This is a genomic window from Pseudomonas sp. TWRC1-2, from assembly GCF_049896685.1.
Classification (GTDB): Bacteria; Pseudomonadota; Gammaproteobacteria; order Pseudomonadales; family Pseudomonadaceae; genus Aquipseudomonas.
This window is the reverse complement of the sequence record NZ_JAFCUU010000001.1, coordinates 1-229666: the sequence shown is the minus strand read 5'-3', so window position 1 is coordinate 229666 and position 229666 is coordinate 1. Positions and strand designations below refer to the sequence as shown.

Annotated in this window: 206 protein-coding genes and 5 pseudogenes (1 of these 211 cut by a window edge); 98 read left to right on the top strand and 113 right to left on the bottom strand. The window is 61.2% G+C overall.

Annotated elements, in window-relative coordinates; translation table 11 throughout:
- A protein-coding gene (locus ACP7B3_RS01055) for an MFS transporter (RefSeq protein WP_145160442.1) crosses the window boundary here: on the top strand, positions 1-450 show its 3' end. 726 nt of this gene lie to the left of the window's left edge; the window shows 450 of its 1176 coding nt (coding positions 727-1176); its start codon lies beyond the left edge, outside the window; the stop codon is at positions 448-450.
- Here the strand turns inward: ACP7B3_RS01055 and ACP7B3_RS01050 are convergent.
- Together ACP7B3_RS01050 and ACP7B3_RS01045 are read right to left on the bottom strand one after the other, a co-directional pair.
- Positions 444-1481: an alpha/beta hydrolase family protein gene (locus ACP7B3_RS01050; RefSeq protein WP_145160441.1), complete on the bottom strand. Its 1038-nt coding sequence runs from the start codon at positions 1479-1481 to the stop codon at positions 444-446. The two genes, ACP7B3_RS01055 and ACP7B3_RS01050, sit on opposite strands and share 7 nt — an antisense overlap.
- A 241-nt stretch (positions 1482-1722) precedes the next feature.
- Positions 1723-2334, bottom strand: a complete 612-nt coding sequence (locus tag ACP7B3_RS01045) for an FMN-dependent NADH-azoreductase (protein ID WP_106577978.1) — start codon at positions 2332-2334, stop codon at positions 1723-1725.
- 233 nt (positions 2335-2567) lie between these two features.
- Between ACP7B3_RS01045 and ACP7B3_RS01040 the strand changes: the two genes are divergently transcribed.
- Positions 2568-3758 (top strand): MFS transporter, encoded by a 1191-nt coding sequence (locus tag ACP7B3_RS01040; RefSeq protein WP_426177309.1) that lies wholly within the window; start codon positions 2568-2570, stop codon positions 3756-3758.
- Here ACP7B3_RS01040 and ACP7B3_RS01035 read toward each other — a convergent pair.
- On the bottom strand, positions 3724-4650 hold the full coding sequence (locus ACP7B3_RS01035) for an AraC family transcriptional regulator N-terminal domain-containing protein (RefSeq protein WP_426177307.1): 927 nt from the start codon (positions 4648-4650) through the stop codon (positions 3724-3726). The genes ACP7B3_RS01040 and ACP7B3_RS01035 overlap by 35 nt on opposite strands.
- Positions 4651-4808: 158 nt before the next feature.
- On the opposite strand from ACP7B3_RS01035, the gene ACP7B3_RS01030 reads away from it, so the two are divergent.
- From ACP7B3_RS01030 to ACP7B3_RS01020, 3 genes are all read left to right on the top strand, one after another.
- Positions 4809-6188, top strand: a complete 1380-nt coding sequence (locus ACP7B3_RS01030; protein ID WP_426177305.1) for an NAD-dependent succinate-semialdehyde dehydrogenase — start codon at positions 4809-4811, stop codon at positions 6186-6188.
- 112 nt (positions 6189-6300) lie between these two features.
- A complete protein-coding gene (locus tag ACP7B3_RS01025; RefSeq protein ID WP_145160430.1) occupies positions 6301-7209 on the top strand; it encodes a LysR substrate-binding domain-containing protein in 909 nt (302 codons plus the stop codon).
- Positions 7206-7562 carry an MmcQ/YjbR family DNA-binding protein gene (locus ACP7B3_RS01020; protein WP_242197027.1) on the top strand — a complete coding sequence of 119 codons (357 nt, stop codon included), beginning with the start codon at positions 7206-7208 and terminating at the stop codon, positions 7560-7562. The genes ACP7B3_RS01025 and ACP7B3_RS01020 overlap by 4 nt, the downstream gene beginning before the upstream one ends.
- Here the strand turns inward: ACP7B3_RS01020 and ACP7B3_RS01015 are convergent.
- Together ACP7B3_RS01015 and ACP7B3_RS01010 are read right to left on the bottom strand one after the other, a co-directional pair.
- The gene (locus tag ACP7B3_RS01015; protein WP_145160426.1) at positions 7551-7934 is read right to left on the bottom strand and encodes a DUF1294 domain-containing protein; all 384 of its coding nucleotides are present in this window, start codon (positions 7932-7934) and stop codon (positions 7551-7553) included. The genes ACP7B3_RS01020 and ACP7B3_RS01015 overlap by 12 nt on opposite strands.
- A complete protein-coding gene (locus ACP7B3_RS01010) occupies positions 7931-8761 on the bottom strand; it encodes an undecaprenyl-diphosphate phosphatase (RefSeq protein WP_145160424.1) in 831 nt (276 codons plus the stop codon). The genes ACP7B3_RS01015 and ACP7B3_RS01010 overlap by 4 nt, the downstream gene beginning before the upstream one ends.
- 229 nt (positions 8762-8990) lie before the next feature.
- On the opposite strand from ACP7B3_RS01010, the gene ACP7B3_RS01005 reads away from it, so the two are divergent.
- The 4 genes from ACP7B3_RS01005 (at position 8991) to ACP7B3_RS00990 (ending at position 14141) form a co-directional block, all read left to right on the top strand.
- Positions 8991-10625: a methyl-accepting chemotaxis protein gene (locus tag ACP7B3_RS01005; RefSeq protein ID WP_426177302.1), complete on the top strand. Its 1635-nt coding sequence runs from the start codon at positions 8991-8993 to the stop codon at positions 10623-10625.
- Positions 10626-11468: 843 nt separating this feature from the next.
- Positions 11469-12032 (top strand): nicotinamide riboside transporter PnuC, encoded by a 564-nt coding sequence (pnuC, locus tag ACP7B3_RS01000; RefSeq protein ID WP_242197034.1) that lies wholly within the window; start codon positions 11469-11471, stop codon positions 12030-12032.
- A complete protein-coding gene (locus ACP7B3_RS00995) occupies positions 12029-12550 on the top strand; it encodes an AAA family ATPase (RefSeq protein ID WP_242197906.1) in 522 nt (173 codons plus the stop codon). The genes pnuC and ACP7B3_RS00995 overlap by 4 nt, the downstream gene beginning before the upstream one ends.
- Positions 12551-12632: 82 nt before the next feature.
- Positions 12633-14141 (top strand): FAD-dependent oxidoreductase, encoded by a 1509-nt coding sequence (locus ACP7B3_RS00990; protein ID WP_426177300.1) that lies wholly within the window; start codon positions 12633-12635, stop codon positions 14139-14141.
- Here the strand turns inward: ACP7B3_RS00990 and xth are convergent.
- Together xth and ggt are read right to left on the bottom strand one after the other, a co-directional pair.
- Positions 14138-14932 carry an exodeoxyribonuclease III gene (xth, locus tag ACP7B3_RS00985; protein ID WP_426177298.1) on the bottom strand — a complete coding sequence of 265 codons (795 nt, stop codon included), beginning with the start codon at positions 14930-14932 and terminating at the stop codon, positions 14138-14140. The two genes, ACP7B3_RS00990 and xth, sit on opposite strands and share 4 nt — an antisense overlap.
- Before the next feature lie 352 nt (positions 14933-15284).
- Complete coding sequence (gene ggt, locus ACP7B3_RS00980; protein ID WP_426177296.1) at positions 15285-17009, bottom strand: gamma-glutamyltransferase; 1725 nt, start codon at positions 17007-17009, stop codon at positions 15285-15287.
- 159 nt (positions 17010-17168) lie between these two features.
- Here ggt and ACP7B3_RS00975 point away from each other — a divergent pair, with 159 nt between their 5' ends.
- Positions 17169-17816: a TetR/AcrR family transcriptional regulator gene (locus tag ACP7B3_RS00975; protein ID WP_262206458.1), complete on the top strand. Its 648-nt coding sequence runs from the start codon at positions 17169-17171 to the stop codon at positions 17814-17816.
- A 131-nt stretch (positions 17817-17947) separates the two neighbouring features.
- Here the strand turns inward: ACP7B3_RS00975 and ACP7B3_RS00970 are convergent, their stop codons facing one another.
- The 4 genes from ACP7B3_RS00970 to ACP7B3_RS00955 all read right to left on the bottom strand — a co-directional run bounded on the left by ACP7B3_RS00970 (position 17948) and on the right by ACP7B3_RS00955 (position 23913).
- The gene (locus ACP7B3_RS00970) at positions 17948-21475 is read right to left on the bottom strand and encodes a molybdopterin cofactor-binding domain-containing protein (RefSeq protein WP_426177293.1); all 3528 of its coding nucleotides are present in this window, start codon (positions 21473-21475) and stop codon (positions 17948-17950) included.
- On the bottom strand, positions 21472-21963 hold the full coding sequence (locus ACP7B3_RS00965) for a (2Fe-2S)-binding protein (RefSeq protein ID WP_426177291.1): 492 nt from the start codon (positions 21961-21963) through the stop codon (positions 21472-21474). Before ACP7B3_RS00965 ends, ACP7B3_RS00970 begins: the two co-directional genes overlap by 4 nt.
- A gap of 337 nt (positions 21964-22300) precedes the next feature.
- A complete protein-coding gene (locus ACP7B3_RS00960; RefSeq protein WP_315975600.1) occupies positions 22301-22735 on the bottom strand; it encodes a MarR family winged helix-turn-helix transcriptional regulator in 435 nt (144 codons plus the stop codon).
- A 125-nt stretch (positions 22736-22860) separates the two neighbouring features.
- On the bottom strand, positions 22861-23913 hold the full coding sequence (locus ACP7B3_RS00955) for a 2,5-dihydroxypyridine 5,6-dioxygenase (RefSeq protein WP_145165609.1): 1053 nt from the start codon (positions 23911-23913) through the stop codon (positions 22861-22863).
- Positions 23914-24220: 307 nt separating this feature from the next.
- Here ACP7B3_RS00955 and ACP7B3_RS00950 point away from each other — a divergent pair, with 307 nt between their 5' ends.
- The 6 genes from ACP7B3_RS00950 (at position 24221) to ACP7B3_RS00925 (ending at position 30454) form a co-directional block, all read left to right on the top strand.
- Positions 24221-25354: an FAD-dependent monooxygenase gene (locus tag ACP7B3_RS00950; protein WP_426177289.1), complete on the top strand. Its 1134-nt coding sequence runs from the start codon at positions 24221-24223 to the stop codon at positions 25352-25354.
- Positions 25351-26148 carry an alpha/beta fold hydrolase gene (locus tag ACP7B3_RS00945; protein WP_426177287.1) on the top strand — a complete coding sequence of 266 codons (798 nt, stop codon included), beginning with the start codon at positions 25351-25353 and terminating at the stop codon, positions 26146-26148. Before ACP7B3_RS00950 ends, ACP7B3_RS00945 begins: the two co-directional genes overlap by 4 nt.
- A gap of 14 nt (positions 26149-26162) precedes the next feature.
- Positions 26163-26915 (top strand): maleate cis-trans isomerase family protein, encoded by a 753-nt coding sequence (locus tag ACP7B3_RS00940; protein ID WP_426177285.1) that lies wholly within the window; start codon positions 26163-26165, stop codon positions 26913-26915.
- A 196-nt stretch (positions 26916-27111) separates the two neighbouring features.
- A complete protein-coding gene (locus ACP7B3_RS00935) occupies positions 27112-27744 on the top strand; it encodes an N-carbamoylsarcosine amidohydrolase (RefSeq protein WP_426177283.1) in 633 nt (210 codons plus the stop codon).
- Positions 27745-28038: 294 nt separating this feature from the next.
- Positions 28039-29349: an MFS transporter gene (locus ACP7B3_RS00930; RefSeq protein WP_145165614.1), complete on the top strand. Its 1311-nt coding sequence runs from the start codon at positions 28039-28041 to the stop codon at positions 29347-29349.
- Between the two features lie 28 nt (positions 29350-29377).
- Entirely contained in the window at positions 29378-30454 is a 1077-nt protein-coding gene (locus ACP7B3_RS00925; RefSeq protein ID WP_242197078.1) for a nucleoside hydrolase, read from the top strand.
- Between the two features lie 40 nt (positions 30455-30494).
- On the opposite strand, the gene ACP7B3_RS00920 is transcribed toward ACP7B3_RS00925, so the two are convergent.
- Positions 30495-30656: a hypothetical protein gene (locus ACP7B3_RS00920; protein WP_347341004.1), complete on the bottom strand. Its 162-nt coding sequence runs from the start codon at positions 30654-30656 to the stop codon at positions 30495-30497.
- Positions 30657-30754: 98 nt separating this feature from the next.
- Between ACP7B3_RS00920 and ACP7B3_RS00915 the strand changes: the two genes are divergently transcribed.
- Positions 30755-31900: a MalY/PatB family protein gene (locus tag ACP7B3_RS00915; protein WP_242197081.1), complete on the top strand. Its 1146-nt coding sequence runs from the start codon at positions 30755-30757 to the stop codon at positions 31898-31900.
- Between the two features lie 188 nt (positions 31901-32088).
- Positions 32089-35436, top strand: a complete 3348-nt coding sequence (locus ACP7B3_RS00910; RefSeq protein ID WP_426177280.1) for a hypothetical protein — start codon at positions 32089-32091, stop codon at positions 35434-35436.
- Between the two features lie 527 nt (positions 35437-35963).
- Here the strand turns inward: ACP7B3_RS00910 and ACP7B3_RS00905 are convergent.
- Entirely contained in the window at positions 35964-36179 is a 216-nt protein-coding gene (locus ACP7B3_RS00905; RefSeq protein WP_003173733.1) for a TOBE domain-containing protein, read from the bottom strand.
- Between the two features lie 273 nt (positions 36180-36452).
- Between ACP7B3_RS00905 and ACP7B3_RS00900 the strand changes: the two are divergent.
- Positions 36453-36533 (top strand): annotated as a pseudogene (locus tag ACP7B3_RS00900) (hypothetical protein); the annotation flags it as partial.
- A gap of 7 nt (positions 36534-36540) precedes the next feature.
- Here the strand turns inward: ACP7B3_RS00900 and ACP7B3_RS00895 are convergent.
- The 3 genes from ACP7B3_RS00895 to ACP7B3_RS00885 all read right to left on the bottom strand — a co-directional run bounded on the left by ACP7B3_RS00895 (position 36541) and on the right by ACP7B3_RS00885 (position 38686).
- Positions 36541-37461: a FecR domain-containing protein gene (locus ACP7B3_RS00895; protein WP_426177278.1), complete on the bottom strand. Its 921-nt coding sequence runs from the start codon at positions 37459-37461 to the stop codon at positions 36541-36543.
- Positions 37458-37976: a sigma-70 family RNA polymerase sigma factor gene (locus ACP7B3_RS00890; RefSeq protein WP_404488086.1), complete on the bottom strand. Its 519-nt coding sequence runs from the start codon at positions 37974-37976 to the stop codon at positions 37458-37460. The genes ACP7B3_RS00895 and ACP7B3_RS00890 overlap by 4 nt, the downstream gene beginning before the upstream one ends.
- Positions 37977-38068: 92 nt before the next feature.
- A complete protein-coding gene (locus ACP7B3_RS00885) occupies positions 38069-38686 on the bottom strand; it encodes an LpxA family transferase (RefSeq protein ID WP_426178079.1) in 618 nt (205 codons plus the stop codon).
- Between the two features lie 113 nt (positions 38687-38799).
- Between ACP7B3_RS00885 and ACP7B3_RS00880 the strand changes: the two genes are divergently transcribed.
- Positions 38800-39765 carry a threo-3-hydroxy-L-aspartate ammonia-lyase gene (locus ACP7B3_RS00880; RefSeq protein WP_242197090.1) on the top strand — a complete coding sequence of 322 codons (966 nt, stop codon included), beginning with the start codon at positions 38800-38802 and terminating at the stop codon, positions 39763-39765.
- Positions 39762-40142, top strand: coding sequence for a RidA family protein (locus ACP7B3_RS00875; protein WP_145165622.1), 381 nt, complete (start codon positions 39762-39764; stop codon positions 40140-40142). The genes ACP7B3_RS00880 and ACP7B3_RS00875 overlap by 4 nt, the downstream gene beginning before the upstream one ends.
- Here ACP7B3_RS00875 and ACP7B3_RS00870 read toward each other — a convergent pair.
- Both ACP7B3_RS00870 and ACP7B3_RS00865 read right to left on the bottom strand, forming a co-directional pair.
- Positions 40130-40756, bottom strand: coding sequence for a helix-turn-helix transcriptional regulator (locus ACP7B3_RS00870; RefSeq protein ID WP_426177275.1), 627 nt, complete (start codon positions 40754-40756; stop codon positions 40130-40132). The two genes, ACP7B3_RS00875 and ACP7B3_RS00870, sit on opposite strands and share 13 nt — an antisense overlap.
- Before the next feature lie 32 nt (positions 40757-40788).
- Positions 40789-41184 (bottom strand): GNAT family N-acetyltransferase, encoded by a 396-nt coding sequence (locus ACP7B3_RS00865; RefSeq protein ID WP_426177273.1) that lies wholly within the window; start codon positions 41182-41184, stop codon positions 40789-40791.
- A 270-nt stretch (positions 41185-41454) separates the two neighbouring features.
- On the opposite strand from ACP7B3_RS00865, the gene ACP7B3_RS00860 reads away from it, so the two are divergent.
- Together ACP7B3_RS00860 and ACP7B3_RS00855 are read left to right on the top strand one after the other, a co-directional pair.
- Complete coding sequence (locus ACP7B3_RS00860) at positions 41455-42705, top strand: ribonucleotide-diphosphate reductase subunit beta (protein ID WP_426177271.1); 1251 nt, start codon at positions 41455-41457, stop codon at positions 42703-42705.
- 152 nt (positions 42706-42857) lie between these two features.
- Positions 42858-43346: a DUF1289 domain-containing protein gene (locus ACP7B3_RS00855; protein ID WP_404488073.1), complete on the top strand. Its 489-nt coding sequence runs from the start codon at positions 42858-42860 to the stop codon at positions 43344-43346.
- Between the two features lie 32 nt (positions 43347-43378).
- On the opposite strand, the gene mdeB is transcribed toward ACP7B3_RS00855, so the two are convergent.
- Positions 43379-46057 carry an alpha-ketoglutarate dehydrogenase gene (mdeB, locus tag ACP7B3_RS00850; RefSeq protein WP_426177269.1) on the bottom strand — a complete coding sequence of 893 codons (2679 nt, stop codon included), beginning with the start codon at positions 46055-46057 and terminating at the stop codon, positions 43379-43381.
- A gap of 191 nt (positions 46058-46248) precedes the next feature.
- Here mdeB and ACP7B3_RS00845 point away from each other — a divergent pair, with 191 nt between their 5' ends.
- From ACP7B3_RS00845 to ACP7B3_RS00835, 3 genes are all read left to right on the top strand, one after another.
- Positions 46249-47163, top strand: a complete 915-nt coding sequence (locus ACP7B3_RS00845) for a class I SAM-dependent methyltransferase (protein ID WP_426177267.1) — start codon at positions 46249-46251, stop codon at positions 47161-47163.
- Between the two features lie 149 nt (positions 47164-47312).
- Positions 47313-48029, top strand: coding sequence for a phosphatidylcholine synthase (pcsA, locus tag ACP7B3_RS00840; RefSeq protein ID WP_145165627.1), 717 nt, complete (start codon positions 47313-47315; stop codon positions 48027-48029).
- Between the two features lie 194 nt (positions 48030-48223).
- Positions 48224-49003 (top strand): TSUP family transporter, encoded by a 780-nt coding sequence (locus ACP7B3_RS00835; protein WP_119741946.1) that lies wholly within the window; start codon positions 48224-48226, stop codon positions 49001-49003.
- On the opposite strand, the gene nudC is transcribed toward ACP7B3_RS00835, so the two are convergent.
- Positions 48971-49804 carry an NAD(+) diphosphatase gene (gene nudC, locus ACP7B3_RS00830; protein ID WP_145165628.1) on the bottom strand — a complete coding sequence of 278 codons (834 nt, stop codon included), beginning with the start codon at positions 49802-49804 and terminating at the stop codon, positions 48971-48973. The two genes, ACP7B3_RS00835 and nudC, sit on opposite strands and share 33 nt — an antisense overlap.
- Before the next feature lie 5 nt (positions 49805-49809).
- Positions 49810-50622 carry a crotonase/enoyl-CoA hydratase family protein gene (locus tag ACP7B3_RS00825; protein ID WP_145165629.1) on the bottom strand — a complete coding sequence of 271 codons (813 nt, stop codon included), beginning with the start codon at positions 50620-50622 and terminating at the stop codon, positions 49810-49812.
- 192 nt (positions 50623-50814) lie between these two features.
- Here ACP7B3_RS00825 and ACP7B3_RS00820 point away from each other — a divergent pair, with 192 nt between their 5' ends.
- Together ACP7B3_RS00820 and ACP7B3_RS00815 are read left to right on the top strand one after the other, a co-directional pair.
- Entirely contained in the window at positions 50815-52083 is a 1269-nt protein-coding gene (locus ACP7B3_RS00820) for a chloride channel protein (RefSeq protein WP_426177263.1), read from the top strand.
- A 60-nt stretch (positions 52084-52143) separates the two neighbouring features.
- Complete coding sequence (locus tag ACP7B3_RS00815; protein WP_426177261.1) at positions 52144-52698, top strand: UPF0149 family protein; 555 nt, start codon at positions 52144-52146, stop codon at positions 52696-52698.
- A gap of 7 nt (positions 52699-52705) precedes the next feature.
- Here ACP7B3_RS00815 and ACP7B3_RS00810 read toward each other — a convergent pair whose 3' ends face one another.
- Complete coding sequence (locus ACP7B3_RS00810) at positions 52706-53335, bottom strand: lytic polysaccharide monooxygenase auxiliary activity family 9 protein (RefSeq protein WP_426177259.1); 630 nt, start codon at positions 53333-53335, stop codon at positions 52706-52708.
- Positions 53336-53664: 329 nt separating this feature from the next.
- Here ACP7B3_RS00810 and ACP7B3_RS00805 point away from each other — a divergent pair, with 329 nt between their 5' ends.
- Both ACP7B3_RS00805 and ACP7B3_RS00800 read left to right on the top strand, forming a co-directional pair.
- The gene (locus ACP7B3_RS00805) at positions 53665-54921 is read left to right on the top strand and encodes a 3-phosphoshikimate 1-carboxyvinyltransferase (RefSeq protein WP_242197108.1); all 1257 of its coding nucleotides are present in this window, start codon (positions 53665-53667) and stop codon (positions 54919-54921) included.
- A 32-nt stretch (positions 54922-54953) separates the two neighbouring features.
- The gene (locus ACP7B3_RS00800) at positions 54954-55343 is read left to right on the top strand and encodes a hypothetical protein (protein ID WP_426177257.1); all 390 of its coding nucleotides are present in this window, start codon (positions 54954-54956) and stop codon (positions 55341-55343) included.
- 1 nt (position 55344) lies between these two features.
- Here the strand turns inward: ACP7B3_RS00800 and ACP7B3_RS00795 are convergent, their stop codons facing one another.
- On the bottom strand, positions 55345-55944 hold the full coding sequence (locus tag ACP7B3_RS00795) for an NAD(P)H-dependent oxidoreductase (RefSeq protein ID WP_426177255.1): 600 nt from the start codon (positions 55942-55944) through the stop codon (positions 55345-55347).
- 81 nt (positions 55945-56025) lie between these two features.
- On the opposite strand from ACP7B3_RS00795, the gene ACP7B3_RS00790 reads away from it, so the two are divergent.
- Positions 56026-56628, top strand: coding sequence for a TetR/AcrR family transcriptional regulator (locus ACP7B3_RS00790; protein ID WP_426177253.1), 603 nt, complete (start codon positions 56026-56028; stop codon positions 56626-56628).
- Positions 56629-56740: 112 nt separating this feature from the next.
- Positions 56741-57118 (top strand): COG4315 family predicted lipoprotein, encoded by a 378-nt coding sequence (locus ACP7B3_RS00785; RefSeq protein WP_426177251.1) that lies wholly within the window; start codon positions 56741-56743, stop codon positions 57116-57118.
- Between the two features lie 63 nt (positions 57119-57181).
- Here the strand turns inward: ACP7B3_RS00785 and ACP7B3_RS00780 are convergent, their stop codons facing one another.
- Positions 57182-57853, bottom strand: a complete 672-nt coding sequence (locus ACP7B3_RS00780; protein WP_426177249.1) for a GNAT family N-acetyltransferase — start codon at positions 57851-57853, stop codon at positions 57182-57184.
- Between the two features lie 56 nt (positions 57854-57909).
- Positions 57910-58086, bottom strand: a pseudogene (locus ACP7B3_RS00775) (LysR family transcriptional regulator); the annotation flags it as partial.
- Between the two features lie 256 nt (positions 58087-58342).
- On the opposite strand from ACP7B3_RS00775, the gene ACP7B3_RS00770 reads away from it, so the two are divergent.
- Positions 58343-59194, top strand: a complete 852-nt coding sequence (locus tag ACP7B3_RS00770) for a CAP domain-containing protein (RefSeq protein WP_145165639.1) — start codon at positions 58343-58345, stop codon at positions 59192-59194.
- A 172-nt stretch (positions 59195-59366) separates the two neighbouring features.
- Positions 59367-61553: a response regulator gene (locus tag ACP7B3_RS00765; protein ID WP_404488057.1), complete on the top strand. Its 2187-nt coding sequence runs from the start codon at positions 59367-59369 to the stop codon at positions 61551-61553.
- 3 nt (positions 61554-61556) lie between these two features.
- Here the strand turns inward: ACP7B3_RS00765 and ACP7B3_RS00760 are convergent, their stop codons facing one another.
- The 4 genes from ACP7B3_RS00760 to ACP7B3_RS00745 form a co-directional block, all read right to left on the bottom strand.
- A complete protein-coding gene (locus ACP7B3_RS00760) occupies positions 61557-62684 on the bottom strand; it encodes a diguanylate cyclase (RefSeq protein ID WP_426177246.1) in 1128 nt (375 codons plus the stop codon).
- Positions 62685-62774: 90 nt separating this feature from the next.
- Positions 62775-65012: a 1,4-alpha-glucan branching protein GlgB gene (gene glgB / locus ACP7B3_RS00755; protein ID WP_426177244.1), complete on the bottom strand. Its 2238-nt coding sequence runs from the start codon at positions 65010-65012 to the stop codon at positions 62775-62777.
- Positions 65009-68356: a maltose alpha-D-glucosyltransferase gene (gene treS / locus ACP7B3_RS00750; protein ID WP_426177242.1), complete on the bottom strand. Its 3348-nt coding sequence runs from the start codon at positions 68354-68356 to the stop codon at positions 65009-65011. The genes glgB and treS overlap by 4 nt, the downstream gene beginning before the upstream one ends.
- 90 nt (positions 68357-68446) lie before the next feature.
- Positions 68447-70435 carry an alpha-1,4-glucan--maltose-1-phosphate maltosyltransferase gene (locus ACP7B3_RS00745; protein WP_426177240.1) on the bottom strand — a complete coding sequence of 663 codons (1989 nt, stop codon included), beginning with the start codon at positions 70433-70435 and terminating at the stop codon, positions 68447-68449.
- 204 nt (positions 70436-70639) lie between these two features.
- On the opposite strand from ACP7B3_RS00745, the gene ACP7B3_RS00740 reads away from it, so the two are divergent.
- Together ACP7B3_RS00740 and ACP7B3_RS00735 are read left to right on the top strand one after the other, a co-directional pair.
- On the top strand, positions 70640-70798 hold the full coding sequence (locus ACP7B3_RS00740) for a hypothetical protein (RefSeq protein ID WP_178119749.1): 159 nt from the start codon (positions 70640-70642) through the stop codon (positions 70796-70798).
- Positions 70799-71031: 233 nt separating this feature from the next.
- The gene (locus ACP7B3_RS00735) at positions 71032-72048 is read left to right on the top strand and encodes a M10 family metallopeptidase C-terminal domain-containing protein (protein ID WP_426177238.1); all 1017 of its coding nucleotides are present in this window, start codon (positions 71032-71034) and stop codon (positions 72046-72048) included.
- Here ACP7B3_RS00735 and ACP7B3_RS00730 read toward each other — a convergent pair.
- A complete protein-coding gene (locus ACP7B3_RS00730) occupies positions 72037-72552 on the bottom strand; it encodes an MgtC/SapB family protein (protein ID WP_416363606.1) in 516 nt (171 codons plus the stop codon). The genes ACP7B3_RS00735 and ACP7B3_RS00730 overlap by 12 nt on opposite strands.
- 123 nt (positions 72553-72675) lie before the next feature.
- Between ACP7B3_RS00730 and ACP7B3_RS00725 the strand changes: the two genes are divergently transcribed.
- The 5 genes from ACP7B3_RS00725 to ACP7B3_RS00705 all read left to right on the top strand — a co-directional run bounded on the left by ACP7B3_RS00725 (position 72676) and on the right by ACP7B3_RS00705 (position 77453).
- Positions 72676-72915, top strand: coding sequence for a DUF3203 family protein (locus ACP7B3_RS00725; RefSeq protein WP_242197143.1), 240 nt, complete (start codon positions 72676-72678; stop codon positions 72913-72915).
- Positions 72916-73098: 183 nt separating this feature from the next.
- On the top strand, positions 73099-74508 hold the full coding sequence (gene ccoG, locus ACP7B3_RS00720) for a cytochrome c oxidase accessory protein CcoG (RefSeq protein ID WP_426177235.1): 1410 nt from the start codon (positions 73099-73101) through the stop codon (positions 74506-74508).
- A 73-nt stretch (positions 74509-74581) separates the two neighbouring features.
- Positions 74582-75991 (top strand): GntR family transcriptional regulator MpaR, encoded by a 1410-nt coding sequence (mapR, locus tag ACP7B3_RS00715; protein WP_145165649.1) that lies wholly within the window; start codon positions 74582-74584, stop codon positions 75989-75991.
- Between the two features lie 103 nt (positions 75992-76094).
- Positions 76095-76751 carry a hypothetical protein gene (locus ACP7B3_RS00710; protein WP_426177233.1) on the top strand — a complete coding sequence of 219 codons (657 nt, stop codon included), beginning with the start codon at positions 76095-76097 and terminating at the stop codon, positions 76749-76751.
- A gap of 6 nt (positions 76752-76757) precedes the next feature.
- The gene (locus tag ACP7B3_RS00705; RefSeq protein WP_262206423.1) at positions 76758-77453 is read left to right on the top strand and encodes a tetratricopeptide repeat protein; all 696 of its coding nucleotides are present in this window, start codon (positions 76758-76760) and stop codon (positions 77451-77453) included.
- A 58-nt stretch (positions 77454-77511) separates the two neighbouring features.
- Here ACP7B3_RS00705 and ACP7B3_RS00700 read toward each other — a convergent pair whose 3' ends face one another.
- From ACP7B3_RS00700 to tpx, 7 genes are all read right to left on the bottom strand, one after another.
- Positions 77512-78258 (bottom strand): SDR family oxidoreductase, encoded by a 747-nt coding sequence (locus ACP7B3_RS00700; RefSeq protein ID WP_106577891.1) that lies wholly within the window; start codon positions 78256-78258, stop codon positions 77512-77514.
- 54 nt (positions 78259-78312) lie between these two features.
- Positions 78313-80409: a putative bifunctional diguanylate cyclase/phosphodiesterase gene (locus ACP7B3_RS00695; protein WP_426177231.1), complete on the bottom strand. Its 2097-nt coding sequence runs from the start codon at positions 80407-80409 to the stop codon at positions 78313-78315.
- 239 nt (positions 80410-80648) lie between these two features.
- Positions 80649-82118 (bottom strand): efflux transporter outer membrane subunit, encoded by a 1470-nt coding sequence (locus ACP7B3_RS00690; protein ID WP_145165653.1) that lies wholly within the window; start codon positions 82116-82118, stop codon positions 80649-80651.
- Positions 82115-85222 (bottom strand): efflux RND transporter permease subunit, encoded by a 3108-nt coding sequence (locus tag ACP7B3_RS00685; protein WP_145165654.1) that lies wholly within the window; start codon positions 85220-85222, stop codon positions 82115-82117. The genes ACP7B3_RS00690 and ACP7B3_RS00685 overlap by 4 nt, the downstream gene beginning before the upstream one ends.
- Positions 85219-88320: an MdtB/MuxB family multidrug efflux RND transporter permease subunit gene (locus tag ACP7B3_RS00680; RefSeq protein ID WP_426177228.1), complete on the bottom strand. Its 3102-nt coding sequence runs from the start codon at positions 88318-88320 to the stop codon at positions 85219-85221. The genes ACP7B3_RS00685 and ACP7B3_RS00680 overlap by 4 nt, the downstream gene beginning before the upstream one ends.
- Positions 88317-89621, bottom strand: coding sequence for an MdtA/MuxA family multidrug efflux RND transporter periplasmic adaptor subunit (locus tag ACP7B3_RS00675; RefSeq protein WP_145165656.1), 1305 nt, complete (start codon positions 89619-89621; stop codon positions 88317-88319). Before ACP7B3_RS00675 ends, ACP7B3_RS00680 begins: the two co-directional genes overlap by 4 nt.
- A 229-nt stretch (positions 89622-89850) precedes the next feature.
- Positions 89851-90351: a thiol peroxidase gene (gene tpx, locus ACP7B3_RS00670; RefSeq protein WP_106577885.1), complete on the bottom strand. Its 501-nt coding sequence runs from the start codon at positions 90349-90351 to the stop codon at positions 89851-89853.
- A gap of 171 nt (positions 90352-90522) precedes the next feature.
- On the opposite strand from tpx, the gene ACP7B3_RS00665 reads away from it, so the two are divergent.
- From ACP7B3_RS00665 to ACP7B3_RS00620, 10 genes are all read left to right on the top strand, one after another.
- Positions 90523-91812, top strand: a complete 1290-nt coding sequence (locus tag ACP7B3_RS00665; RefSeq protein WP_242197159.1) for a glycosyltransferase — start codon at positions 90523-90525, stop codon at positions 91810-91812.
- Positions 91813-91884: 72 nt separating this feature from the next.
- Positions 91885-92790: an AraC family transcriptional regulator gene (locus tag ACP7B3_RS00660; protein WP_106577883.1), complete on the top strand. Its 906-nt coding sequence runs from the start codon at positions 91885-91887 to the stop codon at positions 92788-92790.
- A gap of 217 nt (positions 92791-93007) precedes the next feature.
- A complete protein-coding gene (locus ACP7B3_RS00655; RefSeq protein WP_426178077.1) occupies positions 93008-94291 on the top strand; it encodes an ABC transporter substrate-binding protein in 1284 nt (427 codons plus the stop codon).
- A gap of 191 nt (positions 94292-94482) precedes the next feature.
- Positions 94483-95409, top strand: a complete 927-nt coding sequence (locus tag ACP7B3_RS00650; protein WP_106577881.1) for a carbohydrate ABC transporter permease — start codon at positions 94483-94485, stop codon at positions 95407-95409.
- 10 nt (positions 95410-95419) lie between these two features.
- Entirely contained in the window at positions 95420-96250 is an 831-nt protein-coding gene (locus ACP7B3_RS00645) for a carbohydrate ABC transporter permease (RefSeq protein WP_016968929.1), read from the top strand.
- A gap of 39 nt (positions 96251-96289) precedes the next feature.
- Positions 96290-97393, top strand: coding sequence for an ABC transporter ATP-binding protein (locus ACP7B3_RS00640; protein WP_262206417.1), 1104 nt, complete (start codon positions 96290-96292; stop codon positions 97391-97393).
- 16 nt (positions 97394-97409) lie between these two features.
- A complete protein-coding gene (locus tag ACP7B3_RS00635; RefSeq protein ID WP_426177225.1) occupies positions 97410-98891 on the top strand; it encodes a mannitol dehydrogenase family protein in 1482 nt (493 codons plus the stop codon).
- Between the two features lie 140 nt (positions 98892-99031).
- Entirely contained in the window at positions 99032-100513 is a 1482-nt protein-coding gene (gene xylB / locus ACP7B3_RS00630) for a xylulokinase (protein ID WP_426177223.1), read from the top strand.
- A 12-nt stretch (positions 100514-100525) separates the two neighbouring features.
- Entirely contained in the window at positions 100526-101464 is a 939-nt protein-coding gene (locus tag ACP7B3_RS00625; protein ID WP_426177221.1) for a carbohydrate kinase family protein, read from the top strand.
- 220 nt (positions 101465-101684) lie between these two features.
- The gene (locus ACP7B3_RS00620; protein ID WP_145165663.1) at positions 101685-101954 is read left to right on the top strand and encodes a DUF2790 domain-containing protein; all 270 of its coding nucleotides are present in this window, start codon (positions 101685-101687) and stop codon (positions 101952-101954) included.
- A gap of 90 nt (positions 101955-102044) precedes the next feature.
- On the opposite strand, the gene ACP7B3_RS00615 is transcribed toward ACP7B3_RS00620, so the two are convergent.
- Together ACP7B3_RS00615 and ilvA are read right to left on the bottom strand one after the other, a co-directional pair.
- The gene (locus ACP7B3_RS00615) at positions 102045-102308 is read right to left on the bottom strand and encodes a DUF1652 domain-containing protein (protein WP_145165664.1); all 264 of its coding nucleotides are present in this window, start codon (positions 102306-102308) and stop codon (positions 102045-102047) included.
- Positions 102309-102552: 244 nt separating this feature from the next.
- A pseudogene (gene ilvA, locus ACP7B3_RS00610) lies at positions 102553-103545 on the bottom strand (threonine ammonia-lyase, biosynthetic); the annotation flags it as partial.
- 277 nt (positions 103546-103822) lie between these two features.
- On the opposite strand from ilvA, the gene ACP7B3_RS00605 reads away from it, so the two are divergent.
- Both ACP7B3_RS00605 and map read left to right on the top strand, forming a co-directional pair.
- Complete coding sequence (locus ACP7B3_RS00605) at positions 103823-104023, top strand: ParD-like family protein (protein WP_003190946.1); 201 nt, start codon at positions 103823-103825, stop codon at positions 104021-104023.
- Positions 104023-104778: a type I methionyl aminopeptidase gene (gene map / locus ACP7B3_RS00600; protein ID WP_145165666.1), complete on the top strand. Its 756-nt coding sequence runs from the start codon at positions 104023-104025 to the stop codon at positions 104776-104778. The genes ACP7B3_RS00605 and map overlap by 1 nt, the downstream gene beginning before the upstream one ends.
- A 443-nt stretch (positions 104779-105221) precedes the next feature.
- On the opposite strand, the gene ACP7B3_RS00595 is transcribed toward map, so the two are convergent.
- Complete coding sequence (locus tag ACP7B3_RS00595; protein WP_426177218.1) at positions 105222-106160, bottom strand: magnesium transporter CorA family protein; 939 nt, start codon at positions 106158-106160, stop codon at positions 105222-105224.
- A gap of 6 nt (positions 106161-106166) precedes the next feature.
- Positions 106167-107753, bottom strand: coding sequence for a RimK family protein (locus tag ACP7B3_RS00590; protein WP_426177216.1), 1587 nt, complete (start codon positions 107751-107753; stop codon positions 106167-106169).
- 94 nt (positions 107754-107847) lie between these two features.
- Here ACP7B3_RS00590 and ACP7B3_RS00585 point away from each other — a divergent pair, with 94 nt between their 5' ends.
- Complete coding sequence (locus ACP7B3_RS00585) at positions 107848-108948, top strand: GNAT family N-acetyltransferase/peptidase C39 family protein (protein WP_145165669.1); 1101 nt, start codon at positions 107848-107850, stop codon at positions 108946-108948.
- On the opposite strand, the gene sfnG is transcribed toward ACP7B3_RS00585, so the two are convergent.
- Positions 108932-110017 (bottom strand): dimethylsulfone monooxygenase SfnG, encoded by a 1086-nt coding sequence (gene sfnG / locus ACP7B3_RS00580; RefSeq protein WP_145165670.1) that lies wholly within the window; start codon positions 110015-110017, stop codon positions 108932-108934. The two genes, ACP7B3_RS00585 and sfnG, sit on opposite strands and share 17 nt — an antisense overlap.
- Positions 110018-110282: 265 nt before the next feature.
- On the opposite strand from sfnG, the gene ACP7B3_RS00575 reads away from it, so the two are divergent.
- Positions 110283-111521, top strand: coding sequence for an acyl-CoA dehydrogenase family protein (locus tag ACP7B3_RS00575; RefSeq protein ID WP_426177214.1), 1239 nt, complete (start codon positions 110283-110285; stop codon positions 111519-111521).
- Between the two features lie 760 nt (positions 111522-112281).
- On the opposite strand, the gene ACP7B3_RS00570 is transcribed toward ACP7B3_RS00575, so the two are convergent.
- Together ACP7B3_RS00570 and ACP7B3_RS00565 are read right to left on the bottom strand one after the other, a co-directional pair.
- Positions 112282-113067, bottom strand: a complete 786-nt coding sequence (locus ACP7B3_RS00570; protein WP_145165672.1) for a sulfite exporter TauE/SafE family protein — start codon at positions 113065-113067, stop codon at positions 112282-112284.
- Between the two features lie 81 nt (positions 113068-113148).
- Positions 113149-113928 (bottom strand): methyltransferase domain-containing protein, encoded by a 780-nt coding sequence (locus ACP7B3_RS00565; protein WP_426177211.1) that lies wholly within the window; start codon positions 113926-113928, stop codon positions 113149-113151.
- Between the two features lie 138 nt (positions 113929-114066).
- On the opposite strand from ACP7B3_RS00565, the gene ACP7B3_RS00560 reads away from it, so the two are divergent.
- The 3 genes from ACP7B3_RS00560 to ACP7B3_RS00550 all read left to right on the top strand — a co-directional run bounded on the left by ACP7B3_RS00560 (position 114067) and on the right by ACP7B3_RS00550 (position 115967).
- Positions 114067-114588 (top strand): DUF3455 domain-containing protein, encoded by a 522-nt coding sequence (locus ACP7B3_RS00560; protein WP_426177209.1) that lies wholly within the window; start codon positions 114067-114069, stop codon positions 114586-114588.
- A 168-nt stretch (positions 114589-114756) separates the two neighbouring features.
- Positions 114757-115284, top strand: a complete 528-nt coding sequence (locus ACP7B3_RS00555; protein WP_426178075.1) for a sigma-70 family RNA polymerase sigma factor — start codon at positions 114757-114759, stop codon at positions 115282-115284.
- Positions 115281-115967 (top strand): anti-sigma factor, encoded by a 687-nt coding sequence (locus tag ACP7B3_RS00550; protein WP_426177207.1) that lies wholly within the window; start codon positions 115281-115283, stop codon positions 115965-115967. Before ACP7B3_RS00555 ends, ACP7B3_RS00550 begins: the two co-directional genes overlap by 4 nt.
- Here the strand turns inward: ACP7B3_RS00550 and ACP7B3_RS00545 are convergent, their stop codons facing one another.
- Positions 115968-117269: an ATP-binding protein gene (locus ACP7B3_RS00545; RefSeq protein WP_242197208.1), complete on the bottom strand. Its 1302-nt coding sequence runs from the start codon at positions 117267-117269 to the stop codon at positions 115968-115970.
- Between the two features lie 3 nt (positions 117270-117272).
- Positions 117273-117974, bottom strand: a complete 702-nt coding sequence (locus ACP7B3_RS00540; protein ID WP_145165677.1) for a response regulator transcription factor — start codon at positions 117972-117974, stop codon at positions 117273-117275.
- Between the two features lie 288 nt (positions 117975-118262).
- Here ACP7B3_RS00540 and ACP7B3_RS00535 point away from each other — a divergent pair, with 288 nt between their 5' ends.
- The 3 genes from ACP7B3_RS00535 to ACP7B3_RS00525 are packed head-to-tail and all read left to right on the top strand — an operon-like array spanning position 118263 to position 123222.
- Positions 118263-119420 carry an efflux RND transporter periplasmic adaptor subunit gene (locus ACP7B3_RS00535; protein WP_426177204.1) on the top strand — a complete coding sequence of 386 codons (1158 nt, stop codon included), beginning with the start codon at positions 118263-118265 and terminating at the stop codon, positions 119418-119420.
- A gap of 18 nt (positions 119421-119438) precedes the next feature.
- Complete coding sequence (locus ACP7B3_RS00530) at positions 119439-122528, top strand: multidrug efflux RND transporter permease subunit (RefSeq protein ID WP_426177202.1); 3090 nt, start codon at positions 119439-119441, stop codon at positions 122526-122528.
- A 52-nt stretch (positions 122529-122580) separates the two neighbouring features.
- Positions 122581-123222: a DUF1345 domain-containing protein gene (locus ACP7B3_RS00525; RefSeq protein ID WP_106577860.1), complete on the top strand. Its 642-nt coding sequence runs from the start codon at positions 122581-122583 to the stop codon at positions 123220-123222.
- Positions 123223-123294: 72 nt separating this feature from the next.
- Here ACP7B3_RS00525 and ACP7B3_RS00520 read toward each other — a convergent pair whose 3' ends face one another.
- The 3 genes from ACP7B3_RS00520 to ACP7B3_RS00510 all read right to left on the bottom strand — a co-directional run bounded on the left by ACP7B3_RS00520 (position 123295) and on the right by ACP7B3_RS00510 (position 129998).
- Positions 123295-125577: an autotransporter outer membrane beta-barrel domain-containing protein gene (locus ACP7B3_RS00520; RefSeq protein WP_369302323.1), complete on the bottom strand. Its 2283-nt coding sequence runs from the start codon at positions 125575-125577 to the stop codon at positions 123295-123297.
- 251 nt (positions 125578-125828) lie between these two features.
- Positions 125829-127904, bottom strand: a complete 2076-nt coding sequence (locus ACP7B3_RS00515) for a hypothetical protein (RefSeq protein WP_242197221.1) — start codon at positions 127902-127904, stop codon at positions 125829-125831.
- Positions 127905-128036: 132 nt separating this feature from the next.
- Complete coding sequence (locus tag ACP7B3_RS00510; protein WP_426177199.1) at positions 128037-129998, bottom strand: hypothetical protein; 1962 nt, start codon at positions 129996-129998, stop codon at positions 128037-128039.
- Positions 129999-130269: 271 nt separating this feature from the next.
- Between ACP7B3_RS00510 and ACP7B3_RS00505 the strand changes: the two genes are divergently transcribed.
- The 5 genes from ACP7B3_RS00505 to ACP7B3_RS00485 all read left to right on the top strand — a co-directional run bounded on the left by ACP7B3_RS00505 (position 130270) and on the right by ACP7B3_RS00485 (position 135449).
- A complete protein-coding gene (locus tag ACP7B3_RS00505) occupies positions 130270-131328 on the top strand; it encodes a LacI family DNA-binding transcriptional regulator (protein WP_426177197.1) in 1059 nt (352 codons plus the stop codon).
- 86 nt (positions 131329-131414) lie between these two features.
- The gene (locus ACP7B3_RS00500; RefSeq protein ID WP_416363635.1) at positions 131415-132197 is read left to right on the top strand and encodes a sugar phosphate isomerase/epimerase family protein; all 783 of its coding nucleotides are present in this window, start codon (positions 131415-131417) and stop codon (positions 132195-132197) included.
- Positions 132190-133131 (top strand): sugar kinase, encoded by a 942-nt coding sequence (locus tag ACP7B3_RS00495; RefSeq protein ID WP_262206573.1) that lies wholly within the window; start codon positions 132190-132192, stop codon positions 133129-133131. Before ACP7B3_RS00500 ends, ACP7B3_RS00495 begins: the two co-directional genes overlap by 8 nt.
- Before the next feature lie 45 nt (positions 133132-133176).
- Complete coding sequence (locus tag ACP7B3_RS00490; protein WP_106577856.1) at positions 133177-134475, top strand: MFS transporter; 1299 nt, start codon at positions 133177-133179, stop codon at positions 134473-134475.
- On the top strand, positions 134472-135449 hold the full coding sequence (locus ACP7B3_RS00485) for a 2-hydroxyacid dehydrogenase (RefSeq protein WP_262206574.1): 978 nt from the start codon (positions 134472-134474) through the stop codon (positions 135447-135449). Before ACP7B3_RS00490 ends, ACP7B3_RS00485 begins: the two co-directional genes overlap by 4 nt.
- A 400-nt stretch (positions 135450-135849) precedes the next feature.
- Here the strand turns inward: ACP7B3_RS00485 and ACP7B3_RS00480 are convergent, their stop codons facing one another.
- The 11 genes from ACP7B3_RS00480 to ACP7B3_RS00430 all read right to left on the bottom strand — a co-directional run bounded on the left by ACP7B3_RS00480 (position 135850) and on the right by ACP7B3_RS00430 (position 150050).
- Entirely contained in the window at positions 135850-137553 is a 1704-nt protein-coding gene (locus ACP7B3_RS00480) for an AMP-binding protein (protein WP_426177194.1), read from the bottom strand.
- A gap of 30 nt (positions 137554-137583) precedes the next feature.
- Positions 137584-138882, bottom strand: a complete 1299-nt coding sequence (locus ACP7B3_RS00475) for an acetyl-CoA C-acetyltransferase (RefSeq protein ID WP_426177192.1) — start codon at positions 138880-138882, stop codon at positions 137584-137586.
- Positions 138879-139769, bottom strand: a complete 891-nt coding sequence (locus ACP7B3_RS00470) for a MaoC family dehydratase (protein ID WP_426177190.1) — start codon at positions 139767-139769, stop codon at positions 138879-138881. The genes ACP7B3_RS00475 and ACP7B3_RS00470 overlap by 4 nt, the downstream gene beginning before the upstream one ends.
- A gap of 3 nt (positions 139770-139772) precedes the next feature.
- Positions 139773-141116: a 3-oxoacyl-ACP reductase gene (locus ACP7B3_RS00465; protein ID WP_426177188.1), complete on the bottom strand. Its 1344-nt coding sequence runs from the start codon at positions 141114-141116 to the stop codon at positions 139773-139775.
- Between the two features lie 149 nt (positions 141117-141265).
- The gene (locus ACP7B3_RS00460) at positions 141266-143791 is read right to left on the bottom strand and encodes an acyl-CoA dehydrogenase (RefSeq protein ID WP_426177186.1); all 2526 of its coding nucleotides are present in this window, start codon (positions 143789-143791) and stop codon (positions 141266-141268) included.
- 281 nt (positions 143792-144072) lie between these two features.
- On the bottom strand, positions 144073-145527 hold the full coding sequence (locus ACP7B3_RS00455; RefSeq protein ID WP_145164418.1) for an outer membrane protein transport protein: 1455 nt from the start codon (positions 145525-145527) through the stop codon (positions 144073-144075).
- Positions 145528-145643: 116 nt separating this feature from the next.
- Complete coding sequence (locus ACP7B3_RS00450; RefSeq protein WP_426177183.1) at positions 145644-146138, bottom strand: hypothetical protein; 495 nt, start codon at positions 146136-146138, stop codon at positions 145644-145646.
- A 125-nt stretch (positions 146139-146263) separates the two neighbouring features.
- Entirely contained in the window at positions 146264-146749 is a 486-nt protein-coding gene (gene praB / locus ACP7B3_RS00445) for an alkane oxidation protein activator PraB (RefSeq protein WP_145164422.1), read from the bottom strand.
- 134 nt (positions 146750-146883) lie between these two features.
- A complete protein-coding gene (gene praA, locus ACP7B3_RS00440; RefSeq protein WP_119742801.1) occupies positions 146884-147378 on the bottom strand; it encodes an alkane oxidation protein activator PraA in 495 nt (164 codons plus the stop codon).
- 134 nt (positions 147379-147512) lie between these two features.
- On the bottom strand, positions 147513-148793 hold the full coding sequence (locus ACP7B3_RS00435; protein WP_145164426.1) for an alkane 1-monooxygenase: 1281 nt from the start codon (positions 148791-148793) through the stop codon (positions 147513-147515).
- Between the two features lie 258 nt (positions 148794-149051).
- Positions 149052-150050, bottom strand: a complete 999-nt coding sequence (locus tag ACP7B3_RS00430; protein ID WP_426177180.1) for an alpha/beta fold hydrolase — start codon at positions 150048-150050, stop codon at positions 149052-149054.
- A 275-nt stretch (positions 150051-150325) separates the two neighbouring features.
- Between ACP7B3_RS00430 and ACP7B3_RS00425 the strand changes: the two genes are divergently transcribed.
- From ACP7B3_RS00425 to ACP7B3_RS00415, 3 genes are read left to right on the top strand one after another with little or no spacing between them, the layout of a single operon-like run.
- Positions 150326-151861, top strand: a complete 1536-nt coding sequence (locus ACP7B3_RS00425; protein ID WP_426177178.1) for a flavin-containing monooxygenase — start codon at positions 150326-150328, stop codon at positions 151859-151861.
- On the top strand, positions 151858-152748 hold the full coding sequence (locus ACP7B3_RS00420; protein ID WP_145164432.1) for an SDR family NAD(P)-dependent oxidoreductase: 891 nt from the start codon (positions 151858-151860) through the stop codon (positions 152746-152748). Before ACP7B3_RS00425 ends, ACP7B3_RS00420 begins: the two co-directional genes overlap by 4 nt.
- 15 nt (positions 152749-152763) lie before the next feature.
- Positions 152764-153612, top strand: a complete 849-nt coding sequence (locus ACP7B3_RS00415) for a metal-dependent hydrolase (protein ID WP_242197269.1) — start codon at positions 152764-152766, stop codon at positions 153610-153612.
- Here ACP7B3_RS00415 and ACP7B3_RS00410 read toward each other — a convergent pair.
- Positions 153609-155681, bottom strand: a complete 2073-nt coding sequence (locus ACP7B3_RS00410; RefSeq protein ID WP_426177175.1) for a PTS sugar transporter subunit IIC/EAL domain-containing protein — start codon at positions 155679-155681, stop codon at positions 153609-153611. The two genes, ACP7B3_RS00415 and ACP7B3_RS00410, sit on opposite strands and share 4 nt — an antisense overlap.
- Before the next feature lie 248 nt (positions 155682-155929).
- On the opposite strand from ACP7B3_RS00410, the gene ACP7B3_RS00405 reads away from it, so the two are divergent.
- From ACP7B3_RS00405 to ACP7B3_RS00395, 3 genes are all read left to right on the top strand, one after another.
- Positions 155930-156595 carry a serine hydrolase gene (locus tag ACP7B3_RS00405; protein WP_426177173.1) on the top strand — a complete coding sequence of 222 codons (666 nt, stop codon included), beginning with the start codon at positions 155930-155932 and terminating at the stop codon, positions 156593-156595.
- Positions 156596-156716: 121 nt separating this feature from the next.
- Positions 156717-156956: a hypothetical protein gene (locus ACP7B3_RS00400; RefSeq protein WP_145164439.1), complete on the top strand. Its 240-nt coding sequence runs from the start codon at positions 156717-156719 to the stop codon at positions 156954-156956.
- A gap of 50 nt (positions 156957-157006) precedes the next feature.
- A complete protein-coding gene (locus ACP7B3_RS00395; RefSeq protein ID WP_426177171.1) occupies positions 157007-157336 on the top strand; it encodes a DUF6388 family protein in 330 nt (109 codons plus the stop codon).
- Positions 157337-157344: 8 nt separating this feature from the next.
- Here ACP7B3_RS00395 and ACP7B3_RS00390 read toward each other — a convergent pair whose 3' ends face one another.
- The 16 genes from ACP7B3_RS00390 to tssA form a co-directional block, all read right to left on the bottom strand.
- Positions 157345-158187: a serine/threonine-protein kinase gene (locus ACP7B3_RS00390; RefSeq protein ID WP_426177169.1), complete on the bottom strand. Its 843-nt coding sequence runs from the start codon at positions 158185-158187 to the stop codon at positions 157345-157347.
- On the bottom strand, positions 158184-158915 hold the full coding sequence (locus ACP7B3_RS00385; RefSeq protein WP_426177167.1) for a PP2C family protein-serine/threonine phosphatase: 732 nt from the start codon (positions 158913-158915) through the stop codon (positions 158184-158186). The genes ACP7B3_RS00390 and ACP7B3_RS00385 overlap by 4 nt, the downstream gene beginning before the upstream one ends.
- Positions 158912-162280, bottom strand: a complete 3369-nt coding sequence (gene tssM / locus ACP7B3_RS00380) for a type VI secretion system membrane subunit TssM (protein ID WP_426177165.1) — start codon at positions 162278-162280, stop codon at positions 158912-158914. Before tssM ends, ACP7B3_RS00385 begins: the two co-directional genes overlap by 4 nt.
- Before the next feature lie 16 nt (positions 162281-162296).
- Positions 162297-163157: a type IVB secretion system protein IcmH/DotU gene (gene icmH, locus ACP7B3_RS00375; RefSeq protein WP_426177163.1), complete on the bottom strand. Its 861-nt coding sequence runs from the start codon at positions 163155-163157 to the stop codon at positions 162297-162299.
- A 5-nt stretch (positions 163158-163162) separates the two neighbouring features.
- Positions 163163-164491 carry a type VI secretion system baseplate subunit TssK gene (tssK, locus tag ACP7B3_RS00370; RefSeq protein WP_426177161.1) on the bottom strand — a complete coding sequence of 443 codons (1329 nt, stop codon included), beginning with the start codon at positions 164489-164491 and terminating at the stop codon, positions 163163-163165.
- A gap of 1 nt (position 164492) precedes the next feature.
- The gene (tssJ, locus tag ACP7B3_RS00365; protein ID WP_262208652.1) at positions 164493-164978 is read right to left on the bottom strand and encodes a type VI secretion system lipoprotein TssJ; all 486 of its coding nucleotides are present in this window, start codon (positions 164976-164978) and stop codon (positions 164493-164495) included.
- 5 nt (positions 164979-164983) lie between these two features.
- Complete coding sequence (gene tagH / locus ACP7B3_RS00360) at positions 164984-166174, bottom strand: type VI secretion system-associated FHA domain protein TagH (RefSeq protein ID WP_426177159.1); 1191 nt, start codon at positions 166172-166174, stop codon at positions 164984-164986.
- Positions 166175-166191: 17 nt separating this feature from the next.
- Positions 166192-166323, bottom strand: a complete 132-nt coding sequence (locus ACP7B3_RS00355; RefSeq protein WP_426177157.1) for a type VI secretion protein — start codon at positions 166321-166323, stop codon at positions 166192-166194.
- 83 nt (positions 166324-166406) lie between these two features.
- Positions 166407-167939 (bottom strand): sigma-54 interaction domain-containing protein, encoded by a 1533-nt coding sequence (locus tag ACP7B3_RS00350; protein ID WP_426177155.1) that lies wholly within the window; start codon positions 167937-167939, stop codon positions 166407-166409.
- The gene (locus ACP7B3_RS00345; RefSeq protein WP_426177153.1) at positions 167936-170374 is read right to left on the bottom strand and encodes an AAA family ATPase; all 2439 of its coding nucleotides are present in this window, start codon (positions 170372-170374) and stop codon (positions 167936-167938) included. Before ACP7B3_RS00345 ends, ACP7B3_RS00350 begins: the two co-directional genes overlap by 4 nt.
- 12 nt (positions 170375-170386) lie before the next feature.
- Positions 170387-171394, bottom strand: coding sequence for a type VI secretion system baseplate subunit TssG (tssG, locus tag ACP7B3_RS00340; protein ID WP_426177151.1), 1008 nt, complete (start codon positions 171392-171394; stop codon positions 170387-170389).
- Positions 171358-173145, bottom strand: a complete 1788-nt coding sequence (gene tssF, locus ACP7B3_RS00335) for a type VI secretion system baseplate subunit TssF (RefSeq protein WP_426177146.1) — start codon at positions 173143-173145, stop codon at positions 171358-171360. Before tssF ends, tssG begins: the two co-directional genes overlap by 37 nt.
- The gene (gene tssE, locus ACP7B3_RS00330) at positions 173135-173536 is read right to left on the bottom strand and encodes a type VI secretion system baseplate subunit TssE (protein WP_242197316.1); all 402 of its coding nucleotides are present in this window, start codon (positions 173534-173536) and stop codon (positions 173135-173137) included. Before tssE ends, tssF begins: the two co-directional genes overlap by 11 nt.
- Positions 173537-173550: 14 nt before the next feature.
- Entirely contained in the window at positions 173551-175029 is a 1479-nt protein-coding gene (gene tssC / locus ACP7B3_RS00325; RefSeq protein WP_426177143.1) for a type VI secretion system contractile sheath large subunit, read from the bottom strand.
- Positions 175030-175056: 27 nt separating this feature from the next.
- On the bottom strand, positions 175057-175554 hold the full coding sequence (gene tssB, locus ACP7B3_RS00320; RefSeq protein WP_369302351.1) for a type VI secretion system contractile sheath small subunit: 498 nt from the start codon (positions 175552-175554) through the stop codon (positions 175057-175059).
- Positions 175555-175586: 32 nt separating this feature from the next.
- Positions 175587-177140, bottom strand: coding sequence for a type VI secretion system protein TssA (gene tssA, locus ACP7B3_RS00315; RefSeq protein ID WP_426177140.1), 1554 nt, complete (start codon positions 177138-177140; stop codon positions 175587-175589).
- 476 nt (positions 177141-177616) lie between these two features.
- Here tssA and ACP7B3_RS00310 point away from each other — a divergent pair, with 476 nt between their 5' ends.
- Positions 177617-178132 carry an Hcp family type VI secretion system effector gene (locus ACP7B3_RS00310; RefSeq protein ID WP_106577823.1) on the top strand — a complete coding sequence of 172 codons (516 nt, stop codon included), beginning with the start codon at positions 177617-177619 and terminating at the stop codon, positions 178130-178132.
- A 54-nt stretch (positions 178133-178186) separates the two neighbouring features.
- Here the strand turns inward: ACP7B3_RS00310 and ACP7B3_RS00305 are convergent, their stop codons facing one another.
- Entirely contained in the window at positions 178187-179008 is an 822-nt protein-coding gene (locus ACP7B3_RS00305) for an aldo/keto reductase (protein ID WP_145164470.1), read from the bottom strand.
- Between the two features lie 106 nt (positions 179009-179114).
- Here ACP7B3_RS00305 and ACP7B3_RS00300 point away from each other — a divergent pair, with 106 nt between their 5' ends.
- Both ACP7B3_RS00300 and ACP7B3_RS00295 read left to right on the top strand, forming a co-directional pair.
- Positions 179115-179609 carry a DUF1543 domain-containing protein gene (locus ACP7B3_RS00300; protein ID WP_145164472.1) on the top strand — a complete coding sequence of 165 codons (495 nt, stop codon included), beginning with the start codon at positions 179115-179117 and terminating at the stop codon, positions 179607-179609.
- Positions 179610-179728: 119 nt separating this feature from the next.
- A pseudogene (locus ACP7B3_RS00295) lies at positions 179729-180019 on the top strand (methyltransferase); the annotation flags it as partial.
- Between the two features lie 4 nt (positions 180020-180023).
- On the opposite strand, the gene ACP7B3_RS00290 reads toward ACP7B3_RS00295, so the two are convergent.
- On the bottom strand, positions 180024-181229 hold the full coding sequence (locus tag ACP7B3_RS00290; RefSeq protein WP_426177137.1) for a TPM domain-containing protein: 1206 nt from the start codon (positions 181227-181229) through the stop codon (positions 180024-180026).
- A gap of 54 nt (positions 181230-181283) precedes the next feature.
- Positions 181284-182084 carry a diaminopimelate epimerase gene (gene dapF, locus ACP7B3_RS00285; protein ID WP_426177135.1) on the bottom strand — a complete coding sequence of 267 codons (801 nt, stop codon included), beginning with the start codon at positions 182082-182084 and terminating at the stop codon, positions 181284-181286.
- Positions 182085-182193: 109 nt separating this feature from the next.
- Here dapF and ACP7B3_RS00280 point away from each other — a divergent pair, with 109 nt between their 5' ends.
- Positions 182194-183234: an alginate lyase family protein gene (locus ACP7B3_RS00280; RefSeq protein WP_426177133.1), complete on the top strand. Its 1041-nt coding sequence runs from the start codon at positions 182194-182196 to the stop codon at positions 183232-183234.
- A 42-nt stretch (positions 183235-183276) separates the two neighbouring features.
- On the top strand, positions 183277-183816 hold the full coding sequence (locus tag ACP7B3_RS00275) for an AAA family ATPase (protein ID WP_426177131.1): 540 nt from the start codon (positions 183277-183279) through the stop codon (positions 183814-183816).
- Positions 183817-183871: 55 nt separating this feature from the next.
- Here the strand turns inward: ACP7B3_RS00275 and ACP7B3_RS00270 are convergent, their stop codons facing one another.
- Entirely contained in the window at positions 183872-185458 is a 1587-nt protein-coding gene (locus ACP7B3_RS00270) for a L,D-transpeptidase family protein (protein WP_426177128.1), read from the bottom strand.
- A gap of 39 nt (positions 185459-185497) precedes the next feature.
- Here ACP7B3_RS00270 and ACP7B3_RS00265 point away from each other — a divergent pair, with 39 nt between their 5' ends.
- Positions 185498-186211: a murein L,D-transpeptidase catalytic domain family protein gene (locus ACP7B3_RS00265; RefSeq protein ID WP_145164484.1), complete on the top strand. Its 714-nt coding sequence runs from the start codon at positions 185498-185500 to the stop codon at positions 186209-186211.
- A 30-nt stretch (positions 186212-186241) separates the two neighbouring features.
- Entirely contained in the window at positions 186242-186988 is a 747-nt protein-coding gene (locus ACP7B3_RS00260) for a creatininase family protein (RefSeq protein ID WP_426177126.1), read from the top strand.
- A 132-nt stretch (positions 186989-187120) separates the two neighbouring features.
- Here ACP7B3_RS00260 and ACP7B3_RS00255 read toward each other — a convergent pair whose 3' ends face one another.
- Together ACP7B3_RS00255 and ACP7B3_RS00250 are read right to left on the bottom strand one after the other, a co-directional pair.
- Complete coding sequence (locus ACP7B3_RS00255) at positions 187121-187462, bottom strand: hypothetical protein (RefSeq protein ID WP_145164486.1); 342 nt, start codon at positions 187460-187462, stop codon at positions 187121-187123.
- 46 nt (positions 187463-187508) lie between these two features.
- On the bottom strand, positions 187509-188153 hold the full coding sequence (locus ACP7B3_RS00250) for an ATPase (RefSeq protein ID WP_145164487.1): 645 nt from the start codon (positions 188151-188153) through the stop codon (positions 187509-187511).
- A 143-nt stretch (positions 188154-188296) separates the two neighbouring features.
- On the opposite strand from ACP7B3_RS00250, the gene ACP7B3_RS00245 reads away from it, so the two are divergent.
- On the top strand, positions 188297-188542 hold the full coding sequence (locus ACP7B3_RS00245) for a hypothetical protein (protein ID WP_145164489.1): 246 nt from the start codon (positions 188297-188299) through the stop codon (positions 188540-188542).
- 4 nt (positions 188543-188546) lie between these two features.
- Here ACP7B3_RS00245 and yfcF read toward each other — a convergent pair whose 3' ends face one another.
- Positions 188547-189179: a glutathione transferase gene (gene yfcF / locus ACP7B3_RS00240; RefSeq protein WP_426177123.1), complete on the bottom strand. Its 633-nt coding sequence runs from the start codon at positions 189177-189179 to the stop codon at positions 188547-188549.
- Positions 189180-189353: 174 nt separating this feature from the next.
- Here yfcF and ACP7B3_RS00235 point away from each other — a divergent pair, with 174 nt between their 5' ends.
- Positions 189354-190787, top strand: coding sequence for a hypothetical protein (locus tag ACP7B3_RS00235; protein WP_426177121.1), 1434 nt, complete (start codon positions 189354-189356; stop codon positions 190785-190787).
- Here ACP7B3_RS00235 and ACP7B3_RS00230 read toward each other — a convergent pair.
- The gene (locus tag ACP7B3_RS00230) at positions 190784-191335 is read right to left on the bottom strand and encodes a DUF924 family protein (RefSeq protein WP_426177119.1); all 552 of its coding nucleotides are present in this window, start codon (positions 191333-191335) and stop codon (positions 190784-190786) included. The two genes, ACP7B3_RS00235 and ACP7B3_RS00230, sit on opposite strands and share 4 nt — an antisense overlap.
- A 118-nt stretch (positions 191336-191453) precedes the next feature.
- Between ACP7B3_RS00230 and ACP7B3_RS00225 the strand changes: the two genes are divergently transcribed.
- Complete coding sequence (locus tag ACP7B3_RS00225; protein WP_426177117.1) at positions 191454-192488, top strand: HoxN/HupN/NixA family nickel/cobalt transporter; 1035 nt, start codon at positions 191454-191456, stop codon at positions 192486-192488.
- 79 nt (positions 192489-192567) lie between these two features.
- Here the strand turns inward: ACP7B3_RS00225 and metE are convergent, their stop codons facing one another.
- A complete protein-coding gene (gene metE, locus ACP7B3_RS00220) occupies positions 192568-194856 on the bottom strand; it encodes a 5-methyltetrahydropteroyltriglutamate--homocysteine S-methyltransferase (RefSeq protein ID WP_426177115.1) in 2289 nt (762 codons plus the stop codon).
- A gap of 98 nt (positions 194857-194954) precedes the next feature.
- Positions 194955-195560 carry a LysE family translocator gene (locus ACP7B3_RS00215; protein ID WP_426177113.1) on the bottom strand — a complete coding sequence of 202 codons (606 nt, stop codon included), beginning with the start codon at positions 195558-195560 and terminating at the stop codon, positions 194955-194957.
- A 388-nt stretch (positions 195561-195948) separates the two neighbouring features.
- Here ACP7B3_RS00215 and ACP7B3_RS00210 point away from each other — a divergent pair, with 388 nt between their 5' ends.
- Together ACP7B3_RS00210 and ACP7B3_RS00205 are read left to right on the top strand one after the other, a co-directional pair.
- Positions 195949-196437 (top strand): GNAT family N-acetyltransferase, encoded by a 489-nt coding sequence (locus tag ACP7B3_RS00210; protein WP_426177111.1) that lies wholly within the window; start codon positions 195949-195951, stop codon positions 196435-196437.
- Complete coding sequence (locus ACP7B3_RS00205; protein WP_426177109.1) at positions 196428-196877, top strand: hypothetical protein; 450 nt, start codon at positions 196428-196430, stop codon at positions 196875-196877. Before ACP7B3_RS00210 ends, ACP7B3_RS00205 begins: the two co-directional genes overlap by 10 nt.
- Before the next feature lie 44 nt (positions 196878-196921).
- Here ACP7B3_RS00205 and ACP7B3_RS00200 read toward each other — a convergent pair whose 3' ends face one another.
- The 7 genes from ACP7B3_RS00200 to ACP7B3_RS00170 all read right to left on the bottom strand — a co-directional run bounded on the left by ACP7B3_RS00200 (position 196922) and on the right by ACP7B3_RS00170 (position 203867).
- Positions 196922-198241 (bottom strand): OprD family porin, encoded by a 1320-nt coding sequence (locus ACP7B3_RS00200; RefSeq protein WP_145164508.1) that lies wholly within the window; start codon positions 198239-198241, stop codon positions 196922-196924.
- Positions 198242-198378: 137 nt separating this feature from the next.
- Positions 198379-199212: a phosphodiesterase gene (locus ACP7B3_RS00195; protein ID WP_369302364.1), complete on the bottom strand. Its 834-nt coding sequence runs from the start codon at positions 199210-199212 to the stop codon at positions 198379-198381.
- Positions 199213-199221: 9 nt separating this feature from the next.
- Positions 199222-200253 (bottom strand): ABC transporter ATP-binding protein, encoded by a 1032-nt coding sequence (locus ACP7B3_RS00190; RefSeq protein ID WP_426177106.1) that lies wholly within the window; start codon positions 200251-200253, stop codon positions 199222-199224.
- Positions 200250-201044 carry an ABC transporter permease gene (locus ACP7B3_RS00185; RefSeq protein ID WP_426177104.1) on the bottom strand — a complete coding sequence of 265 codons (795 nt, stop codon included), beginning with the start codon at positions 201042-201044 and terminating at the stop codon, positions 200250-200252. Before ACP7B3_RS00185 ends, ACP7B3_RS00190 begins: the two co-directional genes overlap by 4 nt.
- On the bottom strand, positions 201041-201859 hold the full coding sequence (locus tag ACP7B3_RS00180) for an ABC transporter permease (protein ID WP_426177102.1): 819 nt from the start codon (positions 201857-201859) through the stop codon (positions 201041-201043). The genes ACP7B3_RS00185 and ACP7B3_RS00180 overlap by 4 nt, the downstream gene beginning before the upstream one ends.
- Positions 201860-202864, bottom strand: coding sequence for an ABC transporter substrate-binding protein (locus ACP7B3_RS00175; RefSeq protein ID WP_426177100.1), 1005 nt, complete (start codon positions 202862-202864; stop codon positions 201860-201862).
- A complete protein-coding gene (locus tag ACP7B3_RS00170; protein WP_426177098.1) occupies positions 202848-203867 on the bottom strand; it encodes a LacI family DNA-binding transcriptional regulator in 1020 nt (339 codons plus the stop codon). Before ACP7B3_RS00170 ends, ACP7B3_RS00175 begins: the two co-directional genes overlap by 17 nt.
- A 277-nt stretch (positions 203868-204144) precedes the next feature.
- Here ACP7B3_RS00170 and ACP7B3_RS00165 point away from each other — a divergent pair, with 277 nt between their 5' ends.
- Both ACP7B3_RS00165 and ACP7B3_RS00160 read left to right on the top strand, forming a co-directional pair.
- Entirely contained in the window at positions 204145-205242 is a 1098-nt protein-coding gene (locus ACP7B3_RS00165; protein WP_426177096.1) for a carboxynorspermidine decarboxylase, read from the top strand.
- Between the two features lie 28 nt (positions 205243-205270).
- On the top strand, positions 205271-206515 hold the full coding sequence (locus tag ACP7B3_RS00160; protein ID WP_145164524.1) for a saccharopine dehydrogenase family protein: 1245 nt from the start codon (positions 205271-205273) through the stop codon (positions 206513-206515).
- Between the two features lie 276 nt (positions 206516-206791).
- Here the strand turns inward: ACP7B3_RS00160 and ACP7B3_RS00155 are convergent, their stop codons facing one another.
- Positions 206792-207571, bottom strand: coding sequence for an IclR family transcriptional regulator (locus tag ACP7B3_RS00155; protein WP_145164526.1), 780 nt, complete (start codon positions 207569-207571; stop codon positions 206792-206794).
- 215 nt (positions 207572-207786) lie between these two features.
- On the opposite strand from ACP7B3_RS00155, the gene ACP7B3_RS00150 reads away from it, so the two are divergent.
- The 6 genes from ACP7B3_RS00150 (at position 207787) to ACP7B3_RS00125 (ending at position 212286) form a co-directional block, all read left to right on the top strand.
- Entirely contained in the window at positions 207787-208569 is a 783-nt protein-coding gene (locus ACP7B3_RS00150; RefSeq protein WP_145164528.1) for an ABC transporter substrate-binding protein, read from the top strand.
- Positions 208566-209234, top strand: coding sequence for an amino acid ABC transporter permease (locus ACP7B3_RS00145; RefSeq protein WP_083358110.1), 669 nt, complete (start codon positions 208566-208568; stop codon positions 209232-209234). Before ACP7B3_RS00150 ends, ACP7B3_RS00145 begins: the two co-directional genes overlap by 4 nt.
- Positions 209231-209983 (top strand): amino acid ABC transporter ATP-binding protein, encoded by a 753-nt coding sequence (locus tag ACP7B3_RS00140; protein WP_416363680.1) that lies wholly within the window; start codon positions 209231-209233, stop codon positions 209981-209983. Before ACP7B3_RS00145 ends, ACP7B3_RS00140 begins: the two co-directional genes overlap by 4 nt.
- Positions 209980-211248 (top strand): NAD(P)/FAD-dependent oxidoreductase, encoded by a 1269-nt coding sequence (locus ACP7B3_RS00135; protein WP_426177092.1) that lies wholly within the window; start codon positions 209980-209982, stop codon positions 211246-211248. Before ACP7B3_RS00140 ends, ACP7B3_RS00135 begins: the two co-directional genes overlap by 4 nt.
- A gap of 128 nt (positions 211249-211376) precedes the next feature.
- Positions 211377-211532 (top strand): hypothetical protein, encoded by a 156-nt coding sequence (locus ACP7B3_RS00130; protein WP_426177090.1) that lies wholly within the window; start codon positions 211377-211379, stop codon positions 211530-211532.
- Positions 211533-211950: 418 nt separating this feature from the next.
- Complete coding sequence (locus ACP7B3_RS00125; RefSeq protein WP_426177088.1) at positions 211951-212286, top strand: DUF6124 family protein; 336 nt, start codon at positions 211951-211953, stop codon at positions 212284-212286.
- A gap of 165 nt (positions 212287-212451) precedes the next feature.
- Here ACP7B3_RS00125 and ACP7B3_RS00120 read toward each other — a convergent pair whose 3' ends face one another.
- The 4 genes from ACP7B3_RS00120 to ACP7B3_RS00105 form a co-directional block, all read right to left on the bottom strand.
- Positions 212452-212826, bottom strand: a complete 375-nt coding sequence (locus ACP7B3_RS00120; RefSeq protein ID WP_416363684.1) for a hypothetical protein — start codon at positions 212824-212826, stop codon at positions 212452-212454.
- A gap of 150 nt (positions 212827-212976) precedes the next feature.
- Positions 212977-213885 (bottom strand): glutaminase B, encoded by a 909-nt coding sequence (glsB, locus tag ACP7B3_RS00115; RefSeq protein WP_145164673.1) that lies wholly within the window; start codon positions 213883-213885, stop codon positions 212977-212979.
- Between the two features lie 81 nt (positions 213886-213966).
- Positions 213967-214353: a hypothetical protein gene (locus ACP7B3_RS00110; RefSeq protein ID WP_426177086.1), complete on the bottom strand. Its 387-nt coding sequence runs from the start codon at positions 214351-214353 to the stop codon at positions 213967-213969.
- On the bottom strand, positions 214343-214738 hold the full coding sequence (locus ACP7B3_RS00105) for a hypothetical protein (RefSeq protein WP_426177084.1): 396 nt from the start codon (positions 214736-214738) through the stop codon (positions 214343-214345). Before ACP7B3_RS00105 ends, ACP7B3_RS00110 begins: the two co-directional genes overlap by 11 nt.
- Before the next feature lie 245 nt (positions 214739-214983).
- Here ACP7B3_RS00105 and ACP7B3_RS00100 point away from each other — a divergent pair, with 245 nt between their 5' ends.
- Positions 214984-215331: a hypothetical protein gene (locus ACP7B3_RS00100; protein WP_145164548.1), complete on the top strand. Its 348-nt coding sequence runs from the start codon at positions 214984-214986 to the stop codon at positions 215329-215331.
- A gap of 507 nt (positions 215332-215838) precedes the next feature.
- Here the strand turns inward: ACP7B3_RS00100 and ACP7B3_RS00095 are convergent.
- Positions 215839-216249 carry a hypothetical protein gene (locus ACP7B3_RS00095; protein ID WP_426177082.1) on the bottom strand — a complete coding sequence of 137 codons (411 nt, stop codon included), beginning with the start codon at positions 216247-216249 and terminating at the stop codon, positions 215839-215841.
- A gap of 109 nt (positions 216250-216358) precedes the next feature.
- On the opposite strand from ACP7B3_RS00095, the gene ACP7B3_RS00090 reads away from it, so the two are divergent.
- Positions 216359-217207, top strand: a complete 849-nt coding sequence (locus tag ACP7B3_RS00090) for an AraC family transcriptional regulator (protein ID WP_426177080.1) — start codon at positions 216359-216361, stop codon at positions 217205-217207.
- Here the strand turns inward: ACP7B3_RS00090 and ACP7B3_RS00085 are convergent, their stop codons facing one another.
- Positions 217208-217849, bottom strand: a complete 642-nt coding sequence (locus ACP7B3_RS00085) for a ribonuclease T2 (protein WP_242197432.1) — start codon at positions 217847-217849, stop codon at positions 217208-217210. It abuts the gene before it with no gap.
- A gap of 44 nt (positions 217850-217893) precedes the next feature.
- Entirely contained in the window at positions 217894-218874 is a 981-nt protein-coding gene (locus ACP7B3_RS00080) for a Gfo/Idh/MocA family protein (RefSeq protein WP_242197435.1), read from the bottom strand.
- 127 nt (positions 218875-219001) lie between these two features.
- On the opposite strand from ACP7B3_RS00080, the gene ACP7B3_RS00075 reads away from it, so the two are divergent.
- Complete coding sequence (locus tag ACP7B3_RS00075; RefSeq protein ID WP_145164559.1) at positions 219002-219364, top strand: NUDIX hydrolase; 363 nt, start codon at positions 219002-219004, stop codon at positions 219362-219364.
- A gap of 433 nt (positions 219365-219797) precedes the next feature.
- Here the strand turns inward: ACP7B3_RS00075 and ACP7B3_RS00070 are convergent, their stop codons facing one another.
- The 4 genes and pseudogenes from ACP7B3_RS00070 to ACP7B3_RS00055 form a co-directional block, all read right to left on the bottom strand.
- Positions 219798-220292, bottom strand: a complete 495-nt coding sequence (locus ACP7B3_RS00070; protein WP_242197438.1) for a periplasmic heavy metal sensor — start codon at positions 220290-220292, stop codon at positions 219798-219800.
- The gene (locus tag ACP7B3_RS00065) at positions 220289-220720 is read right to left on the bottom strand and encodes a hypothetical protein (protein WP_242197441.1); all 432 of its coding nucleotides are present in this window, start codon (positions 220718-220720) and stop codon (positions 220289-220291) included. Before ACP7B3_RS00065 ends, ACP7B3_RS00070 begins: the two co-directional genes overlap by 4 nt.
- Positions 220717-221298: pseudogene (locus tag ACP7B3_RS00060) on the bottom strand (RNA polymerase sigma factor); the annotation flags it as partial. The pseudogene ACP7B3_RS00060 and the gene ACP7B3_RS00065, both read right to left, overlap by 4 nt.
- A gap of 34 nt (positions 221299-221332) precedes the next feature.
- Positions 221333-221644, bottom strand: coding sequence for a YXWGXW repeat-containing protein (locus tag ACP7B3_RS00055; RefSeq protein ID WP_242197447.1), 312 nt, complete (start codon positions 221642-221644; stop codon positions 221333-221335).
- 225 nt (positions 221645-221869) lie between these two features.
- Here ACP7B3_RS00055 and ACP7B3_RS00050 point away from each other — a divergent pair, with 225 nt between their 5' ends.
- A complete protein-coding gene (locus ACP7B3_RS00050) occupies positions 221870-222010 on the top strand; it encodes a hypothetical protein (RefSeq protein ID WP_178119734.1) in 141 nt (46 codons plus the stop codon).
- On the opposite strand, the gene ACP7B3_RS00045 is transcribed toward ACP7B3_RS00050, so the two are convergent.
- A complete protein-coding gene (locus ACP7B3_RS00045) occupies positions 222007-222255 on the bottom strand; it encodes a DUF1652 domain-containing protein (protein WP_145164569.1) in 249 nt (82 codons plus the stop codon). The two genes, ACP7B3_RS00050 and ACP7B3_RS00045, sit on opposite strands and share 4 nt — an antisense overlap.
- 246 nt (positions 222256-222501) lie before the next feature.
- Between ACP7B3_RS00045 and ACP7B3_RS00040 the strand changes: the two genes are divergently transcribed.
- Positions 222502-223446, top strand: a complete 945-nt coding sequence (locus tag ACP7B3_RS00040; protein WP_426177075.1) for a GGDEF domain-containing protein — start codon at positions 222502-222504, stop codon at positions 223444-223446.
- Positions 223447-223711: 265 nt separating this feature from the next.
- Here the strand turns inward: ACP7B3_RS00040 and ACP7B3_RS00035 are convergent, their stop codons facing one another.
- The 6 genes from ACP7B3_RS00035 to ACP7B3_RS00010 all read right to left on the bottom strand — a co-directional run bounded on the left by ACP7B3_RS00035 (position 223712) and on the right by ACP7B3_RS00010 (position 229208).
- A complete protein-coding gene (locus tag ACP7B3_RS00035; protein WP_242197453.1) occupies positions 223712-223972 on the bottom strand; it encodes a hypothetical protein in 261 nt (86 codons plus the stop codon).
- 4 nt (positions 223973-223976) lie between these two features.
- The gene (locus tag ACP7B3_RS00030) at positions 223977-224423 is read right to left on the bottom strand and encodes a GNAT family N-acetyltransferase (protein ID WP_242197456.1); all 447 of its coding nucleotides are present in this window, start codon (positions 224421-224423) and stop codon (positions 223977-223979) included.
- Positions 224424-224552: 129 nt separating this feature from the next.
- Positions 224553-225461, bottom strand: a complete 909-nt coding sequence (locus ACP7B3_RS00025; protein WP_426177072.1) for a helix-turn-helix transcriptional regulator — start codon at positions 225459-225461, stop codon at positions 224553-224555.
- A gap of 36 nt (positions 225462-225497) precedes the next feature.
- Positions 225498-226193, bottom strand: a complete 696-nt coding sequence (locus ACP7B3_RS00020; protein WP_369303458.1) for a fumarylacetoacetate hydrolase family protein — start codon at positions 226191-226193, stop codon at positions 225498-225500.
- Between the two features lie 104 nt (positions 226194-226297).
- Positions 226298-226627, bottom strand: coding sequence for a hypothetical protein (locus ACP7B3_RS00015; RefSeq protein ID WP_426177070.1), 330 nt, complete (start codon positions 226625-226627; stop codon positions 226298-226300).
- Positions 226628-226715: 88 nt separating this feature from the next.
- Positions 226716-229208 carry a TonB-dependent siderophore receptor gene (locus tag ACP7B3_RS00010; protein ID WP_426177068.1) on the bottom strand — a complete coding sequence of 831 codons (2493 nt, stop codon included), beginning with the start codon at positions 229206-229208 and terminating at the stop codon, positions 226716-226718.
- A gap of 254 nt (positions 229209-229462) precedes the next feature.
- Here ACP7B3_RS00010 and ACP7B3_RS00005 point away from each other — a divergent pair.
- Positions 229463-229666 (top strand): hypothetical protein (locus ACP7B3_RS00005; protein WP_426177066.1); only part of this gene is annotated, 204 nt, incomplete at its 3' end.

Sequence of the window (229666 nt, the reverse complement as noted above, 5' to 3'; positions counted from 1 at the left end):
AATCGCGGCTGGGCCGGGGCAGCGTATTGCCTGACGGTATTTGGCGCGTGCTTTATCCTGTCGCGCCTGGTGTTTATCTCCGCCATCAGCCGTTTTGGCGGGTTCAGTGCAGCAATTGCCTGCATGACCATCGAAACCCTGGGCCTGACGCTGCTGTGGCTGGCGCCCTCAACCGGGGTTGCGTTGATCGGTGCCGGGCTGACGGGTTTTGGCTTGTCGCTGGTGTACCCGGCGTTGGGCGTCGAAGCCATCAAGCAGGTGCCCAATAGCAGCCGTGGCGCCGGCTTGAGTGCGTATGCGGTGTTTTTTGATCTGGCCCTGGCGATTGCCGGGCCATTGATGGGCGCCGTGGCCCTGAACCTCGGCTACGGCTGGATCTTCTTTTGCGCCGCGCTGTTATCGGTCACGGCGCTGGGGCTGACCGTGTTGCTCAAGCGCCGCGCTTACTGATCGGCGGTCTGCATACCGGCGCGGGTCGCTTGGCCCAGCGTGTGGGAGAAGAAGCGCCCCGCTTCTGAAATCAGGTCGCGGTGGATGCCTTCGCGGTCAACGCCATCGGCATCCGTGCAGATCGCCGGCATCGCCACCAACTGGTCGCTGTCACACGGCGCCATGAACACGAAATGCCCGGCGCCCGCCAACAGTTTGAAATCCGGCGGCTCCGGCAGTTTGCGCGCCAAGGCAGCGGCGTTCTTGTCCACGGCAACCAGTTTGTCGCCGTCGCCGCTGTAGAGCAGCACGGGCACATGCACATCCGCCAGGGTATGGCGGCCAAACATCAGGCTCAACGGCGCCATCAGCATCAAGGCATGAATGCGCGGGTCGGCCTGTGGCTGCAAGTCGTCGCGATCCACCACCAGCTCGCCTTTGGTGGTGCACGCGTCGCGGTCTTCCGGGCGCTCCTGGCAATAACGGCGCAGGCGGTCGAAGTCCGGCTTGGCGCCGGCCAGGATCAACGCGGTTTCGCCGCCGGCGGAGTAACCGATCACGCCCACCTGATCGACGTTGACGAACGGCGACAGCATCGGGTCGCTGAGGGTGGCGGTGATCGCTTCGGAGATCTGGATCGGCCGGCCATACAGGTTGCTCACGGTGCCCAGGCGGCTGTGGTCCTTGTAGTTGTCGCCGGGGTGCAATACGGCCACCACCACAAAGCCCTTGCGCGCCAAAGACGTGGCCAGGTCGTGCAGGGCCAGTGGCGTACCGGTGTTGCCGTGGGACAGCATCAGCATTGGGAAGCGGCCGATGGCGACCTTGGAGTCTTCGGTGGCGGCGACGTGATAGGCGCCCAACGCAGTGCTGTGTTCATCGTCGGTCGACGGATAAAACGCGATGGCCTTCATCGGCTGCTGGTCCAGCGGGTCGAGAAACGTCATGCGATGGAAGCCCACACTCCAATGGGGGTGCGGCGCTGGGGCGGCGTGCACTGAAATCAGGCCACCGAGCAGGGAGAGAACCAAAACAGCACAAAGACGCATCATGGGGATGTCCACCTTTGCTGCGCGACCACGTTCAACACCCGCGGCAGATCTATATGAAAAGTCCATGGTTCAAGGCGCTCACAGCGGGTGATAAACCCATGCGTGCATAACCTGGGCCAAAGTAGTGACAGCGGGTAAACGAAAAAACTCCGTACTCCGGTCGTTTTGAGGCGATCAGAATACAGAGTTTAGGCGCCCGACTTCAGATTGGAACCGAGCAGACGCGAAATTTACACAAGCCTTACGCGGCGGCGAACAATTGTTCGTTGATCACGGCGTTGGCGTCGCTCAGGGCTTTGCTGCGCACTTCTTCACCGTAGGCCAGGCCTTGGGCGCGGACGAACTCGATGTCGGTGATGCCAAGAAAGCCAAACACCAGTTTCAAATAGTCTTCGTGGCCGACGTTGCTTGCCTGACCGGCGTGCAGACCGCCCGCAGTCGAGACGATGATCAGCTTCTTGCCACCGCACAGGCCTTCAGGGCCGGCTTCGGTGTAACGGAAGGTCTGGCCGGCGACGGCGATGCGGTCGATCCAGGCCTTGAGCTGGGAAGGCACCGAGAAGTTGTACATCGGCGCACCGATCACCACCGCGTCGGCGGCGATGAATTCAGCCAGCGACGACGCGCTCAGTTCAGCCTCGTGCTGTTGTACCGCGTCGCGCAATTCAGCCGCGGTGCCCAGGGCACCCAGGGTCAGGCCCGAAAAGTGGCTGATGCCTTCGCTTGCCAGGTCACGGTAAGTCACTTCCACACCCGGCTCAGCCGCTTGCCAGGCCTTGACCACACCAGCGCTGAGCTGACGCGAAGCCGAGTTGTCGCCGAGGATGCTGGAATCGATATGCAACAGTTTCATGCGGGATCTCCAAGTGAGGATCGCGGCTAGGCGATCGAATGAGGTTGATCCTACACATGAACCCAATAAACGATTAGCCAGCTTAAATGCGATTGTTCGTCCTGCCAGCAGGACAATCCTTTAACCGCCAACATTCAATCCAACAAGGTTATTGCCTGAAGCGCTGACGCACTGGATTTCGCCCGCGCTTCGCTTCATTCTCGCCGGCAGATCCGACAGCCACCGGCCACGCCATGCACCCACCCTCTCCCGTCCTGACCAAGAGCCTGACCCTGATCCTCGCCATCTGCTGCGGGTTTTCGGTCGCCACGATTTACTACAACCAGGCCATGCTGCCGCTGATCGCCAATACCTTTGCGGTGTCCACCGCGCACGTCGGGCAGATCGCGATGCTCACGCAACTGGGCTATGCCTGCGGCCTGCTGCTGTTCGTACCGCTGGGCGACCGGATCAGCCGACGCACATTGATCCTGGCCGTGCTGTGCCTCAACTTCGTCAGCCTGCTGGCCTCGGCCACGGCGCCGTCTTACACCTGGCTGCTGGTGGCGAGCGGGCTGCTGGGGCTGTCGGGGATCAGCGCGCAGGTGATCATTCCCGCCGCGTCCGACCTCAGTACCCTCGAACAGAAAGGCGCGGTGCTGGGCCTGATGGTCAGCGGCCTGTCGGCCGGTGGCTTGCTGGCCAGGACCGTCAGCGGCGTGGTCAGCGGCTGGCTGGGCTGGCGCGGCATGTTTGCCGTGGCCGCGGCGCTGGATGTGCTGCTGTTTATGGCAATCCTGACGCGCATGCCGGTGTCGATCTCCACCAGCAAACTCGCGTATGGCGCCTTGCTCAAGTCCCTGTGGGGCCTGGCCAGGCAATACCCGACCCTGCGCCAATCGGCGCTCAAGGGCGCCCTGGTCTTCGGTGCCTTGAATGTGTTCTGGGGCTCGATGGCCGCCTTGCTGGCCTTGCCGCCGTATGGCTTTACGAGTGCCCAGGCAGGCCTTGTGGGGCTGTCGGCCATCGTCGGCATCCTCTGCGCTTCGACCATTGGCCAGCAAACCCGGCGCCATGGGCGCTTGCTCGAACGCGCCGGCATCACCACGGTACTGGTGGCGTTTATCCTGATCTACAGCCTTGGGCTGAGCGGTTGGTGGTGGCCCATCCTGATCGCGGCAACCTTCCTTGACCTGGGTAACCGGACCAACCAACTGGCTAACCAGACCCGCGTATTGGCGCTGGAACCCTCAGCCACCAGCCGCCTGAACACCGTGTTCATGGTGGTTTACTTTATCGGCGGCGCCCTGGGCTCGGCGGCGGGCGCTTTCGCCTCGCAGCACTACGGCTGGCAGGGACAAGCCCTCACCGGCGCGGCCTTTGCCGGGCTGGCCTTGCTGATGACCCTGTTCAGTGGGACGACACATAAATCGACGCCGACGTAGGCGCCGGCAATGCATAGGTGCGCTTCATCCACTGGATCTCTGCCTGCGGCGTGCGCCCAAAAAAGCGTTTGAACTCACGGCTGAACTGCGACGCGCTTTCATAGCCGACCCTGGCACACGCCGTGGCGGCGGTGATGTCGTTGCGCAACATCAATAAGCGCGCCTGGTGCAGGCGCGTGGACTTGAGGTATTGCATCGGTGAGGTGTCCGTGACCGTGCGAAAGTGCGCGTGAAAACTCGGCACACTCATCCTGGCTTCCGCCGCCAGGGCCTCCACGTCCAGGTGCTGGTGGTAGCAGCCGTGAATCTTGCGGATCGCCCGCGCGACCTTGCCGAACTGGCCCTGCTGGTTGAGCGCGGCGCGCATCGAGCCGCCCTGCGCGCCCGTGAGGATGCGGTAGTAGATTTCGCGCACCAGCGACGGGCCGAGGAGCTGCGCGTCCATCGGCACACGCATCACTTCGAGAAAACGCAGCAACGACTCGCTGAGCGGCTCATCCATGGGCGATGAATACATGCCGCGGGGCTTGGCCTCAACCAGGTCAGGGAAGTCATCCAGCGCCACCATCCATTCGGCGGCGAGGGTAAAATCCAGCCGCAGGTACACCGCCAGCATGGGCTCTTCTTCACTGGCCTCGGTTTCCATGGTGAACGGCACAGGCACCGAGACCACCAGGTAATGCTGCGCGTCATACAGGTAAATGTCTTCCCCCAGAAAGCCGCGCTTGCACCCCTGGCAGACAATCACAATGCCGGGATCGTAGAGCACTGGAACCCGATGCAAAGGCCGGTTGGAACGCAAAAAGCGCACGTCATCCAACGCGGTCAGGTTATAGCCTTCGACAGGCGCCAGGATGCCCATCAGTTCGATGATTCGTTGGGTGCGGCCCATGGTGCAAGGCTCCTGGCGAAAACCGCACGTTACTGCGCAATCGTCGCCGTGGCTATGCACTCATAGGAATAGGCAATCAGCAGATTGGTTTGGATATTCGCTCAAACCGCCCGTTTCCGTAGCCTGAAACAACACGTTCAGCCCTCGGAGAGTTCCTCATGCTTATCGTCTACAACCCCGCCACCGGTGAAGAAATCGGCCGTGTTGCCAAGAACACCTCGGCTGAAGTCAAAGCGGCGGTCGAGCGCACCTGCGCGGCCTTCCCGGAATGGTCTTCCAAGCTCGCCAAGGAGCGCAGCGAGATCCTGCGCCGCTGGCACGACGCCGTTAAGGCCGACAAGGAAGCCTTCGCCGAACTGCTGTGCCGCGAAAACGGCAAGTGCCTCACCGAAGCCCGTGGCGAAATCGACTACGGCCTGGGTTTTATCGAGTGGTACGCCGAAGAAGCCAAGCGCGTGTATGGCGACACCCTGCCCACCCACGACCGCAACGCCAACGTGGTGGTGACCAAGGAAGCGGTCGGCCCTGTTGCGGCGATCACCCCGTGGAACTTCCCGTTCATGATGATCACGCGCAAGGTCGCCACAGCCTTGGCGGCGGGTTGCACCATGGTCATCAAGCCTGCCGAAGACACGCCGCTCACCGCCTTCAAGCTGCTGGAATACGCGCGCAAGGCCGGTATCGAACCCGGCGTGCTGGAAGTGGTGGTCGGCGATCCCAAGGAGATCGGCCTGATCTTCACCGCCGACCCGCGCATTCGCAAAATCACCTTTACCGGCTCCACTGCTGTCGGCAAATTGCTTGCGGCGCAATGCGCGGCCACCCTCAAGAAAATGACCCTGGAACTGGGCGGCAACGCGCCGTTTATCGTGTTTCAGGACGCCAACCTGGATGAGGCCGTCAAGGGCCTGGTCAGCGCCAAACTGCGCAACAGCGGCCAGGTGTGCATCTCGCCGAACCGGATTTTTGTGCAACACAGCATCCTCGAGGACTTCGTCCAACGGGTGCAGGCGGCCGTTGCCAAAATCGATGTCGATCAAGGCCTGCGCGAAGACTTTGTGGTCGGGCCGCTGGTCAATCAACTGGGTTTTGACAAAGTCGTGCGCCTGGTGGAAGACGCCAAAGCCGCCGGTGCCAACGTGCTGATGGGCGGCAAGCCCCACGCCAAAGGCGGGTTGTTCTACGAACCCACCGTGTTGACCGGTTTGCGCGACGACTCGCCGCTGGCCACTGAGGAAATCTTCGGGCCGGTGTTCGCCATCTATTCATTCAAGGATGAAGAGGAAGTCATCGCGCGCGCCAACCAGACCGAGTTTGGCCTGGTGGCGTATGCCTACACCAGCGCGCTGGGGCGTTCGTTGCGGCTGTCGCGCCAACTGGAGGCGGGGATGGTCATCCTCAATTCGGGTTCGGTCGGCACCGCGTCGGTTCCCTTTGGCGGCATCAAGCAATCCGGCTATGGCCGTGAGGGCAGCTACTACGGGATCGAAGAGTACGTGCATGTGAAGTATGTGCTGATGGCGGGCGCGCAGTTCTAAGCGCTTAATCAGGTCCAAAGCGAGCAGCCACACGGCGCTCGCTTTTTTTGTAGTAGATTTGCCCTCGCCAGACGCGGATAGTTCGTCCCACTGACAGGACAATAGGTTGACCATGCAAGACCTCAACGACCTCTACTATTTCGCGAAAGTCGTCGAGGCCGGCGGCTTTGCGGCGGCGGGCCGGCTACTGGGGATTCCCAAGTCACGGCTGTCACGGCGTATTGCCGAGCTGGAAGAACGCCTCGGCGCGCGCCTGTTGCAGCGCACCACCCGCCAATTGACCCTCACTGCGGTCGGCGAGCGTTATTTGCGCCATTGCCAGGCCATGCTGCTGGAAGCGGAAATGGCCGACGAGGCCGTGGCCAGTATGTCCAGCGAACCGCGCGGGCGCCTGCGGGTCAGTTGCCCGGTGGGCATGGCCCAGCACATGATGCCGGGCATGGTTGCCGGTTTTCTCGCCGCCCACCCGCTGGTACAGCTGGAGATGACGCTGGTGAACCGCCGTGTCGACCTGGTGGCTGAGGGCATCGACGTAGCCCTGCGCGTGCGCGAGTCGGGCGATGAAGACCCGCTGCTGGTGACCAAGCGCCTGCGCCAGGCCCAGACCCTGCTGGTGGCCAGCCCTGAATTCATCCAGGGTCGGCACATCGACAGCCTCGAAGACCTCAAGCAACTGCCGGTGCTCGGCGCCCTGGAGGCCGACCGCCTGGTCCACCTGCGCCTGATCGACCCGCAAGGCAACGCCCAGGACCTCGCGCTGGAAGCCCGCCTGGGCATCGACGACTTCATCGTGCGCAAGGCCTGTGCCCTCAAGGGCCTGGGCTTCACGGTGTTGCCGATGATGTACTGCGAAGAGGAATTGGCCAGCGGCCAATTGGTGCAGCTGCTGCCGCATTGGTCGTCACCGGGCGGCTGGTTGCAGGCGGTGTACCCGCATCGCCGTGGCGTGCTGCCGGCCATTCGTGCCTGGATCGACTACCTGGAAGAAGCCTTCAAGGACTGCGGAGACCGCTTGCTATGAAAATGACAGAAGCACACGTCGCCGCCTTCTGCCTGAGCCTGCCCGGCGCGCGGGAAGACTACAAATGGGGCGGCGTGCGGGTGTTCTCGATTGCTGGCAACAAGATGTTCGCCCTGCAGAACCTGCGGGGCGAATCGCTGGCGTTCAAGGTCGACAAGGACCTGTTCCTCGGCCACGTCGACCGCCCCGGCATCCACCCGGCGCCTTATCTGGCGCGGGCCCAGTGGATCATCATGAACACGCCCTACCCGCTGGGCGCCGAGGAACTGCGTGGCCTGTTGCAGCGTTCTCACCAGTTGGTGGTGAGCAAACTGCCCAAGCGCACGCAGATCGGGCTGTTGCTAGAAGATTGAAAGCAGCGTGCCGCCCAGGAATAACTGGTCGAGCCAGAACACCTCGTGCAGCAACACGATGACCCAGAACAGCACCTGGTACGACACTTTGCGCGTCTTGTGCCGGAACACCTGCTGGGCGATCAACGCCCCGGGCCATCCGCCGGCCAGTTCCACGGCGTGCAGGATGTTTTCGCGAACGCGCGGGCCTGCTGTCTGAGCCTTGCGCTTGTCACCCCAGTAGAGAAAAAACGCTACCACGCTGACCACACCATAGGCGGCCAGCGGAATCACGGTCTCACCGCGATGCCACACCAGCGCCGCCCCCAGCAGCGGCGCGGCGCACAGCAGCACAAAGAGCAGCGCCTTGAGGCGCGGATGCTGAATGTTCATGGTTTGACCGCCGACCAGTCGATCCAGCCGAACTGCCAGGTCGCCAGAATCAGCACGCCGAACGCGATGCGATACCAGGCAAACGCCGCATAGCTGTGGCTGGCGATGAACTTGAGCAAGGCCTTGACCGCGATCATCGCAAAGATGAACGAGGTGACGAACCCGATGGCAAACACCGGCAGGTCATCGGGCTGGAACAAGTGACGGTACTTGTAGCCCGAATACAGGGCCGCGCCGACCATGGTTGGCATCGCCAGGAAAAACGAAAACTCGGTCGCGGTCTTGCGTGACAGGCCGAACAACAGGCCGCCAATGATGGTAGCGCCAGAGCGTGAGGTGCCCGGAATCATCGCCAGGCACTGCGCCAGGCCGACCTTGAGCGCGTCTTTCCAGGTGATCTGGTCCACGGTGTCAGCATGCACCGCATGGTCGCGGCGCTCGGCCCACAACATGATCACGCCACCCACGACCAGGGCGGTGGCCACGGTGATCGGGTTGAACAGGTAATGCTTGATCAGGTCGGCAAAAATCACCCCCAGCACAATTGCCGGCACCACCGCGATGATCAGGTTAGCCGTGAAACGCCGGGCACTGGGCTGGGTCGGCAAGCCGATGACCACGTCGAGAATCTTGCGCCGAAACTCCCAGACCACCGCCAGGATCGCGCCCAATTGAATAATGATGTTGAACGCATCAAAGCGTTCGCCGCCGAAGCCGATCAAGTCGGCGACGATGATCTGGTGCCCGGTGCTGGATATGGGCAGGAACTCTGTCAGCCCCTCCACCACGCCAAGAATCAATGCCTGTATGGCGGTCCAAAAATCCATGTATCCCCCAAAGGTCATGCCTGTCGGCATGCCTTGACTGTCTTTTTAATAGTTCACTGACGACAAGCGCACTCAAGTTCCGCTGCTGATTTTCAACATCGGCCTGCAAAAATTTCGTGAAAAATCAGGGAGTACTCAGGTTTTTCAATTACAGGCCGAAAGCCTATCAGACAAGCCGGAAATGTCGATGCGGCGCCCACAATTATAAAAAGCATGGAGTGACAGGACGATGAACAGTTTGCGCAGCATGTCGATCAGCCGCCGCCTCTGGCTGATCCTGATAGTCGCCGTGTTGATGCTGCTGACGTTGGGGCTGTTGATGCTCAAGCAGATCCACGGCGACCTTTACCAGGCCAAACGCCAGCAGACCCAGCACGTGGTGCAGACCGCCAGCGGGGTGCTGGCCTATTACCAGAACCTTGAGAAAACCGGCGTGCTCAGCCGTGAAGCCGCGCAGCAACAGGCCCTGAGCGCGGTGCGTGGCCTGCGCTACGACCACGACGATTACTTCTGGATCAACGACCTGACGCCCGTGATGATCATGCACGCGGCCAACCCCAAGCTGGATGGCCAGAACCTCTCGGCGATCCGCGACCCGGACGGCTTTGCGGTGTTCAACGAATTCGTGATCCTGGCCAAGGCCAAGGGCGCCGGCATCGTCAACTATCGCTGGCCCAAACCCGGCGCCGAAGCGCCCGTGGAAAAAACCTCGTACATCCAGCTGTTCGAACCCTGGGGCTGGATTATCGGCTCCGGCGTGTACGTGGATGATGTGCAGGCCGAGTTCACAGGCCAGGTGTGGAAGGCCTCGCTGATTGGACTGGGCATCGCCCTGCTGATGGCCGTGTTGGTCACCTTGATTGCGCGCAGCATCGTGACGCCGTTGCAGGCGGCGGTAAACGCCATGGCCAATATCGCCAGTGGCGAAAGCGACCTGACGCGCAGCCTCGACACCCACGGGCGCGACGAAGTCACCCAGCTGTCTCGGCACTTCAACAGCTTTACCGCCAAGCTGCGCCAGGTGGTTGGCCAGTTGCAGGTGTGCGCCAACGCGTTGAGCCAGTCGTCCACGGAACTGGGCAACAACGCCAGCCAGGCGCATGACCGCAGCCAGCAACAGTCGCAGCAGATGGAATTGGTGGCGACAGCGATCAATGAAGTGACTTATGGCGTGCAGGGCGTGGCGAAAAACGCCGAACATGCCGCCAGCGAGATGCGCGATGCCCAGGCCCAGGCGCAGCAGGGCCAGGTGAATATTGACGGTAGTTTGCAGCAGATCGATCAGCTCTCCGGCACCATCAGCCAGGCCGTGGAGGTGATTCGCACCTTGTCCAGCGAGAGCACGCAGATTGGTGGTGTGCTGGAAGTGATCCGCTCCATCGCTGACCAGACCAACCTGCTGGCGCTTAACGCGGCCATTGAGGCCGCGCGTGCCGGGGAACAGGGCCGTGGGTTTGCAGTGGTCGCCGATGAAGTGCGCTTGCTGGCTCAGCGTACGCAAAAATCCACTGCTGAAATCCAAGTGATGATTGAGCGTCTGCAGGGGCACTCGGAAGCGGCGGTCAAGGTGATCAGTGACAGCCATAGCGCTTCGCAGCTGACGATTGAACAGGCTGGGCAGGCCGGTGCGAGTCTTACCGCCATTGGCCAGGCGTTGCGTAACCTCAACGGGCTGAATGCCTCGATTGCCAGCGCGACCTTGCAACAGGCGCATGTGGTGGAGGATATCAATCAGAACGTCACGCAGGCGGCCGGGTTGTCGCACAGCACTGCGCTGGCGGCGGAGCAATCCAGCGTGGCGAGTGCGCATTTGCGTGGGTTGAGTGAGCAGTTGGACGGGTTGCTGCGGCAGTTCAAGGTTTAGCTTTTTTTGAGGGCGGGGTTAGAGCGGGGTGTACATATCCGTTGTTTGGGTGATGGCTGCGTTTGGTTCCGCCCTTACGGCGGGTCACTTTTGAAAAGCGCAAAAGTAACCAAAACGCTCTTGCCCCACCACTCGGCACCTCGCCTAGGCTCGGTGTGCCCTCACGCAGGCATTACTCCGCGGGCCGCCGCGACGGGGCGTCCCTGCCCCGTCGCGGCTAAACCGGCGTCCTGCCGGTTTACCCGCTCCGTACTACCTGCATTCGGCCAGCGTGGTTTAACGGGGCGCCTAAGATCAAGATCAAAAGCAAAAGCACGGCGGCCTAGTAGCCGACCTGAGTGGTTAGATCAAAAGCGGAAGCGAGGCGGCCTGACAGCCGACCTGGTCCTTGAAGCTGAATCCATTCAAATGTGGGAGCTGGCTTGCCTGCGATGGCATCAACTGGACGTTACTGATAGACCGAGTTGTCTGCATCGCAGGCAAGCCAGCTCCCACAGAAAAGCCAAGCAGTGCGTTGGTAGAGGCTGAACTCGGTCAACTTGTGGGAGCGGGCTTGCTCGCGAAGGCGGTGGGTCAGTCAGCTCATATGTCACTAACACACCGCCTTCGCGAGCAAGCCCGCTCCCACAGTTGGTTCTCGGTGCTTCAGGTTGAAGGGGTGTTACTCAGCTTTTACCTCTGCCACTCACGCCGTGCTCTGCCTTTAACGCTGATCTCACGCGTCCCGTTAAACCACGCCAGCCGTCATGACCGCAGCGATGTGTATGTCTCCACATCCACGTTTAAACATTCCTCACCTCTGGTTACAATTGCCGCCCTCTCCCACTCTCCCAAGGAACCGCCATGTCCGGGCTTGAATTGTTCGCCGCCGCCCTGGGGGTGATCGCTGTCTGGCTGACGGTCAAACAAAACCCTTGGTGCTGGCCTATAGGCCTGGTCATGGTGTTGCTCTACACCTGGGTGTTCTTCGACGTAAAACTCTATTCCGACATGCTCCTGCAAGTGGTCTACGCCGCCCTGCAACTTTACGGCTGGTGGCAGTGGACCCGCGCCGGCGAGGTCAAGCAAGGCCGCCAGGTCAGCAGCCTCGGCGTACCCGCGATCATGAGCAGCCTGGCCATCGGCGCCGTCTTCAGCTTGCTGCTCGGCGCGGCCATGGCCCACTGGACCGACGCCGTCCAGCCGTGGCTCGACGCCGCCCTCACCGGCTTCAGCCTGGTGGCGCAAATGTGGATGGCGCAAAAACGCGTGCAATGCTGGCCGCTGTGGATCGCCGTGGACGTGATCTTCGTCGGCCTGTTCCTCTACAAAGGCCTGTACCTCACCGCCGCGCTTTACGCCCTGTTCACCGCGATCGCCGTGCAAGGCTGGCGTGAATGGCGCAGCGATCCGGCGTTGCACGCATGAAAGTGGTGGTACTGGCAGGCCCCGAATCCAGCGGTAAAAGCTGGCTGGCGGCTGAACTGCATGCACACTTTGGCGGGCTGATGGTTGGCGAATACGTGCGGTATTTCATCGACCATCATCAACGCGACACCACCCTGGCGGACATTCCGGCGATTGCCCGCGGCCAACTGGCCTGGGAAGACGCGGCCCGCGCCGAACAGCCCAACCTGCTGGTGCTCGATACTCACCTGTTGACCAACAAACTGTGGAGCCAGACGCTGTTCGGCGACTACCCCGCCTGGCTGGACGACGAACTCCTGGCCCGGCAGTACGACCTGCACCTGTTGTTGTCCCCCGAGGACGTGGAATGGACCGCCGACGGCCAGCGCTGCCAACCGGAACTGGCTGATCGTCGGGCGTTTTTCCAGGCCAGCCTGGCGTGGATCGAACAGCACCAGCAGCCCGCCGTAATCATTGGCGGCCATTGGCAAGCGCGGCGTGCCAAGGCATTTGAAGCGGTGGCGCAGCTGCTGGCGTAAGGCCCAGTCCTGATTACCGACCATCGGGTCAACGCAGTCCATTTCCTTCGGCGCCAGTCAATCTTCTAAAGGAGATTGGCCTATGAACATGCGCATTGTTGCCCGCCTGATTAACTTGCCGGAAAACCGTGGCGTTCGCGTCACCGCGGCAAAGCATCCTGTCCTGCTGGTGCGTGTCGGCGACCGGGTGCGCGCCTTCCAGGCCGAGTGCCCGCACGCCGGCGCACCGCTGGAGGAAGGCGTGATCTGTAACGGGCGGATCATTTGCCCCTGGCACAAAGCCGCGTTTGCCGTGGACAGCGGCGCCGTGATCGAACCTCCGGCGCTGGTCGGGCTCAAGCAATACCCGGTGCAGGTGCACGATGGCGTGGTCAGTGTTGGCGACGAGCCCATGGCAGCCGAAGCCGCGCCGGCGCGGGATGAACAACGCTGCTTTGCGGTCATCGGCGCTGGCGCGGCAGGCACTGCCGCCGTGGCGACGTTGCATCAGCAAGGCTTCAGCGGGCGATTGCTGTGGATCGACCGTGAACAGGCTCCCGCCTACGACCGCACCGCCCTGAGCAAATTCGTGATCGCAGGCCAGATGACGCCCGAAGACACGCCGCCACTGCTGGATAAGCAGCCCATCGGCATTCACGGCGAAGTTCAGCGCCTGGACGCCAATGCCAAACGCATCGAACTCGCCGACGGTCGTCACTTTGACTATGACGCGGCACTGGTCGCCACCGGGGGCGAAGCGCAACCGCTGGACATCCCCGGCGCGGTATTGAGCCAAGTGTTTGTGCTGCGCAGCCGCGAGGATGCGGCGCGTATCGACGAAGCAGCGCAGTCGGCAGCGTGCGCGGTGATTGTCGGCGACAGCTTTATCGGCCTGGAAGCCGCGTCCGCCTTGCGCCAACGTGGCCTGGTGGTGCAGGTGGTCAGCCGCCATGACATTCCTCTCGCCGCGCAATTGGGCAAGCGTATCGGTGCGGCCATTCGCCAATTGCACGAAGACAACGGCGTGATCTTCCACTGCAACACCGAGCCCGAACGCTTCGACGGTCACGGCGCAGTGAGTACCGTGCTGCTTAAAAACGGCAAGCGCCTGGCGGCAGACCTGGTCGTGATGGGCGTTGGCGTCACACCCGCCACCGGCTTTATCCACGGTGTCGACAAAGCCGAGGACCAGTCGCTGAACGCAGACACTCATTTACAGGTGGCGACCGGGTTATGGGCGGCCGGCGACAACGTGACCTTTACCTGGCGTCAGCAGCCAACACGCATCGAGCACTGGCGTGTGGCCCAGCAACTGGCCGTACTGGCCGCGCGCAATATGCTCGGCGATACGCAGGTGTACGCCGACGTGCCCTTCTTCTGGACCCACCACTTCGGCAAAACCTTTGAAGTGCTCGGCCACCCGCAGCATTGGAATCGCCTGCACGTGGAGGGTGAGGTGAATCGTCACGACTTCATTGCCTTGCTGTGCCGGGATGATCACGTGGAAGCCGTGATTGCCTGCGAACATCAGCAAGCCATGGCGCGCCTGTCACAACGCATGCAGCACCCCTTGGGCAAAGCCGAGGCCTTGGCCATTATTCGCGCCGGTTAGCGCTTTTTGCGGCTGCTCAATTGAATCCACGTCGGCGCATGGTCGCTGGCGTGCGGCTCGTTGCGCACCCAGGCGTCCACGCCGGCGTCTTTGAGGTAAGGCTTGAGCGCGGGATTGAGCAGCAGGTGATCGATACGCAGCCCGGAGTTGGTCTGCCAGTGCTGACGGAAGTAATCCCAGAAGGTGTAGACGCGCTCTTCGGGGTACAGATGACGCAGCGAATCGGTCCAACCCTGCTCCAGCAGACGCTGATAACACGCGCGGCTTTCAGGTTGCAGCAAAGCGTCCTTGAGCCAGGAGCGCGGGTTGTAGATGTCCATGTCGGTGGGCACCACGTTGAAATCCCCGGCCAGCAGCACCGGGTGTTCGCTGGCTTGCAGCGCCTGGGCATAGGGGATCAGCCGTTCGAACCAGGCCAGCTTGTAGTCGAATTTCGGCCCTGGCTGCGGGTTGCCATTGGGCAGATACAGGCAGCCAACCAACACGCCATGCACCGCAGCTTCCAGGTAACGGCTTTGCGTGTCGCTGTCATCGCCCGGCAAACCGCGCCGGCTCTCCAGCGGCTGGGCATCGCGCGCCAATATTGCTACGCCGTTCCACGAGGCCTGGCCCAGGCAAATCGCACCGTAGCCGGCCGCCTCGAAGTCGGCATAGGGAAACAGGCTTTCCGGCGCCTTGAGCTCTTGCAGGCAGACAATATCCGGCTGCTCGCGCTCAAGCCACTGCAGCAGGTTGGGCAGACGGGCACGGATGCCGTTGATATTGAAGGTGGCGATTTTCAGCGCTTTCATCGGTCCGGTCCTTTCAGGGCTCTTGGGATAGAGCCTGAAAGCCGCGCGGATGTTCAATCCAAACCACGCTCCAGGTTGGCATTCACGCGCAGCAATAACGCCAGCAGCGTCGCTTCTTCTTTAGCGCTGAAACCCTGCAGCGGCACGCATGCATTCACGCACCGCGTCGGTCAGGGTGATCAAGCAGCTGCTGCGCCATGCTCGACTGCTCGACAGCAGTGCAGGCTTATGAAAACCACATGTTCGAGCGTGTGATGCCGGCCGCCAGAGACAGCGCCGAAGGCGCCGCCACCCAGTTATCCCATGACAGCCTGGCGCTGTCCCTGGCCCACCTGCATCACCACCTCACGCCTCAGTAGCCCAGGGACAGGCCGGTATTGCGGCGCGGGTCGTTGGCCCCGTAGAAACGGTTGTTGCCCACCGGCTTGCCACCCAGGGACGGCGCGCCCACCAGGATTGCGGCCAGGTGGTTGGCATCCTGAGGCCCGGCAAACTTGTGGCCCCAACTCTCGAGGATTTTCTGCGTGTCGGGGCTCACCGCGAAGGTCTCCAGGTTGGTGGTCTCAGGCATCCACTGCTGGTGGAAACGCGGCGCATCGACGGCTTCCTGGATGTTCATCTTGTAGTCGATGACATTCAGGATGGTCAGCAAGGTCGCGGTGATAATCCGGCTGCCCCCTGGCGTACCGACCACCATCACGGCCTTGCCGTCCTTGGTCACGATGGTCGGGCTCATCGACGACAGCGGCGCCTTGCCAGGTGCGATGGCGTTGGCTTCGCCCTGGACCAGGCCGTACATGTTCGGCACGCCGACCTTGACGGTGAAGTCGTCCATTTCATCGTTGAGGATCACCCCGGTCTTGCTCGCCATCACACCGGCACCGAACCAGTCGTTGAGGGTGTAGGTCACCGACACCGCGTTGCCCCACTTGTCGACGATGGAATAGTGCGTGGTGTTGTTGCCTTCATGCGGCGACACGCCCGGCTTGATCGCCTGGGAATCCCCGGCCTTCTGCGGTTCGATGGCAGCGCGCAGCTTGGCGGCGTAGTCCTTGTCCAGCAGGTGGGCAATCGGATTCTTCACGAAGTCCGGGTCGCCGAGGTAGCTGTTGCGGTCCACGTAGGCGTGGCGCATCGCTTCGATCTGGTAGTGCAGGCCTTGGGCCGAGTGATAGCCAAGGTCGGCCATCGGGTAGCCTTCGAGAATGTTCATGATCTGGCAGATCACCACGCCGCCCGAGCTCGGTGGCGGTGCCGAGACCACGTGGTAGCCACGGTAATCGCACTCGATGGGCGCCAGTTCGCGGGTCTTGTACTTGTCGAGGTCGGCCTGGGTGATGATGCCCTTGCCGGCCTGGCTGGAATCCACCAGGGCCTTGGCGACCCAACCTTTATAGAAGCCGTCGGTGCCCTTGGCGGAGATTTCCTTGAGGGTCCTGGCCAGGTCTTTCTGCACCAGTTTCTGGCCAACCTGCAGCGGTTGGCCGTTGTGCAGGAAGATCCCGCGCAGGTCTTTGTCCTTCTCGAACTCGCCGGTGGCGGTGTGCAGCAAGTCGACATCGCCCTGCTCCAGTTCGAAGCCGTTTTCCGCCAGCTTGATCGCCGGGGCAATCACTTGGGCGCGCTTTAGAGTGCCGTACTTGCTCAGCGCAGTTTCCATGCCGGACACGGTGCCGGGCACGCCGACCGCCAAGTGGCCCTTGGCGCTGAGGCCTTCGACGACCTTGCCGTCTTTGTCCAGGTACATGTCGGCGGTGGCCGCCAGGGGGGCTTTTTCGCGGAAGTCGAGGAAGGTCTTGCGCCCATCCGCCAGTTGCACGGTCATGAAGCCGCCGCCACCGAGGTTACCCGCCGCCGGGTACACCACCGCCAGCGCATAGCCCACGGCCACGGCCGCATCGACTGCGTTGCCGCCAGCCTTGAGCACATCCACCCCTACATGAGTGGCCAAATGCTGGGCGGTGACTACCATGCCGTTTTCACCGCCCACCGGGGCCTGGGAAGCGGCGTGCACACCGCTGACCGTCAGCACCAGAGCGGTGGCGATTAAGGTGCGGCTGAAGGGTTGGTATTTCATCCATGGCTACTCTAGTTATTGGGACGCACCAAAATAGCCCGACTCGGATCCAATCCCCAGCGCAATGGCGTTTTTATTACAGAACTTGTCGGTCACAGAACGGCCGCGAAAAAGCCCATGCTATATTTCGCGCCCAGACTGGCTGCAAGGCGCGTTGAGATGGTGATCAAGAAGACCGGTATTCGGGCTCAGCAGGCCGACCAGACACGCGCGCGCATCTTGCAGGCGGCGGTCAAGGTGTTCACCCGCGACGGTTATTCCGGCGGGCGCGTCGACACCATTTCCAAGGAAGCCGACTCCAACGACCGCATGCTTTATTACTATTTCGGCAGCAAGGAACACCTGTTCATCTGCGTGCTGGAACACATCTACGAGCAGTTCAACCAGGCCGAAAGCAAACTCAAACTCAACCTGGAGGCGCCCGTGCAGGCGCTGCAGGACCTGGTGGCGTTTATCTGGAATTACTACGTCAAGCACCCCGAGTTTGTGGCGATTCTGAGCATCGAGAATCTGCACCAAGGCAAACACGCTCAACAGTCCGGGGAGATGCGCCGATTGTCGGGCGAAGCGGTTGGCGTGTTGAAACCGATCATTGAGGCCGGCCAGGCCCAGGGTGTGTTTCGCCAGGACATCGACCTCAAGCACGTGTACTTGATGATCGCTTCGCTGTGCTATTTCTATAACTCCAACCGCCATACCCTCAGTTCGTTTCTGGGTGAAGACCTGGCGGATAAGGGGCAGCAGCAGGATTGGCTGGGGTTTATCACTGATTTGGTGCTGAGGGGCGTCTCCCCAAGCTCACTGTAGAAACCGGCTCTAATCCCTTTGGGAGCTGGCTTGCCTGCGATGGCGATGTGTCAGGTAGTATTTTCGGTGCAGACCCACCGCTATCGCAGGCAAGCCAGCTCCCACATTTGATCTTCACCGGTTTTGGAATATCAGTGGGTGCCCGGGTTGGCCCGCAGGTGCGCGACCTTCTGTTCCAGCCCGGTCCACTGTTCTGCATTCGGCGCAAATTGCCCACGCAAATAGGCGACCAAATCCGCCACCTGCGTATTCGACAAACTGTCCTTGAACCCCGGCATGTACCCCAGATCCTGGGTCGCCGGGTTGCTGATCCCTTGCAGAATCACCTTGATCAAATTGTCCGGTTGATCACTGTGCACATTGGTATTGGTCGCCAGTGACGGGCTGACCCCAAACAGCTTTGGCCCCAGGCCATCGGCGTGACAGGCCTTGCACGACCCTTCAAACACACGCCGGCCATTGGGATTGGGCACCGTCGCTGCCGCCACGGTTTGCGCCTCAGCCGTCGCCTCGCCCTTGAGCGACGCCAGGTACACCGCCATCGCGCGAATGTCGGCCTTGGGCAACTTCGCCAACTCACTCACCACCGGCCCCATCGGGCCCGCCGCCACGCCATGGGCGTCGGAATAGCCAGTGCTGAGGTAGGTGAACAATTGATCTTCGGTCCATGGCGTCGGTGCCTTGGACACACCGTTCAGTGCTGGCGCCTCCCAGCCATCGACGCTGCCGCCGGCCAGGAAGGCCTTGCCGCCCTTCTCGGCCCCCATCAGGTTGCGCGGCGAATGGCACGCCGCACAGTGCCCCAGACCATTGACCAGATAATTGCCGCGATTCCACTGCTCGCCGCGCTCCGGTTGCAGCGTGATTTCACCGCGCCGTAGATTCAGCGCATTCCACCCCGCCATCAACGGCCGGATATTGAACGGAAAGCGCATGGCATTCGGCGTCGGCGCTTGGCTCACTGGCGCTTGCGACATCAGGTAGGCATACAGCGCCTGCATGTCCGCCTCATTGATATTGCGAAACGCCGTATAGGGAAACGCCGGGTACAAATTGCGCCCGTCACGGCCAATGCCCTCACGCATCGCCCGCTCGAATGCCGGGTACGACCAGGCACCGATGCCGGTGTTCACATCCGGGGTGATATTGCTGCTGTACAGGGTGCCGAAGGGCGTCTCCATCGCCAACCCACCGGCATTGGTCGCGCCGCCCGGTGCCGTATGGCACACCGCGCAATCGCCCACCGCCGCCAGCAAACGCCCGCGCTCCAGGGTGGCCTTGGACCACGTGCCGGCGCTGGGCGGGGCGATCGGTGCGATCGCGCCGTGAAACGGCCAGGCCGTGGCCATCACGGCGCCCAGCGTCGCAAACAGCGCGCCGAACCACCATTTTTTGCGTTTCTGTGGCGACGTGGCAGGCTCGCCGAGGGTGCCGGCATTCAGCGCTGCCAACACCCGCTCGGGGGTGATCGGCAACTCACGAAAACGAATGCCGGTGGCGTCATAGATCGCATTGGCAATCGCCGCCGCGCTGGGCACCGAGGCCGACTCACCGGCGCCCATCGGCGGCTGGTCCTGGCGCGGCATCATCAGCACGTCGATCTGCGGCACTTCAGGGAAGGTCAGGATCGGGTAACCGCCCCACTCCTTGCTGGCCACCGTCGATTCCTCAAAGGTCACCCGCTCCTTCAACATGCGGCTGGTGGACTGGATCACATTGCCGTGGATCTGATGCTGCACACCCGCCGGGTTGATCATCATCCCCGAGTCGTGGCCGATCACCACCCGCGTCACCGACACGTCGCCGGTGTGTTTGTCGACGGCCACATCCGCCACCCAGGCGGCCCACGCCGCGCCAAAACCGGGGAATTTACTGTGGATGTAGCGCGCGTAAGCAAACCCACGGCCCCGCAACAGATGGTCGTCGTTGGCGGTTTGCATGGGCGCGGTGCGCGGTGACCAGTTGGCGCGTTCGGCGGTGGATTTGACCAGGTCGATGGCGCGCTCGTCCTTGAGGTAGCGCAGGCGGTACTCCACCGGATCGACACCGGCGGCAAATGCCAGCTCGTCGATATACGATTCGTGGGCAAAGGTATTGGGCAATGCCGACACGCCGCGCATCCATGAGGCGCGCACGATGGGCGCCATGTCGTTGATGGTCACCCGCATGTTTTCGATGTGATACGGCGGGATCGAGGTGCGGTCGCCCATTTCGAACATCGCCGCCACGGGCTCGACGCGGCCGGTCAGCAACAGCGCCAGGGTCGGCGCGCCATTGGAGGGGTAGCTGGTTTCAAAATCGTACGCGGCAATGCTGCCGTCGGCGTTGAGGCCGCCGTCCACGTCCATCAACTGCGCCGTGCCCTTGGGCTCCCACAGGTGTTCCTGCTCGCGGGTCAGTTGCACGCGCACCGGTTTGTCCACCGCGCGCGACAACAGCAACGCGTCGGCGCAGACGTCATCGGCGCAGTTGCGCCCATAGCAACCGGCGGCTTCCAGGCGAATCACGTCGATCAGCGCTTCATCACAGTCCAGCAACCAGGCCAGGTCGGCGCGCAGCAAATGCGGGTTCTGGCTGCCCGACCACACGCGACTGCCCGCGGCCTGATAGTCGGCCACGGCGCACGACGGGCCGATTGAGCCGTGCATTTGATAGGGCCACAGGTAACTGCGCGGCATCCGCTGGCTGGCGCCCGCCAGGGCTGCATCGACATCGCCCTGATCGAGCACCGTGCGGCGTACCCGCGGGTTGTCACGGATCGCCTGCTCGACATCGCTCATGTCCGGCAAGGCGTTATTCCAGGGCTTCCACTGCAGCTGCAACTCATGGGCGGCCTTGATCGCCTGCTCTTCGCGCAACGCGACCACGCCCACAAAGTCGCGGATCACCACCACCGCAACAATGCCGGGGATATGTGCGATGGACGCCTCATCCACACTCAGCAGGCTATTGCCGACAAAATCCCCGCAGTCCAGGCCGGCATACGGCGGGCGCACGACGCGGCCGTGCAGCATGCCCGGCACGCGCATGTCGTGCACGTAGGTCAGCTCGCCCGTGGCCTTGCCGGGAATATCCACGCGCGCGGCGCCCTTGCCCACCAAGCGGTAATCCTCGATGGCTTTCAAGGGCGCATCGCCGCTGATGCGTAACTGGTCATGCTGGCCGCTGACCAGCTCGCCGTAAGTGGTGGTGCGCCCGTCTGCCGCCTGGATAACGCCCGCTTCGACCTTGAGGCTGGCGGTGCTCACGCCCCAGCGCCCGGCCGCCCGCGCCAGCAAAAAACGTCGTGCTTCGGCGGCAGCGTTGCGCAGCGGGATCGCCGAAATCTGCAAGGTCGCGCTGGCAATCGTCGCGCCCTGGTTCGGCACGCGCTCGGTGTCGCCCAGCACCATGGTGACCTGGTCCATCGTCAGGTCCAGTTCTTCGGCGACGATCTGCGCCAGCGAGGTGCGAATGCCGGTGCCCAGGTCCACATGGCCGTTGAACGCATAAACCAGGCCGTCATCGTTGACCGCGATAAACAGCCCCAGCTCTTTGGGTTTCACAGTCGGCGTGCCGCCCTTGGCCACCGGGCCGGAGGGCGGTAGTACATCGTCGACGATCAACAAGACGCCCGTCTTGGTCAGCCACTGGTCACGGGAAAGTGGGCTATCGGTCATGGTCGGCCATCCACGGTCAAGAGGTGAGCAGCACGCAATACGGCGCGCAGGATTTCGATATGGGTGCCGCAGCGGCAAAGGTTGCCCGAGAGTTCGTTGCGGATCTGGGCTTCGCTGGGGTTGGGATTGCGGTCGAGCAAGGCCTTGACAGTCATGATCATGCCGTTGAGGCAGTAGCCGCATTGCGCGGCTTGCTCGTCGATAAACGCCTGCTGCACCGGGTGCGGCGCCTGGCGTGTGCCGAGGCCTTCGAGGGTGACGATCTCACGCCCTGCCGCGCCCGCCAGCGGGAACACACATGAGCGTGCCGCAACACCGTCGATGATCACCGTGCAGGCGCCGCACTCGCCCAGGCCGCAGCCGTACTTGGGGCCGTTGAGTGCCAGGTCATTGCGCAGCACCAGCAACAGCGGCGTGTCCGCCATGGCGCTGACTTCGCGGATGTGGCCATTGACCTCAAGGGCAACCGTGATGGAGGGACTGATCATTCGCTTCGCCTGTGTCAGTTGGTGAAGTGGCTACTACACGAAACAGTCAAAAAAAAGCATCGCGGACCTGGGGTCTCGCGACACACTTGAATCGTGAAGTGGCTACTACATCAACACCGAGCAAAAACGATGCCAAGGGGTTGGGATTATCCTGACGTATGCAGGTTTATGGTGGTTGTGGCGAGCGGGCTTGCCCCGCGTTGGGGCGCGAAGCGGCCCCTCGTCCAGGCGATGGGGTTATTCAGGTAAACCTCATGGCGGGTTTGGGGGCTGCTTCGCAGCCCAACGCGGGGCAAGCCCGCTCGCCACGACAAGCCTGCTCGCCACAACAAGCCCACTATTCCTGCGGGTCGTCGATCATCTTGCGCAGCAGGAACAGCACCGCCACCCGTTCAGCCGGGTTGAGGTTGCTCAGGGTCAGTTCGCTGATCTGCGCGGCGCGCGGCGCGGTTTGCGCGACCAGGTCGGCGCCTGCGGCAGACAGGTCCACCACCACCTTGCGCTTGTCTTGCGGGTCCGGCTCCAGCGTGATCAGTTCCTTGGCCTTGAGCCGCTCGACAATGCCGCGAATGGTCGCCTGGTCAACGGCCGTGGCCTTGACCAGTTCGGTGAGGGAACTTGCACCCTGATCGCGCAGTGCACACAGGGTGACAAACTGCACGGCGGTGAGCTGGGAGTCGCCGACATTCTGCTGAAAGATCGCCAGGTGGCGCTGGTAGGCCTTGCGCAGCAGGTGGCCAACTTGTTCAGAGAAAACGTAGGAATCAGGCACGGCGGGCTCGGTGGGTGATTGGCGATGGGGACGCATGATGGCTGGCTTACCGGATCGACTCAAGTTTCTCATTGAGGAAACATGGTTAGAACTGTGGGAGCGGGCCCGCTCCCACATTGGGATCTTCAGCGGGCCAGAGAGGCTGCTGGGGCGACTACGTCACCGGCGATAACCACCGCCTCGTCATCCAGGTACACATCGCAATGACGCAGCGGAATGTCCATGTGGCACGGCGTCTTGCGCGTGCCGCCCACTTCGGTATTCGGCCCGGTGGAGAACAGGAAGTTGCCATAGAACGCCCGCGCGTCCATGCACATGCCGTCGTTCTTGTCATGCAAACCCATGGCGGTCCACTGCGCTTTTGGCTGCAAGCCCCAGCCAATGTGGGAGATGCCGTACACCTCCGGATCGTTGAAGTACTTCATGTAATCACGCAGGTACTCGGCCTCGAAACCACCGTGGATCCTGGTGATAAAGCCCTTCTCGATTTCCAGCGTGATTTTCTCGCGGGTGTAGGTCTTGAATGGCAGGAGGATGTCGCCGACGTCCAGCACCAGCACGCCCTCAGCGGTTTCCTCGTTGGGCCAGGAGAACAGGAAGCCGCTGGGCCAGTGGTCCCAGCGCCCAGGCTCATCGGCAAAACCGTATTCGGTCACCGACGGGTACTGCCCCAAGGCGGCGCGAAAATCACTGCCGGCGCGGGATTTGACGTGAATCGAACGCGCCTTTTTCAGTAATTGCTCGGCCGCCAGCACACGCACCTTGTCTTCTTCGGTGGGCAGCATGCGCGCCAGCACTTCCGGCGGCTCCACGGCCAGCAGGATGCGCGTGCCGGTCTTGAGGATCTGCTCCTGTTCCGGTGAATGCAGCAGCATCATCGTGTCAACCACCAGGTCGGCGGCTTCCAGCGCACGCTGGGCGGCGATGTTGCCGGTGAGCGCGGTGTCGCCGCAGTAGGCGGTCATGTCATTGCCCATTGCCCGCGGGTGATTGAACGACGGCAGCTCCACCGCATACACCTTGGCCCCCAGGCGCTGCGCCGCCTCCATCGCCGCACGCACGGTGCGTGCGTCGGAGTAATGACTCTTGAGCACGGCGACGCTCTGGGTCGGGTCGACCTTCGACAGCTTCAGCACGTGTTCAAACATCTGGGTCAGTTCGCAATCGCTTACCGGCATTTTCCTGTCTCCTGTGGGACTGCACCAAGTTCAAGCACTGCGCTTCACTCTAGTGCATTTTTATAGCGTATACGCCAATTAATAACGATAAGACCTGAATTGCAAGCGGACTGCAAGCGGCGCGCCAAAACGTTACCTATCGAAACAAACCCAGCATTTATTGGGAATATCACGTTACGCAGGTTCAACGAGGCCAAAAAATAAATTTGCAGAAGCGGGCTTCCCATTTTAAAAAATGAGCGTATACACTTTAAAAACCTTGCAGGCAGACGCTGCCGACAATCACAAAGAAAGAGGATTACGCCCCATGGGAAGCACTCAAAAAATCGCCATCGTCGGTGCAGGCCTGGGCGGCGCCGCCGCCGCTACCCTGTTGCAGCAGGCCGGTTTTGACGTGGACGTCTACGAGCAGGCGCCGGAGTTTTCCCGGTTGGGCGCGGGGATCCACATGGGGCCCAACATCATGAAAATCTTCCGCCGCATGGGCATCGAAAAGCAGCTGGACCTGATGGGCTCGCACCCAGAGCATTGGTTCAGCCGTTGCGGCGAAACCGGCGACTACCTCTCGCGCATCCCGCTCACCGGCTACGGCGCCTCGTATGTCACCGTGCACCGCGGCGACCTGCATGCCCTGCAGATGTCCACTCTCAAGCCCGGCACCCTGCATTTCAACAAGCGCCTGGAAACCCTCGAAGAAACCGACACCCAGGTGCGCCTGACCTTCGCCGATGGTGAAGTGACCTATGCCGACATCGTGATCGGCGCCGACGGCATCAATTCGAAGATTCGTGAAGAACTGCTCGGCGTGGAAAAACCGCTGTACAGCGGCTGGGTCGCGCACCGCGCGTTGATCCGTGGCGACCAGTTGGCCAAGTACGACCTCACGTTCGAAGACTGCATCAAGTGGTGGACCGAAGACCGCCACATGATGGTGTATTACACCACCGGCAAACGCGACGAGTACTACTACGTCACTGGCGTGCCGCATGCTGAATGGGACTTTCAGGGCGCATTCGTGGACAGCAGCCGCGAAGAGATGTTCGAAGCGTTCAAGGGCTACCACCCCACCGTGCAGGCCCTGATCGAGTCCACCGAAAGCGTGACCAAATGGCCGCTGCGCAATCGCAACCCGCTGCCGCTGTGGAGCCGGGGTCGCCTGGTGTTGCTCGGTGACGCCTGCCACCCGATGAAGCCGCACATGGCCCAGGGCGCCGGCATGGCCATCGAAGACGCCGCCATGCTCACCCGTTGCCTGCAGGAAACCGGCATCAGCGACTACCGCACCGCGTTCCAGCTCTACGAAGCCAACCGCAAGGAACGCGCCTCCCGCGTGCAGGCGGTGTCCAACGCCAACACGTGGCTGCGCACCCAGGAAGACCCGGATTGGGTGTACGGCTACGACCTGTACGCGCAGCCACTGAAATCGGGGGTGGCCGCGTGAGCACTTTTCTCTATGGTGGCAACGTCCAGGCCAACGGCATTCGCCAGCACTACCTGCGCTATGGCGGCAACGGCCCGGCGCTGATCCTGATTCCGGGCATCACCAGCCCGGCGATTACCTGGGGGTTTGTGGCCGAACGCCTTGGCGCGCAGTTCGACACGTACGTGCTGGATGTACGCGGGCGCGGCTTGTCGTCCACCGGACCCGAGCTGGACTACAGCGCCGACACGTGCAGCGATGACATCGGCGCGTTTGCCGATGCATTGAGCCTGGACAGTTACCACCTGGTCGGCCACTCCATGGGCGCGCGCTTTGCCGTGCGCAGTGCGGTCAAGCATCCGCAGGGCGTAAACCGTGTGGTGCTGATCGACCCGCCAGTGTCCGGCCCCGGTCGTCGTGAATACCCGAGCAAATTGCCGTGGTACGTCGATTCGATCCGCCAATCCCTGCTTGGGATGGATGCACAGGCCATGCGCGCCTTCTGCGCCACCTGGACACCCGAGCAACTGCAACTGCGCGCCGAATGGCTGCACACCTGCTTTGAGCCCGCCATCGTGCGCGCCTTCAATGACTTTCACACGGTGGACTTCCATCAGGACCTGCCTCACCTCAAGGCCCCTGCCCTGTTGATGGTGGCAGGGCGCGGCGGCGTGATCCTCGATGAAGACATCGCCGAAATCCAGGACCTGCAACCGGCCATCCAGATCGTCCGCGTACCCAACGCCGGGCACATGATTCCGTGGGATGACCTCGAGGGCTTCTTCGACGCGCTCGGCGACTTCCTCACCCAATAAAAACGGAGACCACCATGCAGAAGCCTTACCGCATCGGCCAGATCGTGCCGAGTTCCAACACCACCATGGAAACCGAGATCCCGGCGATGCTCAACGCGCGCCAGGCGATCCGCCCGGAGCGTTTTACGTTCCACTCCAGCCGCATGCGCATGAAGCAGGTGCGCAAGGAAGAACTGGCGGCAATGGACGGCGAGTCCGACCGCTGCGCCGTCGAGCTGTCGGACGCCAAGGTGGATGTGCTGGGATACGCCTGCCTGGTGGCGATCATGGCCATGGGCTTGGGTTATCACCGCAAATCCGAGCAGCGCCTGCGCCAAGCCACTGCCGATAACGACGCCAATGCCCCGGTGATCACCAGCGCCGGCGCACTGATCGAAGGCCTCAACGTCATGGGTGCCAAACGCATCGCCATCGTCGCGCCGTACATGAAGCCGCTGACCGAACTGGTGGTGAATTACATCCGCGAAGAAGGCTTTGAGGTGGTGGACTGGCGGGCGCTGGAAATCCCCGACAACCTCCAAGTCGCGCGCCACGACCCGGCCAACCTGCCGGCCATCGTCGCGGGCATGAACCTGGAAGGCGTCGATGTGATCGTGCTCTCGGCCTGTGTGCAGATGCAGTCGTTGCCAGTGGTCGCCAAGGTCGAGGCACAAACCGGCAAGCCGGTGCTCACTGCCGCCATCGCCACTACTTACGCGATGCTCAAGGCGCTGGATTTGGAGCCAATCGTGCCCGGTGCCGGCGCCCTGCTCTCCGGCGCTTATTGACTCACCGCGAGTGGGCTTCCTGTGGCGAGCGGGCTTGTCGTGGCGAGCGGGCTTGCCCCGCGTTGGGGCGCGAAGCGGCCCCTCGTCCAGGCAATGGGATTCGTCAGGCAAACCGCATGGCAGGTTTTGGGGCCGCTTCGCAGCCCAACGCGGGGCAAGCCCGCTCGCCACACATAGAGAATGAGGTGAAAAACAAATGAGCGAACAATCTGCCGACGCCAACTACCAAGGCGTCTGGGGCAACCGCATCGGCTTCGGTAAAAAGGCCGCGCTGCTGATGATCGACTTCATGCAGGGCTACACCACTGAAGGCGCGCCACTGTTCGCACCGGGTGTGGTCACGGCCGTGGCCGAAAGCGTCGAGCTGCTGGCCAGTGCGCGCCAGCATGGGATTGCGGTGGTGCACACCAATATCCGCTACCATCGCGGCCATTTCGCCGATGGCGGCATCTGGGTCAAGAAAGCCCCGGTGATAAAAGACATGGTCGAGGGCAACCCACTGGCGGCGTTCTGCGCCGAGGTGCTGCCCCAGGACGATGAAGTGGTGATCACCAAGCAGTACGCCAGCGCGTTTTTCGGCAGCAGCCTGGCCCCGATGCTGCACGCTCAAGGCATCGACACTGTGGTACTCGCCGGCTGCTCCACCAGCGGCTGCATTCGCGCCACGGCAGTGGATGCGGTGCAACACGGGTTTCGCACCATCGTCGTGCGCGAATGCGTCGGCGACCGACACCCGGCGCCCCACGAAGCCAACCTGTTCGACATCGACAGCAAGTATGGCGACGTGGTGAGCAAGCAGGAGGCGATGAGCAAGTTCAGGGAGCAATAACGATTGACCAGGAACCACGACAAAGAGCGTGGTCCGGAAAAAACTGAGCGTCTCCCACTTTAGAATGCAATCGAATGTGGGAGCGGGCTTGCTCGCGAATGCGATCTGTCAGTCAAAAATGTACTGACTGATCCACCGCTTTCGCGAGCAAGCCCGCTCCCACACTTGATCTCCTCCAGCAGGGAAATCTCAGTCTTCTGACACTGCCTTTGGAAGTCGCTTTTACAGCACTCCGAAGTGCTGGAACAAAAGCGGCTGTATAAAAACCATAAGTCACCGCCAGGAGACACCCCAATGCCCATTGCGAATGCAGCGCCCGCGACCACCGTCGCCGACCCCGTCACCACGCTCTACCACAAGATCACCTGGAAGCTGATTCCGTTTCTGTGTTTCTGCTACCTGGCCGCTTACCTGGACCGCATCAACATCGGCTTCGCCAAACTGCAGATGCTCGACCAGCTGCACTTCAGCGAAACCGCGTTCGGCCTTGGCGCCGGCTTGTTTTTTGTCGGCTACATCATCTTTGAAGTGCCCAGCAACCTGGTGCTGGAACGGGTCGGCGCGAAGATCTGGATCGCGCGCATCATGATCACCTGGGGCCTGCTCTCGGCCTGCACCATGCTGGTCACCTCCACCACGCAGTTCTACATCCTGCGCTTTCTGCTCGGCGCCGCCGAAGCCGGGTTTTTGCCGGGTGTGTTGTATTACCTGACCACCTGGTTTCCGACGCATCGGCGCGGCCGCATCATCGCGCTGTTCATGATCGGCCTGCCGCTGTCCAGCGTGATCGGCGGCCCGTTGTCCGGCTGGATCATGGGCCACTTCGACAACCTGGGCGGCCTGCGCGGCTGGCAATGGCTGTTCCTGATCGAAGCGGTGCCCAGCGTTTTGCTCGGCGTGCTGACCTTCTGGGCGCTGCCCAATACTTTCCAGCAAGCCAAATGGCTGTCGGACGACGAAAAGGCCCTGCTCGAAAGTGAGCTGCGCAAGGACGAAGCCGACGCCACCGGCAGCAAGCACAGCTTCCGCGACGGCTTCTTCAACCTCAAAGTGTGGATGCTTGGCGGTATCGACTTCTCGATCCTGCTCAGCGCCTACGCCATGGGTTTCTGGATGCCGACGTTCATCCGCAACGCCGGGATTACCGACACCTTCCACATCGGCCTGCTGACCGCATTACCCAGCGTGGCGGCGTTGCTCGGCATGCTGCTGATCGGCGCCAGCTCCGACAAACACCGTGAACGTCGCTGGCACATCATCGTGCCGTTTTTCATCGGCGCGGCCGCCATGGCCACCAGCACATTCTTTACCCATAACGTGGTGGCCACGGTGGTGCTGTTCGCCATCGCCTCGGCCGCGATCATCGGCGCCGTGCCGGTGTTTTTCAGCCTGCCGGCAACTTTTCTCAAAGGCACCGCAGCAGCCACCGGCTTTGCCCTCGCCTGCTCGGTGGCGAACATCGCCGGCCTGGTAAGCAACTCGCTGATGGGCGTGGCCATCGACGTCACCGGCAGCAGCGCGGGCGCCTTGTGGTTTTTCGCCGGCTGCCTGATCCTCAGCAGCTTCCTGGTCATCGCCTTGCCGGCGAAACTGGTGAACCGTTAACAACAACAATTTCTGCGGATGAATCACCATGCAAGGCTTCTTTAAAAGCTGTGCACTGCTTGTCGCGGTCGGCCTGTGTGCCGGCACCGCGCAAGCGGCCGAAAAAGTCATCTTCGACACCGATTTCAACGTGCTCAACGATGACGGCCAGGCCTTTATCATGCTCGCCCAGCTGCATGCGCAAAAACGCATCGAGCTGCTGGGCATGACCCTGGTCAGCGGCAACGCCTGGGTCGACCAAGAACAGGTCGATGCCCTCAAGGCCGTGGAACGCATGGGCGTGGAAAAAGAGGTGGGCGTCTACTCCGGCGCCGCCTACCCGCTGCTGCATGACTACGCCACTTACGAGGCAGAGAAAGCGCTGTTTGGCGCCGGTTGGCCGGGCGCGTTCAAAAACCCGCGCCCTGCCTCGCCCTCGCAGTTGATCGCGCCACCGGATGGCCTGGCGACGCACACCCAACTGCGCAGCGAGACCGCCGCGCAGTTCATCGTGCAAAGCGTGCGCGCCAATCCCCATCAAGTGACGATCCTTGCCGTCGGCCCCTTGACCAATATCGCCCTGGCGATTCGCTCGGCGCCGGACATCGTGCCGCTGATCAAGCGCATCGTGTACATGGGCGGTGCGTTCCAGATTCCGGGCAACACCACACCGGCGGCGGAATTCAACTGGTGGTTCGACCCGGAGGCGGCAAAGATCGTCCTGCGCTCACCGATCGAGCACGTGATTTTCCCGAATGACGTGTGCGAGAAAGTCACCTTCGACAAGTCGGTGTACCAGCGCGTGGTTGCGCAAAAAGGCGCGATTGCCGAGCTGTACAAGCACGAGTTCGGGCCTTTGTTCGACAAAGACCCCAGCTACCACAGCTTCACCTGGGACAGCTTGCCGGCGCTGTTCCTGGTCAGCCCGGACATCGTCACCGAGTCCCGCGATTTGTGGGTGGATGTGGACGCAACGTTCGGCGCCGACTACGGCCGTGCGCTGGGCTACCAGAAAGGTGCACCGCTGGGCACGCAGAAAGCCAAGGTGGTATTTGGCGTCGATCAGCACAAATTCTGGGACGGCTACGTCGGCCTGGTGACGCTGCCGACTCCGGTCAAGCACTGATAAAGGTATCGCTTCCACCTTGCGTGGGAGCGCCCCTCACTCAGCCTGCCAAGGCAAAGCCGCGTTGCAGATCCTCGATCAGCGCCGCCACATCTTCCGAGCCGATATGCAAGCGCACCACCGGGTTCAACGCCCGCTCCGTCGCGCTTTCACGGTCGCGTGTATCCGCCACGGTGACCAGGCTTTCATAGCCGCCCCACAAATCCCGACGCCGTATGAGGCAATCAGCGCTGGCCTATAAAAATAATGGCGCTAGAATCAGCGCCATTCTTGCGCCTGCCTCCCTGACACGAGCCTCCCATGAGCTTTGATTTCGACACGATCCACCCCCGCCTCGGCACCGGCAGCACCAAGTGGAACCGTTACCCGCAAGACGTCTTGCCGATGTGGATCGCCGACATGGATATCGCCGCGCCACCTGCCGTACTGCAAGCCCTGCACCAGCGCCTGGACCAGCACATCCTGGGCTACAGCGTGGCCGGGCCGGATGTGCGTGAAGCCATCGTTGCCGACCTGTGGGCCAAATACGCCTGGCGCGTGCTGCCAGACGAACTGCTGTTTTTGCCCGGCGTCGAACCGGGCTTCAACATGGCGCTGCACGCGTTCGTGCAGCCGGGCCAGCCGGTGGTGCTGCAAACCCCGAACTATCGCCCGATTCGCCTGGCGCCAGCGAACTGGAACCTGCCGCGTATCGAAGTGCCCTTCGCGTTGAGTAACGGCGAATACCTCACGCCGCTGCCGGCCCTGCGCCAGACGCTGACCGGCGCCGGCGCGCTGCTGTTGAGCAACCCGCACAACCCCATTGGCAAAGTCTTCCCGCGCGAAGAACTGCTGGCCGTGGCCAACGCCTGCCTGGAAAGCGGCGCGCTGATCATCAGCGACGAAATCCACGCCGAGCTGTGCTTCGATGGCCGTCGCCATACGCCTACCGCCAGCCTCAGCCCCGAGATCGCCCAGCGCACCATCACCCTGATGTCGGCGAGCAAGGCCTACAACGTCGCCGGCTTGAAGACCTGTTTTGCCGTGGTGCAAAACGCCCAGATGCGCGAGCGCTTCAATAACGCGCGTTGCGGCATGGTCGACAGCGTCAGCCCGCTTGGCCTGGAAGCTACCCGCGCAGCTTACAGCCAGTGCGGTGAATGGCTGGAGGCGCTGTTGAGCTACCTGCAGGCCAACCGTGACTACCTGCTCAACGCCGTGCAAACCCGTTTGCCCGGCGTGGTGATGCATGCCCCGCAAGGCACCTTCCTCGCGTGGCTGGATTGCAGCGCCCTGGGCCTGGACGATCCGCAGCAGTTCTTCCTGGAACAGGCCAAGGTCGGCCTGAGCGCCGGCATTGAGTTCGGCGATGACAGCCAGCAGTTTGTGCGCCTGAACTTCGGCTGCCCGCGTGCGATGCTCGAAGAGGGCTTGCAGCGCATGGAGCGCAGCCTGAAAAACCGCTAAGCGACTGGCCCCATCGCCGGGGCCAGTCCTCCTCGAATCTCGGGCTGTCGACTTGCACAACCCAGCCGGATGAGCCCGTTGGCGCGGGTCGCCGGCGTTAATTCACAACGTTTCGCAACGAACGCCGAACCCCTGCTGTTACTGTTTTTGCCCATCCGTCCCACCGGCAACAGCAGGAGTTTCATGGCATGGCGACCCAGCCCCTTGATCGCTCGTCCGATCCCAAAACCCTTCCCCGCACGCCATCCAAGTCGGGCACCGCTTTTCATGTGCTGCTCAAAAACAGCGCCCACAAAAAAGTCGAGTCCCAGGACAAGACGCCATCGGGGCTCGATGCCAGCCAGCAACAGGGCTATACACTGGCCGCCAAGGACGCCACGCCACCGCCCGCCCTCGCCGACTACAAGGCCATCGGCCCGCCCGATGAAGTCGGCCCTGGGTTGATTCGTTATGAAACCCGGGACGGCCAGAAAGTCATCGTCAGCGAACAGGACAGCCCGGAGCTGTTCAAGCAAGTGAGTGCCGATTTCAAATCGCTCACGGGCGTGGTGGCCAGCCAGAACGCGGGTTATCAGAGCCTTGGCGCGGATGCAAAAGCGCCGGAAAAGCTCGCCGACTACAAATCCCTCGGGCCGCCCGACGAAACCGGCCCGGGCGTGATCCGCTATGAAACCCAGGACGGCACCAAAGTCGTGGTCAGCCAGCGTGACAACCCCGAAGCCTTCCAGAAAGCCAAGGATGACTATGCGAGCTTCACCGGCCTCTCCAGCAGCGAAGACGCCGGCTACAAACGCGCCAGCGACAACGAAGTGTGGCCGCCCTACGCCGGTACCACGGTCGGCCCCGAGGATGAAGTCGGCCCGGGCCTGATCCGCTTTGAGAGCAACGGCCAGAAGATGGTCGTGGCCCGTGACGACAACCCCAAGCTGTTCGACTACCTGGCGGGCCTGCACGAGGTCTACACCGACCCTGGCAAAAAGGCCGTGGTGGAAGGCGAGCTGAATAACGGGGCGGCCCTGGCCGACGCCAACACGCCGGTGCCGGGCCTGAATGACTACAAGACGTTCAGCTGGAACAACGACCAGAAAGACAGCATCCTCACCTACGAACTGCATGACGGCACCAAGGTGGTGGTGTCTTCCGACGTCAGCCCCGAGCTGTTCAAGAGCGTCGCCACCGCCCACGACACCTGGGACAAGATCCACACCAGCGAAAGCGAAGGCTATAAGTTGGCCGGGCCGAATGACTTCCTGAAAAACACCGACATCACGTTCGGTTCGCCCGACGAACTGGGCGATGGCCTGATCCGCTATGAAACCAGCGAAGGCAAGGTCATCGTCTCCAAGGAACTCAGCCCGCAGCTCTACGATGACGTCAAGGCCAAGTGGGACGCCTCCAGTGCCGGCGCGGTCGATGACACGCGCACCCAGCACAACCTGCCCAAGGCCGGTGACCTCGACGTGCTGAACATGGACACCGGCGTGCATGCCGATGAGAAAGACGACAAGTCGCCAACCTTGAGCGTCAGTGAGCTGGCCACCACCCAGTTGATCGACACCTACCGCGCCGGCGTCAAGGATGGCTCGATTCCCAAAGACGACCCGCGTGCCAAGCTGGTGCGCGCGCTGGAAGCCCAGGCCGCCTACCAGAATGGCCACGGCATTACCGGCTACGAAGAAGCCAAGCGCCCGTTCAACACCACCTGGCGCGAGTTCGATGACAAGCAGACCGAGCTGACCTCGGCCGATATGCACGACATCATCGACGGCAAGGCAGTGCAGGAGCAGATCGGCGAGCTGTTCAAAGACCCGACCGTGCAGGCCGACTACAAGTCGAAAATGGACGACGCGATCAACAAGCTGCCGAACAAGGACGAGATCAAGCAAAAGCTCCTGGACCTGACGTCCAGCCCGGATTACGTGCTGTACCTCAAGGACCTGCAAGACCAGGGCAAGACCTCTGAGGCGCAGAAAGATCTGAGCGACACCCTCACCTCGCTGTCGTTGTTCGACCCGGAAGCGGCCAGCAAGGCGGCGCAGAACATTCAGGCCGACGGCTTGACCACCGACCTCAACGCGATCCTTTCGGACCCGAGCAAGATCTCCGACGAGAACAAGGAACTGGCCACCAAGGACCTGTTCGGCCTGCTCAAAGGCGTATTGAAAGGCACCCTGCTCGACCTGCCACGGCGCACCCAGGAAACCCTGGAGAAGTTTCTCAACGAAGGCCTGCAGGGCAAGGAAAAATCCGCTGGCGTGACCAAGGCCCTGGAGGAGTTGGGCGAGGTCTACAAGAACAATGGTTCGATCAGCGAGGCCGACCTGAAAACCGCGTTGAGCAAACCCTATATCCCGGTCGCCGACCGCGGCATGCTCGGCGAGGTGTTTCATACCCTCAACAGCAAGGGCATCCTGGGTTCTCTCGGCGCCGGCGTGACCCTGTTTTCGGCGATTTACCAATTGGTCGGCAAAGGCGGCAAGCTCGGTGAAACGCCTGCGCAGCGCATGTCCATCGCCAAGGACTTCTTGAGTTTTGCCGGCGGTTCCAGCCACTTCGTGCGCCTGGGCGACAAGATCGGCGAGACCCTGGGCAAAGGCGGCCTGGTGGACTTCCTTGGCCTGGACAAGACGCTGCCGGAAATCTGGGGCAAGACCGGTCTGCAGGAGCCGAACTTCGAATTCCGCGTCAACGACCTGCCCTCCGATGTAAAAGCCAAGATCACCAGCGCACTCGATGCCGTGCCCGACAGCCAGTACGACGGCATTTCGAAGATGTTTGGCGAAGGCGACAAAGCCGTCACCGAGGCCACCGAAGGCCTGGCGACTCACCTGGATGACGGCCTCGCCGCTGCAGGTGCGGCCAAGCTCGGCGCGTCCAAGTCAGCGAAAATTGCCGGCTCGGTCATCAAGGTGCTCGGCCCGGCCACGGACATCGCCGGCGGGTTCGCCGATATCGTGTTGGGCGCACTGGCGATCAAAAGTGGCGTGGACAGCAAAGACCCGCTGGCCCAGGCGGCTGGCGGCCTGCAGGTGGCGGGCGGTGCGTTCGGTGCGTCGGCCGGGGTACTCGGCGCGGCGGCGCTGTTTGGCGCAGGCACCGCGGCGGCCTTGACCGGGCCATTGTTCCTGGTGGGTGTGGTGCTGGCGGTGGTGGGCGGGATCATCGGCTACTTTGTCGACCACAACAAAAAGCAGAAAGCCACCGAGAAAGAAAACGACTGGTACCGCGACCTGGCCGGCGACGGCTTATTGCAGGACAACTGGGCCGACAAGGTCGAGTACGCCCACTACGAAATCCACCATTACCACGGCCGCGACACGCCGACCGATGACAGCATCTTTCGCTTCCAGCAATCGGAATGGGAGCACTTCGACCAGACGCCGCAAAAAGGCGGGTCGTCGAGCAATCGGCTGGATGGGGACTTGCACAAGCACTACGAAGACCCCAACACGCCACCCAAGAGCCTGCCCAGCGATGCGCCCCCGGACAAACCGCAACCGCATCAACCAGGCGGCGGCGGCCCGCGCATCAACTGAGGTTCACTGGGCTGGCCTCTATCCATGTGGGAATGGGCTTGCTTGAGAAGGCGGTGTATCAGTGACAGATAAGCTGAATGCCCCACCGCATTCGCGAGCAAGCCCGCTCCCACATTGGCAGCTGAGTACATCAGCCAGAGGGTGTACTGAGTCAAATGTGGGAGCTGGCTTGCCTGCGAAGGGATCGACTGGGTATGCCTGATGCACCGAGGTGCCCGCATCGCAGGCAAGCCAGCTCCCACAGAAAAGCAGATCTGCACGTGGTCTGACAGGCTCCGACAACCACTAAGGCTGCAGCAATGGATAGGCACCCGGCCTCCCGAGTGACCTACCCAAGCAACCCAGCCCCCACATTAGATCTGAGTACATCAGGGTAATGGGTGTACTGGGTCAAATGTGGGAGCTGGCTTGCCTGCGAAGGGATCGACTAGGTATGCCTGATGCACCGAGGTGCCCGCATCGCAGGCAAGCCAGCTTCCACAGAAAAGCAGATCTGCACTTAATCTGCTTTTGCTTCAACCACGGGTTTACAGCTTGGCAATGGAAACTTCGGTCGACTTCACAAAGGCAATCACTTCGCTGCCCACTTTCAATTCCAGGTCACGCACCGAGCGCGTGGTGATCACTGACGTCACGATGCCGGATGCGGTTTGCACGTCGATCTCGGACACCACCTCCCCCAGCAGAATCTCCTTGATCACGCCCTTGAACTGGTTGCGCACGTTGATCGCTTTAATGGTCATGTCGGCTTTCCTTTTGGCTGTTGGGTAAATCCGCACGAATGCGCAGGCCCTCAAAATGCGCCATCCAATCGAACATTAAAAGGAATATATAACTCTTTATTTATTCGATACGGATATATAAGAAGTGTTCGCCTGGCAACAGTTGGATCAACAAACTGCCCGCTGCCATCACAGCCACAGCGGCGTAAACCCGAGCAAATGCGCCGTAGAAGCAGATAGCACAGAGACTGCATATTCCGATAAAGCATGATGGAACATGCCATTCTGGAACCCACGTTTGCCGGGCTGCGCTCGATCCCGAGCCTGCCGTGGATGTTCCTGGTGGCGGCCGAGTTGATCGCGGCCACCAAGGGTTAAAGCGTCAAACCAGCGTGCGGCTCAAGGTCACCCAATACCGCGTCCGCGCTCGCACCTCAAACCCCAACGTCTGGGACAGCAGCGTGAGAATGCGGTCGGTGTCGTCCAGCCGGAAGCTGCCGGTGACGCGTAGCATTTCCAGGCTCGGGTCCCAGCGCAACACGCCTGGGCGATAACGCGACAGTTCGCGCAGAAAATCCCCCAGCGGCTGGTTCTGTGCGGTCAACACGCCGTCGCGCCAGCCCAGTTGCAGCGCATCGAACGCTACCCAGGCGCCAAGCCCTTTGGCCTGCAACGGCGCCTGCTGCCCGCTGCTCAATGCCGCCACGTGCCCCTGTACGTCGCGCACCTGCACCACGCCCTTGAGCACCGAGACCAAACAACCGGACGCCAATTGGCGCACACACACCTCGGCCTGGCTGACGTGAACCTCGCCGTAGCGGGTGTTCACGGTCATCGACGCCGCGCCCGGCACATTCACGGCCAGCTCACCGTCTACCAACGTGATGCGCCGCTGCTGGAGATCAACATCCACCGCCGTGGCCGTGTTGAGTTGCACGCTGCTGCCATCGGCCAACGGCAGGCGCCGGCGCTCGCCGGTGGCGGTGTGCACGTCGGCCCGCCATGCCTCGATGGGCAACTGCCGGCTGACCAGCCAGGCGGTCGGCACCAGCGCCGCCACACCCAGCGCACGCTTGAGAATGGCCCGCCGCGACGGTTGCGGGCGGTCGAGGCTGGCCATTGCCAATGCCGGCGGCACGTCGCTGAAACGCTGGCGCAGGGCCTGGGCTTTCTGCCAGGTCTGTTCGTGCTGGGGGTGGCTGTCGCGCCACTGCTGCAACGCAGCGTGATCACGTTCGGTGGCCGCGCCGGATTCCAGCAAGGCCAGCCACTGCGCGGCGGCGCGCGCGACCTCGCGGCTCACAGCTCGGCCAGCAAACAATGTTCGTAAGCGTGCGCCATGTAGCGCTTCACCGTGCGCTCAGAAACGTCGAGCCGCTCGGCAATCTCGCGATAACCCAGGCCTTCAAGTTGGCTCCACAAAAATGCGCGGCGCACCAGCACGGGCAGACCGTCGAGCAACTCATCCAGCGCCTGTAGGGTCTCGAGCAGCAACCAGCGTTGCTCCGGTGACGGCACACAGGTGTGCGCAAGGCTTGCCAAGGCCGTCAAGTAAGCCTGCTCAAGGCTGCGCCGCTGATGAAAGTTGACCAGCAAACGCTTGCCGACCGTCACCAGGTACGCGCGCGGCTCCTGCATCTGCGCAATCGGCTGGGCGCTGGCGAGCACGCGCAGGAACGTATCCTGGCTCAGGTCCGCCGCATCCCAGGCATTGCCCAGGCGCCGCCGCAGCCAGCTTTCGAGCCAGCTGCGGTGGTCACGGTACAAACTCGACAAGGTGGGTTCGGCGGCGTGGGTCGGGACAACAGCATCATTCATGGCAAGCGACCTGCGCGGCGCGAGTGAGTCTCAAATGAGATTCATTCTATTTAATATCGTGCCGGTGCACCATGCCCTTTTCAACATTGCGTTTATACAGACGTTTCTACGTCGAACACTTGCCCGCGCCCGATCACACTGGCAGGGGCTAACACGGCACCCGGCGCCAGCACCGCATTGGCGCCAATCCGGCACTGATCGCCGAGCAACGCGCCGAACTTGTCGCAACCGGTGCGCTGTAACTGCCCGTCAATGCGCACCAGCACCTCCTTGTCCACCCGCTCATTGCGGTAGTTGGCGACGATGCTGCCCGCCTCCAGGTTGATCCCGTGGCCAAGCACCGAATCACCGACAAAATTGAAATGCGCCAGCTTGCTGCCCTTGAATACCAATGAGGTTTTCAGTTCGGCGCCGGGCCCGATGATGCACTGCGCCTCCAGCCAGCAGCCACCGCGCAGCAGCGAACCGCTGGCGATAAAACACTCGGCGCCGATGATCAATGGGCCCTTGAGCAAGGCGCCGGGTTCGACCGTCGCGGTGCGGTGCACGGCGATTTCATCGTGGATGACGTAATCGTCAAGCGCCAGTTCGGTGAGCAATTGGCGCACGATGGCGGGCGCCTGGGCGACCAACACCCAGGGTGCCAGGTCGGCCCACGGCGCCAGCGGTGATTGGGCAAGGTTGGCGATGTAGTCGGTGAGTCTGATCAACGTCGAACCCTCGAGCATTCAGAGAAGCTCGAAACGCTAGCATGAACACAGCAAACTTTACTATTTGTCTTGATATGGATATTTTATCCAGACACGCACACAAGGTCCGTCGCATGCAATTGCCTACCTATCAAGACGTCATCGCCGCCGCCCAGCGCCTGGAGGGCTTCGCGCACACCACGCCGGTGCTCACCTCGCGCACCCTCAACGCCGAATCCGGCGCCGAAGTGTTCATCAAATGTGAGCACCTGCAACGCACCGGCTCGTTCAAGTTTCGCGGCGCGTTCAACGCCCTCTCGCAGTTTGATGCGCAGCAGCGCAGGGCCGGCGTGGTGGCGTTTTCTTCGGGTAACCACGCCCAAGGCATCGCGCTGGCGGCGCGTTTGCTGGGCATGCCGGCGACGATTGTGATGCCCACCGACGCGCCGGCCGCCAAGGTTGCCGCGACCCGTGAATATGGCGCGAGCGTGGTGCTGTATGACCGTTTCACCGAGGACCGCGAGCACATCGGCCGTACCCTGGCCATCGAGCAAGGGATGACGCTGATCCCGCCTTACGATCACCCGCACATCCTCGCCGGCCAAGGCACGGCCGCCAAGGAACTGCTGGAATTCACCGGCCCTTTGGACGCGCTCTTCGTCGGCCTGGGCGGCGGTGGCATGCTCTCAGGCACAGCACTTTCGACCCGTGCACTGGCGCCGGATTGCCAACTGTTCGGCGTCGAACCGGAGGCCGGCAATGACGGCCAGCGCTCCTTGCGTGCCGGCAGCATTGTGCACATCGACACGCCGGCGACCATTGCCGACGGTGCGCAAACCCAACACTTGGGCAACTACACCTTCCCGATCATCCGTGATCAGGTGAACGACATCTTCACCGTCTCCGACGCGCAGTTGGTGGAGGCCATGCGCTTTTTCATGCAGCGCGTGAAGATGGTAGTGGAACCCACCGGCTGCCTGGGCCTGGCTGCGTTGCGCCAACTGGGCGAGCGGTTCAAGGGCCAGCGCGTGGGGCTTATCGTCACCGGCGGCAACGTCGATATCCAGCGCTACGCCGCCCTGCTCAGCGAGGCGCCATGAACATCATTCACACCGCGACTGCCGCGCCGCCAGCAGGGCATTATTCGCAGGCCGTCCGCCATGGCGACACACTGTATATCTCCGGGCAATTGCCAGTCAGCGCGCAGGGTCGCCACAACCTTGAGGCGTCGTTTGCCGAACAGGCGCAGGTGGCGCTGGACAATGTGTTGGCGATCTTGAAAGCCGCTGGCGGTTCGCCCCAGGACTTGGTCAAGGTCACGGTGTACGTGGCCGGGGTTAACCACTGGCCGGAATTTGACCGAATTTACGCCGCCGCGCTGGGCGAGCACCGCCCTGCCCGCGCAGTGGTGCCGGTGCCCGAGTTGCATCACGGGTATCTGGTAGAGATTGAAGCGCTGGCGCGTTACTTGGCGTAGGTGTAGACCGCCGCGCGCGACACGCCCAGGTGCGAGGCGACAGTTTCCATGGCCCGGCGAACGTCCATGCAGCCGGAGTCTTTGAGCTCCTGCAGAAGCAGCCGCCGATCCGCCGCCTTGAGTGCCCGCGGCGTGGTCGCCAGGCGTGCGGCGAACTGGTCGATTCGCGCACGAATCACATCGGCGCCGGATGGGTCGAGGGACTCATTGGGCTGGTCGCCACTGACTGAACCAAACTGCTCCAGCATGCTCTGCAAGCCCCGGAACAACGAGAGATCGACGTTCATGCACAAAGCCGCGACGTACTTGCCGCTGGTGTCCTTGATGCCGATCGACGTGCTTTTGACCTGGCGCCCATCGGCGAACTGGTTCTGGTAGTTGGCGAGGACCTGCGGGTAGTCCGGGTCGGCAATGCGCGCCAGGCCCAGTTCGGTGGCCGGGTCACCGGGTTGGCGCCCGGAGAGGTTGTTGTGGATCGCCAGGATCGCGTGCTGCGGGTCGCGCAAGTCGTGCAGCACCACTTCACAGAACGGGCTGAAGGTTTTGCTCAAGCCTTCGGCGATCTGTTCGAGCTGGCTGATCAGCGTGGTTTGTTCGTGAGAGGTCTTTTTCATGCAAGACAACATATCCAGTCCTGGACAGGGCGTCAATTTGGCCGCTGTCCCTCATTGTGGCGTTTCAACCATGGAAGGGTTGCTTCCAGGTAGGCCTTGGCATGGCCCGCGTGTTGGATGTGCTGCAAGGCTTCACATAGCAAACGCGCACCAATGCCCTGCCCGGCCGCATCACCGCGCACGAACAATTTGCTGATTTGATGGCCGTCAATCTCGACGAAACCTTGCAGGCTATCGGTATACGCCAGCCACAGGCTGCCCGCGACAATGGCCGCGCGGTACGTCTCAGGCAAGCGACCATCGAGCCACATTGCAATCTGCTCAGGGCCGTAATCGGTGTTGCACAGGTTTTCGACCGAGTTTTGATGCACGGCGAAGATGCTTTCGGCGTCTTCCAGGGTGGCTGCGCGGATCAGAATTTTTTTCATTCCCTTGAGTTTGCGTGTGTGGCCAGTGAACCCAGGCTTTATAGCTGAATGGGCGCCGGCAGCGACCGATGACCGCACATCTTGTGCGTTGACCTGCTTTGTTACACACCATATAGTGTGCCCACAAACAAAACAGACCACTACATAGTGTGCAGTATCGGTAATTACCGACCACACTATGCGCAGCATTTCAATGCCAGGTAGCCTGCAAACCGCATTTTTTTGGACGGGTTAACACGCCGTCAGAACAGATCAGGAAGGAGTATTTCAATGCTGAGTTGGGATGAAGTCGACAACGAAGACACCGGTGCAGCGGTGATCAAGGGCGCCAACGCCGGGCATGCCAGCGAAGCCAACATGGACCGCCTCGACGGTGCCGGCGCTGCCGCCGCCATCGAAGCCCGCGCCGTCACCGCCAGTGACTCCGCCGCCATCGTGCGCGCCAAGGCTGCCCTGGACAAACTCGACGTCGCCGAAGGCCTCGCTGAGCTTGAAGGCTCCGCCGCCCGCGTCGCCGTCGACGAAAAGCGCATGATCAACTGCCGCGCCGACCTCAACCAACTCGTGCCCTTCAAGTACGACTGGGCCTGGCAAAAGTACCTCGACGGCTGCGCCAACCACTGGATGCCGCAAGAGGTCAACATGACCGCCGACATCGCCCTGTGGAAAAACCCCGAAGGCCTGACGGACGACGAACGCCGCATCGTCATGCGCAACCTCGGCTTCTTCTCCACCGCCGACTCCCTGGTTGCCAACAACCTGGTGCTGGCCGTGTACCGCCTGATCACCAACCCGGAGTGCCGCCAGTACATCCTGCGCCAGGCCTTCGAAGAAGCGATCCACACCCACGCGTATCAGTACTGCATCGAATCGCTGGCCATGGATGAGGGCGAGATCTTCAACATGTACCACGAGATTCCTTCGGTCGCCAAAAAGGCCGCCTGGGGCCTGAAGTACACCCGCTCGATCTCCGATCCGAAGTTCGAAACCGGCACCGTCGAGACCGACAAAGAACTTCTGCGCAACCTGGTCGCCTACTACTGCGTGCTGGAAGGCATCTTCTTCTACTGCGGCTTCACCCAGATCCTGTCGATGGGCCGTCGCAACAAAATGACCGGCGTTGCCGAACAGTTCCAGTACATCCTGCGGGATGAGTCGATGCACCTGAACTTCGGTATCGATGTGATCAACCAGATCAAAATCGAAAACCCGCACTTGTGGGATGCCGAGATGAAGGAAGAAGCGACCCAGATGATCCTGCAGGGGACTCAACTGGAGATTGAATATGCGCGGGATACCATGCCTCGCGGTGTTCTCGGCATGAATGCGGCGATGATGGAGGATTATCTGAAGTTCATCGCGAATCGTCGTTTGTCGCAGATTGGGTTGAAGGAAGAGTATCCAGGGACGACGAATCCGTTCCCTTGGATGAGCGAGATTATGGACTTGAAGAAAGAGAAGAACTTCTTCGAGACCCGCGTGATCGAGTACCAGACCGGCGGCGCGCTGAGCTGGGACTGATCAACAACACAGATCTAAACGTGTGGGAGCGGGCTTGCTCGCGAATACAGTGTGTCAGTCGATGCATCCGGTGACTGACTCACCGCATTCGCGGGCAAGCCCGCTCCCACATTGGGTCTGCGGTGCTTTATAGACTTTGCAAATTGCCCTTTATGCCCAATCAAACCATCAAAACGCCTTGCGTCGGCCTGTGCTCCACCGTTTACGGGGACCTGGTCTGCCGGGGCTGCAAGCGCTATCACCATGAAGTGATTCAGTGGAATGGCTACAGCGCCGACGAGAAGCAGGCAGTGTGGCAGCGCCTGGAACAGTTGCTGGTGCAGGTGATGGCCAGCAAGCTGGAAGTGCTTGACCCGCAGCGCCTGCGCCAGCAGTTGGAAGACCGCAAAATTCGGTTTGTGCCCCACCAATCGCCGTATTGCTGGGCGTACCAGTTGATTGCGCGGGGCGCGCGGGTGATTTCCAGACTGGATGCGTATGGCCTGGCGTTGTTGCCGGAATTTCGTGAGCGCAACCTTGCGGATTTGCGTGATGCGATTGATCGGGAATTTTTCCTGTTGTCCGAGGCGCACTACGAGCGCTACATCGCGCCGGGGTTTCTGAAGGAGGCGTTTGGGCCAGCCCTGATTGCCACGTTCTAACACCACCGCTCCCACATTTTGATTTTCGCCAGTCAGCAAACCCAGGACGCTTCGCGCTCCGTCTGCAAGCCATAGCGCTCAATCGCCTGCTGACACACCTCCCGCGCCACACTCCCCTGCTCCGCCAACGCCGTCAGCGCCGCCAGCACCAGGTGATGGCGATCTACTTCGAAGAAATCCCGCAACGCCGCCCGTGTATCACTGCGGCCAAAACCGTCGGTGCCGAGCACGGTGTAGCTGCAATTGAGGTAAGAAGCGATCATCTGCGGTACCGCCCGCACATAGTCGGACACCGCAATTACCGGCGCGCCGTTGGGCAAGCAGTCATTTACATGGCTGACGCGCTTGGCGTCCTGAGGATGCAAGCGATTCCACCGCTCCACTTCCCGCGCATCCCGCGCCAGCTCACTGTAACTGGTGACGCTGAACACCTCGCTCGCCACCTGCCAATCCTCGGCCAGTAACTGCGCGGCAGCCTGGGCCTCGCGCAGCAGCGCTCCCGAACCCAGCAAGCGCACTTGGGCATCTGGCGCACCTTGCAAGCGGTACATGCCTTTGATAATTGCTGACTCCACGCCCTGCGGCAGGCTCGGTTGCGGGTAGTTTTCGTTCATCAGCGTTACGTAGTAGAACTCGTCCACATCGTGCTCGAGCATCTGGCGCATGCCGTGGTCGAGGATCACCGCAAACTCGCCGGCAAACGCCGGGTCGTAGGCGCGGCAATTAGGCACGCTGGCGGCACTGAGGTGGCTGCTGCCGTCCTGGTGCTGCAACCCTTCGCCGCCAAGGGTGGTGCGCCCGGCCGTGGCGCCAAGCAGGAAGCCGCGGGCGCGCTGGTCGGCGGCAGCCCAAATCAGGTCGCCGACGCGCTGGAAGCCGAACATCGAGTAATAGATGTAGAACGGCAACATGCGCAGGCCGTGCACCGAGTAACTGGTGGCCGCTGCCACCCACGAGCTGATGGCACTGGCCTCGCTGATGCCCTCCTCGAGGATCTGCCCGTCGGTGGCCTCGCGGTAGCTGAGGATCGAGCCGATGTCTTCGGGCTCGTAGCGCTGGCCGACGCTGGAATAGATGCCGATCTGCTTGAACAGGTTGGCCATGCCGAAGGTGCGCGCCTCATCCGCCACGATCGGTACGATGCGCGGGCCGAGGGCCTTGTCCTTGAGCAAGTTGGTGAGCATGCGCACGAAGGCCATGGTGGTGGACATTTCCTTGCCGTCAGCCGCCGTGGCGAAACCGGCGTAACCCGTTACTGGCGGCACCGCCACCGGCGCTGCGACCTGGCTGCGGCTCGGTACGTAACCGCCCAGCGCCTGGCGGCGTTGATGCAGGTAACGCAATTCGAGGCTGTCGTCGGCCGGCTTGAAGAAGCTCAGCGATTCGGTCTGCTCGTCGGTCAGCGGCAACTGGAAGCGATTACGGAAGGCAATCAGCGCTTGCCGATCCAGCTTCTTCTGCTGGTGCGTGGTCATCCTGCCCTGCCCGGCTTCGCCCATGCCGAAACCCTTTTTGGTCTGCGCCAGGATCACCGTCGGCTGGCCCTTGACCCGGCGCGCGGCGTGGTAGGCAGCGTGGATCTTGACCATGTCGTGGCCGCCACGCTTGAGGCGGTCGATCTGTTCGTCGCTCATGCCCTCGACCAACTTGGCCAGTGACTCGCTCTGCCCGAAAAAGTGCTCACGGTTGTAGGCGCCGTCTTTGGAGGCGAAGGTCTGGAATTGCCCGTCGACGGTCTGCGACAGCGTGCTCACCAGCAAGCCGTCGCTGTCCTTGGCGAGCAAGGCGTCCCAGTCTGAACCCCAGACCAGCTTGATCACATTCCAGCCGGCCCCGGCAAATAACGCCTCCAGTTCGTCGATGATGCGCCCATTGCCGCGCACCGGGCCGTCAAGGCGTTGCAGGTTGCAGTTGACCACCCAGGTCAGGTTGTCCAGCCCTTCGCGGGCGGCCAGGGTCAGGGCCGACATGCTTTCCGGCTCGTCCATTTCGCCGTCGCCGAACACACCCCAGACGTGACGGTCGGTGGTGTCGAGCAGCCCACGATGCTGCAGGTAGCGCATGAAACGCGCCTGAAAAATCGAGCTGATCGGGCCGATCCCCATGGAACCGGTGGGGAACTGCCAGAAGTCCGGCATCAACCACGGGTGCGGGTAGCTGGAGAGACCCCGTGCGCCCGCTTGTTGCACGCCGATCTCCTGGCGGTAGTGTGCGAGGTCGTCTTCGCTCAAGCGGCCTTCCAGATAGGCGCGCGCATAAATGCCCGGCGCGGAATGCGGCTGGTAGAACACCAGGTCGCCGCCAAAGTCTGGGTTGCGGGCGCGGAAAAAGTGGTTGAAGCCCACTTCGAACAAATCGGCGGCACTGGCGTAGCTGGCGATATGGCCACCCAGTTCGCCGTACGCCTGGTTGGCGCGCACCACCATGGCCAGCGCGTTCCAGCGCACCAGCGAGGCCAGGCGCTCTTCCGTGGCGAGGTCACCGGGAAACGCCGGCTGCTGCGCAACGCTGATGCTGTTGATGTACGGCGTGCCGTGGCGGGGTTTCCAGTCGATGTGCGGGGCGCTGCCTTCGCGGGCCAGCAGGTCGAGGATCTGCCGCGCTCGTTCGGGACCGGCGTTGGTCACCAGCGAGGCCAGTGCGTCCCGCCACTCGTCCAGCTCTACTTGATCCAACGCCGTGTAATTGACTGCACTGACGAAACCATTCATGCGCACCTCCGGGCTTTTTTTCCAGTTTATGCTGTTGCTAAAGGATTTTTTGCCTGTTATCAGGCGCAGGCTCGAGTATTTTGAGCATAAATCACTGCCAATCTGCTTTTTTCCAGCACGTTGTGCTCAAGCCACACGTAACACTGCAACTGTGTTTAAAATGCCGCCCGCTCAATGACCGACGCTGACCGATGACCCCAGACGCACTCGCCACCCTGCACGCCCACCTGCTCACCGCCCTGGCCAGCCCGCCCGCCGAGACCCGGCGACTGTTCCACGGCCGTGGCCGCTGCTGGCCGGGCCTGGAACAACTGACGGTGGACTGGTTGCAAGGGGTGATTCTGGTGTCGCTGTTCAAAGCGCCGGAAACCGAACAGCTGGACGCGCTGAAACAGATGCTCAAAGAACAGCTCAGCGCCTATACCGTCGCCCTGCAACACCGCTACCTGCCGCAAAGCACTACCGAATGGCTGGTGGGCGACGCTGTTGATGAGCTGACCATTACCGAAGACGGCCTGCGTTACTTGATCGATCTGGGAAAAAAACAGAACAGCGGGCTGTTCCTCGACATGCGTTATGGCCGTCACTGGGTGCGTGAGCAGGCCAAGGGCCAGCGCGTACTCAATTTGTTCGCGTATACCTGCGGGTTTTCGGTCGCGGCCATCGAAGGCGGCGCCGACCATGTGGTCAACCTCGACATGGCCCGTGGCGCCCTCAGCCGTGGCCGCGACAACCATCGCCTGAACGGTCACGACCTGAGCAACGTTACGTTTCTGGGCCATGACCTGTTCAAGTCCTGGGCCAAGGTCACCCACAGCGGGCCTTATGACTTGGTCATCATCGATCCGCCGTCCTTCCAGAAAGGCAGTTTCCTGCTGACCAAGGACTACCAGCGCGTGCTGCGCCGGCTGCCGGATTTGCTCACGCCACAGGGCAGCGTACTGGCGTGCATGAACGACCCGGCGTTTGGCGAAGACTTCCTGATCGACGGCGTCACCCGCGAAGCACCGGGCCTGCGCTTTGTGGAGCGGCTGCAAAACCCGCCTGAATTTCCGGATATCGACCCCCAAAGTGGCTTGAAGGCGCTGGTGTTCCGTCAGGGTTGATGCTGAAACGTCCTGCGCTTGCTACGCTAAGTGGTACACCGGGGTGGTGAACCTTATCCCCCCCTTCCCGGTCGATACCTGCATTCCCCGGCCAGACTCGACGGCGTTACGTTGTCGGCTGCCCTGTTTGACCTTTTGGAGAACCGCCCGTGATATCGACCCTGCATGTAGCCAGACTCAAAGCCTGGGGCGCCCACGGCTTTACCGCCACTGGCGTGGTGCTGGCCTTTTTGGCCACGCTTGCGCTGCTGGAAAACTCACCCAAGGCTTGCCTGCTCTGGCTGGGCCTGGCACTGGTAGTCGATGGCGTTGACGGCTCCCTGGCCCGACGAGTGAATGTCAGCACGGTGTTGCCAAGCTTTGACGGCTCGGTGCTGGACCTGGTGATTGATTACCTGACGTATGTGTTTATTCCGGCGCTGTTCATCTACCGCTATATCGACCTGCCAGACTTCACTCACCTGTTTACGGTGTCGGTGATTCTGGTGTCGTCGCTGTTCTGCTTTTGCAATGTGAACATGAAGAGCAAGGACAACTACTTCGTCGGCTTCCCCGCCGCCTGGAACGTGGTTGCCCTGTGCGTGTACATCATTCAGCCGGACGCCTGGGTCACCTTGCTGACGGTGATTGGCCTGGCGCTGCTGACCGTGACGCCGATGAAGTTTTTGCACCCGTTCCGGGTCAAGCGCTTTATGCCGATCAACATTGCCGTCACCACAATCTGGTTGTTGTGTAGCTTTTTGATGGTGGTGGACTACCCGAATACCAACCCATGGACGTTCGGGTTGTGGTCGCTGATGTCGGCGTATTTCCTCGGCATTTGTGTGTGGCGCACAGCGCTGGAGTGGCTGGGAACCCATAAATAGCAAGGCGGGCACGCTTTAAAGGTGGGAGCTGACTTGCCTGCGATGGCGCCGGGTCAGTTACAGCAGTTGGGCCTGCCCCACCGCTATCGCAGGCAAGCCCGCTCCCACATTTGGATCTGTGTACATCCGGCAGGTAAGATGGCGACCTTTGGCGCAGCCCCTTTGCTGCGCCCTGCCAAGAATAAGCCCTGCCCATGCCCTTCGAACTCAGCGTAGACCTCACCACCCTCGCCATCCTGGCTATCGTGGCCTTTATCGCCGGCTTCATCGATGCCATCGCCGGCGGCGGCGGGCTGCTCACCACGCCAGCCCTGCTGACCGCCGGCATGCCGCCCCACCTGGTGCTGGGCACCAATAAACTCAGTTCCACCTTCGGCTCGGCCACGGCCAGCTTTACCTTCTACCGGCGCAAACTCTTCCACCCGCGCCAATGGGTGCATGCCATCGTCGGCACGCTGATCGGCGCCCTCGCCGGTGCGGTGGTCGCGCACTACCTGCCCGCCGAAACCCTGAACAAAATGCTCCCGGTGATCGTATTCGGCTGCGGTGTGTACCTGCTGTTTGGCGGCACGCCCAAGGCGCCGCTGGATGCCGACGCGCCGATCAAGAAAAAATGGCAATCCACTCAGGGCTTCGGCCTGGGCTTCTACGACGGCGTGGCCGGCCCCGGCACCGGCGCGTTCTGGACGGTCAGCACGATGCTGCTGCACCCCATCGACCTGGTGAAGGCCAGCGGCGTAGCGCGCAGCATGAACTTCGTCAGCAACGCGGCGGCGCTGTCGGTGTTCATCTTCAACGGCTCGGTGGACTGGATCGTCGGTCTGGCGATGGGCTTCTCGGTAATGTGCGGCGCGTTCTTTGGCGCACGCAGCGCGATCAGCGGCGGCGCCAAATTCATTCGCCCGGTGTTTATCACCGTGGTCCTCGGCCTGACCGTGCGCCTAGCCTGGCAACACTGGTTCAGCGTGGCCTAAACGACGGGCCAGGTAGAGGTCGATCAGGTAACGCGCAATCGACCGTGACGCCGGCAATGGCGGCAGGTCGTGGATGTTGAACCATTGCGCGTCCTCGATCTCGTCGGCTTGGGGCACGATGTCGCCACCGGCATATTCGGCATGGAAGCCGAGCATCATCGAATGCGGGAACGGCCAGCATTGGCTGCCCATGTACTGGATATTCTTGACCTCCACCTGCACTTCCTCGCGCACCTCGCGGATCAGGCAGTCTTCGGCCGACTCACCCGGCTCGGCAAACCCGGCCAACGTGCTGTAGACGCCCGTGACAAAACGCGGCGAACGCGCCAGCAGGATCTCGTCGCCCCGGGTCACCAACACGATCATGCTCGGCGAAATGCGCGGGTAGCTGCGCAGGTCGCAGGCCGGGCAATGCATCGCACGCTCACGCGGCACCTGGACCATGGCCTGGCCGCAGCTGCCGCAAAACCGGTGCTCGCGCGCCCAGGTGCCGATCTGCGCCGCGTAGCCGAGCACTTTGTACAGCGTGTGGTCGCCCTGCAGCATGAACGCGCGCAAACCCTGCCAGCTGCAGCCCGGCACGTCACTTGCCGAGTTCAGTTCCAGCAGGTACACCGGCTCACCGTCGAGGTGGCCGATGCCGTGTTCGGCGAACACCGACAGGTCCTGGCGCTTGAGCCATTCGCGCGCAAACAGCGGGCCATTGGTGTCATGCAAAAAGCCTTCACGGCTGCGGGCAACGGCCCAGCCACCGGGGGCGTCGTTGTCCAGCAGCGTTGTGGTAATCCAGCCTGGGGTCATGTCAGTCAATCCACGAATTCGGGTTTCTGCTTACTCATATGGGCCGCGATGGCCACGCGCAGGTCGTTGGATTGCAACATAGCCGAGTTCCAGGTGGCAACGTATTCCAGACCATCATTGACCGTATGGTCACGCATGTAGCTGATCATCGCCTTGGTGCCGGTCACGGCAATCGGCGACTTGGCGGCGATTTGCTGGGCAATGTCCATCACGCCGGCCAACAGGCTTGCATGGTCCGCATACACACGATTGACCAGGCCGATGCTGCGCGCTTCCTCAGCCCCGAACTGGCGGCCGGTGTAAGCCAGTTCACGCAGCATGCCGTCGCCGACAATGCGCGGCAGGCGCTGCAGGGTGCCCACGTCGGCGGCCATGCCGATGTCGATTTCCTTGATCGAGAACTGCGCGTCTTCAGCGGCGTAGCGCATGTCGCAGGCACTGATCAAGTCGATGGCGCCGCCGATGCAGTAGCCGTGGATCGCCGCCAGCACCGGTTTGCGGCAATTGTCGACGGCGTTGAACGAGGCTTGCAGCTCAAGGATCTTGCGGCGCAACAAGCGCGCGTTGCGGCCCACGTCCTTGCCGAATTCGTTGGCCACCGAGGCCAGCAGCATCAGGTCGATGCCGGAAGAAAAATGCTTGCCGGCGCCGCTGAGCACCACGGCGCGCACGGCGTCGGTGTCTTCGACCCACTGGAAGATGTCGATGATCTCGGTCCAGAACGCCGCGTTCATCGCGTTGATCTTTTCCGGGCGGTTGATCTGCACATGGGCAACGTTGCCGGTGAGTTCGACGACGAAAGCTTGGTATTCGGACATGGCAGTGATCCCTGACTGGCGAGTGATAAGGGCCGAACTATAACAAGGGAGCGCGGCGGCGCATCGGCCAAAAACGGGACTGGCAAACGTAATGAAATGTTGTGGGGCCGCGGTTCATGGCCTGCCGATACATTTCACCCAGGGACGCGACTTTATCGGCTATACAATCTGGGCCATTTCCTGGAGCCATCTATGCCGACCACGTTTCGCTCATCGTTGATTCTGGCCCTGGTGGTCGTGCTGACTGGCATTGGCGCCGGGCTTGGCGGGATGCTCCTGGCGTTGCTGCTGCACGCCATTCAGCACCTGGCGTACGGCTACAGCCTCGACAGCCTGATCAGCCATGAAACCTTTCTTTTGGGCGTGACCGCAGCCGCACCGCAGCGTCGGTTACTGGTCTTGGTCATGTGCGGCCTGGTTGCGGGTGTGGGCTGGTGGACGATTTATCGCTACGGCCGCCCGCTGGTGAGCATCAAGCAGGCGGTTGGCGAAAAGATGCCGATCATGCCGCCCAAGACCACCCTCGCCCACGCCATCCTGCAAATTGTCACCGTGGCCCTCGGCTCGCCGCTGGGGCGTGAAGTGGCACCGCGTGAAGTCGGTGCGCTGGCGGCCACATGGTTAGCGCAACGGGCGCGACTGGAACCGTCGATGCATCGGCTGATCGTCGCCTGCGGCGCGGGTGCAGGCCTGGCGGCGGTGTACAACGTGCCGTTGGGCGGCGCGGTGTTTGTGCTGGAAGTGCTGGTCGGCGCATTCAGCTGGCCAGCGGCGGTGATTGCGTTGGCAACGTCGGCGATTGGGGCTTCGGTGGCGTGGATCGGCCTTGGCGCAGAGTCGCAATACGTGGTGCCGCATTTTCTGCTGAGCCCGACGTTGATCGCCTGGGCCGTGGCGTGTGGCCCGGTGTTTGGCGTGGCGGCCTATGGTTTCAGCCGCTTTACCGGTGCCGCCAGGGCAAACGCCGCGCGCGGCTGGCGTTTGCCGGTGCTGGCGTTGCTCAACTTCACCCTCATCGGTGCGCTGGCCATGCTGCTGCCGCAGATCCTCGGCAACGGCAAGGGTCCGGCGCAACTGGGTTTCGACAATGAACTGACAATCGGCCTGGCCGCCATCCTGCTGCTGGTCAAAGTGCTGATCACGGCCAGCAGCCTGCGCGCCGGGGCCGAAGGTGGGCTGCTGACCCCGGCCCTGGCCAATGGCGCGCTGCTGGCAGTCATCCTTGGCGGCGCCTGGAGCCTGGCGTGGCCCGGCGTGCCACTGGGCGCGTTTGCGATCATCGGCGCAGCGGCGTTCCTGGCGGCGAGCATGAGCATGCCGCTGACGGCAATTGTGCTGGTGGCGGAATTTACCCGGATCGACCATGACTTTCTGGTGCCGATCATCCTGGCGGTGGTCGGCTCGCTGTGCGTGAGCAAACTGCTTGCGCGCTGGGAAAACGCTGGAAAAAAGCCCGCCTAAGCGCCATCCTTCGCGCTTTAAGCCGCCCCAAAGCGGCGCTCGACGCTCAAAGGAATTGCCATGCACGCCCAACCCCTCGCCCCCGCCGATTTCGAATTTATCGAAGAAACCCTGCTCAAGTACGGCGACGATCACTCGGTGCTGAACCTGGCTGAACTCGACGGCTACTTCACTGCGCTGGTCTCAAGCCCGGAGCAAGTGGACGTCGCTGAGTGGTTCCCGGCGATCTGGGGTGGGCAGAACCCGGACTGGGAAAGTGTGGAAGAGGCCCAACGTTTTCTCGAACTGTGCGTGCGCCATATGAATACCCTGGCCGCGCAGTTGGCAACCGACGCGCAAGGCTTCAAGGCTCGATTTGATGACACGGAGCATCAGGGCCATGTCGTCACGCTGGCGGAGGAATGGTGCTTTGGCTATATCCGTGGCGCCGCGATCGGCAACTGGCCCGAATTGCCCGCCGAACTGGCCGGGCAACTGGAGAAAATTTCCTGGTGCGCCGAGCAGGACAACTTCGAATTACCGGCGGACCTGGATGTAAACGCCCATCAACAGCGGGTCAGCGCAATCGAACCGGCTGCGCGGGCGCTACATGATTACTGGTTGAGCAAACGCTGAGCCGGGCTTATTTGAAATCCAGGTCAAACGCCTGATAGAAGGCGTTGCCGGTGTTGGCCACGATCCACATCAATACCACCACGTGGCGACCCTTTTTGCCCTTGGGCAAGGTCACCTGGTGCTCGACCTTGGCTTTCATCTCATCGGCATGCTGGTAATACGGCACCTGGGTGTAGAAGTCTTCAAAGAATGGCTTTGCCTCAAGCTGGGCGCGGCTGATGCGCTGCTTGGGGTCCCAGCCATCCTTGGTGATGAGCCAGCGATAACCCCGGGTGACGTGGGCAGCGGTGTATTCCCACTGCACCTTGAACACCTGGCCGGCCTCGACATTGAGCAATGGCCAAGTGAACGGGGTGTTGAGCTTTTTGCTCATTTCCTCGTCGGTAAAGTTGATGCAATCGCGCTCGTCGGTTTTGCCGCCGCTCAGGATGTGCCCGTCGGCCGGCGGCGTGACGCTTTGATCATCGGTTTGATATGGCGCAGGGAAAGGCCCGGCGGTGAGTGCCGGGAAGTTCTTGCCGCCTTCCATTTCGTTGACTTGCCAGTTGCCCAGCAGCCCACGTTCCACGGCCACCGAGCCTCGGCTGGCGGGGGTCACGACACGGCCGTGTCTGAGTTGCGTCTGAGGTTTGTTCATTTCATTCACTCCTTGATTGAAAGCGCCCCGTCATGGGGCGTGCCTCGAACTTACCGCGGTGGGTTTTATTGTCCAGTCGATGCTTCTTTCGGAACATTCGTACAGCGACGCCGTTTCGCGGAGTAAAGGCTGTTGTCCTGCACCGCGAGGGTTGCTTGTCCTACCCAGCTAAGGGCAGCAAGGCTACACGCCCTGTCCGCAAGTGGATCACGCCGTAATACGCGCCGTACAACGATCCCTGCTCGACAAGCGTGGCGTGTTTGACTGATTATTCGGGTCCGCCCGTCGGCCACTCCACACCACCTTGCCTTGATCAGGAGCCTTGTACCTTGAGTTCGCAGAAAACCGTGACCGTTACACCGCCCAATTTCCCCCTGAACGGCAAGGTCGCTCCTCCCGGCTCCAAATCCATTACCAACCGCGCCCTGTTGCTGGCGGCGCTGGCCAAGGGCACCAGCCGTTTGAGCGGTGCGCTGAAAAGCGATGACACCCGCCACATGTCGGTGGCCCTGCGCCAGATGGGCGTGACCATCGATGAGCCGGATGACACCACCTTCGTGGTCACCGGCTCCGGCAAACTGCAATTGCCCGCGCAGCCGTTGTTCCTCGGCAATGCCGGCACCGCGATGCGTTTTCTCACGGCAGCCGTGGCAACGGTCGAAGGCACCGTGGTATTGGACGGCGACGATTACATGCAAAAACGCCCGATCGGCCCGCTGCTGGCCACCCTTGGCCAGAACGGCATCCGCGTCGACAGCCCCACGGGTTGCCCGCCGGTGACCGTGCACGGCGTGGGCAAGGTCCAGGCCAAACGCTTTGAAATCGACGGCGGTTTGTCCAGCCAGTATGTGTCGGCCTTGCTCATGCTCGCCGCCTGCGGCGAAGCGCCGATTGAAGTGGCACTGACCGGCAAGGACATCGGCGCCCGTGGCTACGTGGACCTGACCCTGGATTGCATGCGTGCCTTTGGCGCACAGGTCGAAGTGGTCGACGACACCACCTGGCGCGTCGCCCCCACCGGCTACACCGCCCATGACTACCTGATCGAACCCGATGCCTCCGCTGCAACGTACCTGTGGGCCGCTGAAGTGTTGACCGGCGGGCGCATCGACATCGGCGTGGCGGCGCAGGACTTCACCCAGCCGGACGCCAAGGCCCAGGCCGTGATCGCTCAGTTCCCGAACATGCAGGCCAACGTGGTCGGCTCGCAGATGCAGGACGCGATCCCAACCCTGGCAGTCTTGGCCGCCTTCAATAACACCCCGGTGCGCTTCACTGAACTGGCCAACCTGCGCGTGAAGGAATGTGACCGGGTGCAGGCGCTGCACGATGGCCTCAACGAAATTCGCCCCGGCCTGGCCACCATCGAGGGCGATGACCTGCTGGTCGCCAGCGACCCTGCACTGGCCGGCACCACGTGCAACGCGCTGATCGACACCCACGCCGACCATCGCATCGCCATGTGCTTTGCACTGGCCGGGTTGAAGGTCTCGGGGATCCGTATTCAAGACCCGGACTGCGTGGCCAAGACCTATCCTGAGTACTGGAAGGCCTTGGGCAGTCTTGGGGTCGCACTGAGCTACTGAAGCAGCGGCGTCGGAATGGGGAGGGAATGCACATGACGATTCGCCCGCCCTGCCCACCCGGCGCCTGCGTGTGCGAGCGTGAGCAACTGCTGCAAGCGCCCGACGCCGACCTGCGCATTCTTCACCTGACACGCCAGGAAGAAAAACGCCTGCTCGAGCGCCTCGAAGACCTCAAAAGCCTGCAAGACCTCGAACACATGCAACAGCGGATGTATGAGCAATTGGGCATCCGTGTGCATGTCGCACCGGGGCACACCGAGGTCAAAAGCATGCGCGGGATTCAGATCGTCATCGACGACCTGCCGGGCATGTGTCGCAAGACCCGGCAATCGATTCCCGCAGCGATTCGTTGCGGCATGGAAAAACGCCCGGAGATTGCCTACCGCTTGCTCGATGCTCACGACCTGTTTCGCGAAGGTTGAATCACCCGGCTACGGTTTCGTCCTCAAACAGGCCCAGCCCCACGACCTTCGCCGCCTGTAAATGCGCTTGCGCTCCCCCGCTCTCGGATTCCAGCAGCAACTCGGACGTCACCACCTGAGCACCGCAATAATCAAAAATCCCGTAGTCAATTTGCGTGCGCATCGCCTTGGCATAGCCGTGGCGATCAAATGCGCTTTCATCGGCTGCACCGACCGCCAGCAGGTGCACCTGCAAGTGCCGCAGTTTTTTCACCACTGGCGTATCGGGACCGTAGTCGATGGCCCAGCCGTTGACGAACACGCGGTCGACCCAGCCTTTGAGCAAGGCCGGCAGCGACCACCAGTAGATCGGGAACACCATGACCAGCGCGTCGGCGCGGTCGATGCGTGCTTGTTCAGCGAGGATGTCGGCCGGTGGCGTGGCACGGCTGCGGTGCACGCGGTGGTCGGCAGCGGTGTAGCGCGGGTCGAAACCTTCGGCGGCGAGGTCGGCGATCTCGAACGTGTGGCCGGCCTCGGTGAGCCCTGCCGCCACTTGCGCGGCGAGGCTGTGGGTGAGCGATTGCGGGTCGTGATGAGCAACAACGATCAGAGCATGCATGACATTGACTCCCTTTGCGTTTAGGCTGGGCTAAACTACTTTTAGTAAGTTACTCCATCAAGTTACTTTTGGTATATAAGCATGTCAAGCACTGAATCCCCTACCCCACGCCGGCGCCTTGCGCGCGAAGATCGCCTGCGCCAACTGCTCGATGTGGCCTGGCAACTGGTGCGCGAGGAAGGCACCGAAGCGCTGACCCTGGGCCGGCTCGCGGAACTGGCGGGCGTCACCAAGCCGGTGGTCTATGACCATTTCGTCACCCGCGCAGGCTTGCTCGCCGCGCTGTACGAAGATTTCGACGGGCGCCAGAACCAGCTGTTTGCCGAAGCCCTCGATAGCAGTGGCGCGACACTCGATGACCGCGCGCAGGTGATCGCCGCGTGCTATGTCGATTGTGTGTTGCTGCAGGGGCGGGAAATTCCGGGGGTCATTGCCGCGTTGAGCAGTTCGCCAGAACTGGAAACCCTCAAGCGCAAATACGAGGCGATCTTTCTCGACAAGTGCCGCGACGCCCTGGCGCCGTTTGCACCCGGCGCCACCGTGTCGCGAGCCGGCTTGCGGGCAATGCTCGGCGCGGCGGAGGCGCTGTCGCAGGCGGCAGCCAGCGGCGAGATCAGCCGCGATGAGGCGCAGCAGGAGCTGCTCGCGACGATCCTGGGCATGGTCAATCGCAGCCGCGGGTAAATCATTATTTACGCCGCAGGAATAAAGCGTCGTGACGGGTGTTTACCTGAGTACGGCTTGTGAATACAGCACAAGGCCGGTACCCAAATCCAAAAACACCCAGGAGCTCGTCATGCTGAAAAAACCCTTCCTCGCTGCTGCCGTCCTGATTGCCTGTGCGGCCTCCATGGCGTTCGCCGCCCCGGCCAAGGTGGCCGACAGCGCCAAGGGCAAAGTGCTGGTGGACAGCCAGGGGATGACCCTTTACACCTTCGCCAAAGACAGCGCCGGCAAATCGGCGTGCAACGGCCAGTGCCTGGCCAACTGGCCCGCGTTCACTGCCCAGGCCGCGGCGAAAGAAGCCGACGGCTACAGCGTGATCACCCGCGACGACGGCAGCAGGCAATGGGCCTACAAAGGCCAGGCGCTGTACACCTGGGTCAAGGACAGCAAGCCGGGCGACATCACCGGTGACGGCGTTGGCGGTAACTGGAACCTGGCCAAGCCATAAGGCTTGAGGCCAATACAGCGTACCGGTGGCAAGGGAAAGCGCCCTCGCCACCGGTTGGCCGTTTCACGCCAAGTGCTCATTCACATATAGCTGCACCTTGCGCGCCAGCTGATCGAGATGCCGGTCGCGTTGCTTCTCGGCATCCACCATCGCGCGTTTGCCGTGTTTTTGCAGCAGATAGGTATGAATCTGCCGCACCTCCAGCGAGCGATAGATCGCCGCCACGTCCAGCACGCCCAGCAGGCCGTCAGTGCCGTAATCGCGCGTGTTCATCAGCACCTGCGTGTCGCGCGCGCCGCGTACCTGAAAGCCCATGGCCGTGAACGCCGGGACCTTTTCCACGGCACACGCCAACTCGGCGTGGGGATAACGCGCCAGCACGTCCTGCATCATTGCGCGCGCCACACCCTGGCGGCGCCTACCCGCCTGCACCGCCATGAACGCGATACCGCAGGCTTGCGGGTCGTCTTTCACCGGCAGATAGAGGCAAAAGCCGACCAGCGTGTCCTCATCCATCGCCACCACCAGCTCAACGGCGATGCCCTTCGAGCCATCCAGCGCTTGCAGGTACAGGTGCACCTCAAAGCCGGTGGTGTACTGGTAAATGTTGTAGAGCAGGTTGCTGGGCGGCAGCGCGACGCTGCTGATGTCGGTGAGGTTATCCACCACCATCTGCAGGATCTGGCTGTTGATCGGCTCGGGGCACGGCGCGGTGTAGCGGGTAAGGCTGAACATGCAAATTCCTGGGGTTTCGCGTCAAGGCAGCGGCGATTGTACCTGCTGCGACCGGTTCATTGCCCGCACACCTCGCGCAAACAACCACGCAACCAGCGATGGGCCAGGTCGGCATCCAGCCGCGGGTGTCAGAGCATGGCCACGGTAAACGACGCAAGCGTCAGCGGCAGCGCAACGCTGTACAGCCCATCGCGCTGGTGGGCGGTGTAGCGTTCGGGCACGCTGGCGATCAGACGGCACCTTGGGCCTGGGCGCAGTATTTGCCCCGATGTCACCCATGCAACCGCGCAAACCGTGGCTAATGGCCTGCACGTGACCTTTGCCATGGCACTGGTCTTGATCGTCCTCGCAAGCCGCTTTGCCTGGCGCCGCCACAGCGCCGTGAACGGCCCGCAGAACACCCGTTGAGGCAAAAAAACAAAAAAGGCGTTGCGCCAGACCGGGTTACATCGCGCATCATGGGCACTTTCAAGCTCAAGGGTAACGTCCATGCGCGTTCTGTCATTGATGATGGGTCTTACGACGCTGGCCGCCAGTCTGGCGTTCTGCGCCAGCGCGATGGCGAATGAAGAAAGTCAGTTGGTGCAACAGATCAACCAGTACCGCAGCCAGGTGCAGCGCTGCGGTGACCAGGGTTCACAGGAACTGCCACCGCTGGCCAGCGACACGCGGCTGGTATTGCCGGCCACCAATGTCGGCGATTTGCAGCAAGCGCTCGCGCGGGCTGCGTACCCGATGGTCAACGTGCAAGCCATCAGCCTGTCGGGGCCCAAGGATGCCCAGGCGGCCATGAAGGCGGTGCGGGAAAGTTTCTGCCGCGTGGTGCTGGACCCGCAATTTGTCGACATCGGCGTGAGCAACAGCGGCGAGGACTGGCGCATTGTGCTTGCCCGCCCGCTGCTTTCCAGCGGTTTGGGTGATTGGCAGACCGAAGGCCGGCAGCTGCTCAACCTGATCAACGCCGCCCGTGAACAGCCGCGCCAGTGCGGCACCCAGGCATTTGCCGCGACCACGCCATTGTCGTGGAACGACGACCTGGCCAGCGCCGCCAACAGCCACACACGCAATATGGCCAACGGCAACTTCTTCGACCACCTGGACCACGACGGCCGCACCCCGGGTGATCGCGCCGAACTGGCAGGCTATATCGCGAAAAATATCGGCGAGAACATCGCCGCCGGCCTCGACACGCCGCGCAAGGTGGTGGATGGCTGGCTCGCCAGCCCAGGGCATTGCGCCAACCTGATGAACCCGCAATTTCGCGAGTTGGGCGCCGCTTATGCGATGGACCCAAAGAGTGACGCGGGCATTTACTGGACCGGTTTGTTCGGCACGCAATAGCGGTTGGGCAAGCGCCCAACCCGGCCGAAGCAAGCCTGCTCGAACGCGTAGGAAATCAAAGTGCCACCTAGCCGATAATTGCGCTGAACTGCTGACGATCAACTGTGTCTGTAGCTGGGCGCCATGAATGTTCAGGCGCGCTGAAGACTCTGGCAAACAAGGTGTTCTCCCAATGATGAATTGGCTGCAAGGCAGCAGCGACATGGCCGAACGCGTGCGTCAGCATGATTGGGCGAGTACGCCATTGGGTCCGCTGGAACACTGGCCCGACGTACTCAAAACAACGGTCGCGCTGTGCTTTGCCTCAAGCTTCCCCCAGTCCATCAGTTGGGGGCCACACTTGATCACGCTCTACAACGATGCGTTTGTCCCCATTCTTGGCGATAAACCCTACTCGTTGGGCCGTCCTTTCAGTGAAACCTGGCGCGAAGTCTGGGATGAAGTAAGCCCCATCGCCCACGCGGCCTTTGAAGGGCACGCGACCTATGTCGAGAATTACCCGCTGGTGATTGAACGTGGCAACGGCCCGGAGCAATCGTATTTCACGTTTTGCTACAGCCCTGTGCGCGACCCGCTGGGCGCGGTCGTGGGCATGCTCAATACCGTCACCGAAACCACCGCAACCGTATTCCTCAGCCGTCGCCTGGCCGTATTGGATGCGATTGGCAGCGCGGTGGCCAACGCCACCGACGCCGAAGCCATCATGACCCTCACCACGCGCCTGCTCGCCGAGCACATGCAGGTGTCCATCTGCGCCTATGCCGACATGGAAGCCGACGAAGACAGCTTCACCATCCGCGACAACTGGGCCGCACCGGGCTCGCCGAGTATTGTCGGGCGTTACAGCCTGGCGGATTTCGGCGAGCAGGCCGTAAGGTGCCTGCGTGCAGGCGAGCCGTTTGTGGTGAATGACAACCGCGTGGAGTTCAGCCACGAGGAAGCCGCCGCCTACCAGTCGCTGGGCGTGACGGCGACGGTGTGTTTTCCGTTGATCAAGGATGGGCGCCTGACAGCACTGATGGCCGTGCACCATAAATTCGCGCGTCTGTGGTCACCGTACGACCTGGCGCTGGTGGGTGAAGTCACCGAGCGCTCCTGGGCGCATATAGAACGTGTGCGCGCCGACGCCGCCGTACGCGACGGCCTGGCGGCGATCACCGAACTGAATGCCACCCTGGAACAACGCGTAGAAGAGCGCACCGCCGCATTGACCCAGGCTGAAGCGGCGTTGCACCAGTCGCAAAAGCTCGAGGCGATCGGCCAGTTGACCGGCGGCGTGGCCCATGACTTCAACAACCTGCTGACGATCATTCGCTCCTCGGTGGATTTTCTGCGCCAGCCGGGGCTGTCCGAAGAGCGACGCACACGCTACATGAGCGCGGTTTCAGACACCGTCGAGCGCGCCAGCAAGCTCACCAGCCAGTTGCTCGCCTTCGCCCGCCGCCAGCCGTTGAACCCGGAAGTTTTCGATGTGTGCGAGCGGGTCAAGAACATCGGCGAGATGCTTGAAAGCGTGACCGGCGCGCGTATCACTGTGCAGATCGAACTGCCCCGCCTGCCATGCTATGTGCGCGTTGACCCGAGCCAGTTTGAAACCGCGCTGATCAATATCGCGCTCAATGCCCGCGATGCCATGGACGGCCGCGGCACCCTGACACTGCGCGTCGCCACGGTGGCAGCGTTGCCACTGATCCGTGGCGATGTGCAAGTACAGCAGCCGTTTGTGGCGATTGCGCTGGCCGACACCGGCAGCGGCATTGCCGACGACACTGTCGAGCGCATTTTCGAGCCGTTCTTTACCACCAAGGCGGTGGGCAAAGGCACGGGCCTTGGCTTGTCGCAGGTGTTCGGGTTCGCCAAGCAATCGAGCGGTAACGTCGACGTGTCTAGCACCCTGGGGCAAGGCAGCGTGTTTACCCTGTACTTGCCCGAAGCAGAAGCCGAGACGGTGCAGGCCAGCCTGCCCCAGGAGGACGGCTCGCTGGTCCACGATACCGCGCAGCGGCATATTCTGATCGTCGAAGACAACCTCGAAGTGGGCCGCTTTGCCAACCAGATCCTGCAGGACCTCGGTTACCAGACCACCTGGGCCACCGACGCCGAACAGGCACTCGCATTGGCCGGTGCCGATGTGATGGCCTTCGACGCGATTTTCTCCGACGTGGTGATGCCGGGCATGACCGGCGTGGCGATGACCAGACTGCTGCGCCAGCGTCGGCCGGACCTGCCGGTGGTGCTGACTTCCGGCTACAGCGAAGAATTGGCCGACAGTGGGTACGAAGGGGTCGAGTTCCTGGCCAAGCCCTACTCCGCCGACCAAGTGGCACGCGTGCTGGCCAAGTCGATGCAGCGCGCCTGACGCCTACTCTGCGATTGCCACCTGGTTACGGCCCATGGCCTTGGCGCGATACAGCGCCTGGTCGGCGGTGTTCATCAGGCTGTGCAGGTCCTGATCGAGGCTGCGGGTCGTCGCCACACCGAGGCTGGCGGTCAGGCCCTGCACCGGTTCGGCGGCGAGGCCGGAGATGGCCTTGATCAGTTGCTCGGCGATATCCCGTGCGGTTTCCAGCGAGGTATTGGGCAACAACACCGCAAACTCCTCGCCGCCGAGCCGCCCGTACACGTCGGCCTGGCGAAACGATGCGCTGATCACCCCGCCAATCTGGCGCAAGACCTGGTCGCCGGCCTGGTGACCGTAGGTGTCATTGATGGCTTTGAAGTGATCCATGTCCATCATCAGCGCGCATAACGGCTGCTGGTTATGGCGACATTGCGCGTACAGCACTTGGGCATGTTCGAAGAATGCGCGGCGGTTCATCAATCCGGTGAGTTCGTCGGTCTGGGCAGCGCGCGTCGAAATCGTGTGCGCACGTTCCATCTGCCGGGTCAGGCGAAAGGCTTTTTCCAGGGCATCTGCCAATTTGCGCGTGGCGCTTGCCGCGAAGGTCGAGAACACCAGCACCACCACGCCCACGCCCACTTGCATCGACGAGGGCTGGAACAGCAGCCACAGCGTGCAGGGGAACAGCACCAGGGCCATGGAGCCCAGCGTCATGTAACGGTAAGCGGAATAACACGAGACGGCGCTGACCGACATGCCCACGGTGAACAACATGACCAGCACCTGGGAGACGCGGTCGTCGGTGGGCATCACCGCCAGGGCGCCAATGCCCCACACACCCGCGGATAGCATCAACGTCACCCAGTAACGGCGCTCCCAGCGGTCGGGGGTACGTTCGCTGTTCGGGCAGCGAAACCATTGCATGAACATCTGCACCCGCAGCAGCGAGGTCACTGCCAGCACCGATAACCAGATCAGCATGACGGTGTGGTCAAAGCGGTCCCAGCACAACCAGCAGAGCATGACGGCGGCCAGGTAACTGCCGAAAATGGCAGCGAAGGATTGACGAAACAGCAGATGCAAACGGTCGGTTCGCACCAGTTCTTCTATCAAACCATCCTGGTCCTGCCCATGCTCTAGGCCGTTCATTCAATACGCCTGCTTCGACTGCCGCGACTAGGGCGCCATTGTGGCACCCTGCCAGTACTGCGGACAACAGAATCCGGCACCTTGGCGCCCTTAAAGCGTTTCCGGCCGCAGAATCAGCACACCCAATGGCGGCACATTCAACAACAGTGACACCGGCTGCCCATGACGTGGTTCCTCCTGCGTGAACACTTCCCCACCGTTGCCGTAGTTGGAACCGGCGTACATGTCGGCATCGCTGTTGATCACCTCGCTCCAGCGCCCTGCAAATGGCACGCCAACGGCGTAGGCTTCACGCGGCACCGGGGTGAAGTTAGCGACGACCAGCACCGGCTTGCCGTCCTTGCTCCAGCGCAGCCAGGCATAGACGCTGTTGATCGCATCGTCGCCGATCAGCCACTGGAAGCCTTGGGGCGCATCATCCTGCTCATGCAGCGCCGGTTCCTCACGGTACAGGCGGTTGAGGTCGCCAACCAGTTTCTGCACGCCCTGGTGTTCAGGGTATTGCAGCAGGTACCAATCCAGTTGCTGGTCATGGTTCCACTCGCGCCACTGCCCAAACTCGCAGCCCATGAACAGCAGCTTCTTGCCGGGGTGCATCCACATGAAACTCAGGTATGCGCGCAGGTTGGCAAACTTCTGCCAGCGGTCACCGGGCATCTTGTCGATCAGCGAATGCTTGCCGTGCACCACTTCATCGTGGGAGATCGGCAGGATAAAGCGCTCGGACCAGGCATACACCAGGCCAAAACTCAGCTCGTTGTGATGATGGGCGCGGTACACCGGATCCTGCTGAATGTAATGCAGCGAATCGTGCATCCAGCCCATGTTCCACTTGTAGTTGAAGCCCAACCCGCCCTGCTGGGTGCTTTGGCTCACACCCGGCCACGCGGTGGATTCTTCGGCGATCACAAGTGCGCCCGGTGCTTCCAGCGCCACCACGTCGTTCAAATGACGCAGGAAGTCGATGGCTTCCAGGTTCTCGCGGCCGCCATGGCGGTTAGGCACCCACTCGCCGGCTTTGCGCGAATAATCGCGATACAGCATCGACGCCACGGCATCCACCCGCAGGCCGTCGATATGGAAGTGCTTGAGCCAGTGCAGCGCCGAGGCCAGCATAAACCCGTGCACTTCAGTGCGGCCCAGGTTGTAGATCAGTGTGTCCCAATCCTGATGGAAGCCTTCCAGCGGGTTGGCGTACTCGTACAGCGCGGTGCCGTCGAACTGGGCCAAACCGTGGGTATCGGTCGGGAAATGCGCCGGTACCCAGTCGAGGATCACACCAATATTGGCCTGATGGAGGGCGTTGACGAAGAAGCCGAAATCTTCCGGCGAGCCAAAGCGCGCGCTCGGAGCAAACTGCGACAACGCTTGATAACCCCAGGAACCGCCGAACGGGTGCTCCATGATCGGCATCAGCTCAACGTGGGTAAAGCCCAATTGCTGCACATACGGCACCAAGCGCTCGGCCAGCTCGCGCCAACCGTACTGGCGGGAGACTTCACCGGCCTCGTCGAGCTCGCATTGCCAGGAACCCACGTGCAGCTCATAAATCGACAGCGGCGCCGAGGGTTTCTGCTTGTCGGCGCGCGACTGCATCCACTCATGGTCCTGCCAGTCCACCTGCAGCGGCGCAGCGACTTTCGAGGCGGTGTCGGGCGGCAGCTGGGTCGCCAGCGCCATGGGGTCGGCCTTGAGCGGCAGGATGCCGTGGGCACCGAGAATCTCGTACTTGTAGGCCGCGCCCGGTTGCAGGCGTGGGATGAAGATTTCCCAGACGCCCGAGGGGTGACGCAACCGCATCGGATGGCGACGGCCATCCCAGATATTGAAATCACCCACCACCGACACGCGCCGGGCGTTCGGCGCCCACACGGCAAAGCGCACACCCTGCACGCCATCGACGCTGGTCACCTGCGCGCCGAGGCAACTGCTCAGGTCACGGTGATTGCCCTCGGCAAACAGGTACAAGTCCATTTCACCGAGCAGCAACTGGCTGAAACTGTAAGGGTCTTCTGCGATCTGCTCGCCGCCGGCCCACTGGATTTTCAGCAGGTAGCTCTGGCGTGTCTTGAAGTGGCCGACAAACAAACCTGGCACCGGGCTGGCGTCCAGGTTGCCGAGCGTCTCACCGCTGTCTCGCGCCAGCACCTGAACACTCAGGGCTTCGGGCAGAAACGCGCGGATGAACTGGCCGCCTTGCTCGTCATCATGTGGCCCGAGAATCGAGAACGGGTCATGGTGTTCGGCGCGTACCAGTGCTTCGACGTCCTTGGACGCCGGCATTGCAGTCAGTTTCGGTTGCAGCGGTTCTTTATTTGTAAAGCTCATGACGTCTCCCCACCGCGTGCATTTTTCGATATAGGTGTTAGCCCGCTGAGCAGACCGTGCAAACCTTGCAACGGCACCGGCAACCAGGTCGGGCGATTTTCCGCTTCGTAGGCCACTTCATACGCGGCCTTTTCCAGGCTGAACAACGTCAGCGCAGCGCTCTGGCCTTTGGCATCCTGCCAGTCATGCGCCAGTGTAGACGTCGCCTGATGATAAGCCTGGGTAAATGCCTGACGTGCTTCACTCAAGTACCGGTCGGTCACGCGCTTGCGGGCAATGTCCGCTTCGGGCGAGTGATCCACACCTTGCACATTCAAGGCCATGGCGGCGGCGTAATCGAACGAGCGCAGCACGCCACTGACATCTTTATAGGGGCTGTGCTTGCCGCGCCGCTCATGCAGCGGACGCGCCGGTTCGCCTTCAAAGTCGATCAAGTAAGCATCGCCCTTGACCACCAGTACCTGGCCCAGGTGCAAGTCACCATGAACCCGGATCCGCAACCCGCCGGCCGTGGCTTTCGCCAGGGCCTGAACGTGCGTGCCGATGGCTTTTTTCTGCGTCAGCAATTCACTGACCAACGCCTGATCGGCAGGGTTCAATTGACTTTGATGAAGCTTGAGCAAGTGCAGCGCGCGGTCGATCTGCGCGCCCACGTCCTTGGCCCAGGCCTGGGTGTCCTTGACGCTCGTGACTTCGGGCTTGAAGCCCTTGTTGGTGGTTTTTGCCGCCAAGACTGCGTGCATTTCGCCCAGGCGCTGGCCGAGCAAACCGGCAAAGTCTTGCAGTTCGCCGAGGGCGTTGTAGTGCTGTTCCTGTTCGGACATGGCTTCGGCCAATTCGTCGCGAATCGCCCGCTCCAGGCTGTTTTGCGTCCAGGCCCATGCATCGCCCTGGTTGCTGAGGTAGCCCTGGGCAATCATCAGCAGGTTGTCTTGCCCTTCACCGTCACGACGCACCATCGAGCCCAGCAACGGCGAGATGTTGGGGTAACCGGCTTCGGTCAGGTAAGCGCTCATTTCCAGCTCCGGGTGCACGCCGGCGCTGACTTTGCGGATGAGCTTGAGCACCAGGCTTTCGCCTACCACCACCGAACTGTTGGACTGTTCGGCGGCCAGGTAGCGCACCTGCGGCTCGTCGCCCAGTTGCAGCTTGGCCAGATGCGGCGTGGCCTCGAAGCGCAAATCACCTTCGCCGGTGTTCAGCACGGTGCCGGCTTGCAGGCCATGGATCACCGCACGAATAAAGTGCTCAAGGCTGAAGGCGTCGGTCACCAGGCCGACCTGACGCGCACGGCGTACACGGGCGAGCGCCAATTGCTGGGGCAGCGCACTGGTGAGCTGGTCTTCGCCGAGAAAGCCGAACGGGAGCTGATAGCGGCTGACCTGGCCGGCGCTGCTCACCTCGATTTCGCTGAGCAGCACCGGGTGCTGCGGGTCGCCAAAGCGCACGCCGTAGGCAATGTGCACGCTGTCGATGGCGGTGTCCTTGCCGGCAAACCAGCGCCGCTTTGGCAGCCAGGCGGGCAGCGAGGTTTGTTCCAGGGTGCTGCGGCACGGTTCTTCGAGCAGTTCTTCCATGCGTTTTTTCAATACCAGTGTGGTGAAGTCCGGGATGCTCTGCGCCGGTTCCACATGCCAGCTCGGCATGTGGTTTTCCGCCGCCAGCACAAACCAGTAGAAACCGTAAGGCGCCAGGGTCAGCAGGAAATTGAGCTGGCCAATCGGCGGGAAGGCATTCCCGCCGAGCATCTCCACCGGCACCATGCCGGCGAACGCCGACAGGTCCAGTTCGGCGGCCTGGGCACTGCGTGACACGTTGGCCACGCACAGGATGATTTCCGTGCGGCCGTCTTCGCCGGTGAATTCACGGGTGTAGGCCAGGATGCGGCGGTTGCTCGGCGAGAGCATTTTCAAGCTGCCACGGCCAAAGGCCTTGGACTGCTTGCGCACCGCGAGCATGCGCCGGGTCCAGTTCAGCAACGAGTGCGGGTCCTGGGCCTGGGTTTCGACGTTGACCGACTGGTAGCCGTAAAGCGGGTCCATGATCGGCGGCAGCACCAGGCTCGCCGGGTCGGCGCGGGAAAAGCCGCCGTTACGGTCGATGGACCACTGCATCGGGGTACGCACGCCGTCGCGGTCGCCCAGGTAGATGTTATCGCCCATGCCGATCTCATCGCCGTAATACAGGGTCGGCGTGCCCGGCATCGACAGCAGCAGGCTATTGAGCAGTTCGACACGGCGGCGATCACGCTCCATCAGCGGCGCCAGGCGTCGACGAATACCCAGGTTGATCCGCGCGCGACGGTCGGCGGCGTAGTAATTCCACAGGTAGTCACGTTCTTTGTCGGTGACCATTTCCAGGGTCAATTCATCGTGGTTGCGCAGGAAGATCGCCCACTGGCAATTGGCGGGAATCTCCGGGGTCTGGCGCAAAATATCGGTGATAGGGAAGCGATCTTCCTGAGCCAGCGCCATGTACATGCGCGGCATCAGCGGGAAGTGGAACGCCATGTGGCATTCATCGCCGTCGTCACCCTTTTTGTCACCGAAGTACAGCTGCGTGTCTTCCGGCCATTGGTTGGCTTCGGCGAGCAGCATGCGGTCGGGGTAATGCGCGTCGATCTCGGCACGGATCTGCTTGAGGACGTCATGGGTTTCCGGGAGGTTTTCGTTATTGGTACCGTCGCGTTCGATCAGGTACGGAATGGCGTCCAGGCGCAGGCCATCGATGCCCATGTCCAGCCAATAACGCATCACCGACAGCACCGCCTTCATCACCTGCGGGTTGTCGAAGTTAAGGTCTGGCTGGTGAGAATAGAACCGGTGCCAGAAGTACTGGCCAGCGACCGGGTCCCAGGTCCAGTTGGATTTTTCGGTGTCGAGAAAGATGATCCGGGTGCCGTCGTATTTCTGGTCGTCATCGGACCACACATAGAAGTCGCGCGCGGCCGAACCCGGCTTGGCCTTGCGCGCACGCTGGAACCAGGGATGCTGGTCGGAGGTGTGGTTGATCACCAGTTCGGTGATGACCCGCAGGCCGCGTTGGTGGGCTTCGGCAATAAACCGCTTGGCGTCGGCCATGGTCCCGTAGTCGCTGTGCACGCCACGGTACTCGGCGATGTCATAGCCGTCATCACGGCGTGGCGAGGGGTAGAACGGCAACAGCCAGATGGTGTTTACGCCCAGGTCGGCGATGTAATCGAGCTTGGCGATCAGCCCGGGAAAGTCACCGATGCCATCGTTGTTGGAGTCGAAATAGGATTTGACGTGAACCTGATAAATCACCGCATCCTTGTACCAGAGCGGGTCTTTGATAAAGGTGGCAGCCTTGGGTTTCTTCGCCATTGGTAACTCCTGAAAATGCTGAAAAACCAACTGGTGGAGCGCGCTCCCTAAAGGCGCCGTGTACCGGCGCCCGCAGGTGACTGGCTGGTTTCAGGAGGTGGTGATTCTCCAAATTCCAAACGGTATGTGCGGCTCCAGCCGCATCCACTGAGTCTTGCCGTACCAGGTCCAGCGATGCCCGTTCATCAAGTCTTCGCCTTGGGTCTGGGCATCGTCCGGCAAGCCCAGTTCCCACAGCGGCAACTCGAAATGCGCTTCCTGGGCATTGAACGGGTCAAGGTTCACCGCGACGAGAATGAAATTGCTGCCGTCTTCACTGCGTTTGCCGAAGTACAGGATGTTGTCGTTCCAGGCGTTGTAGAGCTTCAACCCCAAGTGCGTCTGCAACGCGGGGTTCTGCCGGCGGATACGATTGAGCTGCGCGATCTCGGCAATGATGTTGCCGGGCGCGGTGAAATCACGCGGACGGATCTCGTACTTCTCCGAATCCAGGTACTCCTCCTTGCCCGGCACCGGCGCGGCTTCGCACAACTCAAACCCTGAATACATGCCCCACAGGCCCGAGCCCATGGTGGCCAGTGCGGCGCGGATCAAGAAGCCCGGTCGCCCGGATTCGTGCAGGAAGCCGGGGTTGATGTCCGGCGTGTTGACGAAGAAATTCGGTCGGTAGCACTCGCGCCAGGGCGATTCGTTCAACTGTGCAAAGTACTCGCTCAACTCGGCTTTGGTATTGCGCCAGGTAAAGTAGGTGTAACTCTGCGAATAACCGACCTTGCCCAGGCGCGCCATCATTGCAGGCGTGGTGAATGCTTCGGCGAGGAAGATCACGTCCGGGTGTTTGCCGCGCACGTCACTGATCAGCCATTGCCAGAAGGGCAGCGGCTTGGTGTGAGGGTTGTCGACCCGAAAGGTCTTCACGCCCTCTTCCACCCAGCCCAGCACGACGTCGCGCAGCTCAGTCCACAGGCTCGGGATCGCATCGGCGGCATAGAAGTCGACGTTGACGATGTCCTGGTATTTCTTCGGCGGGTTCTCGGCGTATTTGATCGTGCCGTCCGGGCGCCAGTTGAACCAGCCCGGGTGCTGCTTGAGCCACGGGTGGTCCTGAGAGCACTGGATGGCAAAATCCAGAGCGATTTCCAGGCCGTGGTCGGCGGCGGCCTTGACCAACCGGCGGAAGTCATCGCGGCTGCCCAGTTGCGGGTGAATGGCTTCATGGCCGCCCTCCTCGCTGCCAATCGCGTACGGGCTGCCGGGATCATCGGGGCCGGCGGTCAGGGAGTTGTTCTTGCCTTTGCGATGACTGCGCCCGATCGGATGGATCGGCGGGAAGTACAGCACGTCAAAGCCCATGTCATGGATCATCGACAGGCGCGAGTGAACGTCGTTGAACGTGCCGTGGCGGGCAGGATCGTCGGTGATCGAGCGCGGAAACAACTCGTACCAGCTGGCAAACTGCGCCGCTGTGCGCTCCACATCAACCGGGTAAACCGGGCTGACGCTCAAGTAGGCACGATGGTCGGCCTGGGTCATCAGGTGTGCACTGTCTTCGTGCAGAAACTGCGCGACCTGCTCGGTTTCCAGCAAGCCCGACAGTTCGTGGTGCAGCAGCATCAGGCGATCGCGCAGCTCGTTGTCACTGCGCTCGGCGGCCTGCAACACCAGGCTGCGACCTTCCTGCAGTTCAAGGCTGACCGGCACGCCGGCCTCGTGTTTCTTGCGCAGCTCATAACAGAAGCTGGCAAAGGTATCGATCCAGGCTTCGATGCAATATTCGTGGGGGCCTTGCTGCGTCACGGTGAACGCGCCTTCCCAGCCATTGTTGCCGACGTCGGCCATCACCACGCTGTGCCAGCTTTCGTCCTGCAACGGGCGCCAGCGGATCAGTACGGCAAGCTTGTCATGGCCATCAGCAAAGACCTTGCTGGTGACATTGATGCGCTGGCCGACCACGGCTTTCACGGCAAATTCGCCGCCGTCAATTACAGGCGCGGTACTTTCGATAGCGATCCTGGGCAATAACAACGCCTGGGATAGCGGCAAAATGGAATCGTCTGGAGCCAGTGTTTCAGCAGTCATCGAGCATCTTCCCCTTACGCCCTGTGGACGCTCTTTGCTTGATCCGAATTCTGATAGGGCAACGCTCTCCCTGAGCAAGGCCGTAATAGGTCCGAGCCTGGCGTCAGGTGAAAAGTTCAGGTGGATATGTCGCCATTGGGCGGGGAATCAATTCCCCCAAGCGGATGTCCACCGGTAGAGCAAAGCACAAAGGAGGCCACACCGATGAATATCCCGATTCCGGCTGAAACACCTGATCCGAACATCGACGACCCAACGTTACCGCCCGCTGAGCCAAAGCCGATTCCCGAACAGGAACCCCCTGAAAACGACCCACCGCCGGTGCAGGAACCGCCAACGAGCGAGCCACCGGTCATTCTGTGACGCAGATGTTGCAGATTCAGCATCCGCTCGCCGGGTCAGCCTGGTACTGCCGGCGCAGCACTGGCCGCTGAACCGTGACTCGCGAGCGGGCGTTGACGCAGAAAATTCCCACTCACTTAAAAGGCAAACCCCTAACCCCAACTGACGTGGTCGTTCTCATACTGATTTTGCGCTGATTCCATATCCAAGCCCCTGACCCCAGCGCTCGTCCGATTTGTTTTTGAGGATCTATCATGTCGACCATCCATCAGCCGTCGCGCGCCAGCGCCGAAGTCACCCCAGGCCATCTTCACGCCCACCCCATTTCACCCTCACCCGTAAGCGTGTCTGCTCAAGCGCTGGACGCGTTGCTCCGGTCGGCACCAAGCACCACCCGCGAGCCGATGCGTGCAGATGGAGCCCCACCCCCAGCCGCCGACCAGGCTGCCCTGGAAAAACAGCTCAAGCAGCTCTGCGACCAGTTGGACCGCAAAACCGTTGAGCGCCTGATGCGCGACCCTGGGTCCAGAGAGTCAACAGCCAACTTCAACACGATCGACCGGCTGTTGACCCCAGACAACCTCAAGTGCCTGTTGAGCGGCCCCAACGCAACGTCCTGCTTCAAGATCCTTGCCAGGATCGAAACCCAACTCAACAAAGATTCGATTGACGCGGTCTTGAGCCCCATTGAAAACGAGCAGGTCGGCGCCTATCGCAATTACGTGGAGGCGGCGCTGTTCGCGTTGAAAGCCAGTTTGATGAAAGCCTCGCCGGGCAGTCGCTTTGATATGGTTCGCGCGTTCTCCCGCCAGGAGCACGCGCCCCTGATCAGCATTCAGGACTCCATGCGCAGCCTGGAGGCCAAGGGTAAACACCTCTGCGACATTGCCACTCAGGTCCGGAAGGTGACCGAGCCGTTGCAATATGCGCATCTTGAGGATTGGCAGCGACGGGATCACTACGAGTCCGACTGTAAAAACCACCCCAAAACCTACAGTTTCACTAACACCCTGGAGTCCACGCTCGACCACCCGTGTGAAATCAGAAACTTCGTCACCGACCGGGACAAGCTGGACGTCACCGGCATTCGCCGGCAACTGAATAAACCGCTGCACTGGGTCAACCAGTTATCCGGCGCCAGTGGTGAGATGCAGCTGAAATACTCGCGTGCGCACAATGCCAGCGTGCTGGTGATTTCCGGCAACCAAGGGGAGCCTGCGCTGGTTGCGAAGATATTTGGCCAGGTCAAAGAAAACGATCTACTCACCTGATCGGCGGTCATCATCATGCTCGAACGCCCTGACGATCCGGGGCATCACGCTGAATACCGCCAAGGCCAGCAAGGTACTGAGCACCGCTGTCGATTCGCGGCCCATGCCGGCGGCAACCCCGATTGCCGCCGTCATCCACAGGCCGGCAGCCGTGGTCAGGCCTTTGACGTGCTGGCCCTGCTCATCTTCCTTGCCTTTGAGAATGGTGCCGGCGCCGAGAAATCCGATGCCGGCAATCACGCCTTGCAGCACCCGGCTCATCGCATCCGCCTGGCTGCCTGACGTCTGCGGCACCAATACAAACAGCGCGGCGCCCAACGCCACCAACATGTGGGTGCGTACACCCGCCGCCTTGCCCTTTTGTTCCCGTTCGAACCCGAGAATGCCGCCCAGGAGCGCGGCGATCAGCAAGCGCACGGTGATCTGGGTGAGTTGTTTCGCATCGCCGATGTCGGCAAATTCGGCTTGCAGGGTTTGCCACACTTCGCTCCACCAGGCATCCATGGAAAGCGGTCCTTTGTGATTATGGGTTAAGCATGGACAACGGCGACCGCCAGTCAGTTGCCTGGAACGCCGGGCAACCGGGTGAACCCTAATGATCACCCGCCAATGGAAAAGGAGATCACCATGCCTGTACGTATCGATAACCAGACGTGCTACTTCAAGGTCGATGAAAACGGCCAGGAGCGCAGCCTGCCTGCATCCGAGGTGACGGTCAGCACCGACAGCCTCAAGGCCATGTCTTTTGTGACGCTGGATAACGACAGGGTCTACATCACCGAGGCCGAAGCCGATGCCTTGACCGTCGCCGGTGCCGTGGACGGACGCAAACACTTGAAGGCGACCGACAGTGATTCGGTGATTTGATTGATCTGTATCAATGTGCGCTTCTTGCCGCTGCACTCCTGGCACCACGGAGTGCAGCAACTGGCCGCAGCCTTGCTGAAAAACCCATCTGATCCGCTTTTTATCGCCCTAGCTGAGTCTGTTATGCACACAGAGCGGCGTCCATAGTTCATCTGCCTGATGGAGGCTGATGAGCGAACGACCATGAGCGAAAGAATCCCAACCGTGGAAACCTTTGAGCCCATACACCCAAAGAAGGTGAAGGCCAAATCCAGCGACACCCTGATCCATACCCGCAGCTTCACCGGCCTGTTTCGTACTTTGCGCGTAGCCGGCGCCGCGCTGCTGTTCCTGGCTTTTTTCGGCACCGTATGGCTGAACTGGGGTGGGCGCCAAGCCGTACTGTGGGACTTGGCTGAGAGCAAATTCCACATCTTCGGCGCAACCTTCTGGCCCCAGGATTTCATCCTGTTGTCGGCGCTGCTGATCATCTGCGCCTTCGGCCTGTTTGCCATCACCGTGTTCGCAGGCCGGGTGTGGTGCGGCTACACCTGCCCGCAAAGCTCGTTTACCTGGCTGTTCATGTGGTGTGAAAAGGTCACCGAAGGCGAACGCAACCAGCGTATCAAGCTGCACGCGGCGCCGTGGAGCCTGAACAAGCTGGCGCGGCGCTCGGCCAAACACACGTTGTGGCTAGGCATCAGCGTGTTGACCGGGCTGACGTTTGTCGGCTACTTCACGCCCATCCGGCCCCTGGCCTTGGAGCTGCTGACCTGGCAAATGGGCGGCGTCAGCCTGTTCTGGGTGCTGTTCTTCACCGCGGCCACGTACATCAATGCCGGCTGGCTGCGTGAGGCGGTGTGCATGCACATGTGTCCCTATGCGCGCTTCCAGAGCGTGATGTTCGACAAGGACACCCTGACCATTTCTTACGATGCGGCGCGTGGAGAACACCGCGGCCCGCGCAAACGAGACGTGACGCCCGCTGACGTCGGCCTGGGTGACTGCATCGACTGCCAGCTGTGCGTGCAGGTGTGCCCCACCGGTATTGATATTCGCGACGGCTTGCAGATGGAGTGCATCGGCTGCGCGGCCTGCATCGACGCCTGCGATTCGATCATGGACAAAATGGGCTATGCCCGCGGGCTGGTGAGCTATACCTCCGAGCATCAACTGCAGGGCGGCAAAACCCACCTGCTCCGGCCGCGACTGATCGGCTACAGTGCCGTGCTGCTGGTGATGATCGCCGCACTGGTGGTGGCCTTGGTAGGACGGCCGATGGTATCGCTCGACGTCACCAAGGACCGCGGTATGTTCCGCGAAAACAGCCAGGGCTTGATCGAAAACATTTACAGCCTCAAGGTCATCAACAAAACCCAGCAGCGCCAGCACTATCGCCTGGCGTTGGTGGACGCCGAGGGGTTCGTGCTGCAAGGCAAGACCGAGCTCAGCCTGGCGCCAGGGGAAATCAGCGATGTGCCGGTGTCGGTGGCGTTGCTTGCCGACAAGCCGGCGAGCAGTTCACAGACCTTGCGGTTCAAGGTGACGGACGTGGATGAGCCCTGGATCTACAGTGCGGCCGACAGCCGCTTTGTGGCGCCGATGAACCGCTGAGGTCCAACTGACACAGGCCCGTAGCCACTGTTTGCCGTGTGTTCATAATGAGAAAACTGTTTTTAAGGCCTTCATGAAACGCTACGAAAAATTCGCCGATGACATCGCAGAACTTATCCGCTCCGGCGTGCTCGGGCCCGGCCAGCGCGTGCCGTCGGTGCGCTATGCGAGCCAGACCTACGGCGTCAGCCCGTCCACGGTGTTCCAGGCGTATTACCTGCTCGAACGCCGTGGGCTGATTCGCGCGCGGCCGCGTTCCGGTTACTTCGTCAACACCCACGCACCGAGCCCGTTTTCCGAGCCGGTGGTGAGTGAGCATGTGCACGAATCCACCGAAGTCGATGTAAGTGAACTGGTGTTTTCGGTACTGGACTCCATCAAAGACCCCAACACCGTGCCCTTCGGTTCGGCCTTTCCCAGCCCGATGCTGTTCCCTTTGCCACGCCTGGCACGTTCGCTGGCCAGTGCCAGCCGCGAAATGGACCCTCGCCTGGTCGTGACCGACATGTCACCGGGCAACCCGCAGCTGCGCAGGCAAATTGCCCTGCGTTACATGGTCGGCGGCCTGATGCTGCCGATGGAAGAGTTGCTGATCACCAACGGCGCGCTCGAGGCCCTGAACCTGTGCCTGCAGGCCGTGACCGAGCCGGGCGATCTGGTCGCCATCGAAGCGCCGGCGTTTTATGCCTGCCTGCAAGTGCTGGAACGTCTGAAGCTCAAGGCCGTGGAGATTCCGGTGCACCCACGCGACGGCATTGACCTCAACGCCTTGGCGCAAAGCCTTGAGCGCTACCCAATCAAGGCCTGCTGGACCATGACCAGCTTCCAGAACCCGATGGGCGCAACCCTGCCGGAAGCCAAAAAGCAGGCGTTGGTGGAACTGCTGCGCAGTCACCAGGTGCCGCTGATTGAAGACGACGTGTACGCCGAGTTGTATTACGGGCAGCACGCGCCCAAACCGGCCAAAGCCTTCGACACCGAAGGCCTGGTGATGCACTGCGGTTCCTTCGCCAAAAGCCTGGCCCCGGGTTATCGCGTTGGCTGGGTGGCCGCCGGGCGCTATGCGCAGAAGGTCGAGCGCTTGAAGCTGATGACCTCGTTGTGCCCTTCAATGCCGGCGCAGGCGGCGATTGCCGACTACCTGCAGCACGGTGGCTATGACCGCCATTTGCGCAAGTTGCGCTATGCCCTGGAAGAACAGCAAAGCGCAATGCTGGCGGCTATCGCCCGCTATTTCCCGGCCCAGACACGGGTCAGCCAGCCGGCTGGCGGGTATTTTTTGTGGCTCGAACTGCCGGAGCAAACCGATTCGCTGAAGCTGTTCCAGATGGCCCTGGCCCAAGGCATCAGCATTGCGCCGGGACCGATTTTCTCGGCGACCCAGCGCTTCAGAAATTGCATTCGCTTGAATTACGGCAGCCCGTGGACCGAGGCGTCGGAGAAAGCGATGGAAACGCTGGGGCGGATCGTGCGCTCGTTTTGAACGGGCTCGCCGGAGCCTGACCGCCGGGCAACGTTCATCCTGTTAGCGAAGACGTTTGGGCCTTGTTACACTCGCCGCCCCTCAACGCTCATGGATGACGCCGATGCTTCGCCCACTGTTATCCGCCCTTTGCTTGCTGGCGCTTGCCAACCAGGCCCAGGGCCAAACCACTGCCGCCACCCCCGATCAGCTGTTCAGCGATTTCTCCCGCTGTGACGCACGCTTTTTCGAAACCCTCAACACCGCCTCCCTGCCCGCCGGCACCCTGCGCGTGGCCAAACAGGCCAACGTCAGCGCTCCAGTGGTCATGAACCCACTGCAGGAAGGTGGTCGCTATCAGGCCTTTGAGCAACCGCTGGTGGTCAACGGCGTGCGCCTTGTGGGGTATCACAATGAAGCCATGTCGTTGCCCAATGTCGGCAATTTGCTGTTCTGGGGATTCGTCGCCGAAGGTTCGGTGAGCGATGTTGCCGAGCGCCTCAAGCCCTTGATCGCCGACCACGCACGCCTGGTAGCAGAACGCGGCAACGTCAGCCGCGCCGATATTCGCCGGGTGGGCGACCCGATCGGCCAATGGCGCACCGAAGGCTTGGCGGGACCGGGCGTGGCCACGCCCTTTGGCTTTGTAGAACGTACGCTGAGCCTGGAAAAAGGGCCGACCGAGGGCCGTACGAAGATCTTCTGCTCCTTGCAAGGCACCGTCACGCCTGCCCTGCTGCAAGTCTATCGCCCCGACCTCAACGCCAATCTGCTGGACTGACCAAGCATGCCTAACGCCTCTATTCGTGGTTTCGCCCTGCTGGCCGTTGCCGCAGTCGTCACCGGTTGCGCGCACCAGCCAACCCCCGCCGAACTCAACCTGCAGCATTGCGTCAACACCAGCAAGGCCATGAGAGCCGAGCAAAATCAGCAGGTGATTCAAGAGTCAGAGCTGTGCCTGACGAAGAACACCCTGCCGCCCAAAATCAAGAGCACCGTGTACCTGCTGCAGTCAGTGGCCTACACAAACCTCAAGCAGTATCCGCAAGCCATCAGCGCGCGCGAAAAATCCATCGCCACCAACCCGCACCCCGAACCGCGCGCGACCCTGGAACTGAGCTACCTGTACCGCCTCAATGGCAACCCGCAAAAAGCCCTCGAACTGGTGCAGTCCAATCTGGATGCCGGCCTGGGCGAGAATGGCAAAGGCGCCGGGTTCAACATGCCGACGTTCTATCATCTGGGCCTGGCGCTCTACGATCTCGGCCAGTACCGCGAAGCCGCCGAAGCCTACAGCGCCGGACTGATCAAACAGCCTGACTACGCGTGGGCCTACTACCAGCGAGCGCTGGCCTATGACCGGCTGGGCGATAAGGAAAACGCTCGACGCGACTTGACCCAGTTCGCCAAACGCGTCGACCCAAGCACGGTGGAGGCACAACACAAGGCGCAGTTGGCGGCGTATCAGATCAAGCTGCCCTGAGCGTCGCAGTGAGGCGCCCCCTTGGGTGCCTCACTTAACAGCCGGTCAACGGCGGTGATCAGCGACCGCCGCCCAGGTCCAGGAAGGTGCCGGTGGTGTACGAGGCCTTGTCCGACAGCAACCAGATAATCGCCTCGGCCACTTCGTCCGGGCGCCCGCCACGGGCCATCGGAATGCCGGACTCCAGTTTGCTGACCCGGTCCGGGTCGCCACTCAGGGCGTGGAAGTCGGTAAAGATATAGCCGGGCCGCACGGCGTTGACGCGAATCCCTTCACCGGCAACTTCTTTCGACAGCCCCAGCGTGAAGGTGTCTAGTGCTCCCTTGGAGGCGGCATAGTCGACGTATTCACCCGGCGAACCCAGGCGCGCCGCCACTGACGACACGTTGACGATACTGCCACCCTGCCCGCCATGCCTTGGCGACATGCGCAGCACCGCATGCTTGGCGCACAGGATCGGCCCGAGCACGTTGGTTTTCATGATCTTGAGGATGCGGAATTCGGACATCTCGTCGACCCGCGACTTATGCCCCACAGTGCCGGCGTTGTTCACCAGCGCGGTGACGCGGCCCAGCTCGGCATCCACGCGACTGAACAGCGCGACCACTTCATCTTCGATGCTGACATCCGCACGCACTGCAATCGCCTGGGCGCCGAGGGCGCGAACCTGTTCGAGCACGCTGTGGGCGGCGTTTTCGTCGGACTGATAGTTGATGCAGATGCGGTAGCCCTCGCGAGCGGCCAGTAATGCCGTCTCGGCGCCGATGCCCCGGCTGCCCCCAGTGATGATGACGACTTTGTCCATGCGTGCGGTCTCCTGACTCAACCTGATGGTTAGGGTTGGGGCCAAGAATACTCGTCACGCACGGCTTTTGTCAGGCGCTCCCGCCTCTTCGCCACGCTGGATGTCGGCCATGAAACCGTCAGCCGGCAAGGGATGCCCCAACAGATAGCCTTGCAGCGAGTTGCACCCCAGGCGGGTGAGGAAACTCTGCTGCACATCAGTCTCCACGCCTTCGGCGACAATCCGCAGCCCCAGGGCCTGACCGAGGGCGACGATGGCGGAAACGATGGCGGCATCGTCGCTGTCGTGTTCCAGGTCGCGGACAAACCCGCGATCGATCTTCAGCTCATTGGCGGGCAGGCGCTTGAGGTACATCAGGCTCGAATAGCCAGTGCCGAAGTCATCGATGGACAGGTCGACGCCCATGTCCGACAACTGCTGCAACACCGTCATGCTCGCGTCGGCGTCACTCATGGCGGTGGTTTCGGTGATTTCCAGGGTCAGGCTATTGGCCGGCAATTGGTGACGGTCGAGGGCTGCGGCCACACTCTTGACCAGCCCGGCATGGCAAAACTGCAAGGCCGACAGGTTCACCGCAATGCGCCAGTCTTCGTAGCCCAGCGCATACCACAGCCGCATCTGACGACAGGCTTCGTTCAACACCCACTCGCCGATAGGAATAATCAACCCGGTCTTTTCCGCCAGGTCGATAAACGTCGCAGGCAACAACAGACCCTGCTGCGGATGCTCCCAGCGCAGCAAGGCTTCGGCGCCGACCGGGATGCCGCTCAACGCATCGATCTTGGGCTGGTAATACAAACGAAATTGCTCGTGCTCGAGGGCGTTGCGCAGGTCCTGCAATAACTGCAACTGCTTGCGTGCGTTGGTGTTCATCGACGCATCAAAGAAGCTGTAACCGTTCTTGCCCATGCCCTTGGCGTGGTACATGGCAGCGTCGGCGTTCATCAACAGCTCTTGCGGGTTATTGCCGTTGCCCGGAAACAGCGCGATACCGATGCTGGCGGAGATTTTCAGTTCATGCTCGGCAACCTTGAAGGCACGGTTGATCAGCCCGACCTGACGTTCGGCGAGGCCCACGGCGTCGTCCGGCTGCGTCAATTGCACCAGCAACACAAACTCATCCCCGCCGATACGGGCCAGCGTGTCATGGCCGCGCAGGTCCTCGCGCAAGCGCAGGCCCACCTCGCGCAACAACTGGTCACCCATGTGATGACCAAACGCATCGTTGACCGGTTTGAACCCATCCAGGTCGATGAACATCAGGGCAAAGCAACCGCCCTGCTCCTTCACCGCCTGAATGGCTTGCTGAATACGGTCGGCGAGCAAGGTGCGATTGGGCAGGCCGGTGAGCATGTCGTGCAGGGCCAGGTGCGTCAGTTCCTGGTTGGCCAGGGTCAGGGAATCGGCGAGTACGGCAGTGCGCGCTTCAAGGCGAGCGTCAAGCAACGAAGTCAGCAGCGCGATGATCAACACGGCCAGCGTGGTCACCGGCACCAGGTTGTCCAGGCCCTTGCCGCTCAGGCCCGTCAGGGCGGCGCCGCAAAAGCTGTTGTCATCAAAGCGCGCAGCGGCCATGCCGGTGTAGTGCATGCCCACGATTGCGATGCCCATCACCACGGCTGCGCCGCCGCGTGCCAGGCGTACGTAAGGCGTGTTGCGACGCAGGTTGAAAGCGATCCACAGCGCAGCGCCGGACGCGATGACCGCGATCAACAATGAAGCGCCGAACAGGGTCGGGTCGTAGTCGATGCCCGGCGTCATGCGCATCGCGGCCATGCCGGTGTAGTGCATGCTGCTGATGCCCGCGCCCATGATCAGCGCACCGAACGCCAGTTGCCACGCCGGCAGGCGTGGCTGGCTGACCAGCCATAAGGCAAAGCCGCTGGACAACACGGCGATCAGCAGGGACAGCGCGGTGATGCCCAGGTCAAACCCGAGGGCAAACGGCAGGCGCAAGGCCAACATGCCGATAAAGTGCATGGACCACACGCCTACGCCCATCGCCAATGCGCCGCCCGTCATCCACACGTACACGGCGCGGCCCCTGGCGGTCGCGAGACGGCCGGCGAGGTCCAGCGCGGTGTAGGACGCCAGGATCGCGACGAACAGGGAAATCACGACCAAGGAGGGGGAATAGCTACCGATCAGCATGGAATGTCTCAGAACTGACGGGCCTGGAGCGCCCGTGCCAAGTGGCAAAGCGGGCGATTGTAGCGAGAATAATTATGGGCGCGTTGATTAATTACCATGGGGCAATTAGTGGCGTTTTGACGTCAATCTACTGGCTTAACGTTGCGGTCGTCGGGGCTTGAAGTGGCGTCTGGATCGGCGACTTCGGGAGGGGCTTGCCCCCTCCCAGCTCTAGAGGGCAGCAACGGACAGCGGCTCAATCACTCCTTGAACGCCACCTGTCCATCCCACCCACCGCCCAGCGCCGCGATCAATTGCACACTCGCCACCAACCGCGTCTGCAACAACGTCAGCACGGTCCGCTCATTGCTAAGGGCCGTGGCCTGCACCGTGACGACATCCAGATACGCAATCAACCCGGCCTTGTACTGATTCTGCGTCAATCGCAGCGATTCGCGCGCAGCTTCCAGCGCTTCATTGCTGACAACCGCCTCATCCTCCAGCACCTTCAACTGCACCATGTAGTTTTCAACCTCGCGAAAACCATCCAGCACCGTCTGGCGATACTTGGCGACCGTCTCGTCATACGAGGCCACGCTGCGATCAACCTCCGCCGAACGCTGCCCACCGTCGAACAACGTCATCGCCAACTTCGGCCCCACCGACCAGAAGCGGTTCGGCAGGCTGATCCAGTCGGCGTAGGTGCTGCTGGAATAGCCGCCGGCCAGACTCAAGGTCAAATCCGGATAATAAGCCGCCTTGGCCACACCGATATTTGCGTTCGCCGCGATCACCGCGCGCTCAGCCGAGGCAATGTCCGGACGGCGCTCCAACAGTTGCGACGGCAGGCTCACGGGAATCTGCGGCAAGGCTGGAATATCTTTGCTCACCGCCAGGTTGAAGTTGGCCGGTGCCTCGCCGATCAATACCGCAATGGCGTTTTCCAACTGGGCCCGCTGCCAGATCAAGTCGATCAGGCTGGCCTGGGTGGTCTTGAGCTGAGTTTGCGCCTGAGCGATCGCGTCCTTGCCGGAAACACCGGCGCGGTATTGGTTTTCGGTCATTTGCAGCGAACGCTGATAAGTGTCCAGCGTGGCCTGCAACAACCGCGTCTGTTCATCCATGACACGCAGTTGCAAGTAGTCCTGCACCAGCTCCGATTGCTGGCTCAAGCGCATCGCCGCCAGGTCCGCCGAGCTGGCCTCGGCCGTGGCTTCATTGGCCTCCAGACCGCGGCGCAATTTGCCCCACACATCCGCCTCCCAACTCACGCCCAGTTGCGCGTTGAGGGTGTCGCGGATACCGCTGCTGGAACTGCTCAGGCTGGCGTTACTGCTGCCGGTGCCCTGGCTGGCGCGGGTTTTTCCGGCACTCAGGTCCACCGTTGGAAAGAACGCGCCGCGCGCGCTGCGCACCTGGGCCTGGGCCTGACGGAAACGCGCTTCGGCCTGGGCCACGGTCTGGTTGGCGTTGTTCAGGCGCGTCACCAGGTCATTCAGCTGGCGGTCGCCGTACAGCTCCCACCAAGCGCCCCGCGCCAGCGAATCGCTGGGCGTGGCCTGGCTCCAGCCCTGGGCTTCTTTGAATTGCACCGGCTCGATGACATCCGGACGTTTGTAGTCAGGCCCGATGGCGCAGGCGCTGAGCAACGCGCCGCACAGCAGCAGGCTGGCAACGCGCAAACCACGGGGCATGCTCATGGCCAATTGGGTCAAGGTTGAATCGGTCATAGCGCAGTGTCCAAGGCAGCATCGGTACGCACGCCGCGCCAGGCGTTGAAGCGGTGGCGCGCGCGGTCAAGATAGAGGTAAACCACCGGGGTGGTGTAAAGGGTCAGGATCTGGCTGAACACCAGGCCGCCAATAATCGTCAGGCCCAGCGGCTGGCGCATTTCCGCGCCGTCGCCGGAGCCGAGCAGCAACGGCAAGGCGCCGAGAATGGCGGCCAGCGTGGTCATCAGGATCGGGCGCAGGCGCAACAGGCACGCGCTGCGGATCGATTCCACCGGGCTCATGCCGTCATGGCGCTCCAGCTGCAGGGCCAGGTCGATCATCAGGATCGCGTTCTTCTTCACCACCCCGATCAACAGGAACAAGCCCAGCAGTGAGATCAGGCTGAACTCGCCGCCCAGCAGGTAGATCGAGAGCAACGCGCCGACACCGGCCGACGGCAAGGTCGAGAGGATGGTCAGCGGGTGAATGTAGCTTTCATACAGAATGCCCAGCACTAGGTAAACCGCCACCAGTGCGCCGAGGATCATGAACGGCTGGCCCTTCTGGGTCGCGGCAAACGCGTCGGCGGTGCCGGCCATCTTGGCGATCACGTCTTCGGGCAAGCCCACCTTGGCAATCGCGCGCTCGATGGCGGCCGTGCCCTGCTCCACCGTTACCCCGGGCGACATATCAAACGCGATGTTTTCCGAGGCGAACTGGCCTTCATGGCTGACCCGGTCGTCGGCCAGGCTGTTTTCGTAGTGGGCAATGGTCGATAGCGGCACCCGCGCGCCGGTGGAGGTGATCACCTGCATCTGGTTCAGGGTGATCGGGTCCTGGGCGTATTTCGGGTTGACCTCCATCACCACCTGGTACTGGTTGAGGCTGTCGTAGATGGTGGAAATCTGCCGTTGGCTGTAGGCGTTGTTCAACACCGCCGTGACCATGCTCATGTCGATGCCCAGGCGCTTGGCCTGGTCGCGGTCGACCACCAGCGTCACCTGCGCCGCGCCACGGCCTTCACGGGCGTCGATGGCGGTCAGCTCCGGCAGCTCGCGCAACGCGGCGACCACTTTCGGGTACCACAGGCGCAACGCGGCCAGGTCACCGCTTTGCAGAATGTAGGAATACTGCGCGCTGGTCTGGTCGCGACTGCCGCCAAATTGCAGGTCCTGGTCGGCCATCAGGAACAAGCGCCCGCCCGGCACCAGTGGTACTTCCTTGCGAATACGCTCGATCACCGCCTGGGCCGAGATCTTGCGCTCGGCGATAGGCTTGAGGCGCACCAGCATCACCGCGTTGTTGGTGCCGTTGTTGCCGCCGATAAAGCCGGCCACGCTGAGCACTGCCGGGTCCTTGAGCACCGCCTTGCGGAAGGTCTCCATCTTCGGCTGCATCACATTGAACGACAGCCCGTCGTCGCCACGCACAAAGCCGATCAACTGACCGGTGTCCTGTTGCGGCATGAAGGTTTTCGGCACCACCACGTACAGCGCGATGTTCACGCCCACGGTGAGCAACAGGCTCAGCAGGGTCAGGCGTCGGTGGCGCAGTACCCAGTCCAGGCTGGTGGCATACACCGCCACCATGCGCTCGTTGATCCTGTGGCTCCAGCGCTGCAAACCGCTCATATGCCCTTTGATGTGCGGTTTGAGCCAACGCGCGCAGAGCATCGGGGTCAAGGTCAGCGAGACGATCAGCGAGACGATGATCGCCGCCGACAAGGTGATGGAGAACTCACGGAACAGGTTGGTGACGATACCGCCCATAAACAGGATGGACAGGAACACCGCCACCAGCGACACGTTCATCGACAGCAAGGTGAAGCCGACTTCCTGCGCGCCCAGATACGCCGCCTTCATCGGCGGCACGCCATCGTCGATGTGCCGGGAAATGTTCTCCAGCACCACGATGGCATCGTCCACCACCAGGCCCGTGGCCAGAATCAGCGCCATCAGCGAGAAGTTGTTCAGCGAGAAGCCGAACAGGTACATCACCGCAAAGGTGCCCACCAACGACACCGGCACCGCCAGGGTCGGGATCAACGAAGCACGGAAATTACCCAGGAACAGGTACACCACCAGCACCACCAGGGCCACGGCAATCAGCAAGGTCATCTCGGCTTCATGCAGGGTCGCGGTGATCACCGGGGAACGGTCCATGGCCAGGTTGAGCTTGACGCTGGACGGCAACACCGCCTGCAACGCCGGCAGCTGGGCCTTGATCTGCCGGACCGTCTCGATGATGTTGGCGCCGGACTGGCGGTTGATCACCAGCAGCACCGCCGAGTCATTGTTGAAAAAGCCGCTGTTGTAGCGGTCTTCCACGCCGTCGCTGATTTTTGCCACGTCGCCCAGGCGCAGGGCCGCGCCGTTCTGGTAGCGAATCAGCAGCGGCTCGTAATCCTTGGCCTTTTCCAGTTGGTCGTTGGCCTGGATCTGCCAGTTGCGCTCACTGTCTTCCAGCGAGCCCTTGGGCCGGCGCTGGTTGGCATTGGCGATGGTGTTGCGCACGTCGTCCAGTGCCACGCCGTACTGGTCGAGGGCCTTGGGTTCCAGCTCGATGCGCACCGCCGGCAGCGAGCTGCCGCCAATCTGCACTTCACCCACGCCCGGCACTTGCGACAGGCTTTGCGAAAGAATGGTCGAGGCCAGGTCGTACAACTCGCCCTTTTGCAGCACGTCGGAGGTCAGCGACAGCACCATGATCGGCGCCTGGGACGGGTTGATCTTCTTGTAGGTGGGCATGCTGCGCATGCCGCTGGGCAGCAGGTTGCGCGAGGCATTGATGGCCGCCTGCACTTCGCGCGCCGCGCCGTTGATATCACGGTCGGAGTCAAAGGCGAGGATTACCCGCGTCGAGCCCTGGCTCGACGAACTGCTCATGGTGGTGATGCCGGCAATCGCGCCGAACGAGCGCTCCAGCGGCGTGGCCACGGTGGACGCCATCACCTCGGGGCTGGCCCCGGGCAAACTGGCCGAGACCACGATCACCGGGAAGTCGATCTGCGGCAGCGGCGACACTGGCAGCAAGTTGAAGCTGACGCCGCCGAGCAACATGATCGCCAGGCTCAGCAGCATGGTCGCTACCGGCCGGCGAATGAACGGTCCGGACAGGTTCATGACTCAACCGGCTCCAGGCTTTGCGGCTCTCTGCGCCAGCGGCGGCCAAGACGGTCGAAGTACAGGTAGATCACCGGCGTGGTGAACAGGGTCAATACCTGGCTCACCAGCAAGCCGCCGACCATCACCAGGCCCAGGGGCTGGCGCAACTCGGCGCCGGAGCCGGTGGCCAGCATCAACGGCACTGCACCAAACAGGGCGGCCAGGGTGGTCATCAGGATCGGCCGGAAACGCAGCAGCGCCGCCTGGTAGATCGCGGTCTGCGGGTCGAGGCCCTGGTTGCGTTCGGCGTCGAGCGCGAAGTCGATCATCATGATCGCGTTCTTTTTCACGATACCGATCAGCAGGATGATGCCGATGATCGCGATCATGCCCAGGTCATTGCCACTGAGCAGCAACGCCAGCAAGGCCCCCACCGCTGCCGATGGCAAGGTCGAGAGGATGGTGATCGGGTGGATGTAGCTCTCATAGAGCACGCCCAGCACGATGTACATGGTGACCACCGCCGCCAGGATCAGCAGCAAGGTGCTCGACAGCGACGCCTCAAACGCCTGCGCCGCGCCCTGGAACTGGGTCTGCACACCCACTGGCATGCCAATGTCTTTCTGGGTCTGGTTGATCAGCTCCACGCCTTTGCCCAGCGCGACGCCGGGGGCCAGGTTGAACGACATCATCACTGCCGGGAACTGGCCGATGTGCGCAATCGCCAACTGCGCCTGACGCTGCTCCACGTGGGCCAGGCTCGACAGGCGCACCTGGCCGCCGTCGGTGGTTTTCACATGGATCTGGTTGAGCGCCGCCGGGCCGAGGGTTTCACCGGATTGAGCCTGCAACACCACCCGGTACTGGCTGGCCTGCGTGTAGATGGTGGAAATCTGCCGCTGGCCGAAGGCGTCGTACAGTGCGTCGGTGATGGTCGATACGCTGACGCCCAGGCGCGAGGCGGCGTCGCGGTCGATCACCAGGAACACCTGCAGGCCTTTGTCCTGCAGGTCGCTGGCCACATCCGTGAGTTCCGGCAACTGGCTGAGGGCGTGTACCAGCTTGTCGCTCCACAGCGCGAGCAGGTCGGCATCGGGCGACGACATGCTGAACTGGTACTGGGTGCGGCTGACGCGGTCTTCGATCGTCAGGTCCTGCACCGGCTGCATGAACAGGCGAATGCCCACCAGCTTGTCGATTTCCGGCTGCAGCCGTGTGATCACCTGGGCCGCACTCAAGTCGCGCTGGCCGTGCGCTTTGAGGTTGATCAACAGGCGCCCGCTGTTGAGGGTGGCGTTATCGCCATCCACACCGATATAGGACGACAGGCTTTCCACCGCTGGATCAGCCAGGATCACCTTGGCCAGCTCTTGCTGGCGCTGGCTCATCGCGGCAAACGAAATCGACTGTGGCGCTTCGGAAATACCCTGGATAACCCCGGTGTCCTGCACCGGGAAGAAGCCCTTGGGCACCACCAGGTACAGCACCACCGTCAGACCCAGGGTGGCGATGGCCACCAGCAAGGTCAGCGGCTGGTGCCTGAGCACCCACTGCAACTTGCGCCCGTAGGCTTCGATCAGCCAGTCGATCCAGGCGCCGCTGGCCTTGTAAAAGCGGCCCTGCTCTTCTTCCTTGGGTTCACGCTTGAGCAGCCGTGCGCACATCATCGGCGTCAAGGTCAGCGAGACCACCAGGGAAATCAGGATCGCCACCGCCAGGGTGATCGCGAATTCGCGGAACAGCCGCCCCACCACGTCAGCCATGAACAGCAGCGGGATCAACACCGCGATCAGCGACAGGGTCAGGGAAATCAGGGTGAAGCCGATCTGCTTGGCGCCCTTGAGCGCGGCATTGAGCGGCGTCTCGCCCTCCTCGATATAGCGCGAGATGTTCTCCAGCATCACGATGGCATCGTCGACCACAAACCCGGTGGCGATGGTCAGGGCCATCAGCGTGAGGTTGTTGACGGAGAAGCCCGCCAGGTACATCACGCCAAAGGTGCCGATCAGCGACAGCGGCACGGCGATGGACGGAATGATCGTGGCGCTGACACGACGCAAAAACAGAAACGTCACCATCACTACCAGCGCAATGGCGATCAGCAATTCATGTTGCACATCGGTGACCGAGGCGCGGATGGTCTGGGTACGGTCGGTGAGCACCGTCACGTCCAGGCCGGCCGGCAGGTTGTCGGTGATGCTCGGCAGCAACGCCTTGATACGGTCGACGACCTCAATCACGTTGGCGCCCGGCTGGCGCTGGATATTCAGCAGCACGGCCTGATTTTCGTTGGCCCAGGCGGCAAGGCGCTCGTTTTCGGCGCCGTCGACAATTTGTGCCACATCCTTGAGGCGCAGCGGCGCGCCATTGTTGTAGGCCAGGATCAATTCGGCGTATTGCTGGGGCGAGACCAACTGATCGTTGGCGTCCAGCATCGACACCCGGGTCGGGCCGTCGAAGTTGCCTTTGGGCTGGTTGACGTTGGACGCGGCGATCAGCGTGCGCACGTCCGACAGGTTCAAGCCATTGGCGGCCAGGGCCTCGGGGTTGACCTTGATGCGCACGGCCTGGCGTTGGCCGCCGGCGATGCTGACCATGCCGACGCCACTGATCTGGGCAATTTTTTGCGCCATGCGCGTATCCACCAAGTCATTGAGCTTGGGCAGCAGCATGGTCTTGGAGGTAATCGCCAGGGTCAGCACCGGGGTGTCCGCGGGGTTGACCTTGTTGTACACCGGCGGCGCCGGCAAATCCTTGGGCAGCAGGTTGGTCGCGGCGTTGATCGCGGCCTGCACCTGTTGCTCGGCGACATCCATATTGATGTCGAGGTTGAAACGCAAGGTCAGCACCGACGCACCGCCCGAGCTGGTGGACGCCATTTGGGTAAGGCCGGGCATTTGCCCGAACTGGCGCTCAAGCGGCGCGGTGACCGCGCTGGTCATCACATCGGGGCTGGCGCCGGGGTACAGGGTCATCACCCGGATGGTCGGGTAATCCACCTGGGGCAAGGCCGATACCGGCAGCAAGCGATAGGAAATAATGCCGGCCAGGACAATGGCCAGCATGCTCAGCGTGGTGGCAACCGGGCGAAGGATAAACAGCCGCGACAGGTTCATGAACCGACCTTTTGCGCCTTGCCGGCGTTAGCGCCGGTCTCCCCTTTTGCCGCAGGCTTGCCTTGCAGGTGCTCGGTCGGGGTGGTCGGCACCTCGCTGCTGTCGTTGACCACTTCGATTTCGCTGCCATCCTTCAAGCGGTCGGTGCCTTCCATCACCACGCGGTCGCCGGCCGCCAGGCCTTCCTTGATCACGGTGTTATCGCCATCGGTATCGCCGACCACCAGTGGCTGGACCTTGACCTTCTTGTCGCCGTCGAGCTTGTAGACGAAGGTGCCGTTGTTGCCAAACTGAATCGCGGCAGACGGCGCCAGCACCACGTTGTGCAAGGTGTCGGCGAGCAGATGCACGTTGACGAACTGGTTGGGGAACAGCGCCTGGTCCTTGTTATCGAAACGGCCCTTGAATTTCAGGGTACCGGTGGTCACGTCGATCTGGTTGTCCAGGCTTTGCAGCACACCCACGGCCTGTTTTTTGGCGTCGCCACGGTCCCAGGCTTCCACCGGCAGCTTGTTGCCGGCGTGGTAACGGGCGAGGACGGTGTCCAGGGTGTTTTCCGGCAGGGTGAAGACCACGCTGATCGGCTGCGTCTGGGTGATCACCGCCAGGAAGGTCGTGTCGTTGGCTGCCACCAGGTTGCCCACGTCGACCTGACGCAAGCCCACACGGCCACCGATAGGCGCGCGGATCTTGGTGAATTCGAGGTTGAGCTTGGCGTCGTCCACCGCGCCCTGGTTGGTCTTGACCGTGCCCTGATATTGCAGGACCAGCGCTTCGGCGGTGTCCAGGGTCTGCTTGGCGATACTGTCCTGGGCATACAGGTCGCGGTAACGCTGGACATCAACCTGGGCGTTTTTCAACTGCGCCTGGTTCTGCAACAGCGTGCCCTGGGCCTGCAGCAATGCATTCTGGTAGCTGCGCGGGTCGATTTCCGCCAGCAGGTCGCCGGCCTTGACCATCTGCCCTTCTTCAAAGGCAATCTTCACCAGCTCACCGCCCACCCGGCTGCGTACGTTAATGGTATTGAGCGCGGTGACCGTGCCCAAGGCCTTGTAGTACACCGGGAACTCACCCAGCACCGCCGGCGCCACGCGCACGGGAATCGGGCCGGTGGAACCGCCGAAGCCCGGGCGCATCATCCCCGACTTGCCGGCATGCCCGGCCGGTTTTTTCTCGCCGGCATCCTTATGGCTGCCGGGCCAGAATTTCCAGCACAGGACGGCGATAACCAGCAGCACGAGCAGGCCGAACAGCCAGCGGCGGGAGTTGCGGGGGGAGGATTGCATGGAGTGATCAACCATTGGGCGCGAGAGCTTCTACTTTGGGAGGCTGAAAGATAAGCACTGAGGCGCATTAAGAAAAGCGCCTTTACCGGCTATTTACCTTGGATTACAACTTTTAACTTCTGGCCTTAGTTTATGGGCTATTTAGCTAAGCCGCTGACTCTAAATGAAAACGGCCTGGACTAGGCCAGGCCGCAATCATCTATCAAGCGTGTTACTGCGAAAAGACAGTAATGCGCTGAAACAGTTACTTCAAAACAGCCAGGGCGGCTTCGTAGTTCGGCTCTTGGCCGATTTCGCTGACCAACTCGCTGTGCAGCACGTTGTTGTTTTCGTCCAGTACCACAACGGCACGGGCGGTCAGGCCGCGCAGCGCGCCTTCGACAATCGACACACCGTAGTCAACGGCGAAGCCCGGGTCGCGGAAATCCGACAGGTTCTTCACGTTTTCCAGGCCTTCAGTGCCGCAGAAACGGGCCTGGGCAAACGGCAGGTCGCTGGAAATGCACAGCACCACGGCGTTGTTCAGGTCGTTGGCCTGGGCGTTGAACTTGCGTACCGAAGTGGCGCAGGTTGGGGTGTCAACACTTGGGAAGATGTTCAGTACTTTGCGCTTGCCGGCGAAGGTGGCCAGGGTTGCGTCCGACAGGTCGCCGGCAGTCAGGATGAAATCGGGGGCCTGGGTACCGGTTTGCGGCAGCTCGCCTTCAACCTTGATTGGGTTACCACGATGGGTGACTTGAGCCATGAAGAGAATCCTTATGCTGGGTTTATTGAAACGAATTCGAGACGCAGAAGTTAACCACAAACGGGCGAAGCTACCTATGGCCGGGCGTAAATTGTCATGCGGGCGCCCGATTAACAACGGCTATGGTTTAATTGCGCGCTTTTCGCCCGCCCTTCAAGGAATTCGTTGTTGATGAATCAGCCCGCCACCAAAGTCCTGGTCATTGGTTATGTCTGGCCGGAACCACGCTCCTCGGCCGCCGGCGGGCACATGATGCAGATATTGCAGAGCTTCCTGGACCAGGGCTGGGACATCACGTTCAGCAGCCCGGCAACCGTGGGCGAGCACAAGGCCGACCTGCCGGCGCTGGGCATCACCGAATGCGCCATCGAGCTCAATAACAGCAGTTTCGATGATTTTATTCGCGAGTTGGCCCCGGATATTGTGGTGTTCGACCGTTTCATGATGGAAGAGCAATTCGGCTGGCGCGTGGAGAAATGCTGCCCCGACGCCTTGCGCGTGCTGGAAACGTCCGATTTGCAAAGCTTGCGTGACGCTCGCCACCAGCGTTTCAAGGACCACCTCAAGGCCCACCCCGAGAGCGATGACTTCAGCGCGCTGTTCAATCCAGCGTTAAAGGAAGAATTCCGGCGGATGGCCGACACCGACCTGGCCAAGCGCGAGATTGCAGCGATTTACCGCTGTGATATCAGCCTGGTGATCTCCGACGTGGAAATCCGCCTGCTCACCGAACAGTTCAAGGTGCCCGCCGCCCTGCTCCACGGGTGCCCGTTGATGCTGGAACCGCCGACCGAACCCTTCGCACCGTTCGAGGACCGCGCGCACTTCCTGAGCATTGGCAACTTCCGCCATGCGCCCAACTGGGATGCGGTGTTGTGGATGAAGAGCAGCCTGTGGCCGCTGATCCGTCAGCAATTGCCAGGAGCGCAGTTACATATCTACGGTTCCTACACCCCGCCCAAGGCCACGGCATTGCACAACCCGGCGCAGGGCTTTCATGTGATGAACTGGGCCGAAGACGCCCTGCAAGTCATGGGCGCTGCGCGTATCTGCCTGGCACCGCTGCGCTTCGGCGCCGGGATCAAGGGCAAGCTGATGGACGCAATGCTCTGCGGCACGCCGAATGTCACCACGCCCATCGGCGCCGAAGGCATGGGTGATGAGCAACCGTGGCCGGGAGCGATCGAACACAGCGCGCCGGCCCTGGCAGCGGCCGCCGTGGCGCTGTACCAGGACCGCGAACGGTGGACCCAGGCCCAGGAGGATGGCCGCCGCCTGCTTGCCCGCCGCTACGACCAGGCCTTTCACGGCCCGGCGCTGGTGCAATGCCTGGAGCAGTGCCGCCTCCAGCTCGCGGCCCATCGCCGGGATAACTTCACCGGCAGCATGCTGCGCCACCATGCGCATAAAAGTACGCAGTACATGTCCCAGTGGATCGAGGCCAAAAACCGCAGCGTGTAAACACCGAGGCTGGCGAGGTCGCGCGCAAGGGGGCATTATCCTTGGCAGCAACCACAATAAAGCGACGGCAGCATGACCCGAGCAACGCGAATCACCGACCCTTCCTACGAGCTGATGGACGATCACAACGGTCTGTCCATCATCTATCGCCAACACGGCTTCCCCTGCCCGCTGGTGCGCTGGCATTTCCATAAGGAATACGAGCTGCACTTGATTGTCGCCAGCTCCGGCAAGGTGTTTATCGGCGACTACATCGGCAATTTTTATCCGGAAAGCCTGTTCCTCACCGGCCCCAACCTGCCCCACAACTGGATCAGCCAGGTGGAGGAAGACGAAGTCGTGCCCAAGCGCGACATGCTGGTCAACTTCACCGACGAGCTGTTTGAGGGCGGCAGTCAGATCTTTACCGAGCTCAAGAGCCTGGCGCCGTTGCTGGAACGTGCGCAATACGGCATCGAGTTCCGCTGCAAAAAAACCATCGCCCAGGCCATGACGCTGATGCAGCGCATCGAAGACGCCCAGGGCATGGCGCGCCTGGGGCATTTCTTTATCCTGCTGGAAGTGCTGAGCGCGTGTGAGCACTACCAATTGTTGTCTGGCGTGACCACCCCGCAACTGGCGGACGAGCACAGCATCGACCGCACCAACCGCGCGGTGGACTACATTTTCGCCCACTACGCCCGCGAATTATCGCTGGAGGAAGTCGCGGAATACCTGGGGATGAAGCCGACGTATTTTTCCCGCGTATTCAAACAGGCTACGGGGCGCACCTTTATCGAGTTCGTCAACCGGCTGCGCATCAGCAAGTCCTGCGAATTGCTGGCAGACGGCGATAAAGCCGTGACCGACGTGTGCTTCGAGTCGGGTTTCAACAACATCTCCAACTTCAACCGGCGCTTTCAGCAGCTCAAGGGCATGACGCCCTCCCACTACCGGCGCCTGGCGGTGCAGCGGCTGACGGAACAGAACCTGGCTTGACTGGTTCAGCAAGCAAAGTGATGAGTGCAAAAAAGTATCAGTCCAAGTGCGCCCAAGGATTTGTCATAACCCCATTTGAAGGCTGTAATCAACGCACACTCTTCCTGACTGTTCGTGGGAAGACACAACAACAATAACTGTCCTTCTGTAGCCCCTGGGCGCAGAAATGGAGTGCGCGATGAAGTTCACAGCAAAAACGCTGCTTGCCTGTTCTTGCATGACTGTATGCATGACCCTCAGCGCCGTCAGTTTTGGCGCGCAAACCCTGACCATTGCCACCGTCAACAACAGCGACATGATCCGCATGCAAAAACTCTCGAAGACCTTCGAGACCGAGCATCCGGACATCAAGTTAAACTGGGTGGTGCTCGAAGAAAACGTGCTGCGCCAACGCCTGACCACCGACATCGCCACCCAGGGCGGACAGTTCGACGTGCTGACCATCGGCATGTACGAAGCCGCACTCTGGGGCGCCAAGGGCTGGCTGGAGCCGATGAAAGATCTGCCGGCATCCTACGACCTCGACGATGTTTTCCCTTCAGTGCGTGACGGTTTGTCCGTTAAGGGCTCGCTGTACGCCCTGCCGTTCTACGCCGAAAGCTCGATCACCTACTACCGCACCGACCTGTTCAAGGACGCCGGGCTGACTATGCCCGAGCACCCGACCTGGACCCAGATTGGCGAATTCGCGGCCAAACTCACCGACAAGACCAAAGAGCAGTACGGCCTGTGCCTGCGCGGCAAAGCCGGTTGGGGTGAGAACATGGCGCTGATCACGACCCTGGCCAACGGCTACGGCGCGCGCTGGTTCGATGAGAAGTGGCAACCCGAATTCAACGGCCCCGAGTGGAAGGACGCACTGAACTTCTACGTCGACAACATGAAGAAATCCGGCCCGCCGGGCGCTTCCAGCAACGGTTTCAACGAAAACCTGGCGCTGTTCAACAGCGGCAAGTGCGCGATCTGGGTCGATGCCAGCGTGGCCGGCTCCTTTGTCACCGACAAGACTCAGAGCAAGGTCTCCGACCACGTGGGCTTCACCTTCGCCCCGCACGAGACGACCGACAAGGGCACGTCGTGGCTGTACTCCTGGAGCCTGGCGATCCCCATCAGCTCCAAAGCCAAGGACGCCGCCAAGGTCTTCACCAGTTGGGCGACGTCCAAGGAATACAGCCAGCTCGTGGCCAAGACCGACGGCATTGCCAACGTACCGCCAGGCACGCGCAAGTCGACCTACAGCGACGAATACATGAAGGCCGCACCGTTCGCCAAGGTAACGCTGGAATCGCTGAAAGTCGCCGACCCGACCAAACCGACCCTCAAGCCGGTGCCGTATATCGGTATTCAGTTGGTGACCATTCCTGAATTCCAGGCGATTGGTACCCAAGTCGGCAAGTTCTTCTCGGGCGCGCTGACCGGTCAGCAAACGGTGGATCAAGCCTTGAGCGCCGCGCAGACCACTACCGAGCGTGAAATGAAGCGGGCGGGTTATCCCAAGTAAAGCAGGCATCCCCCTGTAAATGTGGGAACTGCTTCATGTGAGAGCTGGCTTGCCTGCGATACAGACACCTCGGTCTTTCTGTTTAAACCGAGTTGATGCCATCGCAGGCAAGCCAGCTCCCACACAAGCCAGCTCCCACACTGACCGCGCTTCGACTCTCGCTCTGCACGTACTTGACTGGTTCTGACCCTATGAATACCACCACTGCCAAAGTGCAAACCGCCGCGCCTGAAAAGCCGCGCAAAAGCCGCCTGGCCAACCCCGGCTGGTTCCTCGTCAGCCCCTCGGTGGCCTTGCTGCTGCTGTGGATGATCGTGCCGCTGGGCATGACCCTGTACTTTTCGCTGATCCGCTACAACCTGCTCTACCCCGGCGAAAACCAATTTGTGGGCCTGGAAAACTTCACGTACTTCATCACCGACTCGGGCTTCCTGCCCGGCGCCACCAATACCTTGCTGCTGGTGGGCAGCGTGCTGTTGATCAGCGTGGTGTTCGGCGTGCTGATCAGCGCCCTGCTTGAGGCCAGTGAGTTTTTCGGCCGTGGCGTGGTGCGGGTGATGTTGATTTCACCGTTCTTCATCATGCCCACCGTCGGTGCGCTGATCTGGAAGAACCTGATTTTTCACCCGGTGTCGGGGATTCTCGCCGCCGTGTGGAAGCTGTTCGGCGCCGAGCCCGTGGACTGGCTGGCGCACTACCCGTTGCTGTCGATCATCATCATTGTGTCGTGGCAATGGCTGCCCTTCGCCATCCTGCTGCTGATGACCGCCATGCAGTCCCTGGACCAGGAACAAAAGGAAGCCGCACGCCTGGACGGTGCCGGCGCCATCGCGATCTTCTGGCACCTGACCCTGCCCCACCTGGCGCGCCCGATTGCCGTGGTGGTGATGATCGAAACGATCTTTTTGCTCTCGGTGTTTGCCGAAATCTTCACTACCACCAACGGTGGTCCGGGGTACGCCTCGACCAACCTCGCCTACCTGATCTACAACCAGGCGCTGGTGCAGTTTGACGTGGGCATGGCCTCGGCCGGCGGCTTGATTGCCGTGGTCATCGCCAATATCGCGGCGATCATCCTGGTGCGGATGATCGGCAAAAACCTGACTGACAAGCCTTGAGGGCCGCGCCATGACGCTTCAACAATCCCGCCGCCTGCAAAGCCTGTTGCTCGGCACCCTGGCCTGGGCCATCGCGATCCTGATTTTCTTCCCGATCTTCTGGATGGTGCTGACCAGCTTCAAGACCGAAATCGACGCGTTCGCCACCCCGCCGCAGTTCATCTTCACGCCGACGCTGGAGAACTACCTGCACATCAACGAGCGCAGCAACTACTTCGCCTACGCCTGGAACTCGGTGGTGATTTCGTTCAGCGCCACGGCCTTGTGCCTGCTGATTTCGGTACCGGCCGCCTACTCCATGGCGTTCTACGAAACCCAGCGCACCAAGGGCACGCTGCTGTGGATGCTGTCCACCAAGATGCTGCCGCCGGTGGGCGTGCTGATGCCGATCTACCTGCTGGCCAAGAGCTTTGGCCTGCTGGATACGCGCATTGCGCTGATCATCATCTACACCCTGATCAACCTGCCGATTGTGGTGTGGATGGTTTACACCTACTTCAAAGACATTCCCAAGGACATCCTCGAAGCCGCCCGCCTGGATGGCGCCACGCTGTGGCAGGAAATGGTCCGCGTGCTGCTGCCGATTGCCAAGGGCGGCCTGGCTTCCACGGTGTTGCTGTCGCTGATCCTGTGCTGGAACGAGGCGTTCTGGTCGTTGAACCTGACCTCCTCGAATGCCGCGCCGCTGACCGCGCTGATCGCCTCTTACTCCAGCCCCGAAGGCTTGTTCTGGGCCAAATTGTCGGCCGTGTCGACCCTGGCCTGCGCGCCGATCCTGATTTTCGGCTGGATCAGCCAGAAACAGCTGGTGCGCGGTTTGTCCTTCGGCGCCGTGAAATAACGGTCTTTCAATAAAAAATTCAAAGCGGAGGCCCATCCCATGGCCAACCTGAAAATCAAGAATCTGCAAAAAGGCTTCGAAGGCTTTTCCATCATCAAGGGCATCGACCTGGAAGTGAACGACAAGGAATTCGTGGTCTTCGTCGGCCCCTCGGGCTGCGGTAAATCCACCCTGCTGCGTCTGATCGCGGGCCTGGAAGAAGTTACCGAAGGCACCATCGAGCTCGATGGCCGCGACATCACCGAAGTCACCCCGGCCAAGCGCGACCTGGCAATGGTGTTCCAGACCTACGCGCTGTACCCGCACATGAGCGTGCGCAAGAACATGTCGTTTGCCCTGGACCTGGCCGGCGTCGACAAGAAGCTGGTGGAAAGCAAGGTCAGCGAAGCGGCGCGCATCCTTGAGCTCGGTCCGCTGCTGGAGCGCAAGCCCAAACAGTTGTCCGGCGGCCAGCGTCAGCGTGTGGCCATCGGCCGCGCGATTGTGCGTAACCCGAAGATCTTCCTGTTCGATGAACCGCTGTCCAACCTCGACGCCGCCCTGCGCGTGCAAATGCGCCTGGAGCTCGCGCGCCTGCATAAAGAGCTGCAGGCGACCATGATTTACGTGACGCACGACCAGGTCGAAGCCATGACCCTGGCCGACAAAGTGGTGGTGCTCAACAGCGGCCGCATTGAACAAGTCGGCTCGCCGCTGGAGCTGTACCACCAGCCGGCCAACCTGTTTGTGGCAGGCTTTCTGGGCACGCCGAAAATGGGCTTTCTCAAGGGCAAAGTTACCCGTGTCGAAGGCCAAGGCTGCGACGTGCAACTGGACGCCGGCACCACCATCAGCCTGCCATTGAGCGGCGCCACCCTGAGCGTCGGCAGCGCGGTGACCTTGGGCATTCGTCCGGAGCACCTGGAAATCGCCTCGCCCGGCCAAACCACGCTGACCGTCACCGCCGACGTTGGCGAACGCCTGGGCAGCGACACCTTCTGCCACGTGATCACCGCCAACGGCGAGCCGCTGACCATGCGCATTCGTGGTGACATGGCCAGCCAGTACGGCGAGACCCTGCACCTGCACCTGGACCCGGCGCACTGCCATCTGTTCGACACCGACGGCGTGGCCGTGGCCCGCCCACTGCGCACTGCCGCCTGATTTCGCGAGATTTGTGATGAAACTGAATAAACAGAACCTGACCCAACTGGCGCCGCACGTGAAGATCCCGGCCTATGCGATTGCCAGCACCACGCAGGGCATCGCGCATATCGGCGTCGGCGGTTTCCACCGCGCGCACCAGGCGTATTACACCGACGCATTGATGAACACAGGCGAGGGCCTCGACTGGAGCATCTGCGGGGTCGGCCTGCGCGCCGAAGACCGCAAGGCTCGCGATGACCTGGCTGGCCAGGATTACCTGTTCACCCTGTATGAACTGGGCGATACCGACGATACCGAAGTGCGCGTGATCGGCTCGATCAGCGACATGCTGCTGGCCGAAGACGGCGCCCAGGCGTTGATCGACAAGCTGGCCGACCCGCAGATTCGCATCGTTTCGTTGACCATCACCGAAGGCGGCTACTGCATCGACGACAGCAACGGCGAGTTCATGGCCCACCTGCCGCAGATCCAGCATGACCTGGCGCACCCCGAATCGCCGAAAACCGTGTTCGGCTTTATCTGCGCGGCGCTTACCCAGCGTCGCGCGGCCGGTGTGCCGGCGTTTACGGTGATGTCCTGCGATAACCTGCCGCACAACGGCGCCGTCACGCGCAAAGCGCTGCTGGCCTTCGCCGCCCTGCACAACGCCGAGCTGCACGCGTGGATCAAGGCCAACGTGAGCTTCCCGAACGCCATGGTCGACCGCATCACGCCGATGACCAGCACCGCCCACCGCTTGCAGCTGCATGACGACCATGGCATCGACGATGCCTGGCCGGTGGTCTGCGAACCCTTTGTGCAGTGGGTGCTGGAAGACAAGTTCGTCAATGGACGCCCGGCCTGGGAAAAGGTCGGCGTACAGTTCACCGATGACGTCACGCCCTACGAAGAGATGAAGATCGGCCTGCTCAACGGCAGCCACCTGGCCCTGACTTACCTGGGTTTTCTCAAGGGTTACCGGTTTGTGCACGAGACCATGAACGACCCGGTGTTTGTGGCTTATATGCGCGCCTATATGGACCTGGACGTCACACCCAACCTGGCGCCGGTGCCGGGCATCGACCTGACCGAGTACAAGCAGACCCTGGTGGATCGCTTCTCCAATCAGGCGATTGCCGACCAGTTGGAGCGGGTGTGTTCGGACGGGTCGTCGAAGTTTCCCAAGTTCACCGTGCCGACCATCAATCGCTTGATTGCCGATGGGCGTGAGACCGAGCGCGCGGCGCTGGTGGTCGCGGCCTGGGCGCTGTACTTGAGGGGTGTGGATGAGAATGGCGTGAGCTACAAAATCCCTGATCCGCGCGCGGCGTTCTGTCAGGGACTGGTGAGCGATGATGCGTTGATCAGCCAGCGGTTGCTGGGTGTGGAGGAGATTTTTGGCAAGGCTATTCCCAACTCTCCCGAGTTTGTGGCAGCGTTTGAGCGGTGCTATGCAAGCCTTCGCGATAACGGCGTTACCGCAACCCTGCAGCACCTCCTGAAGAAACCGGCTTAACCCTGTGGGAAGGGGCTTGCCCCCGATGGCGGTGTATCAGTCAAACGCCCTTCACTGACCCACTGCTTTCGGGGGCAAGCCACCTCCCACCGTTGATCGGGTTTTCAATCCAAAACAACAACACTGCTGAGCACTCCACTATGACCCAGCAAAACCTTTACCTTGGCATCGACTGCGGCACCCAAGGCACCAAGGCCATCGTCCTCGACGCCACAAGCGGCAAGGTACTGGGCCTGGGCGCCGCCAGCCACACGCTGATCAGCGGCGCCAATGGCCGGCGCGAACAACATACCCAGGAATGGCTAGACGCCTTTACCGAAGCCACGCACCGCGCCTTGCAGCAGGCCGGCGTGGACGGCCAGGACATCCTCGGCATCGGCGTTTCCGGCCAGCAGCACGGCCTGGTGCTGCTGGATGACCAGGGCCAGGTGCTGCGCCCGGCCAAACTCTGGTGCGACACCGAAACCGCGCCGGAAAACGACCGCCTGCTGCAACACCTGGGTGGCGAAAGCGGTTCCCTGGAACGCCTCGGCGTGGCGATTGCACCGGGTTACACCGTGTCCAAACTGCTGTGGACCCGCGAGCAGCACCCGGACGTGGTCGCACGCATCGCGCATATCTTGCTACCCCACGATTACCTCAACTTCTGGCTCACCGGCCGCGCCGTCGCGGAATTCGGCGATGCGTCGGGCACCGGCTATTTCAACGTGCGCACGCGCGGATGGGACGTGGCGCTGCTTCAGCACATCGACCCCAGCGGCCGCCTGCAAGCAGCCCTGCCTGAACTGATCGAGGCGAATCAAAGCGTGGGCACGATCCTGCCCACCATCGCCGAACGCCTGGGCATCAACCCCAACGCCAGGGTCTCCAGCGGCGGCGGCGACAACATGATGGGCGCCATCGGCACCGGCAACATCGCGCCCGGCGTGATCACCATGAGCCTGGGTTCGTCGGGCACCGTGTATGCATTTGCCGATCAGCCGACTGTGAGCCCACAAGCGTCGGTGGCGACCTTCTGCTCCTCCAGCGGCGGCTGGCTGCCGTTGATTTGCACGATGAACCTGACCAACGCCACCGGCGTGATACGCGAATTGTTCGACCTCGACCTGGCCGCTTTCAACGCCTTGGTCGCCCAGGCACCGATTGGCGCCGACGGCGTCAGCATGCTGCCCTTTCTCAACGGCGAACGTGTGCCCGCCCTGCCCCACGCCACCGGCAGCGTGCACGGCTTGACCATGACCAACCTGACGCGCGCCAACCTGTGCCGTGCGGTGGTCGAGGGCACTACCTTTGGGCTGCGTTATGGCCTGGACCTGCTGCGCCAGACCGGCCTGCAAAGCCTGCGCATCCGCCTGATCGGCGGCGGTTCAAAAAGCCCGGTGTGGCGTCAGATGGTCGCCGATATCATGAACACCGAAGTCGTCTGCACCGAACAAAGCGAAGCCGCCGCCCTGGGCGCGGCGATCCAGGCGGCGTGGAGCCAGTCCGGCGAGTCCCTGGCCAGCTTGTGCGACAAATGCGTCAGCGTCGACCCGGCCAGCCGCACGCTGCCGGTGGCGGCCAGTGTCAGTGCCTACCAACACGCTTACGAGCGCTATCAACAACTCGTGGCAACCCTTTAAGAGCGAACGACTATGTATCTGGTGTGTGGCGAAGCGCTGTTTGATTTTTTCAGCGAGGAGGATGCCAGCGGTCAGGCGTCCAAGGTCAATTACAAGGCGATTGCCGGCGGCTCGCCGTTCAACGTGGCCGTGGGCTTGCGCCGTCTGGGCATCGACTCCGCGTTGTTCGGCGGGTTGTCCAATGATTTTCTCGGCCAGCGCTTGCTGCAAGTGCTCAAGGACGAGGGCGTGAGTGAGCAATTTCTGGTGGAATTCCCCGCGCCGACCACGCTGGCGATGGTGGCTGTGGGCGCCAATGGCTCACCGCAATACAGCTTTCGCGGCGAAGGCTGCGCCGACCGCCAACTGCGGGTGGTGCATTTGCCCACCCTGGGCCATGAAATTCGCGGGCTGCACATCGGTTCGTTTTCGCTGGTGGTGCAACCCATCGGCGACACGCTGCTGAACCTGGTCAAGCGCGAAAGCGGCAAACGCCTGATCAGCCTGGACCCCAACGTGCGGCTCAACCCGCAGCCGGATATCCAACTGTGGCGTGATCGCGTGGGCGAGTTGGTCAAGCATGCCGACCTGATCAAAGTCAGCGACGAAGACCTGCACCTGCTCTACCCCGACCAGTCGCCTGAAAGCGTACTGCAAGGCTGGTTGCAGCACCGTTGCCAACTGGTGTTTCTGACCCGAGGCGGCGACGGCGCAACGGTGTTCAGTCGCCAGCACGGCAGTTGGTCTGCACCAGCGGTCAAGGTGGTGATGGCCGACACCGTGGGTGCCGGTGACACCTTCCAGGCGGCGTTGATTGCCTGGCTGACCGAGCAGCAGCTTGATTCGGTAGAGGGCTTGCAACAGCTGTCGCGTGAGCAGATCGACAGCATGCTCGACTTCGCCATTCGCGCCGCCGCCCTGACGTGCAGCAAGACCGGGCCGGACTTGCCGTACCGCGCTCAGCTGGGCTGATTGCCCATGACTGCAGGCCACGTATTTTCGTGGCTTGCAGTCAGCGTCAGGGCGAGCAAAGCCTGCTGACCGCGACGGGTACATCCAACGCGTTGGGCTGTTTGTCGTCCAACACCGCGTGCGTTGGTAAAAATGAAGGTTTTGTCAGCCAAGGCAAAATTAATCGATGGTTAATCCCGCGAGCCGAGAGTGAAGGTGTACCCACTTGCGGAGAACTACCATGAAACTGCGCACTTTGATGCTTGGCGGCGCATTGGCGCTGGCAACCGTCTCGGGCCTGGCCCAGGCAGACACCCAAGCCACAGCGACCAAACCTGTGCCCTACCAGTACGGCATGCCGATGAACGTTAAAACGGTGATTGCGATGCATGAAACCGACACCAACGTTTGCAAAGTCATCAACGCCGATATCAAGTTTGTCGACACCGCGGGCAAAGTCGAAGACGTCGGCTACCGGAAAATGTCCGAAGCCTGCGATTTCCAGAATTGATTCCTTACACTGGCGACAGAACCGTATTGGGCCTGGCCTCTACCAGGCCCGCAGTTCCCCAGTGACTCAACCTCGCACAACGCCTCATGACTAGCCGCGCCCTCCCACTCTTTGCAGAGCGGGCGAATGGGTGTGCTTGAGGTCTTCACGCAACCCGCTGATCAGGTTGCAAATGGCTCGACTGCTGTCGAGTTTGTCAGCGTTTATACCTTTTACTTCCAAATCCACTCGGTCGCGGTCACGGTCGTCATAGACTTTGATCGTCAACGAAGCATCTTCGGCTTTGGTGCATTCGCACCGTTTAGGCAGGAAACTTCCTTCAATAATACTGCGAAGTTCTAATTCCGAAAGCATGGCCAACCTCTCCTTTCATGAGACTGCCAACAGATTGTTATGTCCGGCAGATGCGTGTCTGCCACGTCTTACCGACCCTGGAAGACGCTTACAATCACCAGCGTACTCGGCAAAATCCATTCTCGTTGTAACTTTTCCTCATAAGCGGCACGCGCGGTTATATAAGTCTTGGAACTGCGTGCAAATTCTCGGCGAACAGCGTTGATTAAACGGTTATGCACTAATTTGAACCCTGCGCTGCGACTCTTTCTGCAACATGTCGCAAACTATCAAAGTTGATATTTGCCCCGGAATTCACCGCCACCAAGGTTTGCCCACGCAGCGCGTTTTGCGCCACGTACTTGCGGATGCCCGCTACCGCCAGTGCCCCGGATGGCTCGGTGATGGAACGCGTATCGTCATAGATCAACTTGATCGCGCTGCACAGCTGGTCGTTGCTGACAGTGATGACTTCGTCCACCCAGTCGCGGCAGATTTCAAAACCATAAGCGCCGATCTGCGCCACGGCCGTGCCGTCGGCGAACCCGTCCACGCTGGGCAACACCACGCGCTCGCCCGCGCGCAGCGCCGCCAACAGGCAGCTGGAACCTTCAGGTTCGACACCGACGATGCGCACCTGGGGCCGCAGGTATTTGACGTACGCCGCGATCCCGGCGATCAAACCGCCGCCGCCCACCGGCACGAAGATCGCGTCCAGCGCGCCCTGTTGCTGGCGCAGAATTTCCATCGCCACGGTGCCCTGGCCGGCGATCACGTCCGGGTCATCGAACGGCGAGACAAAGGTGCAACCCGAGGTCTCGGCCAATTGCAGGGCATGCGCCAGGGCAAACGGAAAGCTCTCACCGTGCAGCACCGCCTCGGCGCCTCGGGAGCGAACGCCGAGCACCTTCAGCTCAGGCGTGGTGCACGGCATCACAATGCTTGCCTTGATCCCCAATTCGCGCGCCGCCAGCGCTACACCTTGGGCGTGGTTGCCCGCCGACGCCGTCACCACGCCCCGCGCCTTTTGCGCCTGCGTGAGCTGCACCAATTTGTTGTACGCCCCGCGGATTTTGAAAGAAAAAGTCGGCTGCAGGTCTTCGCGCTTGAGCAACACCTGATTGCCCAGCAATGCCGAGAGCGCCGGTGCCGCTTGCAAGGGCGTGCGCACTGCCAGGTCATATACCGGGGCGGCGAGAATCTTTTTCACATAGTGTTCAAGCAATGCCGTATCAGCGGTGTGGGGGACGGGGCACATGCTCATGGGTATCTCCTGGCTTTTTTACAGGGCCCTGAGACGGAAAAACAAAACCCGCCTCCAGGGCGGGTTTGGGTGCAGCCGTGTGCTATCCCGCCAAATGAGGAATGGCGGTAATAATGCTTGGCTGGCTGCGGAAGGCTTGAAATGTCATGTCACGAAATTAACCGCCACTCACCGGCCACGTCAATGCCCAACCACCCATTATCCGGCAGGGGTTTACGGACAACATACGAAACGTATACGCTTTGTATATCAATTCCACACAGTGAACGTCATGGGCATCGTCAAGATCACCGACCAATTGCACGAACAGCTTCGCCTGGCCAGCGCTGCCATGGACCGCTCCATCAACGCCCAGGCCGAGTTCTGGATCAAGATCGGCCTGCTCGCCGAACTCAACCCACACCTGCCCTACAACGAGCTGATCAACAAACTGTTGCTGGACAAGCCCGACCTGATCCGGGGGCGCAGCTGATGATCAAGACCGCCGCCCAACTGGCAGTGATGCGTGAATCCGGACGTCTGCTGGCCCAGGTTTTCGACATGCTTGACGGCTTTGTCGCCGCCGGCCGCTCCACCCTGGAGCTGGACAGCGCCGTCGAGGCGTTCATTCGTAACGACCTCAAAGCCCGCCCGGCAAGCCTGGGGCAATATGACTATCCGTTCTGCATCAACACCTCGATCAACGAGGTGGTGTGCCATGGCATGCCCAGCGCCAAGGCTATTCTCAAGGACGGCGACATCATCAACATCGACATCACCCTGGAAAAAGGCGGCTTTATCGCTGACGCCAGCAAGATGTACATGATCGGCACCGTGGCGCCCAAGGCGCGGCGCCTGGTGGAACAGACCTTCGAAGCCATGTGGGCCGGCATTCGCCAAGTCAGGCCGGGCGCGCGCCTGGGTGATATCGGCCATGCGATCCAGAGCCATGCGCAGGCCAACGGCTACAGCGTGGTGCGCGAATACTGTGGCCATGGTATCGGCCGCCAGATGCATGAAGAACCGCAAATCCTCCACTTCGGCCGCCCCGGCACCGGCCTGGAACTGCGTGAAGGCATGGTGTTTACCATCGAGCCGATGCTTAACCAGGGCAGCGCCAAGGTGCGCGACTTGAAAGATGGCTGGACGGTGGTGACCAAGGACAACAGCCTGTCGGCGCAGTGGGAGCATACCGTGGCGGTAACGGCCGACGGGTTTGAGGTGCTTACCTTGCAGGTAACGGATTGAGGCGTGTAGATGTGGGTGTGGCGGCTGGTGCTGGGGCATACCCATTTTTGGGGTGACGGCAGTTGAGTGGTTAGATCACAAGCAAAGCCGAGGCGGCCTGATTTTGGAAGCTGAACCCACTCTAATGTGGGAGCTGGATTGCCTGCGATGGCATCAACCCGGAGTACCTGATGGACCGAGGTGCCTGCATCGCAGGCAAGCCAGCTCCCACAGAAAAGCAAAGCACCGCGGTGCTGGTAGGTGAACTCGGTCAAATTGTGGGAGCGGGCTTGCCCGCGAAGGCGGTGGGTCAGTCAACTCATGTGTAGCTGACACACTGCCTTCGCGAGCAAGCCCGCTCCCACATTTTTCGATCTGATGACATCAGGGTGATGCGCCGTGGAACGCAGGCCCCCAGCGTAGAACCAAGCGGGCCTTACCGCAGCAACGGCTCTGTACTCACATCACACCACACTTGCCCCGCCCGCGATTCGCTTGAGCCCCAGCACCATCAAGCCGGCCCCCAACGCCATCGCGGCCATCAGCAGCGGGTACGACACCCACCACGGCGTACCCGCCGTCATCATGCTGAATTCCGACATGCCACCCACACTGGCAATCAGGTTAAGCGGCAGGAACACCACGTTAATCAGGGTCAACTTGCGCAGCAGGTTGTTCATGCTGTTGTTCATCAGGTTGCCACGCGCGTCGATCAATCCGGAAAACACATTGGAATAGATCTCCGCCTGCTTGTAGCACTGGTGGTTTTCGATGATCAGGTCGTCGATCAACCCCAGGATCTCGGCACTGAAATGCTCTTTTTCAGCGTGATTACGCAGCCGCGACAGCACCGCGCCGTTGCTGTGCAGCGCATTGATGTAATAGATCAGGCTTTCGCTGAGGCTGAACATTTGCATCAGGTGATGGTTGCTCATCGACGCGTTGAACTGTTGCTGCAATTCGCGCGCAACCAGCTTGATCACCTTGAGGTGGCCCAGGTAGTGGTGGATGTTGTTGAGCAACAAATCAAGCAGCACATCCAACGGCGTGTGCAGCGGCCGGCGCGCGCCGAGCCCCGACAGCGGGGTTTCATCGGTGGCAATCACCAGCAGGCGATCCTGCGAAAACAACAAGCCGCACGACGACACCTCAAACACCAGGTTGCCGCCGCCGGAGTAGTTTTCCGGGCGCTTCCAGATCAGGAACAGGTTGTCGGGGTGAAATTCGATGCGTGACACTTCATCCGGGTCAAGGGCCGAGGCCAGCGCATGTTCATCCAGCTTGTGGTGGTCGCGCAGCCATTCACGTTCGGCCAGGTCCGGGTTGTTGAACAACATGATCGGCGCATCATCACCTCCTGCGCCGCACAACTTTCCACCGGTCAATTCAAAGCGCTGGATCATCGCGCGTCACCACACCTGGCCCTGGCGCTTCAACTCCAGGCGCCGCACGAACTCCTCCAGCACCAGGGCGTACAGGTCGTCTTGCAGGTAGGCGTCTTCGATACCGGCGTCCATGTTCGGGTTGTCGTTGACCTCGATCACCACCACCTTGTCGCCGGACTGCTTGAGGTCAACACCGTAAAGGCCGTCGCCGATCAGGTTGGCGGTCTTCACCGCCAGCTCCACCACCGCCTTGGGCGCTTCGTGGACCGCCAGGGTACGGCATTCGCCGTTGATGTCCTGGCCGATAGCCTTGTGGTTGTAGATCTGCCAATGGCCCTTGGACATGAAGTACTGGCAGGCAAAGATCGGCTTGCGGTTGAGTACACCGATGCGCCAGTCGTACTCGGTGTAGAAAAATTCCTGGGCCAGCAACAGCACCGAATGCTCGAACAATTCAGCGGTGGCCTTGAGCAAGGCCTCCTGGCTTTCCACCTTGATCACACCGCGCGAGAAACTGCCGTCGGGGATCTTCAACACCAGCGGGAAGCCCAGGCGCTCGCCCACCCGCTCGAAATCTTCCGGTCGCTCCTTGTACAGAATCTCGGTGGCCGGCATGCCCAGTTGGTGGCTGTTGAGCAGGTCGGTGAGGTACACCTTGTTGGTGCAGCGCAGGATCGACGCCGGGTCGTCCATCACCACCAGGCCTTCGCTCTCGGCCTTTTTGGCGAAGCGGTAGGTGTGATTGTCGACGCTGGTGGTCTCGCGGATCAGCAAGGCGTCGTACTCGGCGAGGCGCGAGTAATCCTTGCGCTCGATCAGTTCAACATCGATACCCAGGCCCTTGCCAACCCGCACGAAGTTTTCCAGGGCGCGGGCATTGGAGGGCGGCAATTGCTCCTGCGGATCGTGCAGGATGGCCAGGTCGTAACGGGCCAGCCTGCGTGAACGCGGTTGGCGCCAGATCTTGCGGCTGAAGTTGTCCAGTGCGTGAGCAAACTGGTCTTCCTGGTCATCACGCAACTTGTGCAACACGCCGGATTTGACCCCTTCGATGTGCCAGCCGTTGTTCTTGCGAAACTCAACTAACAGGATCGGGCACGGGAAGGTTTCAAACAACTGACGGGCCAACTCCTGCAACGGTTCTATATTGGTCAGGCCAAAATAAAGTGTCAGGGTAAAGCCTTCGGTATTGCTGTAGAGGTGATGACTCAAGGCTTTATCGAGGGTTTTATCCAGGTCATCCAGCGACAGGCCATACAGCGACTTTTTCGTCAGTTCACTGATGGTGCGCACCGACGGAATCACCTTGTGCCCGCGCGCCTCGGCCAACAGCGAGCAGTAATAACCATGCCCCAGGTATTTATAGCTGCGGCACAGGTTGATCACCTGCACGCGCTTGCCCGTCTCGCTCTCGCGGGTTTGCTCAAGGTATTCCTGCGCGGTGACGATGTCTTCGCTGGGAAAGTAGGAGGCCCAATCTTCCTTGCGCTCGACAATGATCACAACTTGACTGGAGCCTTTAAGGGGAGCAGAAAAATAACCCGTGGAAGTTATTGTCGCCGCGACAGTTTGCTCGGATACTTCACGCCAATGACTTTGTACCGCCGACATAATATTTGATCCGCTTTAGAGAACTCGACCTTTTCTATTAAGCACGATCTTTTAGAGAAGTCCCGTTTCGTTACGCAACTTTTACGGCGGTCATATGGCTCTTTCCTTTCGCGTTGCAACCCCCGCTGACGTGCCCGAATTGGTGGCACTGGAACAGCACTGTTTCACCACCGACCGGCTCTCGCCGCGCAGTTTCCAGTGGATGATCAGCCGCGCTCATGGCCAGTTGCTCGTTGCCGAAAATGACGGTGTTTTGCTCGGTTACGCCTTGGTGCTGTTCCATCGCGGTACCTCACTGGCGCGCCTGTACTCCATCGCCATCGCCGAACATGCGCGCGGCATGGGCCTGGGCAAGCAATTGCTTTCGCGCATCGAAGCCTGCGCCGTGGCGCATGATTGCGCCTACCTGCGCCTGGAAGTGCGCACCGACAACCCCGGCGCCCTCGCCTTGTACGAGCGCAATGGCTACCGGCGCTTCGCGCTGATCAATGACTATTACGAAGACCATGCACCGGCCCTGCGCCTGGAAAAACGCATCGTCCAGCACCAGGACGCGCGCCCGCAAAACGTGCCGTATTACCAGCAAACCACCGACTTCACCTGTGGCGCCGCGTGCCTGCTGATGGCCATGGGCGCACTGGTGCCGACGCGTGTGGCCGGCCGGCGCGAAGAGCTGCAAATCTGGCGTGAAGCCACCACCGTGTTCATGACCGCCGGCCACGGCGGCTGCAGCCCGCAAGGTCTGGCCCTGGCGGCGTGGCGTCGGGGCTTTCGCGTACGCATGCAGGTGAATGTGCGCGGCCCGCTGTTTCTGGACGGCGTGCGCGACCAGCATAAAAAGGACGTCATGCGTCTGGTGCACGAGGCGTTCGAAGAAGAACTGGCCGGCAGCGACGTCGAGCAGGTGTTCGGCGGCGCGTTGGATTTGCCGCAGGTACTGCGCGATGGCGGGCAGCCGCTGGTGTTGATCAGCAGCTACCGCCTCACCCGCTCCAAGTCGCCGCACTGGGTGATGGTCACCGATTGCGACGACGACTTTGTCTACCTGCACGACCCGGATGTAGACCACAGCCAGCACCGCCAGCCCCTGGACTGCCAGCACTTGCCGGTCAGCCACGGGGAGTTCGAACGCATGTGCCGCTTTGGCAACAACAAGTTGCGCGCGGCGGTGGTGCTGTTCAAGCCACTTGCTTGATCCCGGCCTTGGCTTCCAGCTCACGTACCAGCGGCAACACGCGCTTGCCGAAGTACTCGACTTCCTCCTGGAAGTGCAGGAAGCCCGCCAGCACCAGGTCCACGCCCACGGCCTTGAGCGCAACGATGCGCTCGGCAATCTGCTGCGGCGTGCCGATCAGGTTGGTCTTGAAGCCGTCGTTGTACTGCACCAGGTCTTCGAAACTGGATTTGGCCCAGTTGCCCTCGCCTTCCGGTGAAGCTTTGCCGGCCTGCCTGGCCGCGTCACCAAAGGCATTCACCGCCTCCGGGTCGGCTTTGTCGATGATCTCGGCAAGAACGGCGCGGGCTTCTTCTTCGGTGTCGCGGGCGATCACAAAGGCGTTTACGCCGACTTTGACCGAATGGTTATTCGCCGCCGCCTTGGCGCGGATGTCATCGACCTGAGCCTTGATGCCTTGCGGGGTGTTGCCGTTGGTGAAATACCAGTCCGACACGCGCGCCGCCATGTCCCGCGCGGCGCGCGAGCTGCCGCCCTGGAACACTTCCGGTTGGCCCAGGGGCTTGGGCTTGAGGGTGTAATTGTTGAAGCGGTAGAAGTCGCCCTTGAAGGTGAAGTCGTCCTGGGTCCAGATACCTTTCAACGCGCGGATAAACTCCTCGGAACGGCGATAACGCTCATCGTGCTCCAGCCAGGGTTCGCCGATGGCCTGGAACTCGCCCTTGAACCAGCCACTGACGATGTTCACCGCGATACGGCCATTGGTGAGCTGGTCGATCGTCGCCAGTTGCTTGGCCGCCAAGGCCGGCTGCCACGGGCCGGGCAAGATGGCCGCGATCACCTTGAGCGTGGTGGTCGCCGCCAGCAGCGCATGGCTGAAGGCTACGGATTCATGCTGGTTCTCCGCGCCGTAGCCGGCGGTGAAGCGAATTTGCGTGAGGCCGTATTCAAAACCGGCCGCTTCGGCCAACTGCGCCAGTTTGCGGTTGTAGTCGATGCCCCAATGGGTGCGTTGCTCGATCTTGCTGACCACCAGCCCACCGCTGACGTTGGGCACCCAATAGGCAAATTTCACAGCTTGCTGACTCATCTGGCAGTACCTCGCACGAAGGGATGTTCCAGGGCTAGAGCAGCAAGCGTGCCATGCCGGTGCAAACGCCCTGGCCATGGGCGTCGCGGTAAAAATCCCCATCTCACAGGGCTGAGCTGTCAATGTCATGGATTACACCGATTTGTCGATCCGCTGTTGCCGGAGCAACAGTGAATGGCTTTCATCCCCCGCAAACACGGGCTGCAGCCATCGGCACGAACTGTGCAATCACCCAAGGACTGATACTGCCAAGGAGCTGCCCCCCATGAGCGAACAACACGTCATCAACCCGCTGTCCACAGGTGTCGATTACCCCACGCTGGCCGCGCGTTTTCGGCCGATCTTCCAGCGCATTGCCGCAGGTGCGGTAGCGCGCGAACAGACCCGCGCCCTGCCCTATGAACCGTTCCAATGGCTCAAGCAGGCCGGCTTTGGCGCCGTGCGGGTGCCGGTGGAATACGGCGGCGGTGGCGCGTCGCTGCCGCAGTTGTTCGAGTTGCTGATCGAGCTGGCCGCTGCCGATTCGAATGTGCCCCAGGCGTTGCGCGGGCATTTCGCCTTCGCCGAGGACCGTCTGAATGCGCCACCCAGCGCTGGCCGCGATCTGTGGTTCAAGCGCTTTGTCGAGGGCGACATCGTCGGCTGCGCCTGGACCGAAATCGGCAACGTGGCCATCGGCGAGGTGGTCACTCAGGTGAGCCCCGACGGCGATAAATGGAAACTCAACGGTGAAAAGTTCTACAGCACCGGCAGCCTTTTCTCCGACTGGATCGACGTGTACGCCCAGCGCAGCGATACCGGCGCCGATGTGATCGCCGCCACCCGCACGCGTCAGCCTGGCGTGGTGCAAAGCGATGACTGGGATGGCTTTGGCCAGCGCACCACGGGCAGTGGCACCAGCCGTTTTATCGATGCTGTGGTGGACGCGGAAAACGTCATCGACTTTGCCACCCGGTTCAAGTACCAGACCGCGTTTTATCAGCTGGTGTTGCTGGCGAGCCTGGCCGGGATTGGTCGTGCGGCACTCAGCGACGTGGCTCATCAGGTGCGCAGTCGCAAACGCATTTACAGCCACGGCAATGCCGCGCATGTCAGCCAGGATGCGCAGGTTCAACAAGTGGTGGGTGAAGTGGCGGCGCTGGTGTATGCCGCCGAGGCCAGTGCGTTGAAGGCTGCGGTGCCGGCGCAACAGGCGTACCTGGCGCGGTTTGCCGGGGATGAGGTGGCCGAGCGGGAGGCGAATGTGGCGGCCGAGATTGAATCGGCGACGGCGCAGGTGGTGGTGTCGGCGCTGGTGCAGCGGGCCACCACGGAGTTGTTCAATGCGCTGGGGGCGTCGGATGTGCGCCAGGGTAAAGCGCTTGATCGCCACTGGCGCAATGCGCGGACGGTGTCGTCGCATAATCCGGTGATCTACAAGGCGCGGATTGTGGGGGATTGGGTGATTAACGGCACTGAGCCGCCGTTTGTGTGGCAGATCGGGAATGGGCCGGCCAAGGGGTAGGCTTTTTGATCGCTCAGGGTTAGGGGGTATATCCGTTGTTTAGGTGATGGCTGAGATAGGTTCCGCCCTTACGGCGGGTCACTCTGGAAAAGCCCCAAAGTAACCAAAGGGCTCTTGCCCCACCGCTCGGCACCTCGCTCACGCTTCGGTATGCCTGAGATCAAAAGCAGAGCACGGCGGCCTGGTAGCCGACCTGTGTTTAGATCAAAAGCACCGCCGAGGCGGCCTGACAGCCGACCTGACCCTTGAAGCTGAACTCAATCAAATGTGGGAGCTGGCTTGCCTGCGATGGCATCGCCTGTGTGTCACTGATACACCGAGGTGCCTGCATCGCAGGCAAGCCAGCTCCCACAGAAAAGCCAAGCAGTGAGGTGCTGGCATCTACACTCGGTCAACTTGTGGGAGCGGGCTTGCTCGCGAAGGCGGTGTGCCAGTGACACATGGGCTGACTGAACCACCGCATTCGCGGGCAAGCCCGCTCCCACATTTGGAGCTCTGTGCGTCAGGTAGATGGGTGTCGTTTGTACTCGGTCAAAGGTGGGAGCGGGCTTGCTCGCGAAGGCGGTGGGCCAGTGACACATGGGCTGACTGAACCACCGCATTCGCGGGCAAGCCCGCTCCCACATTTGGGTGTCTGTGCATCAGATAGAGGTGTGTTGCTGTGATTTAGCCAAAAGTGACCCGCTGTAAGAGCGGAACCGCCAGCCGCCGTTACCGCAGCAACGGATATGTACTCACCCCACTCAGAAACCTGAAAACATCAGAACGCCAACTTATAGCCAATAGTCATCAACATAACCGCCAGACAAGGCCGCAGCACACCATCAGGAACCTTACCGGTCATGTGACTCCCCAGGTAAATCCCCGGCAACGACCCCATCAGCAAAAAGCCCAGCAAATGCCAATCCATATTCCCCATGCTCGCGTGCCCCAGGCCCGCAACCAACGTCAGCGGCACAGCATGGGCAATCTCGGTACCCACCAGCCGACGCGTAGCCAGAAACGGGTACAGAATAAACAGCGCCACGGTCCCAAGCGCACCCGCGCCGATGGACGTCAGGGCAACCATGGTGCCAAGGATCGCACCGGTCACCACCGTCAACAGGTTCAAGTTGCGCGAGCTCATGTGATAGTCATCACCCGCATGCCGCTGTGCAAAAGCCAGCAGGCTTTTCTTGAACAGAATCGCCAGCGCCGTCAGCAGCAACACCACACCAAGCGCCTGCTTGATCACCGCGTTCATGGCGCTGGGGTCGGTATGCAGACTGGCAAGGAACCACAGGGTCAGCAGCACCGCAGGCACACTGCCCAAGGTCAGCCAACCCGTGATGGTCCAGTCGATATTCTTGTTCTTGCTGTGCACCAGCACGCCACCTGATTTGGTGATGGCCGCGTACAACAAGTCAGTGCCCACGGCGGTCGCCGGGTTGATGCCGAACCACAACAGGATCGGGGTCATCAAAGACCCCCCACCGACACCGGTCATGCCGACGATAAAACCAACCACCAGGCCGGCGATGACAAAACCAAAGTTACCCACATCCATACAACTACCCGCGGCCTTATAAATTTCTGGCCGCAGGATAGCGATTTTTCTTATAACGACTTATATCAATATGATCTGACTTTATGCCTTTTGTGTCAGCCGTTGACAGACGTAGGCCTGCGTCTGATACGGAAACGCCACAGTGTCACGCCCCCGCAAGGCAGGGTGCGTGTCGATCAGTGCCTGCAATTGCGCAGTCACGCGGGCTTTCTCGGCGGCGGGCAGCGCCGCGATAAAGCTCACCGACAGGAAGCGATCCATGATCACCTCCTGAGGGCTGCCGACATGCTGATAGGCAAAACAGGTCATTTCGGGCGCGGAAAAATGCTCGCCGGTGAAGGCTTCGCGCCAGCGGCCTGTATGAAAGCGCGGCGTGTCGCCTTCATAGGGGGTGATGATGTCGGTGATGGCGGCGACCCAATCCACCGATTCATCGCGCACATTCCACACCAGCCCCAGGCGCCCATCGGGTTTGAGCACGCGGTGGATTTCTGCCAGCGCGGCTTCGGTAGAAAACCAATGGAACGCCTGCGCACAGACCACCGCATCGGCGACGGCGGTTTCCAGGGGAATGGATTCGGCCGTGCCATTGACCAGGCGCACATCAGGTAACAGTTTATTGAGCTGCGCGCCCATCGCTTCGACCGGTTCGACCGCCACCAGCGTTGGCGCCAGGGTGCTGAGCAAACGGGTGAACTTGCCGGTACCGGCGCCCAGGTCGATTACCGTCGATTGCGCATCGATGTGCAGCGCATCAGTGAGCCAGCCGGTGAGTTGTCGTGGATAGTCGGGCCGGCCTTGGGCGTAAGTGACGGCCTGGGCAGAGAAACCCTGTTGAGCAGACGTGTGGACACCAGTCATTGCCAATCTCTCCTCGGGTAAAGCGGGGGGCACAGTGTGCGCCCTTGCGCATTTATTTTCTAATCACTGCATCCAATCGAGCGCGGCCTGGGTAGTGCTAACAGTGACCCCGCTGTTTTACTCAATGGAGAAACACCGATGAACGTTAAAGCACTGTTCTGCCTGACCGCCCTGCTGGCCGCTGCGCCAACGGTTTTCGCCCAGACCGGCCTGCCCGACAGCATCAAGGTGCCGGATGGGCACAAGGTGGCGCTGGAGACCACAGGCGTCGGCGAAATCACCTACGAATGCCGCGACAAAGCTAACGCCCCCGGCCAGACCGAGTGGACGTTTGTCGGCCCCAAGGCGGTGTTGAATGACCGCAGCGGCAAGCCAGTGGGCACCTATTTCGGCCCACCGGCTACATGGCAAGCCCAGGACGGTTCGAAAATCACCGGCACGCAGTTGGCCGTGGCGCCGTCCAGTGCGGGCAACCTGCCGTACCAATTGGTCAAAGCCAACCCGGCCGTAGGCAAAGGCGCAATGAGCGGTGTGAGTTATATCCAGCGCGTGGCGCTCAAGGGTGGCGTGGCGCCGAGCACCGAGTGCAGCGCTGCCAACAAAGGCACGCAGGCAGTGGTGAAGTACCAGGCCGACTACATCTTCTGGGCGGCCAACTGAGAACAAACTCGGCTACGCTGCCCCTGTAAGGGCCGGCTTGCCGGCGAGGGTCGTCAACGATGACGCAGGGCACCTGGGTTTACGCTGCGCCCGTGCCCTTTTTCGCCGGCATGCCGGCGCCCTGCAGTGCGGTGGCGATTGTTATGACAATGGTGGAAACACGTGGCTTTGCCTGACGCCGATTTTGATTACGAAACCTGTCTGCTGGCCTGCGCCCGCGGGAATCAACGCGCCTTGCGCCAGCTCTATGAGCAGGACAGCAGCCGTTTGCTCGGCGTGGCTTTTCGCATTGCCAGGGACAAATCCCTGGCCGAAGACATCGTGCATGACGCGTTTATCAGGATCTGGCGTGGCGCCGGCAGTTTCGACCGCAACCGTGGCTCGGCGCGCGGCTGGGTGTTCAGCGTGACCCGGCATCTGGCGCTCAATGCCGTGCGCAATCACTACCGCGAAGCCCCCCTGGGCGACGCGCACGAGCACGTCGCCACAACCGACACCTTTGAATTCGCTTCGCGCTCGGGGCAGGTCCACGCCTGCCTGGAGCAGCTCGACCCGGCCCGTCGCGCGTGCATCCTGCATGCCTACGTCGACGGCTATTCCCACAGCCAAATCGCACAGAAACTGGACACCCCGCTGGGGACCGTCAAAGCCTGGATCAAACGCAGCCTCGCTGCGCTGCGGGAGTGCATGGCATGAGCAACCCTCTGGACGAACTGGCTGGCGAATACGTGCTGGGCACCCTGCCCGCCGCGCAACGCTCCGAGGTTGAGCAGCGCTTGTCCGAGGATGCCGAGTTGCGCGCGGCGGTGGACGCATGGGAGCAGCGCCTTTTGCCGCTGACCGCATTGGCCGAACCGGTGCCCCCTTCTGCCCAGCTGTGGCGGCGCATCGAGCGCACCGTCACGCCCGCCGACACCCGCGCCGACCTGCACACACCGTGGTGGAACCTGCTGGCGCTATGGCGCGGTTTGGCCGGCGCGGGGCTGGTGGCGACGTGGGTACTGGCGACGCTGCTGCTGACCCGCCCGCCCACTGCTGAACCCACTTTTGTGGTGGTATTGGTGGCGCCGCAAAGCCAGGCTCCGGGTTGGGTGATCCAGGCCAGCAATACTCAGCAGATCCAGTTGATTCCATTGGGTGTGATGCAAGTGCCTGCCGACAAGGCGCTGCAGTTCTGGACCAAGGCGGATGGCTGGCAAGGCCCGGTGTCGCTGGGGTTGGTCAAGCCAGGCCAGACGCTGTCGGTGCCGCTGGACAAACTGCCGCCACTGGCGCCCAACCAATTGTTCGAGCTGACCCTGGAAGACCCGAATGGCTCGCCGACCGGCAAACCCACCGGACCGATCCAGGCGATCGGCCGCGCCGTCAAGGTGCTCTGATCAGCCGACGCTGGGCAACCACAGCCGGAACCGTGCCCCGCCCAAGGGTGACGCCTGGGCCGTTAACGTGCCGCCCTGGGCCTCCATCGCACGCCGGCTGATGGCCAGGCCGAGGCCGAAGCCTCCGGTGGCGCGGTCGCGGCTGCGGTCCAGGCGATAGAAAGGTTCGAAGATCCGCTCACGCTGGTCTAGCGGAATGCCGATGCCATCGTCATCCACCCAGATCTCACAACCCTTGGCACACACCTTGACGCCCACCTGAATGCGCTTGTCGCAATAGCGCGTGGCATTGCGCAACAAGTTTTGCAGCGCGCGGGCGGTGAGGCGCGGGTCGAGGCTGAAGCGCTCCACCGCGCAATCAAGCGCCACGTCGATGACAATCTCGGGGTTTTCCAGCTCGTCATCGACGCTGCCCAGCACGCTGTCGACAAACTCGTCGAGCACCACGTCCACTCGCTCCGGCAGTTGCGCCGGGTTTTGCAGACGGCTGTAGGACAGCAATTCCAGCACCAGCTCGTCCAGCTCACGAATGTGCGCCACCAGGCTTTGCAGGCGCTCGCGGCTGGCTTGGGGCAAGTCTTCGGACAACGCCAGCGCCAGGCCGAAATCCAGGCGGGTCAGCGGCGTGCGCAGTTCATGGGAGACCGCATTGAGCAGGTCGCGCTGTTGATTGAGCAGGCGCTCGATATCGTCGGCCATGGTGTCGAACACCGACGCCAGGCTGCCAATGTTTGAACTGGGCGGAATCTGCGTGCGCTCGCCCAGGTTGCCCTTGCCCAGTTGTGCGGCGGTGCTTTTCAGGCGCTCCAGGTCACGCCAGTGCGGACGCAGCCAAAACAGCAGGCAAGCCAGCAGCGCGGCGCCGATCAGCACGTTCATCGACCAGTACAGCAGGTTCATGTCCATCGGGTCGGGGGGAATCGTCAGCTTGACCGCAAACTGCTGGTTGACCGGCGAACTGATTTCTTCCATCCAGCCCCATTCGCCAAGGCGGATCACCGGCTTGCCCTGCTCCAGCAGCTTTTCTTCGGCGGGCGTGTAGCTGGCGTCCTGGCGCAACAGCAGTTTGACTTTCAGCGGCGCGAAGTCGCGGCCCAATTGCTCGGTCACCTGGGACCAGCGCTCAACCGGCGCGCGCAGGTATTGTTTGACGATGAGCGTCTGCAGGCCACGGGTCTGCTCGACGTTGTAGTCCATGTAACGGTGTTCGAACAGCTGGATCACCAACCGGGGAATCAGAAAGATCGCCGCACTAAAGGTGATGATGGTGATCAGGTAGAGGCGCAGCAGGACACGAAACATGGATCAGCATTCCCACTCGGAACGGCTGAACAGGTACCCCTTGCCCCACACGGTCTTGATCTTGCGCGCCTCGCCCGCGTGATCGTCGAACTTGCGGCGCAGCTTGGAGATGGCCACGTCCACCGAGCGGTCGGTGCCGTTGAACTCGATACCGCGCAGGCGCTGCAGGATCTGGTCGCGGCTGAGCACTTCACCGGCGTGCCGGGCCAGCACCACCAGCAAGTTGTATTCACCGCTGGACAGCTCCACGGCCTGCTCGCGCCAGCTCACGGTGCGCTCCGACAGGTCGATGCACAGGTTGCCCATGACGATCTGGTCGTTGGCCGCCTGAGGTTCGGACAGGCTGCTGCGGCGCAGCAAGGTGCGCACACGGGCGAGCAGCACGCGCGGCTCGCAGGGTTTGGTGACATAGTCGTCGGCGCCCATTTCCAGGCCCAGCACCTGGTCGTGACTGTCGTCGCGCGCAGTGAGCATCAGGATCGGCAAGCCTGCCGAGTCTGCGCGCAGCAAGCGGCACACCTGCAGGCCATCGAGGCCGGGCAACATCAGGTCGAGGATCACCAGGTCCGGCGGGTTGAGGCGCGCGCGTTCGCGTACGTGGTCGCCACGGCTGAGCACGCTGACATGGTAGCCATTGCGCTCCAGGTAGCTGGCAATCAGCTCGGAGAGTGCGGCGTCGTCTTCCACCAGGAGGATGTTGGGCATGGTGTTTCCAAATAATGCAGTTCATCAGGTATACAGAAACCCAATGTGGGAGCGGGCTTGCTCGCGAAAGCGGTGGTTCAGTGGATAGATTTATTGGCTGATCCACCGCCATTAGGGGCAAGCCCCCTCCCACATGTGATCTTTGCTGTTTGCAGGATTGTGCAAGGATATACGCCCTCAGGCGACTATGGGTCGCACCTTACATTTCTTCACAGACGAGCTACACAGCTTCACAGCACCACGGCGCAGGTGTCTTTAGGATGCGCCAGTCAATATTGGGATATGAGCATGTCGAAGAATCTGTTTGCGCCGTTTTGCCTGCTGGCCCTGGCGCTCGCCCTGAGCGCGTGTGACCAGTCGGCGGACGAGGCGCCGCAAATGCCCCTGGCCAAAGTGCGCATCGAGACCCTGCAGGCCAAGCCCCTGTCGATCACCAGTGAACTGAGCGGGCGGATCGCCGCGCCGCGTATTGCCGAAGTGCGCGCGCGGGTGGCCGGTGTGGTCATGCAGCGCGTGTTCAAGGAAGGTCACGACGTGAAACAGGGCGACGTGCTGTTTCGCATCGACCCGGCCCCGTTCAAAGCCGACCTGGACAGCGCCCAGGCCAACCTGAGCAAGGCGCAGGCCAACGCGTTCCAGGCGCGCCTGCAAGAGCAGCGCTACAGCCAGTTGGTCGAGGGCAACGCCATCAGCGGCCAGGACTACGACAATGCCCGCGCTGCCGTGCGCCAGACCAACGCCGAAGTCGCCGCCAACAAAGCCGCCGTCGAGCGCGCCAAACTCAACCTGGGCTACGCCACCGTGACCGCGCCGATCTCCGGGCGCATCGGCCGCGCGCTGGTCACCGAGGGCGCGCTGGTCGGGCAAAACGAAGCCACGCCGCTGGCGATCATCCAGCAACTGGACCCGATCCACGCCGACCTGACCCAGTCCACCCGCGAGTTGAACGACCTGCGCCGGGCCTTCCGTGCCGGCAGCTTGAAGCAGGTCGGCCAGGACCAGGCCAAGGCCACGCTGATCGAGGACGACGGCAGCCTGTACCCGCTGCCAGGCAAATTGCTGTTTGCCGAAATCAGCGTCGACCCCGGCACCGGGCAGATCATCCTGCGCAGCGAGTTCCCCAACCCGGACCTCGACCTGTTGCCCGGCAGCTTTGTACGCGTGCGCCTGGAACAGGCGGTGGACAAACAAGGCATCAGCGTGCCGCAACGCGCCATTACCCGCGACAGCGCCGGCATCCCGATGGTGCTCTTGCTGGACGCCGAACAGGTCGTCAGCCAGCAACCGGTGGAGCTTGGCGCAGTGATCGAGGATCGCTGGATCGTCAGCAACGGCCTCAAGCCCGGTGACCGCATCATCGTCGAAGGCCTGCAACACGCACGCCCCGGTGAAAAAGTCGAAGTGGACGACAGCCCTGCGCCGAATGCCCAGGCCTCGGTCCGCTAAGCAAAGGAATACCTGACAATGCCGCAGTTCTTTATTGACCGCCCGATCTTCGCCTGGGTGGTTGCCCTGTTTATCTTGCTGGCCGGCGCGCTTGCGATCCCGCAGCTGCCGGTGGCTCAGTACCCCAACGTCGCGCCGCCGAAGGTGGAAATCTACGCGGTGTACCCGGGCGCCTCGGCCCAGACCCTGGACGAAAGCGTGGTCAGCCTGATCGAGCAGGAGCTCAACGGCGCCGATCACCTGCTGTATTTCGAGTCCCAAAGCAGCCTGGGCTCGGCGACCATCACCGCGACGTTCCAGCCGGGCACCGACCCGGAAATGGCCCAGGTCGATGTGCAAAACCGTCTGAAGGCGGTAGAGCCGCGCTTGCCGCAAGCCGTGACCCAGCAAGGGTTGCAGGTGGAGAAAGTGTCTGCCGGGTTCCTGCTGCTGGTGACATTGACCTCCAGCGACGGCAAGCTCGATGACGTGGCGCTCAGCGATTACCTGGCGCGCAACGTGATGAACGAGCTCAAGCGCATCGAGGGCGTGGGCAAGGCGCAGCTGTATGGCGCCGAGCGTGCGATGCGTATCTGGATCGACCCGCAGAAACTGATTGGCTTCAACCTTACGCCCGCCGACGTCAACGCCGCGATCAGCGCACAGAATGCGCAGGTCTCGGCGGGCAGCATCGGTGATTTGCCGGGCACCAGCACCCAGGAAATCACCGCCGCCATTCTGGTCAAAGGCCAACTGTCGACGCCGGCGGAGTTCGCCGACATCGTGCTCAAGGCCAACCCGGACGGCTCCACCGTGCGCATCGGCGATGTGGCGCGGGTGGAAATCGGCAGCCAGGAATATCAGTTTTCCACGCGCCTGAACGGCAAGCCGTCCACCGCCGTCAGTGTGCAGCTGTCGCCAGGTGCCAACGCGCTGAGCACCGCAACGCTGGTGCGGGCGAAGATGGACGAGCTGTCGCGCTACTTCCCGGCCAATGTGGAGTACAAGATCCCGTACGACACCTCGCCCTTCGTCAAAGTCTCGATCACCAAGGTGGTTTACACCTTGCTGGAAGCCATGGCGCTGGTGTTTGCGGTGATGTTCCTGTTCCTGCAGAACGTGCGCTACACGCTGATCCCGACGCTGGTGGTGCCAATCGCGCTGATGGGCACGTTCGCCACCATGCTGTTGCTGGGGTTTTCGATCAACGTGCTGACCATGTTCGGCATGGTGTTGGCCATCGGCATTCTGGTGGACGATGCGATTGTGGTGGTCGAAAACGTCGAGCGCATCATGGCCACCGAGGGCCTGTCGCCCAAGGAGGCTACGCGCAAAGCCATGGGCCAGATCACCGGGGCCATCGTCGGCATCACCTTGGTGCTGGTCGCGGTGTTCCTGCCGATGGCCTTTATGCCGGGCTCGGTGGGCGTGATTTACCAGCAGTTCTCGCTGTCGATGGCCACCTCGATTCTGTTCTCGGCGTTCCTGGCTTTGACCCTGACCCCGGCCCTGTGCGCCACGTTGCTCAAGCCGATTGCCAAGGGCGAACACCACGCCAAGCGCGGTTTTTTCGGTTGGTTCAATACGCGTTTTGAACGCCTGACCGACCGCTATGAAGGCTGGGTGGCCTACGCCCTCAAACGCAGCGGCCGTTACCTGCTGATCTATCTGGTGCTGCTGGTGGGCCTGGGCTGGATGTTCAGCCGCCTGCCCTCCTCGTTCCTGCCCGTGGAAGACCAGGGTTACACCATCACCGACATCCAGCTGCCACCGGGTGCGAGCAAGAACCGCACGGTGCAGGTGGCCGAGCAGATCGAGGCGCATAACGCCCAGGAGCCTGGGGTGGGCGATACCACCATGATCATGGGCTTCAGTTTCTCTGGCTCCGGGCAGAACGCGGCGCTGGCGTTCACCACGCTCAAGGACTGGTCCAAACGCAGCAGCGACGATTCGGCGGCGGCAATTGCCGACCGCGCCAACGCCGCGTTCAGCGAGCTCAAGGATGCGATTGCCTATGCGATCCTGCCGCCGCCGGTAGATGGCCTGGGCACCTCCAGCGGTTTCGAGTTCCGGTTGCAGGACCGTGGCGGTGTCGGCCATGCCGCCTTGATGGCGGCGCGTACTGAGCTGCTGGCGGCCGCCGAGAAAAACCCGATTCTGGTCAACGTGCGTGAAAGCGCCCTGGCCGAGGCGCCGCAAGTGCAGTTGGAAGTGGACCGCAAGCAGGCCAATGCACTGGGGGTTTCCTTTGCTGACGTCGGTAATGTGTTGTCTTCAGCCATCGGCTCGGCCTACATCAACGACTTCCCCAACCAGGGCCGTATGCAACGGGTGGTGGTGCAGGCCGAAGGCGATCAGCGCAGCCAGGTGGCGGATTTGTTGAAGATCAATGTGCGCAACAACGCCGGCAAGATGGTGCCATTATCGGCATTTGTCGAAGCCAAATGGACCCAGGGCCCGGCGCAGCTGACCCGCTACAACGGCTACCCCGCCATCGCCATCAGCGGCGAAGCGGCGCCAGGGCACAGCACGGGTGAAGCCATGGAAGAAATCCAGCGCCTGGTCAGCCAGCTGCCCGCAGGGCTGGGCCAGGAATGGACCGGTTTGTCGCTGCAGGAGCGTTTGTCCGGCTCCCAGGCGCCGTTGCTGTTGGGCCTGTCGCTGCTGATCGTGTTCCTGTGCCTGGCGGCGCTGTATGAGAGTTGGTCGATCCCGACCTCGGTGTTGCTGGTGGTGCCGCTGGGCGTGCTCGGCGCGGTATTGGCGGTGAGTTTGCGCGGCATGCCGAACGACGTGTTTTTCAAGGTCGGCTTGATCACCATCATCGGCTTGTCGGCGAAGAACGCGATCCTGATCATCGAATTCGCCAAGGACTTGTATGAGCAAGGCGAGGACCTGATCGACGCCACCTTGAAAGCGGCGCGCCTGCGTTTGCGGCCGATCATCATGACGTCGCTGGCGTTTATCCTCGGCGTGGTGCCCCTGGCGATTGCCACCGGTGCCAGCTCCGCCAGCCAGCAGGCCATTGGCACCGGGGTGATCGGCGGGATGATCACCGCAACACTGGCAGTGGTGTTTGTGCCGGTGTTCTTTGTGGTCGTCATGAAGTGGGTGCGCAAGCGTCCATAACCCGTCCGAAAATGCGCTATGGTGCTCACAACCTCTCTTGTTGTGAGCACCTATGGCCTTCCTCGCCCGCACCCACCCTCGCCTTTCATCCGCCGCCGTACTCGGCCTTGCCGTGGGCATTCTGGCGCCTGCCGATACGCTGATCAGCAAAATCCTCATCGGCTGGAACGCCGGCGTCTGGACCTACCTGCTGCTGATGCTATGGCTGGCGACCCGTGCTCGCGCCGACGACGTAAAACGCATCGCCGAGATTGAAGACGAAAACGCCGGGCTGGTGCTGTTCATGGTGTGCATCGCGGCAATTGCCAGCCTTGCGACCATCACGGTGAACCTGGTGGGCAGCAAAGACCTCGACAGCACAGCGCGCCTGCTGCATTACGGCTTTACTGGCATGACCGTGGTCGGCTCATGGTTGTTGACCGGGGTGATTTTCAGCGTGCACTACGCGCGCCTTTTCTACACCTGGGAGGGCGAGGAGCCGGCATTGCGGTTTGCCGAAGGCTTGCGCAACCCCAACTATTGGGACTTCCTGTACTTCTCGTTCACCATCGGCGTGGCGGTGCAAACAGCCGATGTGGGCGTGGCCACGCGCGGTCTGCGCAAAGTGGTGCTCGGCCAGTCGTTGATCGGGTTTCTGTTCAATACAGCGATTCTGGGTTTTTCGATCAACATTGCCGCAGGCTTGTTCAGTTAGGCCCAGCGCGCTGATCAGATGGGCGAAAAAAAGGGGAAGCCAAAGCTTCCCCTATCCACGTGCACACGTACTTTAGAAGGCGTACTGCAACCCTGCAGTTGCGCCCCAAGGCATGTCGTACGCCTTGCCTTTGCTGTGACTGACTTCGGCATGCAGGCTAAGGTTTTTCGACAACGAAACAGCCATACCGCCCGCGACCTCGACGCTCGCGCCCGAGAGGTTGTTATTAAACCTCTGATCGTTGATGTATACCCGGTTGTCCGGGCTGAAATCACGCGCCGCCGCCGTGCGCAGGTACGGCTGCAGAATGCTGCCGCTGTCCAGCTGGACATTTTTGCCCAGGGTGACCCCCACTTTGCCGATGGCTGACGTGGCACGATCGCTCTTTGCCTTCAGGCCGTTGTCCATGGTGTAGTTGGCGCCGCCAATGGCGGCGATGGACAACTGGGCAAACGGTTCAACATACAGGCCCTCATCATCGAGCTTGATGTTTCTGCCCACCTCGGCAGATGCGCTCACCGCGTCTTGCGTGTATTTGCCTTTGGCACGTTGGCCGTCGCTCATGTTGACCTGGCTTTGGCCTTTGAGTTTGTTGACCTTGCCCACCAGGTCGACGTACACGCCGCTTTCTTCATCCAGCCAGGTTGCATAGGTACCCAGGTAGTAGCTGTTGACCATACCGCTGCTGCCACGGCTCAGGCCCAGGGTTGAGTTGCTGTAACCGCCCATGACACCCAGCGTCCACTGGCCATCACCCGCATCCAGCGCCGTATCGGCACCGATGGTCAGGCCGGTCTGGTTCTGTGAGTAGCCCACGCCGTTGCTGTTGGCCGCCACGTCAATCTTGTTGCCGTAGCCGCGCATCCACAGGCCCTGGCTCTTGCCCTGGCCAAAACGGACTTCGCCCATGCGGGTGCGCAATATGCTCGACTCACCCACCAGTACCGCAGGTGCAGCGTTGGCCAATGCCAGCACGGCTTTGGCGCTGGTACTGGTGCCCTTTTTCTCGGTATCCAGGTACCAGTCGGTGCCTTCCTGCTTGAGCCCATATTCGAAAGCGCCGACATCGACGGTATCGCCCACCAGCCCGAACCGGGCGCCGCCGCTTTCGGTGTGTACCACTTTGATGGCCTCACCGGTGGCCAACTCCGAGCCACTGGCGCCAATCAACAGCTGGTGATTACCTTCGGCGTTGCCATTGACATTCAACAGGTCGGTCTCGCCGGTGTTGAAGTTGGTGTGCATTTTGAACGTGCCGTTACCGGTCAGGTTATTGGTGTTCAGTTGGAAGAATTGGCCCGGGGCGCCAAAGACTACGTTGCCGCCACCCATTTTCAGGGTGTTGACCTGGCTGTCACCCACCAGCACCCACTGGGCATTGCTGTTGACATCGAGTTGCTCGACATTGCGCAACTGGCCAGTGAGCGAGGCATTGTTGTTGAGTTGCACCATGCCCGTGCTGCCCGCGCCAATGACCACGTCGCCGGTCAACTGGCTGTTGTCGACGAACAGGTTGGCGCTGGAGTTATTGTCCACTTGAAGCAGCACACCATTACCGCTGAGCAGGTTCGAACCGTTGAGAACCTGGATATCAGCCTTGGTGCTGTTGGTGAGCGGCGGATTGACCAGGATGGCTGAGCCGCTTTTGCCCTGAACCACGGAATTATCCAGGATCAAGGAGTTGGTCCGCGTCAGATCCCCCTCCATGCGCATATTGACGCCGTTCACCCCGCCAGTAATAAGGCTGTTATTGCGCGCCACAGCGTCGGCATTAAGCAGTACCAAACCTATACCTGTCGCAGCCGTAGCGTCGACGCGGGCATTGTCCAGGTTCACCGTGCCGTAGCCGGCGGCAGAAATACCGCGAGTTGCACCGATAACACTGCTGTCTTTTACCGTGAGGGATGAACCATCCGTGCCGCCTGTCGTTCGGGTGACACTCACCCCCCAACCCGTGGCATTGGTGACCGTACTGTTATTGGTGATTAATGCACTGCTGTTACCCGCGACCGAAATGGCCTGGGTGATCGTGGGGCGCGCCGTTACCTGGGAGTTATCAACGACCACTTTCGATTGCAGTCGGGCTTCGATATCTAACGTTTTGCTGCCCGGCTCCAGCGTCAAACCGGCGTTAACCATTTGAATCTGCCGGGTCGTCGCACCGTGCGCAATCAAGCTTGATCCGCCAGACAGCACATAGTTATCAAGCGGCGTAGCGGCCGATATCGACGTATTGGGCAAAATGACTTGTGTTTGCGCGTGCGCAGTGGGAGCAACCAGGAACATTAAGGTGACGGCCGGGGCTGACAACGCAAGGCTCAAGGGTGTTGGTTTGAAGTTAAATACTGCCGACATATAATGAACCTCTAGTTCCTGCACGAAACAATAGGGCGGGTTCCAAATCTGGTGGGACCCAGCCCATTAAGCGGCGCCATGATTGACGAGCACTCGCTTAAAATCTGTAGGATTTCTCCCAATCAATCTGATAAAAATCAACAGCTGCTGTGGGGCTGCGGCGCCCTCTGTGCCTTTAAAGGAATCAATACAAAGTTGGGAGTACCAAAGAGGATGCCGCCCCTCTTTGGTAACTACCCCTGTATTTAAAACTAAGCAGGCACCACGCCGCCGGCGCAATAGTTGGAACTTCCCGTGCCAGGACGGAAACCCCGCACACGATAATTGGCGGGAAGCGAAGGCACTGTTTGCCCCAGATATTGAGTATCAAAGGTTACTGTTGCCGAACCTTGGGTCAACAACGAGCGGTTGGCGTTGATCGGGTTAAACAAGACCGTAGAACTTACGTCAAATGTAAGGTCCCATCCAATACTGGCAGCCGAGGCGTCGGGCACTGTAAAAGTTCGAGACTCGGTGACCACGGACGGTGGTGTCTGGGTATTATTCTGGAACCCGACGAACGTCACGTTTATAAGTTGCCCCGCGCTCAAATAATCCGAGCCTGGAATATGAATGACCAGTCTGCCACTGTTAATCGGCCTCAGCGTGTCGCAGTTCAGCGTACCGGTATTATTAAGGACTCTCGGCGCTTCCATTCGCAAAATGACAGAGTCGACGATCACCGTTGTATTGACCGACACACTCGGGTTTGCACTGGCCGCCGACGTGATGGTGTAAGACGCCAACTGCGTAGGGCCGCCCAAGTTTCTGATGTCACTGAAGGGAATGGTGAAATCCACGAACCCACTGGCAGGCAGGGTCACGACATTCTGCGCTTGCAGACGGCCACCATAATTCAAGGTCACTGTGAACGGCAGTGAGTCGGCGGGCAATGCGGGCGTCGTCCACAATGGGATCCGAGCCCTTGCTGCCAGATTTACGTCATCAGCCTCCAGATGGTTATCAGGCCCGAATGTGCCCCCGGCGCGCATCGCCTGGACCACCACTGGCGACAGGTTGGGATTCAAGTTCCCAGGCCCCACGATCACCGGCCCCACAGGCCCAACGATAGACAGGTCAAGATCGAACGGTGTTTCCAAAGGCGGCGTCGGATAGGTGGTTGCGCCGCGACGCACGACGTACGAAGCCGTCACAGGCACCCGGTTCTTGCCGGGGGTTTGAGGCCCGTACAGCGTATCCACATTGGCCGCAGTGAACAGAGCCGGCACCGGGAATGCAGTAGTGCCCAGCGCCACCGTGACCGGAATTGAGGCGAACGCTGAGCTCAGCGTGACGACGATTTCATCTGTAGGGCGCAGCGCATTCGTGTAGCTGGGAACCAGCACTCGCACGCCGCCTCCCGACACCACATCAGCACGGTCAATCAGGCCGTCGCCGGGCACTGCCAGTTCAACCGTTGGCGCAGAAAACTCGGTGGGCAATGGCGCCTGTGCCAGGTCTGCCAAATCCAGGCTGTACGAGAGCTCGGAGGGGTTGCCGGCCACGTCAAACAGGCGGTAGCGCATACTGAAATTGCCCCTGCGTTCAGCCGCGACAACACTTGCCGGCAACGGAAGCGTCAGGGGCACAGCCGGATCAATCCGGAATTTTGTTTCCGGGTTAGGCGGCGCAAACGCGTAAGGCTTATCCGAAGAGCCGAAAAACATTTCGACGTAATCGCCATCGGATAACCCGTTTTGCGCATCATAGGGAATCGGAAACAGCGCCGTCTGGTTTGGCTGACTCTGAATATAGGCAAGGTCCAGAGGCCCGACCAAGCCCACCGGCAGCGAGGGTTCCGGCGGATTGACGCGGGGGCGGTCGTAGGGAGACGTCTCGTCGACGACCAGCAACTGCGGGACTGAAAAGTTATCGACGCCCGAGTCGGCGATGAGCACCCGGTACCTGACCAAATACACACCAGGGGGACGATAGGCTTGCGGTATTGCCACCGGCACTGGATCGGGTTGACTTGTCAATCGGCGTTGAAACCGGGTGCTGCTGGAGCCGAAATAGGCATCTTCGGCCTCTACATCCAAACCACTCAGATCCAGGTACGGAGCAATCTCGACAGTTAATACATCCATCGCCGCAGGGTCGGTACTTGCGCCGTCCCACAGGGGAATATTCAAGTTGGTGGACTGTCCTTTTGAAGCCGCACGCGTCAGCAACCCCGTGTATCCAATCACTTGGTCAGCAAACACGCCAAGTTGAAATCTTTCGGGCGTGTAATCGGAGGGCGCCCTAGGTACAAAAGCATCTATGATTTGTCTGTTTGTAAGTTCCATTATCTTGCTCCGGACAGTTGAACCGCTAAGACCAAAATGCGCTTCGCCAAGTGAATAAACTTTGTTTATCCACCACGAAGCCTTACCGTAAAAAGCCAAATACCTAATGCACACATGACACACACCGATGATTCAACCCGACACGATTCCATTCGCAGAACAATACCGACCTGTACCGTAGGTCAAATCAACTCTGACTCGCCCCGGGAGTGACTCGCCAACTTTCACACCCTCACGCCATACTTCATAACTACCGGTCGCCGATCCGTACTTGCGCACCGGCAGCAGCGTCATATCAAACGAATCCAGAACAATAACTGCACCGGCGACTGTATGTGCGGTCTCCCATAACAGTGACCGAGTGACGACAACGCTTGTATTTAATGTGCTCCAGTTATTCTCATTGAAGCCTTGCCACACAAACTTGACCATGTCGCCCACCCGTAACGCGGGGTTGGGCGTTATTAACCATCGCACGCCATCTTTCAACATTGACCAGGGCACACCGTTAACCGGGTTGGTTTGCGAACTGCAGGTCAAGTAACCATTGGTCAGCGTGTGCTGTATAACCGGTGCAGGCAGTGGGACAAGCTGGGTATTCACATTGGTAACGGGGGAGCGTTGCTCGTTAAAGCCGTTCGTGGTGATGTAATGCACCGCGTACACCGCGCCAGTGCCGCCACTGATCACGGACCACGGCACATCGCTGAAAAACACCCAGCTACCGGCACTATCAGCGGCGCTCACAGCATAGGTGGCCACCGGGCCCACCCCATTCCAGTACAGGCTCAGCGAGTCGCCCACACGGGGCGTATCAAACAGCCGCACTCGCACGCGCACGGGGTAACCTCGGTCCGCATCAACCAGTGTGTTGGTGCCTGTGCGGCCCACAATTTCCACCGGCGCCAATGTCGGGTTCAGCAATGCCGGTGCATTGGCGTGATCCTGGCCGGCGATCGTCAGGTTCACATTGACGGAAAGCGACTTGGACGACGTCGGCAAAGGGTTGAGCCCGTAGATTTCGTAGCGCACCGCTACGGTCTGTGCCGCCAGAACCGGACTCGGCCCCCTGAGTACCGTCCAGGGGATGTCCACGTCGAATGGCAATTGCGTCACCAGGCGGCGCGTGGTTGGCCGGTCATCCCAATACACAATCACTTCATGCCTGGCCGCGGCGGACCAGCCCGGGTAGCTGTCTATGCGCACGAACACCCCGCCGCCTTCATCCACGCGAGCGTCATTGCGCTTGATCAACTCATCGTTGTAGATCGGAGGACGAATGCTCGGCGCGGGCAGCCCCAGGGACAGCACAAAAGGCAGCCCGCTGCTCAACGTGCTGAAATTGCCGGCCTCGTCATAAATTCGATAGAACAGGTACCCAGGGCCATTGTTCAGGTCGCGAAACGCATCTGAATTCAAGGTTGCCGTGGGGGGCGTGGTGCTGAAATTTACCAGCGAGCCACCGTCCGCCAGCTTCAACGGCGGCGCGGGCGAATTGGATAAAAAGAATTCAATACGGTCATTGGGCGCCCCGATGTTGTAGACCGGAATGTAAAAAGCCGTGGGCTGATTGTCGGCCAAATACTGAGCGTTGATCGCCGGCTCTGGCGGCACGACGAAGCGTGCCATGTCCGTCGGGGCGATCAATTTTGGCGGTTCCAGGTCGATCGTGATCGTCACTGGCAAACTGGTGCTCTGCCCGCCGACGTTGCGGACGGTGTAGTAAAGGCGTGCAATTCGAGTGCGGCTGCGCAGGTTGAGCATGCTGATTTCACGCTCAAAAAACGCCGGAATATCCGGTGGTGGCGGCCCGATCAGGAACCGGTCGAGAAGCCTGATGCCATCATCGCTCTCCCACCAAAGTTCACACGTATGCACCGGATCTGCCGGGTCACCCGGGACAGCAGGCGTTGGCATCGGCTCCCAGGCGGGGATCTGCACCTTCAACGGGCTGAGCAGCAGTTGCAGCGGCACAACCCCTCTGCCGTCGGCGGTCACAACACCTGGGACCGTAACGGGATCCAAGCCGTCGCCAATGACAGCCAGTTTGGTTAAAGGCCGGGAACGCGTGTAGGGCTTTCGGATAGTTGACATGTTCCGGCCTCAGGAAAAGTTTCAGCACGGCGAGTCACGAGAGCAAGGTCTTCGCGCCTGCCATGGAAAAATTAAACGCCTAAAGCCTGCGCACGGATACTGTCAGAACTAACAGGTAGGCCCATCCACTCGTCGTTTTTTTCAGCGTTGTGCACGCGTATATTTCTAAATATTCCTTGACGAAAGGCGCCGCCTGGCATTTTATGAAACCGGTTTCAGAGCCTGTCTCAGGCGGTGAAACGGCTAACTCCAATAAGAAAGGCCCGTAATCGTGACTCCATTTTCCGCCGCCCAGCGCAGCCGCGTGACCATGCTTGACGTTGCCGAGCGCGCCGGTGTGTCCAAAGCCAGCGTGTCGCGTTTTATCGGTGATGACCGGGCCCTGCTCTCCGACGCCATTGCGCAGCGTATCGAACAGGCCATCAGCGAACTTGGCTACCGCCCCAACCAGATGGCCCGTGGTTTGAAACGTGGGCGCACACGCTTGATCGGCATGCTGGTGGCCGATATCCGCAACCCCTATTCCATTGCCGTGATGCATGGCGTCGAAACCGCCTGCCGCAAGCACGGCTACAGCCTGGTGGTGTGCAACACCGACCGCGATGACGAGCAGGAGCGCCAGCATTTGGCAGCCCTGCGCTCGTACAACATCGAAGGGCTGATCGTGAACACCCTCGGCCATCACCTTGACCAACTGCTGCAACTGCAGCAGGAAATGCCGCTGGTGCTGGTGGACCGCAAGGTCGAGCCATTGCACAGCGACCTGGTGGGGCTGGACAACGCCGCAGCGGTGCGCATCGCCGTCGAACATTTGCAACAGCAGGGTTATCGCGACGTGTTGCTGGTCAGCGAAGCCGCCGATGGCACCAGCTCACGCCTGGAGCGCCAGGCCAGTTTCAAGGCCGAGATCGCCAGCCGCCCAGGGCTGACCGGCGCCGTACTGGAACTGGACGACGCGCTGCAAAGCCGCTTGCAAGCCTTCCTTGCCACGCCCGGCCCGAAAGCGCTGTTCTGCGCCAACGGTATTGCCGCGCTGGCCTGTACCCGTGCGCTCAAGGCTTCAGGCTGCCGGCTGTTTGAGGATGTCGGCCTGATCGCCCTGGATGATCTGGACTGGTACCCGCTGGTGGGCAATGGCATTACCGCCCTCGCCCAGCCTACTGAAGCGATCGGCGCCAGTGCCTTCGACTGCCTGCTCAAACGCCTGCGCGGCGATGACGCGCCGACGCGCACCCTGGATTTTTTGCCGGAATTAATCATCCGTGGTTCCACACAATCCCTTGTGGGAGCCGGCTTGCCTGCGATGGTGGTTTACCAGGCGAAGCCTTAGTCGCCTGACACACCGCCATCGCCGGCAAGCCCGCTCCCATATTGTTTTGCGTATAAAAATGAAACCGGTTTCAGAGGTAAACAACAATGCACAAATACCCCGTCTCCATCAGCCTTTCCAGCTACGGCGCCGAGCTCGTTCGCCAACAGGGCCAACTGAGTTTTGTCGACGTGCTGAGCGCTGCCGGCGCCCAACGCATCGAATGGCGTGAAGAACTGCTGACCACCGAACACCCGGCCACACTGGCCCAGGCTGCGGCCGCGCATGGTCTGGAATCGGTGTACTCCTCGCCGCTGGAACTGTGGGTCGCCGGCCGCGCCCAGCCCAACCCCGAGCTGAATGACACCCTCGACCGCGCCCAGGCATTCGGCGCGCGCTGGCTGAAAGTCTCCCTCGGCTACTTCACCGACACCAACGACCTGCAAAGCCTGCACGCCCTGCTCAACCGGCACCCGGTGCAACTGCTGGTGGAAAACGACCAGACCCTGCACGGCGGACGGATCGAGCCAATGCAGCGGTTCTTCACCGAGGTCGAGCGCCTGGGCCTGCCCGTCAAAATGACGTTCGACATCGGCAACTGGCAATGGCAGGACCAGTCCGCCCTCACCGCGGCACGTTTGCTCGGTCGGCACGTGGATTACCTGCACTGCAAGGCCGTGGCCCGGCGCCAGGATGGCAAGCTGGTGGCCCTGCCGCCCGGCGCCACCGACCTGCATCTGTGGGAACAACTGCTCAAGCATATGACTCAAGGTATTACCCGGGCCGTGGAATTCCCGTTGCAGGGTGATGACCTGATCGAGGTCACCGCGCAGCAGGTCGCCGCCCTCGCCGTCCTTGGCCAACCGCGTGCGGAGAATGCCCATGTCTGAGATCGATATCCTGTCGTTTGGTGAAACCATGGCGATGTTTGTCGCCGAGCAGACCGGCGATCTGGCCCAGGTGGCTCAGTTCCACAAACGCATTGCCGGCGCCGACAGCAATGTCGCCATTGGCCTGTCGCGTCTGGGGTTCAATGTGGCCTGGCTGAGCCGCGTGGGGAATGATTCCCTCGGGCGTTTTGTGGTCGACACCCTGAAAAAGGAAGGTCTGGATTGTCGGCATGTGGCGGTCGATCCCCTGCACCCCACCGGCTTTCAGTTCAAGTCCCGCGAAGAGGCCGGCGCAGACCCTCAAGTGGAATACTTCCGCAAAGGCTCGGCGGCCAGCCACCTGTCCATCGCCGCCATCAGCCCCACGCTGCTGCAGGCGCGTCACCTGCACGCCACCGGCATTCCGCCGGCGTTGTCCGAGGCCACCCGTGAGCTGTCCCGCGAGCTGATGACACAGATGCGCAAAGCCGGGCACAGCGTGTCGTTCGACCCCAACCTGCGCCCATCGTTATGGGCCAGCCAGGCGCAGATGATCGCCGAAATCAACGCCCTTGCCGCCATGGCGGATTGGGTCTTGCCGGGTTTGAGCGAAGGTCGCTTGCTCACAGGCTTTGAAGACCCGGCCGACATCGCCGCGTTCTACCTCGACCAGGGCGCCGAGGCCGTGGCCATCAAGCTCGGGCCGGACGGCGCCTATTACCGCACCCAGATGGACCAGGGCTTCGTTGCCGCCGTGCCGGTGGAAAAAGTCGTCGACACCGTCGGCGCCGGCGATGGTTTTGCCGTCGGCATGATCAGCGCCCTGCTGGAAAACCTCAGCTTCCCCGAAGCGGTACAGCGCGGCAACTGGATCGGCAGCCGCGCCGTGCAGAGCCGCGGCGACATGGAAGGTTTGCCCACCCGTGCGGAGTTACCCACTCGATCCGTTGCATGACTTACACCCTGTTGCCACAACTACAACAAGCTCAGGAGCAACTCCATGGATACCTTGAAACTCGCCACCCGCCGCTGGTGGTACATCATGCCTATCGTGTTTATCACCTACAGCCTGGCGTACCTGGACCGCGCCAACTACGGCTTCGCCGCCGCCTCCGGGATGGCCGAAGACCTGATGATCACCCCCGGCATGTCCTCGCTGCTGGGCGCGCTGTTCTTCCTCGGCTACTTTTTCTTCCAGGTGCCGGGGGCGATCTACGCGCAAAAACGCAGCGTTAAAAAGCTGATTTTTGTCAGCCTGATCCTCTGGGGCGGCCTTGCCACCCTGACCGGCGTGGTGTCCAACGCCTACATGCTGATCGCCATTCGCTTCATGCTCGGGGTGGTCGAAGCCGCCGTGATGCCGGCGATGCTGGTGTACCTGTGCCACTGGTTCACGCGGGCCGAACGCTCGCGCGCCAACACCTTCCTGATCCTCGGCAACCCGGTGACCATGCTGTGGATGTCAGTGGTGTCGGGCTATCTGGTGCAGCATTTCAGCTGGCGCTGGATGTTTATCATCGAAGGCATACCGGCGGTGATCTGGGCGTTTATCTGGTGGAAGCTGGCGGATGAAAAACCCGCCGACGCCAAGTGGCTGAGTGAGCAGCACAAAAAAGACCTGGAAAGCGCGCTGGCCGCCGAGCAAGTCGGAATCAAGGCGGTGAAGAACTACGCCGAGGCCTTCCGCTCGCCCAAGGTGATCATCCTGGCGCTGCAGTTTTTCTGCTGGAGCATCGGCGTTTACGGCTTTGTGCTGTGGCTGCCGTCGATCCTCAAGGCCGGCCTGCAAATGGACATGGTCGAAGCCGGCTGGCTGTCGGCGTTGCCTTACCTGGCGGCGGTGATCGGCATGCTCGCGGTGTCCTGGGGCTCGGACAAACTGCAAAAACGTAAACGTTTTGTGTGGCCACCGCTGCTGATTGCCTCCATTGCGTTCTACGCCTCCTACGCGTTGGGCGCCGAACACTTCTGGTGGTCCTACAGCCTGCTGGTCATCGCCGGCGCCTGCATGTATGCGCCCTACGGGCCGTTCTTTGCCATCGTGCCGGAGATCCTGCCGGCCAACGTCGCCGGCGGTGCCATGGCGCTGATCAACAGCATGGGCGCGCTGGGCTCGTTCGGCGGTTCGTACCTGGTGGGTTACCTCAACAGCACCACCGGTTCGCCTGGCGCTTCGTACCTGCTGATGAGCGGTGCGCTGATGCTGTCGGTGGTGTTGACGATTTTCCTCAAGCCCGGCGCCAGCGACCGTGAACGCGCGCCGATGCCGACCCTTGGATTGAAGGTAAAAACCCGATGAAAAAGTCTGTCGTTTTATACAAGAAACTCTCTGCGCCCTTGATGGCCCGCCTGCACGAGCAGGCCGACGTCACGCTGATCGAAGCCCTCGACGAACCCGGCCTGGCCAAGCTGCGCGAGGCCTTGCCCCGCGCCCAGGGCCTGCTGGGTGCCAGCCTGCGCCTGGACGCCAAGCTGCTCGACCTGGCGCCACACCTTGAAGCGGTGGCCAGTGTCTCGGTGGGTGTCGACAACTACGACATCGACTACCTGACCCAACGCGGCATCCTGCTCAGCAACACGCCGGACGTGCTCACCGAAACCACCGCCGATACCGGTTTTGCGCTGATCCTGGCCACGGCGCGCCGGGTGGTGGAGCTGGCCGACATGGTGCGTGCTGGCCAATGGAGCAAGAACATCGGCCCGTCCCATTTCGGCACCGACGTGCATGGCAAAACCCTCGGCATCATCGGCATGGGCCGCATCGGCGAAGCATTGGCCCAACGCGGGCACTTTGGTTTTGGCATGCCGGTGATCTACCACAGCCACTCGCCCAAGCCGTTGGTGGAAGAACGCTTTGGCGCGCAGTACCGCAGCCTGGTGGATTTGCTCAAGGAAGCTGACTTTGTCTGCCTGACCTTGCCGCTGACTGCCGAAACCGAGAAGCTGATCGGCGCTGAAGAGTTTGCACTGATGGGCCCGGAGACGATCTTTATCAACATCTCGCGCGGCAAAGTGGTGGACGAGGCGGCGCTGGTTCAGGCGCTGCAGCAACGCACGATTCGGGCAGCGGGTTTGGATGTGTTCGAGCGTGAGCCGTTGAACCACGACTCGCCCCTGTTGCGCTTGAACAATGTGGTGGCCACGCCGCACATCGGCTCGGCGACCCATGAAACACGCGAAGCGATGGCTAAATGTGCGGTGGACAACCTGCTGGCGGCGCTGGCCGGCGACCGCCCGAAAAACCTGGTGAACCCGGCTGCCTGGAAACACTGATTCCTGAGCCTTGCACAGACCCAAAGTGGGAGCTGGCTTGCCTGCGATGCAGACCCCTCGGTACATCAGGCGTACCCAGTGGATGCCTTCGCAGGCAAGCCAGCTCCCACATGTGACCGAGTACACCCGCTACCTGGTGCACTGCACTTTAAAAGGTGGGAGCGGGCTTGCTCGCGATGGCGGTGGGTCAGTGCCCAATGTGCAAACTGACACACTGCATTCGCGGGCAAGCCCGCTCCCACATTGACCGTGCTCATCCAACGTAGCTTGCTGTGTAAACCCAATCTCTGTGGGAGCCGGCTTGCTCGCGATGGCGTTGGGTCAGTGCCGCATGTGCAATCCGACACACTGGATTCGCGGGCAAGCCCGCTCCCACATTTGGATCACCGACACATTCAAGTCAGCGCAAGGCCCGGCGCAGCACTTTGCCGACGGTGGTCTTGGGCAGCTCGGCAGTGCGGAACTCCACATACCGCGGCACTTTGTACCCCGTCAGGTATTCGCGGCAATGGGCGAGGATCTGCTCCTGCGTGAGGTTCGGGTCCTTGCGCACCACGATGATCTTCACCCTTTCTCCGGTGACGCCATCTTCCACGCCGACCGCCGCCACCTCACCCACGCCCGGGTGCATGGCCACCACGTCTTCGATTTCATTCGGGTACACATTGAAGCCCGATACCAGAATCATGTCTTTCTTGCGGTCCACCAGGCGGATGTAGCCGCGCTCGTCCATCACGCCGATATCACCGGTCGACAGCCAGCCCTCGGCATCCAGCACCTCGGCGGTTTCCTTGGGGCGCTTCCAGTAACCCTGCATCACCTGCGGCCCGCGCACTTGCAGTTCGCCTTGCTCACCGGTGTCGGCCAGTTCACCGTCCTCGCGGATAAAACGCACCCAGGTCGAGGGCAGCGGCACGCCAATGCTGCCGGTGAACTCCATCTCGCGCATGCGGGCGATATTGATCGGGCTGATGCTCACCACCGGCGAGCACTCGGTAAGGCCATAGCCCTCGATGATCGGCAGCCCGGTGACTTCTTTCCAGCGCTTGGCCACCGCCGTGTGCGTAGCCATGCCGCCGGCGATCACCAGGCGCAGGGCGGAAAAGTCGCGCGCGCAGAACGCTTTGTTTTCGAGCAAGCCATTAAACAGCGTGTTGACCCCGGCAATGCCGTTGAAGCGCTCCTTGCGCAGGATCATCTGCACGCGTTTCACATCACGCGGGTTGGCGATCAGGATGTTGCGCCCGCCCAGGCACATGAACATCAGACAGTTCACCGTCAGCGAAAAGATGTGGTACAGCGGCAGTAAGGTGACGTTGGTTTCCTGCTGGTCCTGGTCCAGCTGGTCGCCGACCCAGGCCTTGGCCTGCAACAGGTTGGCGATGATATTGCGGTGGCTGAGCATCACACCCTTGGCGTCCCCGGTGGTGCCGCCGGTGTATTGCAAAAAGGCCAGGTCGTCGAGGTTCATGGCCACCGGGAAGTGATTCAGCGCCCGCCCCTGTTTCAGCACCCGATTGAAGCGCACCGCGCCGGGCAGGTTAAAACCGGGCACCTGCTTTTGCACACTGCGCAGGATGAAATTCATCGCCGCGCCCTTGAAGGTGCCCAGCAAGTCGCCAATGGCCGCCACCACCACGCGCTTGACGCTGCTGCCGGCCACGACCTTTTCCAGGGTATAGGCGAAGTTTTCGAAGATCACCACGGTTTCGGCGCCGCTGTCCTTGAGCAGATGCTTGAGCTCATGGGAGGTGTACAGCGGGTTGACGTTGACCACCACCGCGCCGGCCAGGATGGTGCCCAACAGGCAGATCGGGTACTGCAAGCAGTTGGGCATCATCAAGGCCACGCGGTCGCCCTTCTTTACGCCCTGACCCTGCAGCCACGCGGCAAACGCGATGCCTTGCACCCGCCAGTCGGCATAGGTCATTTCGGTGCCGATGCTGACGTAAGCGACGCGCTCGCGAAATTTCTCCAGGTGCTCAAGGAACACCTCGCGCAGCGACGGGTACTCCTCGATACCGGCCTCGATGTCCGCCGGCACGCCGGGCAGGTAAGCGTTCAACCAGATCCGTTCGGTACGTTCCAGGCTTACAGCGTTCATGGCAGTCTCCTTGTTGTTGTTTTTATCGCGCTACTTTTCGACGATGGCCGTAACACCCAGCCCGCCCGCCGCGCAGATCGAAATCAAGCCGCGCCCGCCACCATTGTCATGGATGGTTTTGGCCAGTGCCGCCAACTGCCGGCCACCGGTGGCGGCGAACGGGTGGCCACAGCCAAGCGAACCACCGTTGACGTTCATTTTGCTGCGGTCGATGGCGCCCAGCGGTGCGTCCAGGCCCAGGCGCTCACGGCAGTAATCGGCGTCTTCCCAGGCCTTGAGCGTGCACAGCACCTGAGCGGCAAATGCTTCGTGGATCTCGAAGAAGTCAAAGTCGGCAAAGCTCAGGCCTTCACGCTTGAGCATGCGTGGAACGGCATAGGCCGGGGCCATCAACAGGCCTTCGGTGCCATCGACAAAATTCACCGCCGCTGTTTCGCCGGTACGCAGGTAGGCCAGCACCGGCAAGCCGTGTTCGGCAGCCCAGGCCTCACTGGCCAACAGCACCACCGAAGCGCCATCGGTCAGCGGCGTGGAATTGCCCGCCGTGAGCGTGCCGTTCTGACGGTCGTAGGCTGGGGATAGACCGGCGAGTTTCGCAAGGCTGGTGTCAGCCCGCAGGTTGTTGTCGCGCGCAAGGCCGCGATAAGGGCTGATCAGATCGTCGAAAAAACCACGGGCGTAAGCGGCGTCCAGGCGCTGGTGGCTGGTCAGGGTCAACTCATCCTGGGCCAGCCGCTTGATCTGCCAGCGCTTGGCCATTTCTTCACAGTGCTCCCCCATCGACAGGCCGGTGCGTGGCTCGCCATTGCGCGGCAGCAACGGCTTGAACAACATCGACGGGCGCACCTTCAGCAACGCCTTGAGCTTATCGCCCATGCCCTTGGCGCGGTTGGCCGCGAGCAAGGTATGGCGCAGGGATTCGTTGATGCCGATGGGCGCGTCCGAGGTGGTGTCGCTACCGCCGGCAATGCCGACGTCGATCTGGCCCAGGGCGATTTTATTCGCCACCAGCAACGCCGCTTCAAGGCCCGTGCCGCAGGCTTGTTGCACGTCGTACGCGGGGGTTTCGGGCGACAAAGTGGTCGACAGCAGCGACTCGCGCGCCAGGTTGAAATCGCGCGAATGCTTGATCACCGCCCCCGCGGCAAACTCGCCCAGGCGCTGGCCGTGCAGGTTGTAGCGGTCAACCAGGCCTTGCAGGGCGGCAACCAGCAAGTCCTGATTGCTGTCGTGGGCATACACGCTGTTGGAGCGGGCAAACGGGATACGGTTGCCGCCGATAATCGCCACGCGGCGAGTCGGGGCCGGGTTGAAGCTGTAGTCACTCATTGACGGTTCTCATTCCAGACAAAAAGCCCACGCATATGCGGTTTATCGCCCGCCGCATTGCGCACTTCGAACTCACGGCGCGGGCCGGTCACGGGGCGATTCCACAGGGTGACCTGGCCGGGCAGGAAGATCGGCAGTTTGAAGTCGCAATGCGCCTGGGCGTGTTCCAGGCCGCCCGGTGGTTGCTGAGCGGCGAGTGCGCGGCCCAGGGTCCACATGCCGTGGGCGATGGCGCGGCGAAAGCCAAAGATCCTGGCGCCGATCACCGAGGTGTGAATCGGGTTGAAGTCCCCCGACACCTTGGCAAAACGCCGCCCCAGGTCGGCCGGCACTGCCCAGCGCTGGCTGCGCAACAGCCCGTCTTCCTGCAACGTCAGCACGTCTTCCCACGGTTCGCCGACCGGGTCTTTCACGTCACGGCGCAGGTACAGGCTGTCGCTCTGCCACACCAGCGCGTCGGCGCCGTAGGCCCGCGTGGCGATAATCAGCGCCTGGCCTTTGGGGTGCGCCACCCAGCGCTCGCAACCTACTTCCAGGCGTAACGCCTGGCCTTCGTGCAAACGCTGGTGCTGATGAATCCGATTGGCCAGGTGCACCATGCCGCTGGCCGGATACGGAAAGCTCGGCCGTGTCAGCAGCATCAGGTGCAACGGGAACGCCAGCACGTGCGGATAGGACAGCGGCACGCCCTGCTCGCGCCGGAAACCACAGGCGTGGCCATACGCGGCGATAGCGCTGGCCGACAGCGCCACCGCCGAACGCACCAGGCATTCCCTGGGCAGCAACGGCGCACCCTCAAGCTTGGGTTTGCGCAGCGCGCGCACGCCATCGAGCAACAACTGGGTGCGCGACAGTGGCGGGTCGATGATTTGCGTCACGTAGTCCATGGCTCAGGCTCCCAGCAGGCTTTGGCCGCACACGCGTACGACTTGGCCGTTGACCCCGCCGGACGCCGGGTGCGCCAGCCAGGCAATGGTCTCGGCCACATCAATTGGTTGCCCGCCTTGGGACAGCGAGTTCATGCGCCGCCCCGCCTCGCGGATCATCAGTGGAATCCTGGCGGTCATCTGTGTCTCGATAAAACCGGGCGCAACGGCGTTGACCGTGACCTGCTGCGCTGCCGCCAACGGTGCCAGGCCGTGCACCAAGCCAATCACACCGGCCTTGGAGGTGGCGTAATTGCTTTGCCCCAGATTGCCGGCAATGCCGGAGATCGACGACACGCACACAATGCGCCCGCCCGGGTTCAACCCCTGGTGGTGCAACAACGCATTGCTCAACTGCAACGGTGCTTCCAGGTTGACCGCCAGCACACTGCGCCAGGCCGCCTCGGTCATTTTGGCAATGGTCTTGTCACGGGTGATGCCGGCGTTGTGCACCACCACATCGAAAGCGCCGTACTGTTCGACATGCGCCTGCAACAGCGCGGCCGCGTCGGCTGCGGTGATGTCCAGCGGCAAGGCCGAACCGTTGACACTGGCGGCGGCCTGCTGCAGCGCTGCCTGGGCTTGGGGCACGTCCACACACACTACGTGGGCGCCGTCGCGGGCCAGCACTTGGGCGATGGCCAGACCAATCCCACGCGACGCGCCGGTGACCAATGCGCGGCGCCCAACAAACGGCTTATCCCAGTTGACGGCAACCTCGCCATCCACCGGTTTTTGCAGGCGCACGACCTGCCCGGACACATAGGCCGAACGGCGCGACAGAAAAAACCGCAGGCTGCTGTCCAGGGCGTCTTCGGCGCCCGGCGCGACATAGATCAATTGCACGGTGATCGCCCGGCGCAGTTCCTTGGCCAGTGAGCGCACCAGGCCTTCGAGGGCGCGCTGGGCGATGGCCTGGGGCAAGTCCCGGCAATGCTCGGGCGCAGTGCCGAGCACCACCACGCGGCCATGCTGACTGAGGCGCTTGGCGTTGGCGTGGAAGAAGACATAGAGCTCGTCGAGCTGCTGCAAATCGAGCACCGCCGTGGCATCGAACACCGCGCCCTGCACCTTGACCGTGGACGGCGCCCGGAGCGTCGCCGGCGTGGCCGCGACGGTGTCGGTGGCGGCAAAAATCTGTTGCACCTGCGTGGATAACCGCCCTGCCCCGGCGACGATGACCGGGTTGACCAGGCCCTGCTGGCCGCTGCGATGGCGCTGCAACGGCAACGGCTGCGGCAGGCCGATGGCCCGGGCGAGGCGCCGGCCCCAGGCGGAGTTGACGAAGGAAAGGTAGCTGTCACTCATAGTAAGCATTCACTCACAACACACACTGGCTTTATAAACCCGATGCCGGTGGGAGCTGGCTTGCCTGGGCTGCAGACGACTCGGTCGTTCACAGGCACCGAGGCGCTGCCATCGCAGGCAAGCCCGCTCCCACCTTGATCGTGTTTCTCCTAGTTGACCGAGGCGTTTTCGCTTTGGGGTGTGCGACGTTTGGCGCTCGGCTCCAAGGCTTGTTTGCGCTGCTGCAACGCCTCGAGCAAACCAAAGTCCTGCGGGAAATCATCGACCTGGATGCCGTGGTCGGCGTATTCCACATAGCGGCCGAGCAAGGTGTCTTCCTCGTCGCTGATCAGATCCAGCGCCCGCGCCTTGACGCGCCAGCCGCTGAACGCGGTGGCGGAAATCGGCATCGGTTCGACCAGGCCTTGCTTGACGGCCGACTTGAGGCGAGCGTCGATCAGTTCCACCTGCGGCAACAGGCGCAAGCCCAATTCGCCGTAGGCCAGCTTGTCGATTTCCGGGCGCGGGATGTAGGAATTGGCCAACAGGCGGTCGCGGGTTTCGCCTGGCGTCTGCACCACCTCGGCGACTTGGGCCAGCAAGCGATCCGACGGTTTGCGCAGGGGAATACCGAACGGAAAACTCAAGCCACGCACCACTGCCGCAGCGGCGTTCGAGGGGTAGTTATCGAGCACTTCGGCCAGCGCTTCATGCGCACGTAACAGCGCATCCTGGGCGGCCCAGTGCACCAGCGGCAGATCTGCCTGGGGCCGGCCGTCGTCCTCAAAGCGCTTGAGCACGCAGGACAGGATGTACAACTGCGACAGAATATCGCCCAGACGCCCGGTAATACTTTCCTTGCGCTTGAGTGCACCCCCGAGCACACCCATGGACACATCCGAGATCAACGCCAGCACCACCGACAGCCGATTGGCCTGGCGGTAGTAGGACGCCAGCGCAGGCTCAGTCTTGGCCGGTGCAGAAAGCAGCCGCCCACCCGTCAGCGCATGCACCCCGGCGCGTACGGTATTGGCGACGACAAAGCTCACATGGCCGAACATCGCGCGGTCGAAGGCTTCCAGCGCCTGGCGCCGGTCCGGGTTACGCGCGGCTTCCATTTCGCGGAATACGTACGGATGGCAGCGAATCAGCCCCTGGCCAAAGATGATCAGGCAGCGGGTCATGATGTTCGCACCCTCCACGGTGATCGCAATCGGGCTTTGCTGGTAAGCACGGGCCAGGAAATTGTTGGGGCCCATGCAGATGCCTTTGCCGGCGACGATGTCCATGCCGTCGTTGACGATGATCCGCGCGCGCTCGGTGACGTGGTACTTGGCAATGGCCGAGATCACCGAAGGTTTTTCGCCGGCATCCAGCGACGCCACCGAGACCTTGCGCACCGCGTCGCAGGCATACAAATGCCCGGCCATGCGCGCCAGCGGCGCCTGCACGCCTTCGAACTTGCCGATGGGCAGGCCGAACTGCTTGCGCATCGCCGCGTAGGCGCTGGTGCCGCGTACCGCGACTTTGCCCAGGCCGACGTTGGCCGAGGGCAGAGAAATCGCCCGCCCGGCTGCCAGGCATTCCATCAGCATGCGCCAGCCGTTACCGACCTGTTCGCGGCCGCCGATCACCCATTCCAGGGGAATGAACACATCCTTGCCGGTGGTGGGGCCGTTCTGAAATACCGCGTTCAGAGGCCAGTGGCGACGACCGCTGTTGACGCCTGGGTGAGACGTTGGGATCAACGCGCAGGTGATGCCCAGCGAGCCCGCCTTGCCCAGCAAACCCTCCGGGTCTTCGGCGCGAAACGCCAGGCCCAGCACCGTCGCGATGGGGCCAAGGGTGATGTAGCGCTTGTCCCAGGTCACTTTGAAACCCAGCACTTGCTCGCCCTCGTGCAGGCCTTTGCAGACGATGCCCTGGTCTGGAATTGCGCCGGCATCAGAGCCCGCATACGGGCTGGTCAGGGCAAAGCACGGGATGTCTTCGCCCCGCGCCAGGCGCGGCAAGTAGTAATTGCGTTGGGCATCGGTGCCGTAATGCAGTAGCAATTCAGCCGGGCCCAGGGAATTGGGGACCATCACCGAAATCGCCGCCGCCGAGCAGCGTGTCGACAGCTTCATCACCACCTGGGAATGCGCGTAGTGGGAAAAGCCTTTGCCGCCGTATTGCTTGGGAATAATCATGCCCAGGAACCCGGCGTCCTTGGTGTACTGCCAGCCTTCGGGGGACATGTCCTGCCAGATCTGGGTGGTTTCCCAGTCGTTGGCGATGTCGCAGAGGGTTTCGACCTCGTTGTCGAGGAAGGCTTGTTCTTCGGCGCTGAGGCTGGCCGGCGCAGCCTTGAGCAGGCGATCCCAGTTGGGTTTGCCGCTGAACAGCTCGGCGTCCCACCACACGGTGCCGGATTCGATGGCGGCGCGTTCGGTGTCGGACATGGCCGGCATGATCGTACGAAACAGACTCAAGGCCTTGCTGGTCAACAGCGTGCGACGCAAGGGTTTGATCGTCAGCAGCAGCGCGGGCACCACCACCAGCAGCGCCGCAACGCTGGTGCCCACACCAGCGACCACGTTGAACAGGTAACCAAGCGCCAGCCAGATCAGGCCAACGCCCAGCCACAGCGCAGCGGCGGCTTGTCGATACGCCAGGGCAATCGCTGCTGCGACACCCACTAATAACCAGATAACCATGGGGATACCTCTACCTAATCAGGGCATGGGCAATGCGCAGGCCGCTCGAAATGAGCGGCGGCGTAAAGCCACACTACAAACTTGAAAAGACAAATTCAAATTTTGTTTTGAAATTTTTATTTAATGCCTTGGCAAAAAAAAACCAGGCTGAGCACGTCAGCCTGTTGAATCAGAAAATGCGGTGCTGCACACGTTGCGAAGGCGAACCCCCGCTCTAGAGCCTTTGAACAAGGGCGCCAAGATGCGCTTGCCGCCCTTATCCTCAGTGCTGCGTGACGGACTTAAAAGGCATAGGTTGCCGAAACAGCCACTACGTCACCGGACGATTCGGCCTTACCGTCCAGGCTCGCGGCGCCCAATCGGTCCACGTTCTTGGTCTTGAGATTGACCTCCTGCACGAACTGATGGGAGTACGCCAGATCCAGCGTCAAGCCTGGAATCGCCTTGACGTCGTAACCTGCGCCCAGCGACAGGAAGTACCGGTCACCGTCCGGAATCCGCGGGTCGCGTGTAGAGTTGCGGGTCGGCGTCTGGTCGGACGCCACACCGGCACGCAATGTCAGCTCATCGGTCGCTTTGAAATCGCCACCAATGGAGTACATCCAGGAGTCGCGGTAGTTGTAGGGAATGGAAACGATCGTGTTGCCGTCGGACTTGAGGGTCAGGTCCTTGAAGGACGACCATTGGGTCCACACCGCACTCACCCCCATGGTCAGGCGGTCATTGAACTGGTGCACCCAGTCCAGGCCCGCCGTTGCCGGGATGTCCAGTTGAGTACTGGCATTGGCGCCGTCGGGCATCAATTTCAGCCCCGGATAGGCCACTTCCGGGATAGTCCCGGTACCGCCGAACGGGCTCGGGGCCGTCATCAGCTGATAGGAGAAGGCGTCGGCGCGAATATTGTACTTGCCCTCCATCTTGTTCTTGATTTTGGCGTGGTAATTGAGGCCGAGGCTGTCTTGCTCGGTGGGTTTCCAGACCACCCCCGTGAACCAACCCACCGACGTATTATCGACTTTGACCCGAATCAGCGACGTACCCAGGCCAGCCGGGAACGGAATACCGCCCAATTCAGACTTGGAGTTGGCAGCGGCGGCGAGCAAATCGATATTCTGGCTGACGAAGCCTTTACTGTGCTGAACGATCATCCCGGCACCGATGGAAAGGTCATCGCGCACCTTGAACGACAAGGACCCGGTCAACCCTACGGTCTCAATCTTGGTGTCCACTGCAAAGTCACGAAACTTTGAGCCTTCATCCCAGGTGGTGCGCATGCCCTGCGGCACGACTTGGGCCAGACCGAATGAAAACCGGTCACCCAGCGGCATCACCATGAACCCGGTGGGGAGCCATGCAGTGAACCCGCCCTGGCCGCCGTCATTGTTATTCAGCACGGCCTGCGCGGGGTCGAAAGTACCATCGGGGTTAAACGGTGTATTGGATACCGGGTTGCCCTGGTAGTCATTGGCCTGGCCTTTGTACTTGATCTTGATCCGCGCGTAATCGACGGTCATTTGCGCAACGTTATGGTCAACAAAAGCCATTGCCGCCGGGTTGTTGAACGCCGAACTCGGGTCATTCTTGAACAAGGAACCCCCGCCGAACGCTCGCCCCCAGCCCGGTGCGCCATACGTCGGCGTGGAAAAACCGCCGGCTTGCACAGGCACGGCTACCATCAGCCCGCCCATCAACGCCAACCCCAGTAAAGCCTGCACCTGTTGTTTTTTATTATTCATGAGGCACTCCTTATTGTTATCACTCTGAGCCGGCCCAGCCGTCTCGTCTTTCTGTTCGTTCGATCAGGGATCGTGTTTCACGTTGTGCGCGCCCACGCGCTAAAGCGTTGATGTTTTCAAGGATTAATCGTGAGGGCAGGTGAAGGTTTGAAGTTGAAGGCCGTGACCCTGCAGGTGGCGTTCACCGTGTGTGGGCCGGCAATGCTGAACGTGCCGTCGGCGGCACTCCATTGTGTGATCAGCACACTTGGCGTCAGGCAGCTGTCATACGGAAACTTTTCGGTAAAGCCAGAAAGCGTTGCGGTGGTGGCATTGGTCGGCACCAGTGTCCAAGGCAAGTTCAACGGGCCGGAAATACCACACAGCGCATTACCGGTGAACGTGGCACCGGTGATCGATGCGCTTGAGCCGTCCGCCGCGACTTGGCCACTGAGTGTCATCGTGCATGGAACCGGGGTAAACACCAGCAGCTTTACCGCGGTGGCGATTGAGCCCGAGGCGGTAAATGCAGCGCCCGCCGGGGCAAAGGTGGCTGCGCCTGCAGTGGACGAGACAGCGCCCAGGGTGAATAACATCGAACCCAGGAGGGCCGTTTTCTTAAGGCTTTGCATTGTCATGTTCCCCAGACAATAAGTACCGTACCCAACCGGCTCCGCCGGTGGTTTTCCCGCAGCCGGCGCCTCACGCGAGGCACCGGCCTTTCAACGGGTGATCAGCCCTTTACGCAGTTGCGCGCTTACGGGTTAACCGTCAGCGTTGGCGCCACAACACTCAGGGACACCACGGTGCAGTTGCCACTCAGCGATTGATTGCTGGCCGACAGGGTTTTGCTGGCCGCAGTCCACGCCACAGCGATAGGGGTAGGACCGCAGTTGGTGGAAGGCAGCGAGGTGATCTTGTAGCCGACGTTGGTCACGGTACCGGTGGTGCCGGTTGCAGCGGTCAGCACCCAAGGCAGGTTGGTCAGCGTCGGCAAGGCGCAGAGACCGCCGCCGGTCAGCGAAGCACCGTTGATGGACGCCACGCCACCGCTGACGTTGCCGGTAAAGGTGATGCCGCAGGTTACGGCCGCACCGAACGACGAGGGCGACTTCACAACGATGGTGCCGGGGTTGGTCGTGAACGGACCATCCGGGGTGATGGACGCCGCACTGGCCATCGAAGCGGCGCCAAAGCACAGAGCAAAAGAAGTTGCACAAACGAGGGTTTTCAAGCTTTTCATTGTTTTTCCTCACATGTTATGGCGAGTCATTTCGCCAGGGGTAATGGCCATGATCGAGAGGTCACGGTGAAACTGCAGAACTTCCCTTTCCAGCCAAATCTCAATTCAATTACCGCTGCATCTTATTAATCGGTTTATTCGACCACTTTGAAGGTCGGCGGCATCGTGATCGACACCGTTTTGATCTTGCAGTCTTCGCCAATCGGAACATTGGTGGCTTCCAACTTTCGGGTGGCGTTGTCCCACGTGCCATCGGCCGTAGAAGGCCCGCACTTGCCGCCCAGGCCGAAGGCGTGAACATCGACGCTGATCTTTGACATGGAGCCGCTTTTGGTGTCTTTGGCAACTAACACCCAGGGTAAGTTGGTGGCCTCGACGCGGCTGCATTTAAGGCCGCCGTCGAATTCAACTTTATCGACATTCACCGATGAACCATCGGCCGCGACCTTGCCGGCCACCTTGATGGTGCAATCGGCGCTGATCAGCGCACCCTTGGAAAAGCTGATCGGGCCCTGGGCAGTAAAGGCGCTGCCGGCCGGCTCGATGCGTGCGGCCTGAGCCTGGTGGTAAACAATCAGGCCCAGTGCGGCCAGTATGATATGCGCGGTGAACGTGGCAGGGCTGTGCATTATGTACGTCCTTCCCTTGAAGTTATTGTTGTAGGGTCAAACAACTTTCTTGCCATCAAACTGATAAACCTTGGGCGATAAAAACCTGCGCGATACACAGATCCCGAGTTCACCCACGGCTGTGTTACTTCACCTCAAAACGGCTTGGCGCTGTTGCTGTACTTCTCCAGATACTTCAAACGTTGTGACGGTTGAAGATTGGTCAAGGTGATATCGCCGGCGTAATGATTCAACACACGATGGTCCATGCGACGTCGCCACAAGTACGGCACATAGGCCCAGACAATCATGCTCGCGTAACCATAAGGAAGTTGCGGCGACTCATCAAAGTGGCGCAATGACTGATAACTACGGGTGGGGTTGGCATGGTGATCGGAATGCCGTTGCAGTTGAAACAAAAAGATATTGGTGACAATACGGTTACTGTTCCACGAGTGCCGCGGCGAGCAACGTTCATAGCGACCGTTGGGCAACTTCTGGCGTTTAAGCCCGTAGTGCTCGACGTAGTTCACCACTTCCAGCAACGAGAACCCGTAGATGCCCTGAATGATCAGGAAGGGAATCACGGCCGCGCCGAGCCAGGCAATCATCGCGCCCCACAACACCACGCTGTACATCCACGCGCCGAGTACGGCGTTCTTCCAGTGCAGTGCCGGCAGGCCGAGTTTGCGCAGGCGTTCGCGTTCCAGGTTCCAGGCCGACACCGCGCTGAACCACACCGAGCGCGGCAGGAACGCCCAGAAACTCTCCCCCAGACGTGAGCTGGCCGGGTCTTCCGGTGTGGCCACGCGTACGTGATGGCCACGGTTGTGTTCGGTGTAGAAGTGCCCGTAGAAGGTCGGCGCCAGGGTGACCTTGGCCAGGAACACTTCCAGCGGCTTGGGCTTGTGCCCCAGCTCATGCGCGGTGTTGATTGCAATGCCGGTGGCGGCGCCGGTCGACAGCGCCATGCCCAGGTAGGTGAACCAGGTGATCTCACCGTGCAACTCGGTGCGCGCGGTAATAAACGCTGCGGTCTTCGCCAGCCAGCTCGACGGATCAAGGCTTGCAGTGGCATTGAGCAGGCCGCCGTTGATGATCCAGTCGATCCCACCGGCGGCCAGCCAGCCGGTCACTACCACTGAGGTGATCACGAACAGCACGCCGGTGTAGACGATCCAGCGGTAGTAGCTTTGCGATTCAAGGTTGCTGACGGCGGATTCTGGCGGGTTGCTGACGTCTTCGCCGAGCAGGCCGTCGATCAGTGGGATCAAGCCGAAGATCACCAGCACGCCGACCCACCACAATTGCTGTACGCCTGTGGTGATGGCCAGGGCGCCGGAGAGCAATGGGGTCGCCAGGGGCATGATGCCCAGCCACCACAAATGACGTTTGCCGTCGGTCCAGACGGTGGAAGTGACCAGAGTCTGGTTCATGGCAGCCTCCGGACGAGACAGCTTGGAGATGCGATAAAAGGCGTTTTTTTCATTATTTTATTCGCTCTTAGGCACTTCAAAAATTGTTTCAAATTAGACATTGAAATAATTTTTTTAAATAAATAGCGCGGAATCGTTAGGTCGTCAACTAGTTTCTCGAAGGCTTTTTGACGTGACTGGCCAGTCTCTTTTTCAGCCGTTTGGTCAGGTGTCTAAAGCAGGCATCGACGCCGTTGTACCGCGAGTCGGGTAACACCATTATTTGCTCGCCAAGGCAAATGGCGGGTGCAGCACGCTGGCGCTTTGCGGTGGGCGAACGCGCTTGGCCACCTGCTCCACCAGCGCAGCCACGCGCTCTGTGGCGGTAATTGGCAGCATATGACCACGCCCCTCCACCACCTGCATCTTCAGCCCGGGCACTTTGCTTGCCAGGGCCTGGCCGTGCTTGTGAAAGTCCAGCACGTTGTCGCGCGCGCCATAGATCAGGCCGATTGGCAGGGTCAGTTGCGGGTAGCGCTTGACCATGTCGGGCAAATGGTCGTTAACCGTATTGATCTCGGTGGAGGCGGCGTAGAAGTTGTCCGGACGCATACCCAGCAGCCCGCCGCCACGCGTGGCGAAGTCTGACGGCGCGGCATCTGGGGCGAACACGCCCTTCACCACCGTGCCTCTGGTCAGCAGGCCGACGGGCATGGTCAGGGTGTGTGACATCCACCGTCGCAACCAGGCCGGGCGCACCGCCAGGGACAGGAACACCGGCGGCAGCATACGCTGGGGATGCGTCAGCGGCGCCACCAGGATCAGCCCGGACACCGCGTGTGGATGGTCAAGCGCCAGCGCCAGCGAAATCGCCCCGCCGAGGGAATGCCCCAGCACCAGCGGTTTATCCAAGTCCAGGGTTTTGATAAAGGCCGCGATTTGCCGAGCCTGGGCCGGCAGGTCTGCCGCAGTACCCGTTTGCCGGGTGGAATAGCCCGAACCCGGACGGTCCAGCGTGATCACGCGAAAACGCTCACGCAGCTGGGCGGACAAGGCATAGGTCAGGTTGCGACTGCTGCCCATCAGCCCGTGAATCATCACCAGCGGCGGGCCTGCGCCTTCCTCGACATAATGAAAGCGCTCGCCATCGACCTCGACGAAGCGCCCGTTGATCGGAACAGTGGCTTCTATACGCCGCGTCATCCAGGCACTGAAGCCCCACAACAGCGCACTCGCCACCCCAAACACGCCCGCAGCGACAACCCATTCAACAGCCATAGCTCGGTCCTCTGCTTCCCTGCCGCTGGCGACCTGACCGGTATTGATCAAGGCCTCAGCCATCGTCCACACCCTGGACCTAAACTTCATGCATACCGTGCTCGTCCGTCGGACAAGTCGCACATGCGGAACAAGGTCCTAGCGTAGGCGAAATTTTCAGGTAGATTATTTAAAATCTTTTTTAAAATAATTAATTCAATTTTTCTTTGCAATGGTGTTCTATCTAAAAGACACAACAAAAACAGGAGCACATCGATGCCCACGAGGGACAAGCCATGAATGCCCACAGCGATTCAATCGACATCGCCATCATCGGTTCCGGTTTTGCCGGCCTGTGCATGGCGATCAAACTCAAGGAAGCCGGGATCACCGACTTCTTTATCGCCGAACAGGCCGAGACGCTCGGCGGCACCTGGCGCGATAACCATTACCCAGGCTGCGCCTGCGATGTGCAGTCGCATGTGTATTCGTTTTCGTTTGCGCCCAACCCCAACTGGACGCGGCAGTTCGCACCGCAGGCGGAGATCCGCGCCTACCTTGAACACTGCGCGCAGCGTTTCAAGCTGACGCCCTACCTGCGCTTCAACATGGGCCTTGAACGTGCGGTGTTCTATGAACAGCAGCAACGCTGGCAACTGAGCTTCAGCGATGGCCGCAAGGTCAGCGCGCGGGTGCTGGTGTCAGGCATGGGCGGGTTGTCGCGCCCGGCGTTGCCGGATATTGCGGGGCTGGACAGCTTCAAGGGCAAGCGCTTCCACTCCCAGCAGTGGGACCACGAATATTCATTGAAGGGCAAGCGCGTGGCGGTGATCGGCACCGGCGCCAGTGCCATCCAGTTCGTCCCGCAGATCGCGCCGCAGGTGGCGCATCTGGACCTGTTCCAGCGCACGCCGCCCTGGATCATGCCCAAGCCCGACCGCGAAATTTCCCGCGTCGAGCGTTGGGCCTTCAAACACCTGCCCTTCACCCAACGCCTGGTACGCGGCGCCTTCTACTGGGCGCTGGAAGGCCGCGTGGTGGGGTTTGCCCTGCACCCGCGGTTGATGAAAATGGTGCAGAAAATCGCCCTGCGCCACCTGCGCAAACAAGTGGCGCGCCCTTCCCTGCGCAAGACCCTCACCCCGGACTACACCATCGGCTGTAAGCGCGTGCTGATCTCCAATGACTACTACCCGGCGCTGTCGCGCAGCAACGTCGAGGTGGTCAGCGACACGGTGCTGCGCATCGAAGCGGACGGCGTGATCACGGCCGATGGCATCAAGCACCCGGCCGATTGCCTGATCTTCGGCACCGGTTTCCAGGCCACCGACCCGCTGCCCCGCGATTGCATCATCGGTCGCGACGGCATCGACCTGATGGACGCCTGGCGCGACGGCGCCCACGCGTACAAGGGCACCACCGTGCCGGGTTATCCAAACCTGTTTTTGATCGTCGGGCCGAACACCGGCCTTGGGCATAACTCGATGATTCTGATGATCGAGGCCCAGGTCACCTACATCCTGGATGCCATTACGCAAATGCAGCGCCAGCGCATCGCCACGGTCGAGGTCAAACCCACCGTGGAGCTGGCCTATAACCAGCAGTTGCAAGCCCGGCTCAAGCGCACCATCTGGAACACCGGCGGCTGCCAGAGCTGGTACCTCGACCCGCGCACCGGCAAAAACACCACGTTGTGGCCCGGCTCAACCTGGCGGTTCAAACGTGACACGCGGCACTTCGCGCTCAAGGACTACGTCGCCGAGCCGTTGCCCACCTCGACACCCCGCCCTGTTTCGGCGCCCCACTCCACCGCAGAAGGCAGCCTGTCATGAAGTCATTCAACGGCCGCGTGGCGGCAATCACTGGCGCGGCGTCCGGCATGGGTCGCGCATTGGCCCTGGCGCTGGCACGCGAAGGCTGCCACCTGGCGCTCGCGGACAAGAACAGCCAGGGCTTGGAACAGACCTTGGCGCTGATCAAGACCTCGACGCTGTCCCCGGTGACGATCACCACCCACGTGCTGGATGTGTCCGATCGCCAGGCCATGCACGACTGGGCCGCACGCTGCGTGGCCGATCACGGCCAGGTCAACCTGATTTTCAACAATGCCGGCGTGGCGCTGTCGAGCACCGTCGAAGGCGTGGACTACGCAGACCTGGAGTGGATCATCGGCATCAACTTCTGGGGCGTGGTGCACGGCACCAAGGCATTTTTGCCGCACCTCAAGGCCAGCGGCGACGGACACGTGGTCAACACCTCCAGCGTGTTCGGCCTGTTTGCCCAGCCCGGCATGAGCGGCTACAACGCGAGCAAGTTTGCGGTGCGCGGCTTTACCGAATCGCTGCGCCAGGAACTCGATCTGCAACGCTGCGGGGTGTCCGCCACCTGTGTACACCCCGGGGGAATCCGTACGGATATCTGCCGCAGCAGCCGCATCGACGCGAACATGACCGGTTTTCTGATCCACAACGAGCAACAGGCCCGCGCCGACTTCGAAAAGCTCTTCATCACCGACGCCGACCAGGCCGCCAAGGTCATCCTGCAGGGCGTGCGCCACAACAAACGCCGCGTGCTGATCGGCCGCGACGCGTATTTCCTCGACCTGCTCGCCCGTTGCCTGCCTGCCGCTTATCAAGCCCTGGTGGTGTTTGCCAGCAAGCGCATGGCGCCCAAACAGCGCACGCAGGTGTTTGAAACCAACGACGAACCTCGTCTCTGAACAGGAGTACCCACGATGCTGCCCATCCGTCGCGATATCCGTTTTGCGTTGCCCGCCGAGCGCATCAAGAACTGGCACGAACAAGGCCCGTTCATCACGCACTTCTTCAACGCACTGTCGCTGTTGTTTCCCCAGGGCGAACTGTTTTTCATGGACAGCGTGCGCCACTACCGCCAGCGCATCGACGATCCGGAGTTGAAAAAGGAGATCCAGGGGTTCATCGGCCAGGAAGCCATGCACAGCCGCGAGCACGTGGCCTATAACGACCTGATGCAAGCTGCCGGCCTACCGGCGCACACCCTGGACCGGCGCCTCAAATTCATCCTCGACCTGCAAAAGAAACACCTGCCACCGTCGTTCAACCTGGCGGTGACCATCGCCCTCGAGCACTACACGGCAATGCTCGCGGAAATCCTGCTGAGCGACCCCACGCGCTTTGGCGAGTCACTCAAGGGCTACCAGCAAATGTGGTACTGGCACGCCCTCGAAGAAACCGAACACAAGGCCGTGGCGTTCGATGTGTGGAACACCGTGATCAAGCCCGGGCCCGGGCGCTACCTGCTGCGCACCGGCACCATGCTGACCACCACGGTGTTGTTCTGGCTGGTGGTGATGGATTTCCACCTGCGCCTGCTGATTGCCGACCGCAAGGCCGGCGGGCACGTGAAGGGCTTCTGGCGCATGCTCAAGTTTCTCTACGGGCCCAAGGGCGTGTTCCCGCGCATGCTGCGGCCATGGCTGCACTATTTCAAACCGAGTTTTCACCCCTGGGACCACGACAACCGCGCGCGGCTGGCGCAAATCGACAAGCTGGTCGAAGAAATCGAGCAGACGCAGCGTGAATTCGCCGCCACGCCAGCTTAATCCCGAGTGGCCGCACGCTCGCGCACAAAGCGCTCCAGCTGATCGCCGGGCAGCGCCTTGCTGAAATACCAGCCCTGAACAAACAGCTCGGTGCCGGTATTGAGGAAGGCCAATTGCTCGGCGGTCTCCACGCCTTCGACCACCACCCCCAGGTTCAGCGCCTCGCAAAAACGCAGCATGCCGGTCAGCACACGGGCGCCTTGGGGGTCGTGCTGGGCCACCACAAAGCTGCGGTCGATCTTGATGAAGTCCACCGGAAACTGGTGCAGATAGCTCAACGCGGAAAACCCGGTGCCAAAGTCGTCGATATAGACCTTGGCGCCGATCGCCTGCAATTTCTGGATCGTCTGGCGTGTGGCCGGGACATCGCGCACCAACGCATCTTCGGTGATCTCCACCGACACTTGCCCATGGGCCTGGGCGAGAATGCCCACCAGGCGCTCGCCATAGGCCGCATTCGTCAGGGTGGTACTGGAGATATTGATGGTCATCGGCAGGGCAAAGCCGATTTTCTTCCAATGCTGGTACTGGCGCACGGCCTGGGAGGCCACCCAGACATCCACGTCCGGCATCAACCGCGCCTGTGCCAGCCACTGCAGAAACTCCCATGGTGAGTGCACTGTGCCCTGGCTGTCGCGGGCGCGCATCAGTGCTTCGCAGCCGGTGCACAACCCGGTGCGCGTCGAGACCTGGGGCTGGAATTCGAGGTAGAACTCATAGTCGCTGATCTGCTGGATACGGCTCAGCTCGACGGCCTGGCGCGCCAGCACCTTGTGGGATGCCAGCACCGGGTCCAGTTCCAGCAGCCGGCCCTTCTCCTCCAGGCCGCGAAAGGTCATGTCCAGCGACTTGAGGTACACGGTGCTGCCGCCACTGGACCGGCGATGAATGGCGCGCACATAAGGCGCATACACCAGCGTGCCGATGCCCAGTAGCGCCACTTGCAGCACCACGGCCGCCAGGTCGCCGTGGGTACTGAGGTAGGCGTTGAGCAGCACCGGTGCAGTAAACGGCACGCTGGCCACCGCCGGTGACACCCAGCCCAGGTGTACCGCCGTCAGCGCCAGCATGGCATTGAACGCCGGCACCAGTAAAAACGGAATGAACAAGCGCGGATTGAGAATGATCGGCAAGCCGAACAGCAGCACCTCGCTGACATTGAATAACGACAACGGCAGACTGGCCATCGCCAGCAGGCGCATGGACTGGCTCCTGGAAAACAGCAGGATCGCCAGCAACAGGCACAGTGCACCGCCCGACCCACCGATAAACGCGAAACACCCCAGCAGGCCGCTGTTGAGCGCGTATTTGATCGGCTCACCCGCCGCCAGCGCGGCGCCATTGAGCAGCACCGCCTGGTCCAGCACATCGAACAGCGGCTGCAGGGCATACGCGCCGTGAATGCCAAAAAACCACAGCAGAGAATTCATCAGGGTCACAAACAAGCCGCTGCCGTAGGGCGATTGCAGCGCATCGAGCACCTGCGGCCCTTGCAGCTGCGCCACGGAAGGTATCTGCAACAGCAACGACAACATCGCCACCAGCGACAGCGCAGTGATAGTCCCCGGCACCACCATGTTGATGGTGCCCCGCAGGTTATGGCCCACCAGGTCTTCGTTGACCAGACGCGTCCAGCGAAAGCGATGCAGCCAGGCCACCGCCGGTACATTCAGCAACGGCGAGGCGATGGCGATAAACAGTACAAACGTCGCCGACGCCCGCGGGTAATCGCGCAAGACGAACGTGGCGACCACCACATGCGCCAGGCACAGGAACGCCACCGGCAATTGCGGCAGGCGATACTGGATCGCCAGCATGTAACCAATGGAGGCTGCCACCAACAGCGGGATCACCGAGCTGATCTGGTTATGCAGCCCAGACAAAAAGGCCACCACCTGCGGATCAAACCCCAGCGCCTTGGCGCACTCGGAAAGAATCAGGAAACCGGCCGACACCAGCAAACACGGCAAAATCCATAACAGGCCTTCACGGATGGCCCGTAACGATTCCGTGCTGGCCAAGGCCGCAAGGCGCTGGGTGAGGAAAAGTTTGAACAGCGTTTGCGCCATGACCCGTCCCCCTGCCCATCGCCCTCTGCCCGTGGTCGGCAGCCTCGAAATCCCCTGCAACGCTACACGGCCAGAGACCGGGAGCGAAAGGCTTTTGCCGTGACACGCGCAATTATTCAGAATTAATTTAACCCCCCTGATCCTTGTTGGTCAGGGTGAGTTAGCCCATCCTTTGCAGCTTAATTCTCGAACGGACTCGAGCCCAGGCCTTGCTCCCTGTGCTTTATACGCCATCAAGGTGCCTGCCGATGCGAGCAATCCTGCCGCTGACCTTTGTATTACTGGGTTTTTCAAGCGCCGCCGTCTACGCCAGCGTTACAGATTTTCCTGACGCCCAGGCCAGCGGTCCTGCTCGCCTCAAATGGATGGTCGGCGCCCCGCCGCCGCCGGACCGCACCGTGCGTTTTGACGATGGCAGCTATTTTCGCTTCCCCGCCATGCGCTGGAGCGTGGCGAACTGGAGCCGACCGGGCAGTGAACAGGGCGCCTATTTAACCGTGGACTCCATCGGCACACCGTTTGCCGGTGGCGGCTTGAACGCCGGGCTGCGGGACATGGCCCGTTTCGGTGAAATGCTGCGCAATGGCGGCCGCTTCAATGGCCAGCAGATCGTGCCTGAAAGCGTGGTCAAGGATATTCGCCAGGGCGGCGATAAAGAGGCTTTTGCCAAGGCAGGCTATAGTCAACTCAAGGGATGGAGTTATCGTGCCATGTGGTGGGTCACTCACAACCCCGATGGCGCCTATATGGCCCGCGGCGTCCACGGCCAGAGTATCTACATCGACCCCGCGGCCGAGATGGTGATTGTGCGCTTTGCCTCCCATCCGGTTGCGGCCAATGCCGCGGACGACGGTGTCACCTTGCCGGCCTATGCGGCCCTGGCACGCTACCTGCTCGAAAACCCGAGCACCTGAGCACCATCCATCATCGGGCAACATGATCTGCGCCAAGTCATGAGCCCCCCTCAAAATGTACTATCGGCGTGTTTTGGCTCCCGCGGGAAAAGGAGCCCGACATCAAGGAGAACTGTTCAAGATGCAATACAAGCTGTCCCACAACCTGCGTCCACTGATGTTCAACGCCCTGCTGTGGGTCGTCGGCGTCACCTTGCTGTTCATGGCCAGAAATGCCATCGAACACCTCACCGGACCCGTCGAAGAAACCTGGCTGGACTTGGACCTGGCAGTGATGCTGGGTGCCTACCTGTTATTTTTCTTGCTTGAGCCGATACGAAATCGCATAAGCCGCCGCTTACGCAAATACCTGCGACGCTGAACACCTCACCACAGGCCCGCTACCGGCGCCCGAGCCCCAGGAGTTTTACCTTGTCCCAACCCGGCGATAACCACCAGCGCGCCCTGGACAGATTCTTGACCGAACATCCGGAGGTGGCCACGCAGCTGGACACCCTGAACCCGCTGGCCGCTCAGGCCAAGCGCGAAACCCTGGAGCAGTATCGCGCCGAACGCCTGCATGAAGCCTTCGAAGCTGAAGCTGAACGACAGAACCTGTTTGCCTGGGAGCTGACACTCAAGTTGACGGCCGATTCACCCGAGGCCTTCGAAGCCCAGCGCCTTGAAGTGCACAAGGAAGTCGCACAAATGGCCGGGTTGAGCTGGGTCGACTACTGCCAACTGCATGGCCTGGCCCATTGAGCCTTGGGTTACAGCCACCCGCGTCGAGGGTGGCTGGCTATGGCCTCGCGTAACTCGGCGACACTCAGCACTCGGCGTTCAGGATCAACCGCCAGGGCCGAGCGCAAGGCGGGCCAGCAGCGCTTGGGCAGTTGCCGAGGCCGAACCAACGTTTGCAGGGGCTGACATCCACCCAGGCGTTGCCCATGGGCCAGTTCGTACACGACGCAAGCCACGCCATACAGGTCGGCGGCGGTGCTCAGCGCCCCGCCGGCGAGTAATTCCGGGGCAACATATGCGGGTGTCCACGCGTTGAAACGGTCGCGATTCAAACTCGGCAAGCCCACCGCCCCCGGCACTTGCTGATGGCCCAGGCCGAAATCAAACAACCGCACACCTTCTTCGCTGACCATGACATTGGCGGGTTTGATATCGCCGTGCAGTACGTTTTGCTGATGGATGTAAACCAGTGCATCCAAAAGCTGTAGGACCATCGGTTGCAGTTCTCGCCAGGGCAACCCAGCGGGGCACTCGGGCAGCAGCCGGTCGAGCGTGATGCCGTGCATCAATTCCATCGTGAAAAACGCGGCCTGGCTGGTTGTATCAACCTCGAACGAAAATGCCCGCACCACACCGTCGTGGCGCAGGCTGCGGGTCAGGGCAAACTCGCTGTAGAGCAGCACATGCGCGTCCGGGCACTGAGACAAAGTCTCGCCCAAAAGCTTGATTGCCACGCTGGAGCAGGACGCACCAAATTGCTCGTGCAACAAGTCACGAGCGCGATAAACCACGCCCATCCCGCCCCTGCCCAATTCGCGTTCGAGGTGATAACGCCCGGCGAGTAAGCCTGGCGCCACTGACGTGTCATTCATGGCTGTACCACCACGGCGGTCAAATCATCCCGCGCGGGCCTGCGCAATACCGTTGCAAATAAACGGTCGACCACCTGCTGCGGCGTGCCCACGCTCAACGCACGCCCCAGGTCGGCGTGACTGAGCGCCTGATACAACCCATCGCTGGCCAGCAGAAATACGTCCCCTGGCCGGGTGCTGAGTTCCAGCACCTCAAGCTGCAGCAGCGCTCGCGCACCGATGGCCCGGGTCAATGCCCTGGCCTCCGGGTGGGCCCGAGCTTGCGCCACACTCAATTGGCGCTCATCCATGAGGCGCTGCTGCAGTGAATGATCGCGCGATAATTGGTAAAGCCTTTGCTCGCGCCACAGATAACATCGACTGTCCCCCGCCCACACACAGGCGGCACGCCCCTGCTCAAGCAGCAATGCCACCACCGTACTGCCCATCGTGACGTCGCCGCGCGCGTCAGACCTGATACCCGCCTTCGCCAACTGCTGGCTGACGTGTTGCAAACGTTGCCGAGCCGCGTTAACGCGTTGATCAAGGTTACCTGTGGCAGACAGCGAAGCGAGACTGCGAACCACCCACTGGCTGGCCACATCACCGCCCTGGTGACCGCCCATGCCATCCGCCACGGCCCAACAGCGTTGCCGCGGACCGTCCAGGAACGCATCCTCGTTACGCGACCGGGCCTGGCCCTGTTGTGTGCGCCCGGCACTGCGCCACTCAATAGGCCGACTGCTCACAGTTGCTCAGGCAGGCGGAAAGTGCGCCACGCCTCCATGTCAAACGGGCTGGGCGTACGCTGACTGGTCAACAGGTAATTGGCCCGCAGCCCGGCAAGGTCGGCCTTGAATATCAGCGCATTCCTGCCGCTCGCCGGCTCTCGCTGCATCAAGTCAAAAAACCTGAACAACGACCAGGCGCCGGTATCTTTCTCGATACCCAGGGGGCGTTGCTCCGTGCCCCGCTCCAGTACCAGGCTGCTGCGACCGTTGTCGGCCTCCATCGGCCAATCAAACACCATGGGCACGATGGGTCCATGGCGATATTCCAGCTGTTTATCGCCAAAGCGCAGGGTCGCCCGACTGACCGACTGATCCAGGCTGTAGGGCGCTACGGTAAATCGAACCGACACCTCACCCTGCGGCTCAGTGAAAAACACCTGGCGGATAACCTCGGCTTTCGTCAGTTGATCCAGCACCGAACGCGAGACCGGCAACCCACTGCCATCCAGACCACGCAGCCTGTAACGGTTACCCTCAACACTGACGAAAGGCCGCAGGTAGCTTTCATAAAAGCGCGCCATGACGCCTTGGGGTTTGAAGAACGCTTGAAAGTCATTGAGGGCGACATCGCTGCTCGCATGAGCATTGAACGGGTAACGCTGGCGGATCGCCTTGGCATACAGCCCATACACCTCACTGTGATAGCGCTGGTTGACGTGCGAATAGGCCCCGTCCAACAAGTGACGCCAGCTGTTGTCAGCCACCCCCTCAAACCAGCCTGCGAGCGGCAACGGCAACCGTGCAGCGGCGTCACGCAGAGTGCCGAGCACATCCTGCTGCCCCTCCATTCGCCGCTTTACCCGTTGAAAAGCCGCCTGCTCGGGCGAGCTTTCGCGGTTGAGCGCAGCCAGTTGCAGGTGCAGCTCGTCGAGCAAACGCAATGCCTGGGTCAACTCGACGCCAGGGTTGTGCTGCTCGTCGAGCAACTGGTGCAATGGCTCAAAGCGTCGTTGCAACGCTCGGCGGGCAGAGTCTGGAAGGACGACCTTCGCCCCTTCAGCCACAGCCGTCTGAGCGATCACCCCCAACGCTCCCGTCTGAGCGGGTACGTTGGCCAAAGGGTCATGACCGGGCAGCAAACGCGTGTTTTCACGCAACAGCAGCAACAATTGCATCAGCGGCGACTGGGCTGACGTCAAGCCCGCGAGCTGTTCGGCATCCTGCCTGAGGCTGTCGCTCTGTTGCAGGCTGACGCGGCCAAGGGCGGCACTCCAGGTATCGGCATACTCACTGAAATAGCGCTGCTGCAGCTCAATCATCAGCCGCCGCAAATCCATGACACTGAGGTCGGCACCCTCCCCCAATACCCAGTTGTCCTGCGCAATGGCATTCACCAGCCGCGGGCCCTGTGCCTCAAAGTACTGCCAATACCTTTTGGTGTAGAAACCGGGAATAGGTGGATCAATGGCCGCGAATACCTTGCCATCGACAAACCGCAAAGGCTCGAGGTTGCGTGACTGTTCGCGCAACGCCCGGTAAACCACATCCGCCAGGGACTCACCCCGCAGCGCTTCGCGAGCCTTGGCCACAAGGGCTTCATCGAGCGGCGCAATGAACGGTTGCTCAAGCAGCCGCGCCAAGTGTTCATTCAGGCGTTTGTGCACCGACGCGTCACCTGGATAACGCGCAGACCAATGGTCTGCCATATGCTGTGCCAGCCACCCGGTATCACGGCGCTCCCGCAGATTGAGCATCAGGTAGGCGCGCAGGTTTTCCAGCAGTCGTTCGCGATTGCCAAGGTTGGTGCGAACTTGCTCCTCGAGCAGCACTGTTAGGCGGTCCAGTAACAGCTGCTGCACGGCCAGCTGATACGCGTGGGTCAAGGGTGGGCGGCTCAAATCACCCTGATAAAGACCGGCGCGCTCGATAAACCGTGCGTCTTCTGTTGCAGGGAAAACCTGCGTCGCTGCCCAGCGGGCATCCAACAGCGCCAGCAGTGTGAGGGTGTCGTCAGCATTCTGCGCAGCAGGTGCAGGTTGCACCGCCAGTGCAGCCACTTGCGCCAGGCGTTGCTGGTTGACGGTGTAGCTGTGCGTCCACAGCCACCCGGCGCTCCCGATAACCAGCACAACGGCGATGGCCAGTAACCCCTGGCGCAAATGGATGCGCCGTTGCTCCGGGGTCTGCAGACCGGCGAGGTCTGCCTCGGCGAAGATCACCCGACTGAACAGGCCCTGCACGAAATGACTGTGCCTGTCGCCGGCGCAGGTCAAATAGAAGCCCCGCAACCCGCTGATGCGCTGATAACGATGGGCGGAAAAAGCCGACTCCACGAACAGGCACAAACGCTCGCCGAGTTGCGCCGCCTGCTGGGGGAAGTCGAGCATAAGGCCACGGCGCTCGACATTACGCTCCTGATGCAATCGCGTAATCAGTTCACTGCTCAAACGCTGCAGCAGCTCGTCGAACGCGCGGCGCACCTGTGCGATGTCAACGCCGTCCTTGCCAACATCGAGTGGCTGGCCAAGCACGCTTTCTGCCTCCTCTCCCTGGGGCGCATCGAAGAACTCGGCAAACCCTGGCACGCGGTCAGCCTGGGTCAGCACCAGATACACGGGAACGTCCACGTGCAACGTTTGCTGGACCTCTTGCAGGCGCGAGTGCACCTGGCGAGCCTGCAGGTCCAGATCGTGCTCGTTACAGCCCAACAATGTTTCGACCGACAAAGCCACCACCACGCCATTGAGCGGGCGCACTCGGCGCCGCTGCCTGAGCAGACGCAACAGCGTCGACCAACCGGCGGCGTCCAGCGTGCTGTCAGGTTGTGTCAGGTAACGCCCGGGGATATCGATAAGTACGCTGTCGCCAGCGAAATGCCATTGCGCATGAGCCGTGCCCCCCACTGGCATTGCTTCTACGCGGTCAAACGGCAGTTGTAAGCCCGCCGCCGCCAACAGCCGCGTTTTGCCGCTGGCTTGCTCGCCGATCAACAGGTACCAGGGCAAGCTATTACGCCATCGCTGGTTATGCCCTGCGTATCGCGGCGAGGTTTTCAAGCGCTGGACAGCCTCTTTGAAGCGACCGCGTACCTGTCGCTGCTCGTCCTCAACCCATCCCAGTTGCTCATGGTGTGCCTGGCGTTCAGGTCTCTTGAGCTCAGCTGCCCGGCGTACGCCGACGAGGACCATCGCCAGCCCCCACAGCAGAAACAACACGCTGATGGTGACCAGGCGAGCACTCGCGCCTTGCCAGAAGCGGTGATCATCCACAGCCAGCAACGGCCCGAAACACCACACCAACACCGCGCAGGAAAGCACCAGCAACAAGCTCCAGACCCAAATCGTGCCCAGCACAGTGCGCGCGTTCTTGAGGAATGCGTTCATTCATTGCTCCCAGCGTTTACAAGGGCGTCTGAGTCAGTTCCGACGCCGAAAATTGAAAGGGTTGCAGCGCCCTCGCGGCTTCTTCGCCCAGCCGCCAGGCAAATCCTGTGTACATCGCCAGCAAACAGGCCAGGGTAAAGACTGCGACCCAAGTCACCGGGATAACGGGGAGCCGTTTACGGCGCGCACGCCCTGCTCGCGTGGGCTGCAAAGGCGCCGACATTGGCTCGCCTCGCACGTGCCTGATCTGTCGGTACAAGGCATCGCGTACGGCTTCAAGTTGGCTGACACCTCGCTCCATGATTCGGTATTTGCCTTCGAATCCGAGGGAGAGGCACAGGTACATCAGCTCCAGCATTGCCAGGTGCTTGACCGGGTCGCGGGACAGCCGCTCCAACAGTTGGAAAACCTTCTCCCCACCGAAGGTTTCGTTGTGAAAGCGGCTCAACAGGCTCATCTTCGACCAGTCGCTGCGGCTGCCCCACGCCGTAGTGACTACAGCTTCATCGACGACGCTGCACAACACATAACGGGCCGACATCACCTGGCTGCTCTCGACACCACTCTGCAAGGCGCGGGCTTCAAACTGAGTGACCGCCAATGCCATTCTGTCGTTGACCGCGCCCAAGCTTTCGCGGCCAGAGGCGCTTTTGAGCTGAACCACTTGCGACAACAACGCCCATGCGGCCTCAACGAGAGGGTTGAACCCCATCTTGAAGCGCGGGGTACCTTGCTCGTGGGCGGCGTAGATCATTCGATCTTCCAACTGCTCAAAGCGCGGCGGCGCAGGGAAGTCCGTAATCGGGCCGTGGCCCGGCCCACGGCCCTGATGGTCGAGCAAAACAGTCTTTTCATCCTGCAGGTATTCACTGTCCATTGTGTTCAGTTCCTGATGGCCCAGAAGTTGAGTTCGAGCGCTGTAAATTCACCGCCTACATGGAAGGCAAACCCACCCGACTGCTCCAGCTGCGTGATGTCGCGGGCACTCAGATCCAGCATGAAATAGGTTTTGCCTGCATGAAACGGAATCTGCCGTGGCGCCACAGGCAACGGTCTGACCTTGATTCCCGCCAGGTGCAAGTTGACCAGCTCGCGTATGCGCTCCACCGGCCCGACCTTCAAATGCGAAGGCAGGCGATGGCGCAATTCCTCCGAATCACACTGAGCAGTGGCCGCCAAAATAAACGTCGCAGTGCCGAGCAATTTCAGGTCGCTCACCGGGCATACCAACACCCCGTATTGGCGTTGCTGCAACGTCAACTCGATGGCGTGTTGCTCAAGCACCATTGACAGCACGCCACGCACGCCCTCCATTAACCCGCGAAAACTTTCACCTTGGTCTTCATGTCGATAACGCACATCCAGGTGCGCACGTTTGCTGTCGTTGGCGAACGTTGACAACTCACCGAACAGCGACAGTAATGCCCGGAACAAGGCTTGCGGGCGCACGTGGGTCTGGCTCAGGCAGTGACGCAATTCCAACTCGGTACGATTGATCAATTGCAGCATCAGAAAGTCGCCGATTTCCGTACCTGCGGCGGTGCCTTCACCCCGAATACGCGCTGCAATGGCATCCCCACGGCTGGAGAGCAAGCTGATCACCTCCTTGAGGCACGACGGCAAATAGCCGTGGCCCTGAAGAAAAATGAAGGATGGAATGAAGTCGGCATCCAGGCTCACGCCGCCTGCATCGGTCGACTCCAGCACTTGAGCAACCTTGAGTTTGACGAAACTCTGCTCGCTTGGAGGGTCGCCCAGCAGCAGACGCAGGTCAGGACGCGCGCAACTGATGTGACAACGGGAGTCGACGCCGGCATTCGAATCCCCCACCTCAATGTCACACGCCAGATAGCGGGCCAGGACGTCGGTTTGCTGCTGGCGGCGAACTTCGTTCTGATTGCCGGTATCCAGCGGCAGCGCGAGATAAATCGGCTGTTTGCCGGCGTTGGCGGGCACCTGCAAGACCAGCGGCTCCATCGCCCCGCCCAACTCGAACAGACTACCGTCCGGCAATACGCCACTGGCCTGGTTGACCACCACTTTGCCGAAATTGAGGTATTGCAAATCGACTTCCAGCGTCAGAAACCCCCACGCATCAGCCCCCAGCAAGCGCGTCCGATTGAGCTGCTGATGGTAATAGCGATCGTTGTGCTGCAGATGCTGCGGCCGTAACAGCATGCCTTCCTGCCAGATGACTTTATGAACCTGCATATCACTCGGACTCCTGGCCATGCATGGACGAAGAAACGCGAATACCGGCCTGGTCCAGCACAAGATCGGCACGGGTTAACTGCTGCGGGGTAATGGGCACGACCCACCGCCATTGAACATGGGGCAGATCTCGATAGGCTGCCAACACGCCCAAGAAACGCGTGCCGGGCTCGAGCCCGAGCTTGAGCGCCAGCCGCTCACCCGGTCGCAGTTCAAGTTCCTCACTGCGCAGCCAGTCCTTGGGCAGCGACTGCTCGGCATTGCTGTACAGACTGAAGAAGTCCGCATTCTCAAACGCCACGGCGTGACGCAATTCAATCAAGTGCACCACCACCGGAGACGGCCTGCCGTGCAGGTCGGGGTTGACTTGCTCGCTGGCGGCCAGCGCCATGTCCAACTTGGTCAAGGTAGAAAACGGCGATAGGCTGCTGCAGCCGGCCAACAGGCCGAGCAAAAGCAGCGTTGTTGCAAGCGCGGCTCGAAACATAATGTTCATCCTGAATAATCGACGTGCAGGGTTGAGATCAAGCGCACCTGCTCTTCGTAAGCCTTGGCGAAGTCACTGCCCGGCAGGCGATCGGTGAACTGCTCATCCTCGAGCAAACGCTGGTAGTGACGCTGGTAAGCCCGCCAATACCCACCGTCGGTGAAAAATCGGCGCCGTTGCCCCTGGTATTCGAAGCATGTCAGCAGATGACCCGGGGCAAAGGCGCTGCGCGTAGCGCGCAGTGCATTGCGGCAGGCCGCCAGTAACGCAACCTGATGGACTTGCATATCCCGATGGGCCTGGGTGATGGCGTGTTCGGCCGGCAACTGGCCAAGATCCTCGGTGCCCAGCAGCATCGCCATTGCGGCATCGGTTTCGACGCTGTCTCTCAAAGGGCTCCGGCGCCTTTGCAGCGTCTCGAAAAGCGGCAGATTCAGCTCGCTTTTAAGCTCTTCGCAAATCCGCAGGCTTTGTTGCAGACCTTCTACCTCCATACGCAGCAGGCGCGCTGCTCTGATCGCCAACGCCTCGCGACCCGTCGTATCGAGAGTTTCCAGGCTAATACCCAGTGCTGTCGCAAACCGCCCCCAAAAAACGTCGCTGCCCGCTGCTGGCATCGCATCGGAGCGAACCGGGACGGCTTCCTGAGCGGGTTCGGCGCGTCGGGGTAACGTCAGATGGTCCCTGTTGGTCACCCGATCGTCGGCCCACGGACCCGACGTGCCGCTCCCATCTGCCAATGCCTCCAGGTCCTGCGACGTGGTCTGACGCTGCTGCTCGACGTCGAGCGCTTGAATTGGGTCCAGCGCCAGGTAGGCATCATCGGGAATCAGCCCTGTGTTGGCGTCCCATTGCTCACCGCGAGGCTGCGTCAACGCCACCAGTTTCGCCCGAATCGACAAGGTTCCCAGTTGAAAAATGTCGCCATCACTGATCAATCGCGCCTGCCCCTTGCGCAGACGTTCGGCGCTGCCGGCTACACCGATCCCGTTGCTGCTGATATCCGTCAACAGGTACTGGCCCTCACGATAGGCGACCAAGCCATGGTGGCTGGAGAGCAGACGGCTGGCGTCCGGAATCACCCAGTCACACCCGGCACCACGACCGATCACGCCGCCTGCAGCGCAAAATAGCTTGCGCGCCGTGGGTGCGCGGCTTCCGTCCTCGGTACCCAAAAGCTCAAACACAAGTTGCATGGTCAGCCTCTCCCCTTTCACTGGCCACGATTAATCGACTTGGGCTCACCCAGCGGGCGGTAATCAGCGTCGTCAAACACGTAATTGGCGCCGCAGCCACTCAGCAGACACAACACAAGCACAACGGCTTGCCACGGACGATCAGGCATCAGGTTTCTCCCACAGAAATAAGGTTGCCCTGCTCGATACGGCACAGGCGTCGGTCATGCATGGCAATGCACAAAAGCACACTTCAGCCCTCGCCTCTGGCATCGTCGAAAGGAATGTTCAGGCGCGCGAGACGATAGAGCAGCGTGCGCCGAGCAACCCCCAGTTCACGGGCAGTGCGGGTTCGATTGCCACGGTTCTTGTGCAAGCAATCAATCAGAAATACGCGCTCCACTCGCTCCATGCGCTGGCGTAGCGTCACATCAACGGCATCGGTCGCATCCGGGGCCAGTGGCAACGACAAATGCGCCGGCAGAATCACACCGTCGTCACACAGCAGCACTGCGCGTTCCACCAGACACTTGAGCTCGCGGACATTGCCGGGAAAGCCATGGCTCGACAGTTGATCAAGGGCGGTATTGGACCAATCGACAGGCGCCCGCCCCAGCGCAGCGCACGCCTTGTCGGCGAAGTGCCGCGCCAGCTGCAACACATCGCCATCGCGTTCACGCAAGGCAGGCAATTGAATCGGGAACTGTGCGAGCCGGTAATAAAGGTCTTCACGAAAACTGCCTTGCGCCACCATTGCAGCGAGGTCGCGGTGGGTCGCGGCAATGATGCGCACGTCAACCTTATGCGCGACGCTGGCGCCCAACGGGCGGATCTCACCCTCCTGCAAGACCCGCAGCAACTTGGCCTGCAATGACAGCGGCATGTCGCCGATTTCATCCAGCAGCAACGTACCGCCATGCGCGGCGTCGAACAGCCCCGCGTAGTTGCGCTCAGCACCGGTGAATGCCCCTTTGCGGTAGCCAAACAGTTCGCTCTCGAGCAAACCTTCTGGAAACGCAGCGCAATTTTGCACCACGAATGCCTGGGCACTGCGTGGCCCGGCCGTGTGAATCGCCCGCGCCACGACCTCTTTGCCGGTGCCGGTCTCACCACGCAACAGCACCGTATAAGGGGTCTGCAGGACTTTGCCGATCAGGTGGCAGGTTTCTTCCATCGCAGCGCTGTTGCCGATCAAGCCATAGGCCCCTGCAGTCGACCCACCGCGCGGTGAACGGGCAATGGCTGGCGCCGGTTGCATGCGACGCAGCATAAGCAGTTGGTTCACAGCGAAACTGCCGAATTGACCCAGCGATGGCGCGTAACCCAGCAGTGGCGTCACACGCCAGCTCGCGCACAGGAGTACGCCTGTGACCGCATTGGTGCGGTTGAACAGCGGAACACACAATAGCGCACGCCAGGGCGCCCGCGCCGCCGGCAAAAAGCCGCTGTCATAGAGGCTGCTTCCGACGTCATCGAGGCCCAGGCAACAACGCGTTCTCAGGACGTAGTGCAACAGCTGTTGGTTATTCGCTGCCGGACGTGAAGTCGGTTCGCCGCCCGGCAGCGCCTCAGGCAAATGTTGAGCAATAAGCTCGAATTGGCCGGTCACCTCATCCACCAGATACAGTTGAGTGAGCTCGCACTGGCTCAGGTGCGCAGCGCTCACAGCACATAGGCCTGGCAACGTCGTCGGGTCACTTTCCTGGCTCGCGCGCGTGAAGCCGTCCAGCAAGGCGGCGGCGTACACCAGCGGTTCGGCCACTTGGGTAAACATAGCGTTCGTCATTGGCCGAACTCACAGCTGGGCAGGCCATTGCCATCCAACCCTGCATGCACCCACGACAAGGATTCATCCGTGGCCATGGCACTCAGAACGCGATCGACCATTTGCGGCAGCAAGTAGCGCTCGATCCATTGATCGATGTACCGCGCACCACTTTCACGGTCCGCGCAGCGCTCGGCCATGTGCGCGATCAGCTCAGGGGAACACGTCAGGGCCAACTTGCGCCGAAGCAACCGCTCACCGAGGCTTGCCAGTTTGAGCCTTACCACCTCATGCAGGACTGGACCGGCAATCGGGTAATACGGCACGACACGCATCCGGGCCAGCAGGGCCGATTTGAAGTGGCTACGCAACACGGGCTGTATAGCGTCCTGCAACACCTGGGCCTCAGGCCGCCGACCGCTTTCACACAGTTCGTTGATGCAGTCGCTGCCAAGGTTGGAAGTCATCAGGATCAGCGTGTTGCGAAAATCTATTTCTCTGCCTTCACCATCGTTGGCGCGGCCCTTGTCAAAGACCTGGTAAAACAGGTTCAACACCTCGGCGTCGGCTTTCTCGACCTCGTCGAGCAGTACCACTGAATAAGGCCGCTTGCGCACAGCCTCGGTCAGGACTCCACCTTCGCCATAACCGACGTAGCCCGGTGGCGCACCGATCAAACGGGACAGCGCATGCTTCTCCTGGTATTCCGACATATTGATGGTGGTCACGAACCGCTCACCGCCATACAGAAGCTGCGCCAATGCCAGCGCTGTTTCGGTTTTGCCAACACCACTGGGGCCCACCAGCAGAAACACACCCACCGGCGCATCCGCTTTGTTGAGGCCCGCGGCAACCGCCCGCAAGGCACGATCAAGCACCTGCACGGCATGCTCTTGTCCCAGAATGCGCGTGCGCAGGGCAGCAGCAAGGCTCAATACCTTTTCGTTGGGCTCCAGCGCCAGCTGCTCAACCGGAATGCCGGTCCAGGCACTGACCACCTCGGCGATCAAACGCGGGCACACCTCAAGTTTGTCCGATGACTGGCCAGCCTGTTGAATCCGCTGCTGCTCCACTACCTGACGTTCCTGCTCGATGGCGTCCAAGCGTCGGCCCAGCGCTTGCAATGCTTGAGCATCCACCGGCAGCCCCGCCTCGGCGTCCCGGCTTAACGCCTCATGTTGCCGCGTGCCTTCCGCCCTTTCCGCGTGCAGGTTTTGCAGCGCCTCAGGGGGCATTGCCTGACGCGTGCGCACTCGTGCGCAGGCGGTGTCCAGCACATCCACGGCCTTGTCCGGCAACTGGCGGCCCGCCAGATAACGAGCGCTCAGGTGTGCCGCCGCTACGACGGCATCATCGCGGACGTAGACACCATGGCTTGCCTCATACACCGGAACCAGACCGCGCAGGATCGACACGGCTTCCTCGACACTCGGCTCACCGATCAGCACTGGCTGGAAACGTCGCGCCAACGCCGGGTCTTTCTCAATGTATTGCTTGTATTCCGACCAGGTGGTGGCCGCAATGGTGCGCAGAGCGCCTCGAGCCAACGCAGGCTTAAGCAGATTGGCCGCGTCGGAACCGCCTGCCGGGCCTCCTGCGCCGACCAGCGTATGGGCTTCATCGATAAACAGGATCACGGCCTGCGGCGAGGCGTTGACTTCATCAATCACGCCTTTGAGCCGCCGCTCGAACTCGCCCTTGAGGCTGGCACCCGCTTGCAGGAGCCCCATGTCCAGGGTCAGTACGCGAACAGCCTTGAGGGCATCGGGCACCTGCGAAGCGACAATTTTCAGCGCAAGGCCTTCGACAATCGCTGTTTTGCCTACCCCGGCCTCCCCGACCAGGATCGGGTTGTTCTTGCGGCGTCGCACAAGAATGTCAATCAGTTGCCGAATTTCACCGTCGCGACACAGCACCGGATCAATCAGACCTTCACGCGCCTGGCCTGTGAGGTCATGCGTAAAACGCTGCAACAACGATTCTGTCGCCAACGGTTCGGCCGCAGGTGCCTGGCTGGCCAGAAAATCCCGTACACGCTCTGCATCCAGGCGGCCCAGCACGGCCTGATAGCCAGCACCGGCGTACTCCAGCGGATGACGCAACAGCGCCAGCAACAGGGCGCCCTCATCCACAAAGCGTTGCCCCAGCTCGAGATGGGCAACCATCAACGCTTGTTGCAACCAATGCACCAGCGCCTGAGAGAAGACCGGATTACGGGTTGCACTCTGCTCACTTCTTGGCTGCAACGTTGCTTGCAATTCGCTCATCGGCACATCAGCGTCGGCCAGGGCCTTGGCCAGCAGGCCGCCGGGCTGCTCAAGCAAGGCAAGCAGCAGGTCTTCGACGAGTACTTCTCGGCCACCGCGGTTTACACAACGTTCCGAGGAACGCTCCAGGTCGCGACGTACCTGGGTTGACAGCGTGCGTATAAGCTGTTGCAGGTCCACATTGATCATAATCACCCGTCCCTAATGAAAGTTGCCAGCAAACGTGACCACACCGTCGGCTTGCTCATGGTCCAACCAACTGGTCCAGCCCAGGCGACAGACATTGCGCGCGCCAATATGCAGGGCTCTGATCTCACCGGCGGCAAGCACCAGGCGCAGGTCGTATTCCAACGGGTCTCGCGTGGTTAAACGCACCAGTGAACACAAGGGCTGGTAGCCCTTCCCCGTGGGCAGGAACGCGTGAAACTGCTGCCAGCTCAGCGCCAGGATATGCACCCTGAACTTCCCGCTGCGGTCGCTGACCTGATGCCCCAGCACCAGGTCCTCACCGAGTTCGCAGCGGGTGATACCGAGGCTATTGCGCTGAAAATGGGCAACCTCCACACGGCGCTCAACCCATTGTTCGATGAACACCGGGGCATGCTTGAAGTAGTACCGCAGCACGGCTTCGATCAAGGCGGCCGAATGCACGCGCAAACTCAACAGCCCCAGGTAAGGCAACAGGCGTTTGCAGTCCAATTGCGTGGTACCTCGTATCGCGTTGCCACCCAGGCCGATCAGCGCAAACATCTGCTCCGAGAACGCATCGCTCGCGCCAGTCTGGAAACACGCTCGATAGCGATATTTACGCCAGATCGGCCACACCAGCCGATGCAGTCGGTGGTGGAATAGGTCGAGGAAGTCGCGAGTGGGGTTACCGCCGGAAAGCTCGCCAAACGCCTGCTCTGCATAGAACGCTGGCAGCGGTGACCCGGCCCCGACCAAACCCAATATGTTGAGCCGCAGGCGAGCGCGTAATTGCCCGCGCTCCATAAAGAACGCCACGCGATCGATATCGTGTCCGGCAAACCCCAGACCTGGATTGGCCTGAAATTCCAACAGGTCGTACAGCGCGTCTTCATCCATCAGCGGATGAGCTTCGCGCAATCGCTCAATCACCTGCTCAATTGCCTGGAACAGTGTGTACTCACGAATGCCGCAACAGAGCGCATTCAAAGCAGGGGCTGTTGCCCCATGCGGGATGGCCATAGGTACACGTCTCCTTGTGTGCTGATGACTCGTAACTCGTGATAAGAGTTGAGGCTGGCGTAGAGCGCAAAGAACTCATTGAGGACCGAGGCGAACACAAACAGATCGCCCTGACCGAGAAACCCCTGGGGGTCGACTGTCAATTCCACACGTAGGCCGCGAATGGGTAACCCACGGTGCAGTCGGTCAACCGGCTCATGGCGAATGGACTGCAGCGCACCGAGCCTTGTCTGACTGACCTTTTGCGCCTGCCGATCGTGATAGCGCGGCAGGTCATAGGTTTCGAGAATCACTTTCAAGGCATTGATATCGGTCAACGACAGATAGTTGAGCGACATATTGCTGATCAGCTTCCACAGGAAATCCTGGTCCAGCGGCGGCGCGAAGGTCGCCGTTGGCGCGGTGATATTGCGAAACGTCAGTGATTCCGGTGCCTGCTCGCAGGGTTGGTTGATGTCGCCTGGCTGCAACTGCCGAGGCAGGTTGCAGTTGGTGCAAGTCATTTCGATCGACAACGTTTCCTGGACTTTACCTTCGCGACTGCCAAACCCCATCCAGGTGTCGAGCCCTCCATGCTGCTGCGACGAGCGCTGGCGAATGCCGTAGCTGGCCGGCGCTGTAGCTCGGTCAACCCCCCAGTCATGCTCAAAGGATTCGAACGGCACATAGGCCTGGTAACCCAATCCGCCAGGGCGCCAGCCAGTGACACTGTCGACGGAAAACACGGCGGCATTGCCCGGGGTATATTCCCCCGGCACCAGAAGGTATTCATCCTCTTTTCCATTCAGGCGAATGGGGACCGCATCATGTTTGAACAAGTTGGCAATGGGCGTGCAATACAACTTCACGTTGTCCAGCGTGGGCTGTTGCAGTGCGTGCCCGTGGGTGCGCAGTTCAAAGCGCAGCACCATGCCGCGGACCTGGCTGAGCCGTTCAGGGGCAAGTGTGTGCAGGACACTCAGCCCCTCGATATCGACAAACAGGTACTTTTCGGGAAAGGCGAAGTACTCCTGCAGATGGCGGTAACCGCGAAACGTATTCTGTGGATACGGTATCAACGCCTCGTCTTGCGAAAACCCCACCGGCTTGACCTGGGCAGCGCCCAGCCGCACCGTCATCGGTTGCCCATCGTTGCCCTTGGCCGGCACCCCTTCGCCATCCAGTAACAGCAAGTGAATGCCATCCAGATGTCGCAGCAAACTGAGGTAGAGCCCCTGGCTGATGTAGCGGTCGCCCGACAGGTGCAGTCGCAGTGAGTCAAAGGTTAACTGGCTGAAGTTACCCTCGACACTCATGTCCAGGTGCAAATCCAACCATGCCCCGTCACCCTGGCACTTGAAGTCCAGACCTGTGAGTTGCAGTGGCATGACATCAGTGGTGTAGCACGTCCTGAAGCGACACCGCTCACCCTGGATAAGAACACTTTCTACCGCCGTATCACGGGCAACCCGAACGGCGGGACCTGCACGTTTCAATGGGTCAAATTGCAGGATGCTGAAGGCGGGTATTGGCCGCATGTAATTGGGCCACAGCAAATGCATCAAGGAATGCGTCAGCTCCGGCAGCTCGTCGTCCAACTTCTGGCGCAGGCGACCGGTCAGAAACGCAAACCCCTCCAGCAATCGCTCAACATCCGGGTCCTGGCCGCTTTCAGCCAGAAACGGCGCCAGTGCGGGATTACGCTCGGCGAAACGCCGCCCGAGGTGCCGCAGGGCGCTGAGCTCGCTTTGGAAGTAACGGTTAAAGCCCATCGGCGCAGACCTCAACCCGCCCGCCATCCACCAGGCGCGCCTGGAACACAACGGGCCGTGTGACACCGTCAACAATCAGCGCGGCTTCGATCGCAAAGGCCAGGGCCAGAGGTTCAGTAGCACGCGGCAGCACCTTGACCTGTACATTTGCCAGTCGCGGCTCGTAGGCACGGATGAATCGCTCGATCAAGGCGCGTGAGCGGATCAAGGACTCGTGCAGGCTAAGCCGCATGTCATTGAGATCGGGCAAACCATAATCGGGCAGTGTCTGAACACTGCCTGCCCGGGTGCTGAGCATTTTCCCCAGGTGTGCGGCGACGGATGCCACACTGCACCGCTGGGTTGATGCATCGCCTTCGAGACGCTCGAAAAGGCTCACGTTATGGGGCATCCGCCGGCTTCTGCTCATTCTTTATCGAGCTTGCCGACCAGGGACAACGTGAAGTCAGCCCCCATGTACTTGAAATGAGGGCGCACACTCAGGTTGACCCGATACCAGCCTGGCTCTCCGTCGACATCACTGACAACAATGCGTGCTGCCCGCAATGGCCGGCGGCCGCGCACTTCGGCACTGGGGTTTTCCTGATCGGCCACGTATTGGCGAATCCACTTGTTGAGCTCCAGCTCCAGGTCCGTGCGTTCTTTCCAGGAGCCCAGTTGCTCGCGCTGCAAGACCTTGAGGTAGTGCGCCAGACGGTTGACCACCATCATGTAGGGCAATTGGGTGCCGAGCCGGTAATTGAGTTCGGCTGCCTTGCCCTCTTCACTGATGCCGAAGGTTTTGGGTTTCTGGACCGAGCTGGCCGAAAAGAACGCCGCGTTGTCACTGCCCTTGGGCATGGTCAGGGCAATAAACCCCTCTTGCGCCAGTTCGTACTCGCGCCGATCCGAAACCAGTACCTCTGTAGGAATCTTGGTTTCGATCTCGCCCATGCTCTGAAAATGATGCAATGGCAAGTCTTCTACCGCGCCGCCACTTTGCGGGCCGATAATGTTCGGGCACCAGCGAAAGCGCGCAAAACTCTCAGTCAGGCGCGTGGCAAAGGCGTAGGCAGTATTACCCCAGAGGTAGTGCTCGTGGCTGTTCACCACGTTCTCCTGGTAGGCAAAGGTTTTAACTGGGCAATCAATCGGATCGTAAGGGGTTCGCAGTAGAAAGCGTGGCACAGTGAGGCCGATATAGCGGGCATCTTCGCTCTGACGAAAACCTTGCCATTTGGCAAACTGCGGGCCTTCGAAATGATCCCTGAGATCCTTGAGGTCAGGTAATCCAGTAAAGCTTTCCAATCCGAAAAAAGCCGGCCCCGCAGCAGCGATAAAGGGTGCGTGGGCCATGCAGGCAACGCTTGAAGCGTATTGCATCAACTTCACATCAGGCGCACTGGGTGAAAGGAAGTAATTGGCGATGATCGCGCCCACCGGTTGGCCACCAAATTGTCCGTACTCAGCGCTGTAGATATGCTTGTACAGCCCGGACTGGGTAATTTCCGGCGAGTCTTCAAAGTCATCCAGCAGGTCTTGACGCGAGACATTGAGCAGCTCGATCTTGATGTTTTCTCGAAAATTGGTGCGGTCGATCAGCAACTGCAGGCCTCTCCAGGAAGCCTCCAGCGCCTGGAAATCCGGATGATGAAGAATCTCGTCCATTTGCTGGCTGAGCTTGGTATCAATCTCGGCGATCATCCGGTCGACCAGGCGTTTCTTCACTGGCTCAGCGCTGTTATGGGGTTTGAGCAACTCTTCGATGAAGGCCGACACGCCGCGCTTGGCAATGCCGTAGGCCTCGTCATCGGCGCTCAATAATGTCTGGGCGATGATAGTGTCGAGGATGCTGTACTCGCCGCCAGCCTGGGCCGGCTGCAGGTTCTGTTGAGTGGTCGTCATGGTGTCAGTGTCCTTTTACTGAAGGGTTCAGGTGGTCGGGCCGCTCAGCCCCAGCTCGGCGAGTACGCGCGCACGAGACTCGTCATCGGCCAGCGCCTGCTCAATGGCTTTGCGAAAGCTTGGCGTGTTACCCAGCGGCCCCTTGAGTGCCATCAACGCCTCACGCAACGCCATCAACTTTTGCAATTCGGGTATTTGTTCAACCAGGTTTGCGGGGTTGAAGTCCTTCATCGCGTTAATCCGAACCTCGACGGACAGCTCCTCGATGCCACCCTCCTCCTGCAATCGATTCGGAACGCTCAATGTCAAGCTCAGAGCTTGTTTGGCCAACACCTCGTCAAGGGTGTTTTTGTCGATACCAATGGGCTTTCGATCCTCAAGTTTGCGCAGATCTTCGCGCTGGCTGAAATCGCCCAGCACCAGTAACTTCAGTGGCAGTTCGACTTCCTCCTGCACACCGCCAATGGCAGGTTTGAAGGTGATATTGATACGTTCCTTGGGTGCTACCGAACCGTCTTTGAGCATGGTGTTTCTCCTTTTTCGGTGGGCTCGCGAGCCTAATCAAGCACCGCTTCAAGATCGAAGTGGCACAACCTGCGATGGGTGACTTCCTTGCGCTCGCGCACGGCATGGTCTTGTGGCAAAAGGTCATAACAGCGATACAGGAGCCGGGAGACTTGAAAGGCCAGTTCTGGCTCCCAGCGCTCCAGGCCCGCCTGTTGTAATTCAAGGTCCAGTTGTTCGAGCTGGATCCTGCCCAGTTCGTGTTTGCCTGCTCGTATGCACAATCTGGCCAGCGCCAATCGCCAATGAAAGCGGGTCCGGTCGCCGCGGGCGGCGTGCAGTCCTTCTTTGAGCGTGGCAATCGCCGCCTTCAGGCCCTCTTTGCGCAGCCTGGACATAACGGCCTGCAAGGCCGTCTCCCAGGGCTCGTTTCCGGCATCGATGACGGCGGTTGAAGGCTCGGCTTTATGTACGTGGCGAAGGACGTGGAGCGTGATCCAATCACACGTCGCGGGGTCGGCAAATGGGGTGCCGTCATCAAACCTGAACTCCGGCAGACTCGGCAGGCGCTGCAACAACAACGCAAAATTCATTTCCAGCTCGGTCATGGCCCACTCTGCCTGCAGGGCTTCGAGGCACTCCCAGGCCATACGCAACCCGTCAAACCAGAACAACGCACCGGCCAGGCTCGCTTCAAGCTCAAGCAAAAGGTCGGCGTGATGACCTTGGGTCAGACGGTTCTGGTAGCGTTTGAGTTTGTCGTGAGGAAGCCCGCGCAAAGCGGTTATTCGCTCACTGTTGGCGTCGGGATAGTTGGTAAGCGCCAGCCAGGCCAGGGTGCGGCTCAGGCGCAAGGCACGCAGATCAGTGGCACTCTGGCGCAGCCACCAGGCGCACAGTGGCCGAGCCTGTTCCTGCAATGCCCGCAACAGTTTTTGCGCGTCTTTTTCGTTGTTGACCGGCTGTTCAGGCCTCAGCAGCTGCGTTGCCACCTGCTTGACCTGAGCGATGGCACCCGCAACACCACGCGGCTCGGAACCGCCCTGCAGGGCAAGCGCCAAACGCTCCGACAGTTGCCTGCGGATCGGTAACAACAAGGGCGCGTCGTCCCCCAGATGTTCACGCCACAGCTCGTCGAGACTTTTCAGGTGCTCCAAAAGCGCCTGAAACAATGGCACTTGATCGGTAAGTGAAAGATGCTTCGTGAACAGGGGGTCAAGCCGCAACACCAGCCAACCAAACGCAGCCATACGCGTACGTGATTTAGCAGGGTAGACAATCGCCCAGTGATGCTTGCACAGATGAAGCAGTACGCCGAGGCCCGCCAGAAGCCCGGGGAATGAATCGCGCTGGTGCAACGCCCAGGTCAACCAGACGGCGACGCGCAGATCCTTGGAGTGCTCACGCAAAACCCGCTCGCCGAGCTCGCTGACGCGCTGCCAATCCGGCAAGCCTGCACCATGTATCGAATGTGCCTTGCCGAGTTCGGACTCCAGGGCTTCATACTCACTCGAAAAACGCATATCACAGCCGGCAAAGCCCCCTGACGAACAGGGTAAGCGCGCAAGTTCAAGGTGATAAGCGTAGAGCGTGTCTGAATAAACCATTCCGGTCCGCACATAACTGTTCAAGGCAAGGGCGACAAACTAACCGCAATCCACATACGCATTAGAAGGCCAATTAATCTTCGTCCAGCACGTGACGAAGTAGGCGAACCTTAGCCATACAAGAATCAATCATCAAGCGGTGAGCCCGCACTTAAGCAATTTCCTACAAAACCAATAAAAACGGGCCTGCGCAGCTATTTGCGCACTTCACGCGCAGTGATAAAACCGAATACCTTGCGCACCCGTGTACTCATTAATAAAACAGCATGAGCAACTAACTGCGCACACTCGCGCAAACATCGACACGAAAATAAGCGCCAACCGACGACAACTTTTATATATTTAAACTAACAACTCCCCCAACCCCTTTATTCCATTGGCTCTCATTATTTCAGGCACGCTTTTTGTTATAGGCAATTGCCCGCTGGCAAACACGCCGTCGGAATTACCTACTCAATCAGGCAAGGAAACCAGTCATGCCAACACCCGCGTACCTCACTATCACCGGTGTCAAGCAAGGCTTGATCACGGCAGGCACATTTACTCAGGACTCGGTAGGCAATATTTATCAGGAAGGTCATGAGGATCAGATCCTCGTGCAGGCGTTTGCCCACCAGGTGATCATTCCCCGCGACCCACAATCGGGCCAGCCGACCGGCCAAAGGGTTCATAAGCCTCTGATGGTCAGCAAGGTCTTCGACAAGTCCTCACCGCTGCTCTTCAGCGCGCTGACCACGGGTGAAGAAGTGTCATGTCGACTGGAATGGTTCCGTACCTCCTCGGCTGGCACCCAGGAGCATTACTTCACCACCGAACTGGAAGGCGCAACCATCGTGGACATTCAATCGCGGATGCCCAACTGCCAGGACCCGGACAACGCTCATTTCACCCATTTGGAGGATGTGTATTTCACTTACCGCAAGATCGTCTGGACCCACGAAGTCGCCGGTACTTCAGGCTCGGACGACTGGCGTAGTCCGGTAGCCGGCTAACATCGGGTCAGGCAGAAGCGGCCGCCAGGGACGGCGCCGCGCCTGCTTGGTTGGCTAGACCATTGCCAGCGGATGCTTGCGCTTGGGTGCGCCGAACACGCGGTCGATCGCGTCCAGATCGTGCTCATCGAGCTTGAGGTTCGCGGCACCGGCGTTGAGCCGCACATGCTCGGGCGTAACAGCCTTGGGAATTGCGATCACGCCGTCCTGACGCAACACCCAGGCGAGGGATACTTGAGCGGGCGTGACCTCATGGCGACGGGCGATCTGCTTGAGCGTCGGGCTGGACAACAACTCACCCCCCTGGGCGATCGGGCAGTAAGCCATCAGCGGCAAATGGTGCTGTTGCCACCATGGCAGCAAGTCGAACTCGATACCGCGCTCTTCGATGTTGTAGAGCACTTGGTTGGTTGCACACGCCGGGGATGCAAGTTCCTGCAGGTCTGCCACGTCAAAATTGGAGACGCCCCAACGGCCGATCTTGCCGGCCTGACGTAATGTTTCGAAGGCTTCGACGGTTTCTTCGAGGGGATACTGGCCCCGCCAGTGCAACAGATACAGGTCGATGTAATCGGTACCCAGGCGCTGCAGGCTGGCTTCGCAGGCACGGGGCACGCCCTTGCGACTGGCATTGTGCGGATAGACCTTGCTGACGAGGAACACCTGATCACGTTTACCGCGAATGGCTTCGCCGACCACTTCCTCGGCCCCGCCTTCGCCATACATTTCGGCGGTATCGATCAGAGTCATGCCCTCGTCGATACCCAACTGCAACGCGGCGACCTCGGCGCTGCGCCGGTCCGGGTTTTCGCCCATGCGCCAGGTCCCTTGGCCGATGACAGGGACGGGAACGCCGGCCAGATCGATGGTGCGCATGACAACCTCCTGATGAGTTCGCGGATTAACAATGTGGCATTGGGCGGACAAAAGGGTTCAATCGAAGTATGGTTGCCCTCTGAAAAGTCGCCAGGAAGGACCTGCAATGCTGTTTGTCGTGATGCTCGGGGGCAAGCACCCGCGGGCCAGAATTGAAGTTCACGATGTGGTGTTCGCTGTAGCGAACACACTGCAAGACACCTACCCGCAATTGCGCGATGGTTGGTTTGGCAGCCCCAAGGGTGTGCACATCGACTCCTGGATGGCAGTGGATGGCGTTGATGGCTGGAAAGTTGAACTCAGCCACCTGGCCCCGCCTGCCGGCGCGCACCATCTGTACTTCATCAACTTGGGCGGCTACGAAGCCAACGCTTTTGGCGAAGCCCATCACTATTTGCTGGTGGTCGCCCGCGACAAAAAGGAAGCGAAGAGCAAGGGGAAACAGCAGATGCTGCGCCATTGGTCCCAGGCCCATACCGACGGCGTGATGGATATTGACGACTGCCTGCCTATCGACCTGGTCGACGGTCGCTACCTGCACCTGGTGCAAGGTTCGCACAGGCCAATCGTGCAACAGAACGACTACATCGTCCTGCCCTGAGTTATCCCTACCCGAACGGGGTATGGCGCCCACCCTCGACCTGCCTGACAGTGCAATCAGTCCCCGACCTGATAACACGCACAACTCAAGGTGGGTCCGCCATGCATAAAGCCTTTATCGCCCTGTTCAGCGCCGTATTGCCGGGCGCGCCGCTGATCGTGGCACACCACAGTTTCCCGCAGGCAGCGCAGGAAAAAGCCCGCTGGTTGAAACGCTACGCCGCGTTTGCCGTGGACTCCGGCGTGCCCGCGGCGGATGCCGAGCGGGCGATAGCGGCGATCAGCGCACAGTTGCCGGTGCTGTCTCCCGAGGAGGACGCTGCCTTGATCAGCCGAGCCGGCTTCGAAGGCGTGGAGCTGTTCTATGCCGGCTTCAGTTTCAAGGGCTGGGTGGGCTACAAGCCGCGCTAACGGCTTACCAACTGCCCGACGCACCACCGCCACCACTGGAACCACCGCCGCCGGACGAGCTGCTGCTGGAGCTGGAACCGGAGCTGCCGGAGCTCGAACCAGACCCTTCGCCCGACCCCGAGCCGCCATCGGAAATGCTCTGGATAAACACAATGAACGCCACGACCGAGGCCGCCGGTATCGCCAGGATCCAGCCCTGGTAGCCGTGCCCCAGCATAAAACCGACCGCCACATAAACCGCCGCGACGGCCAACGCACGCACGAGAAAAAAGCGTGGTTTGGTCTTCCAGGACTCGCGGATGACGAAGAACAGCCCCACGTACAACGCCAGCACCAAGGCGCCGCCAAACGGCAACGCCAGCCAGTGTACGAAGTTGACCGCCACAAAGTGGTCCACCACCAGCAACCCGACGATATACGCCAGCGCGCCCACCACGCAGTAAAACACCGCGCGCGCCAGCCACAGGGCGCCGAACGTGGCGCCGCCGATCAGCAGGGTCAGCGCAAGTACCAGCAGGTATAGCGGCCACTCATGACCGCCGGCATAAATCGTCAGCAACACCGTCACCACGACGGTGGCGATCAGCGCACCGCGCCAGTGCAGCTTGCCGGCAGCGATCAGCACACCGCCGATGCCGCCCGCGATAAATGCCAGCAGTACTGCGATGATCTGCGGGTTAACCTGCGGCGCGGCCTGCTTTGGCAGGTCGCCGCCGTCCACCAGCACAGTCAAGTCATTGACCGCTTGTTGCACGCCGCCCGCGTAGTCGCCCTGGCGAAACGCCGGCGTGATGTGTTCTTCGATGATGCGATGGGCCAACAGATCGGTGACCGTGCCTTCCAGGCCATAGCCCACCTCGATGCGTACCGTATGGTCGTCTTTCGCCACCACCAGCAGGATGCCGTCGTTGACGTCCTTGCGCCCCAGCTTCCAGGCGCGGAACAGTTGATTGGCGTAATCCTCGATACTCGCGCCGCCGGTAGTGGGCACCAGCAGTACCGCGACTTGCGCGCCTTTGCGCTGTTCAAGGGCGGCGAGTTGGTCTTTGAGGCGCGTGGTGATGCTGGCGTCGAGGGTATTGGTGAGGTCGATCACCCGCTGGTCGAGGGCGACGCCGATGGGCGACGTCTGCGCCTGGGCAGTGCTCAGCAGGCCGATGAACATCAGCGCCAGTAGACTCAACACGGATTGCCGCAGCATCGCCATCATGTTTGATACCTGAAGTTTCATCCTGAAGGCGCCGACTTTACCTTATTGACACGTTCACACGTAGGCCGTGCCCTGCATGATCGGCTGCACGCTGCCGGTCAATACCACACCGCCCTGCCCGTCCCACTGCACCGTGACCGTGCCGCCGTCGCACTGCACCTGCACCGTGTCATCCAGCAGGCCGCGCCGGATCCCGTTGACCACCGCGGCGCAGCAACACGAACCGGAACCCAGCGGCACACCGCCGCCGCGCTCCCAGATGCGCAGACGAACATGCGCGCGGTCCAGCACCTGCACGAAATGCACATTGGTCCTGGCCGGGAACAGCGCATGGGTTTCCAGCGCCGGACCTACGGCTGCCACGTCGATGGCGGCGAGGTTATCGACAAAAAACGTACAGTGCGGGTTGCCCATGCTGCACGCCGCCGGGTCGCCCTTGATCGGCAAGAGAAGGGTCTGCATGGCGGCGGCCAGCGGTACTGACGACCACTCCAGCGACGGCGCGCCCATGTCCACCGACACCCGCTGGCCCGGCGCGCGTACGCACGTCAGTAGGCCACGGTCGGTGCGCAGCACAATCGAATCGGTGCCGGCTTCGTGCATCAAGCGGTCGGCGACACCACGCGTGGCACTGCCGCAGGTTTGCAGCGGCGTGCCGTTGGGGTTCCAGAATTTGATACGCGCGGCGGCGTCAACGCCGTCAAGGATCACCGCCAGCTGATTGAAACCGATGCCGGTGTGGCGGTCGCCCAAACGGCGGGCGACCTGCGCGGTGATCGGGTCGTCCTGGCCACGGCGGTCGATGATGATGAAATCATCGCCATGGGCATGCATCTTCACAAAGGGCAATGTCATGGGCTGTCCGGTCGGTGAGCGCGATGGGAGGGTGAGCATACGGCAGTTTCATCCAGACCGATTCGACCGCATGTTAGCGTGTGTGCGTTTTGATCCGGCAGAGCCCGCCATGAAAAAAAACCTCTTCGCTTTGACCGCACTGCTGCTCGCGTTTTCCCACCCGACCCTGGCGGCCGCCCAGCCTCCCAGCCTGTGCCAGCCGAGCGCCTCGAAGTCGACGGCCAAGGCGCTGCTGGCCGCCGCAGAACGGCACCTGGCTGACCGTCCCAACCCCCTGGCCCATGTGCACACTGAAGGCACACTGCCCCACCACGGCATTCGCGAGCAAAGCATTGCCGCCGAAAAAGACTGGCCGGTGATGCGCCAGGCCGCGCTGGCGTGGCGGTTGAGCGGCGACCCGCGTTACCTCAGGCAAGTCGATGACTACCTTGGCGCCTGGGCCGATGTGTACCAACCGGACTTCAACCCGATTGACGAAACCAACCTCGACCAGCTGATCAATGCCTATGCGCTGACTGCCGATAACCTGCGCCTGGAAACCCGCGCAGCCAGCCGCCGCTTGATCAGTGATCTGGGTAACGGCTACCTCGCGCGTATCCAGCAGTTCCACGGCCAGAACAAAGGCACGCAAACCAACAACTGGCAAAGCCATCGCGTCAAGTTGATCACGGTGGCCGCCGCTGCACTGGGCGACCGGACGATGCTCGAGCAGGCCCACCAGGTGTTCAAACAGCAGATCGCCGACAATGTGTTGCCCGATGGCTCGGTCACCGATTTTCACGACCGCGATGCCCTGCACTACGTGGTCTACGACCTTGAACCTCTGGTGCAAGCTGCCCTGGCGGCCAAGCCCTACGGCGGCGACTGGCTGAACCTCAAGGCCAATGGCGCGTCCCTGGCGGCCGCCCTCGATTGGCTGGTGCCCTATGCCAATGGCCAGCGCAGCCACCAGGAGTTCGTGCACACCCACGTGCAATTCGACAAGGACCGCGCCGGGGTGGGCGAAGCCGGCTACAGCGGCACCTGGGAACCCAAAAGCAGCGCCACGCTGTTCTGGCTGGCGGCGCAACTGGACAAGCGCTACCTGCCTGTGGCGACGCAATTGGCCGCCCACCCGGCCGATTGGATCAGTGCCTGCTATTTGCCGTAAGCGCGGCTAGACTGGCCGGGGTGCTCTTTCAAGGGATTGACCATGCTTGTTGTATTCAGCGGCCTGCCCGGCACCGGCAAGACCACGATTGCCAGCCAACTGGCGCGCCAGACCGGTGCCGCCTACTTGCGCATCGATGTGATCGAACAGGCGCTTCGGGATGCGGGCGTGTTAGCGCAAGGTGTAGGTGCCAGCGGCTACGGCGTGGCCAATGCGCTGGCGTTGAGCAATTTGCGCTTGGGGCACACCGTCGTCGCAGACGGTGTGAACCCGGTCAGGGAAAGCCGCGAGGCGTGGAAAGCGGTGGCGATTCAAGCAGGCGTCGAGTGGGTTGATATCCAGGTGATTTGCTCTGATGAGCGAGAACATCAACGCCGTGTTGAACAGCGTGCGGGGGATATTCCCGGCCTGACTCCGCCTGACTGGCGCTCCGTATCGGCGCACGAATATGAGGCCTGGGATCAAAAGCCACTGACGGTCGATACCGCCCATGTGACAGCAGATCAGGCGGTGGCGTTGATCCTGGCGCACCTCAAACCCGAGGCGAATGCGCTGGCGCCCAGTGAAGCGCTAAAGGTGTGACGGGCGCGCAGTCCAACCAGCGCAAGCGCCCTCTCCCTGCGTAGGTGGCATTTTTTTAAAGCACTGCTCCCATCGCCTTCATCAACACTGGATCGCGCCCATAAATATCCGGCGCGTAGACCAAGCCGCCCTGGCGATCGACTTCGACTGTCCAGTACCCCAGCAACACCGGCACCGGCGTGGCGAGCCTGAACTCATGGGTCACGCCGGTTGCCAGCAGTTCATCGGTGCGAGCGCGTTCGGCCGGGCTCACCAGCAGGTCACGCAGCAGCAACGGCTGTTCCACCCTCACACACCCCGAACTGAACGCCCGCGGGCCTTTGGTGAACAACGGTTGGCTGGGTGTGTCGTGCAGGTACACCGAGTACGGGTTGGGAAAGCGCATCACGATCTTGCCCAATGGGTTGCGCGGGCCGGCCTCCTGGCGCAGGAGAATGTTGCCGGGGCGCGACCAGTCAACTTGATCGGGCGCCAGGGGGTGACCCTGGGCGTCAAGCACTTGCAGGTTTTGCTGGCGCAGGTATTCGGGGTTCAGACGGATAGCCGGGAGCTTGTCCTCGCGCATGATGGTGGGCGGGATGGTCCAGGTGGGGTTCAGCGTCAGCCGGGTGATGCGCGACTTGAGCAGCGGCGTCTGACGCTCCGCGCGCCCGACTTGCAGGCGGGTTTGCCACACCGGAATGCCGCTCTGGTAAACGCTCAATTGCGCGGCGGCGACGTTGACCAGCACGCCTTCAGGCTCAAGGTCCTGGGCGAGCCAGCGAAAGCGCTCCAGGTTGATACGCAGTTGGTCGCGGCGCATCGCCGGGCTGATGTTGAGTTCGGCCACGGTGCCGGCGCCGATCACGCCGTCGGCCTGTAACGAGTGGCTGGCCTGGAAGGCCTTGACTGCCTTGACCAGCTCGTCGCGGTATTGCTTGCCAGTGCCACTGGGCACTTTGGCCAGGTAGCCACCGCTGTGCAGGCGCCGCGCCAGTTCCGGCACGCGCGGGTCTTCCATGCCGGGACGCAAGAGTGGCCCGCTGGCAACCGGGTCCCAATGCGGCAACGGTTGCAGGCGCACGGCGGCATAGGCATTGCGCAGGCTGCGGTACAGATCGGCGCTGGGCCGCGCGTGGTCAAAGGCTTGCGCCATGTCTTGCAGGCCGGCGGCGGCGAAGGCCAGCACCTCGGTATTCGGGTCGCGGGCGGGTGGTTGGGAATGCCACAACGGCTCGAAGCGCGATTGCTGCAGGCGCCCGTAATGCAAATCCTGCAGGGCTTGCAGGTACTGGCGGCTGGTGTCGATGTCGCTGCACAGCACGTTGGCCGTGGCATCCGCCGTGGGCAGACTATAGTGGCTGGGGTCCAGGCCGTCGTCGGCCAGCGTCAGCAACTGGGTGTGCAAGGCTTGGCGGCGTTCTTCGCCAGACCACAGCGGCCCATCACCCTGCTGCTGATAGAACGCCTGCAGGCGCGCCAGGGCTGCGGCGTCGATCTGCGGGGCGAGGCTGGGGCACACACTGGGCAACTGCGCGAGGGCCTGTTGCACCGGACTGACGGAAATAACCGGCACGGCGCCCATCGGCAGCTCATCAGCCGTCGCGACCAGTGGTGCAACGAGCAGGCAAATGCTCAAGTAACATGCGTGTTTTTTGAACAATTGACTTGGCTCCAATCCACAGCGGGGGACGCTTTGTAGATGCTGACTTTTATGTGTCGCTTCGGTTTGATCACCGTCACGCTGGCAACGTTGAGCAATTTTGCGCTCGCCGCCAATGGGAATCCTCCTAACTTGTATAGCAGCCTGGCGCGCTCGGCTCCAGAACTCAATCCCGCCGTGCTGAAAAGCGCCCTGAGCGCGGTGCAGTGCGCGGTCAATAACGGCGAGGAACGGTCAGAGCGCCTAGCGGTTATTGACTACTCCCAACCCTCGACCGCCCGTCGGTTGTGGATTTTCGATTTGCGCAAAAAGACCCTCGTGTTGCGCGACCTGGTGGCCCACGGTGCCAAGTCCGGGGAAAACTTCGCCACGCAATTTTCCAATCTCGAAGGCAGCCATCAGTCCAGCCTGGGCTTGTTTCGCACCCAGGAAAGTTACCTCGGCGCCCACGGCTACTCGTTGCGCATGGACGGCCTGGAGCCCGGTTTCAATGACCAGGCGCGCGACCGTGCTCTGGTGATTCATGCCGCCGACTACGTCAACCCGGCGTGGAGCAAGCGCGAAGGCCGCATCGGCCGCAGCCAGGGTTGCCCGGCGGTGCGCCCGCAAGTGGCGCGCCAGGTGGTGGATAAACTCAAGGATGGGCAGTTCATGTTTTCCTGGTACCCGGACCAGCGCTGGTTGAAGTCATCGACGTATCTGAACTGCAAGCCCCAACAAGTGGCGAGTAGTCGTACAATCCGTGGTGGTTAGCCTGTCCCCACAGATAAAAGAGAGCGCCGCATGCTTCTACATACCTCCACCTGGACCGAGATCGGGCAGTTTCTGGAACGCAGCCGCACGGTGGTGATTCCCATCGGATCCAACGAACAACACGGCCCCACCGGCCTGTTGGGCACCGACTGGATGTGCCCGGAGATCATCGCCCACGAGGCGCAGAAGAACGCCGACATCCTGATCGGCCCGACCTTCAATATCGGCATGGCCCAGCACCACCTGGGTTTTCCCGGCACCATTTCCCTGCGCCCTTCCACCTTTATCGCCGCCATTGGCGACTGGGTGCGCTCGCTGGCCGGGCACGGTTTCGAGAAGATCCTGTTCCTGAATGGCCACGGCGGCAATATCGCCACCATTGAAGCGGCGTTTTCCGAGCTGTACGCCGAAGCCAGTTTTGCCCGCCGCCCCGCCGGTTTCGCGCTCAAGCTGGTGAACTGGTGGGACCTGGAAGGCGTGCACGATTTGGCTCAACGCCAATTCCCGGTAGGCCACGGCAGCCATGCCACGCCGTCAGAAATTGCGGTGACGCAGTGGGCGTACCCGCAATCGATCAAGTCCGCCGAGTATTCTCCGCAAATCGCCAATACCGGGCCGATCCGCGAAGCGCTGGACTTCCGCGCACGCTTCCCCGACGGGCGCATGGGTTCGGACCCGGCGCTGGCGACGGTGGAAAAAGGCGGTGAGTTGGTGGCGTTGGCAGCCAAGGGGTTGGTCAAGACCGTGAACACCTTCAGCAGCGAAGCAAAACCCTAGGCCAGGCCCATCGCAAATGTGGGAGCGGGCTTGCTCGCGAAACGGTGGATCAGTCAATAAATGTATCGACTGATACGCCGCCTTCGCGAGCAAGCCCGCTCCCACACATTCAAACCCTCAGGCGTGCCTGGATTATTTGCAGTCCTGCGCCGCCAGCTCCAGCCGCGACGGTTTGATCGCCGAGGCCAGTGGCTTGCGCTCGTACAGGAACACCTTGGTGCCGTCCTGGGACTTGTAGGCCTCCAGCACATCATCGGCTGCAATCTTGCTGGTCAACACCACCTTGGCGTGGCGCGAGTTCTGCGTCACCGTCGAGGTGATGCCGCGTTTTTCAAGCTTGGGCACTACGCACTGCACATAGCCTTCAGGGGTTTTGTCGGTTTGCAGGGTCAAGCTTGGAGCGTTGGGAGCAGTGATACAACCGGTCAGCAACAACGAAGCAAAAGCCAGGGCCGGGACGAAAAAAGAGCGCATAAACATTCCTGAAAATAACCAAATAGGGTTCACAACGATCCGCGCGTCATCCCGCGCGGACCAGGGCCTTTAGCGACGCGTCAAACTGCTTCAAGGCATCGAGCTGTACATCACGCTGTTGTTCAATCTGCGCGGCAATGTCCGGGGCCGCCTTGTCATGCACCCATACCGACGGCACCTGTTTGTGCACCGAGCCTTCAGCCTTGGCAATGTATTGCAGATCGGCGTCATAGAACCGCGCCACAAAACGCGCCTCGACCTGATCGTTACGCTGGGTCAGCAATTGGTTATGGGTATCGAGCATCACCACCACATCCGGGTGAGCCTGCACCAGCTCATCCAGGCTGCTGTAGACCGTGACGATGCGAAACGTGCCCTGCAATGAACTCATCAGCCAATCAATCGCCAGTTCCGGGTCGGAGCTGTTGACGAACGCCTCGCGGATGCGCCCGTCAAGGGCATCCTTGGCGCCGTTCATGGCCATGGCGTGGTAGCGTTCAAGGTAACTGAGGTTGTCGCGGGTGTTTTCGCTGTACAGCACACCCACCGACTGCGCGCGCTGCAGAGAGTCTACGCTACCGACGAGTGGCAGCAAATGGCCCGTAGGCAGATCATCAGCAAATGCCGGGCTGGTCAGAACCACACTGCCGAACATCAGCATCATTAAACCCAGTTGGATAATCGTCCTCATCGCGCATTTCCTTGATCAGCGTCTCGATGCGCTGATTCTGCGCTTTTGGCATAAAAACAGAACTTGCGATGCTTGATGGTGACTATCATTTGAACCGATAGTGTCGCGTCTCCCGACCTCTATAAAACTATAAGGACCACGCCATGAAGCCCCACCAGAAAACCTTCGACCGCATCCGCGAAGCCGTACTGCCGGAGTTTCGCGAGCGGGTCGCCGATTACCTGGTCGATTATGAAGACGTGCTGCAGGACGAGGCCGCCGACGCCGACCAGCGTTACGCCAGCGCCCAGCAATTGCGCGGCTACCTGCGGGGCTTGAACACCACCCGAGTGCTGGGCATGGCGGACTGGGAAGACCTCGACCGGCGCGTGTCCCAGGAATGGATGTAAACCCTTAGAGCGCTGGGCGTTGCAGGTTGACCCATGCCTGCACTGACGGCCGCTGCCATTGGCGCTGCGCGTAGTCCACCCATTCGGTGGGCACACTGTCACCGTTGAGGATCAGGCGATTGAGCATCACCGCCAGGTCAAGGTCGGCAATCGACCACTCGCCGAACAGGTACGGTGGGTTGCCGGCCAACAGCGCCTGCGTCGCACTGAACAACTTGCGTACGGCCGCATCGGCGGCGGGCGACAACGGCGGCATTTTCTGCCCGTAAAACACCACCAGCGTCGAGCGCTCCTGGCGGATCGCCAGCAAATCACTGCGCAACCACGCCTGAACCTGCCGCGCCCTCGCCCGCTGCTGTGGGTCAGCCGGATACACCGGCGTTTCGGGATAGACCTGTTCCAAGTATTCAGTGATAGCGCAAGATTCCGACAGGGCAAACTCGCCTTCCACCAACGTCGGCACACGCTGGGTCAGCGACAATTGGGTAAAGTCCGCCGTCTGGTTTTGCGCGGTGTTCAGGTCCAGGGTGAGCATGTCGAACGCCAGGCCTTTTTCGCGCAGGGTGACAAACACCGACATCGCGTAGGGGCTGGTGAACTGGGAATCCACATAGAGGCGTAACGGGCGTGGGTGCATGGCAGGTCTCCTTGGGTGAGCACCCACGCTACGAGAGGCGGGGCAATAAAGACAATGGCGGTTTTTTATGGGGGCATTCCTGGCGGGAATAGCCTCGATAGTGGCAATATCACATCGATTCGCTAGTTTGCGAAAACGCCCCGCCATTCGAAGCTTTCAAGGAACGATCAGCTTATGAAACAAGCAGTTGTCGTCATACACGGCATCGGCGAGCAACGCCCGATGGACACCCTGCATGGCTTTGTGGATGCCATGATTCCCGCCGACACGCCCGACGGCACGCCCTTCTACTGGAGCAAGCCGGATCGGCTGTCACGCAATTTTGACCTGCGCGTCTTGAAGTCGTCCGGCCGCACCAGCACGGATTTCTACGAGTACTACTGGGCCCACAAGATGCAGGGCACCAAAGTCGGCCACCTGCTCAGTTGGCTCTGGGACATCTTCAAGCGCCCACGCCGCGATATTCCCGACGCCATCGTGCCGATCTGGCGCACCACGCGCTGGACGGTGATGCTGCTGTTGCTGCTGATCGCTACCGGCACCCTCGCCACGGCCTGGGGCCAGTTCGATCACAGCGACAACCCGTTCGCGCTGGTGCCGTTGCTGCTCGGCGCTATCGGCCTGGCACTGCGTTACTCGGCCCTGTCCTACCTGGGCGACGCCGCCCGTTACCTGAGCCCCAACCCGCAGAACGTGGTGGTGCGCGAGCAGATTCGCGCCGACGGCGTGGCATTGCTGCGAGCCCTGCACAACAAAGGCGATTACGACCGCATCATCGTGGTCGGCCACAGTTTGGGCAGTGTGATCGCCTACGACATCGTCGGCTATCTGTGGCACGAACATCACGATCAGCTGACCCAAGTCATCCCCAGCAACCGTGAACTCGCCAGCCGTTATGCCAATCACGAAGCGCTGCAACCGGTCATCAAGGACACGCTGCCCAACGCCGGCGCCGCGCTTGACGGCAGCCTGGGCAGCATTTTGAAATTTCGCGAGCAGCAGACCGAAGCCTTTATCGAGCAGCGCGGCCTGGGCAACCCGTGGCGCATTACCGATCTGGTAACCGTCGGCAGCCCGATGGCCCACGCGAGCCTGTTGTTGGGGCGCAGCGTCAGTGACTTCCAAAAACGCATGGAGCGCCGCGAAGCCCCCGCCTGCCCGCCCACTCAGGACGAAAAGGGCTACGGCTACAACGCCCGTCATCCGGTGATGCTCGGCCAGAAACCCTTCACGCCCCAGTATTTGCACCACGCGGCAGCATTTGCAGTGACGCGCTGGACCAACCTCTACTTTCCCGCGCCCTTTGGCCTGTTTGGCGACATCGTCGCGGGCCCGGTCAGCCCGGTGATGGGCGCAGGCGTGCTGGATTTGCCGGTCACCGTGGGCTCGCGCAAAGGCTGGCTCGCCCGCTCATGGCTCAGCCACACCCACTACTGGAGTGAGCGCGGCGGTGCCCAAGGTTACCTCGGTGCGCTCTCCACGGATGAACACGCGATCACCCAGGGCCCGCGTCCGTCAGCCACCGAAGCGTTGCGCTGGGCCGTCGACCTCAAGGGCCTGCGGCGCTTGCGCCCGGCGCGCGCCAAAGAAAGCCTGACGCAGGCTTAGCCGGCAAAACCGCCTTTATCGAGAAACTCACGCTCTTGCGCCGTGGTGGCCCTGGCCAACACCTCATTACGGTGTGGAAAGCGCCCAAACCGCTCGATGATCGCGGCATGCTCCTTGGCCCAATGGTAGGTGCTGGCATCCAGCTGCTGGTTCAGCACCAACGAGCGCTGCTGATCGGCGGGGTCTTCCGAATGCTCGAATGGCAAGTAACAGAACGCCCGCAGCTCGGGCTCGATCAATTGGTCCAGGCCAGCATCGACCATCCGCCGCGCGTACAAACGCGCCAGCGGGTCGGTGGCAAACATGTGCGCGGTGCCACGAAAGGCATTGCGCGGGTATTGATCCAGCAGGATCAACAACGCCAGCGCGCCGTGTGCCGAATCCAGCCAGCCCTCCAGTTCGCGCCGGGCCGCTTGCATATGCGTGGCATGGAAGGTGGCGCGAAAGGCCGCGTCAAACGCGTCGTCCTTGGCAAACCAGCGCTTGGGGCCTGCCTGCTTCCAAAACTCGATCACCGCCTCGGCCGGTTGCCCGTTGATGCTCGACATCATTACCTCCCATTGGCTTGCAGATTTCATCATTGACGCCGGCAGAATCCATTAAGTTTCCGCTCTGGAGCCGCTCCTGCTTCGCAGCGGTCGTGCCATCGCACATAGGGTTTACCGGATGATTCACCGTCTTGCCCAGGTTTTCAGTGATTCCAATGGCCACGTGCGCACCAAGCTGTTTGGCATTTACGGCATTTTGGTCGCCATTAACGTCGGCGCCTGGCTCTGGGCGCTGGCGGCGTTTCATCAGCACCCCGTGTTACTGGGCACTGCCCTGCTCGCCTACAGTTTCGGCCTGCGCCACGCGGTGGACGCCGATCATATTGCCGCCATCGACAACGCCACCCGCAAGCTGATGCAAGAGCACAAACGCCCGGTGGCGGTGGGGTTCTTTTTCTCTCTGGGGCATTCGTCGGTGGTGGTGCTGGCCTCGATTGGCGTGGCCCTTACCGCCGCCCATGTCGAGGCGTTCAAGGCGGTTGGCGGTGTGATCGGCACGTCAGTGTCGGCGGTCTTTTTGCTGGTGATCGCGCTGATGAATCTGGTGATCCTGCGTTCGATCTACAAGGCCTGGCGTCACGTGCGCGAGGGCGGCGCTTACGTCGAAGAGGATGTTGACCTGCTGCTGGCCGACCGCGGTTTCATGGCGCGAATCTTGCGCCCGCTGTTTCGCCTGATCAGCCGCAGTTGGCACCTGTACCCGCTGGGTTTTCTGTTTGGCCTGGGGTTTGACACCGCCACCGAAATCGCCCTGCTGGGCATCTCCGCCACGCAGGCGGCGCAGGGCTTATCGCCGTGGTCGATCATGGTGTTCCCGCTGCTGTTCAGCGCCGGCATGTCGCTGGTTGACACGCTGGACGGCCACTTGATGCTCGGCGCCTACGGCTGGGCGTACATGAAGCCGCTGCGCAAGCTCTACTACAACATGAGCATTACCTTGGTCTCGGTGGTCGTGGCGGTGATCATCGGCAGCATCGAGGCGCTGGGGCTGATGGCCGACCAGTTGGAGCTCAAGGGTGATTTCTGGGGCTTTATCGGCAACCTGAACGACAGCTTCGGGATGCTTGGCTACATCATCATCGGGATTTTCGTCGCCAGCTGGGCGGCGTCGGTGTTGCTGTACCGCTTGAAGGGCTTCGACCGGCTCGCCTGAAGTCGAGAAGCAGGTCAGCCACATTCGGGACTGACACACTGCAATCGCGGGCAAGCCCCTCCCACATGTTTAAACCGCGTTACGCCAGCTCAGCGCGCAGTTGACGCGCCGCGGTGACCATATGAACCAACGCCGCTTCTGTCTCCGGCCAGCCGCGGGTTTTCAAACCGCAATCCGGGTTGACCCACAGGCGCTCGGCCGGAATCCGCTGGGCGGCCTTGCGCAGCAAGTTGGCCATTTCCGACGCATCCGGCACGCGCGGCGAGTGGATGTCGTAGACGCCCGGGCCGATGTCATTGGGGTACGCGAACGCTTCGAACGCGTCCAGCAACTCCATGTCCGAGCGCGACGTCTCGATGGTGATCACGTCGGCGTCCATCGCCGCGATGGACTCGATCACATCGTTGAACTCGCTGTAGCACATGTGCGTGTGGATCTGGGTTTCGTCACGCACGCCGCAGGCGCACAGGCGGAACGCTTCAGTGGCCCAGTCCAGGTAGTGTTGCCACTGCGCCCGGCGCAACGGCAAGCCTTCACGGAACGCCGCTTCGTCGATCTGCACGATCTTGATGCCGGCCGCCTCCAGGTCAACCACTTCGTCACGAATCGCCAGCGCCAGTTGACGCGCCTGCACTTCGCGGCTCACATCTTCACGCGCAAACGACCACATCAGCATGGTCATCGGGCCGGTCAGCATGCCCTTCATCACCTTGCTGGTCAGGCCTTGGGCGTAGCGGATCCACTCCACGGTCATGGCTTTGGGGCGGCTCAGGTCGCCGAAGATTACCGCCGGTTTCACGCAGCGCGAACCGTAGCTCTGCACCCAACCGAAGCGGGTGAACACGTAGCCGTCCAGTTGTTCGGCGAAGTACTCGACCATGTCGTTTCGTTCGGCTTCGCCATGCACCAACACGTCCAGGCCGAGGTTTTCCTGCACTTCGACGGCGTGCTTGATCTCGCTGTGCATCGCTTCGACGTACTCGGCTTCGCTCAACTTGCCGGCCTTGTATGACTGGCGCGCCAGGCGGATCGAGGCAGTTTGCGGGAACGAACCGATGGTGGTGGTCGGCAACAGCGGCAGGTTCAGGCCGGCACGTTGCTGCTCGATACGCTGGGCAAACCGCGACTGGCGCTGACTGTCCTTGGCGGTGATCGCCGCCACGCGGGCTTGTACGGCAGGTTTGTGAATTCGCGTTGAAGCCGCGCGGGCCGCTTGCACGGCGCGGCTCTGCGCCAACGCGGCGCATACATTCGGTGCCTGCGGCGCGTTGACGGCCTGGGCCAGCACCGCCACTTCCGCGCACTTCTGCACGGCGAAGGCCAGCCAGCTCTTCAGCTCGGCATCCAGCGTGTCTTCACGGCCCAGGTCGACCGGGCTGTGCAGCAGTGAGCAGGACGGCGCCACCCACAAACGATCACCCAACTTTTCATGGGCGTGCTGCAAGGTCGCCAAGGCTTTTTCCAGGTCGCAGCGCCAGACGTTGCGGCCATTGACCACGCCCAGGGACAACACTTTGTAAGCCGGCAGGCGATCAAGAATGGTCGGGTACTGCTCCGGTGCACGCACCAGATCGATGTGCAAACCATCGACCGGCAGGTTGGCGGCCAGGCCGAGGTTTTCTTCCAGACCACCGAAGTAGGTGGCCACGAGCTTTTTCAGCGGGTCGCGCTGGATCAGGTTGTAGGCGCGCTCAAAAGCGTTTTTCCAGTCTTGCGGCAAGTCCAGAACCAGGATCGGCTCGTCGATCTGCACCCACTCAACGCCCAGGTCAGCCAGGCGCTGAAAGATCTGGCCGTACAGCGGCAGCAGGCGATCGAGCAGGTCCAGCTTGTCGAAGTCACCGCCCTTGGCCTTGCCCAACCACAGGTAGGTCAGCGGGCCGATGACGACCGGCTTGACGTTGTGGCCCAGGTCACGGGCTTCCTTGACCTCTTCAAACAGCTGCTCCCAACCCAGCTGGAATTGCTGGTCAGCACTGAATTCAGGCACCAGATAGTGGTAGTTGGTATCGAACCACTTGGTCATTTCCTGGGCGTGGGCACCGCCGCAGCAGTTGTCGCTGACGCCACGGGCCATGCCGAACAGCGTGTGCAATGTGGCTTGGCCGTCGGCTGGGCGGAAGCGCTCAGGGATCACGCCGAACATCAAGGAATGAGTCAGGACCTGGTCGTACCAGGCGAAATCGCCGACCGGCAACAGCTCGATGCCGGCCTGCTTCTGCAACGCCCAGTGAGTGTTGCGCAGGTCACGGCCCACGGCGCGCAGGCCGGCTTCGTCGAGTTCGCCCTTCCAGAACGCTTCCTGCGCTTTTTTCAATTCACGATCGCGTCCAATGCGCGGAAATCCCAGGGAATGAGCGACTGCCATGACTTACAACTCCAATGTCGATATTTGATGGCAGCCATTGTCGACACCCACTCATCGTGAGACAAACTCATTCTATTCCAGATGATCACAAGATTCGTTCATGTTGAAGCGACGTGGAGATAGAACGCGTGAAACATGAAATACGCACAGCCGGCCAACGCCAGGCCCATGCAACGGTTGAATACGGTGAACGCCGACGCGCCGTTAATCCGCCGTCCCAACAGCGCGCCCAGCAAGGCGTAGACCCACGGCGCGCCGACCGCGCCCAGCCCCAGCAAAGCCGAAACCCCGGCGATGGACGCCCCGGTAATATGCGCCGCCGGCAACATCACGCTGGTAATCGGCAAGACCGCCACGATGCCCTTGGGGTTGAGCAACTGAATCACCAGGCCATTCCAGAACGTGAGGGCCTTGCCGGGCGTGCTTGAAGTTTCTTCAACCACCGTGCGGGCAGTGAACACCTGATAGGCGAGGTACAGCGTGTACACCCCGCCGACCAGCGAGATATACGGCAGCGCCGCCTGGGAAATGATCGCCTCGCCGGTGTAGCCAAACAGCACGAACATCAACAGCATCGCGCAGCCCACACCGAGGTAGAACCCGCTGGAGCGACGGAATTTGCCGGTAAGCCCGGCGTTCAGCCCCATCAGGTTCACAGGGCCGGGGCTGTACATGACGCTGAAGGCGTAGAGGAAAATGTCCATGGAGAAACCTGCCGTAGAAGAAGTCCGGCGAGTCTACTGAGGCGCTTTGCGCTGAATCTTGTACGTTTGTGGTTCAGCCTGTGGCGAGCAGTCTTTCAGTGGCGAGCAGGCCTGTTGTGGCGAGCGGGCTTGCCCCGCGTTGGGTGGCGAAGCCGCCCCAAAAACCGGCTGACGTGATTTGCCTGAATAAATGCGTTGTTCTTATTGGGGCTGCTTCGCAGCCCAACGCGGGGCAAGCCCGCTCGCCACTACAAGCCTGCTCTCCACAACAAGCCCGCTAGCCACAACAGGTCCGCTAGCAACAGCGAGCCCTGTTTCCCGTAGCGATTCATTCACCCCAGCCTCTGCGTGCTGAAATAAACTGTGCGGGTACCTAGTGGGATTATTTATGACTCAACCCAGCGAAGACTTTTCGATACGCACGTTGGAAGACCCTCCCGCGCAGCTGCGCAATTTGGAAAAGCAGGCCGTTGCCGAAGGGTTCAGGTTCCTGACGCGGCTGATAACCGAATGGGAAAACCGCACGAACCGGTTTGACCAACCGGGAGAGTGCCTTGTGGGAGTCTTTCGACAGGGCCAGTTGATTGGCGTTGGAGGCCTATCCCGCGACCCATACGCAGGCCCGCAAATCGGTCGGCTACGCCGGGTATACATAGATCGAGCGATGCGTGAGCGTCGTATTGGTGGAGAGCTGGTCAGCTATTTACTGGAATACGCCGCTAAACAGTTTCAAGCAGTGCGTCTTTCCACGGATAGTCCAAATGCCATGAAGTTTTATCTGCGCTGTGGTTTTCACCCCGTGAGCGACGACACCGCAACCCACGCAAAGTCGCTGCTACCCTCAATCGGCAATGACCCGGAGACCGCATGCAGGTGATAAACAACAGCAGACCTGAGTACATGCACAGGCTCGAGCAACTTCTGTACGGCAATAACTACAGCGTCTCAATAGACCTGTATGGCCCACTGGATGCGAACCTTCCGCTGATCGAAGTGCTTAAATCAGCGGTGAATTCGTCATGTGAAGTCCCCCGCAGTGCACTCATCAGTGTTGATGAAGCGCGGGCACACATTCTTGAGTCGTTGCTTTACTCAGGTGATCCGGCTGCCGGGCCAATCGACCTGCCTGCTAAATGCAGTGAAATAACCTCACTGGTTGAGCAACTGCTGGAAGGTACCCAGGTCAATAAAGCCGACGCTATCTACAGCTTTCACCTCGCTAAGGGCCACCCAGGCTACCCGGTGTGGTGGGAGTTCGCCCTGGATGTCCATGCGCGAGGCAGTCGTTGGATTCTGCTGGGTTGCAGCAGCGATTAGGCGTAAACCCCAATCGTGAATTGGGGCGTACGCCACTCGACGACTTACAGCAACGGAATCGAATAACTCACAAACACCCGATTCTGATCCTGGTCGCGCGCCACTTCACTGCGCGACACGCCGTTGCGCCAGCCAAACCCGACGTTTTTGAACGTGCCGCTCTGCACCACGTAATCCAGGGAGATGTCCCGTTCCCATTCGCTGGCAGTGTTGCCGGCGGTGGTGAGGATATGGTCGCCTTTCAAATACATCACCGACGCCTTCAGGCCAGGCAGGCCCAGCGCGACAAAGTCGTAGGCGTATTGCGCAAAGGCGGTGCGTTCGCCGGCCTGGATGAAGGTTTGCACGGTGCGGTCGGTGTAAAGGTACAGGCTCGAACCGCCCTCGCCTTTGTTGACCAGCCCACCCTGGTTGAGTTGGGCAAAGTTGCTGTCGTCGGACACTTGCTGGTAACCCGCGGTGATCGCGTGCGGGCCCAGCGAGTAGATGAACGCGGCGCTCCAGGTGTTGTTGTCGATTTCGCCGTTGCCGTTCCGGGTATAGCCGCTGAATTTATACCCTTCGGCACGCCCGGCGGCAGTGCTGTTCTTGCCGTCGGAGGTGGTGTTGAAATAACGCAGGTCGGTTTTCAATGAGCCGTAGTCGCCCAACGGCAATACATGGATCAACCCGGCAAAGTGCTGTTGGTAATAGTCTTCGAGGTTGGCGTAGTAGTACTGGACCAGCAGGTCCTTGTTCACTTGGTAGTCGAAACCTGCGTAGTTGAATTTATTGCTCTCTTGCGTGCCGCCCGCGGCCGCCAGGCCACTGCGGTCGCTGGAGCCACGGCCGGTGGTGTGTTGCAGCTGGCCGCCGATCAGCGTCAGGTTGTCGATGTCTTTGCTGGTGACCTGCGCGCCCTCGAAGGATTGCGGCAGCAAGCGGCCATCGTTGCTCACCAGGATCGGCAAGTTCGGGCGCAGGTAGCCGTAGCGCAGTTCGGTTTTGGCAAAACGCGCCTTGGCCGTCGCGCCACCGCGCGCCCAGCTGTCGGCTGCCTTGCCGTCATCGGTGGGGATCATCGAGCTGCCCACGTGGCGGCCAGCGCCGCTGTCGAGGGTTACGCCGAGCATGCCGACGGCGTCCAGACCAAAACCGACGGTGCCGTCGGTAAAGCCCGACTGGTAGTTGAGGATAAACGCCTGGCCCCACTCTTCGGTCTTCGACGGTGCGGCGGCGCCGTCGCGGTTGTCGTTATTGAAGTAGAAGTTGCGCAGGCCCAAGTTGGCTTTGCTGTCGCTCAAAAAATCAGCCGAGGCCAAGGGGCTCAGGGCAATACCCAGGCCGCCGGTTAATACACTCAGTACATTCAAAGTAGCTTTCATCAGGACGAACTCCGGCGCGGAATCCAGGTTCCGGGCGCGTAAAAAGGGCAGCAGGATGCACGCGACCAACTTAGGTTGGCCGCCGCGTTAACCAACGTTTAAGTGCTTAGTTGAGTGAAGTGAACCTCCGTAAAACCTCAGTCAATCAATCCATGAGCGTCATAAAACGGATACGGCCCCGGGTAGTCCCCAAACACGCCGTTGTGGCTGATCAACCCGTGCTGTGCATCCCAGCGGTGCAGCAGGTAGCCGGCCGGCTCCAGGTTGAAATGCGCAGGCGCGGCGTCTTGCAGGTCGAGCACGATCTGGTGCGAGGTGCCGGGGCACACGCAACTCAGGCTGCCGCCAAAACGCCGTTGCATCGGGCGGTGCAAATGCCCGCACAACAGGCGCTCCACGTGTGGGTGACGAGCGACAACGCGCTCCAGGGCGGCGGCGTTGATAAAGGGCTCGCGGTCCATATGGCCGATGCCGCTGCTAAACGGCGGGTGATGCAGGATCAGCAAGGTCGGTGCCTCGGAGCGCAGCGCCAATTGCGCGTCGAGCCACTGCAATTGGCTGTCGAGCAGTTGGCCGCCGTGACCACCGGGAATGGTCGAGTCCAGGCCGATCAAGCGCAGCGGATGCTCATCCACGACCCAATCCAGCGGGCCGTCTGCCGACGTCGGCAGATAAGCGTGATCGCCGAACGCATCCAGTAACGGCCCGCGCGTGTCGTGGTTGCCGGGCACCAGGTAGCAGGGCATGTGCAGGCGCGCCAACTCCGGGTGCAGCACGGCGTATTCATCGGCGCGGCCAAAATCCACCAGGTCGCCGCTGATCACTACGATATCGGGCCGTGGGTGACTGGCGTTCAGATGGTCGACGGCGCGGCGCAGTGCCCCCAGGGTATCGACCACGCCATAGGTCAGGCGGTTACCGGCTTTAAGGTGCAGGTCGCTGATCTGCGCAACAAGAAACGGACGGTTCAAAATAAGCTCTCACGCATTCAGGGTGAACACCACGTGCGGCGCGATTGCCAGGGCAATCGGCGCGCCGACGCGGTGCAGTTGGTTATCGCTGCTGTCCACCAGCAGCGGTTGCGGGCCGCCCACATCCACCAGCAGGCGGCTTTGTGCGCCCTGGAAGAACTGCGCGACCAGATGGCCGTGCAGGTGCCCTTCGTCTTCCATCACGCGCAGGTGTTCGGGCCGGCAGTACACGGTGCTCGGTAAGCCGGCGCCGTGCCACGGCAGTTCGCCGCCGCAGACTTTCAAGCCGTGGGCAGTCCGCGCCAGCACAGAGAAGGCATTGAGGTTGCCGACGAAGCCTGCGACAAACGCATTGGCCGGTTGCTGGTAGATCTCCCGAGGGCTGGCCAGTTGCGCGATACGCCCCTGCTCCATCACCAGGATGCGGTCGCCCAGCGCCATGGCTTCGCCCTGGTCGTGGGTGACGAACACCGAGGTGATGCCAAGCCCGCGCAGCAGTTGATCCAGCTCGCTGCGCAGGCGCTCGCGCAATTGCGCATCCAGGGCGGCCAGCGGCTCATCCAGCAACAGCACTTTGGGACGCGGTGCCAGCGCGCGGGCCAAGGCCACACGCTGACGCTGGCCGCCCGACAGTTCATGGATGCTGCGCTTGCCGTGGTGCTGCAAGCCCACCAGTTCCAACAGTTCCTCGCAGCGCTTGTTGCGCTCAGGCGCCGGCACGCCGCGAATCTTCAGGCCGTAGACGATATTGCCGGCCACGTCCAGGTTGGGAAACAGCGCGTAATTCTGGAACACCATGCCCACATCACGGCGCTCGATGGGCAGGCGCGTGACATCTTGATCGCCGAAAAACACCTGGCCCACGTCCGGGCGTTCCAGGCCGGCAATCAGGCGCAGGGTCGTGGTTTTACCACAGCCGGACGGGCCAAGAATTGCCAGGGTTTCGCCGCCTTCGACGCTCAGGGTCAGGTCATGCACGGCCACGGTGCCGTCGGCGAATGCCTTGCGACAGCCTTGCAGGCGAATAGTGATAGCGGTCATCGACGCTCTCCACGGGACAAACGAGCACTGATGGCCTGCAACGCAATCAGCAGCGGCACGATCATCAGCAAAAAGATAAGGGTGTAGGCGCTGGCGATTTCCAGACGCGCCGAGGCGTAGCTGTCGGCCAACCCCACCGGCAGTGTCTTGGTCATCGGCGTGTGCAGCATCCAGGTCAGGTTGAACTCACCCAGGCTCAGGGTGACCACCATCAGCACGCCGGCCAGAATGCCCGCCCGGCAATTGGGCACCACCACGCTGAAAAAGCGCTTGATCGGCCCCGCGCCAAGGCTGGCGGCAGCCTCTTCCAGCACCGGCAGTTGCTGACGTTGCATCACCGCCATCACCGGGCGCACCAGGAACGGCAAGGTGAACAGCACATGGCCGACAAGGATGAACAACCAGCTGCTGCGGAACGTGCCGAATTGGCCGTAGGTCAGCAGCAACGCCAACGCACTGGCCAAACCCGGCATCGCCACCGGCAGCACCATCAGCTCTTCGAAGGCGCGGCTGAAGCGGTTGTTCATGCGCACCAAGGCATAAGCCGCCGGCACGCCGACCACGCACACGCACACCGCACAGGCCAGGGCCAATTGCAGCGACAGCCACACCGTGGGTGAATAGGCCTGCCACACCTGCACCAGCCAGTCGAAGGTCAAGCCGCTGGACAGGCCGACGAAGAAATTACGCGTCAGCCCGGCCAGCAACGACATCAACACCGGCACCAACATGAAGGCACACACCAGCAGGGTAAACAGCAGTTGCACCACAAACAGCGATGAGCGCTTCACAGGACCGTCCCCGCGTTTTTCACCAGGCGTCGCGTGAGCAGCAACACCGCCCAGGTCACTGCACCGAGCACCACCGACAGCGCGGCGGCGACGGCAAAGTTGGCGTAGTTGGTGAACACGTTGTAGATCGCCACGGGCGTGACATTCAGCCGCGTACCCAAGGTAAAGGCGGTACCGAACGCGCCCATGGACGTGGCAAAACAGATCGCCCCGCACGAGGCCAACGCAGGCGCCAGCCCCGGCACGATCACGTCGCACACCACGCGCCAATGCCCGGCGCCCAGTGAGTGCGCGGCTTCTTCCAGGCTGCGGTCGAGGCTTTCGCACGCGGCCATCACCGTGAGGATCACCCGCGGGATCGAGAAGTACAGGTAGCCGACAAACAACCCCGCCAGCGAGTACGCGAAAATCCAGCGCTCACCGGCCAGTTGCAGGCCCAGGGCCGCAAACAGGCCTTGGCGACCGGCCAACAGGATCACCAGAAAGCCCACCACCACGCCAGGAAACGCCAATGGAAAGGTGAGCAATGCCACCAATGCCGAACGCCCGAAGAACTGCTGCCGCGCGAGGAATACACCACTGATGCCGCCGATCAGTAACGCGGTGAGCGTCACAAACACGGCCAGCACGCAGGTTTGCGCCAGGCTGCCCAGGTACTGCGTGCTGCTGAGCACCTGCCAATAGCCGCTGCCGTTGCTGTCGCGGCTCTCGGTGCCCAGCACGATCAAATGCGCCAGCGGCAACAGCCAGAACGCGAACAGCACCGCAAACGCCGGGGCCAGTGCCCAGGCGGCATGTTTTGCCGAGGTTGCCACTTACTTGACCTCGCTCAGGTAACGGGCGGCGAAGGCTTCCTGCACAGCGGCCATTTTTTCGTAGTCCACCACGCCAGCGCGGGCGTAGTCGCTGTCGGGCAGGAACTGCGCGGCGACGTCGGCCGGCATTTTCATTGCGCGCACCGGGCGCAGGTAGGCCTTGGCCCACAATGCCTGGCCTGCATCGGAGAGCACGAAATCGAGGACCTTTTCAGCGTTGGCGCGGTGCGGCGCGTTGGCCACCAGGCTCATCACGTATGGCACGCTGATGCTGCCTTCTTTGGGGATCACGAAGGCAACGTTGGCGTTGTCCTTGTAACGCGCGCGGTAGGCGTTGAAGTCGTAGTCCACCAGAATCGGCAGCTCACCGGACAGCACCCGTGCATAGGCGGTTTGCTTGGGCACAATGGGCGCGTTTTTGGCGAGCTTCTGGAAGTAGTCGATGGCCGGGGCGAAGTTATCCAGGTCGCCGCCCAAGGCGCGGTTGATCGCCACGGCGGAGACGTAGCCGACAAACGCGCTGGACGGGTCGAGGTAACCGACCATGCCTTTGTACTCAGGCTTGAGCAGGTCGGCCCAGCTTTGCGGCACCGGCAAACCGCCCAGCGCATCGACATTGACCATGATGCCCAAGGTGCCGGAGTGAATCGCAAACCAGTGGCCGGCCGGGTCTTTCAGGCCGGTCGGAATCTGCTCCCAGCCTTTGGGCTTGTAGGTGCCGACCACGTCGGCTTTTTGCGCCTGCAAGCCGAAGGTCACGCCGTAATACACCACGTCGGCCACCGGCGCGGCTTTCTCCGCCACCAACTGCGCCAGCGACTGGCCGGAGTTCTTGTTGTCAAGCGGCACCTGCACGCCGGTATTGGCGGCGATGGCCTTGAGTTGGCTGCCCCAGTCGGCCCAGTCGGGTGGGCAGTTGTAGCAAATTGCGGTGTCGGCCGCCTGGGCCAGGCTGGCCACGCCGCACAGCAGCACGGCTGCCAGGGTTTTACTGAACGCGCGCATCAGGTGTCTCCTCAAGGGGTTGAGTGCTGTCGCCGGGCCGGATATGGCACGGCAGGCAATGGGAAATCGGGGCGTTGCCGGCGACCTGCGCCAGCAATTGGTCAATCACCGTGCTGGCCAGCAGGCCGATGGGCTGCACCACGCTGCACAGCGTCGGGTGCATCTGGGTGCCGAGGGCGATGCCGTCAAAGCCCATCACCGAGAGTTGCTCGGGCACATTCCAGGCGTTGCGGCGCAACTCGGCGATCAGGCTGATGGCCAGAAAATCGTTGGAACACACCAGCGCGGTCGGCGCCTGCGGGCCTTGGAGAAACGGCTCGATTGCCGCGAACTCGGCCTGGGTGTGAGCCGGCATTTCAATCACCGCGCGGCTTTTAAGCCCGTACTCGCGCATCGCGTCGCAATAACCGGCGTAGCGCAGGCGCGCACGGTCGGACTGCAACGCGGGGCCGGCGACCATGCTGATGCGCCGGTGCCCGGCTTCGAGCAAATAACGCGTGGCCAGGGCCATGCCCGCGCGGTTGTCGACCGACACGGCGCTGTAGCTGGGGTTGCTGGGTTGGTGATACGCCAGCACGAATGGTGTTTGTTCGCTGGCAAGGCTGTTGAGCACGCTATTGCTTTCGGCGTCGGTCACGGTTAACACCAGCCCGTCGACGCGCTGGCGCAGCAACTCTTCCACCACAATGCTTTCGCGTTCGCTGCTGTAGTCGGTGGTCGCCAGCAGCAGGCTATAGCCGCGCAGCCGGGCGGCACGCTCCATGGCCTGGAACTGCTCGGCAAACACCGGGTTGAGCAGGTTGGGCACCACCACACCAATCAGCTGGGTGGTTTGCAGGCGCAGTTGGCGGCCGAGCAGGTTCGGCCGAAAGCCCAGCTCGCGGGCGGCGGCGAACACTTGCTCACGGGTCGCCGGGCGCACCTGGTCGGGGGAAGCAAAGGTACGGGCGGCGGTGGCGCGGGATACCCCGGCCAGCTGCGCAACGTCTTTCAGGTCAGTCATGCTCACTCGCTTGAGATCGATCTCATTGGCGAGGACAGTAACGGCGGAATGTGGCAGTAGCGTGGTGCCAAGATGACGGTTTGATGGCAGCGCCCCCGTGCTAAATGTGGGAGGGGGCTTGCCCCATCAGATCGGTGTGTAGCCACAGATAGTCATACTCCGCGGGTATGCTTGGAAAACCGGCGCAGCAAAATCCGCCCGCTAACCTTTCGATCTGATCCAAGTGCGGGCACAATGCGTGTCCTTTTTTGGCAGGCACCGCCGCAGGCTCTCAAAAATGATCAAAACGCCGTACTACCTCATCGATAAACAGAAACTTCTGGTCAACATGCAGAAGATTGCTTACGTGCGCGAACAGTCCGGCGCCAAGGCTCTGCTGGCGCTCAAGTGCTTTGCCACCTGGTCGGTATTCGACCTGATGCAGCAATACATGGACGGCACCACCTCGTCGTCGCTGTATGAGTTGAAGCTGGGCCGCCAGAAGTTCGAAGGCGAGGCGCACGCCTACAGCGTGGCCTGGGCCGACGATGAAATCGAAGAGATGCTGGAGAACTGCGACAAGATCATCTTCAACTCGATCAGCCAGCTGCAGCGCTTTGCCGAACGCAGCGAAGGCAAGACCCGTGGCCTGCGCGTCAACCCACAGGTGAGCAGCTCCGACTACCTGCTGGCCGACCCGGCGCGCCCATTCAGCCGTTTGGGCGAATGGGACCCGGTGAAGATCGAAGGCGTCATCGAGCAGATCTCCGGTTTCATGTTCCACAACAATTGTGAGAACGGCGATTTCAGCCTGTTCGACAAGATGCTCGGCACCATCGAAGAACGCTTCGGCGCGCTGCTGCACAAGGTCAAGTGGGTCAGCCTCGGCGGCGGCATTCACTTCACCGGCGAAGGCTATGCCATCGACGCGTTCTGCGCCCGTTTGAAAGCGTTCTCCGAGAAGTACGGCGTGCAGGTTTACCTGGAACCGGGAGAAGCGGCGATCACCAACAGCGCTTCGCTGGAAGTCACCGTGCTCGACACCCTCTACAACGGCAAAAATCTCGCCGTGGTAGACAGCTCCATCGAAGCCCACCTGCTGGACCTGCTGATCTATCGCCTCAACGCCAGGCTGGCGCCGAGCGAGGGTGAACACACTTATATGGTGTGCGGCAAATCCTGCCTGGCCGGGGACATCTTCGGCGAGTATCAATTTGATCGTCCGCTGGCCATCGGCGATCGGCTGTCGTTCATCGACACCGCGGGCTACACCATGGTCAAGAAAAACTGGTTCAACGGCCTGAAAATGCCGTCCATCGTAGTGAAACAACTCGACGGTACTGTCGAGGTGGTTCGTGAATTTGGTTACGACGACTACCTGTCCAGCCTTTCGTAAGCTGGCGGATAAAGGAGAGATAAAGCAATTGAAAAAGAACGTTCTTATCATTGGTGCAGGAGGTGTCGCCAAGGTGGTGGCCCACAAGTGCGCGCAGCACAACGACGAACTCGGTCGTATTGCTATCGCGTCGCGCAACATCTCCAAATGCCAGGCCATCATCGACAGCGTCAAGGCCAAGGGTAGCCTCAAGGTGCCCGCCGACATCCAAGCCTTCGCGCTGAACGCCCTGGACGTGGAAGCGACCAAGGCCCTGATCCGCGAGACCGACTCGCAGATCGTCATCAACGTAGGTTCCGCCTTCCTCAACATGTCGGTGCTGCGCGCCTGCATCGATACCGGCGTTGCTTACCTTGACACCGCCATCCACGAAGAGCCGGGCAAGGTCTGCGAGACCCCGCCGTGGTACGGCAACTACGAATGGAACCACCTGCAAGAGTGCAAACAGAAGAACATCACCGCCATCCTTGGCGTGGGCTTCGACCCGGGTGTCGTCAACGCGTATGCCGCGCTGGCGCAGCAACAGCATTTCGACCGCATTGATTCGATCGACATTCTCGACGTCAATGCCGGCAGCCATGGCAAATACTTTGCCACTAACTTCGACCCGGAAATCAACTTCCGCGAATTCACCGGACAGGTGTGGAGCTGGCAGAACAGCCAGTGGACCAGCAACACCATGTTCGAAGTCAAACGCACCGACGACCTGCCGGTAGTCGGCTCGCAAAACCTGTACCTGACCGGCCACGATGAAGTGCACTCGCTGTCGAAAAACCTCGACGTGCCCAACGTGCGTTTCTGGATGAGCTTTGGCGAACACTACATCAACGTGTTCACCGTGTTGAAAAACCTCGGCCTGCTCTCCGAAAAACCGGTCAAAACCGCCGAAGGCCTGGAAGTGGTGCCGTTGAAAGTGGTCAAGGCCGTACTGCCCGACCCGTCTTCGCTCGCCCCTGGCTACACCGGCAAGACCTGCATCGGCGACCTGGTCAAAGGCAGCAAAGATGGCCAGCCGCGTGAAATGTTCATCTACAACGTGGCCGATCACGAAGAAGCCTTTGCTGAAACGGACAGCCAGGGCATCTCCTACACCGCAGGCGTACCACCGGTGGCCGCAGCGCTGCTGGTGGCACGTGGCGAGTGGGACGTGAAGCACATGGCCAACGTCGAGGAGCTGCCGGCTGAGCCGTTCCTCAAAGCGCTGGACGTGATGGGCTTGCCGACTCGGATCAAAGACGAGAACGGTGACCGTGCGTGGGATGCGATTGCCTGAACAGGCGATTGCTGACTGAACAAAAAAATGCGCCCTTGGGGGCGCATTTTTTGTTTGGGCATATACAGACCCGCAATCCAATGAAGATTCAAAATGTGGGAGCGGGCTTGCTCGCGAATGCAGGGTGTCAGTCAACATATTCGGCACCGACACTCCGCCTTCGCGAGCAAGCCCGCTCCCACATTTTAATTTGTGGCTGTTATTCCCCAGTGGCTTGGCGCACGCAAGCATCGAACAAACACCGCACTAGATTTGCAGTGGATTTGAGAGGTCGAGTTACTCCAGATTTCTGGCCGAGTTGCTCAGCGCCCGCGAGCACTGCAACAACGCCGGTGCCAGCTGCTTCTCGGCATCTGCCCTACTCCACCGACTGGTCGGCGCCACCACATGCACTGCCGCCACCGGCCGGCCATTGGCGCCGAGCACCGGCGCGCCGATGGTCATGTCGCCGAGGAACAGTTCCTGGCCGTTCACCGCATAACCCTGTTCCCGCACCTGTTGCAGCGACTCAAGAATCTGGTCGACTTCAGTCAGCGTCTGGCTGGTGTGGGCAATGCGCTGGCTGCTCTCAATCAACACCAACGCCTCATCCGTCGGCAACGCGCTCAAATACGCGCGCCCCGAGGCCGTGCAATACATCGGCACCCGCGAGCCAATCGGCATGTGCACCGGCACGAAGCCCGCGCTGACAAACCGCGCGATGTAGGTCATGTCGTAGCCCGCAGGCTCGGTCAGGCATGAGGTTTCGCCGGTCAAGCGCGTCAACTCAGACAGAAACGGGTTGGCCACCTCAATCAACGAATGCGCATCCAAATAACTGAAACCCAACTCCAGCACCCGCGGTGTGAGTTGGTAATGCCGTGTGCGCGAGTGTTTCCGAAGGTAACCCAGGCTCTCGAGGGTAAACACCATGCGCTGAGCTGAGCTTTTGGTCATGCCGGCGGCCTCGGCCACCTCTGCAAGGCTCATGCTGCGGCGCTGGGCGCTGAATGCCTTGAGCACCGACAGGCCTTTTTCCAGGGATTGGTTGTGCAAGCTGTTGCGTTCTTCAGACATGGCGGACTCACGGTCAGGTCGATCAGGCGTGGCGATATTCTTACCTCAGATCACAAAAATAGACCACCAAATATCGCATATCGATACGAGCGATTCATTTTGTCGATTTTACAACCCAACATACGATTTATTTGAATCGAAATGGCACAGAGCTTGCGGTTTCATCAGCAACCGCTTGCGGTACTGACGATCCGTTTTCCTTCTGGAGTAACCCGATGAACAGTCTTTCGCCCTTGTTTCGCCGCCTTGCCTTCGGTCTTTGCGCCGCGCTCTGTGTCAGCGCCGTGCACGCAGAGAGTGCGTCCTCGTACAAAGTCGGTGCAACGGCCAGTGGCTCGCCGTTTACCTTCCTGGATATCAAGAGCAACAGCATTCAAGGCGTAATGGTCGATGTGGCCGAGGCCGTCGGCAAGGCTGGCGGGTTTACCAGCCAGATCGAACAGACCAACTTCGCCGCGCTGATCCCCTCTCTCACCTCCGGCAAACTCGACTTCATCGCCGCCGGCATGCTCAAGACCGCAGAGCGCACCAAAGTCGTCGACTTCAGCGCTCCGGTGTATGCCTACGGTGAAGGCCTGATCATCAGTGCCGACGACAACACCGCCTACCCCGATCTCACGCCACTCAAGGACCAAGTGGTCGGCGTGCAAGCCGGCACGGTGTTCTACGACCAACTCAACAAGCTCGGCATCTTCAAGGAAATCCGCACCTACGACTCCATCGGCGAGATGGTCCGCGACCTGTCCTTGGGCCGCATCAAGGCGGCGGTCGGCGACCAGCCGGTCGTCGCCTACCAGATCCGCCAGAAGCTGTTCAAAGGCGTGAAACTCGCCCCCGACTACACACCCACCAACGTCGGCGAAGTGTGCCTGGTGGTACGCAAAGGCGATGCGCAAACCCTCGATCGCCTGAACACCGCGATCGCCAGCATCAAGGCTGACGGCACTCTCGACGCCATCCTCAAGAAGTGGGGGCTTGATACCCAGGTGCGCCCATGAACCCGGCTGAATTCCTGCAAAACGCCCAGGACTTTTTGCCGATCCTGCTGCAAGGCGCGTGGGTGACGATCCAGATCACCGTGCTGTCGTTCCTGCTCAGCAGCGCGATTGGCTTGGTGTTGGCACTGCTCAAGTTGTCGCCGATACGCGCGTTGTCGTGGGCGGCCAGCACCGTGATCAACGTGATCCGTGGTCTGCCGATCATCGTGCAACTGTTCTATATCTACTTCGTGCTGCCGGACATGGGCGTGCACCTCACCGCGTTCTACGCGGGCGTGATCGGCATGGGCATCGCCTACTCGGCGTACCAAGCGGAGAACTTTCGCACCGGCATCATTGCCGTCGAACAAGGCCAGCGCGAAGCCGCCGAGGCATTGGGCATGCGCTCGGTGCTGATGATGCGCCGGGTGATCCTGCCGCAAGCCTTCCGTATCGCCTTGCCGCCCTACGGCAACACCCTGGTGATGATGCTCAAGGACTCATCCCTGGTGTCGACCATCACCGTGGCCGAGATGACCCGCCAGGGCCAGTTGATCGCCTCGTCGACCTTCCAGAACATGACCGTCTACACCCTGGTGGCCCTGCTCTACCTGCTGATGAGCCTGCCGCTGGTGTACGGCCTGCGCCGGATGGAACAGCACTTGGGCCGGAGGAAAAAAGCATGATCTCGATACGCCAACTGCAAAAACATTACGGCAGCCACCGCGTGCTGCACGGCGTCGACCTCGATGTAGCCAAGGGCGAAGTAGTGTGCCTTATCGGCCCGTCGGGCTCGGGCAAATCCACCCTGTTGCGCTGCATCAACGCGCTGGAAGCCTACGACGGCGGCGTTATCACGGTGTTTGGCGAAACCGTGCAGCGCGGCAGCAAGAGCGTGCACGCCCTGCGCAGCCGCATGGGCATGGTGTTCCAGCGTTTCAACTTGTTCCCGCACCGCACGGTGCTGGAAAACGTGATGGAAGGCCCGGTGTACGTCAAAGGCGAGCCACTCAAACAAGCCCGCGAAGAAGCCTTGGTGCTGCTGGAAAAAGTCGGCCTGAGTGCCAAGGCCGACGCCTACCCGGAACAGCTCTCTGGTGGCCAGCAACAACGCGTGGCCATCGCCCGCGCCTTGGCGATGAAACCCGACGCCATGCTGTTTGACGAACCCACCTCGGCACTGGACCCGGAGCTGGTCGGCGATGTGCTGGCGGTGATGCGCACCCTGGCAGATGAAGGCATGACCATGATCGTGGTCACCCACGAAATGGGTTTTGCCCGCGAAGTGGCCGACCGCGTGTGCTTTCTGCACGGCGGCTACATCGTCGAAAGCGGTGCGGCCGAGCAAGTACTCGGCGACCCGCAACACCCACGCACCCAGGATTTCCTGCGGCGCGTGCTGCACCCCACCGGCAATACGCGGAGCCTGTCATGAAGTCTTTATGGTCAGCGACTGCACCCTCGGTGCTGCCGACACCGGCGTTGAGTGAGTCGGTGAAGGTCGATGTGGCGATTGTGGGCGCGGGTTACACCGGCCTGTCGACCGCCCTGCACCTGGCCGAGCGCGGCGTCAACGTGTGCGTGCTGGAGGCCAACGAGCCCGGCTGGGGCGCATCGGGGCGCAATGGTGGGCAGGTCAACCCGACGCTCAAATACGACCCCGAACAGTTGATGCAGATGTACGGGCCGGAACGTGCCGAACCGTTGATTTCCACGGTATCGAATTCGGCGGACCTGGTATTCAAGTTGATCGAACGCCATCGCATAGATTGCGCGCCGGTGCGCAAAGGCTGGATGCAGGTGTCGTACACGCAAAAAGGCGTGGCCGGGCTGCACGCTCGAGCCGATCAATGGGCGCGTCGCGGCGTACCGGTGCAGCGCTTGGAAGCACGTGACGTGGCGGCGCGTATGGGCAGCGAGGCCTTTGCCGGCGGCTGGCTGGATGGCCGCGCCGGGGCGATTCAACCGTTGGCGTATGCGCGTGGGCTGGTGGGCGCGGCGTTGGCGGCGGGTGTGCAAATTCATGGCCACAGCGCCGTGACGGGGTTGCAGCGCCAGGGTTCGGGCTGGCAATTGCAGACAGTTTCTGGCGCACAGGTCACGGCCGATCAGGTGGTGCTGGCTACCAATGGCTACAGCGGCAACCTGTGGCCGGGCATGGCACAAAGTATCTTGGCGGCGAACAGCTTTATTGTCGCCACAAAGCCGTTGAGCGAGCGTGCGGCTGACAGCATCTTGCCGGGGCAGGAAACCGTGTCCACCGCGCAAAGGCTGCTGCTGTACTTTCGCAAGGACAGCCATGGGCGCTTGCTGATGGGTGGGCGCGGCCTGTTCAACGACCCCACATCACCCGCCGATTTTGCGCACCTGGAGCGCTCGCTGGCGTTGCTGTTTCCACAATTGGGGCCGCTGGAGTTTGAGTACCGTTGGGCCGGGCGTATCGCAATCACCCGCGACTTCATGCCCCACATTCACCAACCGGCGCCGGGGCTGACGCTGGCATTGGGGTGCAATGGGCGTGGGATCGCGCTGTGTACCAGCCTGGGGCAGCAATTGGCCGGGCGTTTGTGTGACGGCAACGCGGATTTCGCTTACCCGGTGACGCCATTACAGCGTTTGCCGTTGCATGGGTTGCAGCGCTTTTACATTGGAGCGGGTGTGGCTTGGTATAGCTTGTTGGACAGGTTGAACATCAGTTGACGGCCCAGACAGTCTAGAAAACTGTCAACTCTCACAGGTTACCGAACCCGCAAAATCCGTTAGCTTCGCCAGTCGAGAGTCAATCATCGATTGGCTTACCCACTCGGCATGTGCGAAAGGATTCGTCCATGACGTTCCACGAAACCTCAAACCGCAACCCTTCGCCTATCAAGCCTAAAGGACGAAACCGCTTGGGCAACACCGCCCGCCTGCCTGCCGCGCTGGGCGTCGGCGTGCTCATGCTGTTAGGGATGGGCTGGATGCGGGGGTGTGTACAGGCGTGATGAACACCTGTGGCGAGGGCGCTTGCTCCCTCGCCACAGGGTTTTTGCAGGGTTTCAAGACCGCGTTTAGTTCACAGCTCGAAGGTAAAACACACCAACACTTGCCGGGCTTGCGACTCTCGGAAGTTTCCGACAAGGGTTTCAGGTTGTGGCTCGGATAGGGGCTGACTAACCTCTCGTCGTCGCTGCCAATTCAGCGACCGGATTTGACCGTCCGATTCCAAAAGAGCAAATGCGCTAACACCGATATTGGGCGTTTTTTTACGTCTGAGGTATCGTGTCGCGGCAGCTGTGCGCGGGATACCTTCGGGTATGCCGGTTTTGCTCCTTTTGGCCGGTCGGTCAACCCGCGTATAGCTGCCACCCTCTTTCGTTTGACCGCGAATCGTGGCAGTTCCATTTATAAAGGAGCTTCACCATGATTAAAGACAGCCCCAATCCCCCAGGCCTGCAAGACTTCGACACCAGCACCCTGCACGAAGTGGCCTACCGTGCGATCAATCACTACCTCAATCCCGGCAAACCCATCCCCGAACCCAGCGAAGGCCTCTTCACCGTGCGCGCCGACCTGGGCACCGAAACCTTGCTGGTCAACGCCTCCCAGGACCTGGCGTCCATCTGTGATATTGCCAACCATACGGCCTTTGAAATCGACGGTTCCCAACGCAATGTCGCGCTGGGTATCTGCCGGATGCTCGAAGGGGTGCAACTGCTGGTGGACAAGGCACTGAACGTGGCCCACCCACCAGCATAAAGATCGTTTCTATTCTTGGTGGGAGTATATTCTGCGGCGCTACTCATTACATTGCGCAAGGCCTGATACATTCCCATACAGCTAGAAGCGGAGCGTCTGGAGTAGCATTCCCACGCAGAGCGTGGGAATGAAATGAAAATTGCACGGTTGAGCGGCTTTGAAAAGCTACTTAATTAACCAGCTTTCTGTTGCTCCAAAAAAAATTGGACACGCAGATTCGGCATCTGCTGAAACCTGGTCATCGGGTGAGAGCAAAGCATATTTTTGACCAGCACCTTGTATAAACTTTAACGTCCCACACTCCCCGACATTAAAATCATAAACTGCTCGCACGCTAGAGCCTCTAGTACTGACGACCTTTACTAACTCTACACTTACACTCTTAACCTCTCCCTCTCTCCCAATACCAGAGAGAATATAAGAGCTGCCTTTCTCTTTTGTAATAGAACCTACCTTTCCCGAATTTTTAATACCGTCTGTTGCAAAACTGTTCAGACAGACGCCAGCCAGAAAAAGCACACCCATAAACTTTATATTCACAATATTCTTCCTTGATAAAACTCAGCATTAACCGGAGAAAAAACCATATAGCTAATACCAAGCAATATGGTCAACGCTGAAAAAGATATCAAAAAGCCATCAAATCGTCTAATTGATTTTGTTAGCTGCAAGGACAAAGTGTGTTGCCCCTCAAAACACCGACCACCCAATCCGCTCACTCAACAATTCCAACGCCTTCATCCCCGCCAGCGAATTGCCCGCCGCATTCAACTCCGGCGACCACACGCATACGGTGAACTGCCCCGGCACCACCGCGACAATCCCGCCACCTACCCCGCTCTTGCCCGGTAAACCCACGCGATAAGCAAAATTGCCCGCCTCGTCATACAGCCCGCTGGTGGCCATGATCGAGTTGACTTGCTTGGTCTGGCGCGCGGTCAGAATCTGCTCGCCGCTGTGGGCGCTCACGCCCTGGTTGGCGAGGAAACTGAAGGCCCTGGCCAAGTCCAGGCAGCTCATTTGCAATGCGCAGTAGTTGAAGTAGCTGTGCAGCACTGCGTCCACGTCGTTGTGGAAGTTGCCGAAGGCTTTCATCAGGTAGGCCATGGCCGCGTTGCGTGCACCGTGCTGCGCTTCGGACTCGGCGACAACGCTGTTGACCAAAATCTGCGGGTTGCCCGACAGGCGCCGCACGAAGTCGCGCATCGACAGGATCGGCACGGCGAAGCGCGATTGGTTGATGTCGCAGATCACCAGCGCGCCAGCGTTGATGAACGGGTTGCGCGGGCGGCCGCGTTCGAATTCCAGCTGCACCATGGAGTTGAACGGTTGCCCCGACGGTTCGTGGCCCAGGCGTTCCCAGATGGTTTCGCCGCCGTGGTCGATGGCCTGCACCAGGCTGAACACCTTGGAAATGCTCTGCACCGAAAACAGCGTGTCGGCGTCACCGGCGCAGTAGGCCGAGCCATCGTTGCCGTACACGGCGATACCGAGTTGATTGGCGGGCACATCGGCCAGTGCGGGGATGTAGTCGGCGACTTTGCCCTGGCCGATCAGTGGACGAACTTCGTCGAGGATCGACTCGAGCAACGCCTGCATGTCTTGTCCGGTCATTGTTTCTTTGAATCAGTGATAAGCGGGGCGCGCAGGATACCTGAAACGCGCCGCTCAGGTGACGCACTAGAGAACGTGAAGCCCGGCATCGTCGCGCAAATACATCAGCGACTCGTACTGGAACGACAGCAAGAAACAGGCATCACACCTCGCGGCCAGTTGCTCCATCAACACCCTTACATCAGCCAATGGATCGGCATCCTCGGGCGCTGGCCCTTTGATGCGCAGATAACCTCGGGTGGCCACTGTAAACGCCAGATCGTGCAGACCCTGTGCGCGAATAGCCGGATCCTCCACTTCATAGAAGCCACTCAGGAAAAGGCCCGACTCAAAACGGGCCTCTAGTGACTGTTCATTCTGGGCCAGCTCAACGCCGCCTACAGCATTTACCGCGTCGGCCAAATGCGCCATGGACATTCGCGTGTCAGCTTCAAGATGAATATCAAGCCCCATGGGGTGCAGCCTGCAACTTCGCACAGAGGCGCACAGCGTCGCTCTCGTCGGCATTTGCGTCGAGAAAGATCAAATCCTCAGACAGCCCCGAGGCCGATGAAATACCCACCACGAAATCACGCCTTGTTACGCCGGCCAAGGTCTTTATGAATAACACCAATTGGGTGATTTGAGCCCGGCCTGCATGGTGCAAAGGAAGATTGAGCCCGATAAACCAATCGCTCAGGTCATCAGGCGCCATGCCTGGGGCACGCTCGTGTACTTGATTTACCAGCACAGCGGAAAATGGCGCCCAGTCGAGGGTCAATGTGCGAAAGGCGTCGACCAATACGGGCTCAATGGTTTCGTTGTCAGCACCATCGACGTAACAATAAAGCGTCTGCATGTTGTGCATCCCGGGTCTGCGAGTGGCGAGTCTAACGCGATCGCGGCGGATGCGGATCAATCCGGTTGGCCAGCAGGTTTTTCACGTTGTCGAAAATCTGCGTGCTCAGGTCGTTTTCCAACAGGGTGACATAGCGTTTCCATCAGGTGTGCATGGGTCACTTCCGGGTAGGGATCGCTCGCCAATCAAAGTAGTCCAATAGCCCGTACACTGCACCGCTGCGCTTACTCCACGAGGACTTTTGCATGAAATTGATGATTGGCTTGGCCGCCCTGTTGCTGGTATCGGCCTGCTCGACCCACTCGCCCACCGCTGCACCGGCGCAGGACTCTGCCGCATCCACGTGCCTGGCGGGCGGTGGCACGATGAGGCAGGTCGGCAAGTTGCAGAGCTGGAAGTGCATCACGCCGTACAAGGATGCGGGCAAGGCTTGCACGGATTCGAGCCAATGCCAGGGTGAGTGCCAGACCAGTGTGACCACGCAATCGGGCAACGGCCCGGTAGCAGGTACGTGCCAGGTGGACAACAGTCACTTCGGCTGCTCGGCGACGGTGGAGAAAGGCAAGCTGGGCCGGGCAATTTGTGTGGATTGATGGGCGCCGCCGAAACAATGTGGGAGCGGGCTTGCCTGCGATGAGGGCGTGTCAGCCGGCATCGATGTTGCTTAGCCAACGCTATCGCAGGCAAGCCAGCTCCCACAGTTGTTACCGGGTACACGTCGAAAGTGAGCGACGTTGGAGACTGGCTCGTTCAGCACCGTTGGCCGAGTACTGTGCCTGAACCAAAGGGCGCTACCGAAATAATGTGGGAGCGGGCTTGCTCGCGAAGGCGGAGTGTCAGTCACTGCATGTGTAGCTGACCCACCGCATTCGCGAGCAAGCCCGCTCCCACAGTTTTACCGCGTACACGTCGAAAGTGAGCGACGTTGGAGACTGGCTCATTCAGCACCGTTGGCCGAGTGCTGTGCCTGAACCAAAGGACGTCACCGAAATAATGTGGGAGCGGGCTTGCTCGCGAAAGCGGAGTGTCAGTCACTGCATGTGTAGCTGACCCACCGCATTCGCGAGCAAGCCCGCTCCCACAGTTTTACCGAGTACACGTCAAAAGTGCGCCACGTCGGATATCTGCTCATCGAGCAGATCCCGCGCCAGCGCCCATGCCTGGTCCCTGGACTCTACTACTAGCAGCGGGTAGCCCCAGGCTTTGCCGAACATTACGGCAAATGGCTTGAGGGCCAGGCGTTGGGCGGCACTGGGTTCTACCTGGATCATGCCTTTGACGAAAGTGCGCAGCGCCTGTTTGTTTTTCTTCATCCAGATCGAGGCTTGCTTGCGCTGCTCGTGGGAGTGCTCGTGGTTGTTTTCGTCCACGGATTTTTCGTGCAGCAGCAAGAACGCCTGCTCTCTGGCCAACAGCCCTTCAAAGGCCACAAAGGCATCTTCCGGGCCGCCTTCGTTGGGCGCGTCGAAGACGATTTTCACCACGGGGAACGTTGTACTGTCGAGTCGCATGGCACAGCTCCTGAATGAGAGTGGATCTCACTATAGTGACAACGCCACTGGACGGCATTGCACAAAATAGCCAGACTGTTTCGCAATTCAGCCAAGCTGCGAACTCACCATGAAGCACCATCGCCTCGATCTGCATCATCCCTCGATGTCCAAGGATGCTGACGTGTTGCCGCGTGCGGTGGTGGCCGTGCGTGCCAGTAGCACCAGCGAACGCTGGGAGCACACGCCGCATTCGCATCGCAAGGGCCAACTGATGTACACCCTGCGCGGGGTGATTCACTGTCAGATCGAGGCCGGTATCTGGATCGTGCCGCCCCAATGCGCGCTGTGGATTCCCGGTGGCCTGCCGCACGCCGCGAGGGGTTCAGGTGAGGCCGAGGTCTATTGCCTGTTGATCGACCCCGACGTCAGCGGCGCCCTGCCCGCGCAATGCTGCACCCTGGCCGTGTCGGGCCTGTTGCATGAGTTGATCGGCAAGGCGGTGAGTTTCCCGCAGCTGTATGACGAAGACGGCGCCCAGGGGCGTTTGATCAACACGCTGCTCGATGAACTGGCCCAAGCACCGGTCGAAGCCCTGCATTTGCCCATGCCCCAGGACCTGAGGCTGCGACGCCTGGCGGAAAGTTTGCTGGCCGACCCCAGCGACAAGGCTACCCTCAGCCAATGGGCCGTGCGCATCGGCATGAGCGAACGCAGCATGACGCGCTTGCTGTTGGAGGAGCTGGGCCTTAGTTTCGGTCGCTGGCGCAGGCAGTTGCATGTGATCCTGTCCCTGCAGCGCCTGGCCAAGGGTGAAAGCGTGCAGCGCGTGGCGCTGGACCTGGGCTATGAAAACGCCAGCGGTTTTATCACCATGTTCCGCAAGGCGGTGGGCCAGCCGCCGGCCCGTTACCTGGCGGACCGCGCCGGGGCGTCGAGCCCCACGCCGGCGGCCATTTCGATGCACCCGGGCGCATGATCAGCGCTGCACCGGGACCCGGATATCCCCGCTGCGGCACTGAGTCTTCACGCTTGCGGGGCAACCGGCAAAGCGCAGTTCCTTGGTCAGGCACACGCGCACTTCGGACAACACCTTGCCCTTGCAGATCACGGCCATGCCATGGTCGCCCATGGCCGGGTTGCTCTGGCGAAACAGCTGTTCGATGTCGCGCGCTTCCAGGTAATTGGGCACATTGAACGGCTGCAATTGCTGCGGGATCTGCACTGTCGCCAGCGCCGCATCCGTCGCGTCCAGATAGCGCGACGCATCCAGGCCGCTGCACGTGCCGTGCTTGGACCATTCATGCTTAAGCAGCGTGCGCGTGGGGAATATCAAAGCGCCCTTGGCCAGCTCCTGCGCCGACAATCGCGATTGCGGGTCACACGACGCCGGCCAACCGCCTTTCGCGTATTGCGGCCATAGCCCATGCAAGACAAACCCATAGCCCTTGCCGGAGCATTGTTGGTTGTCCGGGTGCGTGAGGCAAAACGTCGGCGACCACGACAGTGACAGCAGGTAAAAATCAAAATCCCCCGCGGGCCGCTGCTCGCGTGGCGCCGCTTGCACCATCAGGCTGGCCAGCACCAGCCACAGCGCTATCCAGGCTGTCTTGTAGTTCATCCATCTGTTCCTTGAAAAAATAAGCGCCACGCACCGCAGGACAGTTACTCGGGGCGGTTGGGATTGCGCTGCAGTACCTTATCCAGAACCCGATCGGTCTTCAGCGCCTCGATCGCGAGCGAAGGATGCTCGGCCTCGCCACGAATGTGCGCGTTCATCGCCAGCACATGGTGCCACTGGATATGCGCATGGCAAGGCACTTCGAGCACTTCGTCGACTTCACCTTCAAGGCGCAATGGCTGGTCTTCGAACACGGCAAAGGTGATGCGGCCCCGGCTGCCGATCAGCTCGACACGGTCTTCGCGGCGGTCCGCGACAAAGTTCCAGCAGCCCATGCCCAGCGCGCCGGAACCGAAGGTCCAGCAGGCCGTCACGGCATCTTCGGCGGCATATTCCCCGGCTTGTCGGGCGGTAAACCCGGTGACTTCGACGATATCGCCGGCCAGAAACTGAAACAGGTCAAACCCGTGGCTGGCGAGGTCAGCAAAGTAGCCGCCACCGGCAACAGCCGGGTCGGTACGCCAATTGGTGGCGCTGGCGTCCGCGGCGGACGGTGGTTTGCTCAAGGTCCAGATCACTTGGCGCAATTCACCGATGCGCCCGTCCCGCAGCCAGTCACGCACCTGCTGAAAGCGCGGGAGCGAGCGGCGGTAGTACGAAACAAACAAGTGCAACCCGGCGCGTTCGAAGGTGCGCTGCATCAACGCGCTTTGCTCGGCGTTGAGGGCCATGGGTTTCTCGACACAGCAATGTTTGCCGGCCGCCGCCACCATCAGGCTGTATTCGAGGTGGCTGTCGGGCGGTGTCGCGATGTACACCGCGTCCACTTCAGGGTCGTCGATCAGGGCCTGGGCGTCGGTATAGAAGCGCGCAATGCCGTGGCGTGCCGCATAATCGCGCACCGCCTCCTCGCGACGCCCCATCACGGCCACCAGCGCAGAACCTGGCGCTTTGTAGAAAGCGGGTCCACTCTTCAATTCAGTGACACTGCCACAACCGATCATGCCCCAACGTACGGTAGTCATCTGTTCTCCTCGTCGGTTTTCATCAATCGGTCAGTATCCACATCCCCACCCGTGCGCGCCATAAGCACTTAGCATGACAATTGCATTACACTTTTGTGACACTCATCCCGCTGCGGGGGCACACACGATGAAAATAAGGGCCACGGTCATTTGCGAACACGAGGGGCATATCCTCTTCGTGCGCAAGGCCAGATCGAAATGGGCATTGCCCGGCGGCAAGGTCGAGCGTGATGAGCGCCCGGTTGGCGCGGCCGAACGCGAGCTGGAGGAAGAAACCGGGCTGAACGTGGACGGCTTGCTGTATTTGCAGGAATTGAAGGCTCGCGACACCGTGCACCATGTGTTCGAAGCCTCAGTGGTGAATATCGCCGACGCGCGGCCGTGCAACGAGATCGTCGATTGTCGCTGGCACGCCTATGGCGCCCTGGACGAACTGGACACCACCGACGCCACCCGCCACATCGTCAAATCCTTCCTACGCCGCTTGTAATTCCGCGCTCTGCCCCCTGTCCGGCACACCTCACTTCACCACGCCATTCGCTTTCTGCCGTTCGACAAAGGATTTGACGAACGCGGCAGCGGCTGCATTCGCCACCAGAACCGCGCGAGAACCGCCAAACCGCGCAGATTCGAAAGATGGGCCTGTTAGCCTGGGAGCCTTGCGCGGTCAAAAATGTGGGAGCGGGCTTGCTCGCGAAGGCGGTGTGTCAGTCAATGGATTCGTACCTGATCCACCGCCTTCGCGGGCAAGCCCGCTCCCACATTGGGTTTACCTACAATCAGGTAGATCGCAACACGCCGCTGTACAGCGAAGAAGTGCTTTTGTGGTAGCCACTCGCGCCCCCCAGGAAAACCCAAAGGCTTGTTTCTTTTCAGCAGCCGGCATATGCAACTCTCGAAGGTGATCGTGAGTGCATAACAGCTCAAGAGCGCGGTTTATTCCCCGCTACCTGGGGAAGTTTCTCGCGGCTTTTGGCCTGCCCGCGCTGGTATAACGCTTCGACCAGTTTCTGCCGTTCATCCTGGGGCAGATTGCTCGCGAACTGCGCCAGGGTGGTGTCCACCAAGGCCCGCAGCGCTGCGTCGGCCTCACGCGCCTTGGCCAGTTCCGTCACCAGCACTTCGCGATCGAGGGTCGGTGCTTCCAGCTGCTTGATCACGCCCAGCCGCGCTTCGCGACCGGCCATGATCAGCGGTTGGCTGTCGGCACGGTTCTGACGCAGTAACTGGCGCAACTCCTTGCGCCGCTCTGCCGGCAATTTGATCATCGCCTGGCGCAAACCGTGCTGGTTGACCACGGCCTCAGCAGGCTGGGGTGTAGCCATCCAGTGGTAGAGGCCGCCACCCACGCCGCCGATCAAAAACACGTTGAGCAGCACCGAGACAAGCAACCACGGTTTAAGGGATTGTGGGGTCATTGCTCAGTTTCCTCGGCGTTGACGGTGAAGACGACGTCGGCATCGCCCTGATCGAAGACGCTGGGCAGCACTTCGGATGACAGCATCGGCAGCGGCACGCTCAGCGACGCCACCAGCACCCCGGCGGCGATGCCGGCAATGCCCACGCCCACCAGGCCGGCGGGCGACAGCCAGTTGGCGTAACGCGACCAGAACGACGCCCGTCGCGGCGCAGACTCACGGATCTGGCGTGCCAGCGACGGGTCGGCGAATGCCAACTGATGGCTGTCCAACTGCCCATCCAGCCAGCTGGCCTCACGCAATGCCTCACGGGCGTGGACATTGCCGCTGTCGAGCAGCGCCTGGGCGGGCGCCTGTTCAGCCAGAGGCCAGCGGTGCAGGCTGGCCCCGTAGGCGTCAGCCAGGTGCGCAAATCGTTCAGGTGTCATGATTTTCCCCTTCCTGGGCGGGCGAGCCCGGGTGTGTCGGCAAGGTGACTGCGCAACTGGCGTCGGGCCCGCGACAGCAGGCTCTCCAGTGCCTCGACGCTGATGTTCATCAGGGCCGCGGCGTCGATATTCGACAGCTCCTGGTAGTACTGCAACACAATGGCTTCGCGCTGACGCTCGGGCAAGGTCGCCAAGGCGGCGGCCATCCTTGCGCTGCGATCGGCCGTTTCCAACTGCTCATCCGGGGACGGCGCGCTGTCAGCCAGCTCGAGCACCTCGTCTTCGTTCAACGGGCGCTCCTTGCGCCGACGCAAACGGTCGTGGCACAGGTTGAGTGCCACGCGGTGCAGCCAAGTGTCGAAACGCGCTTCGCCAGGCCGCCAGTTGGCCGCCTGACGCCAGATACGCAGGAAACTTTCCTGGGCCACGTCCTTGGCCTCGTCGGCATCCCCGAGGATCCGACTGGCGAGCGCGAGCAAACGCGGAAGCTTGCGCGTCACCATTTCGTTGACGGCGGCGGGCTCGTTGTTGCTGATACGCGCCAGTAGCTCAACGTCCGGATCAGTGTCTTTCAATCGGGTGGTTCTCGATGCACTGGCTAAGGTTCAGGGTTCAGCGGATCCAATGGCCTTCGCGCCAGTACCAGTTCGGGCCACGGGATTCCCAGTGCCCAGGCTCCCAACGGGCGTTGCGCACCACGTGCTGCCAGTGGCCCGGCACCCAGGCATACGCGCCGTGCGTCCATTGCCAGTGGCCACGGTCCCAGACAAAGCCTGGGCGTTCGGCGGGAATCACCTCAACGCGCTCCGCCGGTGGCGCCTGGCGGATGATCACTTCGGTTTGGGCAAAGGTGGGGGTGCTGACAAGCGCGGCAAACGCCAGCGGGACCAGCAAGGCATAGCGCAATTTGGCCAGTGGATTCATGGCAACTCCTTCATACGGCGAACGAAAATGTTTGCTGCTGATGGGTTGAACGGCGGGGTAGGAAAAATCCGTCGCGAGAAATACGACATTTTTCTCGACGGTGGTTAAGGCGAGTATTACTCAGGGGTTGGCGGCGCTTGATGAAATGTTTGAAAGCATGACGACGGATTTGTGCAGGTGGCGGCGTTCAAGGTGTAACGCAATGCACACCATGAGGAAATAACCATGTCTCGTCGCCTGACCATGCTTGTCGCCGCCCTGCTGATCGCCAGCCTCAGCGGCTGTGTGATCCTGCCAGAACACCGGCATTGCTGCTGGCGCTACTACGGCGCTGTGTCCACGCCCAGCAGCACCGTCAATAGCTAACCGACTGCCGCAAAGCCACGACGCCCGGCTTTGAGCTCGGTGCGCAGTTCGCCAATCAGGTTTGCGATGGAACGGACGCTGTCCAGACCTTGGGGCGACACCCGGGTCAGCAACAGGTCGACACGCCCGGACGCCGGTTCAAATACGCTGATGCGCAGCGAACCGTCGCTGTTGAGGCTGCATTCACACACAAGCGGCAGGAAGCCCGAGGCCATGATGCGGTTGAGTTCGGTGATCGACATCATGACAAGCCCCCGTCCTTGGGTTCTACCCTGTAGGTGCATTGCATCCAGCATAGATATGCTTTTGCCGAGCACTGAACAATTAATTCAAAAGTGATACCTGCGCCGCATTTTGCCCTGTGGACGCTGGCGCCCTGGCGCCAAAAACCCAGCATGCGACCTCTCGTCCGCTGCGTTGGCAAGCGCTTGACTCTGCACGGCGTTCACAAGACGCTCTTGGCTCTTTGCCATCATCCAGAGCCGTCCGCCATGAGCATCGATCCCCCAAAACTGCCCGACAGTGATGTGTACAAAACGCTGCTGGAATCGACCAAGGCTATTCCCTGGCGCATCGATTGGCAGACCATGACGTTCAGTTACATCGGCCCGCAGATCGAAGCGCTGCTGGGCTGGACCCCGCAAAGCTGGGTCAGCGTGGACGACTGGGTCGAGCGCATGCACCCGGATGACCGTGAATACGTGGTGAACTTCTGCGTATCGCAATCGCGCGCCGGCGTTGACCACGAGGCCGATTACCGCGCGCTGACGGCAAGCGGTGACTACGTGTGGATTCGCGATGTGGTGCATGTGGTGCGCAACGGCGATGAGGTTGAAGCGTTGATCGGCTTCATGTTCGATATCAGCGAGCGCAAGAAGACCGAAGAACACTTGATTCGCCTGCAAAAACAACTGGAGGAATATTCCTTCCAGGACGGCCTCACCGGCATTGCCAACCGCCGCATGTTCGACACCGTGCTGGAACGCGAATGGGCCAGTGCACAGCGCAGCCAGTTGCCGCTGTCGTTGATCATCCTCGATATTGATTTTTTCAAGCAGTACAACGACCACTACGGCCACATCAAAGGCGACGAAGCCTTGCGCCAGGTAGCGCGCACCTTGTCGCTGGCGGCTAATCGGCCACGGGATTTCATTGCACGGATCGGCGGCGAGGAGTTTGTGTGGCTGCTGCCGGAGACTGACGCGGCGTCGGCCAGGCAAGTGGCGCGGCGCTGCCTGCACCTGATCTGCCAACAACAGATCGAACATGGCTTTTCAGCGGTTTCCAAGCTGCTGACCCTGAGCCTGGGCGTTGGTACGCACCTGGTGATGCCCAACAGCAACCTGCTCGGGTTTGTCGAGTCAGTCGATAAGTTGCTGTACAAGGCCAAACATAACGGGCGTATGCGGGCAGAGTTTGCCGACGGTGAAGTTTGACGCCGACGTCAAATTGCGGGCAAAAAAAATCCCAAGTAGCTGATGGAAACTTGGGATTTAAAATTGCATAAACCGTGGGAGGTGAACGCCCGGCTATAGTAACGATTGTAAAAACCTGTAACAAGAGAATTTTAATCCTTTCGTCGGATTGAAAACGCCGTAAGTCATTCAATAACCACACATTTTTTAAGGAGGACGAGGTTATAAATGCCACTTTTTGGTGCAAGTTACGCTTATATATCCTTATATTAAAAAAGGGTATGGATCACAGGGGGGCGACACTGTTGGACGATTGCCCGTTTAACTGCTGGCATGTATCGCGAAGTTCCAGACTGTTGGACGACGCCGCACTGGCGACACGCTCCACTTGCCTGCAAAGCGCCAAACGCTCGGCCGCCTCGACCCGCTCCCGGTCGACCTGGGCATTGAGCCGCATGAAATAGCCACCCAGTAACACCGCGACGCACAGCACTCCGATCGCAAAGTAGCGAAAGCCGTAGGACGCTGGGGGTTCTGTCGGGTTCATGACACTAAGGCACCCTGCTCTTCTCGTATCGGACGTCGTCGCCCTCTAGCCGATCAACCATCGACCAGCCCAACCGCTGGTAAAACCCGTTGGCACGGATTTCATCGCGGCCATCGGTGATCAAAAACAACCGCTCATGCTGTTCAAACAGTGCTGCTTCAGCCACCGCCATCAAGCGGCGACCCAAGCCTTGGCCTTCGTAGCCGGGCAGTACGAACATCGCAAACACCTCACCTGCGGCCCGGTCGACCATGGAAAAGGCGGCGGGCCGGCCCTCCACCTCGGCGATCCACACACAGGGCGCTGCACGAATGCTGTCCGCCAGCACCTGCGGGGTAATCCCCAGCGCGGTCATCTGTTCGCGGCTCAAATGGTTTTGCACCACCGAGGTGCGGATAGCGAAGAGCGTGTCGATATCGTCCGGCGTCGCCACGCGTATCAGTATTTGCATACGGACCTCCTGTTGAAGGGCGCAATTGTATGCACATAGAAACATAAGCATTGTCGCGGATTTGTAAAAAGCCCAGCCGGCAGGTGTATAGGGGCGGTGTCGAGCCCTACAGGCATACACCCGCTTTAACTACACGGCATGCGCCTGCTGCTGACGACGATACTGCCCGGGCGCCATGCCATGCGCCTTGCGGAAGCAGCGCGAAAAGTACGCCTCATCGGTAAACCCGCAGCGCTGGGCGATCACGCCGATCATTTGCGCGCTGTTGAGCAACAAGGTGCGCGCCAATTGCATGCGGCGATCCAGCACCAGTTGCGAAAAGGGTTTGCCGGTTTCCTTGCGCAACAAATGGGTGAGGTAGTTGGGCGAGAGGAAGGCAGCGGCGGCAGCCTCCGTCAGGTTGAGGGTTGGCTCGTGCAGATGCTCGCGAATGTAGCCCTGCACCCGCGCCAGAGCGTCCTTGCGCCCGCGCCGGGTCGCGTTAGTGGCGGCAAATGCCTGCAGCGGTTCGGCGTACTGCTCACAGACCAGACCGATCAGTTGGAAGAGATAGCCTTTTAACCGCTCACGGGCGCCGAAGGTGCGCTGGGCGTCCAAGTCGCGCATGTGCGCGAGCCAGGTTTTGACTTCGTCGAAGGCCGCATCGTCGAGGATGAAATCCAGCTGCTCCTGAAAGCGAAACGGCGACAGCTCCGGCGCTTGGCCGATGGGAATGTCTTCCAGGTCCAGCGGGTCGCAGGTCAGCTGCGGCAGGAAAAACGCCTGACTGAAGTTGATCAGCATGAACTCGCCGTCTTCGGGGTGGGGAATTACATGCAGGCGATGGGGCAGGATAAACGCCAGCGCCTTGTGCGGAAACGGCCGCACCGCGCCGCCGATATGCTGAACGGTGTCGCCGCCCAGGTTGATCTGGATCTGGAAGTATTCATGCCGATGCGGGCTGGTCAGCGCCGCCCGCCCGCGCTTGTCGCGGATATAAAAGTCGGGGCGGTCGCTGCGTTGTTCCATGCCATAGGTGGTGACGCGGGTGCCTGGCATAACGAAATCTCGGGTGGCCTGGGCCCCACTGTAGCCTCAACCCTCGCCGAGGGTGAAGCTCAGCTCGCCAACGCCGTCGATGCCGGCAGTAACCACATCGCCCGGCTGCAGCGCGCCCACACCGGCAGGGGTGCCGGTAAAGATCAGGTCGCCGGCCTTGAGTGCGACGGATTGCGAGGCATAGCTGATCACTTCACTGACCGACCAGATCAAGTCGGCCAGGTCGCCAACCTGGCGCTGTTCGCCATTGACCTTCAGCCAGATTTTGCCGGTAGATGGGTGCCCCACCGCACTCACGGGTTGCAACGCGGTGCTGGGCGCCGACTCATCAAAGGCTTTGGCCCATTCCCACGGACGCGCGAGCTTTTTCGCCTGGGCCTGCAGGTCGCGGCGGGTCAGGTCGATGCCGACGCCGTAACCCCAGATGTGGGAAAAGGCATCCTCGGGAGTGATGTTTACTCCGCCTTTTGCGATGGCCACCACCAGCTCCACTTCATGGTGAAGATCAGCGGTCAGCGGCGGATAGGCAATCACGCCCTCGGCCGGCACCACCGCGTCAGCCGGTTTCATGAAGAAGAACGGCGGCTCGCGATCCGGATCATGCCCCATCTCGCGGGCATGTTCGCTGTAGTTGCGGCCCACACAGAACACGCGGCGCAGCGGAAAACGCGCCGCACTGCCGTGAATGGCCAGGGATGGGGTGGGTTCAGGGGTAATTACATAATCAGTCATGGCCTGCGCCTCTTGGTTTGCCTGGCGCCAGTATGACGAGGCGTGCCAGGGCAAAGTTGGACAGGCTGACGCAGATTTTGCACTGGCCGGTGCAGGTTAACCGGTTATTTGCGTGCCACCTTATAGCGCAGGCAATCCTGATAAAAGCTCTGACGAATCGCCTCGGGCTTGAGCCGGGAACGGCTGTCGTAAGTCTGCTCGGTGATGCCCATGGCCATCATGCGCATCCACGATTTGTTGAACTTGATCGTCTGGATCTTTTGCCGCGCGGCGTACAGCGAGACACCCGACAGCTTGAGTTCCTGAGCCCTGGCCGCCGTGCCGGCGCCCCAGCTGCACATGTACTTGTCACCCTCGCGCAGCTCCCTTGCCTGCACGGCAGCCGCGCCGCCCGCAAATGAGCAGGCGATCAGCATAATTCCAACAGTGCGCATGTGTTTCCTCACCTAACCACCTGAAAATAAAAGTGATTCTGGCGAGAATTTTGTTACAAAGGGGCCATTAAATTGCCTTATCTGCCTTTCACCATTGATAGGTCGCGCTCGCCTGCACCGTGCGCTGCGAGCCATACCAGCACCACGAATAGGAATAGCAGGACGCCACGTATTCCTTGTTCGCCAGGTTCGTTGCGTTCAGCGCCAGGCGCAGGTTGTCCTTGGGGTTGGCGATATTCGGGATGTCGTAGTGCACCGCCGCATCAACCAAGGTATAGCCCGGCACCTTCAGGGTATTGGCGGTATCGCCCCAGGACGAACCGACATAGCGTGCCCCCGCGCCAACGCCAAAGCCCTTGAGTTGACCGTCGTGGAAGGTGTAATCGGCCCACGCCGAGGCGGTGTGGCGCGGTACACCGTAGGTGGTGGTGCCCTCAACCGGAATCGCCGGGCCTATACCTTTATCCGTGAGTGGCGCGTACTGCACGGTGCTGTTGGACTTGCTGGCGCGGTTATCCAGGTAGGCGTAGGCGGCGGTGATGTCCAGGTTATCGTTAAGGCTGGCCTTACCTTCCAGCTCGAAACCACGCGACTGTTGTTCGCCATCCTGGATGCTGCAGCGGCCGTTGCCACACAGATGGCTCGGGTCCGGATCCAGGGTCGGCACGTTGCTCTGGCGCAGGTCGAAAATCGCCGCGGTGATAAAGCTGTTGCTGCCCGGCGGCTGGTACTTGATGCCGATTTCATACTGCTTGCCTTCGGTCGGTTTGAACACCGAACCGCCGTAACCGGTGCCCGATTGCGGGTTGAACGACTCCGCATAGCTGGCGTACGGCGCCAGGCCATTATCGAACAGATAGACCACACCGACGCGGCCGGTAAACGCCTTGCTGTCCAGCGACGACTTGCTCTTGGCGCCGGTCTGGAGGGTTTTGGTGGTGCTGTCGGTGCTGGCCCAGTCATAACGACCGCCGAGCAACAGCACCCATTTATCCCACTTCATTTGCTCCTGCAGGTACGCCCCGGTCTGCTCGCTGCGCGACGTGGCGTCGGTGGCGAATGCCGGCGTGACCACGGGCGCGCCGTAGACCGGGTCGAAGATGTCCAGGTCCGGCCCCTTGCCGTAACCGGCCTTGGTGTCGGTGCTGGTGTTCTGGTAGTCGAGGCCCATCAACAGCGTGTGCTGCAGCGGCCCGGTGTCGAATTTGGCCTGCACCTGGTTGTCGAGGGTGTAGGCGTCCATGTCGACATCAGTGGCGATGGTCGAGCGGTTGGAGGTGCGGTAATCGGCCTGCAGGTTGCTGTTGTAAATACTGCGGTAGATGCCTTCGGCGCGCAGGTAACGCGCGTTCTGGCGCACGGTCCAGGCATCGTTGAAGTGATGCTCGAAGGCGTAGCCGACGGAGTAGTACTCGCGGTCGCTCTTCTCGAAGTTTTTCTCGCCGTCGTAGAAATCCACGTCGATCTTGCGCCCGGTGGGGCTGCGCAACACCGAGCCCCAAGCGGGAATAGAACCGTAGGACGCACCTTTGGGGTCCTTCTGGAAATGCCCGAGCAGGGTCAGCGAGGTGTCCTCGTCCGGGCGCCAGGTGAAGGCGCTGGACAGCGACTGGCGACGGGTTTCGGTGTGTTCGACTTGGCCATCGGCATCATCGAACAACCCCGCCACCCGGTAGGAATACACGCCCTGCTCGTCCATCGGTCCACTGAGGTCGAAGGTGGTGCGCTTCTTATTGAACGTGCCGTACTCGACGCCGACTTCATGAAACGGCGTGTCCAACGGACGCTTGGTGACCATGTTGATCACCCCACTCGGCGTGCCCTGCCCGTACAGCACCGACGCCGGGCCGCGCAGCACCTCGACGCGCTCCAGGTCAAAGGCATCTTTTTGCGGCAAGGCGTCACGGCTCGACGGCATGCGCAAGCCATCGAGGTAGGTGGCCGGGGCGAAGCCGCGGATGGTCAACTGGTCGAGGCGCGACGCCGTGGCGCCACGGGTTTCCGGGACCACGGCGGCGCTGTAGCGCAAGATCTGGTTAAGGCTTTCGGCGTTCTGCGCGCGCATCTGGTCCTTGGTGACCACGGAGATCGACTGCGGGGTTTCGATCAGCGCGGTGTCGGTCTTGGTGCCCGACAGGCTGCGAGTGGCCACATAACCGATCACCGGCCCAGTGGGGCTTTCACTCTGGTAGGCACCGCTGATGGTGGTGGCCTGTAGCTCCATGGCGCCGCCGTTCTCCGGGATGGCTTCCAGGCGGTAGCGTTCGGCGGAGATCTTCAGCGCCTGCAAGCCGCTGCCGGCGAGCAGTTGGGTGAGTGCCACGTCGGTGTCGTATTGCCCACTCAAGCCGTTGCTGTGCTTGCCGCGCGTCAAGCTTGCATCGAATGCCAGTACCAGGCCCGCCTGCTCGGCCAGGCTATTGAGCGCTTGGCTCAGGTCGCCGGCGGGAATCGAGAAACGGCGCGACGCGCTGCTGCTTTCATCAGCGAAGGAAGACTGGATCGTCAGCAACGGCACGGCGGCGAAGGCAAACGCCACTGACAGGGCCAGTGGATGCAAGGGACGAGCAAGGCGCGACATGGGAAATCCTGCGTAATAGAGGTTCTATTAACCATGACGGCCATGTCCGGAAATCGGGCAAGGATGAGAGTGGTTTTTATTTGCTGAGGTTTTACGCAATGAGCTTGATCGCTTTTTTGTGTAGGCCTTCAGGCTAGTTCTTGGCGGTTTTTACCCGCTTAAAGTCGTCCCTTTCTGATTTTCTCAGCCGTTCATCCAGGCGCTTTTTCCTGCGGCATGCTCCGACGCCTTGCCCTTTTGCCGAGACGTCACGGATGACCCACGCCGCCCACATTGCCTTTATCGAACATGAGCTCAATGGCTTCCATCAGAGCTTGGCGGAGTATCGCCAGCAGATGGGCGCCTGGTATGCGCGGGCGCTGGATTCGGTCAGCCATGCAGCGGACATGCCGTCGTTGCTGGGGATGGACAGGGTATTGCGGGTGGGGGATTCGCAACGTTCCTTCAGCATTTCCGAT

Coding starts and splice junctions, on each gene's coding strand:
- ACP7B3_RS00275 (WP_426177131.1), top strand. CDS start 183,277: ATGCTTGTTGTATTCAGCGGCCTGCCCGGCACCGGCAAGACCACGATT.
- ACP7B3_RS00560 (WP_426177209.1), top strand. CDS start 114,067: ATGAACGTTAAAGCACTGTTCTGCCTGACCGCCCTGCTGGCCGCTGCG.
- ACP7B3_RS00950 (WP_426177289.1), top strand. CDS start 24,221: ATGGGAAGCACTCAAAAAATCGCCATCGTCGGTGCAGGCCTGGGCGGC.
- ACP7B3_RS00245 (WP_145164489.1), top strand. CDS start 188,297: ATGAAGCCCCACCAGAAAACCTTCGACCGCATCCGCGAAGCCGTACTG.
- ACP7B3_RS00745 (WP_426177240.1), bottom strand. CDS start 70,435: ATGACTGCTGAAACACTGGCTCCAGACGATTCCATTTTGCCGCTATCC.
- ACP7B3_RS00625 (WP_426177221.1), top strand. CDS start 100,526: ATGTATCTGGTGTGTGGCGAAGCGCTGTTTGATTTTTTCAGCGAGGAG.
- ACP7B3_RS00150 (WP_145164528.1), top strand. CDS start 207,787: ATGAACAGTCTTTCGCCCTTGTTTCGCCGCCTTGCCTTCGGTCTTTGC.
- ACP7B3_RS00615 (WP_145165664.1), bottom strand. CDS start 102,308: ATGCTTTCGGAATTAGAACTTCGCAGTATTATTGAAGGAAGTTTCCTG.
- tssJ (WP_262208652.1), bottom strand. CDS start 164,978: ATGTTTCGAGCCGCGCTTGCAACAACGCTGCTTTTGCTCGGCCTGTTG.
- ACP7B3_RS00820 (WP_426177263.1), top strand. CDS start 50,815: ATGCCGACCACGTTTCGCTCATCGTTGATTCTGGCCCTGGTGGTCGTG.
- ACP7B3_RS00065 (WP_242197441.1), bottom strand. CDS start 220,720: ATGACACCTGAACGATTTGCGCACCTGGCTGACGCCTACGGGGCCAGC.
- ACP7B3_RS00490 (WP_106577856.1), top strand. CDS start 133,177: ATGGATACCTTGAAACTCGCCACCCGCCGCTGGTGGTACATCATGCCT.
- ACP7B3_RS00510 (WP_426177199.1), bottom strand. CDS start 129,998: ATGTCAACTATCCGAAAGCCCTACACGCGTTCCCGGCCTTTAACCAAA.
- ACP7B3_RS00825 (WP_145165629.1), bottom strand. CDS start 50,622: ATGTCCGAATACCAAGCTTTCGTCGTCGAACTCACCGGCAACGTTGCC.
- ACP7B3_RS00280 (WP_426177133.1), top strand. CDS start 182,194: ATGAAAAAAAACCTCTTCGCTTTGACCGCACTGCTGCTCGCGTTTTCC.
- ACP7B3_RS00620 (WP_145165663.1), top strand. CDS start 101,685: ATGAAACTGCGCACTTTGATGCTTGGCGGCGCATTGGCGCTGGCAACC.
- ACP7B3_RS01040 (WP_426177309.1), top strand. CDS start 2,568: ATGCACCCACCCTCTCCCGTCCTGACCAAGAGCCTGACCCTGATCCTC.
- ACP7B3_RS00090 (WP_426177080.1), top strand. CDS start 216,359: ATGAAGCACCATCGCCTCGATCTGCATCATCCCTCGATGTCCAAGGAT.
- ACP7B3_RS00420 (WP_145164432.1), top strand. CDS start 151,858: ATGAAGTCATTCAACGGCCGCGTGGCGGCAATCACTGGCGCGGCGTCC.
- ACP7B3_RS00905 (WP_003173733.1), bottom strand. CDS start 36,179: ATGACCATTAAAGCGATCAACGTGCGCAACCAGTTCAAGGGCGTGATC.
- tpx (WP_106577885.1), bottom strand. CDS start 90,351: ATGGCTCAAGTCACCCATCGTGGTAACCCAATCAAGGTTGAAGGCGAG.
- ACP7B3_RS00500 (WP_416363635.1), top strand. CDS start 131,415: ATGCACAAATACCCCGTCTCCATCAGCCTTTCCAGCTACGGCGCCGAG.
- ACP7B3_RS00080 (WP_242197435.1), bottom strand. CDS start 218,874: ATGACTACCGTACGTTGGGGCATGATCGGTTGTGGCAGTGTCACTGAA.
- ACP7B3_RS00595 (WP_426177218.1), bottom strand. CDS start 106,160: ATGATCCAGCGCTTTGAATTGACCGGTGGAAAGTTGTGCGGCGCAGGA.
- ACP7B3_RS00290 (WP_426177137.1), bottom strand. CDS start 181,229: ATGATGGCGATGCTGCGGCAATCCGTGTTGAGTCTACTGGCGCTGATG.
- ACP7B3_RS00405 (WP_426177173.1), top strand. CDS start 155,930: ATGCGAGCAATCCTGCCGCTGACCTTTGTATTACTGGGTTTTTCAAGC.
- ACP7B3_RS00165 (WP_426177096.1), top strand. CDS start 204,145: ATGATCAAAACGCCGTACTACCTCATCGATAAACAGAAACTTCTGGTC.
- ACP7B3_RS00685 (WP_145165654.1), bottom strand. CDS start 85,222: ATGAACCTGTCCGGACCGTTCATTCGCCGGCCGGTAGCGACCATGCTG.
- ACP7B3_RS00190 (WP_426177106.1), bottom strand. CDS start 200,253: ATGACCGCTATCACTATTCGCCTGCAAGGCTGTCGCAAGGCATTCGCC.
- ACP7B3_RS00975 (WP_262206458.1), top strand. CDS start 17,169: ATGGTGATCAAGAAGACCGGTATTCGGGCTCAGCAGGCCGACCAGACA.
- ACP7B3_RS00070 (WP_242197438.1), bottom strand. CDS start 220,292: ATGACCCCACAATCCCTTAAACCGTGGTTGCTTGTCTCGGTGCTGCTC.
- ACP7B3_RS01005 (WP_426177302.1), top strand. CDS start 8,991: ATGAACAGTTTGCGCAGCATGTCGATCAGCCGCCGCCTCTGGCTGATC.
- ACP7B3_RS00415 (WP_242197269.1), top strand. CDS start 152,764: ATGCTGCCCATCCGTCGCGATATCCGTTTTGCGTTGCCCGCCGAGCGC.
- ACP7B3_RS00710 (WP_426177233.1), top strand. CDS start 76,095: ATGCTTCGCCCACTGTTATCCGCCCTTTGCTTGCTGGCGCTTGCCAAC.
- ACP7B3_RS00870 (WP_426177275.1), bottom strand. CDS start 40,756: ATGAAAAAGACCTCTCACGAACAAACCACGCTGATCAGCCAGCTCGAA.
- ACP7B3_RS00695 (WP_426177231.1), bottom strand. CDS start 80,409: ATGCTGATCGGTAGCTATTCCCCCTCCTTGGTCGTGATTTCCCTGTTC.
- ACP7B3_RS00100 (WP_145164548.1), top strand. CDS start 214,984: ATGAAATTGATGATTGGCTTGGCCGCCCTGTTGCTGGTATCGGCCTGC.
- ACP7B3_RS00175 (WP_426177100.1), bottom strand. CDS start 202,864: ATGCGCGCGTTCAGTAAAACCCTGGCAGCCGTGCTGCTGTGCGGCGTG.
- ACP7B3_RS00550 (WP_426177207.1), top strand. CDS start 115,281: ATGAGCAACCCTCTGGACGAACTGGCTGGCGAATACGTGCTGGGCACC.
- ACP7B3_RS00855 (WP_404488073.1), top strand. CDS start 42,858: ATGCCCAATCAAACCATCAAAACGCCTTGCGTCGGCCTGTGCTCCACC.
- ACP7B3_RS00210 (WP_426177111.1), top strand. CDS start 195,949: ATGACTCAACCCAGCGAAGACTTTTCGATACGCACGTTGGAAGACCCT.
- ACP7B3_RS00170 (WP_426177098.1), bottom strand. CDS start 203,867: ATGACTGACCTGAAAGACGTTGCGCAGCTGGCCGGGGTATCCCGCGCC.
- ACP7B3_RS00795 (WP_426177255.1), bottom strand. CDS start 55,944: ATGCATGCTCTGATCGTTGTTGCTCATCACGACCCGCAATCGCTCACC.
- ACP7B3_RS01015 (WP_145160426.1), bottom strand. CDS start 7,934: ATGAACATTCAGCATCCGCGCCTCAAGGCGCTGCTCTTTGTGCTGCTG.
- ACP7B3_RS00515 (WP_242197221.1), bottom strand. CDS start 127,904: ATGGAACTTACAAACAGACAAATCATAGATGCTTTTGTACCTAGGGCG.
- xylB (WP_426177223.1), top strand. CDS start 99,032: ATGACCCAGCAAAACCTTTACCTTGGCATCGACTGCGGCACCCAAGGC.
- ACP7B3_RS00430 (WP_426177180.1), bottom strand. CDS start 150,050: ATGGCTGTTGAATGGGTTGTCGCTGCGGGCGTGTTTGGGGTGGCGAGT.
- ACP7B3_RS00265 (WP_145164484.1), top strand. CDS start 185,498: ATGCTGACTTTTATGTGTCGCTTCGGTTTGATCACCGTCACGCTGGCA.
- ACP7B3_RS00390 (WP_426177169.1), bottom strand. CDS start 158,187: ATGAATGACACGTCAGTGGCGCCAGGCTTACTCGCCGGGCGTTATCAC.
- ACP7B3_RS00345 (WP_426177153.1), bottom strand. CDS start 170,374: ATGATCAATGTGGACCTGCAACAGCTTATACGCACGCTGTCAACCCAG.
- tssC (WP_426177143.1), bottom strand. CDS start 175,029: ATGACGACCACTCAACAGAACCTGCAGCCGGCCCAGGCTGGCGGCGAG.
- ACP7B3_RS00465 (WP_426177188.1), bottom strand. CDS start 141,116: ATGAGTGACAGCTACCTTTCCTTCGTCAACTCCGCCTGGGGCCGGCGC.
- ACP7B3_RS00770 (WP_145165639.1), top strand. CDS start 58,343: ATGCGCGTTCTGTCATTGATGATGGGTCTTACGACGCTGGCCGCCAGT.
- ACP7B3_RS00800 (WP_426177257.1), top strand. CDS start 54,954: ATGACGATTCGCCCGCCCTGCCCACCCGGCGCCTGCGTGTGCGAGCGT.
- ACP7B3_RS00925 (WP_242197078.1), top strand. CDS start 29,378: ATGCAAGGCTTCTTTAAAAGCTGTGCACTGCTTGTCGCGGTCGGCCTG.
- ACP7B3_RS00125 (WP_426177088.1), top strand. CDS start 211,951: ATGATTAAAGACAGCCCCAATCCCCCAGGCCTGCAAGACTTCGACACC.
- ACP7B3_RS00655 (WP_426178077.1), top strand. CDS start 93,008: ATGACTGTATGCATGACCCTCAGCGCCGTCAGTTTTGGCGCGCAAACC.
- ACP7B3_RS00990 (WP_426177300.1), top strand. CDS start 12,633: ATGAACATGCGCATTGTTGCCCGCCTGATTAACTTGCCGGAAAACCGT.
- ACP7B3_RS00890 (WP_404488086.1), bottom strand. CDS start 37,976: ATGAATGATGCTGTTGTCCCGACCCACGCCGCCGAACCCACCTTGTCG.
- ACP7B3_RS00495 (WP_262206573.1), top strand. CDS start 132,190: ATGTCTGAGATCGATATCCTGTCGTTTGGTGAAACCATGGCGATGTTT.
- ACP7B3_RS00450 (WP_426177183.1), bottom strand. CDS start 146,138: ATGCAAAGCCTTAAGAAAACGGCCCTCCTGGGTTCGATGTTATTCACC.
- ACP7B3_RS00030 (WP_242197456.1), bottom strand. CDS start 224,423: ATGCAAATACTGATACGCGTGGCGACGCCGGACGATATCGACACGCTC.
- metE (WP_426177115.1), bottom strand. CDS start 194,856: ATGGCAGTCGCTCATTCCCTGGGATTTCCGCGCATTGGACGCGATCGT.
- ACP7B3_RS00215 (WP_426177113.1), bottom strand. CDS start 195,560: ATGGACATTTTCCTCTACGCCTTCAGCGTCATGTACAGCCCCGGCCCT.
- ACP7B3_RS00940 (WP_426177285.1), top strand. CDS start 26,163: ATGCAGAAGCCTTACCGCATCGGCCAGATCGTGCCGAGTTCCAACACC.
- ACP7B3_RS01050 (WP_145160441.1), bottom strand. CDS start 1,481: ATGATGCGTCTTTGTGCTGTTTTGGTTCTCTCCCTGCTCGGTGGCCTG.
- ACP7B3_RS00400 (WP_145164439.1), top strand. CDS start 156,717: ATGCAATACAAGCTGTCCCACAACCTGCGTCCACTGATGTTCAACGCC.
- mdeB (WP_426177269.1), bottom strand. CDS start 46,057: ATGAATGGTTTCGTCAGTGCAGTCAATTACACGGCGTTGGATCAAGTA.
- ACP7B3_RS00105 (WP_426177084.1), bottom strand. CDS start 214,738: ATGCAGACGCTTTATTGTTACGTCGATGGTGCTGACAACGAAACCATT.
- tssK (WP_426177161.1), bottom strand. CDS start 164,491: ATGCAGGTTCATAAAGTCATCTGGCAGGAAGGCATGCTGTTACGGCCG.
- dapF (WP_426177135.1), bottom strand. CDS start 182,084: ATGACATTGCCCTTTGTGAAGATGCATGCCCATGGCGATGATTTCATC.
- ACP7B3_RS00675 (WP_145165656.1), bottom strand. CDS start 89,621: ATGGTTGATCACTCCATGCAATCCTCCCCCCGCAACTCCCGCCGCTGG.
- tssA (WP_426177140.1), bottom strand. CDS start 177,140: ATGGTTTATTCAGACACGCTCTACGCTTATCACCTTGAACTTGCGCGC.
- ACP7B3_RS00045 (WP_145164569.1), bottom strand. CDS start 222,255: ATGATGTCGATCACCGAACTCAACCGCATCATGGCCTCGGGCTTCCTG.
- ACP7B3_RS00475 (WP_426177192.1), bottom strand. CDS start 138,882: ATGAGTGACTACAGCTTCAACCCGGCCCCGACTCGCCGCGTGGCGATT.
- ACP7B3_RS00690 (WP_145165653.1), bottom strand. CDS start 82,118: ATGACCGATTCAACCTTGACCCAATTGGCCATGAGCATGCCCCGTGGT.
- ACP7B3_RS00785 (WP_426177251.1), top strand. CDS start 56,741: ATGCTGAAAAAACCCTTCCTCGCTGCTGCCGTCCTGATTGCCTGTGCG.
- ACP7B3_RS00260 (WP_426177126.1), top strand. CDS start 186,242: ATGCTTCTACATACCTCCACCTGGACCGAGATCGGGCAGTTTCTGGAA.
- ACP7B3_RS00860 (WP_426177271.1), top strand. CDS start 41,455: ATGCTGAGTTGGGATGAAGTCGACAACGAAGACACCGGTGCAGCGGTG.
- ACP7B3_RS00520 (WP_369302323.1), bottom strand. CDS start 125,577: ATGTCGGCAGTATTTAACTTCAAACCAACACCCTTGAGCCTTGCGTTG.
- ACP7B3_RS00740 (WP_178119749.1), top strand. CDS start 70,640: ATGAATATCCCGATTCCGGCTGAAACACCTGATCCGAACATCGACGAC.
- ACP7B3_RS01035 (WP_426177307.1), bottom strand. CDS start 4,650: ATGGGCCGCACCCAACGAATCATCGAACTGATGGGCATCCTGGCGCCT.
- ACP7B3_RS00815 (WP_426177261.1), top strand. CDS start 52,144: ATGCACGCCCAACCCCTCGCCCCCGCCGATTTCGAATTTATCGAAGAA.
- ACP7B3_RS00705 (WP_262206423.1), top strand. CDS start 76,758: ATGCCTAACGCCTCTATTCGTGGTTTCGCCCTGCTGGCCGTTGCCGCA.
- tssM (WP_426177165.1), bottom strand. CDS start 162,280: ATGAACGCATTCCTCAAGAACGCGCGCACTGTGCTGGGCACGATTTGG.
- ACP7B3_RS01010 (WP_145160424.1), bottom strand. CDS start 8,761: ATGGATTTTTGGACCGCCATACAGGCATTGATTCTTGGCGTGGTGGAG.
- ACP7B3_RS00255 (WP_145164486.1), bottom strand. CDS start 187,462: ATGCGCTCTTTTTTCGTCCCGGCCCTGGCTTTTGCTTCGTTGTTGCTG.
- xth (WP_426177298.1), bottom strand. CDS start 14,932: ATGAAAGCGCTGAAAATCGCCACCTTCAATATCAACGGCATCCGTGCC.
- ACP7B3_RS00095 (WP_426177082.1), bottom strand. CDS start 216,249: ATGCGACTCGACAGTACAACGTTCCCCGTGGTGAAAATCGTCTTCGAC.
- ACP7B3_RS00680 (WP_426177228.1), bottom strand. CDS start 88,320: ATGAACCTGTCGCGGCTGTTTATCCTTCGCCCGGTTGCCACCACGCTG.
- ACP7B3_RS00735 (WP_426177238.1), top strand. CDS start 71,032: ATGTCGACCATCCATCAGCCGTCGCGCGCCAGCGCCGAAGTCACCCCA.
- ggt (WP_426177296.1), bottom strand. CDS start 17,009: ATGAAATACCAACCCTTCAGCCGCACCTTAATCGCCACCGCTCTGGTG.
- ACP7B3_RS00135 (WP_426177092.1), top strand. CDS start 209,980: ATGAAGTCTTTATGGTCAGCGACTGCACCCTCGGTGCTGCCGACACCG.
- ACP7B3_RS00760 (WP_426177246.1), bottom strand. CDS start 62,684: ATGAACGGCCTAGAGCATGGGCAGGACCAGGATGGTTTGATAGAAGAA.
- ACP7B3_RS00145 (WP_083358110.1), top strand. CDS start 208,566: ATGAACCCGGCTGAATTCCTGCAAAACGCCCAGGACTTTTTGCCGATC.
- ACP7B3_RS00235 (WP_426177121.1), top strand. CDS start 189,354: ATGAAACAAGCAGTTGTCGTCATACACGGCATCGGCGAGCAACGCCCG.
- ACP7B3_RS00350 (WP_426177155.1), bottom strand. CDS start 167,939: ATGACGAACGCTATGTTTACCCAAGTGGCCGAACCGCTGGTGTACGCC.
- ACP7B3_RS00205 (WP_426177109.1), top strand. CDS start 196,428: ATGCAGGTGATAAACAACAGCAGACCTGAGTACATGCACAGGCTCGAG.
- tssF (WP_426177146.1), bottom strand. CDS start 173,145: ATGGGCTTTAACCGTTACTTCCAAAGCGAGCTCAGCGCCCTGCGGCAC.
- ACP7B3_RS00010 (WP_426177068.1), bottom strand. CDS start 229,208: ATGTCGCGCCTTGCTCGTCCCTTGCATCCACTGGCCCTGTCAGTGGCG.
- glgB (WP_426177244.1), bottom strand. CDS start 65,012: ATGAGCTTTACAAATAAAGAACCGCTGCAACCGAAACTGACTGCAATG.
- ACP7B3_RS00725 (WP_242197143.1), top strand. CDS start 72,676: ATGCCTGTACGTATCGATAACCAGACGTGCTACTTCAAGGTCGATGAA.
- ACP7B3_RS00955 (WP_145165609.1), bottom strand. CDS start 23,913: ATGCCGGTAAGCGATTGCGAACTGACCCAGATGTTTGAACACGTGCTG.
- ACP7B3_RS00780 (WP_426177249.1), bottom strand. CDS start 57,853: ATGTTCAGCCTTACCCGCTACACCGCGCCGTGCCCCGAGCCGATCAAC.
- ACP7B3_RS00535 (WP_426177204.1), top strand. CDS start 118,263: ATGTCGAAGAATCTGTTTGCGCCGTTTTGCCTGCTGGCCCTGGCGCTC.
- ACP7B3_RS00605 (WP_003190946.1), top strand. CDS start 103,823: ATGGGCATCGTCAAGATCACCGACCAATTGCACGAACAGCTTCGCCTG.
- glsB (WP_145164673.1), bottom strand. CDS start 213,885: ATGCAGGCGTTGCTCGAGTCGATCCTCGACGAAGTTCGTCCACTGATC.
- ACP7B3_RS00525 (WP_106577860.1), top strand. CDS start 122,581: ATGGCCTTCCTCGCCCGCACCCACCCTCGCCTTTCATCCGCCGCCGTA.
- ACP7B3_RS00085 (WP_242197432.1), bottom strand. CDS start 217,849: ATGAACTACAAGACAGCCTGGATAGCGCTGTGGCTGGTGCTGGCCAGC.
- ACP7B3_RS00965 (WP_426177291.1), bottom strand. CDS start 21,963: ATGATCAGTCCCTCCATCACGGTTGCCCTTGAGGTCAATGGCCACATC.
- ACP7B3_RS00410 (WP_426177175.1), bottom strand. CDS start 155,681: ATGGCGCAAACGCTGTTCAAACTTTTCCTCACCCAGCGCCTTGCGGCC.
- ACP7B3_RS00640 (WP_262206417.1), top strand. CDS start 96,290: ATGGCCAACCTGAAAATCAAGAATCTGCAAAAAGGCTTCGAAGGCTTT.
- ACP7B3_RS00025 (WP_426177072.1), bottom strand. CDS start 225,461: ATGCCAGGCACCCGCGTCACCACCTATGGCATGGAACAACGCAGCGAC.
- ACP7B3_RS00570 (WP_145165672.1), bottom strand. CDS start 113,067: ATGGATGTGGGTAACTTTGGTTTTGTCATCGCCGGCCTGGTGGTTGGT.
- nudC (WP_145165628.1), bottom strand. CDS start 49,804: ATGACCCCAGGCTGGATTACCACAACGCTGCTGGACAACGACGCCCCC.
- ACP7B3_RS00645 (WP_016968929.1), top strand. CDS start 95,420: ATGACGCTTCAACAATCCCGCCGCCTGCAAAGCCTGTTGCTCGGCACC.
- ACP7B3_RS01025 (WP_145160430.1), top strand. CDS start 6,301: ATGCAAGACCTCAACGACCTCTACTATTTCGCGAAAGTCGTCGAGGCC.
- ACP7B3_RS00035 (WP_242197453.1), bottom strand. CDS start 223,972: ATGAACCCGACAGAACCCCCAGCGTCCTACGGCTTTCGCTACTTTGCG.
- ACP7B3_RS00040 (WP_426177075.1), top strand. CDS start 222,502: ATGAGCATCGATCCCCCAAAACTGCCCGACAGTGATGTGTACAAAACG.
- ACP7B3_RS00915 (WP_242197081.1), top strand. CDS start 30,755: ATGAGCTTTGATTTCGACACGATCCACCCCCGCCTCGGCACCGGCAGC.
- ACP7B3_RS00435 (WP_145164426.1), bottom strand. CDS start 148,793: ATGAACCAGACTCTGGTCACTTCCACCGTCTGGACCGACGGCAAACGT.
- ACP7B3_RS00660 (WP_106577883.1), top strand. CDS start 91,885: ATGACCCGAGCAACGCGAATCACCGACCCTTCCTACGAGCTGATGGAC.
- ACP7B3_RS00565 (WP_426177211.1), bottom strand. CDS start 113,928: ATGACTGGTGTCCACACGTCTGCTCAACAGGGTTTCTCTGCCCAGGCC.
- ACP7B3_RS00075 (WP_145164559.1), top strand. CDS start 219,002: ATGAAAATAAGGGCCACGGTCATTTGCGAACACGAGGGGCATATCCTC.
- tagH (WP_426177159.1), bottom strand. CDS start 166,174: ATGCAACTTGTGTTTGAGCTTTTGGGTACCGAGGACGGAAGCCGCGCA.
- tssG (WP_426177151.1), bottom strand. CDS start 171,394: ATGGCCATCCCGCATGGGGCAACAGCCCCTGCTTTGAATGCGCTCTGT.
- ACP7B3_RS00110 (WP_426177086.1), bottom strand. CDS start 214,353: ATGGGGCTTGATATTCATCTTGAAGCTGACACGCGAATGTCCATGGCG.
- ACP7B3_RS00020 (WP_369303458.1), bottom strand. CDS start 226,193: ATGACTGATTATGTAATTACCCCTGAACCCACCCCATCCCTGGCCATT.
- ACP7B3_RS00835 (WP_119741946.1), top strand. CDS start 48,224: ATGCCCTTCGAACTCAGCGTAGACCTCACCACCCTCGCCATCCTGGCT.
- ACP7B3_RS00310 (WP_106577823.1), top strand. CDS start 177,617: ATGCCAACACCCGCGTACCTCACTATCACCGGTGTCAAGCAAGGCTTG.
- treS (WP_426177242.1), bottom strand. CDS start 68,356: ATGGCGAAGAAACCCAAGGCTGCCACCTTTATCAAAGACCCGCTCTGG.
- ACP7B3_RS00155 (WP_145164526.1), bottom strand. CDS start 207,571: ATGTCTGAAGAACGCAACAGCTTGCACAACCAATCCCTGGAAAAAGGC.
- ACP7B3_RS00730 (WP_416363606.1), bottom strand. CDS start 72,552: ATGGATGCCTGGTGGAGCGAAGTGTGGCAAACCCTGCAAGCCGAATTT.
- ACP7B3_RS00935 (WP_426177283.1), top strand. CDS start 27,112: ATGAGCGAACAATCTGCCGACGCCAACTACCAAGGCGTCTGGGGCAAC.
- ACP7B3_RS01045 (WP_106577978.1), bottom strand. CDS start 2,334: ATGAAACTGTTGCATATCGATTCCAGCATCCTCGGCGACAACTCGGCT.
- ACP7B3_RS00455 (WP_145164418.1), bottom strand. CDS start 145,527: ATGAATAATAAAAAACAACAGGTGCAGGCTTTACTGGGGTTGGCGTTG.
- ACP7B3_RS01030 (WP_426177305.1), top strand. CDS start 4,809: ATGCTTATCGTCTACAACCCCGCCACCGGTGAAGAAATCGGCCGTGTT.
- ACP7B3_RS00810 (WP_426177259.1), bottom strand. CDS start 53,335: ATGAACAAACCTCAGACGCAACTCAGACACGGCCGTGTCGTGACCCCC.
- ACP7B3_RS00910 (WP_426177280.1), top strand. CDS start 32,089: ATGGCGACCCAGCCCCTTGATCGCTCGTCCGATCCCAAAACCCTTCCC.
- ACP7B3_RS00995 (WP_242197906.1), top strand. CDS start 12,029: ATGAAAGTGGTGGTACTGGCAGGCCCCGAATCCAGCGGTAAAAGCTGG.
- praA (WP_119742801.1), bottom strand. CDS start 147,378: ATGCACAGCCCTGCCACGTTCACCGCGCATATCATACTGGCCGCACTG.
- ACP7B3_RS00250 (WP_145164487.1), bottom strand. CDS start 188,153: ATGAGGACGATTATCCAACTGGGTTTAATGATGCTGATGTTCGGCAGT.
- ACP7B3_RS00635 (WP_426177225.1), top strand. CDS start 97,410: ATGAAACTGAATAAACAGAACCTGACCCAACTGGCGCCGCACGTGAAG.
- ACP7B3_RS00880 (WP_242197090.1), top strand. CDS start 38,800: ATGCAATTGCCTACCTATCAAGACGTCATCGCCGCCGCCCAGCGCCTG.
- mapR (WP_145165649.1), top strand. CDS start 74,582: ATGAAACGCTACGAAAAATTCGCCGATGACATCGCAGAACTTATCCGC.
- ACP7B3_RS00650 (WP_106577881.1), top strand. CDS start 94,483: ATGAATACCACCACTGCCAAAGTGCAAACCGCCGCGCCTGAAAAGCCG.
- icmH (WP_426177163.1), bottom strand. CDS start 163,157: ATGGACAGTGAATACCTGCAGGATGAAAAGACTGTTTTGCTCGACCAT.
- tssE (WP_242197316.1), bottom strand. CDS start 173,536: ATGCCCCATAACGTGAGCCTTTTCGAGCGTCTCGAAGGCGATGCATCA.
- ACP7B3_RS00585 (WP_145165669.1), top strand. CDS start 107,848: ATGGCTCTTTCCTTTCGCGTTGCAACCCCCGCTGACGTGCCCGAATTG.
- ACP7B3_RS00015 (WP_426177070.1), bottom strand. CDS start 226,627: ATGCGCACTGTTGGAATTATGCTGATCGCCTGCTCATTTGCGGGCGGC.
- ACP7B3_RS00225 (WP_426177117.1), top strand. CDS start 191,454: ATGATTCACCGTCTTGCCCAGGTTTTCAGTGATTCCAATGGCCACGTG.
- ACP7B3_RS00130 (WP_426177090.1), top strand. CDS start 211,377: ATGACGTTCCACGAAACCTCAAACCGCAACCCTTCGCCTATCAAGCCT.
- ACP7B3_RS00790 (WP_426177253.1), top strand. CDS start 56,026: ATGTCAAGCACTGAATCCCCTACCCCACGCCGGCGCCTTGCGCGCGAA.
- ACP7B3_RS00355 (WP_426177157.1), bottom strand. CDS start 166,323: ATGCCTGATCGTCCGTGGCAAGCCGTTGTGCTTGTGTTGTGTCTGCTG.
- ACP7B3_RS00665 (WP_242197159.1), top strand. CDS start 90,523: ATGAATCAGCCCGCCACCAAAGTCCTGGTCATTGGTTATGTCTGGCCG.
- ACP7B3_RS00970 (WP_426177293.1), bottom strand. CDS start 21,475: ATGACCGATAGCCCACTTTCCCGTGACCAGTGGCTGACCAAGACGGGC.
- ACP7B3_RS00480 (WP_426177194.1), bottom strand. CDS start 137,553: ATGAACGCTGTAAGCCTGGAACGTACCGAACGGATCTGGTTGAACGCT.
- ACP7B3_RS00470 (WP_426177190.1), bottom strand. CDS start 139,769: ATGGACTACGTGACGCAAATCATCGACCCGCCACTGTCGCGCACCCAG.
- ACP7B3_RS00865 (WP_426177273.1), bottom strand. CDS start 41,184: ATGAAAAAAATTCTGATCCGCGCAGCCACCCTGGAAGACGCCGAAAGC.
- ACP7B3_RS00765 (WP_404488057.1), top strand. CDS start 59,367: ATGATGAATTGGCTGCAAGGCAGCAGCGACATGGCCGAACGCGTGCGT.
- ACP7B3_RS00460 (WP_426177186.1), bottom strand. CDS start 143,791: ATGGTTATCTGGTTATTAGTGGGTGTCGCAGCAGCGATTGCCCTGGCG.
- ACP7B3_RS00540 (WP_145165677.1), bottom strand. CDS start 117,974: ATGCCCAACATCCTCCTGGTGGAAGACGACGCCGCACTCTCCGAGCTG.
- ACP7B3_RS00055 (WP_242197447.1), bottom strand. CDS start 221,644: ATGAATCCACTGGCCAAATTGCGCTATGCCTTGCTGGTCCCGCTGGCG.
- ACP7B3_RS00300 (WP_145164472.1), top strand. CDS start 179,115: ATGCTGTTTGTCGTGATGCTCGGGGGCAAGCACCCGCGGGCCAGAATT.
- tssB (WP_369302351.1), bottom strand. CDS start 175,554: ATGCTCAAAGACGGTTCGGTAGCACCCAAGGAACGTATCAATATCACC.
- ACP7B3_RS01020 (WP_242197027.1), top strand. CDS start 7,206: ATGAAAATGACAGAAGCACACGTCGCCGCCTTCTGCCTGAGCCTGCCC.
- ACP7B3_RS00485 (WP_262206574.1), top strand. CDS start 134,472: ATGAAAAAGTCTGTCGTTTTATACAAGAAACTCTCTGCGCCCTTGATG.
- ACP7B3_RS00140 (WP_416363680.1), top strand. CDS start 209,231: ATGATCTCGATACGCCAACTGCAAAAACATTACGGCAGCCACCGCGTG.
- ACP7B3_RS00930 (WP_145165614.1), top strand. CDS start 28,039: ATGCCCATTGCGAATGCAGCGCCCGCGACCACCGTCGCCGACCCCGTC.
- ACP7B3_RS00700 (WP_106577891.1), bottom strand. CDS start 78,258: ATGGACAAAGTCGTCATCATCACTGGGGGCAGCCGGGGCATCGGCGCC.
- ACP7B3_RS00845 (WP_426177267.1), top strand. CDS start 46,249: ATGACCCCAGACGCACTCGCCACCCTGCACGCCCACCTGCTCACCGCC.
- ACP7B3_RS00590 (WP_426177216.1), bottom strand. CDS start 107,753: ATGTCGGCGGTACAAAGTCATTGGCGTGAAGTATCCGAGCAAACTGTC.
- ACP7B3_RS00230 (WP_426177119.1), bottom strand. CDS start 191,335: ATGTCGAGCATCAACGGGCAACCGGCCGAGGCGGTGATCGAGTTTTGG.
- ccoG (WP_426177235.1), top strand. CDS start 73,099: ATGAGCGAAAGAATCCCAACCGTGGAAACCTTTGAGCCCATACACCCA.
- ACP7B3_RS00305 (WP_145164470.1), bottom strand. CDS start 179,008: ATGCGCACCATCGATCTGGCCGGCGTTCCCGTCCCTGTCATCGGCCAA.
- ACP7B3_RS00575 (WP_426177214.1), top strand. CDS start 110,283: ATGAGCGAACAACACGTCATCAACCCGCTGTCCACAGGTGTCGATTAC.
- ACP7B3_RS00425 (WP_426177178.1), top strand. CDS start 150,326: ATGAATGCCCACAGCGATTCAATCGACATCGCCATCATCGGTTCCGGT.
- yfcF (WP_426177123.1), bottom strand. CDS start 189,179: ATGCACCCACGCCCGTTACGCCTCTATGTGGATTCCCAGTTCACCAGC.
- pnuC (WP_242197034.1), top strand. CDS start 11,469: ATGTCCGGGCTTGAATTGTTCGCCGCCGCCCTGGGGGTGATCGCTGTC.
- map (WP_145165666.1), top strand. CDS start 104,023: ATGATCAAGACCGCCGCCCAACTGGCAGTGATGCGTGAATCCGGACGT.
- ACP7B3_RS00875 (WP_145165622.1), top strand. CDS start 39,762: ATGAACATCATTCACACCGCGACTGCCGCGCCGCCAGCAGGGCATTAT.
- ACP7B3_RS00545 (WP_242197208.1), bottom strand. CDS start 117,269: ATGTTTCGTGTCCTGCTGCGCCTCTACCTGATCACCATCATCACCTTT.
- sfnG (WP_145165670.1), bottom strand. CDS start 110,017: ATGAGTCAGCAAGCTGTGAAATTTGCCTATTGGGTGCCCAACGTCAGC.
- ACP7B3_RS00200 (WP_145164508.1), bottom strand. CDS start 198,241: ATGAAAGCTACTTTGAATGTACTGAGTGTATTAACCGGCGGCCTGGGT.
- ACP7B3_RS00050 (WP_178119734.1), top strand. CDS start 221,870: ATGTCTCGTCGCCTGACCATGCTTGTCGCCGCCCTGCTGATCGCCAGC.
- ACP7B3_RS00530 (WP_426177202.1), top strand. CDS start 119,439: ATGCCGCAGTTCTTTATTGACCGCCCGATCTTCGCCTGGGTGGTTGCC.
- praB (WP_145164422.1), bottom strand. CDS start 146,749: ATGAAAAGCTTGAAAACCCTCGTTTGTGCAACTTCTTTTGCTCTGTGC.